This is a genomic window from Mycobacterium sp. E2989, assembly GCF_001667595.1.
Classification (GTDB): domain Bacteria; phylum Actinomycetota; class Actinomycetes; order Mycobacteriales; family Mycobacteriaceae; genus Mycobacterium.
The window spans coordinates 1-179,514 of record NZ_LZJX01000006.1; the positions used below are offsets into that span (position 1 = coordinate 1).

The window sequence follows — 179,514 nt, forward strand, 5'->3', positions numbered from 1 at the left end:
TGCTGGGCGCGAACGCCGACCCGCGGGATGCGGTGATCACCGCGGCCGGGCGCCTACAGGGGACGCTGGCCGGCTGGGTGTACCAACACGGGATGTGGCCATGGGCGCTGGCCGCGGGCGCGCTGACGATCGTCGTCATCGGCGGCACCTGGTACCGCCGGACGCGCGCCGGGGCGGCGGCCCTACCTGATCCAGCCGCGCCGGCGGCCCCACAGGTCGCGGACCAGGGCGACCAGCACCAGCGTGGCGAACCCGATCAGGAACCAGTTCTCGATGTGGCCGACGTGGTTGCCCCGCAGCATTGCCAGCAGGAACACGATGATGACCAGGCCGGTGATGTGCCACGTGCGGTGATTGATCCTGCTCCAACCCCACTTCGCCGACGGCACCTCGACGGTGTCGACGCCGGTGAACTGTTCCACCTCGGTACTGGCCACGGTGAATCCCTTTCGTGATCGGCTGGTAGGAGAGATTCTGGCACACCGGTCGCGGGACCGAGCGGGCACAATGAGTGAGTGACAACCGCGACACCCGAGGGCCGCCTGCGCGTGCTGGTGCTGGGCAGCACCGGCTCGATCGGTACCCAGGCGCTGGAGGTGATAGCGGCCCATCCGGACCGCTTCGAGGTCGTCGGGCTGGCCGCGGGGGGCGCGAACCTGGACACCCTGCTGCGGCAGCGCGAGCAGACCGGCGTCACCAACGTCGCCGTCGCCAACGAACGCGCGGCGCACGTCGCCGACGTCCCCTACGGCGGTCCCGACGCGGTGACCCGCCTGGTCGAAGACACCGAGGCCGACGTCGTTCTCAACGCGCTGGTGGGGGCGCTGGGCCTGCGGCCGACGCTGGCCGCGCTGGAATCGGGCGCCCGGCTCGCGCTGGCCAACAAGGAATCGCTGGTCGCCGGCGGACCGCTGGTTGTGCAGGCGGCGCGACCGGGCCAGATCGTGCCGGTCGACTCCGAGCACTCCGCGCTGGCCCAGTGCCTGCGCGGCGGCGCTCCGGAGGAGGTCGCCAAGCTGGTGCTGACCGCGTCCGGGGGGCCGTTTCGCGGCTGGACCGCCGCCCAGCTGGAGGGCGTCACCCCCGAACAGGCCGGCGCCCACCCGACCTGGTCGATGGGCCCGATGAACACCCTGAACTCGGCCTCGCTGGTCAACAAGGGCCTCGAGCTCATCGAAACCCACCTGCTGTTCGGCATCCCGTACGACCGCATCGAGGTCGTGGTGCACCCACAGTCGATTGTTCATTCGATGGTCACCTTCGTCGACGGCTCGACCATCGCCCAGGCCAGCCCCCCGGACATGAGGCTGCCCATCTCGCTGGCGCTGGGCTGGCCGGCCCGGGTGCCCGGGGTTGCCGCGGCGTGCGACTTCAGCACCGCCGCTAGCTGGGACTTCGAGCCGCTGGACAGCGAGGTTTTCCCCGCGGTCGAACTGGCCCGTTACGCCGGCCAGACCGGCGGCTGCATGACCGCGGTGTACAACGCGGCCAACGAAGAAGCCGCGGCGGCGTTCCTCGAGGGCCGGGTGGGATTCCCCGTCATCGTGAAAACCATCGCCGACGTGCTGCACGCCGCAGACCAATGGGCGGTTTCACCCGCTAACGTGGATGAGGTACTAGACGCGCAGCGCTGGGCTAGGGACAACGCCAGGCGCCGAATCGATCGAGTCGCACGGGCACGGCCCACCCAGGCCCCCGTCAACGCCTCCGGAATGGTGTGAGAAAGGTCCTGCAGACCAGATGATGTTCGTTATCGGCATTGTGCTGTTCGCCCTCGCCATCCTGATCTCGGTGGCGCTGCACGAGTGCGGCCACATGTGGGTCGCCCGCGCCACCGGCATGAAGGTGCGGCGCTATTTCGTCGGGTTCGGGCCCACGTTGTGGTCGACGCGGCGCGGGGAGACCGAGTACGGCATCAAGGCCGTGCCGTTGGGCGGCTTCTGCGACATCGCCGGGATGACCTCGGTGGAGGAGCTGGCCCCCGACGAAACCGACCGGGCGATGTTCAAGCAGGACGTCTGGAAGCGCGTCGCGGTGCTGTTCGCCGGTCCGGCCATGAACTTCGTCATCTGCCTGGTCCTGATCTACGGCATCGCACTGGTCTGGGGGTTGCCGAACCTGCACCCGCCGACCCGGGCGGTGATTGGTGAAACCGCTTGCGTCGCACCGGAAGTGGCGCCCGGCAAGATCGCAGACTGCACCGGCCCCGGCCCGGCCGCGGTGGCCGGGATCCGCGCAGGCGACGTCGTGGTCAAGGTCGGCGACACCCCGGTGTCCACCTTCGAGGACATGGCCGCGGCGATCCGCAAGATGCACGGCACCGTTCCGGTCGTCGTCGAGCGGGGCGGCAACACCATCACCACCTACGTCGACGTGACGCCCACCCAGCGCTTCGTGACCAACGGGGCCAACGGCCAGGGCGGTCAGCCGGCGCCCGCGACGGTCGGCGCCATCGGCGTCGCCGCGGTCAAGCTCGCGCCCACCCACTACGGCGTGCTGTCCGCGGTGCCCGGCACCCTCGCGTTCGCGGGGGACCTGACCGGCGAGGTCGGCAAGGCGCTGGTCACCATCCCGACGAAGGTCGGCGCGCTGGTGCACGCGATCGGCGGCGGGCAGCGCGACCCGCAGACCCCGATGAGCGTGGTCGGCGCCAGCATCATCGGCGGCGACACCGTCGACCACGGGTTGTGGGTGGCGTTCTGGTTCTTCCTGGCCCAGCTGAACCTCATCCTGGGCGCGATCAACCTGGTGCCGCTGCTGCCGTTCGACGGCGGCCACATCGCCATCGCCGTGTTCGAAAAGATCCGCAACCTCATCCGGTCGGCCCGCGGCAAGGTCGCGGCCGCACCGGTGAACTACCTCAAGCTGATGCCGGCCACCTACGTGGTGCTGGTGTTCGTGGTCGGCTACATGTTGCTGACCGTGACCGCCGATCTGGTCAATCCGATCAGGCTCTTCCAATAGTCGAAGTGAAGGAACGAAAGTGACCATTGGCCTGGGCATGCCGGACGCTCCGGCGCCCACGCTCGCCCCCCGGCGCAAGACGCGGCAACTCATGGTCCGCGACGTCGGGGTGGGCAGCGACTATCCGATTTCGGTGCAGTCGATGTGCACCACCAAAACCCACGACGTCAACGCGACCCTGCAGCAGATCGCCGAGCTGACCGCCGCCGGCTGTGACATCGTCCGGGTGGCGTGCCCGCGCCAGGAGGACGCCGACGCGCTCTCCGAGATCGCCAAGCACAGCAACATCCCGGTGATCGCCGACATCCACTTCCAGCCCAAGTACATCTTCGCGGCCATCGATGCCGGCTGCGCGGCGGTGCGGGTGAACCCCGGCAACATCAAGGAGTTCGACGGCCGGGTGGGCGAGGTGGCCAAGGCCGCGGCCGCGGCGGGCATCCCGATCCGCATCGGCGTCAACGCCGGCTCGCTGGACAAGCGCTTCATGGAGAAGTACGGCAAGGCCACGCCCGAGGCGCTCGTCGAATCCGCGCTGTGGGAGGCCTCGCTGTTCGAGGAGCACGGCTTCGGCGACATCAAGATCAGCGTCAAGCACAACGACCCCGTCGTGATGGTCGCCGCCTACGAGCAGCTGGCCGCCCAGTGCGACTATCCGCTGCACCTCGGCGTGACCGAGGCCGGCCCGGCGTTCCAGGGCACCATCAAGTCCGCGGTGGCCTTCGGCGCGTTGCTGTCGCGGGGGATCGGCGACACCGTCCGGGTGTCGCTGTCCGCGCCGCCGGTCGAAGAGGTCAAGGTCGGCATCCAGATTCTCGAGTCGCTGAACCTGCGGCCGCGCGGGCTGGAGATCGTGTCCTGCCCGTCCTGCGGTCGCGCGCAGGTCGACGTCTACACCCTGGCCAACGAGGTCACCGCCGGCCTGGAGGGTATGGACGTGCCGCTGCGCGTCGCCGTGATGGGCTGCGTGGTGAACGGTCCGGGCGAGGCGCGCGAGGCCGACCTGGGCGTCGCGTCCGGAAATGGCAAGGGACAGATCTTCGTTCGCGGCGAGGTGATCAAGACCGTGCCCGAGGCGCAGATCGTCGAGACCCTCATCGAAGAGGCCATGCGCCTCGCGTCGGAGATGGGGACCGATCACGGTCCTGAAACAACATCAAGCGGTTCGCCGATCGTCACCGTAAGCTGATGGGGGCCGGTTCCCAGCCGCCGGTCCATTAGTTCGCATCAGAAGAGAGTTCGCCAGATGTCGGCTCCGCCCCTGTTCCGCCTTGTCGGCGAGCGACGGGTGTCCGTGGTGCGTGACGCCGCCGCCGTCTGGCGGGTGTTCGACGACGATCCGGTCGGGTCGTGCATGGTCGCGGCCCGGGTGGCCGACCACGGCATCGATCCCAACTCCATCGGCGGGGAACTGTGGACCCTGCGCGGCGCGGAGGACTCGCTGTGCTTCGCCGGCGCCAACCTGATCCCGCTGCGCGGCGCCCCGGCCGACCTGGACGCCTTCGCCGACGAGGCGATGAGCGGAACCCGGCGCTGTTCGTCGCTGGTCGGCAGGGCCGAATTGGTGATGCGGATGTGGGAGCGGCTCGAGCCGGCCTGGGGCCCGGCGCGCGACGTGCGCGACCGTCAGCCGCTGCTGGCGCTGTCTCGGCACCCCAACTGCGACATCGACCCCGGCGTGCGCCAGGTCCGGCCGGACGAGCTGGACGCCTACCTGGTGGCCGCCGTCGACATGTTCATCGGCGAGGTGGGCGTCGACCCCCGCCTCGGCGACGGCGGGCGGGGTTACCGCCGCCGGGTGGCCAGCCTCATCGCGGCGGGGCGCGCGTGGGCCCGTTTCGAGCAGGGCCAGGTCGTGTTCAAGGCCGAGGTGGGCTCGCAGTCGCCGGGCGTCGGCCAGATCCAGGGGGTGTGGGTGCACCCCGAATGGCGGGGCCTGGGCATCGGCACCGCAGGCACCGCGACCGTGGCCGCCGTGATCGTCGGCAGCGGGCGCACCGCCAGCCTGTACGTGAACAGCTTCAACACGGTCGCCCGCGCGGCGTACGCCCGGGTCGGCTTCGCCGAGGTGGGCACCTTCGCGACGGTGCTGCTGGACTAGCGCTCCTTCATCCCGCTCGGCCGGGTTACCCGCCCATAACGGTCAGGTCTCGGTGTGTCGGCGGTGGCCGAGCAGCCCCGCTTCATAACATCTGTACCAATGGTCACAAAAACCCCACTGGTAATCGTGGCGGCCGGGCTGCTGCTGGCGGCCGTCGCGATGTCCGGCTGCACCCCCCGGCCCGACGGCCCCGGCCCGGCGGCCGAGAAGTTCTTCGCCGCCCTGGCCATCGGCGACACCGCCACCGCCGCCCAGCTCAGCGACAACCCCAACGACGCCCGCGAAGCGCTGAACGCGGCGTGGGCCGGGCTGCAGGCGACCCACCTCGACACGCAGATCCTCAACGCCAAGTACGCCGAGGACACCGGGACGGTCGCCTACCGCTTCACCTGGCACCTGCCCAAGAACCGGACCTGGACGTATGACGGCCAGCTGAAAATGGCCCGCGACGAGGGCCGCTGGCAGGTGCGCTGGACCACCACCGGGCTGCACCCCAAACTGGGCGAGCACCAGACGTTCGCGCTGCGGGCCGACGCGCCGCGGCGCGCCTCGGTGAACGAGCTCGGCGGCAGCGACGTGCTGGTCCCGGGCTACCTGTACCACTACACGCTCGACGCCACCCAGGCCGGATCCGGCGCGGCGCTGATCGGGACGGCGCACGCGATCGTCGATGTCCTGCACCCCTTCAACGGCGGGCTGAGCGACCCGCAACTGCTCGCCGAGCAGGCCAGCTCGGCGACCCAGCCGGTGGACCTGGTGACGCTGCACCCCGACGACAACGACAAGGTCTTCCCGGCGATCGGCCGGCTCCCCGGCGTCGTCGTCACGCCCCAGCCCGAAATCCTGCCCACCGACCCGCATTTCGCCCCCGCCGTCATGGCCGAGGTGAAGAAGGCCGTCGTCGACCAGCTCGACGGTGAGGCCGGCTGGCGGGTGGTGAGCGTCAACCAAAACGGTGTCGAGGTCGAGGTGCTGCACGAAGTGCCGGGGTCGCCGGCGCCGTCGATCTCGATCACGCTGGACCGGGTGGTGCAAAACGCCGCCCAGCGCGCGGTGGACACCCGCGGCGGCAAGGCGATGATGGTCGTCATCAAGCCGTCGACGGGGGAGATCCTGGCGATCGCGCAGAACGGGGGCGCCGACGCGGAAGGCCTGCTGGCCACCACCGGCCTGTTCCCGCCGGGGTCGACGTTCAAGATGGTCACCGCCGGCGCGGCCGTCGACCGCGACATGGCCACCCCCAACACCATGCTGGGCTGCCCGGGCCACCTCGACATCGGCCACCGCACCATCCCCAACTACGGCGGCTTCGACCTGGGTGTGGTGCCGATGTCGCGGGCGTTCGCCAGTTCGTGCAACACCACCTTTGCCGAACTCAGCAGCAGGATGCCGCCGCGCGGCCTGACGCAGGCGGCCACCCGCTACGGGATCGGGCTGGACTATCAGGTGGACGGCATCACGACGGTGACCGGGTCGGTGCCCCCGACGGTGGACCTCGCCGAGCGCACCGAGGATGGCTTCGGCCAGGGCAAGGTGCTGGCCAGCCCGTTCGGCATGGCGCTGGTGGCGGCGACCGTCGCCGCGGGCAAGACGCCCACGCCGCAGCTGATCGCGGGCCGGCCGACCGCCGTGCAGGGCGACACCACCCCGATCAGCCCGAAGATGGTGGACGCGCTGCGGCCCATGATGCGGCTGGTCGTCACCAACGGGACCGCCAAGGAGATCGCCGGGTGCGGCGCGGTGTACGGGAAGACCGGTGAGGCCGAGTTCCCGGGCGGCTCGCATTCCTGGTTCGCCGGCTACCGCGGCGACCTGGCGTTCGCCTCGCTGATCGTCGGGGGCGGCAGCTCGGAATACGCGGTGCGGATGACCAAGGTGATGTTCGAATCGCTGCCGCCCGACTTCCTGGCCTAGCGCCGCTCGCAAGCGCGCCGCCCGCGGCGGGCGGAGCGGGGCGGCGCCATCTGGCCTAGCGCCGCTCGCAAGCGCGCCGTCCGCGGCGGGCGCAGCGGGGCGGCGCCATCTGGCCTGACGCCGACGGGCCGCTCGGCGGTAAATTGCGATCATGACGGATACCGGCGGCGACATGGTGGCTCCGGTTTCGCTGCGCGTATCCGACGCCGACCGCAACGGCACGATGCGGCGACTGCACAACGCCGTCGCGCTCGGACTGATCGACATCGACGAGTTCGAGCAGCGCTCGTCGCAGGTGTCCTACGCGCGCACCCGGGGTGAGCTGGACGGGCTGGTCGGCGACCTGCCCGGACCGGGCGCGATCGTCACGTCCGCGGCCGACCGCGTCGAGCTGCGCGGTTGGGCCGGCTCGCTCAAACGCCAGGGCGAATGGACGGTGCCCACCCGCCTGGCGTTGGTCCGACGGCTGGGCTCGATCGATCTCGACCTGACCAGGGCGCGGTTCGCCGGCCCGGTGGTGGTCATCGAACTCGACGTGCGAGGCGGCTCGGTGGACATCCGGCTGCCCGACGGGGCCAGCGCCTCGATCGATGACGTCCAGGTCTATGTGGGCAGCGCCCGCGACCGCCGCAGGGACGCGCCGGGCGAGGGCCGGCCCCACGTGGTGTTGACGGGCCGGGTGGTGTGCGGCTCGGTCACCATCCGAGGGCCGCGGCGCTCGTTGATCCGCGGCCGTCTCGAGGGCCCGCATCGGGGGCGAGCGCGCGGTTAAGCTGGTCGGCATGCCTGCTCGCACCGCGCTTGCCCCCGGAGAGTTGTCCCCGACTCTGCCGGTGCCCGTCCGCATCCCCCGCCCGGAGTACGCCTGGAAGTCCACGGTGCGGGAGGGTAGCGAGCCGTGGGTGCAGACGCCGGAGGTGATCGAGAAGATGCGCGTCGCCGGCCGGATAGCGGCCGGCGCGTTGCAGGAGGCGGGCAAGGCGGTGGCGCCCGGGATCACGACCGATGAACTGGACCGGATCGCCCACGACTACATGGTCGACCACGGCGCCTACCCGTCGACCCTGGGTTACAAGGGCTTCCCGAAGTCGTGCTGCACGTCGCTCAACGAGGTCATCTGCCACGGCATCCCCGACTCGACGGTGGTCGAGGACGGCGACATCGTCAACATCGACGTCACGGCCTACATCGACGGCGTGCACGGCGACACCAACGCGACCTTCCTGGCCGGCGACGTATCCGAGGAGCACCGGCTGCTGGTGGAGCGCACCCGGGAGGCGACGATGCGCGCGATCAACGCCGTCAAGCCGGGGCGGGCGCTGTCGGTCGTCGGCCGCGTCATCGAGGCGTACGCGAATCGGTTCGGGTACAACGTCGTTCGTGACTTCACCGGCCACGGCATCGGCACCACGTTCCACAACGGCTTGGTGGTGCTGCACTACGACCAGCCCTCGGTCACCACGGTCATGCAGCCGGGCATGACGTTCACCATCGAACCGATGATCAACCTCGGCGGGCTGGACTACGAGATCTGGGACGACGGGTGGACGGTGGTCACCAAGGACCGCAAGTGGACCGCGCAGTTCGAGCACACCCTTCTGGTCACCGACACCGGCGTCGAAATCCTCACGTGCCTCTAGCGCGAGCAGACAGAAAATCGCACGATTGCCGGGGCAAAGGTGCGATTCTGCGTCTGGTGGACGGGCAGGGCCCGGCGAACACCGCCGAAGGATGAGCGGGGCGCTGCTGGTCGCCGGCACCAGCTCCGACGCCGGGAAATCGGTGGTCGCCGCGGGACTGTGCCGGCTGCTGGCCCGCCGCGGGGTGCGGGTGGCGCCGTTCAAGGCGCAGAACATGTCCAACAACTCCGTGGTCACCGTCGAGGGCGGCGAGATCGGCCGCGCGCAGGCGCTGCAGGCGCGGGCGGCGGGGCTGGAGCCCAGCGTCCGGTTCAACCCGATCCTGCTCAAACCCGGCAGCGACCGGACCTCGCAGCTGGTGATCCGCGGCCAGGTCGCCGATTCGGTGACGGCGGCGAGCTATGTGCGGCATCGCGACCGCCTCGCCGGGATCGTCGCCGACGAATTGTATTGCCTGCGTGCCGAATTCGACGCGGTGATCTGCGAGGGCGCCGGGTCGCCGGCCGAAATCAACCTGCGCGCCACGGATTTGGCGAACATGGGGCTGGCCCGGGCCGCGAACCTGCCGGTCATCCTCGTCGGTGACATCGACCGCGGCGGCCTGCTGGCCCACCTGTTCGGGACGGTCGCGGTGCTCGAGCCGGACGACCAGGCGTTGATCGCCGGCTTCGTCGTCAACAAATTCCGCGGCGACCCCGCACTGCTGGAACCCGGTCTGCGCCAGCTGCATGCGATGACCGGCCGCCCGACCTATGGGGTGCTGCCCTACGCCGACGAGCTTTGGCTGGACGCCGAGGACTCGCTTTCGGTGGTCGCGCACCGCGTCGTCGGCACCCCGGAACCGCCGCGCGGGCGCGAGTGGCTGCGGGTGGCCGCGATCCGGCTGCCGCGGATCTCCAATTCCACCGACATCGAGGCGCTGGCCTGCGAACCGGGCGTGCTGGTGCGCTGGGCCACCGACCCCGCCGACCTGGCCGACACCGACCTGATCGTGATCCCGGGGAGCAAGTCCACCGTCGCCGACCTGGCCTGGCTGCGCGAGCGCGGCCTGGCCGAGGCGATCACCGCGCACGCCGCAGCCGCAAAACCGGTGCTGGGCATCTGCGGTGGTTTTCAGATGCTGTGCCGGCGCATCGATGACGCCGTGGAATCCGGGGCCGGCGAGGTCGCGGGGCTGGGGCTGTTGGACGCCGACATCGCCTTCGGCGAGGCCAAGATTCTGCGCCGGTGGCCGCCACCGCTGACCGGATACGAAATTCATCACGGCAGGGTGTCGCGGTTCGCCGAGGAGAGCTGGTTCGGCGCCGAGGGCGGGCGCGACTGCCAACCGCACGGGCTGGTGCGCGGCGCGGTGTTCGGCACGCATTGGCACGGCCTGCTCGACAACGACGAGTTCCGCCGCGCCTGGCTCATCCGCGTGGCGGATGCGGCCGGGCGCGGGTTCGTCGCCGCCGAAACCAACGTCGCCGCCCGGCGTGATGCGCAGCTCGACGCGATCGCCGATCTGCTCGCCGCTCATCTCGACGTCGGCGCGGTTTTCGCTTTGCTCGACGGTCCACCGCCGCGCCGACCGCACATCGCAACTCGCTTGCGGCCGTAGGACATTCACTCAGTTGTGCGCGCGTGAAGGTCGAATTGACGGCGATGCAAACCCGTTGCGCGCGCAAGGATGTTGTAGAAATCGTCGCGCGCGCAGACCGATTCCCTGTAGCGTGCGTAGATGCCCTCTATGATGACCACGCTCGACGGGTTCCCCGTCCCGGTAGCCGTGGCCGGTCCGGAACAGGGCGTCGTCGTCGTCATCCTGGGCGACGAGGATCGCGTCCCCGCCGCGTATGACGCGGTGTGCGAGCGCCTGCACACCGCCTCACTCCGGACGGTCGTCATCGGTCTCGACGCGCGCCTGACGCCCAAGTCGGTGGTCGGCATCCTGGACGCATTCGGCATCGGATGGGCCGTGGTGATGGGCGATCGCGCCGGCGCCGAGCTGGCCTGGGAGCTCGCGGCGACGAAACTCGGGCGGTTCGTGGGTCTCGTGGTGATCGACCGCGGTCACCCGCGGGTGCCCAACCGCGACGGCGTGGTCCAAGACGAACACTGCCCGCCGGTGGAGATCGGCACCACGGTCCTGGTCAGCTCGCCGGCCACCAGGGCCGTCGCCCAGGCCAGCCAGCAGTATGTGTACGCCGAATACCGCGTGGTGCACCTGGGCAGGCGCACGGTCCAGGAGTCGACGGCGCAGCTGGCCGCCGAGATCGTGTTGCGTACCAGCACCTGGTAGCCGCCGGTCGGCGCGCGGAACCCCCATTCGCACAATCGAATTGGTCCCCGCCGCGCGGCGCTGATCGCCTGGGGCCGGTACCGTTTCGACCGGAGCCCGGAGCCGTTGTGCCGAGCGGTCGCTCAGCACACCGATGCGGAAAGGATGCGCGGTTGTGAACGCCAAGGGGCGGCCGGTGGTGGGCCTGACCTCCTACCTGGAGCGGGTCCAGGCGGGGATCTGGGACATCCCCGCGGGCTATCTGCCGGCCGACTACTTTCAAGGCGTCGTCGCGGCCGGCGGCGCCGCGGTGTTGCTCCCCCCGCAACCGGCGGAACCCGAGACCCTCGGCGCGGTCCTCGACGGCCTGCACGCGCTGGTGATCACCGGCGGCTACGACCTGGACCCCGCGGCCTATGGCCAGCAACCCCATCCGGCCACCGATCCACCGCGCGCCGACCGCGACGCCTGGGAATTCGCGTTGTTGCGGGGCGCGCTGGACCGCGGCCTGCCGGTGCTGGGCATCTGCCGCGGCGCGCAGGTGCTCAACGTGGCGCTCGGCGGCACCCTGCACCAGCACCTGCCCGACGTCCTCGGACACGACGGGCACCGGGCGGGCAACGGGGTGTTCACCCGGTTGCCGGTGCGCACCGTCGCGGGCAGCCGGCTGGCCGCGCTGGTGGGGGAGTCCACCGACGCGCCGTGCTACCACCATCAGGCGATCGACAAGGTCGGTGCGGGCCTGGTGGTCAGCGCCTGGGATCCCGACGGCGTCGTCGAGGCGCTGGAGTTGCCCGGCGACACGTTTGTGCTTGCGGTGCAATGGCATCCGGAACAGTCCCTGGACGACATGCGCTTGTTCGCCGCGATCGTGGACGCCGCGCGGTCGTATGCCGCACGCGACGGGCGTTAGGCGACGGTTCCGCGGTAGACCACCGCGGGGGCGGCGGCCGCGGTCCACGTCCGTGGCACCGCAAGCACCCCGACCGAGGCCGCGCGGCCGACCGTAACGGCCGCGCCGCCGACGCCACGCCGGCCGGGCAGCAGGCACCGCAGCGCGGCGGCCTTGTTGAGGGAGTTGAGCCGGGCGATCGCCACCCCCGACGGCGCCGTGAGCGAGCTCAGCTTCGACAGGGGGCAGGTCGCCGACGCGAGGGAGACGTCGAACGTCGCCAGCGGAGACGCCGACAGCGCCCGCAACGCGCCGGGCGCGGCCGACATCAGCTGCCGGCCCGCCGCCACGACCTCGGGCGCCGAGCGCAGCGCCCACGTGGCTTGGTCCGCCCCGCCGGGCGGCAAGGTGAACGGTGCGAGGGCCGCCGCGTCCGCCGAGTCCGCGGCGTAGGCGTACATGGCCGCGGCGTTGCGGGCCCACATCCGTTCGTAGTCGGCCTCGGTGTCGGCGATGGCCGGGGCGCCCTGTCCCAGGCGGTTGGCCAGGATCAGCGATCCGCGCAGCGCGCGATTGGCCGCGATCGCCGCCGGCGGCACCGTCGCCGCCAACACCGCCCGGTGGGCGCTCGCGGCCGCGGCGGCCCCGGCGGCGGCCTGTTCGGCCAGGATCGCGGTGGTGGTGAGCCAATCGATGTAGGGCGCCGCGCTGGCCGGCGCGGGGCCGTCGCAGCGGGCCACCAGTTTCGAGGTCACCGCGCGGTAGTCGGCGACCGCGGTGTGCAGCCGAACGGCCAGGGCGGCCCAGGCCGTCGCGGCCTCGGCGAGCGACCCCGAGCCGGGGCCGTCATGGATGTCACCGGAGATGATTTCCGGCGCAAGCGTTGTGAAATTCATTGCTGTCTCTGCCTAACGACGGCGGTATGAGCCGCGAATGTGGACTCTTCTGTTGGGACGTAGGCATGGGGGTTACAGGCCTACTCGCACACGCGGCGGTGCAACGACGGCGGCCGCCGCGGGCGATCGAGCCCTCAGCAGCGCGCGATGCAGAGCCGCGTCAGCAGATCGTCCGGTGCAACCGCCCCCGAAGCGCACGACGGCGCGCGGGGCAGCCGGAATACCGCGGGCGCAAACGAAGTCGGTAGTGGCGACCCGATAGCAGGCGGCGCCGAGCGGGCCCATGTCGGCGGCCGATCCCGGGTCATCCACGCCGTCTTGGTGGTCTTGTGATGGGTGGGTGCGGAACCGGGGGCGGGGTTCGCGTTATGTGCTTGTGCGCGAGCCACATTCACGCCGGCCGCGGGCTGCGGCAGCGCGGGCGCGGTTCCGCGCGCCGCCCAGCCCGTGGTGACCGCGCAGAACACGCCGAGCGCCGCAACGATGGCGACGGCCGACCGCCGTCGTCGAGCTTTACCCGCACCCCCGCCTGTCACAGTGGGCCCGAAATTACTACCCGAGGCTGGACGGGCCATCCCGGCGAGCTGTGAAAACGATCAAAGTCCGTTGTGGTTGAACGCGATGAGCGGGATCGCCATCTCGGCGGGCGTCGCCGCGCCGTGGAAGCCGACCAGCCTGGCCGTTTCCGGCGGCTCGTGTCCGGTCGCCAGCACGGCCGCATCCCCGGTGCAGACGACGACGACGTCGCCGATCCGCGGCAGGTGCGCGGGGTTGACCGGGCCGAACATGCCCGTGGCCACCGCCTGCTCGCGGCTGTAGACGTGCGCCTTACCGTCGAGGATCTCGGCCCAGGCCGCCTGCACGTCCGCCGCGGCGCCGGCCTCGGTGTGCAGGTAGCGCACCCGCGGCTCGCCGGCGACGACGCGGACCCCCGCGGTCAGCCGCGGGTCGGTGTCGAGGTCAACCCGCGCGTCCGGGGGGACGTTGAAGCCGCCGTGGTCGGCGGTCACCAGCAGCGCCGCGTTGCCGGGCAGCCGGTCGACCAGCCGGGTCAGCAGGGCGTCGATCTGGGCCGCCGCGTCGTGCCAGTGGGACGACCCGACCCCGAACGCGTGCGCCGCGAAGTCCAGCGCGCCGGTGTAGCCGTAGACCAGGCCCGGCGCGGCGTGCAGCTCGTCGGCCAGCCGCTGCGCGTTGTCGTCCGCCGGTTCGACCGGGCGGAATTCGGCGCCGCGGTAGGCCGAATCGGTCAGCCCGCTGCCCATGAACGCGGCCGGCAAGACGGCGCGCGCGCCGATCCCGGACTCGTTGAGCCGCCCGAACCAGGTGGGCAGCGGCTGCCACTCGGCGTGCGGCGGATCGTCGCGCCACAGGATGTGATTGAGCACCCGATCCGTGCCCGGGACGTTCAGCGTGAAGCCGAGGATCCCGTGTTCGCCGGGCTGCACCCCGGTGCCGAGCGAAACCAGGCTGGTCGGGGTGGTCGACGGAAACGTGCAGGTGAGCTCGGTCAGACGCCCGGTCTGCCCGGCGAGCACCGAGGAGAGCAGCGGGGCGCTGCCGGCCAGCTCGCTGAGCAGGTGCCAGCCCAGCCCGTCCACCAGCACGACCGCGACCCGGTCGACGTCGCCGGCCCAGTCGGCCAGCGCCAGTCTGTCGACGGCGCCCGGCGCACCGAGCAGGGCGGCTGCGGCGGGCAACACGTCACAGAGGGAACCGGCCACGGGGGCCAGTCTGACACGAAATTACACACGCGCCAGTCGGTTGCTCGTGATCCGCAGCTGACGGTCCGTCGCGTCGGACAGGGCGCGGACCTGGCCCTGCGACAACCGGCCACACAGCCGCCCCCAGTGCAGCGCGACCTCGTCACCGGCGGCCGCGTCGGGCACCGCGCTGTACCCGTCGGTCCAGACGTCGTACACCCGGGACGACGGCTCGGACAGCGCCAGCGCCTCACCGTCGAGCACCAGGCGTCGGCATCGCACCTCGATCCGGTCCTGGTCGCGGGAGAGCACCGTGCCCCACGTGATGCGGCAGTTGTCGAGCACGCCCAGGGGATGTTCATCCATGCCGCGGCCCAAGAACCGCGTCCACGGATACACCCCGAACACGTGAAAGCAGTGATTGGCGGCCGCCTCGGGGGCCAGCTCCGGTGTGAGGTGCGACCAGTAGCGGCCCGCTTGCGGGCCGATGATCGCCAGCAACGCGCCGAAGAATTCTTGCGGGTCCAGATCTGCGCCCACGCCGCCGGCCAGCCAGTACGACTCGACGAGGCGATGATCCAGCGGGTCGGCGATCCCGGTGAGCGTCGAGAGCACCCGCAGGTATGGCCACGCCCCGGAAAACCTCGTCGCCGCCCGGCGCACCTCTTCGACCGAGCCGTCGCGCAGGGTGGCACCGAGGGGCGGACCGCAATAGCCCAGCGCGTTGGGCGCGTGGGCATAGCGCGCGAACATCTCGACGCCGCGGGCGTCACCGTCGGTCAAGTCTGCCCCACGAGCTTGACCGCGTCGCGATGCATGCGGCCGAAGTTGTAGTAGGCCGCGCAGGCCCCCTCCGGGGACACCATGCAGGTGCCGATCGGGGTCTCCGGGGTGCAGGCGGTGCCGAAAACCTTGCACTCCCAAGGCTTGAGCACACCCTTGAGCACCTCGCCGCACTGGCACGCCTTCGGGTCGGCGACCCGCACGCCCGGCATCGCGAACCGCAGCTCGGCGTCGAATTGCGCGAAATCGTCGTGCAGGCGCAGCGCGCTCTGCGAGATGAAGCCCAGCCCGCGCCACTCGAAGTGCGGGCGCAGCGCGAACACCTTGCCCATCAGGGCCAGCGCCGCCGGGTTGCCGTGCTCGGGCACCACGCGCTTGTACTGGTTTTCCACCTCGCAGCGGCCCTCGCGGATCTGGGTCAACAGCATCGCGACCGCCGCCAGAATGTCCAGCGGTTCGAAACCGGCCACCACTAACGGCTTTCGGTACACCTCCGGCACGAACCGGTAGGGCCGGTTGCCCACCACGGTCGACACGTGCCCGGGCCCGATGAACCCCGACAGCCGCAGGTCCGGCGACTCGAGGATGGCCTTGATGGGCGGCACGATCGTGACGTGGTTGCAGAAGACGCTGAAATTGGCCAGGCCCATGTCCCGGGCGCGCACCAGGGTGACCGCGGTCGAGGGCGCGGTGGTCTCGAAACCGATGGCGAAGAACACGACGTGCTTGTCGGGATTGTCGAGCGCGATCTTCAGCGCGTCCAGCGGCGAGTAGACGAATCGCACGTCGGCGCCGCGCGCCTTGGCGTCCAGTAGGCTGCCGGCCGAGCCCGGCACCCGCATCATGTCGCCGAAGCAGGTGAAGATCACGTCGGGCTGGCCGGCCAGCCACATCGCGTCGTCGATGCGACCCATCGGGATCACGCAGACCGGGCAGCCGGGCCCGTGCACCAGTTCGACGTTGTCGGGCAACAGGTGCTCGATGCCATGCCGGTAGATCGTGTGGGTGTGCCCGCCGCACACCTCCATGAACTTGAACTGTTCGCCGGGGCCGGCCAGCCGCCCGATGGCGCCCAGCAGCTTGCGGGCCGCGGCCGGATCCCGGAACTCGTCAACGAATTTCATGCTCGTGCCCCCTTTTAGATAATGGCCGACGAGTCGAAGGCTTCCAGCTCGGTGGCGTAGGCGTCCCCGAGCTTCTGGACGGCGGCCAGGGTGAGCAGCGCCTCGGTCTCGTCGATCTTGGCCATCGCGAACCCGACGTGAACCAGCACCCAATCGTCCGGTGCGGGCATGTCGTCCTCGAGCAGCCGGACGCTGATGGTGCGCTGCACGCCGCTGACGTCGACCTTCGCCAAATAGTTTGCCGGATCGGTGATCTCGACGATCCGACCCGGAATCCCCAGACACATCTTCGGTCCTCCCTTAGCAAATCCTCGGCAGCGGGTCACCGACGAGCATGTCGACGATCCGGGTTCCGCCGAATCCGGTGCGCAGCACCACGGTTTCGGCGGGTTCGGCGACGATCTCCCCGACCTCGGCCGCGTCGGCGCCCAACGGGTGCGACCGCAGCGCGGCCAGCCCCGCGTCGGCCTCCTCCGGCGCGACGACCGCGACGAACTTGCCCTCGTTGGCCACGTACAAGGGGTCGATGCCGAGCAGCTCGCACGCGCCATTGACCATGGGCCGCACCGGAAGTCGCTCCTCGGAGAGCAGCACCCCCAGGCCGCACGCCTGAGCCAGCTCGTTGCAGACGGTGCCGACCCCGCCGCGGGTCGCGTCGCGCAACCAGCGGGTCGACGGCGCGGCCGTCAGCAAAAGCTCCACCAGCGGGCTGACCGACGCGGTGTCGGAGGCGATGTCGGCCTCGATGGCCAGATCGCCCCGCGCGAGCATGACCGCCATCCCGTGATCGCCCATCGAACCCGACAGCAGCACCCGGTCACCCGGTCGCACCGACGCCGCGGACAGCGCGCGCCCCGCCGGGATGACCCCCGTGCCGGTGGTGGTGACGAACAGGCCGTCGGCGGCGCCCTTGGGAACCACCTTGGTGTCGCCGGTGACCACCCGCACCCCCGCGGCGGCGGCGGCCGCCGCCATGTCGGCGACGATCTCCTTCAACTCGGCGATTCCGAAGCCCTCTTCGAGCACGAACGCCGCGGAGATCCACGACGGCACGGCCCCGGCCATCGCGAGGTCGTTGCAGGTGCCGTGCACGGCCAGCGAGCCGATGGAACCGCCGGGAAAGCGCCTGGGCTGCACCACGAACGAGTCGGTGGACATCGCCAGGCGTTGGCCGCCGGGCAGCGTCAAAACCGCGCTATCGCCGAGCGACTCCAGCAGCGGGTTGCGCAGCGCCTCCATGAACACCGCATCCACCAGCGCGGCCGAGGCCTTGCCGCCCGCGCCGTGCGCCAGCGTCACGTGGTCGTCGAGGAGGCGGGGCCGGCGCCTGCGGAACGATTCGATGCGTTCGATCACCTCGCCCTCGGCGAACCGCGGCCCCGACGAAAGGTATTCACCCGTGCTCATGCCGCCCCCAAACCTTGGTCGCCGCCGAGGCATTGATGCACGCTCAGCCACAGCTGATAACCGAGCAGCGCCTGCGATTCCTGGATCCGGTGCACGCTTTGCGAACGAACGACGAAGCAGGCGTCCACATTTGGGTTGCCGGCGAAGGCGCCGCCGTCATAGCCGGCGAATCCGATGGTGTACAGGCCGCGCTGGCGCGCCTCGGCCAGCGCGGCGAGCAGGTTCGGCGAGCCGCCGCTGGTCGACATCGCGATGGCGATGTCACCGGTGGTGGCGCGGGCGATCAACTGCCGGGCGAAGACCAGTTCGAAACCGACGTCGTTGCCCAGGGCGGTCAGGATGGCCTGATCGGTGGTCAACGGCCACGCCGGCAACGGTTTGCCGACCGGCGGCCGGGCGAACAGCCGCGCCAGGGTGGTGGAATCGGTGCAGCTGCCGCCGTTTCCGAAGGTGAACATGCGCCCGCCCGCCGTGAAGCGCCGCGCCACCTCGGCGGCGGCCTGGCCCAGCAGCGCGGCGTTGGCCTGAAGCGTCGAGCGCCGCAGCGCCAGGCTTTCGGCCGCCTTCGCCTGCGCCGAGGCCGCCAGGTCGGCCAGCAGCGACGCGGGATCGTCTTCCTGCGCGTCGATGAAGGGGTACAGGAAGTTGGTGGGTTCGTCGGCGCGACTCATCGGCCCTCCTCCGCTTCCAGCCTGCCGATCGCCATGCCGGCGTGCACCAGGATGAGATCCCCGGCTTCGACCGGGTCGATCAGCGTGGTCACCACGGTCTCGACGCCCCGGGCGGTGCGCACCGTGCCGTGTCCGTCGGCCGAGGCCGTCACCACTTCGCCCGGGCGACCCTCGTCGCTGCAGGTGACGCAAACCGACTCGGCGACTTCGGGTTTGAGCAGCCCGGGGTGCTCAAAACACACGTGGGTCAGCTCCCACAGCAGGTGATAGAACAGCACGAATCCTCCCGTCGCGGGCACGCGCGGATCGGGATCGTCGAGCCACAGCACGTGATCGGCCATCCCCGCCTCGGGTCGCTCGCCGCTGCCGATCCAGATCGTGGCGGCGCCCCATGCGGGGGCGCGCCGCATCACCGAGCGGACCTGCGTGTCATCGGCGCCGGACACCGCGACCACGATGTCACCGGGTCGCACGGACACCCGCGCCAGGTCCACCAGGTCCGGTCCGGTCAGCGCCACCGCGGGCAGGGCCCGTTTACCCATGATCACCGGGTGTACGAATTCGACCGCGATGTGCAGCGCGTGCGGTTCCCACGACGGCGCGAGGGACCACATGGTCGCGCCCGCGGCGAACCGCTTGGCGAGCGTGAACGCCGTGGCCGCGAGGTCTTCGGCCAGTTCGGCGCTCAACCCGCGATCGATGGCAGTGGTGGTCATCGTTCAGCCTCCCTCCCGCGCGGTCAGCATGCTGACCACGGCCTGACCCAGGGCGAGCCCGCCGTCGTTCGGCGGAACGGTGCGGTGGGTCAGCACCTCGAATCCGGCGCGCCGCAATCGCTGCCGACATGCCTTGAGCAACAACACGTTTTGGAACACCCCGCCGGTGAGGCCCACCAGCCGGGTGGTACCGGCCGCCTGCGCGACCACCCTGGCGACGGCGTCTGCGACGGCGTCGTGGAACGCCAGGGCCAGCGTCGCGGGTTGGGCCCCGGCGTACAGCGCGGACACCAGGTCCTGCACCATCGGGGCGGGATCGATCACGCCGTCGGCGCCCACCATCAGGGTCAGCGACGGACCGGCTTCGCCGCCGGCCGATTCCGCCAGCGCCTCGAGCTCGATCGCGGCCTGGCCCTCGTAGTCGATGCGGTGCCGCACGCCGAGCAGGGAGGCGACCGCGTCGAACAGGCGGCCCATGCTCGAACAGGGCACGCATCCGAACCCCGTCTCCAATTGCGAACGGGTGAAGCGCAATTCGTCCCTGCTTGCCGCCGCGACCGGCGCCAAATCGGGGGTCCAGGCGATGCCGGCCGACCACAGCTGCGACAGCGCCATGCGCCACGGGTTGCGCACCGCCGCGTCGCCGCCGGGCAGCGGCACGGGTAACAGGTGACCGGCCCGGACGAATCGGTGGGTGTCGCGGCCGAGCCGGAGGATCTCCCCGCCCCAGATGGTCTGGTCGCATCCGTACCCGGTGCCGTCGAACGAGACCCCGACGACGGGTTCGCCGATGCGCCCATGCTCGGCGAGCAGCGACACCACGTGCGCGTGGTGGTGCTGAACGAGGTCCAGCGGCCGGTCGTCCGCGCGGCGCTCCGCCCAGCCGCGGGTGTGGTATCCCGGATGCAGGTCGGCGGCCAACCGCGCGGGCTCGCCACGTATTTCGCCGAGCTGGCTCACCGCCCGCTCGAACGCGCGCAGCGTCTCCCAGCTGGCCATGTCGCCGATGTGCCCGGACAGGTAGGCGCGCGGGCCGTCGGTGAGGCAGAAGGTGTTCTTCAGTTCCCCGCCGACGGCCAGCACTGCCGGCCCGGCGACGTTCAGGCCGACCGGGAGCGGCGCATAGCCCCGGGACCGGCGGATCGGCAGTTCACCCCCGTCGACGACGCGCACCACCGAGTCGTCGCACGGGACGTGGATGGGGCGGTCGTGGTCGAGCACCGCGTCGCAGAGCGCCGGGAGTCGTTGTGCCGCATCGTCTTCGGTGAAGCAGATGGGTTCGTCGGACCGGTTGGCGCTGGTGAGGACCAGCGCGCTCGGGGCCGGCGCGGTGGCGCCGGGCACGGGCGCCAGCAGCAGGTGATGGATGGGGGAGTAGGGCAGCATCAGTCCGAGCAGCGGGCTGCCGGGCGCGACGCCGTCGGCGACGGGCGCGTCCGGCCGGCGCCTGAGCAGCACGATGGGGCGGGCGGGGCTCAGCAGCACCGCGGCCTCGCTCTCGTCGACGTAGGCGTAGCGGCGGGCCACGGCGAGGTCGCGGACCAGCATGGCAAACGGCTTGCCACCGCGGGCCTTTCGCGCCCGCACCGCGGCCACCGCCGTGCCGTCGGCGGCGGCGCAGGCCAGGTGGTAGCCGCCGACACCCTTGATGGCGACCACCGCCCCCGCGGCCAGCGCGCGTTGGGTGGCCGCCAGCGCGGCGTCCGCCCCGCCGACGCGCCCGGCCGCCGACCGGAACCACAGCGACGGCCCGCAATCGGGGCAGGCGATGGGCTGCGCGTGGAACCGGCGATCGGCGGGGTCGTGGTATTCGGCGGCGCAGCGCGCGCACATTCCGAACCCCGACATCGTGGTCGCCGGGCGGTCATAGGGCAGCTCGCGGATGATGGTGAACCGCGGCCCGCAGTTGGTGCACGTGACGAAGGGGTGGCGGTAGCGCCGGTCGCCCGGGTCGAACAGCTCGGCGACGCAGTCGTCGCACACCGCGATGTCCGGCGGGATCGGCGTGGCGACGCCGGGGACGGCGCGGCTGGTCACTATCCGGAATCCGCGTTGGCGGGCGGCGCCGGCCGACAGCTCGCTGATTGCGACGTCGACGATTCGGGCCAGCGGGGGCGCCTCGGCGCGCAGGCGCCGGCCGAATTCGTGCACGCGTTCGCGCTCGCCCTGCACCTCGAGGAAGACGGCGCCCGAATCGTTGCCGACGAAGCCGGACAGGCCGAGCTCGGTCGCGAGGCGGTGGACGAAGGGCCGGAAGCCAACCCCCTGCACGACACCGGTCACGGTAAGGCGCTGCCGTACCTCGGCGTGTCGAAGCAGCAGGGGGGCGGGGGTCATCTCAGCCGGCCTCCGGGGAGTCCGTCGGGTCCGGGCCGCCACGGCCCATCAGCTCCAGGCCGGCCATCGCCTGCTCGGCGCCCGCGCGGTCCGTCTTCTCGACGGCGAAACCCATGTGGATGATGATCCAATCGCCGGGGGCGAACGTCTCGTCCGGCAGCATGCCGACGTTGATCTTGCGCTGTTGGCCGGTGACGTCGACCAGCGCGAGCTGCCCCTCGAAGCCGTCCAACATCCGGATCACTTGGCCGGGAATCCCTAGGCACATGGCTCGGCGTCCCCTCGGCTGGTCGCGACCGGGTGCGCCTGCAACGCCGCGACGATCTCCTCGACGGCGCGCGCGGCGCGGGGGACCGCCTTGGCCACGGGCTCGGTGAGGCCGATGCCCTCCTCGACGCTGCCCGCCTCGCACCCGACGACGACGGTGTAGGGCGGGTTGCCGCCCAGCGCCCGCAGGCTGGCGAACACCGCGCCCGGGTCCATGCCGTGCCCGTCGAAACCGGCTGCGGCCGAATCCGATTCGTGATCCGCCTGGAAGACGTGCAAGGTGCCGGGGTTGCCGCGGCTGGGGACCGCGTCGATGAGGACCAGCGTGTCCCAGTCCTCGAGCAGGTCGTAGGCCAGGTGCATGCCGCTGATGCCGTAGTCGGTGACGCGAACGGTCGCGTCGTCCTGCGCGATGTCGGCGTTGCGGATCACTTCGGATCCGAATCCGTCATCGCCCAGGAAGATGTTGCCGATGCCGGCGACCAGGATGCGCGCTGTCATCTCCGCTGTCCGAGCAAGTTACATCCGCCTCAGTTTCAGGTACCGGCGCGCGTCGGGCAGGGACACCAATCCCAGGGCCAATCCGACCACGAGCACCAGCGCGATGATCGCGACGAATATCCAACCCATGATCTCCATCTCGGCTCCTTTCACGAGTTTGCCGGGCTGCGTTGCGCTTCCAACGGCTCGATTTCGTCGGGGGAGAAGTACAAATAGCGGCCGTACCAGTCGTGCAAATCGGCGGCCGGGTCGTCGTCGACCACGACGCCGACGTGCTTGTTGCCCTCGACGTCCGAGTGCACCGAGGTGACGCGCGCGGTCTTGCCGGCGACGAAGATGTCCTGCGCGTCGGCGTTGCGCCTCGGCCGCAGCCGCACCCGGCTGCCGCGGGCCACCCGAACCCCGTTCACCAGTACCGCGTCGATTTCCGGTCGGACGGCGTTGTCGGCCAGCGGATCCCACCAGTCGACGCCCTCCGGTATCTCGGGGACCAGGCCCCGGATCTCATGCGGGTCGCGCAGCACGCCGTGCAGGCGCGCCATCGCCTCGGGGGACATGGCGTCGCACTGGTCGATGATGCGCGCCGCCCGCGGATCCGTGGCCCGGGCCTGCGCCTTCTCCTCCTCGGTCATGGTCATCACGCGCAGGGTGAGGATCTCGTCGATCTCCGTGCAGTCGTACAGTGCGGTGTCGCTCTGTTCGGCAACCTCGGGATGGTCGTAGAGGATGATCGGCGAGATCAGCAGCAGATCCCGCGTGCCGGGCGGACCGGCCAGCACCGGGAAGCAGCGGTGGTGGCTGCAGCGGGAGGCCGCATCGGCCGCCGCCCGGGGCGGCTCGAGCAACGAGACGAACTGTCCGGTCTCGAGTTCGGCGATCAGGTGCGTTCCGATCATGGACCGCGCGATCGAGTCGTTCTTGTCCACGGCGCCATCGCCGACGTTGCTGACCCGCACCGACACCCGGCACAGGTCGCCATCCGCCTCGCTGGCGACCGTGAGCACGCCACGTACCTCCCGTCGTTGGCGCACGAGGCGCCCGCCATCGAGGAATTCGATGTCGATGCCCGCATCCGCCGTCACGGCCAGTGTCCACGGCCGGCCGTCCAGCGCGACAGGGCCGAAGGACCTCTCGCATTCGACCGCCTCGTCCCAGGTGAGCCACGACCCGGTCGGGGTCGTCAGCTCGTCGACGGGCTCGTATTCGCCCACGCCCACTTCGCGCTCGGCCCGGCGGTGCTGCAACTGCAGGAACCGCACCACCAGGCGCAACTCCCGCGCCCCCTCGACGAGGAACTGCGCCGCCAGCGAGTCGTCCTCGCCCAGGCCCGCCGCGGCGGCCCCGGGCGGGCCCAAAACGCCGAATTGCCAGCGGGATTGGTTCTTGCTCGACGTCCCGCGGTACGGGTAGAGCAGGTAGCCCTCGTAGAGCACCGCGTCGGCGACGGCGCGGGCCCGGTCCCGATCCTCGGTCACCGCGCCGCCTCCCGGTCCGCGGCCAGCAGGGCGGTGATCGCGTGGTCTAGGTCGAGCAGCCCGTGCGCGGACTTGTAGGCGGCCAGCGCGCGGATGGTCTCGTGGCTCAGCCGCAGCCAGCCGGCGTTCGGGTAGTGCTGGGCGATCAACTGCCGCCAGACCTCGACCGGCATGTCGTAGCGGCTTTCGCAGTCCCAGGGGACCTGTTGGACGGAAAACCCGCGATCGGATTTGACGAAAATCGTTCCGCTGAACAGGAACTGCAGCGGCAGCGCGCCGTCGCGCAACGCGTGCAGGTATTTGGAAGCGGCGACCTCGAAGTCGTAGGTGCAGTCCAGCGTGAGCGCCGCCGTCGTCGTGCCGGTGAACCCCGGCACCATCGCGGAGCAGTGCTGCCACAGGAAGGTCCGCTGGGTGCTCGCCCAGCGCTCACGCGGGCCGAACAAATCGGTCAACCCGGCGGCTTCGTCGTCGGAGTACGGCCGGCGCAGCGGTTCGATGCGGACCTGGCAGCGCAGGGCGATCGCGTGCACCGGGTCGTCCCCGGCGGCCACGGCGATGCGGGCGGTCAGCACCGGGCTGACGGTGTACGGTTCGGGCGCCACGTCGAGGACCGCGAAGTCGAGGTCGATCATGGCGGCGTCACGGGCATTTTCTGGGCCCGGGCTTCGATGTCGGCAAAGAAGCCGGCGATGAATTCGCGGGCCTCCTGCCCCCCGTCGAACCCGCGCCACAGCAGACGCAGCCGCCCGACGAATTCGTAGCAGGCGTCGATCGGGACGAGGTAGCTCTGCGGCGGGCCGGATTCGGGAACCCGGACCAGCAGCGCCTCGACGTCGTCGGCCAGCAGGCCCACCCGCGCGTCGGCGCCGGCGATCGCGTCCCAAACGTCCAGTGCCAGTTCGGATTCGCAGGCGCCGGCCGGCCCCGGGTAGAAGGCGACGGTGCGTCCGAGGGCGGAGTTGGCGAAGAAGAAGGCGACGCCGACGGGGATCTGCAGCGCCTCCCAGGCGCGGCGGTCCAGCGCGAAGTCCGGGAAGGACAGGTATTTCTCGGGCACGGCGCGGTAGCGCAGTTCGGCCCGTGCATCGGTGAACAGCAGGTAGCAGGCGCGGCACACGCACATGAGCTGCCGATCGGCGACGTTGACCACGTGCTGGTGAGAGTCGGCGATCGACTCCGAACACATCTCGCACCGCTCGCCCGCCGGCTCGGGGGCCGGCCTGGCGCTGCGGATGCGGGTGAGCACCTCGTAGGGGGTCGTCATGCCGGGGCGCCCATCGCTTGCGTCGGCCTGCGGTCCGGCAGCGCCACCGACAGCACGCCGTCGCGCGGCAGCAGGGGCAGCGGATCCAGGTGCGCGCCGTCGGGCCCGGCGCCGGCGTGCACGACGTCGAAACGGGAGCCGCAGCGGGGACATTCGAGCAGCGGCCCCAGCAGCGCGGCGCCGGCGAGGGTGTCGTCACACACGGGGCAGTGGTCGGAGTACGCGAACGACCGGTCGTCGACGCGGCAGGCCAGTAGCGTCGTACCGTCGACCCGAAAGCCGCCGACCTCCCCGGACGCCAGCCCGGCCAGCTCGGGAACCGGGTGCCAGCTGCCGGTCGAATGCACGTGCGCCAGTAGGGATTCGGCGGGGATGACGCTCGCGCCGCCCGGGTCGGCGGCCACCACCTCGATCGACGACACCTCGGGCGCCGCGGCGAGCACGGCGTCCTGCACGGCCAACTCGAGCGTCACCGCCGACGACGGGCAGCTCTTGCAGCTGCCCTTGAACGCCAACCGCACGGTGCCACCGTCGATTCCGAGCAGGTCGACATCCCCGCCGTGCGAGCCCAGATACGGCCGCACCCGGTCGAGCGCGTCGGACACCCGACGGCGCACGTCGTGCGGGTGCAGGCCGTGAACCAGGAGCAGGCTGGCCACCAGGTCGTCGGTGGCCAGCCGCTCGGCCAGGGTGGGATCCTGCGCCTGCTGGGCCAACATCATGATCCGTTCCAGGCCGGCCCCGTAGAGCCCGACCACCTCACGGACCAACTGTTGGGCGCGTTCCCGCGCGGCGGCCCCACCCGCCGCGCAGGAATCCAGCAGGGTCTGGATCCGATCGCCCGCTGTGCGCCACCGCGCCTCGCTGTCGTCAACGGTCTCCGGGCGATCCACCATCGCCTACTCCCCGACGGGCGACTGGGTTGGTGTGTGCAGTCTGTCGAGGGTCTTGCCCTTACCCAAGTACATGTGCACACCGCAGGGCAGGCACGGATCGAAGCTGCGCACCGTGCGCATCACGTCGATGCCCTTGAAGTTCTCCCGGTCGTTCTCCTCGAAGATCGGCTGGCCCTGCACCGCGTCCTCATACGGGCCCGGGGTGCCGTAGCTGTCGCGGGGGTTGGCGTTCCACGGGGTGGGCGGGTACGGGTGGTAGTTGGCGATCTTGCCGTCCCGGATCACCAGGTGGTGGCTGAGCACGCCGCGCACCGCCTCGGTGAACCCGCACCCGATGGCCTCGTCGGGCACCTCGAATTTCTCCCACGTCTTGGTGCGTCCGGCGCGGATCTCCTCGAGCGCCTTCTCGGCGAAGTGCAGCGCGCACGCGGCCGCGTACGCCTGGAAGTAGGTGCGCGCGCGGTCGCGTTCGATCGTGTTGCTGCCGTGCTGCGGGATCTTCCACTCGAACTCCACCGGGGGTTTGAGCGCCGTCTTGGGCAGGTTGATCTTCACGCTGTTGCCGGTCGCCTTGACGTAGCCGATGTCGACGAGCCCGGCCAGCGCCGTCGCCCACAACCGGGCCAGCGGCCCGCCGCCGGTGTCCAGGGCCAGGTGGTCCGTGCCGTCGAACCAGCGCGGCGACATCACCCAGCTGTACTTGCCGCCGTCCATGTCCCGCTTCTGCGGGTGCGGGTTGGTGTGCTGGTTCCACGGGTGGCGCCGGTCCACCGCGTTGCCCAGCGGGTCGGTCTTGACGAACATCTCCTGATCGGTCCAGTCGTCGTAATACGAACTGCCCAAAAGGATTCGGATGCCCAGGTTGATGTCCACCAGCGAGTGGGTGACCAGCTTGCCGTCCACCACCACGCCCGGGGTCACGAACATCGCGTTGCCCCAGCGTTCCATGTCCTTGTACTCGAAGTTGCACACCTCGGGGTCCTGGAACGAGCCCCAGCAGCCGAGCAGGGTGCGGCGCAGCCCGACCTTCTCGTAACCGGGCAGCGCCTCATAGAAGAAGTCGAACAGGTCGTCGTGCATGGGCACGACCTTCTTCATGAATTCCACATAACGCATCAGCCGGGTCATGTAGTCGGTCATCAACTGGATGGTCGCGACCGTGCCCACCCCGCCGGGGTACAGGGTGGACGGGTGCACGTGGCGGCCCTCCATGAGGCAGAACATCTCTCGCGTCCAGCGGCTGACCGCCAGCGCCTCGCGGTAGAATTCACCGGTGAACGGGTTGAGCGAGCGCATGATGTCGGCGATCGTCCGGTAGCCGTGCGCGCCGGCCTGCGGGGCCGGGGTCTTCTCCGCGAGGGAGAGCACGCTCGGATTGGTCTCGGAGACCATCTTCTCGCAGAAGTCCACGCCGACCAGGTTTTCCTGGAAGATGTTGTGGTCGAACATGTATTCCGCGGCCTCGCCCAGGTTGACGATCCACTCACCGAGGTGCGGCGGCTTGACGCCGTAGGCCATGTTCTGCGCGTAGCACGAGCAGGTGGCGTGGTTGTCGCCGCAGATGCCGCAGATGCGGCTGGTGATGAAGTGGGCGTCGCGCGGATCCTTGCCCTTCATGAAGATCGAGTAGCCACGGAAGATCGACGAGGTGCTGTGGCACTCGACGACTTCGCGGTTCTCGAAGTCGATCTTCGTGTAGATGCCCAGGCTGCCCACGATCCTGGTGATCGGGTCCCACGCCATGTCGACCAGCTGGCCGGGCTCCCGCTTGGCGTGGGTGGGTTCCGGAATGATGGTTGTCATCGCAGTTCTTCTTCCCGCTGTGGGCTCGTCAGTTCCGAAGGCTTTCGGTGGTGAGAACGAAGCGCGCCGACCCGGTAGGTGACCTACCAGGTCCGGCGCGCCCCGGTGGTGAGTTGGTTACCGTTGTGGCGCCACCGCGGTTCCTTGTCGACGGTGCGCGCCGTGATACCCCTCAAGTTGCGAATCACGGTGCCGTACAGGCCCGACGCGGTGGTGGAAACCTTGCCGCCCGGCGGCTCGTCCATGAAGGGCATGAACTTGTCGGGGAAGCCCGGCATGGTGCAGCCGATGCAGATCCCGCCCACGTTCGGGCACCCGCCGACGCCGTTGATCCATCCCCGCTTGGGCACGTTGCATTTGACTACCGGGCCCCAACAGCCCAGCTTCACAATGCATTTCGGCGATCCGTATTCCGTGGCGAAGTCGCCCTGCTCGTAGTAGCCGGCCCGGTCGCAGCCCTCGTGGACGGTGTTGCCGAACAACCACGCAGGACGCAGCGCGTCGTCGAGCGGAATCATCGGCGCCTGACCGGTCGCCATGTAGAGCAGATAGGTCAGCGTCTCCGACAGGTTGTCGGGATGGATGGGGCAACCGGGCACGCACACGATCGGAATGCCGGCCTTGCTCTTCCACTCCCACCCCAGATAGTCGGGCACCCCCATGGCACCGGTCGGGTTCCCGGCCATGGCGTGGATGCCGCCGTAGGTGGCGCAGGTCCCGACAGCGACGACCGCGGTGGCCTTGGGCGCCAACCGGTCGAGCCACTCGCTGGTGGTCATCGGCTGGCCGGTGGCCGGATCGTTGCCGAACCCGCACCAGTAGCCCTCGTCCTTGATCTTCTCGTTGGGGATCGACCCCTCGACTACGAGCACGAAGGGTTCCAACTCGCCCCGGTCGGCTTTGAAGAACCAGGACAGAAAGTCGTCCGCCCCCCCGCTGGGTCCGCACTCGAAGTCGATCAGTGGCCAGTGCACGGCGACCTTCGGAAGCCCCGGCAAAGCCCCCAGGGCGATCTCCTCGACGGTGGGTTGGGTGGCGGCAGTCAGCGCCACCGAATCGCCATCACAACTGAGCCCGGCATTGATCCATAGAACGTGGATCAACGTTTCTTCCGCTTTGACTGCTGCTTCTGTTGGCATGCTGCAGCTTTCCGGGGCCGGGCTGGGGCCCCTGCGCCGCCGGAGTCGACCGTCGGCCCACTTGCGCAGCGCTAATTTCCGGGTCTACTCCTCACCGCCAGGCGTGTCAACGGTTCTGCGGCACAAAGTACTTAGACAACCGTTGCATTGCCGAGGGGGCGCCGGCCACGGCGATCGGCGGCCCGCGGACGGGACGGCGTCATGCGAAATCGTTGCAAGACGAGGCGTTAGGCGGGCGGCTCCGCGGCGAAGCGTCGCAGCCACCCGAACCACGCGCCCATCCCGGCGCCGGTGCGCGCGCTGAGCGGCAGGATGGTCGCGTTCGCGTTGACCTTGCGCACGTGCTCGATGTACGTGTCGACGTCGACGTCGAGGTGGGGGACCAAGTCAATCTTGTTGAGCAGCACCACGTCCACCGACCGGAACATCACCGGATACTTCAGTGGCTTGTCCTCGCCCTCGGTCACGGAGTACACCATGGCCTTGGCGTGCTCGCCGACGTCGAACTCCGCCGGGCAGACCAGGTTGCCGACGTTCTCGATGATCACCAGGTCGAGCGCGGCCAGTTCGAGGCCGGGAAGCGCGCGGTTGACCATCGGCGCGTCGAGGTGGCATTCACCGCCAAAACCGTTGCTGGTGTTGAGCAGTGACACCTGGGCGCCGCGACCGCTGAGCTTGGCCGCGTCCAGATCGGTGGCGATGTCACCCTCGATCACCCCGATGGCCAGTTCCCCGGCGAGCTCGTCGAGCGTGGCCTGCAGGACGGTCGTCTTGCCCGATCCCGGCGAGCTCATCAGGTTGAGGGTGCGCACCCCATTGGCCTCGAATGCCGTCCGGTTGGCATCGGCGAGGAGGTCGTTCTCGGCGAAGATGGCCTCCAGCACGTCGACGCGTTGCCTGCCGGTCCGGTAGCCGCCGTGGTCGCCGTGCTGGTGATCCGGATCATCGTGGTCGTGGGTGTGCACGGTTCCGTCGTCGTGCCGGTGAAATCTGCCCATGGTCAAATCCGTTCGGAACGGTCGCTTTTCACGAGACGTCCAGGGACGTCACCAAGAACTCGTTGCCCTGCAACACCTCGACGTCGGAGCTGTCGCACCGCGGGCACCAGATGGACCAGGCCGACGTGATCTCCGATCGCCGGCCGCACGCGCGGCAGCGCACCTCGGCCCCCACGCACTCGAGTTCCAGCTCGGCCTCCGGCATGTTCTCGGCGTCGCGCACCAGCGTCCAGCAGAACGACAGCGACTCGGGCACCACCTGGCGGAGCGCCCCGATCCGCACGCGCACCACGTCGACGTGTCGACCGTCGGCGTGCGTCTTGGCCACACCGGCGATCGCTTCGCACAGCGACAGCTCATGCATGAGCACTGTTCTACACCCGAACGGCCCCGCAACGCAGCGGTGTCACGAGGGAGCCCACTTCTGTTCGAGGCGACCGCAGCGCCAGACCAGCACCGCCACCGCCCAGGTGACGACGAAGGCGCCCACCACGAAATAGCCGACGGTGTTGAGGTCCAGCCCGCCGATCCAGCTCCAGAACGCGCCCCGCCAGCCGAACTGCTCGGCGAACAGGGCGAGTAGTTCGACGCTGCCGATCACCAGCGCGACGAGGACCGACAGCGCGGTGATGGTGATGTTGTAGTAGATCTTGCGCACCGGGTTGGAAAAGGCCCAGCCGTACGCGAAGTTCATGAACGAGCCGTCGATGGTGTCCAGCAGGCACATGCCGGCGGTGAACAGCACCGGCAGGCACACGATCGCGTACCACGGCAACCCGGCGGCCGCGCTGCTGCCGGCCAGGACCAGCAGCGCGATCTCGGTGGCGGTGTCGAAGCCGAGCCCGAACAGCACCCCGACCGGATAGGAGTGCCACGACTTGGTGATCGATGTGGTGAAGCGGCCGAGGAATCGGTTCATCAGACCGCGGTCGTTGAGCTGCCGCTCGAGTTCGGCCCCGTCGGCGTCGGGGTCGTAGTCACCGCGACGCAGCCGGGCGAACACCCGCAGGATGCCGACCAGCACGACCACGTTGAGGAGGGCGATCACGTAGAGGAAGACCCCGGAGACGCCGGTGCCGATCAGCCCCGTGTAGTGGTGCAGCGCGGACGAGTCGTCGCGCACTCCTCCGACGATCGTCTTGACCCCGGACGCCAGCAGGACCGCCAGCCCGAAGACCACGGTGGAATGGCCCAGCGAGAAGAAGAATCCCACCGCCAGGGGTCGTTGCCCGTCGTTCATCAGCTTGCGCGTGGTGTTGTCGATGGCGGCGATGTGGTCGGCGTCGAACGCGTGCCGCAGGCCAAGGGCGTAGGCCGTCAGCCCGACGCCGACGCCAAATGCCTTGCCGCCGAGGCTGAATTGCGCGGGGGTCACCAGGGCCACCAAGGTGAACCAGCCGATCACGTGGAGCGCGACGATGACCGCCGCCATCGCCGCGAGCCGCCACCACTCCGCCGGCGTCAACGCGTTGCGAAGCTTGGCCGTCCATGACGGGCGCCCGTCGAGCTCGGTGCTGGCCACTGGATTCCTTCCAGCGTCGGGCGGGGGAACCGACGGCACGACTGTATGTGCCGCCCTCGGCCAGATGCAAGCGGGTCGCAGGAATCGCGACGGGGGTGCCGGCGAATTCGGCCGAAAACTGGCGCGGCCGGTGGGGCGGCGCGACACTGAACGGGTGACGCCCAAGCCAGCGGCACTCGACCCGTCGGTCACCGCCCGGATCGGCGATCTGCTGCGCGCGCGGGGGCTGCGGCGGATGTCGTCGCGGATCCAGGTGCTGGCCGTGCTCGAGCCGGTCGACGGGCACCTGCCGGTGGCGGAGATCCACAAGCGGGTGCGGGCCTGCCTGCCGCACGGCGCCCACGCCCCCGACGTGGCGACCATCTATCGCACGGTGACCACCCTGGTCGAGCAGAAAGTGCTGCACGCCTTGACCGTCGACGGTGGTGTCACCACTTACGGGATGGCCACCGCGCCGCACCACCACGCCGTCTGCACCGAATGCGGCGCGATCATCGAGGTGCCCGCCCGCCAGCTCAGTTCGGCGCTCGAACACGCGATGGCGGGCAGTTCCTTTGCGCTGTCCGAGGCGGCGGGCCTGACGCTGCACGGCCTGTGCCCGCAGTGCCAGCGGCGCTGAGCTCGGTCTACCGGTTGCGACCCAGATCCAAGAGCGCGTTCTCGACCACTTCGGGCAGCGCCGGGTGGATCCAGTACTGGCCGCGGGCCATCTCCGGGGCGGTCAACCCGAAGCTCATCGCCTGAATCAGCGGCTGGATGATCGAGGATGCCTGCGGGCCCATGATGTGCGCGCCGAGCAAGCAGCCGGTGTTGCGCTCGGCGATGAGCTTCACTATCCCGGTGGTGTCCTCCATCGCCCAGCCGTAGGCGACGTCGCCGTAATCGTGGATCGCGACCGAAATGTCGAATCCTTTTGCCATGGCCTGTGTTTCGGTTAGCCCGACGGCCGCCAGCTGCGGATCGGTGAATACCGCCGACGGCACGTAGCGGTGATCGGTCCGCACCATCGATTCGGTGTCGTCCCAGTCGCAGAACAGGTTGTGCGCAACGACGCGGGCCTCATGGTTGGCGACGTGCTTGAGCTGGTAGGGCGAGCTGACGTCGCCGAGCGCGAAAACGCCACGGGCCGAGGTGCGTTGGTATTCGTCGACCACCACCCGGCCGTCCTCGACGTCGACACCGGCCTGTTCGGCGTCCAGCAGGTCGGCGTTGGACAACCGGCCGGTCGCGACCAGCAACAGGTCGGCGTGCAGCGTTGACCCGTCGTCGAGTCGCAGCGCGACGCCGGAGCCTTCGTTGCTGCCGCCCACGACGTTGCGGTGCATGCGCAGCTCCCATTTGGCGGCGGCGATGCGGGTGAAGCGTTTGCAGATGGTGTCGTCGGAATTCCGCAGCATGGTGGCGCCTCTGCACACCAGCGTGACGCGCACGCCCAGAGAGGAGAACACGTGAGCGAATTCTGCTGCCACGTAGCCGCTTCCGACGATGACGAGGTGCCCGGGCAGCTCGGGGATGCGCATGATTGTGTCGCTGGTGTGATAAGCGACGCCGCAGTCGAGGATCGCGGGCGGGATCACCGGCCGCGATCCCGCGGCGATCACCACCCGGTCGGCGGTGAATTCGTCACCGGCGTCGGTGCGCAACAGGTAGCGCCCGTCGGGCTGAACCGGCCCGAACCGGGTGTGCTGGCTGTACAGGTCGACGTTGGGTGATGAGCGGCGGTAGTCTTCGCCGCTCATCGAGATCGGATCGATGCGTCCGAAGATGCGCGAGACGATGTCGTCCCAGCGCACCCCGTCGATGTGCGCGTCGACCCCGTAGCGCGCCGCGTCGCGGATCGTCGTGGCGACTTCGGCGGCGTAGACGAACATCTTGGTCGGGATGCAGCCCACGTTGAGGCAGGTGCCGCCGAAGGTGCCGTGCTCGCACAGCGCCGTTCGCATCTCCTTGAATCTATCGTCGAAAATGCTGTTGCCCGAACCGGTCCCGATGATCGCGAGGTCGTATGTCTCCATCTCCTCACCCCCGCTTCGATGGCTGGGTGCGATCGGCGTTGAGGTAGTCGTCCAGCCAGCGGTCGAGCTGGCGATAGGCAGCCTCCCGCGGCCCCGGCAGCGAAAGGAAGACATCGTGTTTCGCGTCGCCGATCGGGACCATCGTGCTGCGATTCCCGATGCACCCGGCCCACCGGGCGATCTGGCTGACGTCGAGAACCGCGTCGCCGCTTTGCATGGACGCCGCGTCGCTGGTTTCTCGCACGGTGTGATCCGAACGCAGGATCAGGTTGGGCACCCCGACGTCCAGCCCGCGGTGCAGCCGGACCTGGCCGCGGCGGATGGCGTGCAGCCAACCGAGCGTGATGGGAAAGCCGCCCACCGGTTTCCACTGCAGGTTGTAATCGAACTCGCCGTGATAGTCGCGGTGCAGGGTGGTGCCGTAGCCGCCGTCGGTTGGCGAGCGCACCACACTCTTGGACCGCACCCGGGACAGCCCCGCGATCAGCGCCGAGGTCACGGAGTGGCGCAGCACCGCCGGCCCGTGCAGGTCCAGGAAGGGGCTGTTGAGCACCAAGCCCCCGACGCCGGCGTGGGCCGCGGCGTCGCGCCGGCGAAGCCGGTCCAGCCACAGCGACACGATGAGCCCGCCGGCGGAATGGCCGTACACCAGGACCTTGGCGGGCCGCTCCTGTTCGCGGATGACCGCCAGCGCTTGCCCGAGTTCGGCGTCGTAGTCGTCGAGGTTGGTGATGAAGTGCGGCGTCTGGCCGTCGCGGCGCGACCGCCCGCATTTCTGTAGGTCCAGCGCGTAGAAGGCGAAGCCGCGGTCGGCGAAGTGATCGGCCAGCGCCGTGTGGAAGAAGTAGTCGGTGTAGCCGTGCACGGCGAGCACCGCATGGCCGGTCCCGTGGGGACCGGTGGGCTCGCCGCGCCGGATCAGCGTCGCGACGATCTCGCCCTCGCCGACCGGGTCGGGCCCGAGCGGGATGGTGCGCTGCCAATAACCGGGCAGGACATCGGGCACCCAGCCAGTCACGAGGCCAGCTTAGAGGTTTTGCTGGTCGCGGGGAGGCGCATGCCGGTCGTGCCCGGTTCGCCTCGGGATAGCCTGGGGACCGGCACAGTCGAGGAAAGGACCGGGAGCAGGTGTCGTCGCTAGCCCGAACCGCACGGACGGACGTCGTGCTGGTGGGCGCGGGCATCATGAGCGCCACCCTGGGCGCGTTGCTGCGGCGGCTGCAGCCCGACTGGTCGATGACGATCGTCGAACGGCTGGACGCGGTCGCCGCCGAAAGCAGCAGCCCCTGGAACAACGCCGGCACCGGGCACTCCGCGCTGTGCGAGCTCAACTACACCCCGAAAAACCCGGACGGCTCTATCGACATCACCAAAGCGGTGCGCATCAACGAGCAGTTCCAGGTGAGCCGGCAGTTCTGGGCCTACGCCGTCGAGAACGGGATCCTGACCGACACCAACTTCCTCAACCGGATCCCACACGTGAGTTTCGTGCGCGGGGCGCGGGGCGTCGACTTTCTGCGGCGCCGGCAGCGGGCCCTCGCGGCCAACCCGCTCTTCGCCGGCACCGAATTCGTCGACGACCCGCAAGAGTTCGCCCGCCGGCTGCCGTTCATGGCCGCCAAGCGCGACTTCACCGAACCGACCGCGCTCAACTGGGCGCCCCACGGCACCGACGTCGACTTCGGCGCGCTGGCCCGCCAGCTCGTCGGCTTCTGCGTGCAGGGCGGCGCGACCGCGCTGTTCGGCCACGAGGTCCGCGATCTGACCCGCCGGCCGGACGGCGGCTGGACCCTGCAGCTCCGCAATCGCCGCACCGGCGAAAAGCACCGGCTGGAAGCCAAATTCGTCTTCGTCGGGGCCGGCGGCGACGCGCTGCCGCTGTTGCAGAAGTCGGGCATCAAGGAGGTCAGGGGCTTCGCCGGATTCCCCATCGGCGGGCGGTTCCTGCGAACCGACAACCCGGCGCTCACCGCCGCGCACCGGGCCAAGGTGTACGGGATGCCGGCGGCGGGCGCCCCGCCGCTCGGCGCGCTGCACCTCGACCTCCGGTTCGTCAACGGCAAGTCGTGGCTGGTGTTCGGGCCCTTCGCCGGTTGGTCACCGAAGTTCTTGAAACACGGCCGCCTTTCGGACCTGGCCCGCTCGGTGAAACCGGACAACGCGGTGTCCATGCTCGGTGTCGGCCTCACCCAGCTGACACTGGTGAGGTACCTGATCGGCCAGCTGCGGCTGTCCGAACCGGATCGGATCGACGCGCTGCGCGAATTCGCGCCCAGCGCAACCGATTCGGATTGGGAGTTGACCGTGGCCGGTCAACGCGTGCAGGTGATTCGGTGGGACCGCCGCAAGGGGGGCGTGCTGGACTTCAGCACCACCGTGCTGGCGGATGCCGATGGCACCATCGCCGGGCTGCTGGGGGGCTCCCCGGGGGCGTCGACGGCGGTGGCGGCCATGCTCGAGGTGCTTGCGCGCTGCTTCGCCGGCCGCTACCCGTCCTGGCTGCCCGCGCTCAAGGAGATGGTGCCGTCGCTGGGGGTCGAGCTGTCCCGCGAACCGGCGCTGTACGACGAGGTGTGGTCCTGGGGCACCGAGGTGTTGCGGTTGAAGTCCGATTCGGGGGTTCGGTCATGAGTGAGGCGTTGCGTCGGTCTTGGGCCAAAGACCTTGGCGCCCGGACCCTTTACGAGCTGCTCAAGCTACGGGTTGAGGTGTTCGTGGTGGAGCAGGCCTGCCCGTACCCGGAGCTGGACGGGCGTGACCTGCTCGCCGAGACGCGGCACTTCTGGCTGGAGACGCCCGACGGCGAGGTGATCTGCACGCTGCGGTTGATGGAGGAGCACGCCGGCGGCCAGAAGGCGTTCCGGATCGGCCGGTTGTGCACCAAGCGCAGCGCGCGCGGGCAGGGACACACCACGCGGCTGCTGCGCGCCGCCCTGGCCGAGGTGGGCGACTACCCGTGCCGGATCGACGCGCAAACCTACCTGGCCGACATGTACGCCCAGCACGGGTTCGTCCGCGCCGGGGAGGATTTCGTCGACGACGGGATTCCGCACGTGCCGATGCTCAAGCCTTCACGCCCCGGCTCCGGCCTGACGGAGCTGCCGTGAAGCCCTACCCGTTCAGCGCGATCGTCGGGCACGACCAGCTGCGCCTGGCGCTGCTGTTGTGCGCGGTGCGCCCGGAGATCGGCGGCGCGCTCATCCGCGGCGAGAAGGGCACGGCCAAGTCGACGGCGGTGCGCGGCCTGGCGGCGCTGCTCTCGGCGGCCACCGGCGGCGAGGGCGCCGGCCTGGTCGAAATGCCGCTCGGCGCAACCGAAGACCGGGTGATCGGTTCGCTGGACCTGCAGCGGGTGCTGCGCGACGGCGAGCACGCGTTCTCGCCGGGGCTGCTGGCCCGCGCGCACGGCGGCGTGCTCTACGTCGACGAGGTCAACCTGCTGCACGACCATCTGGTGGACGTGCTGCTCGACGCCGCGGCCATGGGCCGCGTGCACATCGAACGCGACGGCATCTCCCATTCGCATGAGGCGCGCTTCGTGCTGATCGGCACCATGAATCCGGAGGAGGGCGAGCTGCGTCCGCAGCTGCTGGACCGGTTCGGTCTGACCGTCGACGTGCACGCGTCGCGCGATGTCGACGTGCGGGTGGAGGTGATCCGGCAGCGGATGGCCTACGAGGCCGACCCGGACGGGTTCGCCGAGCGGTACGCCGACGCCGAGGCGGCGTTGGCCCGGCGCATCGCCGACGCGCGGGCCCTGGTCGCCGACGTGGCGTTGCCCGACAACGAGTTACGGCGCATCGCCGCGGTCTGCGCGGCGTTCGACGTGGACGGGATGCGGGCCGATCTGGTGGTGGCCCGCACCGCCGCCGCGCATGCCGCCTGGCGCGGGGTGAAGTCCGTCGAGGAGCAGGACGTCCGGGTGGCCGCCGAGCTGGCGTTGCCGCATCGGCGCCGCCGCGACCCGTTCGACGACCCGGGGATCGACCGTGATCAGCTCGACGAGGCGCTGGCGCAAGCCGGCGACGACGATCCGGATCCCGAGCCCGACCCGCCGGGCGGGGGAGGGGCCGCCGAGGACATTGCGCCGCAAGGTGATTCGCGACCGGCGTCCAAGCCGCAGCCGCCGCGCCCCAGCGCGCCGCCGTCGCGGACCTTCCGCGCCCGGGCCCTGACGGTGCCCGGGGTCGGCGCGGGTGCGCCCGGGCGGCGGTCGCGGGCCCGCAACGCGACCGGCCGCGTGATCGCGGCCGCCGACGGCGACGACACGGGTTCCGGCGCGCACGGGCTGCACCTGTTCGCCACCGTGCTCTCGGCGGCCGAGCGCGCCGGCGCCGGGCCGCTGCGGCCGGGGCCGGACGACGTGCGCCGCGCGATCCGTGAGGGTCGCGAGGGCAACCTGGTCATCTTCGTCGTGGACGCGTCGGGGTCGATGGCGGCGCGCGACCGCATGACCGCGGTGAGCGGCGCGACGTTGTCACTGCTGCGCGACGCGTACCAGCGCCGCGACAAGGTCGCCGTGATCACGTTCCGCCAGCAGGAGGCGCGGTTGCTGCTGCCGCCGACGTCGTCGGCGCACATCGCCGGGCGGCGACTGGCCCGATTCGACACCGGCGGCAAGACCCCACTGGCCGAAGGGCTGTTGGCCGCGCGTGAGCTGATCGTCCGCGAGAAGGCCCGCGACCGGGCAAGGCGCGCCCTGGTGGTGGTGCTGACCGACGGCCGGGCCACCGCGGGGCCGGACCCGTTGCGCCGCAGCAACATCGCGGCGGCGCGGCTGGTATCCGAGGGCGCCGCCGCGGTGGTCGTGGACTGCGAGACGTCCTATGTGCGGCTGGGTTTGGCCGAGCAGCTGGCCCGCCGGCTCGGCGCGCCGGCGGTGCGGCTCGAGCAGCTGCACGCGGACTCCCTGACGCGCGCGGTGCGCGGCGCGGCCTGAGGAAGGTATTCGCCGATGCCACAAGGCCGCCCCCTTCAGGTGCCCGACGACGGGTTGAGCACCAAGGCCCGGCGCAACACCCCGGTGCTGGCGGTGCACACCGGCCCCGGCAAGGGGAAATCGACGGCCGCCTTCGGAATGGCGTTGCGGGCGTGGAACGTCGGGCTTTCCGTCGCCGTCTTCCAGTTCGTCAAGAGCGCCAAGTGGAAGGTGGGTGAGGAGTCGGCCTTCGCGCAACTCGGCCGCGTGCACGACGAGCACCGGATCGGTGGGCCCGTCGAATGGCACAAGATGGGCGCGGGGTGGTCCTGGTCGCGCAAGGCGGGCAGCGAACTCGACCACGCGGCGGCGGCCGCCGACGGGTGGGCCGAGATCTCGCGCCGGCTGGCCGAGCAGCGCCACGACTTCTACGTGCTCGACGAGTTCACCTACCCGCTGAAGTGGGGATGGGTGGACGTCGACGAGGTGGTGGACGTGCTGCTGGCGCGGCCCGGCCACCAGCACGTGGTCATCACCGGGCGCGATGCCCCGCAGCGGTTGATCGAGGCGGCTGACCTGGTGACCGAGATGACGAAGATCAAGCACCCGATGGACGCGGGCCGCAAGGGGCAGAAGGGCATCGAGTGGTGAGCGTCCCCGCGGTGGTCGTCGCCGCGCCGGCATCTGGCAGCGGAAAGACCACCGTCGCAACGGGTTTGATCGGTGCCCTGCGGCGCGCCGGTCATGCCGTAGCGCCGTTCAAGGTCGGCCCGGATTTCATCGACCCCGGTTATCACGGCCTGGCCGCCGGGCGTCCCGGCCGCAACCTGGACCCGGTGCTGGTCGGCGAGAGCCTCGTCGGCCCGCTGTACGCGCACGGCGCCGACGACGCGGACATCGCGGTGATCGAAGGCGTGATGGGCCTCTTCGACGGGCGGATCGGTCCCGCCGTCGCCGGCCCGGCGGACGGGTCCACCGCACACGTGGCCGGCCTGTTGGGCGCGCCGGTCATCCTGGTGGTCGACGCGCGCGGTCAGAGCCACAGCATCGCCGCACTGCTGCACGGCTTTTCGACGTTCGATGCCGGGACGCGGGTCCGCGGCGTGATCCTCAACCGCGTCGGCTCGGCCCGGCACGAGCAGGTGCTGCGGCAGGCCTGCGAGCAGGCGGGCGTCCCGGTGCTGGGCGCCATTCCGCGCACCGCCGAATTGGAGCTCCCGACAAGGTATTTGGGCCTGGTGACCGCGGTGGAGTACGGGCGGCGGGCGCGGCTCGCGGTCGAGGCGATGACCGACCTGGTGGCGCGCCACGTCGACCTGGCTGCCGTGGCGGCGGTGGCCGCGAGCCGCGCCGGCCCGGCGTGGGACCCGGCGACGGCGGCGGGCGGGGCTCCCGGCGCGCGGGCCACCGTGGCGATGGCGGCGGGAAAGGCGTTCAGCTTCGGCTACGCCGAGCATGCCGAGTTGCTCGAGGCCGCGGGCGCCGAGGTGGTCGAATTCGACCCGCTGGCCGACCCGTTGCCGGATGGCACGGACGCGGTGCTGCTGCCCGGTGGCTTCCCGGAACAGTTCACCGCGGAGCTCTCGGCCAACGACCTTGTGCGCCGGCAGATCAACGAGCTGGCCGCCGCCGGCGCGCCCATTCACGCCGAATGCGCCGGCCTCATCTACCTGGCCACCGAACTCGACGGCTACCAGATGTGCGGCGTGCTGGCCGGGTCGGCGCGGTTCACGCCGCACCTGACGCTGGCCTATCGCGACGCCGTGGCCGTCGCCGATTCGCCATTGTATCGCGCTGGACAGCGTGCGGTGGGGCACGAATTCCACTGCACCGCAGTCACTTTCACCGACAGCTATCAGCCCGCGTGGGTGTACCGGGGTGCCGGGGTGGACGCCGTGCGCGACGGCGTGGTGCACGCCGGGGTGCACGCGTCGTATCTGCACACGCACCCGGCGGCCGCGCCGGAAGCGGTCGCGCGGTTCGTCGCGCACGCCGCCGCCCGCCGCGCTCGCGATCGCCACTGAGCCGATGGTGGCGACCCGCAGCGCCCGGCGTCCCGCCGCGCTCGCGATCGCCACTAGGCTTGCCCGGTGACCGAGAACGCCTACCTCGCCGGACTGCGGCTGGCCGGCAAGAAGGTCGTCGTGGTCGGCGGCGGCTCGGTCGCCCAACGCCGGCTGCCCCTGCTGATCGCCAGCGGCGCGGACGTCCACGTCATCTCCCGCAGCGCCACCAGGTCGGTCGAGGCGATGACCGGAATCACGTTGTCCCTGCGCGAATACCGCGACGGTGACCTCGACGGGGCCTGGTACGCGATCGCCGCCACCAACGACCCGGAAGTGAACGCGGCCGTCGTCGCCGAGGCCGAACGCCGCCACCTGTTCTGCGTCCGCGCCGACATCGCCGTGGAGGGGACCGCGGTGACCCCGGCGTCCTTCCGTTATGAGGGGTTATCGGTGGGGGTGTTGGCCGGCGGCGAGCACCGCCGCTCCGCGGCAATCCGCTCGGCCATCCGGGAGGCGTTGCAGACCGGGGTCATCACCGTGGACAGCGCGGTGAGCTCCGACGTCGTGCGCGGCGGGGTGGCGCTCGTCGGCGGCGGCCCCGGCGACCCCGAACTGATCACCGTGCGCGGGCGGCGCCTGCTGGCCCACGCCGACGTCGTGGTCGCCGACCGGCTCGCGCCGCCGGAGCTGCTGGCCGAGCTGCCGCCGCACGTGGAGGTGATCGACGCGGCCAAGATCCCCTACGGGCGGGCGATGGCCCAGGACGCGATCAACGACGTCATGATCGAGCGGGCCCGGTCCGGAAAGTTCGTCGTCCGGCTCAAGGGTGGGGACCCGTTCGTCTTCGCCCGCGGCTACGAGGAAGTGCAGGCGTGCGTGGACGCCGGGATCCCGGTGATCGTGGTCCCGGGTGTGACAAGTGCCATAGGAGTGCCCGCCCTGGCGGGTGTTCCGGTGACGCATCGGGCGATAAATCACGAATTCGTCGTGGTCAGCGGTCATCTGGCGCCCGATCACCCCGAATCGTTAGTGAATTGGAATGCGCTGGCCGCATTGTCGGGCACCATCGTTTTGCTGATGGCCGTCGAACGCATCGAGCTTTTCGCCGACGCGCTGATAAAAGGCGGTCGAACTGCGGATACGCCGGTGTTGGTGGTCCAGCACGGCACGACGGCCGAACAGCAGACTTTGCGGGCCACCCTCGCCGACACGCCCGAAAAGATCCGCGCCGAGGGCATCCGACCTCCCGCGATCATCGTGATCGGTCCGGTGGCGGCCTTCGGGCTTTAAACGGATCTTAAGATTACTGTAAGGTAACCCTTTATGACGGCCCTCAACGACAGTGAGCGCGCGGTGCGGAAATTCGCGTCCGCGCGCCCCGATCGTCCGGCCCCGGTGCGCGCCGAGCGCCCGGCGGAGACCGCCTCCACGCGCCTCAGCAAGTACTACCCGGCCTGGCTGCCCTCGCGTCGCTTCATCGCGGCCGTGATCGCCATCGGCGGTATGCAGTTGCTGGCGACCATGGACAGCACCGTCGCCATCGTGGCGCTGCCGAGGATCCAGAACGAGCTGAGCCTCTCGGACGCCGGCCGCAGCTGGGTGATCACCGCGTATGTGCTCACCTTCGGCGGCCTGATGCTGTTGGGCGGCCGGCTGGGCGACACCATCGGACGCAAGCGCACCTTCATCGTCGGCGTCGCGCTGTTCACCATTTCCTCGGTGCTGTGCGCGGTCGCCTGGGACGAGGCCACGATGGTCATCGCGCGGCTCTCCCAGGGCGTCGGGTCGGCCATCGCCTCGCCGACGGGCTTGGCGCTGGTGGCGACCACGTTCCCCAAGGGCCCGGCCCGTAACTTCGCGACGGCGGTGTTCGCCGCGATGACGGCCATCGGTTCGGTGATGGGCCTGGTGGTCGGCGGAGCGCTGACCGAGGTGTCCTGGCGGCTGGCCTTCCTGGTGAACGTGCCGATCGGGCTGGTGATGATCTACCTGGCCCGCACCGCGCTGCGCGAGACCAACCGCGAGCGGATGAAGCTCGACGCCACCGGCGCCATGCTCGCCACCCTGGCGTGCACCGCCGCCGTCTACGCCTTCTCGATGGGGCCGGAGAAGGGCTGGGTGTCGATCACCACCATCGCCTCGGGTGTCGTCGCGCTGGCCGCCGCGCTGGCCTTCGTCATCGTGGAGCGCACGGCCGAAAACCCCGTCGTCCCATTCAGTCTCTTCCGCGACCGCAACCGGCTGGTCACCTTCGCCGCGATCTTCCTGGCCGGCGGGCTGATGTTCAGCCTGACCGTCTGCATCGGCCTGTACGTGCAGGACATCCTGGGCTACAGCGCGCTGCGCGCGGGCGTCGGCTTCATTCCGTTCGTCATCGCGATGGGGATCGGCCTGGGCGTCTCCTCCCAGCTGGTGTCGCGGTTCTCGCCGCGGGTGCTGACCATCGGCGGTGGCGTGCTGCTGTTCTGGGCGATGCTCTACGGCTGGGCCTTCATGCACCGCGGCGTGCCCTATTTCCCCAACCTGGTGTTGCCGATCATCGTCGGCGGTATTGGCATCGGCATCTGCGTCGTCCCGCTGACGCTGTCGGCCATCGCGGGGGTGGGTTTCGATCAGATCGGCCCGGTGTCGGCGATCGCGTTGATGCTGCAGAGCCTCGGCGGACCGCTGGTGCTGGCCGTCATCCAGGCCGTGATCACGTCGCGCACGCTGTACCTGGGCGGCACCACCGGCCCGGTGAAGATCATGAACGACCTCCAGTTGCACGCGCTCGATCAGGGCTATACCTACGGCCTGCTGTGGGTGGCCGGCGTGGCCGTCATCGTCGGCGGTGCGGCCCTGTTGATCGGCTACACGCCGGAGCAGGTGGCCCACGCGCAAGAGGTCAAGGAAGCGATCGACGCCGGCGAGCTGTAGGTCTCGGCCGCCGACCGTCACGCCAGAGTGGCGTCGGCATGCCAGCGTTGCGCTGGCGTGACGCTCGTCGCAGGAACCCGCCACGTTAGGCCGATGGCGGTGACCCGTCCCCCGCAAGCGGGAGGTACCCCCAGCGCCCGGCTCCGCGGGAGGTACCCCCAGCGCCCGGTCCCCCGCAAGCGGGCGGTACCCCCACCGCCGCGCATGCGATCACCGCTAGGCTGGCCCGCTGTGATCACCCGGATGTCCGAGTTGTTCTTGCGCACATTGCGCGACGACCCCGCCGACGCGGAAGTGCCCAGCCACAAACTGCTGATCCGGGCCGGTTACGTCCGGCCCGTCGCGCCCGGGTTGTACAGCTGGCTGCCGCTCGGCCTGCGGGTGCTGCGCAGGATCGAAAGCATCGTCCGCGAGGAGATGAACGCCATCGGCGGGCAGGAGATCCTGTTCCCCGCCCTGCTGCCCCGCGCGCCCTACGAGACCACGAACCGGTGGACCGAATACGGCGACGGCGTGTTCCGGGTCAAGGACCGTCGCGGCAACGACTACCTGCTGGGGCCGACGCACGAGGAACTGTTCACCCTGACCGTCAAAGGCGAATACAGCTCCTACAAAGACTTTCCGGTGCTGCTCTATCAGATCCAGAACAAGTACCGCGACGAGGCGCGGCCCCGGGCGGGCATCCTGCGGGTGCGCGAGTTCGTGATGAAGGACTCCTACTCCTTCGACATCGACGACGCCGGGCTCAAGGCCGCCTATCACGCGCACCGGGAGGCGTATCAGCGCATCTTCAATCGGCTCCAGGTGCGCTACGTGATCGTCTCCGCGGTGTCGGGGGCGATGGGTGGCAGCGCCTCCGAGGAGTTTTTGGCCGAAAGTCCGGTCGGTGAAGACACTTTCGTGCGCTGCCTGGAGTCCGGGTATGCGGCCAACGTCGAGGCCGTCGTCACCGCCCGCCCGGAGGCCCGGCCCATCGAGGGGCTGCCCGAGGCCGTGGTCCACGACACCGGCGACACCCCGACCATCGCCACGCTGGTCGAGTGGGCCAACACGGCCGACCTCGGCCGCACCGTCACCGCCGCCGACACCCTGAAGAACGTTTTGCTCAAGGTGCGCCAGCCCGGCGGGGATCCGGAGCTGCTGGCCATCGGGTTGCCCGGCGACCGCGAGGTCGACGACAAGAGGCTGGGCGCGGCGCTGGATCCGGCCGAGTACGCGTTGCTCGACGACGCCGACTTCGCCAAGTACCCGTTCCTGGTGAAGGGCTATATCGGTCCTAAGGCGTTGCGCGACAACGGCGTTCGCTATCTCGTCGACCCGCGGGTGGTGGACGGCACCAGCTGGATCACCGGGGCGGACGAGAAGGGCCGCCACGTCGTCGGCCTGGTGGCCGGCCGGGATTTCACCGCCGACGGCACCATCGAGGCCGCCGAGGTGCGCGACGGCGATCCGTCGCCCGACGGCGCCGGCCCGCTGGTGTCGGCGCGGGGCATCGAGGTCGCGCACATCTTCCAGCTCGGCCGCAAATACACCGACGCGTTCACCGCCGACGTGCTCGGTGAGGACGGCAAGCCGGTGCGGCTGACCATGGGCTCCTACGGGCTCGGGGTGTCGCGCATGGTGGCCGTCATCGCCGAGCAGCACCACGACGAGCTGGGCCTGCGCTGGCCGGCGTCGGTCGCGCCGTTCGACGTGCACCTGGTGATCGCCAACAAGGACGCGGACGCCCGCACCGGGGCGACCGCGCTGGCCGCCGACCTGGACGGGCTGGGCGTCGAGGTGCTGCTCGACGACCGGCAGGCCTCGCCGGGGGTCAAGTTCAAGGACGCCGAGTTGCTGGGCGTGCCCTGGATCCTGGTGGTGGGCCGCGGCTGGGGCAACGGCGTGGTCGAGCTGCGCGACCGCTTCAGCGGCGAGACGCGTGAGCTGGCCACCGGGCCGTCGCTGGCCGCCGACGTCGCGGCCGCGCTGACCGGGTAGCGCTCCAAACCCCTTGCGGCGCTAGTCGTTTCCGCCCGGGAAGCTCGTCGTGATGGGCCAGGCGCCCAGCACGCGGTTCCAGCGGGCGGCCATCACGGCGCTCTGCGTCAGCGCCGTCGCGGCGAACGCGCGGTCGTCGGCCGTCTCGGCGTGCTCGATCACCACCCGCCAGGCCGACGCGCAGTCGTTCTCCATCCGGGCGGCCAGGCGCGCCGCGTCCGCGGCGCTGCCGATCAGCATCGGCAGCTGGTAGCCGGGGGCGGCGACCGGGGCGTTGACCTTGCGGGCGGTCAGCATCGCGATCACGTCGTCGCGGCGCTGGCGGTGCTGCAACAGGGCCTCCACCACCATGCCGTTCACGCTGGGCGGCGACAGTGCCGAGACCATGCCGTAGCCGTAGATCGTCGAGTGTTCGATGGCCAGCGCGTCGCACAACGCCGCGTTGTCGGCGTCCTTGCCGGAGCTCATATCGACGGACCCCCGGGCACCAGGGCGACCGTGTACGACGCCGTGCACGACGCGATGATCGACGCGAGCAGCCCCGCGCGGTAGCCGGATTCGCCCGCCACCAGGCGGCTGGCGCTGTCCGCCGAGGCGCGCAACGCGTTGATCACGTCGGACACCGGCGGCGGGGGCGGCGGCGGGCCCGCCGGTTCGGCGGCGCTCGGGCTCGGGGTGGCGGTCTCGCTGGTCGACGAGCTGGTGATCTTGCCGGCGGCCCGCGAGATCTCCGTGGACAGGGCGCGGGCGTGCGCGGCGCGCTGGCTGGCGACCACCGTCAGCGCGGCGGCGATCTGCGGCGGATTGCCGACGGCCGCCGCGGCGGCGCCGGCCAGCGCGCTGTCCTTGCGGGCCTGATCCAACGGGCCCAGCAACTCTTCGACGGCCGGGGGCTTGGGCGGGGACTCGCCGCAGGCGGAGGTGACCACCCCGAGCGCAGCCAGAGCCGCGCCGCCGGCGAGCACACCCCGCCGGTTGACGACGGGAACTGCGCTAGACACAAACACATCCTGCCATCGGTGCGGCGGTGGGTACGAAGCCAGGACGCGATCCGGCCGTCAGACGCGAATCCTGGCGTATCGTTGATAGCTGGCTCTCGCGGAACGGCAGCCCTCGCGTTCCGCCGGGACACTGGAGCCGCCCGCAAGCCAGCGGGGCGGCGACGCCCTCCAGCTGACCGGACAACTCAAGATGAGGAGCTCGCCGTGACCACCGGGCTACCTTCGCAGACGCAGGTGATCGAGCTACTCGGTGGAGAGTTCGCGCGCGCGGGATATGAGATCGAAGACGTGGTCATCGACGCCCGCACGCGCCCGCCGCGGATCATGGTCGTCGCCGACGGTGACAAAGCCCTTGACCTGGACACCATCGCGGACCTGTCACGCTCCGCGTCGACTTTGCTGGACGGCCTCGACGGCATCCGGGACCGCTACGTGCTCGAGGTGAGTTCCCCGGGCGTGGAACGCCCGCTGACCAGCGAAAAGCACTTTCGCCGCGCCCATGGCCGCAAGGTGGACGTCGACCTGGCGGACGGTTCCCGCCTGACCGGCCGGGTCGGGGAGACCCGCGACCACGCCGTCACGCTCGTGGTTCGCCAGGGCCGCGACTACACGGTGCGCGAGATTCCGCTCGCCGACATCGCCAAAGCCGTTGTCCAGGTGGAGTTTTCGCCGCCGGCCCAAGCGGAGTTGGAGCTGGCGGGCCGGGCCGACAGGACGGAGGAGCGGCGCTGATGAATATCGACATGGCCGCGCTGCACGCCATCGAGGTGGATCGGGGCATCTCGGTCAACGAGCTGCTCGAGACGATCAAATCGGCGCTGCTCACCGCCTACCGGCACACCGAGGGCCACCAGAACGACGCGCGCATCGAGATCGACCGCAAGACCGGTGTGGTGCGCGTCGTCGCCCGCGAGACCGACGACGACGGCAATGTGATCAGCGAATGGGACGACACCCCCGAGGGTTTCGGCCGCATCGCCGCGACGACCGCGCGCCAGGTCATGCTGCAGCGGTTTCGGGACGCCGAAAACGAGCGCACCTACGGCGAGTTCTCGACCCGCGAGGGCGAGATCGTCGCGGGCGTCATCCAGCGCGACAGCCGCGCCAACGCCCGCGGACTGGTCGTGGTCCGGATGGGCACCGAGACCAAGGCGTCCGAGGGCGTCATCCCGGCCGCCGAACAGGTGCCCGGCGAAAGCTACGAGCACGGCAACCGGGTGCGTTGCTACGTGATCGGGGTGACCCGCGGATCGCGCGAGCCGCTGATCACGCTGTCGCGGACGCACCCCAACCTGGTACGCAAGTTGTTCTCCCTGGAGGTCCCCGAGATCGCCGACGGTTCGGTCGAGATCGTGGCGGTGGCCCGCGAGGCCGGCCATCGCTCCAAGATCGCGGTGAAGTCCAACGTCTCCGGCCTGAACGCGAAAGGGGCCTGCATCGGCCCGATGGGCCAGCGGGTCCGCAACGTGATGAGCGAGCTCTCGGGGGAGAAGATCGACATCATCGACTACGACGAAGACCCGTCCCGCTTCGTCGCCAACGCGTTGTCGCCGGCCAAGGTGGTGTCCGTGTCGATCATCGACCAGAACGCCCGGGCCGCCCGCGTGGTGGTGCCCGATTTCCAGCTTTCCCTGGCCATCGGCAAGGAGGGCCAGAACGCGCGGTTGGCGGCCCGGCTCACCGGGTGGCGCATCGACATCCGCGGCGATACGCCGGGTGCATCCGACGCGCATTCGCAGGCCCACCCCGAGCGCGGCGCGACCCATCCGGTGGCGCACGACCGCTAGCGCGGCAACCCGACCGAACGGCCGCGCGGCGGGGGAGAGCGGCCCGCACCCTCGGGCGGTTCTGACCATCGGGTAAGTGACGCTAGACTGAGCCGTGATCCAGCGCGAACCTTCGGCACCCGAAACCAGGGCGCACAAATGTGTGGACGGACCAGTCCGCACGTGCGTCGGGTGCCGGAAGCGAGGGTTGGCCGTCGAACTGCTTCGCGTAGCGGCTGTGTCGGACGGGAACGGCGGATATGCCGTGATCGTCGACACCAGGAGTAGCCTGCCGGGGCGGGGTGCGTGGCTGCACCCCGAACCGCAGTGCGTGCAACAGGCGATTCGGCGGCGGGCTTTCACCAGAGCGCTGCGCATCGCCGGTTCCCCGGACGTGTCCGCGGTGGTCGAGCACCTAGAGTCACTAGGCGCACCCGATCCTCTCGGCACCAACAGAAGAGGCAGCAAAGAACATGAGCACACCGTGAAGTCCCGATGACCATGTGTCATAGCTAAACCGAGGCGCGGCCCCACGACTGTCGCCTCATAGACAGGAGATGTAGTGGCAGGTAAGGCCCGCGTACACGAGTTGGCTAAGGAACTCGGTGTCACCAGCAAGGAAGTCCTCGCCCGACTGAATGAACAGGGCGAATTCGTAAAATCCGCATCGTCGACGGTGGAGGCCCCCGTCGCTCGCCGGCTGCGCGAATCCTTCGGCGGCGGCAAGGCCGCCCCGGAGAAGACCGCGGCCAAGGCGGCCAAGGCGCCCGCCAAGGGCCCGGACAAATCGCTCGACCAGGCGCTCGACAAGGCCATCGGTAACGGCGAGGCGACCGCCGCGCCCGCCGCGACGGCGACCGCCACCGCGCCGCCGTCCGGATCGACGGAAGCGCCCGCGCGCCCCGGCCCGGTCCCCGGACGCGGGATCGGCCGGTCGACGGGCTGGGCGGAAGAGAACGGGTTGTTGCCGACCCGGCGGGCCCGGCGGTCGTGACGGCGGCGGCGGCAACTACCGCGGCGGCGGTGGAGTCGGGGCCCCGCCCGGTGGCGGCGGCGGTGCGGGCGGTTTCCGCGGTCGCCCCGGCGGCGGTGGCGGCGGTGGCCGTCCCGGTCAGCGCGGCGGCGCGGCCGGCGCGTTCGGCCGTCCCGGTGGTGCGCCCCGGCGCGGGCGCAAGTCCAAGCGGGCGAAACGCGCCGAGTACGAGAACATGCAGGCGCCGGTTGTCGGCGGCGTGCGGTTGCCGCACGGCAACGGCGAGACCATCCGGCTGGCCCGCGGCGCGTCGCTGTCGGACTTCGCCGACAAGATCAACGCCAACCCGGCCTCGCTGGTGCAGGCCCTGTTCAACCTCGGCGAGATGGTGACGGCCACCCAGTCGGTCGGCGACGAGACGCTCGAGCTGCTGGGCAGCGAGATGAACTACGTCGTCCAGGTCGTCAGCCCGGAGGACGAGGACCGCGAGCTGCTGGAATCCTTCGACCTCACCTATGGCGAGGACGAGGGCACCGAGGAAGACCTGCAGACCCGGCCGCCGGTGGTGACCGTCATGGGTCACGTCGACCACGGTAAGACCCGGCTGCTGGACACCATCCGGAACGCCAGCGTGCGCGAGGCCGAGGCGGGTGGCATCACCCAGCACATCGGCGCCTACCAGGTGTCGGTCGAGCTCGACGGCGAAGAGCGGCCGATCACCTTCATCGACACCCCGGGTCACGAGGCGTTCACCGCCATGCGTGCCCGCGGCGCGAAGGCCACCGACATCGCGATCCTGGTGGTCGCCGCCGACGACGGCGTCATGCCGCAGACGGTGGAGGCCATCAACCACGCGCAGGCGGCCGACGTGCCGATCGTGGTGGCCGTCAACAAGATCGACAAGGAGGGCGCCGACCCGGCCAAGATCCGCGGCCAGCTCACCGAATACGGTTTGGTGGCAGAGGATTTCGGTGGCGACACGATGTTCGTCGACATCTCCGCCAAGGAGGGCACCAACATCTCCGCGCTCGAAGAGGCGGTGTTGCTGACCGCCGACGCCGCCCTGGACCTGCGGGCCAACCCCGACATGGAGGCCCAGGGTGTGGCGATCGAGGCGCACCTGGACCGCGGTCGCGGCCCGGTGGCCACCGTGCTGGTGCAGCGCGGCACGCTGCGCGTCGGTGACTCCGTGGTGGCCGGCGACGCGTACGGCCGCGTCCGCCGCATGGTCGACGAGCACGGCGAAGACGTCGAGGAGGCGCTGCCGTCGCGGCCGGTGCAGGTCATCGGCTTCACCTCGGTGCCCGGCGCCGGCGACAACTTCCTGGTCGTCGACGAGGACCGCATCGCCCGCCAGATCGCCGACCGGCGCAGCGCCCGCAAGCGCAACGCGCTGGCGGCCCGGTCCCGCAAGCGGATCAGCCTGGAGGACCTGGACTCGGCGCTGAAGGAAACCAGCCAGCTGAACCTGATCCTCAAGGGCGACAACGCCGGTACGGTCGAGGCGCTCGAGGAGGCCCTGATGGGCATCCAGGTCGACGACGAGGTGGAGCTGCGCGTCATCGACCGCGGTGTCGGTGGCATCACCGAAACCAACGTCAACCTGGCGTCGGCGTCGGACGCGGTGATCATCGGCTTCAACGTGCGCGCCGAGGGCAAGGCGACGGAGCTGGCCAACCGCGAGGGCGTCGAGATCCGCTACTACTCGGTGATCTACCAGGCGATCGACGACATCGAGAAGGCCCTGCGCGGCATGCTCAAGCCCATCTACGAGGAGAGCCAGCTGGGGCGCGCCGAGATCCGCGCGATCTTCCGGTCCTCGAAGGTCGGCATCATCGCCGGCTGCATGATCAGCTCGGGTGTGGTGCGCCGCAATGCGAAGGCCCGGCTGCTGCGGGACAACATCGTGGTCGCCGACAACCTGACGATCACCTCGCTGCGGCGGGAGAAGGACGACGTGACCGAGGTCCGCGAGGGCTTCGAGTGCGGCATGACGCTGGGCTACTCCGACATCAAGGAAGGCGACATCATCGAGTCCTACGAGCTCGTCGAGAAGGAGCGCTCCTGATGGGCGGTCGGCATGCCTGACCCCGCCCGGGCGCGCCGTCTGGCCAAACGCATCAACACGATCGTCGCCTCGGCGATCGAATTCGAGATCAAGGATCCCGGGCTGGACGGGGTGACCATCGTCGACACGAAGGTCACCGCGGACCTGCACGATGCGACGGTGTTCTACACCGTGATGGGTCGCACCCTGGACGACGAGCCGGACCACGCCGCCGCGTCGGCTGCGCTGGAACGCGCCAAGGGTGCGCTGCGCACGATGGTGGGGGCGGGCACCGGTGTGCGCTTCACGCCCACGCTGACCTTCACCCGCGACACCACGCTGGACACCGTGCAGCGGATGGACGAGCTGCTGGCGCGCGCCCGCGCGGCGGACGCCGACCTGGCGCGGGTTCGCTCGGGGGCCAAGCCGGCCGGGGAGGCCGACCCATACCGCGACAGCGGGCCAAGCGAGGTGTATAAGGACAACGGTGACGACGACCGACGCGAAGACTGAGCTGTCCCGCGCCGCGGGAGCCGGGGCACGCGTCGACGCCCACGGCGCGGTCGAATTGCTCTCCGGCGCCGAGACCGTCGCGGTGGTCGCCCACGTGCACCCCGACGCCGACACCATCGGCGCGGGTTTGGCCCTGGCTTTGGTCCTGGACAAGTGCGGCAAGAGCGTCGAGGTCGGTTTCGCCGAGCCCGCGCTGCTGCCCGACTCCCTGGCGTCCCTGCCCGGGTGTCCGCTGCTGGTCGGCGCGGAGGCGATGCGGCGCGACGTGGATCTGGTTGTCACCGTTGACGTTCCGAGCGTCAAGCGGTTGGGCGCGCTGAGCGATCTGGCCGGCCCCGGCCGCGAGGTGCTGGTGATCGACCACCACGCCACCAACCAACTGTTCGGCACCGCCAACTTCGTTGACGTGTCGGCTGATTCGACCACGATGATGATCGCCGACATCCTCGACGCGTGGGACAAGCCGATCGACCCGGACGTGGCGCACTGCATCTACGCCGGCCTGACGACCGACACCGGATCCTTCCGCTGGGCCAGCGCCCGCGCGCTTCGGCTGGCGGCCCGGCTGGTGGATACCGGCGTCGACAACGCGGAGATCAGCCGAACGCTGATGGACAGCCACCCGTTCACCTGGCTGCCGCTGCTGTCCCGCGTGCTGGGCTCGGCGCACCTGCTGCCCGACGCGGTCGGCGGCCGCGGCCTGGTGTATGCCGTTGTGGGGCACCAGGATTGGGCCACCTCGCGGGCCGAGGAAGTGGAAAGCATCGTCGACATCGTGCGCACCACGCAGCAGGCCGAGGTGGCCGCGGTGTTCAAGGAAGTCGACCCGCAACAGTGGTCGGTGTCGATGCGTGCCAAGGCCGACGTGGACCTGGCGGCGGTCGCGTCCGCCTTCGGCGGCGGCGGCCACCGGCTGGCCGCCGGCTACTCGACGAGCGGCCCGATCGACGACGCGGTGGCGTCGCTGCTCGGCGCTCTGGGCTGATTGCCCGACTCCTCCGCACCTCGCTCCGCGAGCTGCTGCGTCGGCGCGCTGGGCTGATTGCCCTGGGCTAGAACGCCCAGCTGCCCGAGCGCTGCAGCACGAACCCGTGGTCCCCACTGGTGGTGTCGAGGCAGGCGACCAGGTTGTCGGCCCCGACGGCGCACGTGACGTTCAGGTGGGTCAACTTCTGACCGGCGCCGAGCAACTTGCCGCCGGGTGCCAGCGCGGTTGGGTTGCCGTCGCAACCGCCGAAGGACATGCGGCTCAGCTGGTAGCCGGGTCCCTTGAAGTCGGCGGAGCCCACCAGGCAATCGCCCGGGTGCGGGCGCCCGCCGAGGACCGGGACGTCGTCGATGCCGGGCATGTCGCCCTTGCACTTGATGTCCTGCGACGGCTGCGGCGCCGGCGCCGGCCCGCCATAGAAGTCGCAGGCCAGGGCGTACGGGGTGGAGAAGCTGATCCGGGGCGGGGTGTCCGGCCCGGAGCTGGTCACGTAGCCGTCCGCCGGGACCGGGGCGAAACCGTCCAGGCTGGGAAAGCCCGGCGGTGGCAGCGCGGCCGCGCGGGGCAACGCCGGCCCCACGGCCGCGAACGCGAACGCCAGAGCGCCCACCAGGACCCTCACGGTGACGTCGACGACCGCACGCATCAGCTGATCGTATGGGTTGCCATCAGTTCGCCCATAAACCAGCGGCGATAAAAACCGACCCGAGGGCCGTGACCAGGCCTAATGCCGGCCACTTCCACATCCCGGGGCGCCGGCGAGCGCCCGCGACCAGCGCCCCGACGCATGACACCACCAGCCCCACGGCGATCCCGGCGACGATGACGACCGTCCCGGCGAAGGTGCGGTGGACGAAGTGGGTGACGCCGGGGCTGTCGCAGTTATCGCTGCATATCGGCAGCATCAACCACATCGAGGACAACAATGCCAAGGCGAATGCCCCGGCACTGACAACCAGCTGCACGACGAAGAACAGCACGGTCGCGACGGTGTCCGCGGTCGCTCGTCCGCGCCGCTGGGTCGGCGGGAATTGCGTCATCGGTTCGGCCGGTCAACGCACCTGGGCCCGGCCGCGCTGCAGCACCGCCTCGCGGTTGGCCGCGATGTCATCTCCGCTGGTCCGGAACTGGCGGGCGGCCATCGCCTCGAGCCACAGCCCGCCGCTCGTCTGCGCGTCGTCGATCCGGTGATAGGACGACAACAGCGCGCGCACCGCGTCCTGGTTGTTGCCGACGATGGAGGCGGCCACCTGGCGGGCCGTGCTCAACAGCGCCTCGTGCGCCACCACCTCGGTCACCAGCCCGGCGCGCAGCGCGTCGGCGGCGGACAGGTAGTCCCCGGTCATGCTCATCCGGCGGGCCAGGCCGACGCCCACCTTCTGGGGCAGCCGCACGCTGAGCCCCCACGTGGGCAACAGGCCGACGCGGGCGTGCGTGTCGGCGAATCGGGCGTTCTCCGAGGCGATCAGGATGTCGCAGTAGAGCGCCAGCTCCAGGCCGCCGGTGACCGCGGCGCCGTTGATCGCACCGATCACCGGCTTGCTCAGCGGTGGCCACCGCGGGGAGATGTCCGGCAGCGCCGAGGACCCGCCCAGCTCCTTGAGATCCAGTCCCGCGCAGAACACGGGATCTGTGCCGGTGACGATGACGACGTCGACGTCGTCATCGGTTTCCGCGTCGGCCAGGGCCCCGAAGAACCGGTCCCGCAGCGCCGAAGACAGCGCGTTGCGGGCCTGCGGCCGGTTCAGGGTCAGCGTGCGCACCCGCTCGTCGGTTTCGATCAGCAGGATGTCATCGGTCATGCGTTCACCGTAGAGGGTGGCTCGCGGCGCCTATCGTGGATCCCATGTGCAGGAACATCACCGAGCTGCGCGGGCTGGATCCGGCGGCCACCGCGGAGGAGATCGCGGCCGCCGCGCGCCAATACGTGCGCAAGGTCAGCGGGATCACCCGGCCGACCGCGGCAAACGCCTTAGCCTTCGAGGCCGCCGTCGCCGAGGTCACCGAGACGACGACGCGGTTGTTGGCGGCGCTGCCCCCGCGGCGCCAGCCGCCGAAGACCGTTCCGCCGCTGCGCCGGCCGGAGGTTATCGCCCGGCTGGCCGGGGCGCAATGACCCGAACGGCCACCACCGGAACCACGACGCCCGCGCTCAAGGAGTGGAGCGCCGTCGTGCACGCCCTGCTGGACGGTCGCCAGAAGGTGCTGCTGCGCAAGGGCGGAATCGGGGAGAAGCGCTTCGAGCTGGCCGCCAGCGAGTTCCTGCTGTTCCCGACGGTCGCGCACAGCCACTTCGAGCGGGTGCGGCCCGAGCATCGCGACCTGCTGGAGGCGGCCGCCGCCGACAGCACCGAGGATCGTCTCATGGTCAGGGCGGCCGCGAAAGTCGTTGCGGCCGTGGCGGTTAACCGGCCCGACGGCCTTGGCTCGATAGAGGACCTGCACATCTGGACGGCCGAATCGGTGCGCGCCGACCGGCTCGACTTCCGCCCGAAGCACAAGCTCGCCGTGCTGGTGGTGTCCGTTCACCCCTTCGCCGAGCCGGTGACGATCACCCGCACACCCGAGTACGGCGGCTGCAAGAGCTGGGTGGAGCTGCCGGTGCGGCCGCCGCTGGCGCCGCCGGTGTGCGACGCCGCGGCCCTAACCGAGGTCGCCGCCCGCGTCCGCGGAGCCGTTGGCTGACAGGTCCGGCGGGCCGACGGGCAGCAGCAGCCGGGAACGGCCGTAGCGCACGGTGTGGGTGGCCGGCCTGGACTGCCGGCCGGTCAGGATCGGCTCGTCGGTGCCCAGGTTGCGCGCGTAGCGGGGAAACCAGGCACCGGCGATCAGCACGCGGATGCGCGACCCGGCGCGGAAGCGGTGGGCGGTGCCGTCGAGTTCGACCCGGACGGATTTCTTCGAGCTCTTGACGGCGTTGTCCAGCCGCCGGTAGCCCTCGCTGACGTTCTTGGACCGGCCGTTGGCGTCGACCTCGCTCACCCGGACGAACAGGTCGACGTGGGGCGTGTCGGCGCCGTGCACCAGCTCGACGACCGGGCTGCCGTAGACGCACAGGTCGTGGGTGAGGGTGAGGCTGGTGAAGGCCAGCACGTCGTCGCGCGTCGCGAGCCGGCTGTCGTCGCGGTAACCGCCGTCCGGCGACAGCAAGGGGCCGCCCGTGGTGGGCGTCGGGTCGGCGGGGTCGTAGCGGAAGGTCGCCGGCGCCAGCCGCGGCAGGCCCGTCGGCGCCGTCTCGCCCAGGTGGCCGCCGGGCCGCAGGTAAAGCGCGCGCTCGGTGGTGGCGGGCGGCCAGTCGGCGACGTTGCGCCAACCCTGGCCGGTGACACAGACATGCACCCGGCTCGGGCGCCGGGCGGGTGCCCCGCCCAGGTGGGTGCCCAACCAATCGAGCGTCTCCCGCGCGCCGGTGCTCAGCCCGCTGGTGAGCATCTGGGTGTGGGTCCACGGGCCCATGGTGAGCGCGACGTCCACGCCGCGGGCCCGCAGCCGGCGGTACTGCTGCAGCGTCTGCCGCACGAAGATGTCCTGCCAGCCGCTGATCAGCAGCACCGGCACGTCGACGCGGTCCAGCGCGTCGCCGCAGCGCAGCGCGTCCCAGAACGGATCGTCGCGGTCGGTGTGCTCGAGCCACGACTCGAACCACGGCGCGCCCGCCCCGAGCAGCGCCCGGGCCGACTCGCCCACCGGCAGCCCGAGGGCCGCCCGCGCCACGTCGCGCCGGACGCGCAGCTGGCGCAGCGCCGACCGGGCGCGCACCGGGTCCTCCTGGTGGGCAACCATGTCGCTCCAGCCCAGGAAGTCGTTGATGGCGAACGAGCCGGTGCCCCAAGTGGATTCGTTGAAGTCGTGCGGACCCACGGTGATGACGGCCGCGGCCAGCTCCGGCGGTGGATCGGTCAGCAGCGCCCACTGGGTGTAGCCGAGGTACGACAGCCCGATGGTGGCGAAGCGCCCGGTGAACCAGGTCTGCTCGCGGAGCCAGGCCGCGGTGTCGGCGCCGTCGGCGACCTCGTTGGCCATCGGCTCGAATTCCCCGCCCGATCCGAACGTGCCGCGCACGCTCTGCAGCACCACGTGGTAGCCGCGCGCCGCGTACAGCGCGCCGTACACCAGGGAGAACGGGAAGGCGCGTCCGTAGGGCCCGCGGACCAGCAGGGTGCCGGCGGGCGACGCGGTGTTCGGCGCGTAGTGGTCGGCCACCAGGTCGATCCCGTCGCGCATGGGCACCCGGAGGCGTTGCACGGTGTAGTCGGTCGTGGCGGGCGGCAGGCCCAGCAGCCGGCCGAGGGCCTTGCCGCCGACGTGGCGCAGGGCGTGCAGCGCGGGCTGGGCGGGTCGCGTCGAGGTGATACTCACGGTGCCCAGGCTAAGGCCCGGCCGGCCGTCAGAACTTGTAGTACGGCGCCAGGTCGTTGGCGCGCTGCAGGTTGGTGGACATGCAGTCCACCTCGGGGTTGGAGTAGACGGTCGAGTAGTAGAGCGCCTGCTGCAGCACGCCGTAGCTGGTCTTGAACACGACCATGCAGGAGTAATACCAGTAGCTGTTGTGATAGGTCGGCTTGAGCACCCAGTACTGGGCGGCGCGGTGGCCGGCGATGGTGGTCTCGACGGCGTCGGGGGGCAGCGTCTCCTCGTAGGTGCGCCAGATGATGGGTTCGACCGCCACCTGATAGTTGCCCGCATCGAAGTGGCAGCGCAGGCCGTCTTCGTGTTCCGGCGGGGTAAACGCCAGCCCGAGCCGCTGCAGCGCATCGAACGGGATGTCCTCGCACGCGTCGAAGGGGCGCGGGTCGGTGGTGGCCACGATCGGGCTCTTCATCGTGGTTTCCATCGGAGCCGCGGTCGAGCGCAGCTCGACCGGCCCGCCGCTCGCCGGGGCGGCGCCGTGCCACCCCACGGTGCCTGCGACGGCCGCTGCGATCAGGGCACCGACCGCCCCGATCAGACGCACCTTGGCGAACACGACACCCCCTGACGGCTCGGCGCTCCTTGCCGGGAGTGTACAAGTCGGGTTGGCACGGTCACAGGGAAACAAGAACACGTTCTAATGCCGCGGGCAAGGCCCCGTCCCGACCGGCCCGCGGTCGCGGGTTATTAGTCTGGTTAATCGTGGCTGGTCAAAATGCGGGGCACGAATCGCCCAACGGGGGGCAACCGACGCTGTGGGCCGTCTCCGACCTGCACACCGGCCACCTGGGCAACAAGCCGGTCACCGAATCGCTGCACCCGTCCTCGCCCGACGACTGGCTGATCGTCGCCGGCGACGTCGCCGAACGCACCGACGAGATCCGGTGGGCCCTTGACCTGCTGCGCCGGCGATTCGCCAAGGTCATCTGGGTGCCCGGCAACCACGAGTTGTGGACCACGACGCGGGACCCGGTGCAGATCTTCGGCAAGGCCCGCTACGACTACCTCGTCCACATGTGCGACGAGATGGGCGTCGTCACGCCCGAGCATCCGTTCCCGGTGTGGACCGAGCGGGGCGGCCCGGCGACGATCGTGCCGATGTTCTTGCTCTACGACTACAGCTTCTTGCCCGAGGGGGCGACCAGCAAAGCCGAGGGCCTGACCATCGCGCGGGAGCGCAACGTGGTGGCCACCGACGAATTCCTGCTCTCGTCGGAGCCCTATCCGACCCGGGAGGCCTGGTGCCGGGAGCGGCTCGCCAGCACGCGGGCCCGGCTCGAGCAACTCGACTGGATGACGCCGACCGTCCTGGTCAACCATTTCCCGCTGGTCCGCGAGCCCTGCGACGCGCTGTTCTACCCGGAGTTCTCGCTGTGGTGCGGAACCACCAAGACCGCCGACTGGCACACCCGCTACAACGCCGTCTGCTCGGTCTACGGCCACCTGCACATCCCGCGCACCACCTGGTACGACGACGTGCGCTTCGAGGAGGTGTCGGTGGGCTACCCGCGCGAGTGGCGGCGCCGCAAGCCGCACAGCTGGCTGCGCCAGGTGCTGCCCGACCCGCAATACGCGCCGGGTTACCTCAACGACTTCGGCGGCCACTTCGAGATCACTCCCGAGATGCGGCAGCAGGCTGCGCAGTTCCGGGAACGGTTGCGGCAGCGGCAATCCCGATGACCGAGGAAAAGCTGGTCTCCTCGGTGCTCCCGGACGTGGACGAATTGGCTTATTCCGAGCTGTATTCCGATCCGCCCGACCTGGCCCCGCTGCCCGAAGAGGAGCCGCTGATCGCCAGGTCGGTCGCCAAGCGGCGCAGCGAGTTCATCACCGTCAGGCACTGCGCGCGCGTCGCGATGGGCGAGCTCGGCCTGCCGCCGGTGCCGATCCTCAAGGGCGAGAAGGGCGAACCGTGCTGGCCCGACGGAGTGGTGGGCAGCCTGACCCATTGCACCGGCTACCGCGGTGCGGTCGTGGGCCGCACCGAAGCGGTGCGCTCGGTGGGCATCGACGCCGAACCGCACGACGTGTTGCCCGACGGCGTGCTGAACGCGATCAGCCTGGCGGAGGAGCGCCACGAGCTGGCGTCGTTGCCCGTAGGCCTACATTGGGACCGAATCCTGTTCTGCGCCAAGGAGGCAACGTACAAGGCCTGGTTCCCGTTGACCAAGCGCTGGCTGGGTTTCGAGGATGCCCACATCGTGTTCGACCTCGACCCGCCCGACGGCGCGACCACCGGGGTGTTCGTGTCCAAGATCCTGATCGACGGCCAGGCCCTCGACGGCGAACCGCTGACCGCGCTGCGGGGCCGGTGGTCGGTCGAGCGCGGACTGGTGCTGACCGCCATCGTGCTATGACCCCGAGCCCGAGCGGTCCGGCGCCCGGTCCTGGGCTGGTCGTCGTTGACAAGCCGGCCGGGATGACCAGTCACGACGTGGTGGGTCGCTGCCGTCGCATCTTCGCCACCCGCCGGGTGGGCCACGCGGGGACGCTGGATCCGATGGCCACCGGCGTGTTGGTGGTCGGCGTCGACCGCGCCACCAAGATCCTGGGCCTGTTGACGGCGTCCTCCAAGTCCTATGCCGCCACCATCCGGCTCGGCCAGACCACGTCCACCGAGGACGCCGAAGGTGAAGTGCTGCACAGTGTTTCGGCCGCGCACCTGACGCGCGAGGCGATCACCGATGCGGTCGCCGCCCTGCGCGGTGACATCGAGCAGGTGCCGTCGGCGGTCAGCGCGATCAAGGTGGCCGGCCGGCGCGCCTACCGGCTGGTGCGCGAGGGACAGGCCGTCGAACTCGAGGCCCGGCCGGTGCGCATCGACCGGTTCGAGGTGTGTGACGTCCGATTCGACGGTCGGTTCGTCGACGTCGACGTGGAGGTCGACTGCTCGTCGGGCACCTACATTCGGGCGCTCGCCCGCGACGTCGGCGCCGCGCTCGGGGTGGGTGGGCACCTGACGGCGTTGCGGCGCACCCGGGTCGGCCGTTTCACCCTGGAGCGGGCCCGCACGCTCGACGAGCTGGCCGAGGCGCCCGGGCTGTCCCTGACGCTGGACGAGGCGTGCTTGCTGATCTTCCCGCGGCGCGACCTGACCGCCGAGGAGGCCGAGGCGGCGGCCAACGGCCGGCCGCTCGCGCCTGCGGGCGTCGCCGGGGTCTACGCCGCCTGCGACGCCGACGGCAAGGTGATTGCGCTGCTGCGCGACGAGGGTGCGAAGACCAAATCGGTGGTGGTGATCCGCCCGGCGACGCTCGAGGAATAGGCTGACCGGAAGTCGCGGCCTGTGGAAAGGGACAAAGATGTCTAACAAGGTTTACGTCGTCGGCGTCGGCATGACGAAATTCGAGAAACCGGGCCGCCGGGAAGGCTGGGACTACCCCGACATGGCGCGCGAGTCCGGCACCAACGCGCTGGCCGACGCGGGGATCGATTACCGCGAGGTGCAGCAGGGCTACGTCGGCTACGTCGCCGGTGATTCCACGTCCGGGCAGCGGGCGCTCTACGAGCTGGGCATGACCGGCATCCCGATCGTCAACGTCAACAACAACTGCTCGACCGGTTCGACCGCGCTGTTCCTGGCGGCGCAGGCCATCCGCGGCGGCATCGTCGACTGCGCCATCGCGCTCGGCTTCGAGAAGATGCAGCCCGGCCCGCTCAGCGGGGGCGCCCAGGACCGCGAGTCGCCGATGGGCCGCCACGTCAAGGCCATGGCCGAGATCGACGAGTTCGCCATGCCCGTCGCGCCGTGGATGTTCGGCGCGGCCGGCCGTGAGCACATGCGCCAATACGGCAGCACCGCAGAGCATTTCGCCAAGATCGGCTACAAGAACCACAAGCACTCGGTCAACAACCCGTTCGCGCAGTTCCAGGAGTCCTACACGCTCGACGACATCCTGGCGGCGCGGATGATCTCCGACCCGCTGACCAAGCTGCAGTGCTCGCCCACCTCCGACGGCTCCGGCGCGGCGATCCTGGCCTCGGAGGGCTTCGTCGATCGCCACGGGCTGGCCGGCCGCGCGGTGGAGATCGTCGGGCAGGCCATGACCACCGACTTCGCCTCCACCTTCGACGGCAGTGCCAAGAACCTGATCGGCTACGACATGAATGTCCAAGCCGCACAACAGGTTTACGAACAATCCGGGCTGGGCCCCGAGGACTTCGGAGTGATCGAGCTGCACGACTGCTTCTCGGCCAACGAGCTGCTGCTGTACGAGGCGCTGGGGCTGTGCAGCCCGGGGGAGGCGCCCAAGCTGATCGACAACGGCGACACCACCTACGGCGGGCGCTGGGTGGTCAACCCCTCGGGCGGTTTGATCTCGAAGGGTCACCCGCTGGGCGCGACCGGGCTGGCGCAGTGCGCCGAGCTGACGTGGCAGCTGCGCGGCACCGCCGACAAGCGTCAGGTCGAGGGCGTCAACGCCGCGCTGCAGCACAACATCGGGCTGGGCGGCGCGGCCGTCGTCACCGCGTATCAGCGCGCCGAGCGCTAAGGGCTAGCCCAATGGCGGCGACCCGCAGCGCCCGGCTTCGCCGCGCTTGCGATCGCCGCTAGCCCACCACCCAGATCGCCCTGGCCGCCGGGCTGCCCAGGTCGACGGTCGTCTCCGCGCCGTCGCCGGCGGAGATGGCCACCGAGATCATCCCGGCGAACTCGCGCCGGGTCAGCACCCGTAGCCGCGAGTCCAGGTTGATCCCGACGTCGGCGAAGTAGCGCAGCATCTGCGGGTCGGCGTCGGAGATGCGGGCGACCGTCCCGGCGTCCCCCTCGTCGCACGCCCACAGCTGGCGGGCCGGCGGCGTGGGCACCTGCCCGTCCGAGGCCGGGATCGGGTCGCCGTGCGGGTCGCGTTGTGGGAACCCCAGCTTGGCGTCGATGCGGGCGACCAGCCGGTCGGACACCGCGTGCTCGAGCACCTCGGCCTCGTCGTGCACCTCGTCCCAGCCGTAGCCGAGCTCGTTGACCAGGAAGGTTTCCAGCAGTCGATGCCGGCGCACCATCGCCAGCGCCGCCCGCCGGCCGGCCTCGGTCAGGCTCACGGCGCCGTACTTCTCGTGGTCGACCAGGCCCTGCTCGGCGAGTTTGCGAATCGACTCCGACGCGGTGCTGGCCGACACCCCGATCTTCTCGGCCAGCATCTTGGTGCTGACCTTCTCCACCGACCACTCCTGGGCGTTCCAGATCGCTTTGAGGTAGTCCTGGCCGACCGCGGTGAGACCGCCACGCTCTTCGTCAGCCTTCACAACGAGAAAGTTTAGGCAACCCGGGCCTGGTCGTGTGCTCCTCGCCACCCTCGTCCGTACGGATCTCCCGGCGGATCGCCGGGCGCCGTAGGCTAACCATCGTGCAGCGGTGGCGCGGCCAGGATGAGATTCCCACGGACTGGGGCAGATGCGTGCTCACCATCGGCGTATTCGATGGCGTGCACCGGGGCCACGCGGAGCTCATCGCGCATGCGGTTAAGGCCGGCCGCGCGCGCAACGTGCCGACCGTGCTGATGACGTTCGACCCGCACCCGATGGAAGTGGTCTACCCGGGCAGCCACCCGGCGCAGCTGACGACGCTGACGCGGCGCGCCGAGCTGGTCGAGGAGCTGGGCATCGACGTCTTCCTGGTGATGCCGTTCACCAGCGATTTCATGAAGCTCACCCCGGAGCGCTACGTCCACGAGCTGCTGGTGGAGCACCTGCACGTGGTCGAGGTGGTGGTGGGGGAGAACTTCACCTTCGGCAAGAAGGCCGCCGGCAACGTCGAGACCTTGCGGCGCGCCGGTGAACGCTTCGGGTTCGCCGTGGAGTCGATGTCGCTGCTGTCCGAACACCACAGCAACGAGACGGTGACATTCTCCTCCACCTACATCCGGTCCTGTGTCGACGCCGGCGACGTGGTGGCGGCCGCCGACGCGCTGGGCCGCCCGCACCGCGTCGAGGGTGTGGTCGTGCGCGGCGAGGGCCGGGGCATGGAGCTGGGCTTCCCGACCGCCAACGTGGCGCCGCCGATGTACTCGGCCATCCCGGCCGACGGCGTGTACGCCGCCTGGTTCACCCTGCTCGGGCACGGGCCGGTGACCGGCACCGTCGTCCCCGGCGAGCGCTACCAGGCCGCGGTGTCCGTCGGCACCAACCCCACCTTCTCCGGCCGCACCCGCACCGTCGAGGCGTTCGTCCTGGACACCGACGCCGACCTGTACGGCCAATACGTTGCGCTGGACTTCGTCGCGCGCATCCGCGGGCAGAAGCGGTTCGACTCGGTGAAGGACCTGATCGACGCGATGGGCAAGGACACCGACCGCGCCCGCGGACTGCTCGCCGACTGACCCGCGGCTCAGGCGGCTACCAGATCGTCGATCTGGTTGATGGCCGACGTGGCGCCCTCGACCACGCCCATGTCCAGCACCTGCTGCAGCGCCTCGGCGGACTCATACGTGCTCACGTAGGTCGCGCGAGTGCCGCCGTTGTGCGCGGCGAAGGTGTACACGTGCTTGGAGACCGGCAGCCCCGGGTTCGGGTTGAAGTCTGAGTCGGCGAAGCCGTCGTCGAAGGAGAAGCTCCGGGGCGCGTCGACGGTGGTGATCTGCCAGTACCCGGCGTATTTCTCGCCGTCCGGGCCGGTCATGAAGTACGTCGTGCGGCTTCCGGGCGTGAGGCTGTGGTCGACGACGGTCGCCGGGCAGGACGGCGGTCCCCACACCTTCTCCAGCTGGCGGGGATCGGCGTAGACCTGCCAGATGCGCTCCACCGGTGCGGCGAACTCCGCGGTGATGGTCAGCGTCAGGCTCTCGGGATCGTGCTGGACAACGGTCACGGGCATGGTTCAGTCCTCCTTGGGTTCGGACGAATTGGGGTCGGATGAGATGAGCTCGTCGATGCGAGCGATGCGACCGCGCCACACGAGCTCGAGCTCGGTGAGCATGGCCGCCACCGAGCGCACGGCGGCCACGTCACCGCTGGCCAGCTGCTCGCGGCCGCTGCGGCGTTTGGTTATCAGGCCGGCCTTTTCGAGCACGACGACGTGCTTCTGCACCGCCGCAAAACTCATGTCGTACTTGCACGCGAGCCTGGAAACCGAGTGCTCCCCGGCCAGCGTCCGGCGCATGATGTCGCGCCGGGTTCGGTCGGCGAGCGCGTGGAACAGGGCGTCTACCCGGTCCTCCTCGTCTACGGTCACCGGGACAACATACAACCAATTGGTTGTATGTTGTCAAGCGGGCGGCCGCTGGCCTGCGATTTCAGCGGACATGACAGCCGCTGATAGACTCCCCCGGCGTGTGCTGCAGTCCGCGGCGGCACACATTTCGTTTCGACACCTTTCGCGGCACCGATTGATGGAGATGTTTTCGTGGCGCTGACCGCCGAGCAGAAAAAAGAAATCCTGGGCACGTACGGCCTGCATGAAACCGACACCGGTTCGCCGGAGGCGCAGGTCGCGCTGCTGACCAAGCGGATCGCCGACCTGACCGAGCACCTCAAGGTGCACAAGCACGATCACCACTCCCGGCGGGGGCTGCTCCTGCTGGTCGGGCGCCGCCGCAGGCTGCTCAAGTACGTCGCGCAGATCGACGTGGAGCGGTACCGCTCGCTGGTCGAGCGCCTCGGCCTGCGCCGCTGACGCCCGCAATCGCAATCCATCCGCCCTGCTGGCGGGCTGAGCCCGCCAGTGTAGAGTGGGAGCGTTCTGGGCCGGTTCGGCCCGAGCAAACGGTGCGGCTACGCAGATCCGCGTGTGCCGTTCCAGCGTGTCATTGTGCACGTCACACGGGAGCAGCCCAGTCTGTATCGGGCGGTCTTCGGTAGTGGCTGCCGGGCTCTCCGGATCTGGGGCTTCTCGGCCGCTTCGATCGATGGCCGTAGCCGCATTCAGGCTCTTTCCGCTCTTAGGAAGCTCTCGGGTTACCTGCGCGTGACGACGCGAAAAAGCTGAATACCCAGAGAGGCTGTACGGACACCTATGTCTGTCGCTGAAATTGAAGAAGGCGTCTTCGAGTCCACCGCCACCATCGACAACGGGAGCTTCGGCACCCGCACCATCCGCTTCGAGACCGGCCGGCTGGCCCAGCAGGCCGCCGGCGCCGTCGTCGCCTACCTCGACGACGAGAACATGCTGCTGTCGGCGACCACCGCCAGCAAGAACCCCAAGGAACACTTCGACTTCTTCCCGCTGACCGTGGACGTCGAGGAGCGGATGTACGCCGCGGGCCGCATCCCCGGCTCGTTCTTCCGTCGCGAGGGCCGGCCCTCCACCGACGCGATCCTGACCTGCCGGCTCATCGACCGGCCACTGCGCCCGTCGTTCGTCAACGGACTGCGCAACGAGATCCAGGTCGTGGTGACGATCCTCAGCCTGGATCCCAATGACCTGTACGACGTGGTCGCGATCAACGCCGCGTCCGCCTCCACGCAGCTGGCCGGCCTGCCGTTCTCCGGCCCCGTCGGTGGTGTGCGGGTCGCGCTGATCGACGGCCAGTGGGTCGCGTTCCCCACCGTCGAGCAGCTCGAGCGCGCCGTCTTCGACATGGTCGTGGCGGGCCGCAAGGTCGACGGTGACGTCGCGATCATGATGGTCGAGGCCGAGGCCACCGAGAAGGTCATCGAGCTGGTCCAGGGCGGCGCCCAGGCGCCGACGGAAACCGTTGTGGCCGAAGGCCTGGAGGCCGCCAAGCCGTTCATCGCCGTCCTGTGCACCGCGCAGGAGGAGCTGGCCGGCGCGGCCGCCAAACCCACCAGCGACTACCCGACGTTCCCCGATTACGGCGACGATGTGTACTACTCGGTGGCCTCGGTGGCCACCGACGAGCTGGCCAAGGCGCTGACCATCGGCGGCAAGGCCGAGCGCGACGCGCGCACCGACGAGCTGAAGGCCGAGGTGGCCCAGCGGCTCGCCGAGACCTACGAGGGCCGCGAGAAAGAGGTCAGCGCCGCGTTCCGCTCGCTGACCAAGAAGCTGGTCCGCCAGCGCATCCTCACCGACCACTTCCGCATCGACGGCCGCGGCATCACCGACATCCGCGCGCTGAGCGCCGAGGTCGCCGTGGTGCCGCGGGCGCACGGCAGCGCGCTGTTCGAGCGCGGCGAAACCCAGATCCTGGGCGTCACCACGCTGGACATGGTCAAGATGGCCCAGCAGATCGACTCGCTGGGGCCCGAGACCTCCAAACGCTACATGCACCACTACAACTTCCCGCCGTTCTCCACCGGCGAGACCGGCCGAGTCGGTTCGCCCAAGCGGCGCGAGATCGGGCACGGCGCGCTCGCCGAGCGGGCCCTGATCCCGGTGCTGCCCAGCGTCGAGGAGTTCCCCTACGCCATCCGTCAGGTGTCCGAGGCGTTGGGCTCCAACGGCTCGACATCCATGGGCTCGGTGTGCGCCTCCACGCTGGCGCTGCTGAACGCCGGCGTGCCGCTCAAGGCGCCGGTGGCCGGCATCGCGATGGGCCTGGTCTCCGACGACGTCGAGGTGGACGGCAAGACCGAGCGCCGCTTCGTCACCCTGACCGACATCCTGGGCGCCGAGGACGCGTTCGGCGACATGGACTTCAAGTGCGCCGGCACCAAGGACTACGTCACCGCGCTGCAGCTGGACACCAAGCTCGACGGCATTCCCTCGCAGGTGCTCGCGGGCGCGCTCGCGCAGGCCAAGGACGCGCGGCTGACCATCCTCGAGGTGATGGCCGAGGCGATCGACGGGCCCGACGAGATGAGCCCGTACGCGCCGCGGGTCACCACGATCAAGGTCCCGGTGGACAAGATCGGCGAGGTCATCGGCCCCAAGGGCAAGGTCATCAACGCCATCACCGAGGAGACCGGCGCGCAGATCTCCATCGAGGACGACGGCACCGTGTTCGTCGGCGCCACCGACGGGCCGTCGGCGCAGGCCGCGATCGACCGGATCAACGCCATCGCCAACCCGCAGCTGCCGACCGTGGGCGAGCGGTTCCTCGGAACCGTGGTCAAGACAACGGATTTCGGTGCGTTCGTGTCGCTGCTGCCGGGTCGCGACGGCCTGGTCCACATCTCCAAGCTGGGCAAGGGCAAGCGCATCGCGAAGGTCGAGGACGTGGTGAACGTCGGCGACAAACTGCGGGTCGAGATCGCCGACATCGACAAGCGGGGCAAGATCTCGCTGGTGTTGGTGGAGGAAGACAGCTCGGCCCCTGCCGATGCCCCGGCGGCCGCCCCTGCCGATGCCGCGACCACCAGCAGCTGACCGCGCCGCGGCCCTGCGCCGCGGCGAGCAGACCCTCGAGGCGCAACCCTCGACCGCCTTGCGGCGCAGCACGCTTCCGGGCGGGCTGCGGGTCGTCACCGAGTACCTGCCGGCGGTGCGGTCGGCCTCCGTCGGGGTGTGGGTAGGCGTCGGATCGCGCGACGAAGGCGCCACCGTGGCGGGGGCGGCGCACTTCCTCGAGCATCTGCTGTTCAAGTCGACGCCGACCCGCAGCGCCGTGGACATCGCGCAGGCGATGGACGCCGTCGGCGGGGAGCTGAACGCCTTCACCGCCAAGGAGCACACCTGCTACTACGCGCACGTGCTCGACAGCGACCTCGAGCTGGCGGTCGACCTGGTAGCCGACGTGGTGCTCAACGGCCGGTGCGCCGCCGAGGACGTCGAGCTGGAGCGCGACGTGGTGCTCGAAGAGATCGCGATGCGCGACGACGACCCCGAGGACGCGCTGGGGGACATGTTCCTGGGCGCGATGTTCGGTGACCACCCGGTGGGCCGGCCGGTGATCGGCACCGCGCGGTCGGTGTCGGCGATGACCCGGACCCAGCTGCACTCGTTTCATGTGCGGCGCTACACGCCCGAACGCATGGTGGTCGCGGTGGCAGGCAACGTCGACCACGACGAGGTGGTCGCGCTGGTGCGCGAGCACTTCGGGCCGCACCTGGTCCGCGGCCGCCGGCCGATCGCCCCGCGCAAGGGTGCCGGGCGGGTGACCGGACGGCCCCGTCTGATGCTGGGCAATCGCGACGCCGAGCAGACGCATCTCTCACTGGGTGTGCGCACGCCGGGGCGTAGCTGGCGGCATCGCTGGGCGCTGTCGGTGCTGCACAGCGCACTCGGCGGCGGCCTGAGTTCCCGCCTGTTCCAAGAGGTTCGCGAGCTGCGCGGGCTGGCCTACTCGGTCTACTCGACGGTGGACATCTTTGCCGACAGCGGCGCGCTGTCCGTCTACGCCGCGTGCCAGCCGGAGCGGTTCGCCGAGGTGATGCGGGTGACCAACGAGGTCCTCGAATCGGTTGCCCGCGACGGCATCACCGAGGCGGAGTGCCGCATCGCCAAGGGTTCGTTGAGGGGCGGGCTCGTCCTGGGCCTGGAGGATTCCAGCTCCCGGATGAGCCGGTTGGGCCGCAACGAATTGAACTACGGCGAGCACCGCAGCATCGAACACACCCTGCGTCAGATCGACCAGGTGACCGTCGAGGAGGTCAACGCGGTGGCCCGCCGGCTGCTCAGCCAGCCGTACGGCGCCGCCGTGCTGGGCCCGTACGCCTCCAAACGGTCACTGCCCCAACAACTTCGGGCGATGGTATCTTAACCCGCATGTTCGCCTCCTCACTCGCGCCGTGCCGGCGCTCGCCGTCAGCGAATTAGGCCCGTGGTACTGGGCTTTTGGGACATCATGGTGCCCATCGTGGGTGCGCCGATGGCCGGCGGACCGGGCACGCCGGAGCTCGCCGCGGCGGTTTCCAACGCGGGTGGGCTGGGCTTCGTCCCGGGCGGCCACCGCAGCGCGGAGCGGTTCGCCGAGGACATCGCCGCCGCCCGCGCCGCGACCACCGGCCCGCTGGGCGTCAACCTGTTCGTTCCGCAACCCAGCGTCGCCGACTGGGTGGCGCTGGACTACTACGCCGAAGAACTCGAAGAGATCGCCGACTACTACCAGGTCGAGGTCGGCCATCCGGAATACGGTGACGACGATGACTGGGAGCGCAAGCTCGAGGTGGTGGCCGACATGCGGCCCGAGCTGGTGTCGTTCACCTTCGGCGTCCCGCCGCCCGATGTGATCCGGCGCCTGGGGGCGCTGGGCCTGCTGGTGATGGTCACGGTGACCTCGGCGTACGAGGCGGGGGTGGCCGTCGCCGCCGGCGCGGACAGCCTGATCGCGCAGGGTCCCGACGCGGGTGGGCACCGGGGCACCTTCGCGCCCGACATGGAGCCCAGCGGCGAGTCGCTACACCACCTGATCGACCGCATCCGCCACGCGCATGACGTTCCGGTCGTGGCCGCCGGTGGCCTGGGCAACGCGCGGGACGTCGCCGCCGTGCTGCACCGGGGCGCGGTGGCCGCCCAGGTCGGCACCGCGCTGCTGCTCAGCGACGAGGCGGGCACCAGCACCGCGCACCGCACCGCCCTGAAGAATCCGGTCTTCGGCACCACCGTCGTCACGCGCGCCTTCTCGGGCCGGTACGCGCGCGGCCTGGAGAACAACTTCACCCGACTGCTCGACAACGTGGCGCCGCTGGGCTACCCGGAGGTCAACCAGATGACCTCGCCGATCCGGGAGGCGGCCGCCGCCCTGGAGGACCCCAACGGCATACCCCTGTGGGCAGGAACGTCGTTCAAAGAGGCCCAGGCCGGGCCGGCGGCCGACATCATCGCCAGCCTGGTGGAGGCGGACTAGGCCAGCACGCTCGCCGGATCGGTGAACGGCAGATTCAGGTCGGCGGCCACCCGCCCACACAGCAGCGCACCGTCATGCGTCGAAAGGCCTTGCGCCAGAGCCGGATCCGATCGGCAGGCGGCCTGCCAGCCGCGGTCGGCGAGTTCGAGCACGTACGGCATGGTCGCGTTGGTCAGCGCCACGGTCGACGTCTTGGGCACCGCGCTGGGCATGTTCGCCACGCAGTAGAACTGCGTGTCGTGCACCGCGAAGGTCGGGTCGTCGTGCGTGGTGGGCCGGGAATCGGCGAAGCAACCACCCTGGTCGATGGAGATGTCGACCAGCACCGCACCCGGTTTCATCTGTGCGACAAGCGCATTCGAAACCAGTTCCGGGGCCTTGCCGCCCGGCAGCAGCACCGCGCCGATCAGCAGGTCGGCCCGGGTGACGGTGCCCTCGAGCTCGTACGCCGACGAATAGCGCGTGCGGACCTGCCCGCCGAACTCGGCGTCGAGCAGCCGAAGCTTGTTGATGTTGACGTCGAGAACCGTGACGCTGGCGCCCATCCCGTTCGCGACCCGGGCTGCGTTGTAACCCGCGGTGCCGGCGCCGATAACCACGACGTCGGCGGGCTTCACGCCCGGCACCCCGCCCATCAGCACGCCGCGGCCGCCGTGGGTCCGCATCAGGTGGTAGGCGCCGACCTGCGCCGACAGCCGGCCGGCGACCTCGCTCATCGGGGCCAGCAGCGGGAGGGCGCCGTCGGGGGTCTGCACGGTCTCGTAGGCGATTGACGTTGTGCCCGAGGCCAATAGCGCGTCGGTGCAGGCGCGCGAGGCGGCCAGGTGCAGATAGGTGAACAGCACCAGACGCGAGCGCAGCAGGGTGTACTCGGCCGCGATCGGTTCCTTCACCTTGAGCAGCAGATCGGCCTCGGCCCAGACCTGTTCGGCCGAGTCGGCCAGTTGGGCGCCCGCCGACTTGAACTCCTCGTCGGGAATGGACGAGCCCTCACCGGCGCCGGCCTGGACGAGCACCTCGTGCCCGCGTCGCGTCAGTTCGGCGACGCCGGCGGGCGTGATGGCAACCCTGAACTCGTTGACCTTGGTCTCGGTCGGTACGCCGACTCGCATGGCTGCCCCTAGCTTCGCGGAGGTTCGCCCTCAAGTGTGGGGATAGTTCCGCGTGCCCGCAATCGAGGGTGAAACCACCCGCGCGCTGGCTATGATCGGCCAATGACCGACCCGTCCGTGACGGCCTCCGTGCAGGTCGCCGCCGGTCCCGACCTGGTGTATCGGCTCATCACCGACCTGCCGACGCTCGCCTCGTTCGCCGAGGAGGCGGTGGCCATGGAGTGGCGCCAGGGCGATGCGGCGCGCCCCGGGGCGGTGTTCACCGGCCACAACGAAAGCGCCAAACGGCGCTGGAGCACCAAGTGCACGGTCACCGACGCGGAACCGGGCCGGATCTTCGCGTTCGACGTCCGGCACTCGATGCTCCCGATCGCGCGCTGGCAATACGACATCGTCGCGACCGACGGCGGCTGCCGGGTCACCGAAAGCACCTGGGACCGCAGGCCCGGCTGGTTCCGCAAGATCGCCGGCAAGGCCACCGGCGTCCCGGACCGGGTCGCGGCCAACTCCGAACACATCCGGCTCACCCTGCAGCGCCTCAAGCAGCGCGCCGAGTCCGAGTAGCCGGCCGGCATGCGACGCAACCCGGCCGTAGCCGTCGTCGGAGCGGGCATGTCGGGGATATGCGTCGCAATTACGTTGCTGCGCAGTGGGATAACAGACATCACGGTCTACGAGAAGGCCGACGAGGTCGGCGGGACCTGGCGCGAGAACACCTATCCGGGCCTGGTCTGCGACATCCCGTCGCGCGTTTACCAGTACACGTTCGCCCATAACCCCAACTGGTCGCACGTGTTCTCGCCCGGCGGTGAAATCCAGGACTACTTCCGCGGCGTCGCCGAGAAGTTCGGGCTGCGCGACCGCATCCGGTTCGGCACGGAGATCGTGAGCGCGCGATTCGAGGGCGGTCGCTGGCGGCTGCGCACGAACGCCGGCGAAGAGTCGACCGTCGACTTCCTGATCTGCGCCACCGGCGTGCTTCATCACCCGCGCCTGCCGTCGATCCCCGGCCTGGAGGACTTCGGCAGGCTTGCTTTTCACTCGGCGCGGTGGGATCACTCCCTCGAGTTGCGCGGCCGGCGGGTCGCCGTCATCGGCAACGGGTCGACGGGCGTGCAACTCGTCTGCGGCCTGGCCGGGGTGGCGGGCCGGGTGCTGCTCTTCCAGCGCACCGCGCAGTGGGTGCTGCGGCTGCCCAACCCCCGCTACCGCAGGTTCACCCACCTCACCCACGACAGGTGGGGCTGGCTCGACCGGCTGGCCTACCGGTGCTACAGCCTCGGCTACGACACCTTCGCCGTCGGGCTGACCAAGCCGGGGCTGCGCCGCAAGATCATGGGCGCGCTGTGCCGGGCCAGCCTGCGCGAGGTCCGCGACCCCGAGTTGCGCCGCGCGCTGACGCCCGACTACACGCCGATGTGCAAACGGCTGGTGATGTCCAATGGCTTCTACCGCGCCGTGCAGCGCGACGACGTCGAACTGGTCACCGCCGCTATCGACCACGTGGAGCGGCGCGGCATCGTGACCGCCGACGGAATCCTGCACGAGGCGGACATCATCGTGCTGGCCACCGGGTTCGACACCCACGCGTTCTTCCGGCCGATGCGGCTGATCGGCCGCGACGGCATCGCCGCCGACGACGTGTGGCGCGACGGTCCCCGGGCCTACCAGACGGTGGCGCTGCCGGGCTTCCCGAACTTCTTCATGATGCTGGGGCCGCACAGCCCGGTCGGCAACCTCGCGCTCACCACCGTCGCCGAATCGCAGGCCGACCACATACTGCGCTGGATCGAGCGTTGGCGCCGAGGCGAATTCGACACGGTGGAACCGACGTGGCCCGCGACCGAGCGCTTCAACGCCAGGCTGCGCGCGGCGATGCCCGACACGGTGTGGACCACCGGTTGCCAGAGCTGGTATCTGAACAAGGACGGGGTGCCCGAGGTCTGGCCCTTCACGCCGGGCGAACACCGCGCCATGCTGGCGAACACCGATCTCGGCCAATACGACTTGCGCCGGGAGGTCACCGCCGGGTCAGCCGGTAGCCCAGATGGGGGACCTTGACGCCGGGCAGCGGCTCCCAGTCCAGGGTGCGGCCGTCGGCGCGAAAGCCGTTCGTCTCGTAGAAGATTCGCGCCCGCGTATTGCGTTCGGCGCACCACAACACGACGTCGCCAGGAGGGCTTTCGGTCAGGGCCGTGCCGAGCAGCCGACCGCCGACGCCGCGGCGTTGGTGGTCCGCCGCGATGTACAGCGAGTCGAGTTCGACCTGTTCGGGAGTCGCGAGATCCGGCCCGAAGATGGTCATACCGATTGTGACCGAACCGAATTCGGCGATCCACATGCTCCAGTCGCGGCGCTGCAGGAGCCGGGGATACGCCAGGATGGCCCAGCGCCGCGGCGATCCGAGTACGTCGAGGGTGGCATCCGGCAGCAGGCCGGTCCACGACTGCCGCCAGACCGGATAGTGCATTTCGGCGACCCGGGCGAAATCGTTCGGTCCGGCGCGGCGGATCGTGATGCCGCCGTCCGTCACCGGCGGGTTTGCTCCAGGTAGGCGGCCAGCGCGTTGGTCAAGCCGCGCCGCGCCATGTCCAGGTCCGCGTACGAGCCGAGCTGGCGCTCGGACACCAGCCCACGCATCGCGCCGGGGATCAGCGCGGCCACCTCGCGCACCCGGTCCGGGTCGACGTCCAGCCCGGCGAAGGCGTGCTGGCAGGTCTGAAGCCAGCTCTTGCCCCAGGAGAACAGCTCGGCGGCGGTGCGCGGAAACAGGCGCTCGAGCTCGTCGGGGTCGCGGGGGAGCGCGGCCCGCAGGTTCTCGATCGCACGGGAATCCGGCGAGGCCAACCCGTCGTAGAGGGTGTCGATGATGGCGCCCACCCGCTCACGCAGGGGCGCGTGCGGCGAGACGGGTGCCGACAGCGTCGAAAAGGTCGCGGCGCGGCGCTCGGCGGTGCGGTGCAGCACCGCCGCCCAGAACCCGTCGGTGTCGCCGAACTGGTACTGCACCGCGCCCCAGGTGGCGCCGATGTCCTTGGCGATGCGATTGGCCGACACCGAGCCCGGGTCGCCGGAGGCCAACGACTTGAGCGCGGCCTCGAGCATGCTCTCCCGCGTGGCGTTGCCACGTCGGTTGGGGCGCCGGTTCACGGTTCCGGACCCGCTGACCTGCCGAGTCATCTGCCGAGCCTATCGCGCGGGGCGGTGGTCAAGGTTTCATAGAGGGTACTTTGATTTTGGGCGGGCGCGGCCTATCATTCGTATCCAAGGAGGGATCCCGCATGGTTAAGCCGCCGTTGTCGATGAAACCAACCGGCTGGTTCCAAGTCGCCTGGTCCGACGAGATCGGGGTGGGCGACGTGCACAAGATGAAGTACTTCGGCCAGGAGATGGTCGCGTGGCGGGCCGAGTCCGGGCAGCTCACCGTGATGAACGCATACTGCGAACACCTGGGCGCGCACTTGGGTTACGGCGGCAAGGTGGTCGGCGAGGTGCTGCAGTGCCCGTTCCACGGGTGGCAGTGGAGCGGCGAGGGTCGCAACGTCTGCATTCCCTACCAGGATCGGCCGAACCGCGGCCGCCGCATCCGCACGTATCCCGTGGTGGAACGCAACGCCTCGGTCTACATCTGGCACGACGTCGAGCGCCGTGACCCGTACTTCGACGCGCCGGACGTGTTCGGCGCGTTCCGCGACGGCAGCGGCGTGGACGACTACTACCCGCAGCAGCGGTTGTACCGGCAGGCCCTGGAACTGCATCCGCAGTATGTGCTCGAAAACGGCGTGGACTTCGCGCATTTCAAGTTCGTGCACAACACGCCCATCGTGCCGGTGTTCACCCGCCACGACTTCGCGGAGCCGGTCTCGTTCGTCGACTTCACCATCACGTTCGAGGGTGACGACGGGCAGAAGATCGAGGACGTCAACAGCGGGGTGGAGGCGGTCAACGGCGGCCTGGGCATCGCGGTGACCAAGAGCTGGGGGATGATCGACAACCGCACCATCTCCGCGGTCACCCCGGTCGACGAGTTCACCTCCGATGTCCGATTCATGGTCTACATCGGCCGCAGCCCGGGCAAGGACCCGGCCCGCGCCGAACGCAAGGCGGCCGAGTTCGGCCGCGAAGTGATCCGGCAGTTCGAGCAGGACATCGAGATCTGGCAGCACCAGCGCTATTCCGACCCGCCGGCGCTGGCCACCGACGAGTACGAGGGCTTCACCGCAATTCGCAAGTGGGCCAAGCAGTTCTATCCCGAGGCATTCGCAGCACAGGAAGGCTCAATGCAATGAGTAGCGCACCGATCCGTGTCTTCCAGGTTGGCAGCGGAAACGTCGGCTCGGAGATGATCAGACGGATCGCCACCCATCCTGACCTGGAACTCGTTGGGGTGCATGCCTATTCGGCCGATAAGGTAGGTAAGGACACGGGCGAATTCGCCGGGGTGGGGTCCAACGGCGTCAAGTTCACCGGGAGCGTCGAGGAGATCATCGCGGCCAGGCCGGACGTGCTCACGTTTCACGGCGTGTTCCCCGACGAGGACCTGTACGTCACAGTGCTCGAGGCGGGCATCGACATCGTCACCACGGCCGACTGGATCACCGGCTGGCACCGCGACAAGAACCACCCGCACCCGTCGGGCAAGCCGGTGAGCCGGCTGCTGGCCGAGGCGTGCGAGAAGGGCGGCGCCACGTTCTACGGGACCGGGATGAACCCGGGCCTGAACCAGATCCTGGGCGTGGTGTGCTCGGCCGACGTCGCCGATATCGAGAACGTCACCACCATCGAATCCGTCGACGTCTCATGCCACCACTCCAAGGACACCTGGATCGAGGTGGGCTACGGCCAGCCGGTCGACGACCCGGAGATCCCGGGCAAGCTGGAGAAGTACACCCGCGTCTTCGCCGACAGCGTGCTGATGATGGCCGACTGCTTCGACCTGCCGTTGGACGAGGTGAAGTTCAGCTACGAGCTGGGCGCCTGCACCAAGGACGTCGACCTGGGGTGGTACACGCTGCCCAAGGGCTCGCTGGGCGGCAACTACATCAAGTACCAGGGCATGGTGGACGGCGTTCCCCGGGTCGAGACGCACCTGGAGTGGCAGATGACCCCACACACCGACCCGAGCTGGAACATCAAGGGCTGCTACATCACTCAGATCAAGGGCGACCCGTGCATCTACAACAAGCACATGATTTTCCCCAAGCCCGGTGTGGACCTGTCCAACCCGGATAACTTCGCCTCCATCGGCATGACCGTGACCGGCATGCCCGCGCTTGCCGCGATCAAATCGGTCGTCGCGGCCCCACCGGGACTCATCACCAGCGCCGACCTGCCGCTGCGCGGATTCGCCGGGCGCTTCAAGATTTAGGCGTCGTCAAGGGTCTTCCGGGTGGTGGTAGTCGTTCGTGCGCTGCCCGCGATCGAGATGCGGCGGCGGAATCCACTCGGTGCGCCCGTTCGGCAGCTTCCTTGTCCGCCAGCCCTTTTCGAGGAGCTTGTGGTGCGGTGCGCAGGCGAAGGTGAGCCCGTCGGCATCGGTCCGGCCGCCGGCGGCCCACTCGTCGACATGGTGGACCTCGCACCAATAGCCCGGCGCGTCACAGCCCGGGTGCGTGCAGCCGCGGTCCTTCGCGTAGAGGACGATCCGCTGGTCCGGTGTCGCGATCCGCCGTGAGCGGCCGAGATACAGTGGGCGACCGGAGTGTTCGTCGAACACGGCCAGGTAGTGGTAGGCGTGGCTCGCCATCCGGATCACGTCGCGCATCGGCAGCACCGTGCCGCCGCCCGTCACCGCGCGCCCGGTGCCGCAAGTGAGCTGCTGCAGCGTGGTGGAGACGATGACGGTGACCGGCAACCCGTTGTGCGCCCCCAACCGCGGGTCGCCCAGCTGGCCGCGCACCAGCGCGTTGATCGCGTCATGCTGGCGCTGCGCGTGACTGCGCGTGTCACCGCTCTCGGGCTGGTCCCCGGGTTCGCCCTCTATGTAAGGCTTTTCGTCGTCGGGGTTGCACATGCCGGGGGCGGCGAAGCGGGCCAGCCACGCGTCGAGGTTGGCGCGCAGTTCCGGGGATGCGACCAGCTTGCCGACGCTCATCCCGTCGGGCCGTTGCGCGGCCCAGCTGAAGCCGCGCTGACGGGCGCGGTCGACATCGGAGAACTTCCCGTCGGGATTGAGTCGTAATGCGCACTGGTGCGCGACTTTCTGCAACTGGTCGGGACGCAAACCGGCCGCCTGCCGGGCCAGGAATCGCTCGGCCGAATCGACCTCCTCGGCGCAGACGGCGGCCGGCAGGTCACGCACGAACGCCTGGATCACCCGCAGGTGCTGGCCATCGAGGACGCCGTCGCGCCACGCCGCGGCGGTGGCGGGCAACTCCGGTGGCAACTCCTGGCCGGTGAGCGTCAGCCGCGGCGAGAGCTGCTTGGCGTCTCGGACCCGGCGGCACGCGTCGGCATAGCTGATCCGCAACCAGTCGGCGATGACCTTATGGACCGGTCCGCCGACCTCGGCGGGATCCTCGTTCGCCAGGCCGGCGACCACCTCGGTGCCGACCGCGGTTTGGCGCCGGTGCGAGGTTTCCATCGCGTCCAGCACGTGCAGCCGGACGACGGGGCTCAGCGCGCCGAAATCGAGCCCGCGCACCGCCGCGTCGGCCGCGTCCAGCGCGTCCAGGGCGGCGGCCACTTCGGGCGGAACTTCGATCGAACGCATGTTCGAACAGTAAACCGCCCGGCCCAGCACGCGCCATCGAAAACGCGCCGGTTGTGGATAAACACCCGACTGTGGATCAATCGGCCCGGTCTAGGGTGAAACCCATGCGGGTAGGCGTCTTGGGAGCTAAGGGAAAAGTCGGCTCGGCGATGGTGGCCGGCGTGCAGGCCGCCGAGGATTTGACGCTGTCCGCCGAGGTGGATGCGGGGGACTCGCTCAGCCTGTTCACCGACGCCAAGACCGAGGTGGTCATCGACTTCACCCACCCCGACGTGGTGATGGGCAATCTGGAGTTCCTCATCGGCAACGGAATTCACGCCGTCGTCGGCACCACCGGCTTCACCGCCGAGCGGCTGGACCAGGTCGAGAAGTGGCTGGCCAAGAGCCCCAACACGAGCGTCCTCATCGCCCCCAACTTCGCGGTCGGGGCGGTGCTGTCCATGCACTTCGCCAAGCAGGCGGCGCGCTTCTTCGATTCGGTCGAGGTGATCGAGCTGCACCATCCGCACAAGGCCGACGCCCCATCGGGCACCGCCGCCCGCACCGCCAAGCTGATCGCCGAGGCCCGAAAAGGCTTGCCGCCCAACCCCGATGCCACCAGCACCGGCCTGCCCGGCGCCCGGGGCGCGGACGTCGACGGCATCCCCGTGCACTCGGTGCGGCTGGCCGGGCTGGTCGCGCATCAGGAGATCCTGTTCGGCACCGAGGGGGAGACGCTCACCATCCGCCACGACAGCCTGGACCGCACCTCGTTCGTGCCCGGTGTGTTGCTGGCGGTGCGGCGCGTCGCCGAACGCCCCGGCCTGACCGTCGGGCTCGAGCCCCTGCTCGACCTGCAATGAACGCAGCCCTGCGCACCCAGTTGCTGATCGCGTTCCTGTGCGTGGCGATGCTGGCGTACTTCGTGCTGCTGGGGCGGATGGCCGTAGCGATGATCGCCTCGGGCCGGGCGGCCGCCGTGGGCCTGGGGCTGGCGGTGCTGATCATGCCCCTGATCGGGCTGTGGGCCATGGTGGCGACGCTGCGGTTCGGGTTCGCCCACCAGAAGCTGGCCAATCTGATCGCGGCCGACGGCATGGAGCTCGACACCAGCGCGCTGCCGCGGCGGGCGTCCGGCCGCATCGAACGGGGCGCCGCCGACGCGCTGTTCGCCTCGGTGCGCACCGAAGTCGAAGACCACCCCGACGACTGGCGGCGCTGGTACCGGCTGGCCCGCGCCTACGACTACGCCGGGGACCGCCGCCGCGCGCGCGAAGCCATGAAGACGGCGCTGGAGTTGCAGGGCCGCCTGTGAACGAGACACCGCGCAAAACCCTGCTGATCGTCCACCACACGCCCTCCCCGCACTGCCACGAGATGTTCGAGGCGGTCGTCTCCGGCGCCACCGACCCCGAGATCGAGGGCGTGGACGTCGTTCGGCGGCCGGCGCTGACGGTGTCGCCGGCCGAGATGCTGCAAGCCGACGGCTACCTGCTGGGCAGCCCCGCGAACCTGGGCTACATGAGCGGGGCGCTCAAGCACGCGTTCGACTGCGCCTACTACCAGCTGCTGGACTCGTCGCGCGGGCGCCCGTTCGGCCTCTATCTGCACGGCAACGAGGGCACCGAGGGTGCCGAACGCGGCGTCATGTCGATCACGACGGGGCTCGGCTGGGTGAAAGCCGCTGAGACCGTGCTGGTTTCGGGCAAGCCGGACAGGGGCGACCTGCAGGCCTGCTGGGAACTCGGCGCGACGGTCGCCGCCCAGCTCATGGAATGAGGCGCCTAGGTGTAGGTCGGTTTGAACGCCTCGGCCGGTTGGGCCAGGGCCAGCGCCGAGCTGGTGCCGATCGGCCCGTGCCGGTCGAACAGGGTGGCGGCGCCGGTGGCCACCCCGGCCGCGCCGTAATGGCTTTGCGCCGCCAGCCCCAGGAATTCACCGTCGGGCAGGCGGCTGGCGGTGACGGTGTAGTCAGCGTTGATGTAGCGCAAACCGCCTGTGCCCCAATGGGTCAGCGAACTCGTGATGTCCCCGACGAAGGCCAGTCGGGTGAACGGGGTCAGCGGGTAGCCCTGCACCATCGGGCGAAAGATCCTCGTCCACGCGAACTTTCGGGAGTGGGACTGTTCCCACTCACCGGCCGCGATGCCCGGGCTGCCCGCGTCGGTGGCCCCGTAGCCCCAGATCAGAAACGGCATGTCGGCCGGGAAGCCGCCGGAATCGGCCGGGGGCGACGGCATGGCCAGGGGTGCGGACCACACCTCCCCTTCGGGATGCTCCCCCCGGCGCAGGAACAGCGCACTGGCCCGCGCGACGGTGTTGCCGTTCTGCACCAGCGCGCCGTCGACGAGCTTGATCCGCCTGCCCTCCCGCTGCACCGAGGTCCGGATCTGCACCGGCTCGAGCAACGCCGGGCGGAGCAGGTCGACCGTGAGGCGGGCGGGCTGAAAGTCGGGCTCGACGCCGGATTGCTCTATGCCCCAACCCAACAGGCCGCCGACATTCTGGCCGCCCATCGCGGCCCCCCACGGTCCCCGGGTCAGCGGGCCCGGCACAAAGGAGTCACCGTCGACAGTGAAGAACGCCTCGGGCATGATGGCGGAATCGTCGACCGTCACGGCCATCACGATAGGACACGCCGATAGTAAGGACCGGGCATGCCTCCAGTGATCGAAATTCCGCGCGGCCACAACCCGTTCCCGACGACAGGCGTGACCCGCGACGCCGACGGCGTCCCGCACTATGACGACCTGCCCGCCACGCTGCTGGACATGCTCGCCGAACAGGTCGACCAGCGCCCGAACAGCGAGGCGGTGGTCGAACTCGGCGCCGGCCGATTGACCTACCGCCAGCTGTGGGACCGCGCGGCGCGCGTCGCCGGCGGGCTGCGCGCGGGCGGGTTGCGACACGGTGACCGCGTCGCGGTGCGTTACGCCGCCAGCGTCGACTGGGTGCTGGCGTTCTGGGGCATCGTGATGGCCGGTGGTATTGCGGTGGCGGTCAATACCCGCTCGGCGCAACCGGAAGTCGAGTTCGTCCTCACCGACTCCGGGGCCACCCTGGACCTGGCGGCGGACACCCCGCTGCCCGACGGCCAGCCGTATGTGACGGAGCGACTGGACCGCACCGACGTGGCCGCGCTGTTCTACACGTCGGGCACCACCGGCCACCCCAAGGGGGTGCCGACCACCCACGAGGCCTTCTTGACCAACACGGAGAACGCGATTCGCTGCCTCGACCAACCGCGCGACCTGGGCGAAGCGATGCGCACGCTGATCTCGGTGCCGCTCTTCCACGTGACCGGTTGCAACTCCCAACTGCTGGCCGCCACCCGGCTGGGCGGGGCCTCGGTGATCATGCCCGCCCTCAACCTGGACCGGTTGATCGCCACGCTGGCCGCCGAGCGCATCTCCGTCATGGTCACCGTCCCGGCCGTCTACGCACTGATGTTGCGGCACAGCGGCTTTGCCGACGCCGACGTCTCGGGCGTCCGCTGGGTGGGCTACGGGGGCGCGCCGATCGCCCCGTCGCTGGTGCGTTCGGTGCAGGACGCCTTTCCGCAAGCCACAGTGTTCAACGGCTACGGCATGACCGAGACGGCGTCGCTGATGACCGTGCTCCCGAGCCGCGACGCCGTGGAGCACGCCGACTCGGTCGGATACGCGGTCCCCTCCGTCGACCTCGGACTGATTCCCTTCGGCGGCGATGAGGAGGGCGTCGGCGAGCTGGTGGTGCGCGGCGCGAACGTCACCGCCCGGTACTGGAACCGCCCGGAAGCGACCGCGGCGACCATCGTGGACGGTTGGTTGCACACCGGCGACGTGGTGCGGGTTGACGAGGCGGGCCGCGTGCACATCGTCGACCGCCTCAAGGACATCATCAACCGCGGCGGCGAAAACGTGTCCAGCGTCGAGGTGGAAGCGGCGCTGCTGGCGGCGCCCGGTGTTGCCGACGCGTGCGTGTTGGCGGTTCCCGACGACATCATGGGCGAGAAGGTGGGCGCGGTGCTGTTCGGCGGCGCCGACGAGATCGACGTGCCGGCGGTGCTCGACCACTGCCGCGAGCGGCTCGCCGACTTCAAGGTGCCGCAGTACGTCACGGTGGTCGACACCGCGCTGCCGCGCAACGCCGGCGGCAAGCTGCTCAAGGGCAGGCTTCGCGAGCAGGTGCAGTGGGGGGAGCCGCTGCGATGAGCGCCACGGTGCTGATCGCCAACCGCGGCGAGATCGCGCTCCGAATCGTCCGCACCGCAGTCGAATTGGGCATGCGAACCGTCGCCGTATACGCCGAGGACGATGCCGACAGCCCGCACGTGCACGCGGCCGACGAGGCGATCGGGCTGCCGGGCGCCGGGCCGCGCGCCTACCTGGACCAGCCCGCCCTGCTGGCCGCGGCCAACAGCTCGGGTGCGGAGCTGATCCACCCCGGGTACGGCTTCCTCAGCGAGAACGCCGAATTCGCTCGTGCCTGTGTCGGCACGGGGTACGCGTTCGTCGGGCCTGGCGGCGAGGCGCTCGAACTGCTGGGCAACAAGTCCGCCGCCCGCGCCGCCGCCGTCGCCGCCGGAGTGCCGGTGTTGCCCGCGACCGACGGGCCGAGCAGCGTCGCGGACATCGAGGCGTTTTTCGCGGCCCGGGGCGGGGCCATCATGATCAAGGCGCTCGCCGGCGGGGGCGGCCGGGGGATGCGCGCGGTGCGCCGCGCCGACCAGATCGCCGGCGCGTGCCGACAGTGTGCCGCGGAGGCGCAACTGGGCTTCGGCGATCCCGCGCTGTTCGCCGAGGCGCTGCTCGACGGCGCGCGACACATCGAGGTTCAGGTCGTCGCCGCGCCGGCGGGACACCAAACGCGCGCGCTCGCGCTCGGCGACCGCGACTGCAGCATCCAGCGGCGCTATCAGAAGCTCGTCGAAATCGCCCCCGCCCAAGGGCTTTCCGGCAGGCTGCGGCACGATTTGCACCAGGCCGCGGCCAGGTTGTGCGCGCGCGTCGCGCTGCGTGGGCTGGCCACGGTCGAATTCCTGGTCGCCGGTGAGGAATTCGTGTTCCTCGAAGTGAACCCCAGAATCCAGGTGGAGCACACCATCACCGAGGAGACGACCGGCTTCGACCTGGTGGCCCTCCAGCTGGCCATCGCGGGCGGCGCCTCCTATTACCAGCTGGGCCTGCCGGCCGGAATCGCCTCCGACGGTAACGAAGTCATCGGCGAGCCCGCCGCGCATCGCGGCATCGCGATCCAGGCCCGGGTCAACGCGGAGACGTTCGCGCCCGACCTGTCCGTCGTGCCCGCGGCCGGCACGCTTACCGTGTTCACGCCGCCGAGCGGGCCCGGGATCCGCGTCGACACCTACGGCCGGGCCGGCCTGGTCGTCAACGCGCAATACGACTCGCTGCTGGCCAAGGTCGTCGCGCACGTGCACGGGTCGTCGGCCCCGGCGGCGCTGCGGAAGGCCCGCACCGCCCTCGCGGAGTTCGGCATCGAGGGCGTCCGCACCAACGTCGACTTCCTGCGTGAGCTGCTGGGTGATCCCGCGCTGGAATCCGGTTGGGTGACCACCGCTTTCCTCGACGACAAGCTGCCGGAGCTGGCGGCGGCGGCGTCGACACACCAGCACGAGGTCCGCGCCGCACCGGTCGAGCTGTATCCCGGCGAGGACGCACTGCGTGCCCAGCTGGCCGGCACCGTCGTCGAGGTGGTGCCCGAGGGCGCCGACTTCGGCGCGGGCGCCCAGCTCGTGGTCCTCGAGGCGATGAAGATGCAGCATGTGCTCGCCGCGCCGGACGCGCTGCGGACCGTGCGCGTCCTGGTGTCGCCCGGGCAGGTGGTCGGCACCGGCGACCCGCTGCTGGTCTTCACCCGCACCGACGCCGCCGCTGGGGGCGAGTTAGCAACGGCGGCAACGGATCTCGACCGTACGCGCGCGGACCTCGAGGAGGTGCGCCGGCGGCACCTGTTCACCCTCGATGAGGGCCGGGAGGCCGCGGTGGCCAAGCGGCACCGGCAGGGTCGCCGCACGGCGCGGGAGAACATCGCCGATCTCGTCGATCCCGGCAGCTTCGTCGAATACGGCGCACTGGCCATCGCGGCGCAACGCAGCCGGCGCTCGGAGGAGGACCTGATCGCCAACACCCCGGCCGACGGCCTGGTCGCCGGCCTGGCCACGATCGGCGCCGACCGCTTCGGGCGGGCCGCGGCCGAGGCCGTCGTCGTGTCCTATGACTACACGGTGCTGGCCGGCACGCAAGGCATGCGCAACCACGCCAAGACCGACCGGGCATTCGACCTGGCCACCCGGAAAGGGCTGCCCGTGGTGCTGTTCGCCGAGGGCGGCGGTGGCCGGCCGGGCGACACCGACGTCGGCGGCGTCGCCGGGCTGGACGTGCCGACGTTCCGGATGCTGGCCGCGCTGAGCGGGCGGGTGCCGTTGATATCGATCGTCTCCGGCCGGTGCTTCGCCGGGAACGCCGCGCTGGCCGGGGTGTGCGACGTGATCATCGCGACCCCGGACGCCAACATAGGGATGGGTGGGCCGGCGATGATCGAGGGCGGCGGGCTCGGCGTGTACCCGCCGGAGGCCATCGGTCCGATCGGCGTGCAGCGGCGCAACGGCGTGGTCGGCCTGGTCGCGCGCGACGAGGCGCACGCGGTATCGCTGGCCAAGCAGTATCTGTCGTATTTCCAGGGCTGCGTGGACGATTGGGCCGCGCCAGATCCGCGGCTGGCCCGGCATGTGGTGCCGGAGAACCGATTACGCGCCTACGACGTGCATCGGGCGATCGAGGCGATCGTCGACACCGGCTCGGTGCTTCAGTTGCGACCCGACTACGGCGTCGGCATCGTCACCGCCCTCGTCCGCGTCGAAGGGGCGGCGTACGGGCTGATCGCGAACAGCACCCACCACCTGGGCGGCGCCATCGACGCCGAGGCGGCCGACAAGGCCGGCGACTTCCTGGCCCTCTGCGAATCGTTTGGGCTGCCGGTCATTTCGCTGTGCGACACCCCTGGCTTCATGGTGGGCCCCGATGCGGAGGTCCAGGCGGCGGTCCGGCGGTTCGGGCGGATGTTCGTGCTGGGCGCGCGGTTGACCGTGCCGCTCGGGATGATCATCCTGCGCAAGGGATACGGGCTGGGCGCGATGGCGATGGCCGGCGGTTCCTTCCGCGCCCCGCAATTCACCGTCGCGTGGCCGACCGGCGAGATCGGCGGGATGGGGCTCGAGGGCGCGGTGCGCCTCGGGTTCAGCAAGGAGCTGGCCGCCGAGGGCGACCCCGTCAAACGCCAGGAACTGTTCGACAAGCTGGTGGCCGCGGCCTACCAGCACGGCAAGGCGCTGCGGGCCGCCACCACATTCGAACTCGACGACGTCATCGACCCCGCGGAATCCCGGGCCTGGATCACCAGGCTCCGGGAGGCCCGGAGCTGATCAGGCGTGGCCGGAACCGCAGCCGACGCCGGGCAGGCAACCCTGTCCGCCCGGAATGCCGCCGGGTCCCGCGTTTTGGCCGCCGGAGCCGCAGCCGACGCCCGGCACGCAGCCCTGACCGCCGGGACCGCCGCCGGGCCCGTTGAACTGGCCACCGGAGCCGCAGTTGCCGTTCGCGTCGCAACCGCCGCCGCCCGGGTCGTCCTTGAAGACGACGTGCGTGGGCGCCGCGGACGGCGCAGCCGCGACGACGTGGGAATCGGTCATGGCGATCGGCGCCACGGCGATCGCAGCGGCCGCCGCCCCGCCCACCATCAGTCTTTTCATGGGGGTTAATTTCACTGACATGCGCGTCGCATACCACGCACACACCCGCATAAACATCGGCAAACGCACCGCAACGGAAGGCGCACCACGATGACATCACTGGATCTGAGCGGCCGAACCGCGATCATCACCGGCGCCTCCCGCGGCATCGGGCTCGCGATCGCCCAGCAGCTCGCGGCCGCGGGGGCGAACGTGGTGCTCACCGCCCGCAAGCAGGAGGCCGCCGACGAGGCCGCCGCGCAGGTGGACGGCAACGCCCTGGGCGTCGGGGCGCACGCGGTCGACGAGGACGCCGCCCGGCGCTGCGTGGACCTCACGCTCGAACGTTTCGGCAGCGCGGACATCCTGATCAACAACGCCGGCACCAACCCGGCCTACGGCCCGCTGATCGACCAGGACCACGCCCGCTTCACCAAGATCTTCGACGTCAACCTCTGGGCGCCGCTGCTGTGGACCTCGCTCGTCGTCAAGTCGTGGATGGGCGAGCACGGCGGCGCGATCGTCAACACCGCCTCCATCGGCGGCCTGCACCAGTCGCCGGCCATGGGGATGTACAACGCCACCAAGGCCGCGCTGATCCACGCCACCAAGCAGCTGGCGCTGGAGCTCTCGCCCCGCGTCCGCGTCAACGCGATCGCCCCCGGCGTGGTGCGCACCCGGCTGGCCGAGGCGCTGTGGAAGGACCACGAGGACCCGCTCGCGTCCTCGATCGCGCTCGGGCGCATCGGCGAGCCCGCCGACGTCGCCGCGGCCGTGGCCTTCTTGGTTTCCGACGCCGCGAGCTGGATCACCGGTGAAACGATGGTCATCGACGGTGGCCTGCTGCTGGGCGCGGCGCAGGGCTTTCAAACGCGGCCGCAGGGCTAGCCATGAGCACCGAAGAGTGGTCGGTCGACCTCCAGGGGCGGGTGCAGGCGCTGCTGGACGAGCACGACCCGGCGGCCACCGACGCGCGCGAATTCCTTGGGGCGCAATACGATGCGGGGCTGGCCTGGGTGCATCTGCCGCGCGGCTTCGGCGGCCTTGACCTGCCGCGCAAGGCTCAGGAACTCGTCGACGCCCAGCTGTCCGCGGCGGGCGCGCCGGTGGGTGGCACCCCCAAGAACTTCATCGGCATGGGGATGGCGGCGCCCACCATCGCCGCGTTCGGCACCGACGAACAGAAGCGAAAGTTTCTGCGCCCCTTGTTCACTGGCGAGCAGGTGTACTGCCAGTTGTTCAGCGAACCCGGCGCGGGATCGGACCTGGCGGGGTTGGCAACCCGGGCGGTCCGCGACGGTGACGACTGGATTGTCAACGGGCAGAAGGTGTGGACGTCGATGGCGCAGCACGCGCAGATGGCCATCCTGGTCGCCCGCACCGACCCGACGGTGCCCAAACACTTTGGCCTGACGTACTTCCTGTGCGACATGACCCAGCCCGGCGTCGAGGTGCGTCCGCTGCGCCAGATCACCGGCGAGGCCGAATTCAACGAGGTGTTCCTCACCGAGGTCCGGGTGCCCGACGCGAACCGGCTCGGCCCGGTCGGCGGCGGCTGGCGGGTCGCGACCACCACGCTCAACAACGAGCGCGTCGCCATCGGCACCCGCGCCGGAACTCCGCGTGAGGGCGGCATGATCGGGAAGGTCACCAAGGCGTGGCGGGACAACCCCGCGCTGCGCGACCCCGCGCTGCACGACGAGCTGACGAAACTGTGGGTCGACGCGGAGGTGCTCCGGCTGGCCGGCGAACGGTTGCGGCAACAGGCCCAGGCCGGTCAGCCCGGGCCGGAAGGCGCGGGCATGAAGATCGCCTTCGCCAAGCTGGCGCAAGCCATTTCGGGTTTCGAGATCGAGCTGCACGGCGAGGCGGGTCTGCGGTACGACGACTGGACCATGCGCAGGACCGAGACCGTCGACCTGATCGGGCGCGAGCCCGGTTACCGCTACCTACGCGCGCGCGGCAATTCGATCGAGGGCGGCACCTCGGAAATCCTGCGCAACACCATCTCCGAACGCATCCTCGGCCTGCCCGGCGAGCACCGCGTCGACAAGGATGTCGCCTGGAAGGACCTGGATCGATGAGCGACCTGCTGTACTCCGATACCGAGGAGGCTTTGCGCGACAGCGTTCGGCACCTGTTCGCCGACCGTTGCCCGCCGGAAGCGGTGGCCCGCGCCTACGACGCCGAGCCACCAGACTTCTCGAACGTCTGGCGCACCCTGGCCGTCGAGCTGGGGGTGGCCGGCCTGCTGGTCCCGGAGTCGCTCGGCGGCGCGGGCGCCGGCGCTCGGGAGGCCGCGGTCGTCATGGAGGAGATCGGCCGGGCCGTCGCGCCGGTGCCGTACTTGTCCAGCGCGGTGCTGGCCACGGTCGCGCTGTTGGCCGCCGGCGACACCGAAACCGTCTCCGCGCTGTCGCGAGGTGAGCTGACCGCCGCGTTGGCGGTGCCGTTGTCGACCGGGCCCGGCGATCCGGTGCCGGCGGTGAGCGGCGGCGCCGACGGGTTGAGCGGATCGGTCACCAGCGTCGCCGGCGCCGCCGAGGCGGACGTGCTGGTGGTGCCGGTCGCCGGCCCGGACGGGCTGGAGCTGCATACCGTCTCCCGGCCCGCCGCGGGTGTCCAGGTGTCGCCGCTGCTGGCCTTGGACATGACGAGACCCCTTGCGGACGTGAGCTTTTCGGCGGCCGACTCGTCGCGCGTCGGGCCGGCGGACGGCCCGATCGCCGAGGCCCTGCGCACCGGGGCGGCGCTGCTGGCGTCCGAGCAACTCGGAGTCGCCCAGTGGTGTTTCGCGACGACCCTGGATTATGCCAAGCAGCGCAAGCAGTTCGGCCGCGCGATCGGCTCGTACCAGGCGATCAAGCACCGGCTGGCCGATCTGTGGTTAGAGGTCAGCGCCGCGACCGCGGCGGCCCGCCACGCCGCCGACACGTGCGCCCGGGACGACGACGACGCGCCCGTCGCGGCGGCCCTCGCCCAGGCATATTGCAGCGGCGTCGCCGTGCACGCGGCCGAGGAGTGCGTCCAGCTACACGGTGGCATCGGCATGACGTGGGAGTATCCCGCCCACCTGTACCTCAAGCGGGCCAAGAGCGACCAGTTGGCCTTCGGCACCGCATACCGTCACCGGGCCCGCCTGGCCGCGTTGGTGGGCCTGCCCCCCAGTTAGTTGCGCTCGCACTGATTTTTAGCGCGGAGCGGACGCCGGATGGGAAACTCTCTGTCGCGCAGCGACATTCGTCGGCGTGCGGGCGTGTCGCCCCGATGTGCCCGTCACCGCACTCGCATTTCATGAGAATGTGTCGGTCCCGCTCACGAATCCCGGAGGTGACGAGCATCGGAATGCGCGTGCTGCTGTCCACCCACGACTCGCGCGGGGCGGTCGAACCGCTCGCAGCGGTCGGGGTTCAGTTGCGGGCGCTCGGCGCCGAGGTTCGGGTGTGCGCACCGCCGGACCGGGAATTCGCGGACTTGCTCGCCGATATCGGCCTGCCGCTGGTGCCATTCGGCGATTCGTGGCGCGCGATGGCGGCAAGCCTCACGCCCTCGGAGGACCAGTTGCGCCGGCACCTGGACGGGCTCGTCGCCGCGCAGTTCGACACCGTGGCCGCCGCGGCCGACGGATGCGACCTGCTGGTGGCGACCGGATTCCCGCCGGTCGCGGCGGGTGCGCGGTCGGTGGCCGAGCGGTTGGGCATCCCCTACGTGTACGTGAGCTACCAACCCACGATCCTGCCGTCGCCCCACCACCTGCCCCCCACCTATGCCGGCCAGCTGCCGGAGGGCCTGATCGACAACCGGGTGCTGTGGCGGACGGACGCGCAGCAGATGAACACGCTGTTCGGCGCGACACTCAACAGTCACCGCGCGAGGCTGGGCCTCCCGCCGCTGGACGACGTCCGCGACTATGCGCTCACCGAGCGTCCCTGGCTGGCGGTGGACCCGGTCCTGAGCCCGTGGCCGGAAAACAGCGGGCTTGACGTGATCCAGACCGGGGCGTGGCTGCTGGCCGACGAACGCCCCCTTCCGCCGGCGCTGTCGGCGTTCCTGGACGCCGGGCCGGCGCCGGTGTACGTGGGCTTCGGCAGCATGCCCATGCGTGCCGCCAAGGACCTTTCCCGGGCCGTCGTCGAGGCCGTGCGCGCGCACGGCCACCGCGCGATTCTTTACCGCGGCTGGTCCGGCCTGGCCCCGATAGACGACCGGGACGACTGCCTCGGTGTCGGCGAGCTGAACCATCGGGCGCTCTTCGCCCACGTCGCCGCCGTCGTGCACCACGGTGGCGCGGGCACCACGACCACGGCCGCGCGGGCCGGTGCGCCGCAGGTGTTGGTGCCCCAGGGCGCCGATCAGCCGTACTGGGCCGCCCGGGTGGCGGAGCTGGGCATCGGCAACGCGCATGACGGCCCGGCTCCGACGGCCGAGTCGCTGGCGGCCGCGCTCGAGCCGGTTTTGACGCCGCAGACCCGCGGTCGGGCGAGCGCGGTGGCCGCGACGATCCGCCCCGACGGTGCGAGCGTCGCCGCGACGCTGATGCTGGAGGGGTTAGGCACCTAAGGCCGAACCGAACACCTCGGTCATGACCTGCCAGTGCCGCTCGGCCGCGGCGGGGTCATAGGGCGTGTTGTCCGGCACCGCGAACCCGTGGGCGGCCGGATACCACTCGATGGTGTGCTGCACGCCGGCCGCGGTCAGCGCCTTGTCGAGCTGCTCGGCGTGGTCGCGGGTGAAGGACGCGTCGTCCTTGGCGCCGCCCACGTAGACGGTGGCGGTGATCCGGTCCGCGAGCAGATGCGGGCTGTCCGCGGTGTCGGTCACCAGCCCGCCGCCGTGGAACGACGCCGCGGCGGCGACGCGCTCCGGGACCCGGCCGGCGACCACCAGGGACGCGCGGCCGCCCATGCAGTAGCCGCACACGCCGAAGCGCTCCCCGCACACCTCCGGGCGGGTCGCGAGGTAGTCGAAGAACGCGGCGGCGTCGCCGGCCATCTTGTCCGGCGTGATGCTGCCGATCATGCCGAACAGGCGCCGGCGTTCCCGCTCGTCGCCGAAGACGGTGGCCATGTCGAACGGGGCCCAATCGCCGCTGCGGTAGTAGACGTCGGGAAGTAGCACGGCGTAACCGAATCCGGCCAGCTTGGCGGCCATCTGGTCGAAGGTGTCGCGCACCCCGCCGGCGTCGCAGTACATGACTACGCCCGGCCAGGGACCGGTTCCCTCGGGGGTGAACAGGCCGACGGGACACGTGCCATCGGCGGTGGTGACGTTGTCGGTGATTTTCGGCATGGCCTCCGTTCTACTCCGGAGGGCTGGACCGATTTTTTTGGCGTCGACCCGCCGCGCCCGGCTTCGCCGCGCTTGCGATCGCCGCGCAATTTTTCAGGCGGCGACCCGCCGCGCCCGGCTTCGCCGCGCTTGCGATCGCCGCGCAATTTTTCTGGCGTCGACCCGCCGCGCCCGGCTTCGCCGCGCTTGCGATCGCCGCTAAGCTGGCCGCGTGCCGGTTCCCACGCCCTACGAGGACCTGCTGCGCGTGGTGCTCGAGCGGGGCACGGCCAAATCCGACCGCACCGGCACCGGCACCCGCAGCCTGTTCGGCCAGCAGATCCGCTACGACCTGTCGGCCGGCTTTCCGCTGCTCACCACCAAGAAGGTGCATCTGAAGTCGGTGGTCTACGAGTTGCTGTGGTTCCTGCGCGGCGACTCCAACGTCGCCTGGCTGCGCGAGCACGGCGTCACCATCTGGGACGAATGGGCCAGTGCCACAGGTGATCTCGGACCGATCTACGGCGTGCAGTGGCGGTCGTGGCCCACGCCGACGGGCGAGCACATCGACCAGATCAGCGCGGCGCTGGACTTGCTGCGCACCGACCCGGACTCGCGGCGCATCATCGTGTCGGCATGGAACGTCGGGGAGATCCCGCAGATGGCGCTGCCGCCGTGTCACGCGTTCTTCCAGTTCTACGTCGCCGACGGGCGGTTGAGCTGCCAGCTGTATCAGCGCAGCGCCGACCTGTTTCTCGGGGTGCCGTTCAACATCGCCAGCTACGCGCTGCTCACCCACATGATGGCCGCGCAGGCGGGGCTGTCGGTCGGCGAGTTCGTCTGGACGGGCGGCGATTGCCACATCTACGACAACCACGTCGAGCAGGTGCGGACCCAGCTTAGCCGCGAGCCGCGGCCGTACCCGGAACTGGTTCTGGCGCACAGGGATTCGATCTTCGACTACACGTACGACGACGTCGTCGTGAAGAACTACGACCCGCACCCGGCGATCAAAGCCCCCGTCGCGGTATGACCCGCGCCGACGACGACGCCAGCGACGCTGGGGTCAAGGAGTGGCGAGTATGACGCAGCTGGGGTTGATCTGGGCTCAGTCGACATCCGGCATCATCGGCCGCGGCGGCGACATTCCCTGGCGGGTGCCCGAGGACCTGGCCCGCTTCAAAGAGCTGACCTTCGGGCACACGGTGGTGATGGGCCGGCGCACGTGGGAGTCGTTGCCGACCAAGGTCCGGCCGTTGCCGGGTCGCACCAATGTCGTACTCTCGCGCCGGGGGGACTTCGTCGCCGACGGGGCGCAGGTCGTCAGTTCGCTCGAAGCGGCCCTCGGCGGTTGCGAGGGCGAGCCGCAGACCTGGGTGATCGGCGGTGAGCAGGTTTATCTGCTCGCCCTGCCGCACGCCACCCGGTGCGAGGTGACCGAGGTCGAAGTCGACCTTCGACGCGACGACGACGACGCGTTGGCCCCGGTGCTCGACGACAGCTGGCTGGGCGAGACGGGGGAGTGGCAGGTCAGCCGCACGGGGCTGCGGTACCGGCTGCACAGCTACCGTCGGGCATGAGCCGTCGGTCTCCGCGCCCGTGACATACTCGGACGCGGGGGTCGGTCTCGACAAAGACATCAATTGCCAGGAGGGGGAATTGGCAGTGATAACCGAACCCACGAAATCGTTCACTCGCATGTTCAGGGGTTATGACCCGACCGCGGTCGACGCCCACATCGAGATGCTGACCACCAAGCAGCAGCTGTTGCTCTCCGACGTGGAGAGCCTGCGGACCCGGTTGAAGGAAGCCGGCGACCAGACGGCCGCGCTGCGCAAGGAGGTCGCGGTCCTCACCGACACCTCACCCTCACCCCACGCGGTGCAGCGGCGGATGGCGCAGATGCTGCGCCGCGCGGTCGACGAGGTTGCCGAGATGCAGGCCGAGGCGCGGAGCGAGGCGGACGCGCTGATCGCGGCGACCGAGGCCGAAGTCGAGGCCGCGCAGCGAAAGCACGAACAGGAGTTGGCGGAGATGGCCGAGCAACGAAAAGCCATGGAAACCGATTACGAGGAAACCAAGAAGCAGCTGGAGGCCGAATTGGCCGAGAAGCGTGCCGAAACCGAGGCGGCGATCGACAAGGCGTGGCGCGACGCCCAGCGGGAGGCCGATCACTACCGCGAGCAGGCCCGCCGCGCCGCCGACGAGGCGATTCAGCAACGGATCAGCGTCCTCGAGCAGTTGATGGGCGTCTACCGCGACCTCGAGGCGGTCCCGGCCGCTCTCGAGTCGGCCTATCAGGAGCAGAAGAACGCGCCGGAGCCCAGCGTCGTGGTGCCGCTGGACCGGAAGGTCAGCACGGGATAGGCGGTTCAGGCCGGGCTCGCCGCGTCGCGGCCGGACCCTGTCGCACCCGGGCGGTATTCTCGGCGCCGTGCCCAGCCGGACCCTGTCGGCCGACCAAGCCCGGCGCATCGCCGTTGCGGCCCAAGGCTTTAGCGAGCCGCGGCCCGCCGGTCCGGTCACCCGCGCCCACTTGAAGCGGCTGATATCGAGAATCCAAGTGCTGCAACTGGATTCGGTGTCCGTTGCGGTGCGCGCCCATTACGCCCCGGTGTTCAGCAGGCTCGGTCCCTACGACCGCGACGTGCTGGATCGCGCAGCCTGGGGGCCGCGGTCGTCGCGGCTGCTGGCCGAGTACTGGGCTCACGAGGCCGCGCTGGTGGCCGTCGACGACTGGCCGCTGCTGCGCTGGCGGATGCGCCAGTACACCCATGGCCGGTGGGGCACCCACATCGTCAAGGCCAATCCCCAGCTCGCCGAGGACATCGTCGCGGCCGTCACCGAGCTCGGGCCCAGCACGGCCGGGCAGATCGAAGCGCACCTCGCCTCGAAATACGCCGCGGAGCCACGCAGGAAGAAGGGCACGTGGTGGAACCGCAGCGACACCAAGTGGGTCGCCGAGGCGCTGTTCGCGGCGGGCGTGCTCACCACGGCCACCCGGGTGGGCTTCGCCCGCCACTACGACCTGGTGGAGCGGGTGCTGCCGGCGAGCGTGCTGGCGCGCGAGGTCGACGACTACGAGGCCGTCCGGGAGCTCACGCTGCGCGCGGCCGGCGCGCTCGGCGTGGCCACCGAGGCGGACATCCGCGACTACTTCCGGCTGTCGGCCCAGCAGGTCAAGCCGGCGGTCGCGGACCTGGTGGCCGCGGGGGATATCGAACGGGTCGAGGTGGACGGCTGGCCCGCGCCGGCCTACCTGCGCACCGGCCGGGCGGTGCCGCGTTCCGACCGGGGCACCGCGCTGTTGTGTCCGTTCGACCCGCTGATCTTCTTTCGGCCGCGGGTCGAGCGGTTGTTCGGGTTTCATTACCGCATCGAGATCTACACCCCGGCGGCCAAGCGCCAATACGGCTACTACGTGTGGCCGCTGCTGATGGACGGGCGACTGGTCGCGCGCGTCGACCTCAAGGCCGACCGGGCCGCCGACACGCTGCGCGTGATGGGCGCGTTCGGCGAGCCGGACATCCCGCGGCCGCGCGTGCTGCGGGCGCTGGCCGGTGAACTGCGGTCCATGGCCGCATGGCTGGACCTGGGCGGGTTCAGCGTCGCCACCCGGGGCGACCTGGCCGCCGACCTGAGGGCGGTGAGCTGATGCGGGCGACGGACAAGGACCTCAAGGACACGCTGTGGAGGGCGGCCAACAAGCTGCGCGGCTCCCTGTCGGCCAGCCAATACAAGGACGCCATCCTCGGGCTGGTGTTCCTCAAGCACTCCTGCGCCGCGCAGTGGGAAGCGTTGGCGCACAACGCGGAACGCGCGGATATCGGCCGGCTCGTCGATGACGCGATGGAGGCCGCGGCGCTGCCCCGGCTGTACGACAGCCTCGACCAACGCCGCCTCGGGGAGCTGCTGCGCCTGCTCGACGCCGCGCCCGTCGGCGAACGAGGACGCGCGCGGGACCTGATGGGCGAGGTGTACGAGTACTTCCTGGGCAACTTCGCGCGCGCGGAAGGGCGGCGGGGCGGCGAATTTTTCACCCCGCCCAGCGTGGTCCGGGTGATCGTCGAGCTGCTGGAACCCTCGGGCGGGCGGGTTTATGACCCGTGCTGCGGCTCGGGCGGGATGTTCGTGCAGACCGAGCGGTTCATCGCCGAACACGACGGCGACCCCGCGCGGGTCACGATTTTCGGACAGGAAAGCGTTGAGCAGACCTGGCGGATGGCCAAGATGAACCTCGCCGTGCACGGCATCGACGACACGGGCCTGGGCGCGCGCTGGGGCGACACGTTCGTCGAGGACCAACACGCCGGCGTGCAGATGGATTACGTGCTGGCCAATCCGCCCTTCAACATCAAGGATTGGGCGCGCGACGAGCGGGACCCGCGCTGGCGCTTCGGTGTTCCGCCCGCCGGCAACGCCAACTACGCGTGGCTTCAGCACATCCTGTCCAAGCTGGCCCCCGGCGGCAAGGCCGGTGTGGTGATGGCGAACGGTTCGATGTCGTCGAACACCCTGGGGGAGGGCGACATTCGCGCGCGAATCGTCGACGCCGACCTGGTGTCGTGCATGGTGGCGCTGCCCGCGCAGCTGTTTCGCTCCACGTCGATCCCGGTGTGTCTGTGGTTCTTCGACACCGACAAGGGCCACCGGTCCGGCCAGGTGCTGTTCATCGACGCCCGTGAGCTCGGCTACCTGATCGATCGCGGCGAACGGGCGCTGACGCACGAGGAGGTGCGGCGCATCGCCGACGCCTACCGCGCGTGGCGCGGATCGGGCTCTACGGCCGCGAAAGACCTTGAATATAACGATGTTCCGGGGTTCTGCGGCTCCGCGTCGATCGGCGAGATCGCCGCGGCCGGCTACACCCTGACGCCGGGACGTTACGTCGGCACGCCCGCCGCCGCGGACGACGGCGAACCGGTCGATCAGAAGATCACCCGCCTGACCGGTGAGCTGCTGACCGCGCTCGACGAATCCGCACGCCTGGAAAGCGTTGTGCGCCAACAACTGGAGCGCCTGCGGTGAAAACCACGCTGGGTGAGCACCTGCTCTTCAGCACCGGCGCGCCGCGGCGAGCGCCCGGCGGGCAATTCCGCGTCTACGGCGCCAACGGGGCCATCGGGTACGCCACCGAACACAACGCGACGGGCCCGCTGATCGTGCTCGGGCGCGTCGGCTCGCAGTGCGGCACCCTGCGGTACTGCGAATCCGACGTCTGGGTCACCGAAAACGCACTGGTCTGCCGGGCCAAGGACGCACGGGACACGCGGTACTGGTACTACGCGATGCAAACCTGCCGACTGGGCGATCACCGATCCGGATCGGGACAGCCGCTGCTCAACCAGCGGATCCTGCGCGACGTGGCGGTGCGCAGCGTGGCGGCCCCGCAGCGGGCGGCGATCGCCGAATTGCTCGGCGCCCTCGACGACAAGGTGTCCGCCAACGAGCGGGTGATCGCGGCCGCCGAGAACCTGATGGTGGCCATCGCGGGGTCGGCCCCCGGGCGCGCGCCGCTGGGCCGCCTGGCGAGCCGGTCGTCGGCGTTCGTCACCGTGGCCGAATTCGACGAGGTGGTCGCGCACTTCAGCCTGCCGGCCTTCGACGACGGGGCGAATCCCCGCGTCGTGAGCGCCGAGTCCATCAGGAGCGGCAAGTACCTCCTCTCGGTGCCCTGCGTCTTGTTCGCGAAGCTGAATCCGCGAATCCCGCGCATCTGGAACGTGGCCGTCCTGCCGCCGGAAATGGCCGTGGCCAGCACCGAGTTCGTCGCCCTGACGCCCACCGGGGTCGACGCCTCAGCCCTGTGGTCCGCCGTGCGCCACCCGCACGTCTCCGACCGGTTGCGGCGGCGGGCGGCCGGCACGTCGGGCAGCCACCAGCGGATCCGGCCGGGCGATCTGCTGGACGTCCGGGTCCCCGACGTCCGGCGCCTGCCGGCCGCGGCCCGGCAAACGATCACCGGCCTGGGGGCGCTGTGCCATGCCCGTCGCACCGAGAGCGCGCGGTTGGCCGCGTTCCGCGACGCGCTGCTGCCACCGCTGATATCGGGTGAACTCCGCGTTCGGCCAGCGCGTTAAGGTGAGCGCCGTGGCCGAGACCGCGCCGCTGCGCGTGCAACTGATCGCCAAGACAGAGTTCCTGGCGCCGCCGGACGTGCCCTGGACCACGGACGCCGACGGCGGGCCGGCGCTGGTGGAGTTCGCCGGCCGCGCCTGCTATCAAAGCTGGTCCAAACCCAATCCCAAGACGGCGACCAATGCCGGCTACCTCAAGCACATCATCGACGTGGGCCATTTCTCGGTGCTCGAACACGCGAACGTGTCGTTCTACATCACCGGCATCTCCCGGTCGCTCACCCACGAGCTGATCCGGCACCGGCATTTCTCCTTCTCCCAGCTGTCGCAGCGCTACGTGCCGGAGGGCGAGTCGCACGTCGTGGTGCCGCCGGGCATGGAAGACGACCCCGAGTTGCGACGGATCCTGACCGATGCCGCCGACGCCAGCCGGGCCACCTACGCCGAGCTGTTGGCCAGGCTGGAGGCCAAATTCGCCGACCAGCCCAACGCCATTTTGCGGCGCAAGCAGGCGCGTCAGGCCGCGCGGGCCGTGCTGCCGAACGCGACCGAGACCCGCATCGTCGTGACGGGCAATTACCGCGCCTGGCGGCACTTCATCGCCATGCGCGCCAGCGAGCACGCCGACGTGGAAATCCGGCGGCTGGCCATCGAGTGCCTGCGCCAGCTCTGGAACGCCGCGCCCGCGGTGTTCGCCGACTTCGAGATCTCGACGCTGGCCGACGGGACCGAGGTCGCGACCAGCCCGCTGGCGACCGAGGCCTGATTCCCGGCGGCCGTGGCAGGCCCGCGCCGTTACTAAAGACCTTGCCGCCGCCAGGTAACCTAAAGACCGTGAGCACCGTCGGATTCGACGCCCCGGCACGGTTGGGAACCGTCCTGACCGCGATGGTGACGCCGTTTGCTCCCGACGGTTCGCTCGACACCGCCGCCGCGGCGCAGTTGGCGAACCACCTGGTAGACGCCGGATGCGACGGCCTGGTGGTCTCCGGAACCACCGGCGAGTCGCCCACCACCACCGATGACGAGAAGCGGGAACTGGTGCGCGTCGTGCTGGAGGCCGTCGGCGACCGCGCGCGCGTTATCGCCGGCGCGGGCACCTATGACACCGCTCACAGCGTCCGCCTGGCAAAGGCCTGCGCGGCGGAGGGCGCGCACGGATTGCTGGTGGTGACGCCCTACTACTCCAAGCCGCCGCAGAGCGGGCTGATCGCGCATTTCACCGCCATCGCCGACGCCACCGACCTGCCGGTGCTGCTCTACGACATCCCGCCGCGTTCGGTGATACCGATCGAGACCGCGACCATCCGCGCGCTGGCCGCCCACCCCAACATCGTGGGAATCAAGGACGCCAAGGCCGACCTGCACGCCGGCGGCCAGATCATCGCCGAGACCGGGCTGGCGTACTACTCCGGTGACGACGCGCTGAACCTGCCGTGGCTGGCCATGGGCGCCACCGGCTTCATCAGCGTGATCTCGCACCTGGCCGCGGGTCATCTCCGAGAAATGTTGTCCGCCTTCGCTTCCGGCGACATCGCCACCGCGCGGAAGATCAACACGACCGTCGCCCCGCTGTGTGACGCGATGAGCCGGCTGGGCGGCGTCACGTTGTCCAAGGCGGGGCTTCGCCTGCAGGGCATCGAGGTTGGCGATCCTCGCCTGCCGCAAATGCCCGCGACGCCCGAGCAGATCGATGCGCTTGCCGCCGATATGCGCGCGGCGTCGGTGCTCCGATGACCCAAAGGGTGGACCGTAAGTGGATGTAGACCTCACCCCTCCTGGTCGGTTGACGAATGGTGGGTTGCGGGTCACCGCGCTGGGCGGTATCAGCGAAATCGGCCGCAACATGACCGTTTTCGAGCATCTCGGCCGGCTGCTGATCATCGACTGCGGGGTGATGTTCCCCACCCACGACGAGCCCGGGGTGGACCTGATCCTGCCGGACCTGCGCCACATCGAAGACCGGCTTGACGACATCGAGGCGCTGGTGCTCACCCATGCGCACGAGGACCACATCGGCGGCATCCCGTTCCTGCTCAAGCTGCGCCCGGACATCCCGGTCGTCGGGTCCAAGTTCACCCTGGCGCTGGTCGCCGCGAAATGCCGTGAGCACCGGCTCAAGCCGGTCTTCGTCGAGGTGACCGAGGGGCAGCGCAGCACCCACGGCGTCTTCGAGTGCCAATACTTCGCCGTCAACCACTCCATCCCGGACGCGCTGGCGATCGCCGTCCACACCGGCGCGGGCACCGTCTTGCACACCGGCGACATCAAGCTCGACCAGCTGCCCCTGGACGGCCGGCCCACCGACCTGCCCGGCTTGTCCCGCCTCGGGGACGCGGGCGTGGACCTGTTCCTGTGCGACTCGACCAACTCCGAGATCCCCGGCGTGGGGCCGTCGGAAAGCGAGGTGGGTCCGACGCTGCATCGCCTGATCCGCGGCGCCGACGGCCGCGTCATCGTGGCGTGCTTCGCCTCCAACGTCGACCGCGTGCAGCAGATCATCGACGCCGCGGTCGCGTTGGGCCGGCGCGTCTCGTTCGTCGGGCGCTCGATGGTGCGCAACATGGGCATCGCCCGCGAGCTCGGGTTCCTGCGGGTGGCCGATTCCGACGTGATCGACATCGGCGCGGCCGAGCTGATGCCGCCCGAGCGGGTGGTGCTGATCACCACGGGCACCCAGGGCGAGCCCATGTCGGCGTTGTCGCGGATGTCGCGCGGCGAGCACCGCAGCATCACGCTGACCGCGGGGGACCTCATCGTCCTGGCGTCGTCGCTGATCCCGGGCAACGAGGAGGCGGTCTACGGCGTGATCGACGAGCTCGCCAAGATCGGCGCCCGCGTGGTCACCAATGCCCAAGCCCGCGTGCATGTTTCGGGGCACGCGTATGCCGGCGAGCTGTTGTTCCTCTACAACGGCGTGCGGCCGCGCAATGTGATGCCGGTGCACGGCACCTGGCGAATGCTGCGCGCCAACGCCAAGCTGGCGGCCAGCACCGGGGTGCCCGAGGAGTCAATCCTGTTGGCCGAGAACGGGGTCAGCGTCGACCTGGTCGCCGGCAGGGCGTCGATCGCCGGGGCGGTGCCGGTCGGCAAGATGTTCGTCGACGGGCTGATCAACGGCGACGTCGGCGACATTACGCTGGGGGAGCGGCTCATCCTGTCGTCGGGTTTCGTCGCGGTGACCGTGATCGTCCAGCGCGGCACCGGGCGTCCGGTGGTCGCGCCGCACCTGCACTCGCGGGGTTTCTCCGAGGACCCCAAGGCGCTAGAGCCGGCCGTGCGCCGGGTGGAGGCCGAGCTGGAAGCGCTGGTGGCCGAGAACATCACCGACCCGGGCCGCATCGCGCAGGCCGTCCGCCGCACCGTGGGCAAGTGGGTGGGCGAGACCTACCGGCGGCAGCCGATGATCGTGCCGACGGTCATCGAGGTCTGACCGTACCTGAGCGCCCGGCGCTACAACTTCTCCGCGTAGGCCGACCATTCGATTTGGGAGGCAGTGAGTTTGCGGCCGGTGGGTTCCACGTAACGCCGGACGAGTTCGTCGGGCCCGGCCTGCTCCAGCAGCCGCCAACCGTATTCCGCGACGAAGGCACCGACTTCCTCGGGCTGCAGGCCGAAGTGCCACAACTGCCGCCGCTGCCGCACGCTGCGGTACAGCGTGCGGGTGCCGTACAGGTTGGTGCCGTCGATGAAATCCCCGCGCACGTAGGTGAATACCAACCGGCTGCCCGGGGCGGCGGCGCGCAACCCCTCCAAGGTCCGTCTGACGGTGGCTTCCGTCAGGTATTGCGTGACGCCCTCGCAGATGAAGAACGCCCGGTAATCGGTGCGGTAGCCGTGCTCGGCCAGGGCGGTGAGCAGGTCGTCGCGCTCCAGGTCCAGCGCCACCTGGCGGACCGACATCGGCGGGCCGCCCAGCACCCGCCGGACCGTCTTGACCTTCCTGGCGATGTTCACCGGCAGGTCGACCTCGAAGACCGGGATCCGCACCTGCCGCGTGAGAAGGTAAGCGCGGGTGTCCAGTCCGGCGCCGAGGATGACGACCGCGTCGATGCCGTCGAGCGCCTCGGCGAGCTTGTCGCCGATGAAACGCTTGCGGCAGGCCAGGTTCGCCCACAGCCCGCGGCCGGACCATTCCGATCCGCGGATCATCAAGCGGCGCAACGGCGCGACCCGCGTCGCGGCCACCAGCCACCGCAGCGGCGGCGGCAGAAACAGCTCGGCCAGGTCGTCGTCCACCAGCCGGCGGGCCGGCGGCTCGTTGTGCTCGACGGCCGCCAGGACCATCGGGCCGAAGGCTGTCTGCGCGGCGGGATTTCGTGCCATACGCCGCTACTTGTTCAAGAAGCCGGCATCGACGGGCAGCGTGACGCCGGTGATGTAGCGGGCCTGGTCGGACACCAGCCACGCCACCGCGTTGGCGACGTCTTCCACATCCAGCACCTCCACCGGCATGGCGTTGCCCATGGCCCCGGGCGTATCGGTCGCGGCGGCCATCTTCGCGAGCCACTCGCGGGTGAACTCGTTGTTGATCATCGGGGTCTCGACACCGGACGGATGTATCGAGTTCACCCGAATATACTGCGTCGCAAGCAGATTCGCGTACACCCGCATCAGGCCCACCACGCCATGCTTGGCGGCGGCATAACCGACGGAACCGGCGTCCGGGCTGCCCACGCCGGCCAGGCCGGCGCTCGAACTGATCAGCACGATCGACCCGCCGGTGCCTTGGGCGACCATGGTCGGGATGGCAACCTTGATGGTGTTGTAGACGCCGGTGAGGTTGACGTCGATGACGTCGCGCCAGCCGTCGTCGCCGGATTGCATCGGGGCGATGCCGGCGTTGGCGACGACGATGTCGAGCCGGCCGAATTCGTCCAGGCCCGCCTGCAGCGCGGCCGACAGCGATGCCCGGTCGCGGACGTCGCCTCGGGCGGCGACGATGCGCGCGCCGGTGTCCTCGACCAACTTTACGGTTTGCGCCAGGTCTTCCTCGGTGGCCAGCGGATAGGGGACGCTGGCGATCTGATCGCACAGGTCGACCCCGATGATGTCCGCGCCGTCGGAGGCCAGCCGCACCGCGTGCGCGCGACCCTGGCCGCGCGCCGCGCCGGTGATGAAGGCGACCTTGCCCTCGAGTGGCCGCCCCATCAGGACCGGATCTGGCCCTTGTCCGGATCGCCCGCGGGCACGGGCTGCAGCATCTTGATGTCCGGCGCCCCGGCCAGGTGGTCGCCGGCCGCGGTGAACATCTTGGTGACGGCGGGCGCGGTGCTGTGCGCCTTGAGCGCCTCGGGGTCGGCCCACTGCTCCACGAAGACGAAGGTCTCGCCCGATTGGTGCAACGAGTACAACTGGCAGCCCGGTTCGTTGTGCACTTCCTCCACCGCCTGCGTGAGGATGTCACGGACGGTGTCGACCGATTCGGGTTTGACGGTCAAGGTGGCAACGACGACGACGGGCATGCTGGGGCCTCCTGCGGCTAAGGGGTGGGTGACGCGCACGGCTTTGTTACCTCGGTCACCGGTTGTCCACCCTACTCAGGCGACCCCGTGGCCCACCGGTCAGATGGGTCACAACCCCCAATCGTTACCAGTGTGGCGGGTGGTGCAGATGATATCGATGCGACTACCCTGGCCGACATGGCTAACAAGACCGCCACCCGCTCCAAAGCTCGAACGAGCAGGTCAAAGGCCAGTTCGCGAAGCGGGTCGGGTCGCACGCGGCCGGCGGCCCCCCGAAAGCGGCCGAGCAGGCCCGCCAAGCGGCGTCAGCATTCGCTAGTGGTGGCCGCCGGGCTGACCGGCGGCCGCGCCCTGCGCGCCACCTGGCTGATGGCCGCCCGCAGCACCGGAGGGGCGGCCCGGTCGATCGGGCGGGCCCGCGACATCGACCCGGGGCACCGCCGCGACGGGATCGCGCTGATGCTGCTGGGCCTGTCCGTCGTGGTCGCGGCGAGCTCCTGGTTCAGCGCCGCCCGGCCGGTCGGCGCCTGGGTGGACACGCTGTTGCGCACCTTCCTCGGCGCGGGTGTCCTGGCGCTCCCGGTCGTGACCGCCGTGGTGGCGGTGGCGTTGATGCGCACCCAGCCCAACCCCGACGCGCGCCCCAGGCTGATCCTGGGCGCCACCCTGATCGCGCTGTCCGTGCTGGGCCTGCGCCACCTGTGGTCCGGCTCGCCCGAGGACCCGGAGGCGCGCCGCCGCGCGGCGGGATTCATCGGCTTCGCCATCGGCGGCCCGCTGTCGGACGGGCTGACGGCCTGGATCGCGGCGCCGCTGTTGTTCATCGGCTTCATGTTCGGCCTGCTGTTGCTCACCGGGACCACCATCCGGGAGGTGCCCGACGCGATCCGCGCCATGGTCGGCGCCCGACTGCCCGGCGACGACTACGACGAGTACGACGACTACGACGAGTACGCGGATTCCGATGCGGCCGAAGACTTCTACGACGAGAGTGCGCTTGCCGACGACGGGCCGCAGGCCTGGCCGACGGCGGACCCGGCCCCGGCCCTGCGTGACAACGAGGACGACATTCCCACCACGCCGGAGCCGGCCATCGGGAAGAGCCGGCGCCGCGAGAAGAAGAAGACCGAGGTGCTGGACCGGGTCGTCGAGGGGCCTTACACCCTGCCGTCGATGGGCCTGCTGATCGCCGGCGACCCGCCCAAGAAGCGCAGCGCCGCCAACAACGTCATGGCCGAGGCCATCGGCGAGGTGCTCACCCAGTTCAAGGTCGACGCGGCGGTCACCGGCTGCACCCGCGGGCCGACGGTCACCCGCTACGAGGTCGAGCTGGGGCCGGGCGTGAAGGTGGAGAAGATCACCGCGCTGCAGAAGAACATCGCCTACGCGGTGGCCACCGAGAGCGTCCGGATGCTGGCCCCGATCCCCGGCAAGTCCGCCGTCGGCATCGAGGTGCCCAACACCGACCGGGAGATGGTGCGCCTGGCCGACGTGCTCACCGCGCCGTCGACCCGGCGCGACCACCACCCGCTGGTGATCGGGCTGGGCAAGGACATCGAGGGCGACTTCATCTCGGCCAACCTGGCCAAGATGCCGCACCTGCTGGTCGCCGGCTCCACCGGTTCGGGTAAGTCCAGCTTCGTCAACTCCATGCTGGTCTCGCTGCTGACCCGGGCCACCCCGGAGGAGGTCAGGATGATCCTGATCGACCCGAAGATGGTGGAACTCACGCCGTACGAGGGCATTCCGCACCTGATTACCCCGATCATCACCCAGCCGAAGAAGGCGGCGGCCGCGCTCGCGTGGCTGGTCGAGGAGATGGAGCAGCGCTACCAGGACATGCAGGCCTCCCGGGTCCGCCACATCGACGACTTCAACGAGAAGGTCCGCTCGGGCGCCATCACCGCGCCGCTGGGCAGCCAGCGCGAATACCGGCCCTACCCGTACGTGGTGGCGATCGTCGACGAGCTGGCCGACCTGATGATGACCGCGCCGCGGGACGTCGAGGACGCCATCGTGCGGATCACCCAGAAGGCGCGCGCGGCGGGCATCCACCTGGTGCTGGCCACCCAGCGCCCGTCGGTGGACGTGGTCACCGGGCTGATCAAGACCAACGTGCCGTCCCGGCTGGCGTTCGCCACGTCGTCGCTCACCGACAGCCGGGTGATCCTGGACCAGGCCGGCGCGGAGAAGCTGATCGGCATGGGTGACGGCCTTTTCCTGCCGATGGGCGCGAGCAAGCCGCTGCGCCTGCAGGGCGCCTACATCACCGACGAGGAGATCCAGGCCGTTGTCGGGGCCTGCAAAGTGCAGGCCGAGCCCGAGTACACCGAGGGCGTCACCACGGCCAAGCCGACCGGCGAACGCACCGACGTCGACCCCGACATCGGCGACGACATGGACGTGTTCCTGCAGGCGGTCGAGCTGGTGGTGTCCAGCCAGTTCGGCTCGACCTCGATGCTGCAGCGCAAGCTGCGCGTCGGCTTCGCCAAGGCCGGCCGGCTGATGGACCTGATGGAGACCCGCGGCATCGTCGGGCCCAGCGAGGGATCCAAGGCGCGCGAGGTGCTGGTCAAGCCCGACGAGCTGGCCGGCACGCTGGCCCTGATCCGCGGCGGCGCCGACGCCGACGGCGGCGAGCCCGAGGACTAGCGGGCGGTCGCCCGGTCGCCGAACGTGCACTCAGGGCGGGATTTCGGCGGATTTTTCGCCCTCAGTTCACGTTCGGCGGTCAGTGAGTCACAGCACCAGCAGCATCCGGGAGTTGCCCAGGATGTTGGGCTTGACGTAGCTCAGGTCCAGGAACTCGGCGACACCGATGTCGTAGGAGCGGCACATCTCCTCGAACACCTCGGCGGTGACCGGCGTGCCCTCGATCTCGGTGAAGCCGTGCTTGCCGAAGAACTCCGTCTCGAAGGTCAGCACGAACAGCCGCTTCAGCTGCAGTTCGCGAGCTACCTCCAGTAGCCGGTCGACGATCGCGTGGCCGATGCCGTGGCCGGTCATCGCCGGGTCCACGGCGACCGTGCGGACCTCGCCCAGGTCGGACCACATCACGTGCAGCGCGCCGCACCCGACGACCTTGTCCTCGCATTCGGCCACCCAGAATTCCTGGATGGCCTCGTACAGCGTCACCAGGTTCTTCTCGAGCAGGATCTTTCCCGCATACGTGTCGACGAGTTGCTTGATCGCGGGGACATCGGACGTTCGCGCGCGGCGCACCACCGGTCGGTAGTCATGCGAACTTTCGGTCACGGCTAACAGTATCGACATCGGGGACGGGTGCGCTGGTCACCGGTTATTCTGTTGCGGTGTCGGGGCAGCCGCAAACGGGTCCGCTTACGGGGCCGCCGGCCCGCGCTCATATCGCAAACCTCGCCAACACCCTGACGTTGCTGCGCCTGGTGCTGGTCCCGATCTTCCTGCTCGCACTGTTCGCCAAGGACGGTCACGAGATCGCCTTCCGGATCGTGGCTTTCGCGATTTTCGCGATCGCGTGCATCACCGACCGGCTGGACGGCCTACTGGCCCGCAACTACGGCATGGCAACCGAATTCGGCGCGTTCGTCGACCCGATCGCGGACAAGACGCTGGTCGGATCGGCGCTGATCGGGCTCTCGATGCTCGGCGACCTGCCCTGGTGGGTCACGGTGCTGATCCTGGCCCGCGAGTTCGGGGTGACCGTGCTGCGGCTGGCCGTGATCCGCCGTGGGGTCATCCCCGCTAGCTGGGGCGGCAAGGTCAAGACCGTCGTCCAGGTGGTGGCGATCGGCTTGTTCATCCTGCCGCTGACCGGGCCGCTGCGGGTCACGGCCGCGGTGGTGATGGGGGCGGCCATCCTGCTGACCGTCGTCACCGGCATCGACTACGTCGTCTCGACCGTGCGGGAAATACGCCGGACCGCCGACTGAATCTCGGCCGCCGAACGGGAACCAAGACCGCAGCGCCGGCGTTTCACGTAGTGAGCGCCTGCCGAACGCGGCCGATCACGTGCCGGGCGGGCTGACTGGACGAAGGAGGGCAGAAATGCCGCCATTGGTGCGCGAGGTCATCGGCGACGTGCTGCGCGAGGCCCGCATGACGCAGGGCCGCACGCTGCGCGAGGTGTCCGATTCGGCGCGGGTGAGCCTCGGGTACCTGTCCGAGGTGGAACGCGGCCGCAAGGAGCCGTCCAGCGAGCTGCTCAACGCGATCTGCGAGGCGCTGCAGGTGCCGCTGTCGTCGGTGCTCACCGACGCCGGCGAGCGGATGGCAGGCGTCGAACGGGCTCACGAACACGCCGTGCCCGCCGACGGGCTGCGCGGCCCCAGCATCGACGTCGACACCAAGGTCGTCATCCCGCCGGTCGCCTCCCTGGCGATCGCCTGAGCGCGGGGATCCGGCGTTAGGGGTGGGGCGACGGGCGTCGACCCACTAAATTGAGCGACAAGCGACGGCCCATCCAGGGGCCGTCCGGCCCACAAGAAGCGAAGGCGGAGCTCACTCATGGCCAATCCGTTCGTCAAAGCGTGGAAGTACCTCATGGCGCTGTTCAACGCGAAGATCGACGAGCACGCCGACCCCAAAGTGCAGATTCAGCAGGCCATCGAGGAAGCGCAACGCACGCATCAGGCGCTGACTCAGCAGGCGGCCCAGGTGATCGGCAACCAGCGCCAGCTGGAAATGCGGCTCAACCGGCAGCTCGCGGACATCGAAAAGCTTCAGGTCAACGTGCGTCAGGCCCTGACGCTGGCCGACCAGGCCACCGCCTCAGGTGACGCCGCCAAGGCCGCCGAGTACAACAACGCCGCCGAGGCGTTCGCGGCCCAGTTGGTCACCGCCGAGCAGAGCGTCGAGGACCTCAAGACGCTGCACGATCAGGCGCTGAGCGCGGCCGCCCAGGCCAAGAAGGCGGTCGAGCAGAACGCGATGGTGCTGCAGCAGAAGATCGCCGAGCGCACCAAGCTGCTCAGCCAGCTCGAGCAGGCCAAGATGCAGGAGCAGGTGAGCGCCTCGCTGCGGTCGATGAGCGAGATCGCCGCGCCCGGCAACGTGCCCAGCCTCGACGAGGTGCGCGACAAGATCGAGCGCCGCTACGCCAACGCGGTCGGCGCGGCGGAGCTCGCGCAGGGTTCGGTGCAGGGCCGGATGCTCGAGGTCGAGCAGGCCGGGGTGCAGATGGCCGGCCACTCCCGGCTCGAGCAGATCCGCGCCTCGATGCGCGGCGAAGCGCTGCCGACCGGTGGCACGCCCGCCGCCGGGGCGACCCCCGCGACCCCCGCTCCCGCCGAGACCACCGGGGGCGCGGTCACCGAGAAACCCTTTGGCCAGTAACGCGGTGTCGTGTCGGTGAGCGGGACGCAGCGCGGGCTCTGGCGCTCGCTGCTGGGGCGCGGGTTGGCCACCGCCGCCGACCTGTCCGACCTGGTGGCCCAGAAGATCAGCGCCGCAACGGATCCGCGTGCGCGGCTGCTGCGGCGGCAGCGCCGCGCGCTGCGGTGGGGCCTGATATTCGCCGCCGGTTGCGTGTTCTGGGCGGCGGTGACGATACTGCTGGCGGCGTGGGGTTGGTTTGCGCTCCTGCTGGAGATCACCGGCGCCGTCGCGGTCGTGATGGCGATCCCCGCGACGCTGTTGCTGCTGCGCTACCGGTGGCTGCGCGCCGAGCCGTTGCCCACGCCACGCCCGACGAACGTGCGCCGGCTGCCGCCGCCCGGCTCGGCGGCGCGGCCCGCGATGTACGCGCTGGGCGCCTCCGAACGCGGGTTCCTGTCGCTGTTGAACGTGATCGAACGGGGCTCGATGCTGCCGACCGCGGAAATCCGCGACCTGACCGCGGCGGCCAACAAGAGCTCGGCGGCCATGGCGGCCACCGCCGCGGAGGTGGTGTCGATGGAGCGGGCGGCCCAGTCCAGCGAATCATCGCGGTCCTACCTGGTGCCCACCATCAACGCGTTCACCGCGCAGCTGAGCGCCGGCGTCCGCCAGTACAACGAGATGGTCACCGCCGCAGCGCAATTGGTGTCCTCGGCCAACGGCGATCAGTTCGCCGCGTCGCAGCGCTACCGCGCCGAGCTGACCGGAGCCACCGACCGCCTGGTCGGCTGGGCGCAGGCGTTCGACGAACTCGGCGGCTTGCGCGGCGCCAGCTAGCCTAGAACGTCGCTTTGAGCGACGGCAGCACCACCGCCGCCAGGCCGCGAACGGTGGCCTTCAACATGTCGAAGAAGTCGAAGTAGTCGCGCCACAACGTGATTCGCCCGTCCTGAACTTCGAACACGCCGCAAACCCAGAACTGCAGCCGGACCGGGCCGAAGATCAGGGCGTCGGTGCGCTCGGTGAGCACCGCCCCGCCGTCGGCGGCGATGCGGTGGATCTTCACCTCGAAGGCGGCCCGGCCGTCCATCTGGCGAAACAGCTTCATCGCTCTGGCGCGGCCGTGAATGGTCGGCAACCCCACGTTCTCGTAGACGAGGTTGTCGGCCAGTGCCGCATCGGCGGTGTCGTAATCCGCGTCCTGCAGGGCGTTCAGGAAACCCTCGACCGTGCGGGTGTTCGCGACGCCTGTCCCAGTCAGCTCGGTCATGAGTGCCAGCGTAGGCGAGCGTCGCGGCCGCGCGCTGTGGCAGGGTAAGGCCGATGCGCGTCGCCGTGGTCGCCGGGCCGGATCCCGGGCACTCGTTTCCGGCGATTGCGCTGTGCCAACGCTTCGCCGAAGCCGGCGACGAGCCCACGCTTTTCACCGGCGCCGAGTGGGTCGACACCGCCCGCGCCGCCGGCATCGGTGCCACCCAGCTGGACGGTCTGGTCGCCACCGACGACGACGTCGACGCCGGGGCCCGGATCCACCGGCGGGCCGCGCGGATGGCCGTCCTCAACGTGCCGGCGCTGCGCGAGCTGGCGCCCGACCTGGTGGTGTCCGACGTCATCACCGCCGGCGGCGGGATGGCCGCCGAGCTGTTGGGCATCCCGTGGATCGAGCTGAACCCGCACCCGCTGTACCTGCCCTCCAAGGGATTGCCGCCGATCGGCAGCGGACTGGCGCCGGGCACCGGCATCCGCGGCCGGCTGCGCGACGCGACCATGCGCGCGCTCACCGCGCGGTCGTGGCGCGCGGGCCTGCGCCAGCGCGCGGCCGTGCGGGTCGAAATCGGATTGCCGGCCCGCGACCCGGGGCCGCTGCGGCGGCTGATCGCCACCCTGCCCGCCCTCGAGGTGCCGCGGCCGGACTGGCCGGCCGAGGCCGTGTTGGTGGGCCCGCTGCACTTCGAACCGACCGATCGCGTGCTGGACATCCCGGCGGGCTCGGGACCCGTCGTGGTGGTGGCGCCGTCGACCGCGTTGACCGGCACCGAGGGGCTGGCCGAGGTCGCGCTGGCGCAGCTGCGGCCGGGGGAGACGCTGCCGGCCGGGTCCCGGCTGGTGGTTTCCCGGTTGGGCGGGGCGGAGCTGCGGGTGCCGCCGTGGGCGGTGGTCGGGCTGGGCAGCCAGGCCGAGCTGTTGACCCACGCCGACCTGGTGATCTGCGGCGGCGGGCACGGGATGGTGGCCAAGACGTTGCTGGCGGGGGTGCCGCTGGTGGCGGTGCCCGGCGGTGGTGATCAGTGGGAGGTGGCCAACCGGGTGGTCCGCCAGGGCAGCGGACGGCTGATCCGGCCGTTCACAGCCGAGGCGTTGGTGGCCGCGGTGAACGAGGTGCTGTCGTCGCCCCGTTATCGGGCCGCCGCCCAGGCGGCGGCCGCTAGCATCGCCGGCGTGGCCGATCCGGTGCGGGTGTGCCACGAGGCGTTGGCGATGGCGGGATGACAGGGGGAGGGCAACGGCAATGAGGACGATCGCCGCCGGCGGCCTGCTGCTCGCCCTGATGTTCGGCGCGGGCGTCGCGCACGCCGATGCCGGCGACGAGCAGCAGGCGTGCCAGCTGATGGACGACCCGGCGGCCGCCGAGCAGGGTTTGGCTCCGGTCGAATACGCCTTCATGCAGTTGCGCTCGCGGATGTCGGCGCAGCGCGCGCGGACCATCATGTCCGAGGCCGTCCAGGACTACTGCCCCAACCACCTGGTCGACCTGCCGGCGAGCTGGCGGTGACGCGCGCGGTGTCCGATCGCGGTCCGGTGGGTATCTTGCTGGCGTGCGGCTAACGGAATTCAATGAGCGGGTCGTCCTGCGATTCGGCGCGGCGTACGGCTCTTCGGTGCTGGCGGATCATGTGCTGACCGTGTTCGACGGCCGCACCGCCGCCCAGGCGATCGAGGACGGGGTCGAACCCCGTGACGTGTGGCGCGCCCTGTGCGTCGACTTCGACGTGCCGCGCGAACAGTGGTGAAAGCGCCGCCTATTCGTAGGGCGGGTATTCGTGCTGTCGCAGCAGCTTGGCCAGGTGGACGGCGTTGCGGGCCGCCGTTTCGGTCGTGGCGGCCACCGCCTCCGGCACGTCGTCCAGGTCGTTGAAGTTGGTCCCCTGCATCGCCTCGCCGTTCCAGTAGGTGCAGCCCTGCGCGGGGATCGAGAACCCGATGTCGTTGAGCGCCTGAAACAGGTCGGCGACGATCTTGTGGGCGCCGTCCTCGTTTCCCACGACCGCCGCCAGGGCCACTTTGCCCACCATCCGGGGCCGTCCGGCGTCGTCCTTGTCGGAGATCGCCGCGTCGAGGCGCTCCAGGACGCGCTGCGCGACGCTGGACATGTGGCCGACCCAGGTGGGCGTCGACAGCACGATGATGTCGGCCGCCGTGATCTTCTCCAGCAGCGCCGGCCACTCGTCGCCCGGGCCCATGTCGGCTTCCACGCCGGGCAGCAGCGCCAGGTCCACGCAGCGCACCTTCTCGCCATCCACGCTCGCGCGGCGCAGTTGGGCGAGCACCTGATCGGCGATCAGCTCGCTGCTCGACGGCTCCGGGCTTTTCTTCAACGAGCAGGTCAGGGCGAGGGCGCGCAGGGAATCTGTGGACATGACGACCGATTACCCCTGCGCGACAAGGGCAAACGACGGCTAGCCCGGTGGCGTCTCGAACACGCAATCACCGCAGACCGCTCGCCCGGGCAGGCGGTAGAAGAGGCAGCAACTGCGGCGTTTGAAGCCCAGGTCCGCGCCGGTGACGACGCCCGACCCGGCCAGCACGCCCATGCCCAGCAGCGCCCGGGTCGTCTCGGCGATCCGCGGGCCGAGGTCGGGCCGCGCCGCCAGCAGCGCCCGGGCGGCCCCGGCGAGCGCGGACGCGATGTTGCCCGCGAGCAGGGCGGGCGCCAGCCCCACCCGCAGGCCGGCGGCGAGCGGTTGCAGGTGGTCGCGCACGACCACCCGGTACAGCGCGTCGGGGGAGGCGGCCGGGATCCCCACGGGCGCGGGCAAACGCAGCGGCGCCCCGTCGTCGGCGCGTTGCAGGGCGCCCAGGTCCGGGACGACACCGTGGCCGACAGCGCAGGCCAGCACGGGTGACCACAGCCGGCTGGCGTGGCCGAGATGAACCAGCGAGGCGGCGACCCGCAGGTCCGTCGTGTGATAGCGCCGGGCGGTGGCGTCGACCAGGTCGGTGAAGCCGTCGGCGTAGGACTGCCCGACCGGGTGCCATCCGGCCGCCGCGCCACCCACGGTCAACGCGAAAAACCCTCCGTAGGAAGCGATTTCGGCCAACTCGGCGGAGATGTCCATGTGTGCGCCTCGTGAGGGGGGATCCGCCCCGGTTGTCGTGAGCAAGCGCCCGACGGTGGGGGCTCCCGGGTGCGGCGTCCCGGATGTGCCCCGTCGGCCCTTTCGGGGGCAGATGTTGCCACACGCGATTACCGGGGTTCGGCGTGTCCGCTTGAATCGAACAAGTGTTCGTCTACTGTGGGAAACGTTCGGTGAGTCAACTTGTCGGTGGCCTTCTCTACTGTCACGGCCAACCGACCGACACCGGTCACCGAACACAACGAACCATAGGAGAGGCACCATGGCGCAAGCCCCCGACCGCGAGAAGGCTCTCGACCTGGCGATGGCCCAGATCGAAAAGAGCTACGGCAAAGGCTCGGTGATGCGTCTCGGCGACGAGACGCGTCAGCCGATCTCGATCATCCCGACCGGATCCATCGCCCTGGACGTGGCCCTGGGCATCGGCGGCCTGCCCCGCGGCCGGGTGGTGGAGATCTACGGCCCGGAATCCTCGGGTAAGACCACCGTCGCCCTGCACGCCGTGGCCAACGCCCAGGCCGCCGGCGGCGTCGCGGCCTTCATCGACGCCGAGCACGCTCTGGATCCGGAGTACGCCAAGAAGCTCGGCGTGGACACCGATTCCCTGCTGGTCAGCCAGCCCGACACGGGGGAGCAGGCCCTCGAGATCGCCGACATGCTGATCCGCTCCGGCGCCCTGGACATCCTGGTCATCGACTCGGTGGCGGCGCTGGTGCCGCGCGCGGAGCTCGAGGGCGAGATGGGGGACAGCCACGTCGGGCTGCAGGCCCGGCTGATGAGCCAGGCGCTGCGGAAAATGACTGGCGCGCTGAACAATTCGGGCACCACCGCGATCTTCATCAACCAGCTGCGCGAGAAGATCGGGGTGATGTTCGGCAGCCCCGAAACCACCACCGGTGGAAAGGCATTGAAGTTCTACGCGTCGGTGCGCATGGACGTGCGCCGGATCGAGACGCTCAAGGACGGCACCAACGCGGTCGGCAACCGCACCCGGGTCAAGATCGTCAAGAACAAGGTGGCGCCGCCCTTCAAGCAGGCCGAGTTCGACATCCTCTACGGCCAGGGGATCAGCAAGGAAGGCTCGCTGATCGACATGGGTGTGGAGCAGGGCTTCATCCGCAAGTCCGGCTCCTGGTTCACCTACGAGGGCGAGCAGCTCGGCCAGGGCAAGGAGAACGCTCGCACCTTCCTGATGGAAAACGACGAGGTCGCCAACGAGATCGAAAAGAAGATCAAGGAAAAGCTCGGCATTGGCGCGGTCGTGACCGATGGCTTGTCCGATGACAGCGTCCTGCCCGCCCCCGTCGATTTCTGAGCCCTCCCGCGAGGAGCAGGCGCGGACGCTGTGCCTGCGTCTGCTCACCGCGAGAGCGCGCACCCGGTCCGAGCTGCACGGCCAACTGGCCAAGCGCGGCTACCCCGAGGACGTCAGCGCCTCGGTGCTCGACCGGCTCGCCGCGGTCGGCCTGGTCGATGACACCGACTTTGCCGAACAGTGGGTGCGGTCGCGCCGGGCGACGGCCGGCAAAAGCAGGCGGGCGCTGGCCGCCGAGCTGCGCACCAAGGGGGTCGACCGGGAGGTCATCGCCGCGGCGCTGTCGGAGATCGACGCCGGCGCCGAACGGGACCGGGCCGAGCAGTTGGTGCGGACCAAGCTGCGGCGGGAGGCGCTCGACGGTGACGACGCGCGGGTGACCCGCCGGCTGGTCGGGATGCTGGCGCGGCGCGGCTACAGCCAGAATCTGGCGTGCGAGGTCGTCCTCGCCGAGCTGGCCGCCGAACGGGAGCGCCGCCGAGTCTAGGCCGGTGACGTGCGGTTTCTCGCGTGCCGAGCGCTCGCCGTACCATGGCCCCGTGACTTCGACGCTGGCTCCCGTGCGCACCTACCAGGTGCGCACCTACGGCTGCCAGATGAACGTCCACGATTCCGAGCGGTTGGCGGGGCTGCTGGAAGCGGCGGGTTACCAGCGGGCGCCCGAGGGGGCCGACGCCGACGTGGTCGTCTTCAACACGTGCGCCGTGCGCGAGAACGCCGACAACAAGCTGTACGGCAACCTCAGCCACCTGGCCCCGCGCAAGCGCGGCAATCCCGAGATGCAGATCGCGGTCGGGGGGTGCCTGGCCCAGAAGGACCGGCACGCCCTGCTGCGCAAGGCGCCGTGGGTCGACGTCGTCTTCGGCACGCACAACATCGGGTCGCTGCCGACGCTGCTCGAACGGGCCCGGCACAACCGGGCCGCCCAGGTGGAGATCGCCGAGTCGCTGCAGGAGTTTCCGTCCTCGCTGCCGAGTGCCCGCGAATCCGCCTACGCCGCTTGGGTTTCCGTCTCGGTCGGGTGCAACAACAGCTGCACGTTCTGCATCGTCCCTTCGCTGCGCGGCAAGGAGGTCGACCGCAGCCCGGCGGACGTCCTGGCCGAGGTGCGGGCGCTGGTGGACGACGGCGTGCTCGAAGTCACGCTGTTGGGCCAGAACGTCAACGCCTACGGCGTGTCATTCGCCGACCCGGCGCTGCCCCGCGATCGCGGCGCGTTCGCGCGGCTGCTGCGGGCGTGTGGGGACGTCGACGGGCTGGAGCGGGTGCGGTTCACCTCCCCGCATCCGGCCGAGTTCACCGACGACGTCATCGAGGCGATGGCGCAGACGCCCAATGTCTGCCCCGCACTGCACATGCCGCTGCAGTCGGGTTCCGACCGGGTGCTGCGCGCGATGCGGCGCTCCTACCGCGCCGAGCGGTACCTCGGCATCATCGACCGCGTGCGCGCGGCCATGCCGCACGCCGCCATCACCACCGACCTGATCGTCGGCTTCCCCGGTGAGACGGAAGAGGACTTCGCCGCCACGCTGGACGTGGTGCGGCAGGCCCGGTTCGCGGCCGCCTTCACCTTCCAGTACTCCAAGCGGCCCGACACCCCGGCCGCCGAACTCGACGGGCAGCTGCCGAAAGCCGTTGTGCAGGAACGCTACGAGCGGCTGGTCGAGCTGCAGGAGCAGATCTCGCTGGAGGGCAATCTCGCGCTGGTCGGCCAGACCGTGGAATTGCTGGTCGCCGCCGGCGAGGGGCGCAAGGACAGCCGCACGGCGCGGATGACCGGCCGAGCCCGCGACGGCCGCCTGGTGCACTTCACCGCCGACGACACGGTGCGACCCGGCGACGTCGTCACGGCGGTGATCACCCAGGCCGCCCCGCACCACCTGATCGCCGACGCCGGCGTCCTCAGCCACCGCCGCACCCGCGCGGGCGACGCCCACGCCGCGGGCCAGCGCCCGCGCGGCGTCGGCCTGGGCATGCCCGCCGTCGGACCGCCCGCCGACCCCGCCGAACCGATAGAACCAATGGGATGTGCCCGATGAACGAAGAACACCCGGACCTCAACGCCCTGCGAACCGAGATCGAGGCCGCCGAGCGCCGGGTGGCGCGCGGATTCGACCCGGGCCCACGCGGTTTCGTGGTGGCGATCCTGGTCTTCGTGTTGCTGGGGTCGTTCATCCTGCCGCACACCGGCGCCGTCCGCGGCTGGGACGTGTTGTTCAGTAGCCACGGGGCCGGCGCGGCCGCGGTGGCGCTGCCGTCGCGCGTATTCGCCTGGCTGGCCCTGGTGTTCGGCGTCGGGTTCTCGATGCTGGCGCTGGTCACGCGGCGCTGGGCGCTGGCCTGGACCGCGCTGGCGGGATCCGCCCTCGCCGGCGCCGCGGGGCTGCTGGCCATCTGGTCGCGCCAGACGGTGGCCGCCGGCCATCCCGGTCCCGGGGTCGGCCTGATCGCGGCCTGGATCGTCGTCCTGGCGCTGACCTACCAATGGGCGCGGGTGGTGTGGTCGCGCACCATCGTGCAGCTCGCCGCCGAGGAGCAGCGCCGCCGGGTCGCGGCGCAGCAACAGTCGAGGACGCTGCTCGACAGCCTGGACGACGACACGGCCAGGCCGGCGCCCCCGGACCCCGACCCCTAGGGCTTACGGGTCAACGCCTCCGCGGCCGCCTGCGCCCACTGCCGCCACTGTTCGGCGTTCGCCTTGGCCTCTTCGGCCTCCTTGGTGCGGCCGGCCGCCTCGGCCTTCTGCGCCTGCTGCTCGTACTGTTCGGCGCGAACGCGGAACTGCTCGGCGCGCGCCTGCGCCTGCGGATCCGACCAATCGGCCTCGCCCGCGTCGCGCACCTTCTTCTCGACCGCCCGCAGCCGGCGTTCCAATTCGGCGGACCGTTCCCGCGGCACCTTGCCGATCGCGTCCCACTTCTCGGCGATCGAGCGCAGCGCCGCCCGGGCCGCGTCGTGGTTGCTGGTGTCGATCTTTTCCGCCTCGGCCAGCAGCGCCTCCTTGGCGGTGGCGTTGGCCCGCAACTCGGCGTCCTTCTCCGCCGTCGCCGCGTTGCGTGCCGTGAAGAACACGTCCTGGGCCGCCTTGAATCGCCGCCACAGGGCGTCGTCGACGTCCCGGGCCGCGCGCCCGGCCGCCTTCCACTCCGTGAGCAGCTTGCGGAACTCGGCGCTGGTGGCGGTCCAGTCCGTCGAATCGGACAACTCCTCGGCACGTTCGCAGAGCCGCTCCTTGGCCTGGCGCACGCCCATGCGTTCCCGGTCCAGCTCGGCGAAATGGGAGCCGCGGCGGCGGTTGAAGGCCTCTCGGGCCGCCGAATAGCGCTTCCACAGCGCGTCATCGACCTTGCGGTCCAGGCCGCTGATGGTCTTCCACTCTTCGAGGATGGCCCGCAGCCGGTCGCCGGCGGCCTTCCACTGCGTCGAGTTGGCGGCCAGCTCCTCGGCCTCGGCGGCCAGCGCCTCCTTGCGCGCGGTCTGGGTGGCGCGAAGCTCGTCGCGGCGCGAACGCTCCTCGGCGACGGCGGCCTCGGCCTGCTCGACGAGGCTGCTCAGCCGGCCGGCCAGCGCGTCCAGGTCGCCCAGCACGGCCGAGGTCGGCAACGATTCGGCCAGTTCGGAGGCGTGGGCTTTGATCTTGCGGGCGTCACCGGTTCCCGCCGCGAGCCGCTCCTCCATCAGCGTGACCTCGGTGCTGAGGTCGTCGAAGCGGCGGCCGAAGTGGGCGAAAGCGGCTTCCCGGTCACCGGCCTGCCACGAGCCGACGATGCGCTCACCGCCGGCGGTGATCAGCCAGACCGTGCCGTCGTCGTCGACGCGCCCGAACTGGTGCGGATTGCTGCGCGGGGGCGCCGGCACCGGGTGGGCGGTGGGTCGCGGGGCGCTCGACGGTCGGGGACCGGGACGCGGTCCCGGGCGGGGCACCGGGCGCGAAACCGGTTGGGGCACCAGCCCAGCCGGGTCTCCGCCGCGGGGTTCGTCTGTCGTCATGCGCTCGTCACCTACCCTTCGCGCGGTCGAGATTCCGCGCACCTGCCGCGCGTAGCGGCACCGTCTGCTGCACCCGTCGGTCGGCCGGCTCGGCCCTCCCAACAGCTGCTCAACAGTATTCAAGCAGCTTGGCGGCCCACGCGCCGCCACCCTGACGATCCCGCGCAAGATGCCTCGGCGCGGACGCATCGGGTGTCTGTGATCCGTGTGCGGCCCGGACGAGGAAACGGGCGGCCGCCCCCGGGCTGAACCGAAGGTTGCCCACAGCCGTTGCATAGGTTGATCGCGTATCAACTGAAGGATGATTTTGTCGGCGAGCAGCAGCGTGGGCAACGTCATACAGTTGTTGCTGAACTGATCGCAAATTTTGCGTGTATTTGCCGGGGCCCCAGGGAAAGCTGGTCGGGGCAATCATGAGGTGAGGGGTCCGCTCATGTCGAAAGTTGACGTCGCTGCGTTGATCGCGTTGTGCGCGGCGTTGGCATCCGCGATCGGCGACGTGATCCGTCAGCGCTCGGCACAGGAGATCACCGACAAGGAGGTCGGCCACCTCGAGCTGTTCCGGATGTCGCTGCGGGACACCCGTTGGTGGCTGGGAGGCCTGGCGGCCATCGTCAACTACAGCCTGCAGGCCGGGGCCCTCGCCTGGGGCTCGGTGGTGCTGGTGACCGCGCTGCAGGTCACCGCCCTGCTGTTCGCCCTGCCGATCTACGCGCGCCTGACCAAGCGTCCGGTGACCCGCTTTGAGTGGGTGTGGGCGATCGTGTTGGCCGGCGCGTTGGCGGTGGTCATCATCGTCGGTGACCCGGCCTCCGGGAACCAGCGCGCCTCGGTCGAGACGTGGGCCATCGTGGCCGCGGTGATGGTGCCGCTGCTGGTGGCGTGCGTGGTCGCCGCGCGGATCTGGAAGGGCAGCCCGATCGCGGCCGCGCTGCTCGCGGTGGTGGCGGGCTCGGCGCTCGCGTTGTTCGCGGTGCTCACCAAGGGCATCGTCGAGCTGGGCGAGGACGGCGCACTGGCCGTCGTGACCTCGCCCGAGTTCGTGCCGTGGCTGCTGCTGGCGCTGACCGGGATGATCTTCCAGCAGTCGGCGTTCCGCGCCGGCGCGCTGACGGCGTCCATGCCGACGATGACGGTGGCCAAGCCCGTCGTCGCCGGTTTGCTCGGCATCTTTGTGCTCGACGAAACCCTGAACGCCGACGGGCCGAAGGCCGTACTGCTGGTCGCCGCGATCGCGATGGTGATCGTCGCCACCGTCATGCTGGCCCGCGGCGAGGCCGCCACCATGGTCGCCGAGGTCGGGCGAGACGACGGGAGCCTGGCCGACCCTTTTAACGATCCGGTCTTGGCGGCGCCGGCCGAGGCCTGACCGCCTCGCGACGGCGAAACGTTAGTTTGGTGGCGTGCTCAGCGGCATCGCGATCGTTCCGTCGACCCCGCTGCTCGTGCCCGAGCTCGCCGGAGCGGCCGCCGCGGAGGTGACCGACCTGGCGTCCGCGGTGCTGGCGGCGGCCGCCTTCCTGCCCGCGCGCTGGGCCGTCGTCGGGACCGGCGAGCGTGACCAACTGTGGGGTCCCGACACGGCCGGGACGTTCGCGGGCTTCGGCGCGGACGTCGGGGTTCGGCTTTCCCCGCGGGCCCACCCCGAACCGCCCGCCGAGCTGCCCGTGTGCGCGTTGCTGGCCGGTTGGGTCCGGGGCCGGGTCCGGCCCGACGCGACCGCGGAGGCGCGGATCTACCCGGCCGGTCTTGATGCGGGCACCGCGCTGGCGCGCGGCCGCGACCTGCGCGCCGAGATCGACCGGGCGCCGGAACCCATCGGGGTGCTGGTGGTGGCCGACGGCGCGAACACCCTGACACCGGCCGCCCCCGGCGGCTACGACCCGGCCAACGCCGACGCGCAGCTGGCCCTCGACGACGCGCTGGCAACCGGCGACATCGCCGCTCTGACGCGGCTGCCGCGACAGATCCTCGGGCGCGTGGCCTTTCAGGTGCTCGCGGGCCTGTCCGAGCCCGGGCCGCGGTCGGCAAAGGAGCTGTACCGCGGTGCGCCCTACGGCGTCGGCTACTTCGCGGGCGCCTGGCAGCCCTGAGGTGGCCGTGCGACCACTGGCGATCATCGGCCCCACCGGCACCGGCAAGTCGCAGCTGGCGCTCGACGTGGCCGAACGGCTCGACCCCGGCGCCGAAATCGTCAACGCCGACGCGATGCAGCTGTATCGCGGGATGGACATCGGCACCGCGAAGTTGCCCGCCGACCAGCGCGGCGGCATCCCGCACCACCAGCTCGACGTCCTCGACGTCACCGAGACCGCGACCGTCGCCCGCTACCAGAGCGCCGCCGCCGCGGACATCGAGGCGATCGCGGCCCGCGGCGCGGTGCCCATCATCGTGGGCGGGTCCATGCTCTACGTGCAATCCCTGCTCGACGGGTGGTCGTTCCCGGCCACCGATCCCGCCGTGCGGGCGCGCTGGGAACAGCGGCTGGCCGAGGTGGGGGTGGGCGGATTGCACGCCGAGCTGGCGCGCCGCGACCCGGCCGCGGCCGCGGCCATCCTGCCCACCGACGCGCGGCGGACCGTGCGCGCGCTCGAGGTAATCGAGCTGACCGGCCGGCCGTTCGCCGCGTCCGCACCCCGCATCGGTTCCCCGAGATGGGGCACCGCGATTGTCGGCCTCGATTGCGAGACAACGGTCCTCGACGAGCGGCTGGCCCGGCGCACCGACGACATGTTCGACCGGGGCCTGGTCGGCGAGGTGGTCGCGCTGCTGGACGCGGGTCTGCGCGACGGGGTGACGGCGTCGCGGGCCCTGGGCTACGCGCAGGTGATCGCGGCGCTCGACGCCGGCGGCGGCGCCGACCGACTGCGCGACGCGCGGGAACTGACCTACGTCGGCACCCGGCGCTACGTGCGGCGGCAGCGGTCGTGGTTCCGCCGCGACCACCGGGTGACCTGGCTGGACGCGGCGGACCCGGCCACGCTCGTCGACGGGGCCCTGCGGGCCTGGGGCCACGTATCCTGAGCACGTGAGATTCGCGAAGGGCCACGGTACGGAGAACGACTTCGTGCTGCTCCCGGACGCGCAGGCCACGCTCGATCTCACCCCCGCCCGGGTCACCGCCCTGTGCGACCGGCGGCGCGGATTGGGCGCCGACGGCGTGCTTCGGGTCACCACCGCGGGCGCCGCCCTGTCGGCCGGCGTGCTCGACCGGCTGCCCGACGGCGTGGCCCCGGCCGACTGGTACATGGACTACCGCAACGCCGACGGTTCCATCGCCCAGATGTGCGGCAACGGCGTCCGGGTGTTCGCCCATTACCTGCGCGCCAGCGGCATGGAGGCCCGCGACGAGTTCGTCGTCGGATCGCCGGCCGGCGCCCGACCGATCACGGTGCACGGTGCCGACGCGACCCACGCCGACATCACCGTCGACATGGGCAAGGCCAACACGCTCGGCGGCGGAAGCGCCGTGGTGGGCGGCCGCCGGTTCTCCGGCCTGGCCGTCGACGTCGGCAATCCCCACCTGGCGTGCGTGGACCCCGGCCTGACCGCCGAGGAGCTGGCCCGCCTCGACGTGGCGGCCCCGGTGGACTTCGACCACGCCCAGTTCCCGGAGGGGGTCAACGTCGAAGTTCTCACCGCGCCGACGGATGGCGCGGTGCGGATGCGGGTACACGAGCGGGGCGTGGGCGAGACCCGCTCCTGCGGCACCGGCACGGTCGCGGCCACCGTGGCCGCGCTGGCGGCCGGCGGGGCGGCCACCGGCACGCTGACGGTGCGGGTGCCCGGCGGCGAGGTCGTCGTCACCGTCACCGACGCCACCAGCTACCTGCGGGGGCCGTCGGTATTGGTTGCGCACGGGGAGGTCAGCGGGGAATGGTGGGACGCGCAGGAGCGTTAATTCGAGTGCGCGGCGCCGATTCGCCGTGCATCATCTTGTATTGCCTATGACACATCCTGAATCGCTCAATTTCGCTCCCGCAGTTGAGGAGCCAAGCACCGGCGAGCTCGCCCTGGAAGAACGGTCGGCGCTGCGCCGCGTCGCCGGCCTGTCCACGGAACTCACCGACGTCTCCGAGGTCGAGTACCGCCAGCTTCGGCTGGAGCGCGTCGTCCTGGTCGGCGTGTGGACCGACGGCACCGCCGCCGACAGCGAGGCCAGCATGGCCGAGTTGGCCGCCCTCGCGGAGACCGCCGGCTCCCAGGTGCTCGAGGGTCTCATCCAGCGCCGCGACAAGCCCGACCCGTCGACCTACATCGGCTCGGGCAAGGCCCAGGAGTTGCGCGAGGTCGTGCTGGCGACCGGCGCCGACACCGTGATCTGTGACGGTGAGCTGTCCCCGGCGCAGCTGACCGCACTGGAAAAGGCGGTGAAGGTCAAGGTCATCGACCGCACCGCGCTGATCCTGGACATCTTCGCCCAGCACGCCACCAGCCGGGAAGGCAAGGCCCAGGTGTCGCTGGCGCAGATGGAGTACATGCTGCCGCGGCTGCGCGGCTGGGGTGAGTCGATGTCCCGGCAGGCCGGTGGCCGCGCCGGTGGCAGCGGGGGAGGCGTGGGCCTGCGCGGTCCCGGTGAAACCAAGATCGAGACCGACCGCCGCCGCATTCGCGAACGCATGGCGAAGCTGCGCCGCGAAATCAAGGACATGAAGCAGGTTCGCGACACCCAGCGCAGCCGCCGCCTGCGCAGCGAGGTGCCGTCGATCGCCATCGTCGGCTATACCAACGCCGGCAAGTCGAGCCTGCTCAACGCGCTGACCGGGGCGGGTGTGCTGGTGCAGGACGCGCTGTTCGCCACGCTGGAGCCCACCACGCGACGCGCCGAATTCGACGACGGTCGCCCGCTGGTGCTCACCGACACCGTCGGGTTCGTCCGCCACCTGCCGACGCAACTGGTCGAGGCGTTCCGCTCCACGCTGGAGGAGGTCGTCGACGCCGACCTGCTGCTGCACGTGGTGGACGGCTCCGACGCCAACCCGCTGGCCCAGATCAACGCGGTTCGCGAGGTGATCTCCGACGTCATCGCCGACCATCACGGCGACCCGCCGCCCGAGTTGTTGGTGGTGAACAAGGTCGACGCCGCGAGCGGCCTCACGCTTGCCGAGCTTCGGCACGCGCTGCCCGGCGCCGTCTTCGTCTCGGCCAGGACGGGTGAGGGCATCGCCGCGCTGCGGCGCCGGATGGGCGAGCTGGCCGTCCCCGCCGACACGGCCGTGGACGTGGTGATCCCGTATCACCGCGGCGACCTGGTGGCCCGGCTGCACGCCGACGGGCGGGTGCAGGAAGAGGAGCACAGCCCCGACGGCACCCGGATCAAGGCCCGGGTTCCGGTGGCGCTGGCCGGGCGGCTGCAGGAGTTCTCGGCCGACTGACCTACCGGGCCCCGGGCCGCCGCCTACCAACCGTCTGGTTGGTATATGTTGGGCGGCAGAGTTTCCAGTCGCCGGAGGTCATCCACATGGGCAGTGCCGTCAAGTACCAGCGCACTCTTTTCGAGCCGGAACACGACCTGTTCCGCGAGTCCTACCGGGGCTTCCTCGACCGTCACGTCGCGCCCCATCACGACGAATGGGAGAAGGCGAAGATCGTCGACCGCGGCGTGTGGCTGGAGGCCGGCAAGCAGGGCTTCCTGGGCATGGCCGTGCCCGAGGAGTACGGCGGCGGCGGCAACCCCGACTTCCGCTACAACACGATCATCACCGAGGAGACCACCGCCGGTCGCTACAGCGGGATCGGCTTCGGCCTGCACAACGACATCGTCGCGCCCTACCTGCTGGCCCTGGCCACCGAGGAGCAGAAGCAGCGCTGGCTGCCGAAATTCTGCACCGGCGAACTCATCACGGCGATCGCGATGACCGAGCCCGGCACCGGCAGCGACTTGCAGGGCATCAAGACACGCGCCGTCAAGCAGGGCGACCATTACGTGCTCAACGGCGCAAAGACGTTCATCACCAACGGAATCAACGCCGACCTGGTGATCGTGGTGGCGCAGACCGATCCCGACAAAGGGGCGCAGGGCTTTTCGTTGCTCGTGGTGGAACGCGGCATGGAGGGTTTCGAACGCGGCCGGCACCTGGACAAGATCGGGCTGGACGCGCAGGACACCGCCGAGTTGTCGTTCACCGACGTCAAGGTTCCCGCCGAGAACCTGCTGGGGCAGGAGGGCATGGGGTTCATCTACCTGATGCAGAACCTGCCGCAGGAGCGCATCTCGATCGCCATCATGGCGGCCGCGGCCATGGAGCAGGTGCTCGAGCACACGCTGCAATACACCAAGGAGCGCAAGGCTTTTGGCAAGCCGATCGGCAGTTTCCAGAACAGCCGCTTCGTGCTTGCCGAGCTCGCGACCGAGGCCACCGTCGTGCGCATGATGGTCGACGAGTTCATCCGGTTGCACCTGGACAAGAAGCTGACCGCGGAACAAGCGGCGATGGCCAAGTGGTACTCGACCGAAAAGCAGGTGCACCTGATCGACCGTTGCCTGCAATTGCACGGCGGGTACGGCTACATGCGCGAATACTCCGTCGCCCGTGCCTATCTGGACGCGCGGGTGCAGACCATCTACGGCGGCACGACCGAGATCATGAAAGAGATCATCGGCCGCAGCCTCGGGGTCTAGCACTTAGTCAGCGGAAACGGCCAATTCGGACCTCGACGGCAAACCGCTGCGCGGGCCGGGTCCGTTTGTTCGGGTGGATCGTTGACCAGTTAATGGCTTCACGTACCGTCGCCCCATGCGTTTTGGGTTCGTCGGCGGCGTAATGGCGCACCGCCGAGGCTGTGCCGTATTGGGATTTGAGCGTGGCTCGGCATCATTTCGACATCGGCGTGGTATCCGTTTTTGTAATATTCGTGATTTGACTTCGCATTGTTCGTCGGCGGGAGCAAAGTTGTCCGAGCGCGGCGATAACGCGGATCGGAACGGGGCTGCGTCCCCGCGGTCGTGCGACGGCCCGCTCGCCGGCTGTGCAGGCACGGGCATGGCCGCAGGTCGGGGCGCAGCCGTCGGCTGGGAGGCTTGGTGAACGGGCAGAGAGGTCACATGCGCGGGCTGATCGGGAGCGCGCTGGTCAGCTTGGCCGCCACGGCACTGGCCCTCGGCTTGCTGGCCTCACCGGCGGCGGCGTCTCCGATCGGCGACGCCGAGGCCGCCATGATGGCCGCGTGGGAGAAGGCGGGCGGCGACGGTTCGCCCCTGGGACCCCGCAAGGGCGATGTGTACCCGGCCGGTGACGGTTTCGAGCTGAATTTCGACGGCGGCAAGATGTTTTTCACCCCGGCGACGGGCGCCAAATTCGTCTACGGTCCGATCCTGGACAAATACGAGATGCTGGGCGGTCCCGCCGGCAGCGACTTGGGCTTCCCCGCCATCAATGAGGTGCCCGGCCTCGCCGGACCCGACAGCCGGGTGGCGACCTTCTCGGCGAGTGACAAGCCGGTGATCTTCTGGACGCCCGACCACGGCGCGTTCGTGGTGCGCGGCGCGATCAACGCCGCCTGGGACAAGCTCGGCAGTTCCGGCGGCGTGCTCGGGGTCCCGGTCGGCGATGAGACGTACAACGGCGAGGTGTCCGCGCAGAAGTTCAGCGGCGGTCAGGTCTCGTGGAACAGGCAGACGAAGCAGTTCACCACCGAACCGCCGGCGTTGGCCGACCAGTTGAAGGGCCTGCAGGTGGCGATCGATCCCACCGCGGCCATCAACATGGCGTGGCGCGCCGCCGGCGGACCGAATGGGATGCTGGGGGTCAAGAAGGGCGCGCAGTACCCGATCGGCGGCGACGGGATCGTCCAGGACTTCGCCAACGGGAAGGTGTACTTCAGCCCCGCCACCGGCGCGAACGCCATCGAGAGCAACATCCTGGCCAAATACGACGCGCTGGGCGGGCCGGCCGGCAGCGATTTGGGTTTCCCCACCGCCAACGAATCCGACGGCGGCATCCCGTCCAGCCGCGTCGTCCCCTTCTCCGGTGCCGACAAGCCGGTGATCTTCTGGACGTCCGAGCACGGCGCGTTCGTGGTGCGCGGCGCCATGAAGGCGGCGTGGGACAAGCTTCGCGGGCCGACCGGCAAGCTGGGCGCGCCCGTCGGCGACCAGGCCGTCGACGGCGACGTCGTCTCCCAGCAGTTCACCGGCGGCAAGGTCTCGTGGAACCGGGCGAAGAACACGTTCAGCACCGACCCGGCCAATCTGGCGCCGCTGCTGTCCGGCCTGCAGGTCTCGGGGCAGAACCAGCCGAGCAACTCGGCGATGCCCAGCCACGCCAAGAAGTTCACCTGGCAGTGGTGGTGGCTGCTGGCCGCCATTCCGGTGCTCGTGCTGATTGTCCTGGCGGGATTGCTGGCCCTCGGCTGGCGCCGGCGCCGCGCCGCCCGCGCGGACGTCGGCTACGAGCCCCACCGCGACCTCGATGCCGGTTACGACGCCGCGGGCGACCAACACTGGGGACGCGACGAAGTCGCCACCGACCACTTCGCCCGCCAGCCCGAAGCGGCCGATGCCGAGGGCGGCGGCCGGGTGAGCTGGCGCCGGGGCGGTGCGGACGAGGATTCCTACCGGGCCGACGAGGATCCCGACGCGGTGGACACCGACTCCTTCGCCGCCGTCTCGCCGGCCACGTTGGCGGAGGCCGGCTACCCCGAGGCCGAATCCGATTACGCCGAGGCCGAACCCGGTTACGCCGAATCCGGCTACCCCGAGTCCGAATACGCCGAATCCGACTACGCCGAACCGGATCACGCCGAACCCGGCTACGCGCAAGCCGACTACGCCGAGTCCGATTACGTCGAAGCCGAGTACGTCGACGACGTGCCCGAGCCCGCCTACCCGGAGCCCGTCCGGGCCGACGATGACTACGTCGAGGCCGAATACCTCGACGTCGCCGTGCCACACACGCCCCCGGACACCGAATTCGAGCCCGGCGTCCCCGAGGCCGGCGCCCCCGAGGCCGAGTACCCGGACGTCGCCGTACCGCACGTCCCGGCGGACGTTGGCGATGCCGTGGAAGATGCCGTGGAAGATGTCGAGGCCGACGCCGTGCCCGCGGCCCCGGCGGCCGAACAGCGCGGCGGGCGGCACGCGGCCGCGGAGGACGAGGACAGCGGAGCCGGGGCCGGCCCGGCCGGGCGCCCCACGATCCACCTACCGCTCGAGGACCCCTACCAGGTGCCCGAGGGCTACCCGATCAAGGCGAGCGCCCGCTTCGGGCTGTACTACACGCCGGGCAGCGAGCTCTACCACGACACGCTCGCCGAACTCTGGTTGTCCAGCGAAGAAGTGGCGCAGGCCAACGGCTTTCACAAGGCGGACTGACCCCAGCCGCCGGCTATACCTTGCGGATCACCGTGACGACCTTGCCGAGCACGGTCGCGTCATTGCCGGGAATGGGATCGAACGCCGGGTTGTGCGGCATCAGCCACACCTGACCGCCCGCACGCTTGAACGTCTTGACGGTGGCCTCCCCATCGAGCATGGCCGCCACGATGTCGCCGTTGTCGGCGACGTTCTGCTGCCGAACCACCACCCAGTCGCCGTCGCAGATGGCCGCCTCGACCATCGAGTCCCCGACGACCTTGAGCAAGAACAGCGTCCCCTCGCCGACCAGCTCGCGCGGCAACGGAAAGACGTCCTCGACGGCTTCCTCGGCGAGGATGGGTCCGCCGGCCGCGATGCGGCCCAGGACTGGAACGAACGTCGGCTCCGGAAGGGCATCCGAACCGGCGACTTCCGTGGCCGGTGCCGCCATCTCGTCGTCGGCGCCGCGGACGTCGACCGCCCGGGGACGGTTCGGATCGCGGCGCAGGTAGCCCTTGCGCTCGAGGGTGCGCAGCTGATGGGCCACCGAAGACGTCGACGTCAGGCCGACGGCGTCGCCGATCTCCCGGATGCTCGGCGGGTAACCGCGGCTGGTGACCGACGCGCGAATGACGTTCAAGATGGTGCGCTGCCGTTCGGTCAGCGTCGAATCCACGGCGTGCAGCCGACCGTCCGTGCCCGCCGATGAGGTGTCGTTGCTGTCGCTCATGGCACTGAATGTAACCCCACCGGGCCCAAGAATCAAACATGTGTTCGACTAGCGTGTCGGGATCCTACCGACTCCGCCAAAACGGCGTCTGATGTCTTGAATCACAAAGGTGTAACTCTTCGACGGATCGGGTATTTCAGCCGCATGTCAGCTCTAGCGCCCACGGACTTGTCGGTGGGGTGGTCTAGCGTTCGACTCGTGCGACACGCTTCGCTCACATGTTCGGAGTTCGAACACACGAGCGATACAGTCGAACAGCTGAGCGAAGAATAGTTGACCGGAGGAACGCAGATGACAACCATCCACACGCTGGCGCCGCGTACCAGCAACCCTCGGCGTCCGGTCAACGGACCGGTCCAGGGGCTTCGCTACGGCCGGGACGGCCTGGCCCGCTCCCGTAGGCCCGGCCCGACGCGCCCGGCCGGCGCGCCCACCCGCTATCACGGCACCGGGGTCGCGATGTCCGGCGCGCCGCACCGCAAGCGGCCCGTCACGGTGACGACCACCATCTGGCTCGCGCTGGCCGCCGGCGCCATCACCCTGTGGCTGGGCCTCGTCGGCAACGTCGGCCAGGTGCTAAACGGCGACTCGGGCAGCTCGGCCGCTCACGTCCCGGACCGGCTGGCCGTCGTCCGCGTCGAGGCGGGGGAGTCGCTGCAGGATGTCGCCCACCGGGTGGCACCCGGCGCGCCGGCGCGCCAAGTCGCCGACCGCATCCGCGAACTCAACGACATGAACTCGCCGGCCCTGGTGGCCGGCCAGACCCTGATCGCCCCGGTCGGCTAACGGCGCGAGTACGCTCGAAGTGCTGCGGTACCTGGATGTCGGCACGGCGAAGGAGCGGTCATGCATTGCCCGTTCTGTCGCCATCCCGATTCCCGGGTGATCGATTCGAGGGAAACCGATGAGGGGCAGGCCATTCGGCGCCGCCGATCGTGCCCCGAGTGCGGGCGGCGTTTCACCACCGTGGAGACGGCGGTGCTCGCCGTGGTCAAACGCAGCGGAGTCACCGAACCCTTCAGTAGGGAGAAGGTCATCAGCGGTGTCCGCCGGGCCTGCCAGGGCCGCCAGGTGGACGACGACGCGCTGAACCTGCTGGCCCAGCAGGTCGAGGACACGGTGCGTGCCGCGGGTTCCCCCGAGGTCGCCAGCCACGAGGTCGGCCTGGCCATCCTCGGCCCGCTGCGCGACCTCGATGAGGTGGCCTACCTGCGGTTCGCGTCGGTGTATCGCTCCTTTGAGTCGGCGGACGACTTCGAGCGTGAGATCCAGGCGCTGCGCGAACACCGCCAGGTGACGACGCCGACCTGACGGCACGGCGGGCTGCGTCGTCGCCGGGCTAGTCTCAGTTTCATGCCCCCCGACTTGCATCCCGATATCGCTGCCCTCGCACCGCTCCTGGGGACGTGGGCGGGTCAGGGCTCGGGCGAGTATCCGACGATCCAGCCCTTCGACTACCTCGAAGAGGTCGTGTTCTCCCACGTCGGCAAGCCCTTTCTGGCGTACGCCCAAAGGACCAAGGCGGTGGCCGACGGCAAGCCGTTGCACGCCGAGGTCGGATACCTGCGCGCGTCGCAGCCCGGTCAGGTCGAACTGGTGCTCGCCCACCCGAGCGGCATCACCGAAATCGAGGTGGGCACCTTGACGGTCAGCGACGGTGTCATCGAAATCGAGCTGTCCACAACGGACGTCGGACTCACGCCCACCGCCAAAGAGGTGACCGCGCTGGGCCGCACCATCCGCGTTGACGGCGACGAGCTGTCGTATTCGGTGCGGATGGGCGCTGTCGGGCAGCCCCTGCAGCATCACCTCAGCGCGGCGCTGCGCCGGCAGGCCTGAGCGCGGCCTGCGGTCAATCCAGTTGCCTCACACCGTCATTGACGACGCGTCCGGCCACCCCGACCCAGCCCTCGGCGTTCCACGTCGTCTCGATGACCGACCCCCTGCCCTGGGTCACGTGCAGGTCTCTGCTGAGGTAGTCGGTGATCCGCATCGCGGCCGAGCCGGTCGCTTCGTCTTCCGGCACACCGAGGTTCGCGAAAAAGCCGCGGGAGCGCAGGGCTCCGGCTTCCCGGTCGGTCCAGGCCCACAGGTAGTGCGCCGTGTCGTCGGGGAAATCGCCCGGGTCGGCGGCGAGAAGCTCGTCGGCTGAACCGAATTCGTGCAGGGCGACCTCGGGCGCCCAATCCGAGCGCGCGCTGACGCGCGTGCGGTCGCCGGCGTAGCTCACCTGCACGAGACCGGCCGGCACGTGCAGCGTGTTGATCGGCGTGCCGTTCTCCCGTAGCCACCACGACGCGCCGACGGTGGGGTGCCCGGCGAATGCGATCTGGACCCGCGGCGTGTAGATGGTGGCGTGCGCGGTGGTGGAACCGGCGGCGGGCAGGTCGACGAAAACCGTTTCGCTGTAGCCCAATTGGGTGGCCAGCCGTTGCCGGTCGGCGGGCTGGACCTGAGCGGCATCCACTACGCCGAGCGGATTGCCGAAATTGCCCTCCGCGTCGGTGAACACCCGCAACACCGTGACGTCGATACCCATGGCCCGACTGTACGACCCCCGGCGGGGCCGCATCGAGCAAGGTGGTTCAGGTGGCGCTGCGTTCGTCGGAACCCATCGCGTTCAGCACGGCGACGCGCGTGGGCGCGGGACCGCTGACGGCCTTCTCCCCGCCGCCGCTGCGGAGCAGCGCGCGCAGGGCGGCCTGATCGTATTCGGCGGGCGCGGTGGTGTCGATGAAGCGTTCGACCACGTCGATGAAGCGGGCCGGGTCGTCGTGGAACGGGAAGTGTCCGGAGCCTTGAAAGATCTCCAGGCGGGAGCCGGGCATCGCGGCGTGTGCCATCCAGGCGTGCCGGACCGGGACGACCACATCCTTGGTGCCCCAGACGATCTGCACCGGGATGGCCTCGGTCAAATAGCATCGGTCGAGCATGGTGACGATCTGCCCGCGCCAGTCGACCACCGCCCGCAGGGTCCGGCTGAAGGCCGCCGAGGCCGTCGGTTCCGGCAGATCGTCGAGGATCCGCAAGACGTTGGGCAGGTCGCGGCCCAGGCCGGTCGAGCCGATCGCCAGGCCCGCTATTCGCCCGGCCAGCTGCACGGCGGGCAGCACGAGGGGGAGCCGCAGCAGGGCCAGCGCCTCGCTGCCCATCGGCAGCGACGCGAGCCGCAGCGCGACGTTCACGTCCTTGGTGACACCACCCGCGGCGACCAGGATCAGCCGGTCGACCAAATGCGGGAACTGGTAGGCGAATTGCATGGCCACGCCGCCCCCCAGCGAATGCCCGACGACCGTCACCCGCTCGATGTCGAGGACGCTGAGCAGGTCACGCATCCCGTTCGCGTAGGCGGCGACGGAGTAGTCGGCGCGCGGTTTGTCGGATCGCCCGTGACCGAGCAGGTCCGGGGCGATGACCGTGAACCGCTGAGCGAGCTTGGCCTGCACGGTGTTCCAGGTGGTGGAGTTGTCACCGATGCCGTGCACCAACAGGATCGCCGGCCCGTCACCGGCGATGCGGTAGGCCCGCTTGTAGCCGTGGATGGTGCGGAATTCCAGCCGGGGCGCGGTGACCTCACGCACCGGGCGGAGAGTGCTCTTGCGCTTCCGCTCGGTCATGTCGCCAACCTTGGTGTCGGGCCTAGGGCCGTGAAAAGGTCAGACCTGGTCGTCGTCGTCGCGCTTCTTCTCCGCCTGCTGGGCGAGGAATCGCTCGAACTCTGCACCAAGCTCGTCTCCGCTAGGCAGGTCCTCGTCGCGAGTTAGTAACGACCTGTTCTCCTGAGCGTCGATGAAGGCATCGTACTGGCGCTCGAGCGCCGTCACCACTTGGGCAACCTCCGCGCTCGCCTCGACCTGCTCGTCGATCTTGGTCCGGATCACCGCCGCTGCTTCGGTCAACGCCGTCAGCGGCAACTCGAGCGACGCGATCTTGGCCACCTGCTCGAGCAACGCCTCGGCGGCGGCCGGGTAGTCGGTCTGGGTCAGGTAGTGCGGCACGTGCACGGTGTAACCGACGACCTCGTGACCGTGTTGGGCCATCCGGTATTCCAGCAGGTTGGACGCGCTGCCGGGGACCTGGATCTCGGAGATCCACGGCGTGAACTCGGCGATCAGCTCGGGCTTGTTGGAGTGCGCGGTCATCGTGATGGGCCGCGTGTGCGGTACCGCCATCGGGACGGTGCCCAGGCCGATGGTCTGACGCACATTCAGCCGTTCGGCCAGCAAGCGCACGGCGGTGATGAAGCGCTCCCACTTCAGATCCGGTTCCATGCCGGCGAGCAGCAGGAACGGGGTGCCGATGGTGTCGCGCAGCGCGTACAGGCTCAGTTCCGGCTCGTCGTAGTTGGTGAAGTGATCGGTCTTGAAGGTCATCAGCGGGCGCCGCGACCGGTAGTCCAGCAGCTCGTCGATGGCAAACGACGCGACGAGCTCGGTGTCCAGGGCCGCCTTCAGGTGCGACGAGGCCAGCCGGATGGCGTGCCCGGCATCCGAGAACCCCTCCAGCGCGTGCACCAGCACCGGGCCCCGGCCGTCCGACGTCGACAACTGCGGCGCCGGCAGCTCCAGCTCGTACATCCCGGCCTGTCCCTGCGGGTCCTGTTCGTCAGCCATCACCGCTCGCCTCCTGTCGGGGGTGTCGCCAGCGTGCCCTACCAGTGTCCCCCGAATCACGGGACACCAATATCAAACAGCGGTGTGAAGTTCGCGTTTCATCCGGAGGCGAACATCTTTCGACGTCGGCCGGACGAGCGGGCAGGCGCGCGACGCGTGGGAGTCGGCCCGCTGAGCGGGCGTCAGGCATGATGAAACCGATGCGCGTACCGACCGTGATGCTGTGCCTGGTGGTCGCCGTGGCGACGTCGGTGACGTCGTGCAAGCGGCCGCCCGGCGACCGTGCGCTGGTCCCGTCGCCGTCCCCCGCGCGCAGCAGCACACCGGTGCAGCACATGGGTCAGCCGCAGCAAAAGGCGGTGGCGGCGCCGGTGGACCCGGACAAGCGCGTCGGCGCCATCTTCATCGACGGCGGGCCGCTGCACGTCTGCACGGGTTCGGTGGTGCATTCGACGGGCGGGAACCTGATGATGACCGCGGCGCACTGCCTGGCCGGGGCCTCGCAGATCACCTTCGTGCCGGGGTTCGCCGGCGACGCGCCGCCCGCCCCGGCCGACGTGTGGAAGGCCGACGCGGTCTACCTCGACCCCCGCTGGTCGGCCAGCAAGGATCCCAACGCCGACTATGCGATCGCGCGGCTCAGCAACGACGCCGGGGGCTCGGTGGAGTCGCGCGCCGGCCTGGCGCTGACCCTGGGCAAAACGCCGCCGCCCGGCAGCCACGTCACCGTGATGGGCTATCCGGCCGGCGTGGGTGGCGCGCCGATCGGGTGTCAGGCCAGCACGTCGTTGACCGAGGGCGGGTTCCCGTCGTTCCCGTGCGAGGGGCTGGTCGACGGCACCAGCGGCGCGCCTTGGGTCAGCGGCACCATGCTCACCGGGGTGATCGGTGGTTTCGAGCGCGGCGGGTGCGCCGCGAACGTGTCGTATTCGGCGCCGTTCGACGCCCAGACCGCGCAGTTGCTGGCCCGCGCCGAGGCGGGCGGCCCCGGCGACCCGCTTACCGGCCAGCTCGACGACAGCTGTTAGCTGCGGAACTGGTTGAGCGCGCGCACCTTGTTCATCACGTCGAGCGCGGCAACCTTGTAGGCCTCGGAAAAAGTGGGGTAGTTGAACACGGCGTCCACCAGGTATTCGACCGTGCCGCCGCAGCCCATGACGGCCTGCCCGATGTGCACCATCTCGGTGGCGCTGGTCCCGAAGATGTGCACGCCCAGCAGCTTGAGGTCGTCGGTGGACACCAGCAGCTTGAGCATGCCGTAGGAGTCGCCGGCGATCTGGCCGCGGGCCAGTTCCCGGTACCGGGCCACCCCGACCTCGTAGGGGATCGCGTTCTTCGTCAGCTCGACCTCGGTGGCCCCCACGTAGGACACCTCGGGGATGGAGTAGATGCCGATCGGCTGCAGTTCGGTGATGCCGTCGGTCGGCTCCCCGAAGGCGTGGTAGGCGGCCAGCCGGCCCTGCTCCATGGACGTCGCGGCCAGCGCGGGGAAGCCGATCACGTCGCCGACGGCGTAGATGTGCGGCACCTTGGTCTGGAAGAAGTCGTCGACGAAGATCCGGCCGCGGTTGTCGGCCTCCAGCTCGGCGTTGTGCAGGTCGAGGTGGTCGGTCTGGCCCTGCCGCCCGGCGGAGTACATCACCGTCTCGGCGGGGATCTGCTTGCCGCTGGCCAAGGTGGTGACCGTGCCCGCCGAGCCGACGTCGACCGCGGTCACCTCCTCACCGAACCGGAACGTCACGGCGAGGTCGCGCAGGTGGAATTTCAGGGCCTCCACGACCTCGGGGTCGCAGAAGTCCAGCATGTCGCTGCGCTTCTCCACGACGGTGACCTTGGTGCCCAGCGCCGCGAACATCGAGGCGTATTCGATGCCGATCACCCCGGCGCCGACCACCACCATCGAGGTGGGCAGCGACTTGAGGTCGAGGATCCCGTCGGAGTCCAGCACCCGCTCCTCGTCGAACTCGACACCGGACGGTCGCGCCGGCCGGGTGCCGGTGGCGATGACGATGTGTTCGCCGGTGACCGTTAGCTTTTCGCGGCGGGACGGGTCTTCGACCTCGATGGTGTGCGGGTCGAGGAACCGCCCGTGGCCCAGCAACAGGTCGATGCGGTTGCGCATCAGCTGGTTGCGCACCACGTCGACTTCCTTGCCGATCACGTGCTGGGTGCGGGCCAGCAGGTCGGCCGGCGTGATCTTCTCCTTGACCCGGTAGCTCGCGCCGTACAGTTCGCGCTGGCTCATCCCGGTGAGGTAAAGCACGGCCTCGCGCAACGTCTTTGACGGGATGGTGCCGGTTTGGACGCACACGCCGCCGAGCATCTGGCCCCGTTCGACGACCGCGACCGACTTGCCGAGCTTGGCCGAGGCGATGGCGGCCTTCTGCCCGCCGGGCCCCGAACCGATGACCACCATGTCGTACTCTTGCGCCGAACCCATGCGAACAACAGTAGATCAGCACAACTCACAGTGCTGGGTTCATTCACAGGCCCGGGATCCGACCGGTTCCCGCGAGCACCGGCTGACGGTGCGGGCCACCAGCGTGGTCCCCATGACGACGCATCGACCCGACTTCAAGCTCAACCGACCCGGCGCACTCATCGCCGCACTGCCGGCCGTTCTCGGCTTCGTTCCCGAAAATTCATTGGTCCTGGTGTCTTTGGACCGTGGCGAGCTGGGAGCCGTGCTGCGGGTCGACCTCTCCGATGAACTCGCGGCCCGGGTGGGACACCTGGCCCGGGTCGCCGCCGCCGCCCGGCCCGACGGCGCCATCGCGGTGATCGTCGACGCGGACGGGGCGGACTGTCCCTGCTGTACCGAGGAATACCGGCAGCTGTCCGAAAACCTGGCGAAGTCGTTGTCGGACAACGATATCGAGCTGTGGGCCACCCACGTGGTGGACCGGGTCGCGGCCGGGGGGCGCTGGCACTGCGTGGACAACTGCGGCGCGAGCGGCCTCGTCGACGATCCGTCGGCCTCGCCGCTGGCGGCCGCCGCGGTGCTCGACGGCAGGCGGCTCTACGCGCGGCGCGCCGACCTGCAGGCGGTGATCGCGGTGGATGACACGGCGCGCAGCGGCGCCTTGGCCGGCGCCATCGACCGGCAGGAGGGCAGGCGCCGGGCGGCCCACCTCGCGGACCCGGCCCGCTGCGCGCGCGCCGACGTCAAGCAGGCCATGGCGGCCGCCTCGCGGGTGGCCGCCGGCCAGGCACTGTCCCGGGCGCAGCTCGCGAACCTGAGCTGCGCGCTGGGCGACGCGCAGGTGCGCGACATCTTCTACGCCCTGGCGGTCGGCGAGAGCGCCGGCGCGGCCGAGTCGTTGTGGGCGCTGCTGGCGCGCACCCTGCCCCCGCCCTGGCGGGTCGAGGCCCTGGTCCTGCTGGCGTTCAGCGCCTACGCCCGCGGCGACGGTCCGCTGGCCGGGGTGTCGCTGGAGGCCGCGCTGCGTTGCGAGCCGGAGCATCGGATGGCAGGGATGCTGGACACGGCGTTGCAGTCGGGGCTGCGGCCGGAGGACATCCGCGAATTGGCGCTCACCGGCTATCGGCTGGCCAAACAGCTGGGTGTGCGGTTACCCCCGCGGCGGCCGTTCGGCCGCCGCGCGTGCTAGACCTTCTCGACCTTGACCGCGTGCGCCATCTCGTGCGGCAGGGTGACGTTCTCGTGGCCGGGGATGACGATGGTGACCCCGGCGGGACCGGTCTCGACGGTCACCCGGGCGTTGGGGACGACGCCGGCGTCCTTGAGGCGGGTGATCAGGTCGATGTCGCCCTGCACGTGCTCGGTCAGTTGGCGGACGACGACGGCCACCGGCGAGCCGGGCGGCAACTCGGTCAGCCGGACCAGGTTGGCGTCGTCGGCACCGGAGTCGGGGCCCACGCCCAGGTCCAACAGCCCCGGGATCGGGTTGCCGAAGGGGGAGGTGGTCGGGTGGTTGAGCACCTTCACCAGCCGCCGTTCGACGTCCTCGCTCATCACGTGCTCCCAGCGGCACGCCTCGGCGTGCACTTCCTCCCAGGGCACCCCGATGACGTCGACGAGCAATCGTTCGGCCAGCCGGTGCTTGCGCATGACGGCGATGGCCAGCGCCCGGCCCTTGTCGGTGAGCTCGAGGTGGCGGTCGCCGGCGACGTGGAGCAGCCCGTCGCGCTCCATGCGGGATACGGTCTGGCTGACGGTCGGCCCGCTCTGCTCGAGGCGTTCGGCGATGCGGGCACGCAGCGGCGTCACGCCCTCTTCTTCGAGGTCGTAGATGGTCCGCAAGTACATCTCGGTGGTGTCAACCAGGTCGTTCATTCAGCACCCTCCATCGACGCCGAGTCTACTTGGCCAGCTGCGCGAATGGGTGTAACGCTTCCCCGACAAGCAGTATGCCCGCCGCGTGTGCGGCGGGCATACCGTCTGCTACCTAGCTCGGGCGGCGATCGCAGGCGCGGCGGGAGCCGGGCGCCGCGGGTCGCCGCGATCTCTTACGTTGCGGCCTCAGCTTGCGTACGACCGTAGCCGGTCGGCGCGCTCGCCGTGGCGGAGTTTGGACATCACGTCCCGCTCGATCTGCCGGACCCGCTCACGCGACAGCCCGAACAGCTTGCCGATCTGGTCGAGGGTGCGTGGCTGACCGTCGTCGAGGCCGAAGCGCAGCCGGATCACCTGATGCTCGCGCTCGTCGAGAGTGGCCAGCACGCTGCGGATGTCGGTGTGCAGCAGCTCGGCGATCACCGCGTTCTCGGCCGACATCGCCTCGGCGTCCTCGATGAAATCGCCCAGCGGCGCTTCCTCTTCGGAGCCGACCGGCATGTCCAGGCTCACCGGGTCGCGGCTGTGCTCGAGCAGGTCGTTGATCTTCTCGACAGGAATGCCGGACTCGGCGGCCAGCTCCTCGTCGGTGGCCTCCCGACCCAGGTTCTGATGCATCTCCCGCTTGATCCGGGCCAGCTTGTTGACCTGCTCGACCAGGTGCACGGGCAGCCGGATGGTGCGGCTCTGGTCGGCCATGCCGCGGGTGATGGCCTGACGAATCCACCACGTCGCGTACGTGGAGAACTTGAAACCCTTTGTGTAGTCGAACTTTTCCATCGCGCGGATCAGCCCCAGGTTGCCCTCCTGGATCAGGTCCAGCAGCGGCATCCCGCGACCCGTGTAGCGCTTGGCCAGCGACACCACCAGGCGCAGGTTCGCTTCGAGCAGGTGACGCCGCGCCGCCGCGCCGTCGCGCACGACGGCCTCCAGGTCGCGTCGACGGTTCTCGCCCAGCCGCTTACGGGTTTCGAGCAGATGCTCGGCATACAGCCCGGCCTCGATGCGCTTGGCAAGTTCCACTTCGCCCGCGGCGTTCAACAGCGCCGTCTTACCGATGCCGTTGAGATATACGCGCACGAGGTCCGCGGCCGGGCTCTGAGCATCCAGATCGCCGTCAAATCTGCTCGTGCTGGCGTTCGCCATAGCGACCTCCCGTTCGGCTTGTACTGTCATAGAGTTCAACGACAGATCAGCCCTGAGAGTTCCCAGGCCCTTGCCATCTCACACGTCTTGACGTGCAGAAATGTGCCGCCGACCTGAGAATGTCCTGAGAAGTCGGGGGGACGCCCTTATTGGCTACGGAAAGACGTCGCCGCCGGGGCCCGGGGGCCAGTCCGGTTGCGGCTGGCGGCGCGGCTCGAGCGCCGGGCGCTCGGCCGTCGGGAACAGCGGGGTGCGCCGGTGGGCGTCGTCGAACCGCCGGGGCTCCTCGGAGCGGCGCGGCGGCCGGTCGTTGGCGATCAGCACCGCCATCCACGGCAACGGCACCGACACCGCGACGATCGCCAGCGAGATCAGACCGTTGTGCCAGGCGCCGTAGGCGACGGCGGCCAGGATCAGCGCCGGAATGCGGAACGCCATCAGCGTCAGGTATTTACGCACCCGCGCGCGGTGCTGCTCCTCGTAGGACTGGGCCGCGCCGGTGATGAGGACTGGCCTGCCATCGTCGTCGAAACCCAACTCAGAGCGCTTCATATCTCCCCGCGCCTCTTTTCTTTCTGCGCCTCATTTTCCACTGTCCCACACCCGAGGAATTCCGGCAGGAGCGAGTCACGGGGCACAATGTCAGGTATGCAGACCCAGACGATCGAACGCACCGAGACCGACGAACGCGTCGACGACGGGACCGGCAGCGATACGCCGAAGTACTTCCACTACGTCAAGAAGGACAAGATCGCCGAGAGCGCGGTCATGGGCAGCCACGTGGTGGCCCTGTGCGGCGAGGTCTTTCCCGTCACCAAGGCGGCCAAGCCCGGCTCACCGGTGTGCCCGGACTGCAAGCAGATCTACGACCGGATGAAGAAGGACTAGGCCCGGCCCTCACAGCGTCGCGCTGTCGGGCGCCGGCTCCGGCTCCGGCTCCCGCTCCGAAACCATTGACCGCTTCAGCACGGGCACGCGGTGTTCCAGCCACTTGCGCAGCCGGTGCGCGTGCGTCTTGGGCGCCGGGAACTCCTCCTGGATCGCGGCGTTCAGCTCGGCGCCCAGCATCACGGCGAATCCGCCGAAGAACGCGAACAGCAGGAACGCTATCGGGGTGGCCAGCGCGCCGTAGGTGTAGCCGGTGCTGGTGATCCACCGCAGGTAGACCCGCAGGCCCAGAGTGGCGATCAGGAACACGGCGGTGGCGAGCACGGCCCCGAAGATCAGGCGATGCGTCGGCAGGGGCTCGGGCAGCGCCACCCTGTACAGGATCACCACCCCGACCAGCAGGCCGAGGATGAGTGCCGGGTAGTAGCCGTAGCGCAGGACGTTTTCCAGGCTGTCCGGGATGTGCTCGCTCACCTTGCGCGGACCCACCACCAACACCGGCGCCGCGCACACCACGAAAACCAGCATCACCACGTACAGGAACAGGGCGAACAGCCGCTGCCGCACGGGATGCCGCAGCGGGGTCTGGTCGTGCGCCTCCACGACGGCGTCGACGTAGGCCGAGATCGCCGACGATCCGGCCCACATCGAGATGAGGAACCCGACCGACACGACCTCGCCACGGGCGTTGGCGGTGACGTCCCGGATGGTCGGCTCGATGATCTCGTTGACGACGCTGGGCGAGAAGAAGCTGCGGATCGCGGAGATGATGCTCTTCTCGATCGACATCATCGTGTCCGGGCCGAACAGCGGCGCCACGTAGGCCAGGCTGCCCAGGATCCCCAACAGCAATGGGGGGAGCGACAGCGCCGACCAGAAACCCGCCTGCGCCGACTCGGAAAAGATGGAGTCATCCCAGCTTTTGGAGATGGTCCTCAGAGTGAGTCGCCACATGTGATGGCGGGACGGTTTTGCGATTTGATCGCTCATACCCGTCCAGCATTACCGAAGACCGCCGCACTCAGCCACATTGCCCACGGGTGAGTTGGGCGCAATCAGCTCCCGCTGAACTCCAGGACGGCCGACAGCTCGGTCAGTTTCGCCTCGTGCTCGTTGGCGTGGTGCTGGCAGAAGAGAAGCTCGGCTCCGGAAGGCAGCTTGGCGCGGACTCGAGCCGCGGCACCGCAGCGATCGCAGCGGTCCGCACGGGTTAGCTCGGGACTGGTCAGAGTTGCATTCATGGCTTCTCCGTTCTTGCTTTTATTCACTCTCTCAGACGTATGGGGTTTTCGCGTTGTTCCCCGATCGTTATCGGGTGTGTCGTTTCTCACGGCCTGTAAACGTTTGGTTTCGGCGAACTTTCTAAGCTGATCATTCGTGGCTTTCGCTCCTGAAGTGCTGGTACATCTGTGCGGCCGCGACGCGTGGTCGCGGGCCCGCGCCACCGGCGAGATTCGTCCCGACGCGTCCGGCGGTGGTGAGTTCATCCATCTTTCGGCCCCCGAACAGGTCCACCTGCCGGCCAACCGGCTCTACCGCGGGCGCGATGACTTGGTGCTACTGACCATCGACCCGGCGAGGCTGAACTCCGAAGTGCGTTGGGAGCCAGGCGTAGCAACGGACCCGGAGGCGATGCTGTTCCCGCACCTGTACGGTCCGTTGCCCATCGACGCTGTGATTCGGGTCACCGATTACCGGCCGGGCGCCGACGGCACGTTCGCGCCGGCGGGGGAGTCCACGTAGGCGTCGGCCTCGATCTCGACCAGGAGCTGGGGCGCTATCAGCGCGGACACCTCCACCATGGTGGCCGCGGGCCGGATGGCGCCGAAGACCTGCGCGTGCACCGCCGCGACGTCGCGCCACCGGGACATGTCGGTCACGTAGACGCGGGTGCGGACCACGTCGGTCAGCGACGCACCCGCTTCGTGCAGCGCAATCTCGATGCGGTGCAAGGCATCTCGGGCCTGAGCCGCGATGTCTGGCCCGGCGCCGGTCGTTCCGGCCACGGCCACGTGCGGGCCGACCCGGACCGCGCGCGAATAACCGACGGCCGATTCGAACTCGGAGCCAGACGAGACCAGTGTGCGATTCATGGCCGTCACCGTACGACGGTGGCGCCGCCGACGCGACGGGTTTTCTTCTGCGGCTGAGCGCCCTTGTGCGGCAACCGGTTCGGTGGGAGGACGGCTGGCTCTGTAGTTGGATGATCGCGCACCGGCGAAAAGAAAGTGTCCCCTTAGGTGCTCGTGGTTGCCCTAGGTCGATGAACGCAGCCCGAAGGACGGGCCGCGACGACCCAAGGAGATCACCATGAAGAACGCCACCCGCAAGCCCACTCGCATCCACTACGCCGCCGCGCTGTTTGGCGCGCTGGCCATTGCCGCGTTGGCCCCTGCCACCGCTTACGCCGAGCCCAATGGGTCCTCTGGCCCGAGCGGCGGCTGCCACTACACCGACCCTGACGGCTACGACATCCCGATCGATGAGGGCCAGGGCGTGATCGTCGGGGGCAAGCTCGTCACCTGCACGGGCGGGAAGACGGTGGTCACCGATGCGCCGGCGCGCACGAACCCCCATCGACCGGTGCCGCCGAGCCACGCACCCGTGTTGACCCGGAAAATGTAAGCGACGCAACGACATTGAAGCCGTCACGGCCGTCGGGCCCGCCACCGGGAAATCCGGTGGCGGCTGACGCCTCGTATGTTCTGGGTGCCTGGGACTCGCCGCGCGGACGGTGAGTGTCAGTCCAGGTAGTCGCGCAGCACCTGGGAGCGGCTGGGGTGGCGCAGCTTCGACATCGTCTTGGACTCGATCTGACGGATGCGCTCGCGGGTCACGCCGTACACCTGGCCGATCTCGTCGAGCGTGCGCGGCTGGCCGTCGGTGAGGCCGAAGCGCAGCCGTACCACGCCGGCCTCGCGCTCGGACAGCGTCTCGAGCACGGACTGGAGCTGGTCCTGCAGCAGGGTGAAGGACACCGCGTCGACGGCCACCACGGCCTCGCTGTCCTCGATGAAGTCACCCAGCTGGCTGTCGCCCTCGTCGCCGATGGTCTGGTCCAGCGAGATCGGCTCGCGCGCGTACTGCTGGATCTCGAGCACCTTTTCGGGCGTGATGTCCATCTCCTTGGCCAGCTCCTCGGGCGTGGGCTCGCGGCCCAGGTCCTGCAGCAGCTCGCGCTGGATGCGGCCCAGCTTGTTGATCACCTCGACCATGTGAACCGGGATGCGGATGGTCCGGGCCTGGTCGGCCATCGCGCGGGTGATCGCCTGGCGGATCCACCACGTCGCATAGGTGGAGAATTTGTAGCCCTTGGTGTAGTCGAACTTCTCGACCGCGCGGATCAGGCCCAGGTTGCCTTCCTGGATCAGGTCGAGGAACGCCATGCCCCGGCCGGTGTAGCGCTTGGCCAGCGACACCACCAGACGCAGGTTGGCTTCCAGCAGATGGTTTTTCGCGCGATCGCCGTCGCGGCAGATCCACATCATGTCGCGGCGCTGAGCGGCGGGCAGCTTGTCGCCGCGCTCGGCCATTTCGCTCATCAGCTGGGTGGCGTACAGGCCGGCCTCGATCCGCTTGGCCAGCTCCACCTCTTCCTCGGCGTTGAGCAGCGCCACCTTGCCGATCTGCTTGAGGTAGGCGCGGACCGAGTCCGCGGAGGCGGTGAGTTCGGCGTCCTTGCGGGCCTGGCGCAGCGCCTCGGATTCGTCTTCGTCCCAGACGAAATCGCCGGAAGCCTTGTCCTTCTCGGAGGGCTCGGCGATCTCCTCGTCCTCCTCGGCGGCGGCCTCGCCGGCCGCGGCGACCGGGGCGGCCGCCTCCTCGCTGTCCTCGGCGTCGGCCGGCTCGATCTCCGCCTCGTCGCCGTCGGCCGCGACGTCGTCCTCGAGGTCCTCGAGGTTCAGGTCGCCGGCGTCGATCTCCAGGTCGTCGCCGGGCTCAGCGTCGAGTTCGGCGTCGTCGAGATCTTCGACGGCCTCCAGTTCGACCTCGGCGTCCGCCGGGGCGGCCTTGGCCGCCTTCGTTCCGCGGCCCGACGGGGCCTTGGCCGCGCGGGGCTTCTTGGCCTCGCCGGCGGCCTCGGGCTTGGCCGCCCGGGCCGGCGCCTTGGCGGCGCGCTTCGCGGGGGCGGCGGCGTGCGCGGCCTTGGCCGCGGGTCGCTTGGCGGGGGAGGGCGAAGACTTCGTCGCGGTCCGTTTTACCGGCGCATCGGTTGCCGCGCTTGCCTTGGTGGCTGCCACTTACACCCCTTCGTTTGGGCTCACCTTCGGTGGGTATTGGGCATGGTTAACCGAAAGTGTCTGCTATGTCGATGTCGGCGTTGGATCAGCGTCGGCATTCGTACGCTGTCGGTCGGGCGGTCGCCGATGACCATTGTAACGACAGTGAGCGGCCGAACGGCTCTGCCGGGGAAAATCAGTGGGTCACGTCGGAGGTCGAGGCCATGGCCGCGCCCACTATCCCGGCGGTGTTGAGCAGGGCCGCGGCCACCACCGGGGTGCGGTTTTCCAGCAGCGGCAGCCACTTGTCGGCCTTGCGGCTGATGCCGCCGCCGGCGATGAACAGGTCCGGCCACACCGCGTTCTCGATCGCCACCAGCACCCGGGTGACCTGCTTGGTCCACTTTTCGTAGGTCCAGCCGTTGCGCTCCTTGACCGACGACGCCGCCCGCAGTTCGGCCTCCTTGCCGCCGACCTCGAGGTGCCCGAACTCGGTGTTGGGTATCAACGTGCCGTTGTGAATGACGGCCGAGCCGATTCCCGTGCCGAACGTCAGCAACACCACCAGGCCGGACTGGTTGCGGCCGGCCCCGTAGTGTTCCTCGGCCAGCCCGGCGGCGTCGGCGTCGTTGAGCACGGTGACGTCCTGGCCGTTCAGCTCGGCGCTGATGATGTCGCGGGCGTTGGTGCCGATCCACGCCTTGTCCACGTTGGCCGCCGTCTGGACGACGCCGTGGGTGACGACCCCGGGATAGGTCACGCCGAGCGGGCCGGTCCAGCCGAACGCGTTGACCACCTCGGCGATGGTCTTGGCGACCGCGGCCGGGGTCGCCGGCTGCGGGGTCAACAGCTTGACCCGTTCGCCGATCAGCTGCCCGGTGTCCATGTCGACGATGCCGCCCTTGATGCCGCTGCCGCCGACGTCGATGCCGAATCCCCGACGCTGTGGGCTGCCCCCGGCGGGGCCGGTGCGGGGCGTGTCCGTGGTCGAGTCGGTGCTGGTCATCGGAGCTCCTGGGCGTGGCTGCGGCTGTCCGCCCACCTTAGCCCGGCGCCAATGTGGCCACGGGGTATCTGCGCCGCCGCGCCGCCTGTGATGCGATAGACCGGTGAGCCGAGGAGATGACGAGCCCGCCCGGTTGCGCACGGTGGCCGAGTCGCTGGCCACGGAAGCGGCCGCGTTCGTGCGCCGTCGTCGCGCCGAGGTGTTCGGTGCGGGCTCGACGGTCACCGGCGGCGGGGCGGTGCGCTCCAAGAGCACCCCGACCGATCCGGTGACCGTCGTCGACACCGAAACGGAGCGCCTGCTGCGGGAGCGGTTGGCCGAATTGCGCCCGGGCGACCCGATTCTCGGCGAGGAGGGCGGCGGGCCGGCCGACCCGGCGGGCACCCCCGCCGACGCGATCACCTGGGTGCTCGATCCCATCGACGGCACGGTGAACTTCGTCTACGGCATCCCGGCGTACGCGGTGTCGGTCGGTGTCCAGGTCGCCGGGGTGTCGGTGGCGGGCGCGGTCGCCGACGTCGTCGGCGGCCAGGTGTACTCGGCGGCAACCGGCCTGGGTGCGCATGTCAGCGACGGGCAGGGGGTCAGACCGTTGCGGTGCGCCGCGGTCGACGATTTGTCGATGGCGTTGCTGGGCACCGGTTTCGGCTACTCACGGCAGCGCCGGGCGACGCAGGCGGCGTTGTTGGCCCGGCTGCTGCCGCTGGTCCGCGACGTTCGCCGGATCGGTTCGGCGGCCCTGGATTTGTGCATGGTCGCGGCGGGCCGGCTCGACGCGTTCTACGAGCACGGCCTGCAACCGTGGGATTGCGCCGCGGGTGCGCTGATCGCCGCCGAGGCCGGCGCGCGAGTTTCGTTGCCGGCGAACGACATCGAGGGTGCGGGCCTGGTGCTGGCCGCCGCGCCGGGGATCGCCGACGAGCTGCTGGCCGCCCTGGACGACATCGACGGGCTGGACCCGATCCTCGATTGACGTCAGCAGGCGCTGCCGTGAATCTTGTTGAGCAGCGCGGGATCCGACGGCTCGGTGGCGCCGGGGCGCAGGGCGGCCAGGGCGGCGTCGATGTCGTCGTTGTGGGCCAGGGCGGTGAAGTCGGTCCCCAAAGCCAGGTCGACGGAGTCGTCGGCGCGGTTGTCGTTGAACAGCTCCATGCACGGCGCCACCAGCCAGACCGTCGCCGCGGAGGCCTGTCCGGCGGTGCCGAAGCGGATCTGCCCCTGGCAGGTGAGCCGGGCGCCGGCGTACAGCGGATCGTTGGCCGCGGTCGGCTGGGCGAACCCGAGGTCTTTCAGCGCGCCCGCGACGTCGCCGGCCTGCCCGCCGCGGCCGCTGGCGTTGAGCACGCGGACCTTGGTGTCGCCGAGCTTGGCGGGCGTGACGTCCATCATCGCGCTGCGCGACACCTGCTCGCCGAGCTGAGCCGTCCCCGAGCCGCTCGGCTTCGGCGGCGGGTTGCACACCGCGACCTCGTGCACCTTGGCCGGCCGGGTCAGCGCGATGGTCCACACCACCGCCGTCGCCACGACCAGGAAAATCACCACCACGATGGCGGGCCGGGGATTGCGTCGCCGGAAGGGCCGACCGTGCTTGTCGAAGGCGGTACCCTCGGTGATTTGTGCGACCACAGGTGCACTCTAGTCGCACCCTAAACGCACTGTTCAAAGGCGAACGCAAGGCCCAGAATGAGTGTGTGACGTAAATCACACATTAACGGACCGTGATCCGGGCACGAATCATTTGGTGGATGCGTTCGACGCTGGTACAAAGCGATGCTTGAGCAATGAGGGCATGTGAGGGGATAGGGCAATGCCTACCGACTATGACGCTCCACGGCGCACCGAGACTGACGACGTCTCGGAGGACTCGCTGGAGGAGCTCAAAGCACGACGCAACGAGGCGGCTTCGGCCGTGGTCGACGTCGACGAATCCGAAACCGCCGAATCTTTCGAACTGCCCGGTGCCGACCTGTCCGGAGAAGAACTGTCGGTCCGCGTCATTCCGAAGCAGGCTGACGAGTTCACCTGCTCGAGCTGTTTCCTGGTGCAACACCGCAGCCGGCTGGCCAGCGAGAAGAACGGCCTGATGATCTGTACCGACTGCGCGGCTTGACCCGGGTCAGCTGCGCAATGCCGACAGCACCCGCTCGGGGTGGCGGCAGCTCACCAGCCAGTACGGCGTGGGGTCGTCCGGGTCGTCCAGGACGACCAGGATCATCGGGCCGACCCATGCCCGGTGCAGCACGAAAGCCGCGGGGTCGAGCTGGCGGCCCAGCGCCGCGGATTTGGCCGACGGCGCAACCGCGGCGGACCGGGCGACCGCGGTGACCGGCAGGTGGGCCTCGCCGGCCCACAGTTCCACCCCGCCCGGCACGCTCGGGTCGGCGGTCACCCGGATCTCCACGCGGCCCAGCCACAGCAGGGTTCCGGTCGCCACCGCGAAAAGCGTTGCGTACGGCAGCCAGGACGGCCGGGGGGCGACGCCCATGTTGACTTCGAATGCGAGCAGCCCCGCCAGCCCGAAGGCCAACGGCCACCACCACCAGGGCACCCACAGTCGTTCGCGATATCGCACACTGTGCGGCGCGACGCGCGTACCGGACACGCAGTCAAGGGTAATCTGTGGCCCCGTGTCGACCAGTCTGGCCATCGTCCGCCTCGATCCCGAGCTCCCAATGCCCGTGCGCGCCCACGAGGGCGACGCCGGGGTGGATCTCTATAGCGCGGAAGACCTCAAGCTGGAACCCGGGCGACGCGCCCTGGTGCGCACGGGGGTGGCGGTCGCGATCCCGTTCGGGATGGTCGGGCTGGTCCACCCACGTTCGGGTTTGGCGTCGCGCGTAGGGCTTTCGATCGTCAACAGCCCGGGCACCATCGACGCGGGCTACCGCGGCGAGATCAAGGTCGCGCTGATCAACCTCGATCCGGCCGAGCCGATCGTCGTGCATCGTGGTGACCGCATCGCCCAACTGCTGGTGCAGCGGGTCGAGCTGGTCGAGCTGGTCGAGGTGTCGTCGTTCGACGAGGCCGGCCTGGCCGAAACATCCCGTGGCGACGGTGGCCACGGTTCCTCCGGCGGACATGCGAGTTTGTGACCGCTAGCGACGATGCAGAGCGGAGCGATGAGGAGGAGGAGCGGCACTGATGGCGGCACTTAAGAGAAACAACGACGACAGTGACAAACCGGTGGACGCGGAAGCCGCCGCCGACCCGATCGACGAGGAGTTCGACGAAGAGCTCGAGGGCCCGTTCGACATCGACGATTTCGACGACCCCTCGGTCGCGGAGCTCGCGCGGCTGGACCTGGGCTCGGTGCTCATCCCGATGCCGGAGGCGGGCCAGTTACAGGTCGAGCTGACCGAGACCGGGGTCCCCAGCGCCGTGTGGGTCGTCACGCCCAACGGCCGGTTCACCATCGCCGCCTACGCGGCACCGAAAACCGGTGGGCTGTGGCGTGAGGTGGCCAGCGAGCTCGCCGACTCGCTGCGCAAGGACGGGGCCCAAGTGAGCATCAAGGACGGCCCGTGGGGCCGCGAGGTGGTCGGCTCCGCGTCCGGCGCGGTCCGCTTCATCGGCGTCGACGGCTACCGCTGGATGATCCGCTGCGTCGTCAACGGGGCGCACGAGACGATGGAAGCTCTCGAGCAGGAGGCACGAGCGGCGTTGGCGGACACCGTCGTTCGCCGCGGCGACACACCGCTGCCGGTGCGCACCCCGTTGACCGTGCAGCTGCCCGAGCCGATGGCGCAGCAACTGCGCGAGGCCGCGGCCGCCCAGCAGGCCGCCGCGCAAGAGGCCGCGGAGCAGGGGCCGCCCGAGCCGGCGGCGCGCCGCAGCGCCGATGGCTCGGCCATGCAGCAGCTGCGCACCACCACCGGCGGCTGACCCGAACCGGCTAGTCCACGTCGGCGAGGGCGGCCAGGCACGCCGCGCCCAGCGCGGCCGGATCCGAGCCGATCTCGTCGAGCGTCACCGTCCGCAGCGCCGCGCGCGGCGCGGCGTGCACCCACTCCTCACCCACCCGCAACGGATGGATGGGGTCGTCGATGGCGGCCGCCACGCCCATCGGCACGGCCAGCCGGGCCAGCTCGGCGTGGTCCGGCGCCACATGGGCGGCGGCCTCGTCCATCGCGTCGGGCAGTTGCGGCCACTGGGCGCGCCACGAACGGGCCAGCTCGTCGGCCAGCCACGCCGGGCTCGACGCCCGCATCTGGCCGGTCGTCGCCTCCAGCCCGTCGGCGCGCAGCTGCGCGGCGGTGTGCCGCGCCGCCAGCGCCGCGGGCGCCTCCTCCGGCGCCCCGGCCCAGGCCGGCAGCGCGGCCAGCACCGCGACCGTCTTGTCCGCGTGGGTCAGTGCCCAGGCGACCGCCACCGCCGCGCCGATCGAGACGCCGCCGACCGCGATCGGGCCGGTGCGCGCGGCGGCGTCCAACGCCGAGACGTAGCCGTCGATCAACCGATCCGGCTGGGGCGGCGGGGTCACCAGGACGGCGCCGGCGCCGCGCAACGGACCGGAAAAGGCCCGGTAGACGTAGTCGTCGTCGGACCCGGTGCCGGGCAACAACACCGTCGTGACACCCCGCAGATCGACAGCCACACCCCGATAGTGGCATCACGTTTGAGTCGGTTGGCGCGCGGGAACCAACAGGTCTACGGTGTCCGTTGGCATAAGTGGAAGCGCCGAGGCTTATCAGCATTGTCAGGAGTGGCCATGGGGGCCCAAGGATATCTTCGCCGGCTCACCCGTCGGTTGACGGAGGCGCCGGAGCAACGCGACTCTGAAGAGTTGTCCGACGAGGTCGCAAGCACCGGCGCGCAACGGGTTATCGATTGCGAGCGTGGCCAAGAGGTCACCATGATCGGCACGCTGCGCAGCGTGGAATGTAACGGCAAGGCCTGCGCGGGCGGCGTCCGCGCCGAGCTGTTCGACGGCAGCGACACGGTCACCCTGGTCTGGTTGGGGCAGCGGCGGATCCCGGGCATCGACTCGGGCCGCAAGCTGCGGGTGCGGGGGCGGCTGGGCAAGCTGGAGAACGGCACCAAGGCCATCTACAACCCGCACTACGAAATTCAGCGGTGACGCTTCCCGACGATCGGGAGTCGAGTCCGGGATCGCACGATTCGACCGCGCCCGAACGCGCGAGCGTTAACCGGCTTACCGCGGAACGGCTGCTGCGACAGGCGGGCGGGGTCAGCGGCGTCATCTATTCGTCGCTGCCGGTTGTGATCTTCGTCATCGCGTCGAGCCTGTGGGGCCTGTTCGTGGCCATCGGCGCCGCGCTGGCCGCGGCGGCGCTGGTCCTGCTGTGGCGGCTGATCCGACGGGAATCGCCGCAGCCCGCATTCTCGGGGTTCTTCGGCGTGGCCATCTGCGCGCTGGTCGCCTACATCGTCGGGGAGTCCAAGGGCTACTTCCTGATCGGCATCTGGACGTCGCTGCTCTGGGCGGTGGTGGTCGCGGCGTCGGTGATCATCCGGCGGCCGCTGGTCGGTTACGTGTGGAGCTGGGCCACCGGGCGTGGCCGCGCCTGGCGCGACGTGCCGAGGGCCGTCTACGCGTTCGACATCGCATCGGTCTTCTGGGTGCTGGTCTTCGCCGCCCGGTTCGTGGTCCAGGGCATGCTCTACGACGCCGACCAGACCGGCTGGCTGGCGTTCGCGCGCATCGCGATGGGCTGGCCGCTGACCGTGGCGGCCGCGCTAGTCACGTACCTGGCGATCAAGTCGGCCCAGCGTGCCATGTTGGCGGCCGGTGACACCGGCACCCAGATCGCGGCCGACCCGGTCCGCGACTAGCGGTGATCGCGAGCGCGGCGGAGCCGGGCGCTGCGGGTCACCGCCATGGGCCTAGCCCTAGTCGCTGAGCGCCGGGCCGTCCGGCAGTAGCAGCTTGCGCAGGTCCTCTTCGGCCTCGGCGACCGCGACGAACAGCAGCTCGTCGCCGCCCTCCAGCGGCTCGTCCGCCTCGGGCACGATCACCCGCGGGCCGCGCAGGATCGTCACCAGCGAGGCGTCCCGGGGCAGCTGCAGCCGGCGCACCGGCTTGCCGCCCCAGGGGGTGTCGTCGGGCAGGGTGATCTCGACGAGGTTGGCCTGCCCTCTGCGGAATTCCATGAGCCGCACCAGATCACCGACCGCCACGGCCTCTTCGATCAGCGAGGCGAGCATGCGCGGGGTGGACACCGCCACATCCACGCCCCAGGCGTCGGTGAACAACCATTCGTTGCGCGGGTCGTTGACCCGGGCCACCACCCGGGGCACCGCGAATTCGGTCTTGGCCAGCAGGCTGAGCACGACGTTGGCTTTGTCGTCGCCGGTCGCGGCCACCACCACGTCGAACTCCTGCAGGTGCACCGATTCCAGCAGGCTCAGCTCGCAGGCGTCGCCGAGCCGCCAGTGCGCGGCGGGGATGGCGTCGACGTCGACGTGATCGGGGTTGCGCTCGATGAGCGTCACGTCGTGGCCGTTGCCGACGAGTTCGCGACTTACGGAGCGGCCCACCGCACCGGCCCCGGCGACAGCTACCTTCATTTGCGCCGCTCCTTAACCGAGTTCTTCACTGGGTGGCAGCGCGGCGATGGCCACGGCCTCGGCGGCGCGGCCCGAGATCGCCGCGACGTAGACCTGATCGCCGGCCTGCAGGGCCGTCTTGGGCTCGGGCAGGACGCCGGCGCCGAACCGGATCAGGAAGGCGACCCGGGCGCCGGTGGCCTGCTCGAGATCGGTGACCCGGTGCCCGATCCACTCCTCGTGCAGGACGACCTCCGCGACGGCCACCGTGCCGGTCGGGTCCCGCCACTTGGCGGTTTCGGTGTCCCGCAGCAGCGCGTTGAGCAGGCGGTCGGTGGTCCAGGGCACGGTGGCAATGGTGGGGATGCCGAGGCGCTCGTACACCTCCGCGCGCTTGGCGTCGTAGATCCGGGCCACGACGCGCTTCACGCCGAAGGTCTCCCGGGCCAGCCGCGCCGAGATGATGTTCGAGTTGTCCCCGGAGGACACGGCGGCGAACGCGTCCGCCTCCTCGATGCCGGCCCGCAGCAACACGTCGCGGTCGAACCCCTGGCCGAGCACCCGTTCCCCGCCGTATTCCGGGCTGAGCCGGTTGAAGGCCGTGCTGTCGCGGTCGATGACCGCGACGTCGTGGCCGATCCGCGACAGCCCGTCGGCCACCGAGGAACCGACGCGGCCGCAGCCCATCACCACTACTCGCAATTTCCGATCCTCTCGGCTGCGTCCTGCGGCCCCCATCGGCAACCCACGTCGGCCAGCCGATTTCGGGTCGGCAAACATTCTCACCTACGAAGCTACCGCCACACCCCGGTGGGCTTAGTGTTGGCTCTCGTGTCCAAACTTTCCACCGCAGCGCGTCGGTTGCTAATTGGCCGGCCGTTTCGCAGCGACCGGTTGAGTCACACCCTGCTGCCCAAGCGGATCGCCTTGCCGGTGTTCGCCTCCGATGCGCTGTCCTCGGTGGCGTACGCCCCCGAAGAGGTCTTCCTGATGCTGTCGGTGGCCGGCGTCACCGCGTACGCGCTGACGCCGTGGATCGGTCTGGCCGTGGCCGCGGTGATGTTGGTCGTGGTGGCCAGCTACCGGCAGAACGTGCACGCCTACCCGTCCGGCGGGGGTGACTACGAGGTGGTCACCACCAACCTCGGCGATACGGCCGGCCTGGTGGTCGCCAGCGCGCTGATGGTGGATTACGTTCTGACCGTTGCCGTTTCGACGGCGTCGGCGATGTCCAACATCGGCTCCGCGATCCCGATCGTGGCCCAGCACAAGGTGTGGTTCTGCGTGGCGGCCATCCTGCTGGTGATGGCGTTGAACCTGCGGGGCATCCGCGAATCCGGGGTGGCGTTCGCCATCCCGACGTACGCGTTCATCGTCGGTGTCTTCGTGATGATCGGCTGGGGGCTGATCCGGATCTTCGTGCTGGGCAACCCGCTGCGGGCGGAGTCCGCCGGGTTCCAGATGCACGCCGAGCACGGCCAGGTCGTCGGCTTCGCGCTCGCCTTCCTGGTGGCCCGCTCGTTCTCCTCGGGCTGCGCGGCGCTCACCGGTGTGGAGGCGATCAGCAACGGCGTCCCGGCCTTCGAGAAGCCCAAGTCGCGCAACGCGGCGACGACGCTGCTGCTGCTGGGCGGGATCGCGGTGACCCTGCTGATGGGGATCATCGTGTTGGCCCAGCAGATCAAGGTCCAGCTGGTCGAGGATCCCGCCCGGCAACTGACCGGCGCCCCGCCGGGTTACTACCAGAAGACACTGGTCACCCAGCTGGCCGAAACGGTCTTCGGCAGCTTCCACATCGGCTTCCTGCTGATCGCCACGGTGACGGCGCTCATCCTGGTGCTCGCCGCCAACACCGCGTTCAACGGTTTCCCGGTGCTCGGTTCGGTCCTGGCGCAGCACAGCTACCTGCCGCGCCAGCTGCACACCCGCGGCGACCGGTTGGCGTTCTCCAACGGAATCCTGTTTCTGTCGGGGGCGGCGCTGCTGGCGATCATCGCGTTCCGGGCGGAGGTCACCGCCCTGATCCAGCTCTACATCGTCGGCGTGTTCATTTCGTTCACGCTGAGCCAGATCGGCATGGTGCGGCACTGGACCCGGTTGCTGCGCACCGAGACCGATCCGCGGGCGCGCCGCAAGATGATGCGGTCCCGGGTGGTGAACACCATCGGATTGCTTTCCACCGGCGCCGTTCTGCTGGTCGTCCTGGTCACCAAATTCGTCGCCGGCGCGTGGATCGCGTTGTTCGCGATGGGTTTGCTGTTCGGGATGATGAAGATGATCCACCGGCACTACCGCACCGTCAGCCGGGAACTCGAGCAGCAGGCGGCCGCCCAGCACGACGTGGTGCTGCCCAGCCGCAATCACGCCCTGGTGCTGGTGTCCAAGCTGCACCTGCCGACGCTGCGCGCCCTGGCCTACGCCCGCGCGACCCGGCCCGATGTCCTCGAGGCGCTCACCGTCAGCGTCGACGAGGGCGAAACCCGCGAGTTGGTGCACCAGTGGGAAGAGAGCGACATCAGCGTGCCGCTGAAGGTCATCGCCTCGCCGTACCGCGAAATCACCCGGCCCATACTCGATTACGTCAAACGCGTCAGCAAGGAGTCGCCGCGAACGGTCGTCACCGTGTTCATCCCCGAGTACGTGGTGGGCCACTGGTGGGAACAGGTGCTGCACAACCAGAGCGCGCTGCGGCTCAAGGGCCGGTTGCTGTTCATGCCCAACGTGATGGTGACTTCCGTTCCGTGGCAACTGACTTCGTCGGAGCGGCTGAAGACCTTGCAGCCGCACGCCGCCCCGGGTGACGCTCGCAGGGGAATCTTCGATTGACCCGCGAATCACCTGGCGCGGTGCTGCCCGCGCGCGAGCAGCTGACGCTGGTCACCGGCGCGCCGGCCAACGGCGGCAGTTGCGTCGCGCATCACGAAGGACGCGTGGTGTTCGTCCGCTACGCGCTGCCGGGTGAGCGAGTGCGGGTGCGGGTCACCGCCGACCGCGGATCCTATTGGCACGCAGAGGTTGTCGAGGTGCTCGACCCGTCGGACGACCGCGTCGAATCGCTGTGCCCGATCGCCGGGGTGGACGGCGCCGGGTGTTGCGACTTGGCGTTCGCCGCGCCGGAGGCGGCCCGCGCGCTCAAGGCGCAGGTGGTGGCCAATCAGCTCGAGCGGTTGGGCGGGCACCACTGGGACGGCGAGGCCGAACCGCTGCCGGGTTCCGGGCCGACGGGGTGGCGCACCCGCGTCCGGCTCGACGTGGGCGCGGACCGGCGCCCCGGCTTCCACCGCTACCACAGCGACGAGCTGGTCACCGACCTGCGCTGCGCGCAATTGCCGGCCGGCATGCTCGACGGGCTCGCCGAACCCGATTGGCCCCCAACGGCGCAGCTGCACGTCGTGGTGGACGACGACGGTGCGCGCCACGTGGTGCGCACGCTGCGGCAGGGCAGACGGACCGTGACCAAGGTCGTGGAGGGCGCCTACGAGGCGGTGCAGCGAGTGGGCGGGCGCAGCTGGCAGATACCGGTGACCGCCTTCTGGCAGGCGCACCGCGGCGCGGCCGCGGTGTACAGCCGCCTGGTCGCCGACTGGGCGCAGGCGGGCGCCGGCATGACCGCCTGGGATCTCTACGGCGGCGCGGGCGTTTTCGCCGCGGCGCTCGGGGCGGCGGTCGGGGAGTCCGGGCGGGTGCTGAGCGTCGACACCTCGCGCGCCGCCACCCGGGCCGCCCGCGCCGCGCTGGACGATCTAGCCCAGGTGCGGGTCGTCACCGACTCGGTGCGGCGTGCGCTCGGCGCCCAACGATCGCGTGCGGACGTCGCGGTGCTGGACCCGCCGCGGGCGGGCGCCGGGCGGGAAATCATCGACCTCCTCGCGGCCGCCGGCGTCCCGCGCGTGGTGCACATCGGTTGCGAGGCGGCCTCTTTCGCCCGCGACATCGGGCTCTACCTCGGCCACGGCTACGCCGTCGAGCAGATCAAGGTGTTCGACGCGTTCCCGCTCACCCATCACACCGAGTGCGTCGCGCTGCTGACCCGCGCTCAGGCCAGCACGGTGTAGCGCAGCCACAGGTAGCCGGCCGCGAGCGCCAACGACACCGCGGTGACCACCACGCCCTTGCGGGTGAACTCCCAGAACGAGATGGGATTGTCGGCGCGCCGGGCGATTCCGAGCAGCACGATGTTGGCGCTGGCGCCGATGGCGGTCAGGTTGCCGCCGAAGTCGGTGCCCAGGGCCAGCGCCCACCACAGGACGCCGGAGTGGGCGTGGTCGCCCAGGGCGGGGGCCAGATCGGCGACGACGGGCGCCATGGTGGCGGCATACGGGACGTTGTCGACGATCCCGCTGATCACCACCGACGCGACGAGTATGGTCATCGTCGCGATCAGGGTGTTGCCGCCGGTGGCCGTGATCGCCGCGCGTGCAAGCTGTTTGACGACACCGGTCTTCACCAGGGCGCCGACCATGATGAACAGGCCGGCGAAGAACAGCAGCGTGTCCCACTCGACGCTGGACAGGTAATCCGAGGACTTCAGCCTGGACGCGACGATCAGGATGCCGGCGCCCAGTAGCGCGATGACCGAGGGCTCCATGTGCAACGGCGAGTGCGCGATGAACGCGGTGAACACCGCCAGCAACACGATGCCGCACGTGATGAGCAGCCGCGGATCGCGAATGGCCTCCTTTTCCTCCAGCGACATCACGTCGGCGACGCGCCCGGGGTCGACGGTGAAGGCGCCGGGAAAAAGGCGCGGCAGCAAGGCAATCAGCACGGCGACGACGATGACCACGATGGGCGCCAGATGGATCAGGAAGTCGTTGAAGGTCAGGCCGGCCTTGCTGGCGATGATGATGTTGGGCGGGTCGCCCACCAGCGTGGCCGCGCCGCCGATGTTGGACGCGAATACCTCGGCCATCAAAAACGGCGCCGCGTTGACCGCCAGGCGGTCGCACACCAGCAGCGTCACCGGGGCGACCAGCAACACCGTGGTGACGTTGTCCAGCAGGGCCGACGCGATCGCGGTGACCAGGACCAGCAGGATCATGACGCGCAACGCGGAACCGCGGGCGCGTTTGGCCGACCAGATCGCCACGTATTCGAAGACGCCCGTCTGGCGCAGCACGCTGACGATGATCATCATGCCGAGCAGCAAAAAGATGACGTCCCAATCGATTCCGGTCTCGTGCGAATAGAACACGTCGTCGGAATGGATGATCGGCAACATGACCACGATGGCCGCGCCGGCGAGCGCCACGAAGGTTTTGTTGACGCGATCGCTGGCAATCAGGGCATACGCGATGACGAACACCAGGATCGCGATGATGCTCATTTATTCACCTGTGCGGATCAATGCCTCAGCGCCGCCCCAAGCACGCGTGACGCCGTGATCACCCCGATCAGCCGGCCCTCCTTGACCACCGCCACCAGCGGGCTGCGCAGCCGCGCCATCAGCGCCGCCACCTCGATGATGGTGTCGTCGGAGTTGGCCGGCGGTATGTCGACCAGATGGTCCGGCAACACGTCGCCCACCTTCTTGCCGCTCAACTTCTCCGCGCAGCGGTCGGCCATCGATTCGTTGAGCACGCCGGCCAGCGACGGGTCGTCCTGGACGTACTGGGGCACGATGAAGCGGACCACCTGGGAGGCGGGCAGCACGGCGTAGGGGCGTCCCGAGCTGTCGGTCACCAGCAGCCCGGGCAGCCGGTGTTCCGCGAGCATTCGCGCGGCGTCCAGGGCGTTCGCGTCGATGCTGACCACCGGAAAGTCCTCGACGATCTGCTCGGCGCGCATGAAGCGACGATACGTCCGCGGGGGGTGTGCGGCGAGGGCCGGCGGCCACGGCGTACTCCTGGGTCGGCGGGACAACGTGCCGACCAGGCTTCCCGGCTCACCGCGAGACTGAGGTTACCAAAGGCGCGGCTGCGGCGAAGGCGAGCGAAATCGCAAACTCCGCACCGGCGCCACCCCCCGCCGGCTGCGTAGACTGTCGGGATGCTGGAACAGATCCGCGGGCCCGCTGATCTGCAATACCTGTCCCAACAGCAGCTGCGCGAACTTGCCGCCGAGATTCGCCAGTTCCTGATCCACAAGGTCGCTGCCACCGGGGGACACCTGGGGCCCAACCTGGGCGTGGTCGAACTGACGCTGGCGCTGCACCGCGTCTTCGACTCGCCGCACGACCCGATCGTCTTCGACACCGGTCATCAGGCCTACGTGCACAAGATGTTGACCGGGCGCTCGCAGGACTTCGAGAGCCTGCGCAAGAAGGGCGGCCTGTCGGGCTATCCGTCACGCGCCGAGAGCGAACACGACTGGGTGGAGTCCAGCCACGCCAGCGCGGCGCTGTCCTACGCCGACGGCCTGGCCAAGGCGTTCGAGCTGACCGGCCACCGCAACCGGCACGTCGTCGCCGTGGTCGGCGACGGCGCGCTCACCGGCGGAATGTGCTGGGAGGCGCTGAACAACATCGCCGCGTCGCGCCGGCCGGTGATCATCGTCGTCAACGACAACGGGCGCAGCTATGCGCCGACGATCGGCGGCGTCGCCGACCGCCTGGCCACCCTGCGCCTGCAGCCGGCCTACGAGCAGGTCCTGGAGCGGGGCCGCGACGCGGTGCGTTCGCTGCCGCTGGTGGGTCAGATGGCGTATCGCTTCATGCACAGCGTCAAGGCCGGCATCAAGGACTCGCTGTCCCCGCAGTTGCTGTTCACCGACCTCGGCCTGAAGTACGTCGGCCCGGTCGACGGTCACGACGAACGCGCGGTGGAGATGGCACTGCGCCACGCGCGCGGCTTCGGCCGGCCGGTGATCGTGCACGTCGTCACCCGCAAGGGCATGGGTTACGCGCCGGCCGAGGACGACGAGGCCGAGCAGATGCACTCCTGCGGCGTGATCGACCCGGTCACCGGGCAGGCCACCAAGATCGCCGGCCCGGGCTGGACCGCCACGTTCTCCGAAGCGCTCATCGGCTACGCGAGGAAACGCCGCGACATCGTTGCCATCACCGCGGCGATGCCCGGCCCGACGGGGTTGTCGGCGTTCGGGCAACAGTTTCCCGATCGCCTGTTCGACGTCGGCATCGCCGAGCAGCACGCGCTGACGTCGGCCGCGGGCCTGGCGATGGGCGGCATGCACCCGGTGGTGGCCATCTACTCGACGTTCCTCAACCGGGCCTTCGACCAGATCATGATGGACGTCGCGCTGCACAAGCTGCCCGTCACCATGGTGCTGGACCGGGCCGGGATCACCGGCAACGACGGCGCCAGCCACAACGGCATGTGGGACCTCTCGATGCTGGGCATCGTGCCCGGCATGCGGGTGGCGGCGCCCAGGGATGCCACCCGGCTGCGTGAGGAACTCGGTGAGGCCCTCGACGTCAACGACGGCCCGACGGCACTGCGGTTCCCCAAAGGCGATGTGGGGGAAGACATTCCGGCCCTCGAGCGCCGGTCGGGCGTCGACGTGCTCGCCGTGCCGGCCGCCGGCTTGAACCACGACGTGCTGCTGGTGGGCGTCGGCGCGTTCGTCCCGATGGCGCTCGAGGTGGCCAAGCGGCTGCATAACCAGGGGATCGGCGTGACGGTGATCGACCCGCGCTGGGTGCTCCCGGTGTCCGACGCGGTGCTGGAACTGGCCCGGCAGCACAAGCTCGTCGTCACCTGCGAGGACAACGGGGTCAACGGCGGTGTCGGGTCGGCGGTGTCGTCGGCCCTGCGCGGCGCGGACATCGACGTTCCGTGCCGCGACGTCGGCCTGCCGCAGCGGTTCTACGAGCACGCCGCGCGGGGTGAGCTGCTGGCCGACCTGGGGCTGACGGATCAGGACGTGGCCCGCCGCATCACCGGCTGGGTCGCCGCCCTGGGCAGCCCCGTCACCGAGGCGGAGATCCGCGAGCACCTCGACTAGACGCCTCGGGAGCGCGGCGGAGCCGTGCGAACCGGGTCGCCACCACCGACTAATGCCCCGAGCGGGAGTGCATTCAGGGCTTTGAGTGTGCGCTCAGGCAGGGATTTAGCTGATTTTTCCGCCCTGCGCGCACACGCGATGCCCACGATTCACACCCGACGCGCGCACACTTCCGGAACTAGTCGTCCTCGACCGGCGGCTGCAGCGCGCGCGCCAGCACGGGATCGACCAATTCCCGCTGCCACGGCCGCGCCTGCCCGGCGCGCAGGAACGTCTCGACCGCCTCGAAGGGATCGGGCGCGGCCTCCCAGTCCCAGCACAGCCGCCGCACCAGGTCGGGCGAGACCAGGTTCTCGGTGGGGACGTTGACCCGTTCCGACACCTCCGACAGCGCGGCCCGCGCCGCCTCCAGCCGCGCGGCGGCCTCGGGTTTGCGCCGGCTCCACCGCGCCGGCGGCGGCGGCCCGTTCGGCGGTTCGGCGTCCACGGGCGGATTCTTGGTCTGCCGGGCGGCTTCCAGCGCCCCCAGCCACGTGGCGGCGCTGCGCCGTTGATTGCGCCCGCCGAACACCGGCAGCGCGGTGAGTTCCTCGACCGTCTTCGGGTCGGCGATGGCGGCCTCGATGATGGCCGAGTCCGGCAGGATGCGGCGCGGCGCGATGTCGCGGCGCTGGGCGATGCGGTCGCGCGTCAGCCACAGTTCGCGGACCGCGGCCAGGCCGCGCTGGTCGCGCACCCGGTGGATTCCCGACGTGCGCCGCCACCGGTCCCGCCGCGTCGCCGCGCTCGGATCGCGGGAGCCGACCGCGCGTAGGTAGTCGAATTCCTCAGCGGCCCAACCGCTTTTGCCCTGCTGGTTCAGAACGTCGGCGATCGCGGTGCGCAGTTCGATGAGAAGTTCGACGTCCAGCGCCGCGTAGTTGAGCCATTCCTCGGGCAGGGGCCGTTTGGACCAATCGGCCGCGCCGTGGCCCTTGGCCAGCCCGGCCCCCAGCAGCCGCTCCACCATGGTCGCCAGGTTCACCCGCTCGAACCCGGCCAGCCGCCCGGCCAGCTCGGTGTCGTACAGGGCCGGCGGGTGCAGTCCTACCTCCGCCAAGCAGGGCAGGTCCTGATCGGCGGAATGCAGGATCCACTCGTCCTCGCCCAGCACCTCGGCGACGGGCCGCAGCGCCTCCAGCGGGTCGGCGCCGTGGCTGACCGGGTCGATGAGCACGGTGCCGGCACCGGCCCGCCGGATCTGGATCAAATACGCGCGGTTGGAATACCGGAAACCTGACGCCCGCTCGGCGTCCACCGCGAACGGGCCGCGCCCCCGATCCAGGCGCTGCGCGGCCTCCTCGATCTGGCGGACCGTCACCGAAAGATCGGGGATCCCTTCGGCCGGGTGCAGCAGCGGCGTGGGCTCCGGTTCGGCGCTGTCGGGCGCGGTGCTGCCGGGCCCGTCGGCCTCCGGTTCGCACATGTCAGGCGCGTGACCGAGAGCTCAGATCCGTGACGCCCGTCGGCGGGAGGCCCGCCGCGTGTTCCAGTACCTCACAGAAGGCCTCGACGTGGACGCCCACCTGCGGCGTGGTCGCCGTCCAGGACGCCCGCAACTCCAACTGGTGGGCGCGCGGCGGGCCGGAGATGTCGCCGTAGCGCACCGAGGTGGTGGCGGTGACGGTGCCGCCCAGGGCGGTGACCTGTTCCATCCGCGACTCCAGGGCCTCCACCAGCCAGCTCCACGCCACCTCCGGCAGCAGGGGGTCGACGGCCTCGCTGGGATCCAGGTCGGCCTGGATGTAGGCGACCAGCCGGATGGTGCCGTCCCACGCGTCGGCGCCTTCGGGGTCGTAGAGCAGGATCAGGCGGCCGAAGGCGTCGCCGTCGGATCGCTCGGGGACAATCTCGCGGTCGGGATGTTTCACCTCGGCCCCCAGCGCGTAGCTGTAGGGGGCCAGGCGCTGCGGCGGGCGGATGGGGCCCAGCTCCAGCTCGGGCCGCACGGTGACGGCGTTCATGGCCGCGACTGCCTCGCGGAATGGCTCCGGTTCAGCTGAGGTCACTTGACGCCGCTCCTGTTCATCCCGGCCGTCCTTCGTCGGCGCGGCACGGGTCACAGGGTCCGACGGTAGACCCATCGGCCGACACGCGGAATCAGGCGCGCCGACCGCTACCAACCCGTTACCAGACCTCATCCGACGGTATCGCCGCTGCTCAGGAGGCGTTTCCGCCGGTAAATCGGGCGGGCCGCTTTTCCCGGTGCGCGGCCAGCCCTTCCTGCACGTCGGGGCCGCTGAAGCTGAGGAATTCCAGGCCGAGCGAGGTCTCGAAGGTGGGCGCGAACATGCGGTACCAGGAGTTGAGGCTGCGCTTCGTCCAGCGGATCGCGTTCTGCGCCCCCCGCGCCAGGTCCTCGGCGATTCGCGTCGCGGTGGACAGCACGTCGTCGTCGTCGACGCAGACGGACACCAGGCCGATGCGCTCGGCTTCCTCGCCCAGCAGCGTCTCGCAGGTGAGCAGGTAGTACTTGGCCTTGGCCATGCCGACCAGCAGGGGCCAGCAGATCGCGGCGTGGTCGCCGGCGGCCACGCCCAGCTTGGTGTGCCCGTCGATGAGCTTCGCGGTCCGACCGGCCACCGAGACGTCGGCGAGCAGGGCCACCACCAGGCCCGCGCCGACGGCCGGGCCGCGGATCGCCGAGACGACGGGCTTGTCGAAGTTGACCATGTTGAGCACCAGATCGCGGGCCTCCCGCATGATGCGCATCCGGCCTTCGTAGTCGCCGATGGTCTCGTCGATCAGGTCGAAGCTGCCGCCGGAGGAGAAGGCCTTCCCCTCGCCGCGGACCAGCACCACGCGCACCGCGGGATCGCGGCCGATCACCGGCCAGATGTCGGCGAGGTCGCGGTGCATCTGCGGCCCGACGGAATTGAGGCCGGGGGAGTCGAGAACCAGGGTCAGGATGCCGTCGTCGTCCACTTCGCACCGCAGGCTGGGGAACTCGTCGTAATTCACGGGCGGCTGGCTGACTGGCACGGTCGTGATAGTACGCAGCGCGGGGAGGGGGCCGCCGCCGTGGCAGCATTGAACGCAATGACTACTCGCCGCGACCTTCCCGAGTCGCCTTACCTGGCCGCCGTCACCGGTCGCAAACCCGGCCGGCTCCCGGTCTGGTTCATGCGGCAGGCGGGTCGTTCGCTGCCCGAATACCGGGCGCTGCGGGCCCAGACCGACATGCTGTCGGCCTGTTTCGACGCCGAGTTGGTCTGCGAGATCACCCTGCAGCCGGTGCGCCGGCACGACGTCGACGCGGCGATCCTGTTCTCCGACATCGTGGTGCCGCTGCTCGGCGCGGGCGTCGACCTGGACATCGTCGCGGGCGTCGGGCCGGTGATCGCGTCGCCGGTGCGCACCGCCGCCGATGTCGACGCGATGAAACCCCTTGACCGGCAACGCATTCAACCGGTGGCCGACGCGGTCACGCTGTTGGTGGCCGCCCTCGGTGGCGTCCCGCTGATCGGGTTCGCGGGTGCGCCGTTCACCCTGGCGTCGTACCTGATCGAGGGCGGCCCGAGCCGTCACCACGCCCGCACCAAGGCGATGATGCTCGCCGACCCGGGCAGCTGGCACGCGCTGCTGGAAAAGCTGACCGACATCACCGTCGGCTTCCTGCGGGCGCAGCTGGACGCCGGGGTGGACGCTATCCAGGTGTTCGACTCGTGGGCGGGCGCCCTGTCGCTCGCCGACTACCGCGCCTACGTGCAGCCGCACAGCGCCCGCGTTTTCGGGGCGCTGGCCGAGCACGGCGTGCCGATGACGCACTTCGGGGTGGGCACCGCCGAACTGCTCGGGGCCATGTCGACGGTCGGCGCGACGGTGGTGGGGGTGGATTGGCGGACCTCCCTGGCCGACGCGGCGACGCGCGTCGCGCCCGGCACGGCGCTGCAGGGCAACCTCGACCCGGTGGTGCTGATGGCGGGCTGGCCGGCCGTCGAACGCGCCGCCCGGGCCGTCGTCGACGACGGACGCCGCGCCGTCGACGCGGGGGCGCGCGGCCACGTCTTCAACCTCGGCCACGGCGTGCTGCCCGACACCGACCCCGGGGTGCTGACCGATCTGGTGTCGCTGGTTCACTCCCTATGACCGCCGCCTCGTATTGCGTTGTGGGGGGCGGTATTTCGGGGCTGACGGCGGCGTACCGGCTGCGCGCGGCGGTGGGCGACGACGCGCCCATCACGCTGTTCGATCCCGGCGACCGGCTGGGCGGGATCCTGCGCACCGAGCGGGTCGGCGGGCAGACGATGGACCTGGGCGCCGAGGCGTTCGTGCTGCGCCGGCCCGAGATGCCGGCGCTGCTGGCCGAGCTGGGCCTCGCGGGGCGCCAACTGGTGTCCACCGGCGCGCGGCCGCTGATCTACAGCCGGCAGGAGTTGCACCCGCTGCCCACCGGCACGGTCATCGGCATCCCGTCGGCGGCCGGCTCGGTCGCGGGATTGGTCGATGAGGCGACCGTCGCGCGCATCGAGGCCGAGCCCGGCCGGGCGTTGGCGTGGCAACCCGGAAGCGACCCCGCCACCGCCGACCTGGTGGGCGAGCGGTTCGGCGAGCAGGTCGTCACCCGGTCGGTGGACCCGCTGCTGAGCGGCGTCTACGCGGGCTCGGCGGCCACCATCGGCCTGCGCGCGGCGGCCCCCGGCGTCGCCGCCGCCCTGGACCGCGGCGCGACCAGCCTGACCGACGCGGTCCGGAGGGCGCTGCCGCCGGCCACCGGCGCGCCGGTGTTCGGGGCGCTGGACGGCGGCTACCGCGTGCTGCTCGACGCGCTGGTCGAGCGGGCCCGGCCCGACTGGATTCCCGCCGCCGTGCAGGGGCTGGAACCCGACGGGGCGGGGTGGGCGGTGCTGGACGACAGCGGCGCCCGCCGGCACGCCGACGCGGTGGTCCTCGCGGTGCCCGCCCCGCGGGTGGCGCGCCTGATCGCCGACATCGCCCCGGCCGGCGCCGCGGCCGCCGGCCGGATCGTCAGCGCGTCGTCGGTGGTGGTCGCGCTCGCGGTGCCGGGCGACACACCCTTTCCGGAGTGTTCCGGTGTGCTGGTCGCGACCGGAGAACCGTTGCGCGCCAAGGCGATTACCCTCTCGTCGCGCAAGTGGGGTGCGCGCGGGGAGAACCAGCTGCTGCGGTTGTCGTTCGGGCGGTGCGGTGACGGCCTGGCCGAGACGGCGTCGGACGACGAGCTGCTGGCCTGGGCGCTGGACGACCTGGCCGCCGTCTTCGGGTTGGCCGTCGACCCGGTCGACGCCCGCGTGCAGCGCTGGATCCGGGCCATGCCGCAGTACGGGCCGGGCCACGCGCAGCTGGTCGCCCAGATACGTGCGGGCCTGCCCCCGACGCTTGCGGTGGCCGGCAGCTACCTCGACGGCATCGGGGTGCCGGCGTGCATCGGGGCGGCCACGCGCGCGATCGAGGCCCTCGAAGTGAAAGTGGCACGATAGGTTCCATGGCCAAGCTCGACTTCGACACCCTCAACGCGACGATCCGCTACCTGATGTTCTCGGTGTTCTCCGTGCGCCCGGGCGAGCTCGGGGAACAGCGCGACGCCGTGATCGACGAAGCGTCGCGGTTCCTCAAGCAGCAGGAGGAGCGCGGGGTGGTGGTGCGCGGCCTCTACGACGTGGCGGGGCTGCGGGCCGACGCCGATTTCATGATCTGGACCCACGCCGAAACCGTCGAGGCGCTGCAGGCCACCTACGCCGATTTCCGGCGCACCACCGCGCTGGGGCGGGCCTGCTCGCCGGTGTGGAGCAGCGTCGCACTGCACCGGCCGGCCGAGTTCAACAAGAGCCACATCCCGGCGTTTTTGGCCGGGGAGGAGCCCGGCAACTACATCTGCGTGTATCCGTTCGTGAGGTCCTACGAGTGGTACCTGCTGCCCGACGAGGAGCGGCGCCGCATGCTCGCCGAACACGGCATGGCGGCCCGGGAATACAAGGACGTGCGCGCGAACACGGTGCCGGCGTTCGCGCTCGGCGACTACGAATGGATCCTGGCGTTCGAGGCCCCCGAACTGCACCGCATCGTCGACCTCATGCGCGAGCTGCGCGCCACCGACGCCCGCAGACACACCCGGGAGGAGACGCCGTTCTTCACCGGACCGCGCGTGTCCGTCGAGCAGTTGGTGAACGCCCTGCCATGACTGCGCCGGTGACGATGCAGAGCGAAGCGATGAGGAGGAGCGGCGCGATATGACTGCGCCGGTGACGATGCAGAGCGAAGCGATGAGGAGGAGCGGCGCCATATGACTGCGCCGGTGACGATGCAGAGCGAAGCGATGAGGAGGAGCGGCGCGATATGACTCAGCCCGACGTCACCGACCCCGCCCGTTTCGAGGAGATGTACCGCGACGAGCGGACGTCGCACGGGTTGCCCGCTGCCACGCCGTGGGACATCGGCGGCCCGCAGCCGGTGGTGCAGCGGCTCGTCGCGCTGGGCGCGATCAAGGGCGAGGTGCTCGACCCGGGAACCGGACCGGGCCACCACGCTATCTACTACGCGTCCAAGGGTTATTCGGCGACCGGCATCGACGGGTCGGCGGCCGCGATCGAACGGGCGCGGGAGAACGCGCGCAAGGCCGGGGTATCGGTGAACTTCGAGGTGGCCGACGCGACCAAGCTCGACGGTTTCGACGGCCGCTTCGACACCGTCGTCGACTGCGCGTTCTACCACACCTTCAGCACCGAACCCGAGCTCGCCCGCTCCTACGCCCAGGCGTTGCACCGGGCCAGCAAGCCGGGCGCGCGGCTGTACATGTTCGAGTTCGGGCAGCACGACGTCAACGGCTTCAAGATGATGCGGTCCTTGTCGGAGAACGACTTTCGCGACGTGCTGCCCCAGGGCGGCTGGGAGATCAGCTACCTGGGGACGACGACCTATCTGGTGAACATCAGCGCCGAGCAGATCGAGATGATGGCGGCGCGCAACCCGGACATGGCCGATCAGGCGCAGGAGCTGCTGAAGCGATTCCGGGCGATGGAGCCGTGGCTGGAGGGCGGCCGGGTGCACGCCCCGTTCTGGGAAGTGCACGCCACCCGGCTGGACTGAGTTCGCCGGGCCTTCGGGCCGCTTTTCGCGGCCGGTCATTTCGCGAGACTGAAACTACGGCGCCGCTTTACGGCGTGTCGTGTGCGTCGTTTCAGTGTCGCGGTAGCCGCGACGGAGAAGCGCGCCGCGGACCCGGCGTATGACGTCTTCGGGCTTGTCCTCGGCGATCACCCGGATGACGACCCAGCCAAGTTCGTCAAGAGTGCGGAGCCGATGCTGGTCGCGGGCGTACTGCCGGCGGTCGGCGCGATGGTGGTCGCCGTCGTACTCGACGGCCACTTTGTATCTCTCCCAGCCCATATCGAGAACGGCAAGCAACCGCCAGTTCCGCTGCACTGGGATCTGCGTGGTGGGGGTCGGAAGGCCGGCGTCGATCAGCAGCAGGCGCAGCCAGGTTTCCTTGGGTGAGGCGGCGCCCGGATCGACCAGGGGGAGCGCCGTCCGCAGTTTCCGTAAGCCGCGTGCCCGCGCGTACCGCTCAGCGAGCATCATTACGTCCTCGCTCGAGAACGGTTTTGCCCGCATCAACGCGTCGAGTCGCATGACCGCCTCGCCGGTGGGCAGTCGCCTGGCCAAGTCGAAGGCCGTCCTCGCGGACGAGGTCACCGGCAAGCCCTTGGCGCGGGTTACCTCGTCCTGCTCGACGCGCTGATTGCGCGTGAGCACGCCGGCCGGGGGACGAGTATTGCGCCAGATCAGCTCGATCGGCTCGTCGTCGTCAATCCACCGGGAACCGTGCAGCGCCGCCGCGGTCAGCCCGGCGAGCACGCCGCGCCGACCTGACCACAACCACGCGGCGACCGACCGCGTGTACAGCGAGGGCACCGCGTAGGCCGGCAGGTAGACGTCGGGATGGATGGCACGGAACTGGGCTCGCAGCAGGTGCCGACTGATGGTCCCCTGCTGCAAGGCCTCGCTGCCGACAAACACGTCATCCACACCTGGAAGACGCCACGACGGCCCCCGGGGCTCCGCGAAACTGAAACTACGGCGGCGCTTTCCGGCGTGTCGCGTGCGTCGTTTCAGTGTCGCGGCGGCCGGCCCGCGAAGACCGCTACGCCGGCACCAGGCGCAGCGAGATGGAGTTGATGCAGTAGCGCTGATCGGTGGGGGTCGGGTACCCCTCGCCGGCGAACACGTGGCCCAGGTGGCTGTGGCAGTTCGCGCACAGCACCTCGGTGCGCGTCGTCCCCATCGAGTGGTCGGGCCGCAGGATCACCGCGTCGGAGTTCGCCGGGTCGAAGAACGACGGCCACCCGCAGTGGGACTCGAATTTCTCTGTGCTGCGGAACAATTCGGCGCCGCACGCCCGGCATTGGTAGACGCCTTGGGTTTTGGTGTCGGTGTACTCACCGGTGAACGGCCGCTCGGTGCCGGCGCGGCGCAGCACGTGAAACTCTTCCGGGCTCAGCTTCTTGCGCCACTCGTCGTCGGAGAGTTGCAGCTTCGGCGGGGCGATCTCAGTCATGCCTCCACGGTAGCGCGATCGGACTTAGCCGATAGCCAAGAAGGATCGATGCCCTCCTTCAGCCGGTTCTCGGCCTTGGCGTCCAGGTACCGGAAGTACAGCACGGTGAACGCCACGATCAGCAGCAGCGACCAGCCGTAGGTGATCTTCAGGTAGTGCAGCGCCCGGCCGTACCTCATGTACCGGTAGATCAGCCAGTCGTCCAGCGCCATGAAGCCGTAGATTCCCAGCCACGCCGGCCAATTGCGGATCAGCGAATTGCGCAGCACGACGGTCATCAGGAACGGGAACAGCATCATCGAGTAGTAGCCCTGGGCCAGCGGCAGCGCCAGCCACGACCACAGCAGCAGCACGCCCGACGAATTGGTGAACCAGAACAGCGGGTCGCGGGTGCGGTAGTAGCGGTACAGCAGCCACAGCGCGACGATCGCCAGGAGCGTGAACAGGATCCGCAGGAACACGATCAGCCACGTGGGTAGGCCGAAGTACACGCCGTTGCCCTCGATCGAACTGTTGAAATAGTCGCGGACGCCGCCGATGTAGGGGAGCGTCTTGGTGACGAAGTCCATCGGGTCGCTCACCAGCGGCCACGCCACCGCATTGATGACGACCGGGACGACGAACGCGGGCACCAGCGTCCGCCACTGGCGGTTCAGCAGCGGCAGCAACAGCAGCGGGCCGAGCACCGGTTTGAGCGTCAGCGTGAGTCCGATGGCCACGCCCGCCCACCACTGGTGGTTCACATTCCCGTCGAGCAGCCAGCGCAGGAACAGCACCTCGGCCAGCAGCACGCAGCCGTTGATGTTGGTGAACACCAGCGTGCTGGTCACGCTTTCGGTGCAGAACATGGCCAGCAGCAGCGCCGGCGCGGCCACCGACGACAGCGTGAACTTGAACAGCCGCAGCAGCAGATACCAGGCGAGCAGGATGGCCACGGTGTTGATCAGGATGAACAGATAGCGCGACGGCGAGAAGGACAGATACCCGAACGGCGCCATCAGCAGCGTCCCGCCGGGCGGGTACAGGTAGTGCGGGTCGACGTAGTCGAAGTGCTCGTTGTAGATGTCCCAGCCGTGCCGGAAGTTCAGCACCGCGCGGTAGACCGGCTTGAAGTCGTCGGTGATGTTGCCGTTGAGCGTCAAGATGATGCTGCGGTGCAGCACTGACATGATGGCCACCGGCCACAGCGCCGAGCGCAATATCGTCGCGGTGCTGGGCGGGCCGCTGCGGGGACGAAAGGCGGCCAGGGTCCGATCGCGCAGGCCGGTTCGGGTCGAGTCAGCTGCCGTCACGAAGCGCAAAGTATCAGGCGGGACAGTACGTGTCGGTTCCGGGCAGCTTGCCGCTGTTGACGTAGCCGATCAGCGGGGACACCGCGCAGCTCGAGTAGATGCTGGCGCCGTGGCCGATGCCCTGCCACATCACCCGCTTGCTGGCCGCGTTGGCGTTGATGACTGTGGCCGCCGTCGCGGCGACCCCCTCGGTGCCGACGATCGGGTCGTTCTGCACGCCGAGCAACAGGACGTCGACCTTCAAGGATTTCGGCGGCGCGGGCGGCGACACGGTGGGCCAGTGCACGCACTTGACCAAGTTGAGCGCCGCGACGGTGCCGAACTGGGGGTAGAGCTTGGCCCACGCCACCACGAGTTCCCGCACCCGGTCGGGGGTGGGGCGGTTAACGGCGTCGCTGCACGTATTGACGAACTGGCCGTCGGAGTCCGCGGTCATGTTGGCGTGGTTGATCAGGTTGGTCAGGGCGTTGGTGTCGCCGGAGCGGGCGGCCGACAGCGCGTTGGCCAGGTTCGTGGTGGCGCCGACGCGGCCGCCGGACGGGAAGCCCAGTGCGACGGTGATGGCGTTGGCCACCTCGGCCACCGAGGCGCCGCCCGGCCCCTTGCCGGCGCGGGCGTCGGCCAGCAACGCGCTGACGGCGCCCTTGGGGTCGGGGCCCAGCGCGCAGTTCACCGCGACGCACTGGGCGGCGAAGGCGTCGAGCGCGGCCTGCTGGCCCTTGACCTGTTGCTCGGCGGCGGCTTCGGCGTTGATACCCAACGCAACTGGCGAGTCGAGGATCAGCCGGGCGACCTTGTCGGGGCGCGCCGCCGCGTAGGCCAGCGCCACCTGGGCGCCGTTGCCGATCCCGACCAGGGCGACCGCGGGCACGTCCCACAGCGTGCGCAGCCGCTCGATGTCGGAGGCGGCGTGCGCGTTGTCGTAGGCGGACGCTCCGGGCGCGATGGCGTCGGTGCAGCTAGTGGTGGCGGTGTTCGCGACGTCGGAGAGGTTGGCGACGGGGTCGTCGCCGGTCTGGAACTGCGCCTGGTCGCGCATGATCTGGCGGTCGGAGGTGTCGCGGCAGTCGATGGGGTTCGACATGCCCATGCCGCGACGGTCGACGGCGACGATCGGGTGGCTCTGCAGCACGTCGGCGCCGCCCCGCGACAGCCAGACCGGCAGCTGCGCCGACGACGGCAGATCGGTGCCGGTGGTGAAGACCAGCGGGCCCGCGTCGCGCGGGGTCTGGTTCGTGCGGGCGCGGACCACGCCGACGCTCACCGTGCCGGTCCCGCCGTTGACCGGGTCCAGCTCCGCGTCGTAGTTCGCGCAGTCCAGCTGGACCCCGGCGGCGGGCGGGACCGCGGCGTCGCCGAACACCCGCGAGGTGCAGTCGTGCCAGGGCAGGTCGTTCTTCGGGGCCGCGATCGGGGGCGGGCCGCTGGGCGGCGGCTTGGCGGTGCTCGCCCCCTGGGGTCGCGCGCCGGAGTTGGTGGCGAAGCGCGGGTCGGCGGCCAGGCCCGGGACGCAGCCGGCGACCACGGTGGTCGCCGCGACCAAGAGCGTCGCGAACGCGATCTGCCGACTCATGCCGACCACAGTAGCTAGCGGCGATCGCAAGCGCGGCAACGCCGGGCGCTGCGGGTCGCCGCAAAAGCCAGCGGCGATCGCAAGCGCGGCAACGCCGGGCGCTGCGGGTCGCCGCAAAAGCTAGGCCTTGACGTAACGGGTGTAGAGGTAACCGGCGTCGTCGGTCAAAACGTGGGCGCAGCGCATCCGGGTGAGCAGCTGGCTGGGGCCGGTCGCGATGCGCCGGGCCAGGCCGCCGACGATGTAGGGCGCGATGGTCAGGCAGAGCTCGTCGAGCAGGTCGCGCTGGATCAACGAGTCGAGCAGCATCGGGCCGCCCTCGGTCAGGATGCGGCGCATCCCGCGCGCGCCGAGGATCTCCAGCATGGCGGCCTCGTCGACCTCGCCGGGATCGTCGCCGGAGCAGTCGATCACCTCGCACAGGTCGCCGAGCATCTGGCGCGCCGGGGCCGCCGCCGCCGCGCAGGTGAGCACCAGCGGCGGCACCTCGGTGCGGGTGAACACCGCCATCTCGCGGTCGAGGTGCCCCGATTTGGTGACGATCGCCAGTTGCGGAATCTCGCTTTGCCCGCGCGCCTGCCGCTGCTGGCGCTGGGCGACGCTCAGCTGCGCGCCGGAATAGCCCTCGACGCGCACGGTGCCCGCGCCGACGACGATGACGTCGGCGAGTTCGCGCAGCAGGTTGAAGACAAACCGGTCGCCGGGACCGCCCATCGTCCCGCTGCTGCCGCCGGAGGTGGCCCCGCCGTCCACGCTGGTGATGAAGTTGGCCCGCACCCAGGTCCCGTCGGGATAGTCGTAGAGCCGGGGGAGTTCACCGTCGGTGAGTTCGCGGACCGAGCCGAGCAGCGACAGCGGCGTCTCGGGCAGGGGCATGAGGTTGATTGCAGCACGTCGCTACAGTTCTGGCATGCACGGGTCCCCTTCCGGGCGAGTGGCTCGTCTGGTGGATCGGCACCCGACGGTCTCGCCGGAGCGGCTGATCGCTCAATTACGGCCGCCCCCAACCTTCGCCGATGTGAGCTTCGCGACGTATGAGCCCGACCCGGCCGAGCCGACCCAGGCCGCGGCCGTGGTGGCGTGCCAGCAGTTCTGCCACCAGGCCGTGCAACGCCGCGCGGGCCGGCGAAAGTTGTTGGGCCGGCGCGCGGTGTTGCCCGGCGTCGGGTTGTATCTCGACGGCGGGTTCGGCGTGGGCAAGACGCACCTGCTGGCATCGGCGTATTACCAGCTGCCCGGTGACGGCCCGGAGTCGTCAACTCCCAAGGCGTTCGCGACCTTTGGCGAACTCACGCAGCTGGCCGGGGTGTTCGGTTTCGTCGAATGCATCGACCTGTTGGCCGGCTACACCGCGGTGTGTATCGACGAGTTCGAGCTGGACGACCCAGGCAACACCACGCTGATCTCGCGGCTGCTCTCGTCGCTGGTCGAGCGGGGGGTGTCGGTGGCCGCCACCTCCAACACGCTGCCCGAGCAGCTCGGCGAGGGCCGGTTCGCCGCCCAGGATTTTCTGCGCGAGATCAACACGCTGGCAAGCATTTTCACCACCGTGCGGATCGAGGGACCCGACTACCGCCATCGTGGCCTGCCGCCGGCGCCGCAGCCGCTGTCGGACGACGAGGTGGCCGCGCGCGCCGCCCGGGTCGACGGGGCGACCCTCGACGACTTCGACGCGCTGTGCGCGCACCTGGCCACCATGCACCCGTCGCGGTATCTGACCCTCATCGAGGGCGTCACCGCGGTGTTCTTGACCGGCGTGCACGGCATCGACGACCAGAACGTCGCGCTGCGGCTGGTGGCGCTGACCGATCGGCTGTATGACGCCGGCATCCCGGTGATCGCCTCGGGCGACAAGCTGGACACCGTATTCAGCGACGAGATGCTGGCCGGTGGCTACCGAAAGAAGTACCTGCGGGCCATGTCTCGGCTGCTGGCGCTGACGGTCACCCAAGCGTGAGGCTCATGACGAAATCGTTTTCGCGGGCGGCGCCGACCCGAAAGGTCCTGGTGCCGCTGACCGCGAAGCCGCTCTTGGCGTAGAAGCGTTGGGCGCGTTCGTTTCCCTGGTTGACCCCCAGCCACACGCGGGTCACGCCCCATTCGCCAGCGGTGGCCAGCGCGAGGTCCATCAGCGCCGTCGCCGCCCCGGTGCCGTGGTGCTCGGGTGCGAGGTAGATCTTGGACAGCTCGGCGGTGTCGTCGCCGTCGCGAATCAGCATGGCGTAGCCAATGATTCGCCCGCCGACCTCGGCCGTCAGGATCGCGCGATGCGGGTCGGCCAGGTATTCGGCGAAGCGGGCGGCCGACAGGTTGGCCGCCACGAACGCCGCGATGTTCCCGGGCGCCATCGAGGGCGGGCACGCCAGCGGGAAGGTGCGCGCGGCGACATCGGCAAGTTCTTGAACGTCAACCGAATTCGACGTGACTACGCGTACGGCGCGGGTCAGAGGTTCCACTGCGCGAGGTGGTAGCCCGTCTTCTTGTCCAGCAGAACCACGGTGGAGACGGGATCGCGGTAGGCGTCCCAATAGACTTCGCCGCGCACGATCGCGCCGTTCGGCGCGTTGGTGAGCACGTTGTCCAGCGCGTCGGGCGCGTCGGAGGCCCGCGGCTTGTAGGCGTCGGCGAACGGGGTCACGCCGTCGAAGCTGAAGTTGGTCGCCATGATGAACGGATTGGGCACCCGGACCGCGCGGACGACGACGTCGGCGCGCTCAACGCTGCTGCCGGGGAAGCCCCTGAAGGTGCCTTCGCGCGTGTAGCCGAACCCCGGCGGCGGGTCGCACGGCGAGACGCCGGTGACGGTGACGTCGGCGACGTAGGTGCCGGTGTCCACCCGCAGCGTGTCACCGATGTGGCCGATCGGGGCGTCGCCGGCCCACGCGCGGGGCGCGGGGAGCGCGGCGACGGCGGTGCTGCTCGCCGCGGCGACGAGGAACGCCGACAGAACGACCAGCCAGCGGTGCGTCTTCGCCATGTCTTCGCCTCCTAGGCGCCCTGGAAGGGGATCTTCGAATGATCGCACACGCGGTGAGGGGTGGGGGAGGGGTCGATCACGCCCGCTCAGCCGTCCGCGCGGGCGGCGGTGCCGCCGCCGAGCGACTCGAGCGCCGTGATCAGGTCGGCCTCGACCCGGCGCTTGTCCACACCGAGGCGTCGCAGCGGTCCTTCGCCGGACGAGGCGTCCTCCAGCTCGAGCAGCGCCAGCAGCAGATGCTCGGTCCCAATGTAGTTGTGCCCCAACCGAAGTGCCTCGCGAAAGGTGAGCTCGAGCGCCTTGCGGGCTGGGCCGCTGAATGGGATGAGGGCGGGGGTCTCGGCGCCGGGCGGGGGTAGCTGCACGGCTGCGCGCAGCGCCTCGGTGTCGATGTCTTGCCGGCGGAGCAGCACCGTGGCCAGGGCGGCGGGATCGCCGAGCACACCGAGCAGCAGGTGGTCGGGGGTGATCTCGTCGTTGCCGGCCTCGTGCGCGGCGTTCTGGGCCGCCACCACCGCGCCGCGCGCCCGCGGGGTGAAGCGGCCGAAGCCCTGTTCCGGGTCCAGCGTGGCGGGCTCGGCGCGCGGCACGAATCGCTTCTGCGCGGCCTGTTTGGTGACGCCCATGCTCTTGCCGATGTCGGTCCACGACGCCCCGGACCGGCGCGCCTGATCGACGAAGTGCCCGATCAGATGGTCGGCGACCTCGCCCAGGTCGTCGGCGGCCAGCACGGCGTCGGCCAATTGATCCAGCGCGTCGGTGTGCACCGACTTGATGGCGCTGATCAGCTCGTCGAGGCGGACGGGGTAGGCGATGCGCGTCGGGTCGGACATGGCGTCAACGGTAGGTTGACGACCGCACATAGTCAACCGGAGGTTGACGATTGTTAATAATTGTTTCGCCAGACGCATATTTGTCGGGCCTTCTGCAACGATTTCGAAGTTATGAGGCTCGTTCTGACAATTTCTGGCATTGCGGCCGTAATCGCTCTGGCCGCGCCCGCGCACGCCGACGACACCGACGGCGCCTTCCTCGCGTCCCTGGACCAGGCCGGCTTCACCTATAACGATCCGGGGCAGGTCATCCAGGCGGCCCACTACGTCTGCTCGGCGGCCAGCGGCGGTACGGCGATGCCCGACATCGCGAAGGCGATGACGTCCAAGGCGGCCGCGCTGACCGAGGAGAAGGCGGAGAAGTTCACCGCGATCGCGGCCAGCGCGTACTGCCCTGACGCGATCTCGTCGACCACCACGACGACCGCGACCGCCAGTTCCTGATCGCCTCGCTCCTCGAGATGCGGATCGGCCGCGGCTCTGGAACGATCGGTGAGCCGTGAGGCCATTTCTGATTTCGCTCGCCCTCGCCGCCGCCATCGGCCTGGCCGCTCCCGCGCACGCCGATAGCAGCGACGACACCTTCCTCGGCACGGTGCGCGCCGCCGGCCTGGCCTATTCGGATCCCGAGCAGGCCATCACCTCGGGCAAGTCCGTGTGCAAGCTGGTGAGCGAGGGCGCGAACCTGACGGACGTCGTCCGGATGCTCCAGATGCTCAATCGTGGGCTGCAGGGCGACGACGCCACCCGGTTCGCCGCCATCGCCGCCAACTCGTATTGCCCCCAAGCCCTTTCGCCGCCCAGCACCGCCTCCTAGCGGCCGGGCACGACGGGGAGATTGTGACGCGCTTTTAACATAAGCGCGCACTAACCGTTGGTGAACGAAACGTGTAATCAACAATTCACCCATACCATTTCGGCGACGGACAGCGGCCGCAGTCGAAAGGAAGCAGGGGTTTGGACTTCCTTCAGCAGCAGCTCGTCGAACCCCTGAGCAACATCCTCAATACGCACGTCCTGATCTATTTGCTGATCGGTGGCGGCATCTATTTCACGGTCCGCACCCGCTGCATTCAGGTCCGCTACTTCGGGCGGATGGTTCGCCAACTCGGTAGGGCGCACCGCCAGGATGGCGGAATCTCGTCGTTCCAGGCGTTCTGCGTCGGGCTCGCGTCGCGGGTGGGCACCGGCAACATCGCGGGCGTCGCCATCGCCCTGACCGTCGGCGGGCCCGGTGCGATCTTCTGGATGTGGGTGGTTGCGGCGGTGGGTATGGCCACCGCGGTGATCGAGGCGACCCTGGCCCAGATCTTCAAGGTCCGCTCGGACGACGGCGCCTTCCGCGGCGGCCCCGCGTTCTACATCGAACGCGGGTTGCGTTCGCGCGCAGGCGGTGTCGTGTTCGCCATGCTGCTGGTGATCACGTTCTCCACCGCTTTCAACATGGTGGAGACCAACGCGATCAGCGGGGTGTTGAAGTCGTCGCACGGCATCGGGGTCGGTTGGACCACCCTCGTTTTGGCCGTGCTCGCCGCACCCGTGCTGTTCGGCGGCGTTCGACGGGTCGCCCAATTCGCCGGCTCGGTGCTTCCGGTGGTGGCGCTGGTGTACACGCTGCTGGCGCTGGGCATCGTGGCCGTCAACATCACCGAGCTGCCGACGGTGATCAAGGAGATCATCGGCGGGGCGTTCGGAATCCGCCAAATGGCAGGGGGTTTCGCGGGCGGCGTGCTGGCCGCGATGGTCACCGGCGTCAAGCGGGGCCTGTTCGCCTGCGAGGCCGGGATGGGCAGCTCGCCCAACATCGCGGGCGCCGCGACCGTGGCACATCCGGTGGAGCAGGGGCTGATTCAGTCGCTCGCCGTGTTCGTCGACACGATGGTGATCTGCACGGCGACGGCATTCATCGTGCTGCTGTCGGGTCCCGAGACTTACAACCCGGCCCGCTTGGGGGCGGTCGCCGGGGCGAGCCTGACGGAGTCAGCGGTCGCGGCCGACCTCGGCTCGTGGACCACGGTGTTGATGACCGCGGTGGTGTTCGTCTTCGCGTTCGCCTCGGTGCTGAGCAATTACGTGGTGGCCGAGGCCAACTTGTTCTACCTGGGTGGCCGGCGCCTGGCGGCCAACGTGCTGAAGGTGGTCACGCTGCTGTCCATCGTCTTCGGGGCCCTGGCCAAGCTGACGCTGGTGTGGGCGCTTGCCGATTTGACGATGGCGGTGATGGCCATCGCGAACCTGCTCACCATCTGCCTGCTCGGCAAGTGGGCGTTCGCGGCGCTCAAGGATTACCACCGGCAGTTCGTGCAAGGCGGGATGCCGGTTTTCATCGCCAGCGAGGCCGGCCTGCCCGGCGTTCTCGACGGCGACATCTGGGAACGCGCGGGGCGCCGGCAGGTCGGCGCGCTGCCCGAGTCCTTGACCCTGCACCGGCCGGCGCTGCGGCCCTCCCGGGCGCCGGCGGCGTAACCCGGCGAGAGTTCACCCGCCGTTCGCCCACCAAGGTGCCATTCGCCAACGGGTCTGCGACAATCGCTGCGTTATGCGATTTCTACTGGTTTCGGCGAGCGTCGCCGCGGCGATCGGCCTGGCCGTCCCCGCGCATGCCGACGTCAACAACGATCAGGATTTCCTCACCGACCTGCGGGACGCCGGCCTCACCTATCAAGACGGGGGCAACGCGATCACCATCGCAAAGTCGGTGTGCGACCTGCTCGACGACGGCCAGTCGTCCGCGGAAATCGTGACGCAGCTGCGCAATCAGAACCCCGCTTTTCAGGGAGCCAGCGCGGCCAAGTTCACCTACCTGGCGGCGGCGCATTACTGCCCGAAGTACGTGACCGGCGAGGACCGCGGCCCGAAGCCGGACGGGCAACCCGGGAACTGACCTCGCTCAGGCGGCCCTCGCGGTCCAGGTGAAGTTGTGCATGTCGGGTATCCGCGGCGCCAGGGCTTCGGCGACGAGGCGACCGATTCGGTCGGCCGCGGCCAGGGGAGTCTGAGGATCGAGAAATCCTTCCACCTCCACGCGCAATGTCCGGCCGGTCCATCGGGCCCTGGCGTGCGCGTGCGTGACGCCCGGCACCGTGGCCGCGACGGCCTCGGCGGTCGTGATGATCTCGGGGTCGACTCCGTCGAGTAGCCGGTGCGCGATGTCGGAGGTCACCTCCCAGCCGACGTGGCAGATGAAACCGGTGACGACGATCCCGGCGACCGCGTCCGCCCAGCCCCAGCCGAGCGCCACACCGATCAGGCCCAGCATCGCCCCCGCCGACGACAACGCGTCCAGCCACGAATGTTTGGCGTCGGCCACCATGGTCGCCGAGCGAATCCGCCTGCCCACCACCAACTTGTAGCGGGCCACCAGTTGGTTGCCCGCGATCCCCACGAGCGCGGCGGCGATGCCCCAGCCCACGTACCCGGTGCCGCCGTGCCGGAGCAGCTTGTTGACGCTTTCGAAGGCGGCGACGGCGGCGCTGCCCCAAATCACCAGTGCCACACCGATTCCGGCGAGGTCTTCGGCGCGTTCGTAGCCGTAGGGATACCGTTCGGTGGGAACTTTGCGCGACGCCCGGAACCCGACGAACACCAGGACGCTGGTGGAGACGTCGGACAGGTTGTGCAGCGCGTCGCCGAGCAACGCCACCGAACCGGAGAGCAGCGCGATGGCCAGTTCGACGAGCCCGGTCAGCGCCAGTCCGACGGCGCTGACGGCCACGGCCCGGTTGGCCTGCCGGCGCTCGGCCGCGTCATCGGTGCCGGTGTCCAGAGGAAAACTTGCCGCGGGGTCACGGACGCCTTTGACGATGTGCATACCGCAAGCATGCCCCCGTCGGGCGCCGGCGCCCAAGCCGATTACGCGCGCGCCCAGCGCTCGGGCCATCGCCCGCAACGCCGCGCCCGCGTCCGGCCCCTCTCCGTTGAATGCCGCGCCGCTTCACCCAAACAATGGCACCCGTTTAAATTGCATCTCCGTTAATTGAACCAAGGCGCCGAGCGCCCCGGTGGGTCCGGATTCGAGTTTGCTCGATTGCCGAGCGCCGAAGCGTCAGTTGTGCGAAAGTTGCCTCAGCGTTATTGATTAGCGCATTGATAGACAGTCACGATTCGGTCTTCGGACCCGCAGCCGACTGAGGAGACACCGATGAAGAAATTGACACTGCTGACCGGCGCCGTTGCTGCGGCCGTGGCGAGCGCGGCGGCCGTCGCGATCCCGGTTGCGAGCGCGGACTCGACGGACGACGTTTTCCTGCAGGCGCTCGTACAGCAGGGCATCACCCTTTCCGGCCTGTCGAACCAAACGATCGTCAACGCCGGGCATGGAGTTTGCCAGGACTGGGCCAATGGCGCGACTTTGGCGCAGACCTTGTCCGATGTAAAGAGCGCGCTCTCATTGTCCGACCACAATTCCGGCTACTTCATCGGCGCCGCGACGCAGTCGTACTGCCCGCAGTACGTCAGCAAAGCCACCCAGAGCTGACCGAAGTTTCCGCGGTCAGTTGGCCTGGCCGCGGCGGGGGGTGTCCTCGCCCGCCGGGCGAGACCGCCTCGGGAGCACCATGAACATCACCGGGAACCGCAGCATCGCCTCGCGGTGGGAGATTTCGAGAAACACCGTCTCCATTTGCAGGTTCCGTATCGGACGCCTGTCCATCATCAGCCGCGTCCGCAGGTGACGCGGGGTTTGTAGCCACTCGACCAAATTCATGCCCGCGACTCTACCCGCCCGACGAAAATCATTGCGCTGCAGACGAATTAGATGACCGGTGATCAATGATGGTGCTGGGCATCGAAAAAATGGTTGTCGGTGACAGAACCGCGCGGCCGGGCCCACTCCGGGTCGAGGATCGCCGGCGTGTGCGGGCCGACGGTGATCGGGGCCAGCCCCGGAATCCGAAGCTGGAGGCCGCCCAACTGGCGGCGATGTCCCGCCGTCAGCCCGTCGGCCTCCAACGCCTCGCCGTGGCCGGAGACGATGTCGGCCATGGCGTGCAGCGCCTCGCTGCCCGGGTGGTAGTAGTGCGAATGGTCGAGGGGGTCGATGCCGTCCGAGCCGGGCACCTCGGCGCGAAAGCGCACCGATCCAAAGCCGTCGGTGGCGGGGTCGGCGCCCAACCCCGGGTCGCTGCCCGCAACCTGACCGACGATGTCTCCGCCGAAGAAATGGTTGCTCAGCCCGTCGAGTTGCCCGAGCATCCCGACCGGGTCGGTCGAGGCGTCCCCGACGAACACATGGCCGCCATTTAGGTGAAAATCCCTGGCGCTGTTGGCCGCGTCGGTGCCCGGACAACCAAGCAGCACAGCGTCATTGGCGTGCATGCCGTGCAGGGCGAAGGCATCGGCCACCGTCGTCGCACCGTAGGAGTGACCTAGCACGGTGACGTGCTGCCCGGTGCCGAGGTGAGTGGTCCACAGCCCGTTGACATCTCGCGCGAGCGCCGCGCCGCCCGCCCGGGCGAGTTTGGGCGTGGAGATGCGCTCGACGTCGGAGAAGTCGTCGGGGGTGTCGTAGCCCATCCACGCGATCACCGCGGTCGGTTTGCCCGGGTCGGCGGCGTTGGCCTGAGCGAACAGGTTGATGGCGTCGTCGTGCGCGTCGCGCAGCCAGCCGCCCCGCACGCTGCTGCCGGTGCCCGGCACGATCACGGCGGTATTGCGCGCGGTGTCCGGATTGCCGATTGCGATTGCGGCGCGCCCCTTGCCGCCGAACGCCAACGGGTCGTAGGCGAACAGATAAGTCGGGTTGGGTTCGTCGACCGCGTCGTGGTCGAGGCCTTGTTTGGTCTCGTTGGCGTTCCGATAGCGGGTGACGTCGGTGGCCGATAGCCCGTATCGCGCCGGATCACGCATCACATCGGCGACGGACGTTCCGGCGCGGGCGGCGATGTCGCGCACCCGGTCGAGGTCCCGGGTCATCGCGGCGATGTTGGCGTTACTGCGTGCGGGGACCGGCACACCGTTGAGATTGCCGATGCGGTCCGGGGTTTCGTCGATCAACCACTGCCGCCGCTCGGGCGTCAGTGACGTCCACCAGCGATGCACGTCCGCGGCGTCGGTGCCCGGTGGCGGGACTTGGTCGAACGCACCGCCTTTCGGCAAGGGCTCCGGTTCGGATCCGTCCGCTCCCAAGTTGTTCACCGCGTCCCGCAACGTGGCCGTGTAGCCGGCGCGCAGCGACCGCAGCGAAGTAAGCGCGGCAGTGGTGTCGCTGACAGCGTCGTCTTCGCAGGCGCGGATGAGCGCGTCGAGGGCGTCGTTGTCGGCCGCGCCGAGGTGGGCGGTTTTCTCCATTTCGATGGCCCGCCCGATCACGTCGTCGAGGTGGTGCAGCCGGGCGTCCAGGGTGGCCATCTCGCCGGTTGCCGTCTTCTGCGCCTCGGCCAAGGTGGCGGCGATGTTCTCCAGGTCGACCGCGATCCTGGGTAATCGCAGCGACTGGGCGCCGAGGGATCTGGTCACCCGCCGCACTTCGGTGGAGTCATTGATCGGATGATCGCCGTTCGGGTGGTCCCAGGCCGCGTCGAACCGCTTGCGCGCTTGTTCGAAGGCGGCATTCGCCTCGCGGGTGCAGCGGGCCGCCCGACGAAAAGCCTCCGCGAGATTTGAAATCTGGCGCGGGCTACCGGCCTGCAGGCTCTGGTTGATCGCCCAGGGATCACCGCCGGCTTCGGCGACCAGCGCCGCGATGCTCACGCACCGCAGCTGCATCGCCCCGCCAGCGGTTTCGCGGCGTCGCGGCCACTCATGCCGGCGAACTTACTCGGCGCCGCCGCGTTGCGCCGTCACCCGAGGCCGGGTTGGGGACAGGCCTTCGTGCGCCGATTGGCAGGAATTTTCAAGGTCTTTGACACGGCGGGACGACTAGAATTTTGAACCGTGAACGCGCGGGGACCCGGGGCGCATGTTCGGCAGGATGTTGGGCTGCGACCTCGGCGTCAACCCGCCTTTCGAGATGGAC

185 protein-coding genes and 2 pseudogenes are annotated in these 179,514 nt (G+C 69.9%); 105 read left to right on the forward strand and 82 right to left on the reverse strand.

All coding sequences use genetic code 11. The features are described 5' to 3' along the window. Nucleotides 1-167 (forward strand): annotated as a pseudogene (locus tag A5680_RS25560) (cytochrome c biogenesis protein CcdA); the annotation flags it as partial. Nucleotides 168-182: 15 nt separating this feature from the next. On the opposite strand, the gene A5680_RS25960 reads toward A5680_RS25560, so the two are convergent. After that, nucleotides 183-437 (reverse strand): DUF2631 domain-containing protein, encoded by a 255-nt coding sequence (locus A5680_RS25960; protein ID WP_067815177.1) that lies wholly within the window; start codon nt 435-437, stop codon nt 183-185. A gap of 78 nt (nt 438-515) precedes the next feature. Here A5680_RS25960 and dxr point away from each other — a divergent pair, with 78 nt between their 5' ends. The 10 genes from dxr to A5680_RS00995 all read left to right on the forward strand — a co-directional run bounded on the left by dxr (nt 516) and on the right by A5680_RS00995 (nt 11,789). Beyond that, complete coding sequence (gene dxr / locus A5680_RS00950; RefSeq protein WP_067815180.1) at nt 516-1,721, forward strand: 1-deoxy-D-xylulose-5-phosphate reductoisomerase; 1,206 nt, start codon at nt 516-518, stop codon at nt 1,719-1,721. A gap of 19 nt (nt 1,722-1,740) precedes the next feature. After that, nucleotides 1,741-2,964 carry an RIP metalloprotease gene (locus A5680_RS00955; RefSeq protein ID WP_067815183.1) on the forward strand — a complete coding sequence of 408 codons (1,224 nt, stop codon included), beginning with the start codon at nt 1,741-1,743 and terminating at the stop codon, nt 2,962-2,964. A gap of 19 nt (nt 2,965-2,983) precedes the next feature. Continuing rightward, entirely contained in the window at nt 2,984-4,150 is a 1,167-nt protein-coding gene (gene ispG / locus A5680_RS00960) for a flavodoxin-dependent (E)-4-hydroxy-3-methylbut-2-enyl-diphosphate synthase (protein WP_067815185.1), read from the forward strand. Nucleotides 4,151-4,207: 57 nt separating this feature from the next. After that, nucleotides 4,208-5,062: a GNAT family N-acetyltransferase gene (locus A5680_RS00965; protein ID WP_067815188.1), complete on the forward strand. Its 855-nt coding sequence runs from the start codon at nt 4,208-4,210 to the stop codon at nt 5,060-5,062. 99 nt (nt 5,063-5,161) lie between these two features. Beyond that, a complete protein-coding gene (locus tag A5680_RS00970; RefSeq protein ID WP_055400456.1) occupies nt 5,162-6,976 on the forward strand; it encodes a penicillin-binding transpeptidase domain-containing protein in 1,815 nt (604 codons plus the stop codon). Between the two features lie 151 nt (nt 6,977-7,127). After that, a complete protein-coding gene (locus A5680_RS00975; RefSeq protein ID WP_055400455.1) occupies nt 7,128-7,748 on the forward strand; it encodes a DUF1707 domain-containing protein in 621 nt (206 codons plus the stop codon). 10 nt (nt 7,749-7,758) lie between these two features. Next, complete coding sequence (gene map, locus A5680_RS00980) at nt 7,759-8,616, forward strand: type I methionyl aminopeptidase (protein WP_055400453.1); 858 nt, start codon at nt 7,759-7,761, stop codon at nt 8,614-8,616. Between the two features lie 91 nt (nt 8,617-8,707). Further along, nucleotides 8,708-10,216: a cobyric acid synthase gene (locus tag A5680_RS00985; protein WP_067815191.1), complete on the forward strand. Its 1,509-nt coding sequence runs from the start codon at nt 8,708-8,710 to the stop codon at nt 10,214-10,216. 120 nt (nt 10,217-10,336) lie between these two features. After that, on the forward strand, nt 10,337-10,897 hold the full coding sequence (locus A5680_RS00990; protein ID WP_197281102.1) for an alpha/beta hydrolase: 561 nt from the start codon (nt 10,337-10,339) through the stop codon (nt 10,895-10,897). A 133-nt stretch (nt 10,898-11,030) separates the two neighbouring features. Further along, nucleotides 11,031-11,789 carry a gamma-glutamyl-gamma-aminobutyrate hydrolase family protein gene (locus tag A5680_RS00995; protein ID WP_067815193.1) on the forward strand — a complete coding sequence of 253 codons (759 nt, stop codon included), beginning with the start codon at nt 11,031-11,033 and terminating at the stop codon, nt 11,787-11,789. On the opposite strand, the gene A5680_RS01000 is transcribed toward A5680_RS00995, so the two are convergent. The 20 genes from A5680_RS01000 to A5680_RS01095 form a co-directional block, all read right to left on the reverse strand. Next, a complete protein-coding gene (locus tag A5680_RS01000) occupies nt 11,786-12,664 on the reverse strand; it encodes a PPE family protein (protein WP_055400445.1) in 879 nt (292 codons plus the stop codon). The two genes, A5680_RS00995 and A5680_RS01000, sit on opposite strands and share 4 nt — an antisense overlap. A gap of 596 nt (nt 12,665-13,260) precedes the next feature. Then, nucleotides 13,261-14,388 carry an alkaline phosphatase family protein gene (locus A5680_RS01005; RefSeq protein ID WP_055400443.1) on the reverse strand — a complete coding sequence of 376 codons (1,128 nt, stop codon included), beginning with the start codon at nt 14,386-14,388 and terminating at the stop codon, nt 13,261-13,263. Between the two features lie 21 nt (nt 14,389-14,409). Next, complete coding sequence (locus A5680_RS01010; RefSeq protein ID WP_255379789.1) at nt 14,410-15,150, reverse strand: DUF6390 family protein; 741 nt, start codon at nt 15,148-15,150, stop codon at nt 14,410-14,412. Further along, on the reverse strand, nt 15,147-16,274 hold the full coding sequence (gene hypD, locus A5680_RS01015) for a hydrogenase formation protein HypD (RefSeq protein ID WP_067815196.1): 1,128 nt from the start codon (nt 16,272-16,274) through the stop codon (nt 15,147-15,149). Before hypD ends, A5680_RS01010 begins: the two co-directional genes overlap by 4 nt. A 14-nt stretch (nt 16,275-16,288) precedes the next feature. After that, nucleotides 16,289-16,561, reverse strand: a complete 273-nt coding sequence (locus tag A5680_RS01020) for a HypC/HybG/HupF family hydrogenase formation chaperone (RefSeq protein WP_055400439.1) — start codon at nt 16,559-16,561, stop codon at nt 16,289-16,291. A gap of 13 nt (nt 16,562-16,574) precedes the next feature. Beyond that, entirely contained in the window at nt 16,575-17,681 is a 1,107-nt protein-coding gene (gene hypE, locus A5680_RS01025) for a hydrogenase expression/formation protein HypE (RefSeq protein ID WP_082459739.1), read from the reverse strand. Next, nucleotides 17,678-18,352 carry an SIS domain-containing protein gene (locus A5680_RS01030; protein ID WP_067815199.1) on the reverse strand — a complete coding sequence of 225 codons (675 nt, stop codon included), beginning with the start codon at nt 18,350-18,352 and terminating at the stop codon, nt 17,678-17,680. Before A5680_RS01030 ends, hypE begins: the two co-directional genes overlap by 4 nt. Beyond that, nucleotides 18,349-19,068: a HypC/HybG/HupF family hydrogenase formation chaperone gene (locus A5680_RS01035; protein WP_055400435.1), complete on the reverse strand. Its 720-nt coding sequence runs from the start codon at nt 19,066-19,068 to the stop codon at nt 18,349-18,351. The genes A5680_RS01030 and A5680_RS01035 overlap by 4 nt, the downstream gene beginning before the upstream one ends. Nucleotides 19,069-19,071: 3 nt before the next feature. Further along, nucleotides 19,072-21,405: a carbamoyltransferase HypF gene (gene hypF / locus A5680_RS01040; protein ID WP_067815202.1), complete on the reverse strand. Its 2,334-nt coding sequence runs from the start codon at nt 21,403-21,405 to the stop codon at nt 19,072-19,074. A gap of 1 nt (nt 21,406) precedes the next feature. Further along, nucleotides 21,407-21,673, reverse strand: a complete 267-nt coding sequence (locus A5680_RS01045) for a HypC/HybG/HupF family hydrogenase formation chaperone (protein WP_055400430.1) — start codon at nt 21,671-21,673, stop codon at nt 21,407-21,409. After that, a complete protein-coding gene (locus A5680_RS01050; protein ID WP_055400428.1) occupies nt 21,664-22,173 on the reverse strand; it encodes a hydrogenase maturation protease in 510 nt (169 codons plus the stop codon). Before A5680_RS01050 ends, A5680_RS01045 begins: the two co-directional genes overlap by 10 nt. Nucleotides 22,174-22,322: 149 nt before the next feature. Then, nucleotides 22,323-23,648 (reverse strand): hypothetical protein, encoded by a 1,326-nt coding sequence (locus tag A5680_RS01055; protein WP_067815205.1) that lies wholly within the window; start codon nt 23,646-23,648, stop codon nt 22,323-22,325. Further along, the gene (locus A5680_RS01060) at nt 23,645-24,283 is read right to left on the reverse strand and encodes a DUF6084 family protein (RefSeq protein ID WP_055400424.1); all 639 of its coding nucleotides are present in this window, start codon (nt 24,281-24,283) and stop codon (nt 23,645-23,647) included. Before A5680_RS01060 ends, A5680_RS01055 begins: the two co-directional genes overlap by 4 nt. Then, on the reverse strand, nt 24,280-24,915 hold the full coding sequence (locus A5680_RS01065) for a DUF5947 family protein (RefSeq protein ID WP_055400422.1): 636 nt from the start codon (nt 24,913-24,915) through the stop codon (nt 24,280-24,282). The genes A5680_RS01060 and A5680_RS01065 overlap by 4 nt, the downstream gene beginning before the upstream one ends. Further along, nucleotides 24,912-25,811, reverse strand: a complete 900-nt coding sequence (locus A5680_RS01070) for a NifU family protein (protein WP_067815208.1) — start codon at nt 25,809-25,811, stop codon at nt 24,912-24,914. The genes A5680_RS01065 and A5680_RS01070 overlap by 4 nt, the downstream gene beginning before the upstream one ends. Nucleotides 25,812-25,814: 3 nt before the next feature. Next, nucleotides 25,815-27,614: a nickel-dependent hydrogenase large subunit gene (locus tag A5680_RS01075; protein ID WP_055400418.1), complete on the reverse strand. Its 1,800-nt coding sequence runs from the start codon at nt 27,612-27,614 to the stop codon at nt 25,815-25,817. 83 nt (nt 27,615-27,697) lie between these two features. Further along, nucleotides 27,698-28,753 carry a hydrogenase expression protein HypE gene (locus tag A5680_RS01080; RefSeq protein ID WP_055400416.1) on the reverse strand — a complete coding sequence of 352 codons (1,056 nt, stop codon included), beginning with the start codon at nt 28,751-28,753 and terminating at the stop codon, nt 27,698-27,700. 227 nt (nt 28,754-28,980) lie between these two features. Then, the gene (hypB, locus tag A5680_RS01085) at nt 28,981-29,751 is read right to left on the reverse strand and encodes a hydrogenase nickel incorporation protein HypB (RefSeq protein WP_055400414.1); all 771 of its coding nucleotides are present in this window, start codon (nt 29,749-29,751) and stop codon (nt 28,981-28,983) included. Nucleotides 29,752-29,779: 28 nt separating this feature from the next. Next, nucleotides 29,780-30,115, reverse strand: coding sequence for a hydrogenase maturation nickel metallochaperone HypA (locus A5680_RS01090; RefSeq protein ID WP_055400412.1), 336 nt, complete (start codon nt 30,113-30,115; stop codon nt 29,780-29,782). 42 nt (nt 30,116-30,157) lie between these two features. Continuing rightward, nucleotides 30,158-31,273 carry a HoxN/HupN/NixA family nickel/cobalt transporter gene (locus A5680_RS01095; protein ID WP_055400410.1) on the reverse strand — a complete coding sequence of 372 codons (1,116 nt, stop codon included), beginning with the start codon at nt 31,271-31,273 and terminating at the stop codon, nt 30,158-30,160. A gap of 154 nt (nt 31,274-31,427) precedes the next feature. Here A5680_RS01095 and A5680_RS01100 point away from each other — a divergent pair, with 154 nt between their 5' ends. Further along, entirely contained in the window at nt 31,428-31,892 is a 465-nt protein-coding gene (locus A5680_RS01100) for a Fur family transcriptional regulator (protein ID WP_067815479.1), read from the forward strand. Nucleotides 31,893-31,899: 7 nt separating this feature from the next. Here the strand turns inward: A5680_RS01100 and mtr are convergent, their stop codons facing one another. Both mtr and A5680_RS01110 read right to left on the reverse strand, forming a co-directional pair. After that, nucleotides 31,900-33,288, reverse strand: a complete 1,389-nt coding sequence (gene mtr / locus A5680_RS01105) for a mycothione reductase (RefSeq protein WP_055400408.1) — start codon at nt 33,286-33,288, stop codon at nt 31,900-31,902. Nucleotides 33,289-33,292: 4 nt separating this feature from the next. Further along, entirely contained in the window at nt 33,293-34,306 is a 1,014-nt protein-coding gene (locus tag A5680_RS01110) for an alpha/beta hydrolase (protein ID WP_067815210.1), read from the reverse strand. Nucleotides 34,307-34,416: 110 nt separating this feature from the next. Between A5680_RS01110 and mqo the strand changes: the two genes are divergently transcribed. The 8 genes from mqo (at nt 34,417) to A5680_RS01150 (ending at nt 45,108) form a co-directional block, all read left to right on the forward strand. Next, nucleotides 34,417-35,919: a malate dehydrogenase (quinone) gene (gene mqo / locus A5680_RS01115; RefSeq protein WP_082970228.1), complete on the forward strand. Its 1,503-nt coding sequence runs from the start codon at nt 34,417-34,419 to the stop codon at nt 35,917-35,919. Next, nucleotides 35,916-36,395: a GNAT family N-acetyltransferase gene (locus tag A5680_RS01120; RefSeq protein ID WP_055400404.1), complete on the forward strand. Its 480-nt coding sequence runs from the start codon at nt 35,916-35,918 to the stop codon at nt 36,393-36,395. Before mqo ends, A5680_RS01120 begins: the two co-directional genes overlap by 4 nt. Beyond that, nucleotides 36,392-38,227, forward strand: coding sequence for a magnesium chelatase subunit D family protein (locus A5680_RS01125; RefSeq protein WP_067815213.1), 1,836 nt, complete (start codon nt 36,392-36,394; stop codon nt 38,225-38,227). The genes A5680_RS01120 and A5680_RS01125 overlap by 4 nt, the downstream gene beginning before the upstream one ends. Before the next feature lie 15 nt (nt 38,228-38,242). Next, entirely contained in the window at nt 38,243-38,857 is a 615-nt protein-coding gene (gene cobO / locus A5680_RS01130) for a cob(I)yrinic acid a,c-diamide adenosyltransferase (RefSeq protein ID WP_055400400.1), read from the forward strand. Next, entirely contained in the window at nt 38,854-40,230 is a 1,377-nt protein-coding gene (locus tag A5680_RS01135; RefSeq protein WP_197499708.1) for a cobyrinate a,c-diamide synthase, read from the forward strand. The genes cobO and A5680_RS01135 overlap by 4 nt, the downstream gene beginning before the upstream one ends. 66 nt (nt 40,231-40,296) lie before the next feature. Further along, a complete protein-coding gene (gene cobA, locus A5680_RS01140; protein WP_067815216.1) occupies nt 40,297-41,502 on the forward strand; it encodes a uroporphyrinogen-III C-methyltransferase in 1,206 nt (401 codons plus the stop codon). 33 nt (nt 41,503-41,535) lie between these two features. Then, entirely contained in the window at nt 41,536-43,128 is a 1,593-nt protein-coding gene (locus tag A5680_RS01145) for an MFS transporter (protein WP_055400394.1), read from the forward strand. A 231-nt stretch (nt 43,129-43,359) separates the two neighbouring features. Continuing rightward, on the forward strand, nt 43,360-45,108 hold the full coding sequence (locus A5680_RS01150) for a proline--tRNA ligase (protein ID WP_067815231.1): 1,749 nt from the start codon (nt 43,360-43,362) through the stop codon (nt 45,106-45,108). Between the two features lie 21 nt (nt 45,109-45,129). On the opposite strand, the gene A5680_RS01155 is transcribed toward A5680_RS01150, so the two are convergent. Both A5680_RS01155 and A5680_RS01160 read right to left on the reverse strand, forming a co-directional pair. After that, on the reverse strand, nt 45,130-45,576 hold the full coding sequence (locus A5680_RS01155) for a ferritin-like domain-containing protein (RefSeq protein WP_055400388.1): 447 nt from the start codon (nt 45,574-45,576) through the stop codon (nt 45,130-45,132). Next, nucleotides 45,573-46,109, reverse strand: coding sequence for a hypothetical protein (locus tag A5680_RS01160; RefSeq protein WP_055400461.1), 537 nt, complete (start codon nt 46,107-46,109; stop codon nt 45,573-45,575). Before A5680_RS01160 ends, A5680_RS01155 begins: the two co-directional genes overlap by 4 nt. Nucleotides 46,110-46,313: 204 nt before the next feature. Here A5680_RS01160 and rimP point away from each other — a divergent pair, with 204 nt between their 5' ends. The 6 genes and pseudogenes from rimP to A5680_RS01190 all read left to right on the forward strand — a co-directional run bounded on the left by rimP (nt 46,314) and on the right by A5680_RS01190 (nt 52,393). Further along, nucleotides 46,314-46,841 (forward strand): ribosome maturation factor RimP, encoded by a 528-nt coding sequence (gene rimP, locus A5680_RS01165; RefSeq protein WP_055400386.1) that lies wholly within the window; start codon nt 46,314-46,316, stop codon nt 46,839-46,841. After that, the gene (nusA, locus tag A5680_RS01170; RefSeq protein ID WP_055400383.1) at nt 46,841-47,896 is read left to right on the forward strand and encodes a transcription termination factor NusA; all 1,056 of its coding nucleotides are present in this window, start codon (nt 46,841-46,843) and stop codon (nt 47,894-47,896) included. The genes rimP and nusA overlap by 1 nt, the downstream gene beginning before the upstream one ends. Before the next feature lie 217 nt (nt 47,897-48,113). Next, entirely contained in the window at nt 48,114-48,374 is a 261-nt protein-coding gene (locus A5680_RS24955) for a YlxR family protein (RefSeq protein ID WP_369827587.1), read from the forward strand. Nucleotides 48,375-48,437: 63 nt separating this feature from the next. Next, nucleotides 48,438-50,916 (forward strand): annotated as a pseudogene (gene infB, locus A5680_RS01180) (translation initiation factor IF-2). A gap of 12 nt (nt 50,917-50,928) precedes the next feature. Then, a complete protein-coding gene (gene rbfA, locus A5680_RS01185) occupies nt 50,929-51,408 on the forward strand; it encodes a 30S ribosome-binding factor RbfA (protein ID WP_067815242.1) in 480 nt (159 codons plus the stop codon). Then, on the forward strand, nt 51,383-52,393 hold the full coding sequence (locus tag A5680_RS01190) for a bifunctional oligoribonuclease/PAP phosphatase NrnA (protein ID WP_067815245.1): 1,011 nt from the start codon (nt 51,383-51,385) through the stop codon (nt 52,391-52,393). The genes rbfA and A5680_RS01190 overlap by 26 nt, the downstream gene beginning before the upstream one ends. A gap of 67 nt (nt 52,394-52,460) precedes the next feature. Here A5680_RS01190 and A5680_RS01195 read toward each other — a convergent pair whose 3' ends face one another. Genes A5680_RS01195 through A5680_RS01205 form a run of 3 tightly spaced genes read right to left on the reverse strand, consistent with a single transcriptional unit; the run spans nt 52,461 to nt 54,198 of the window. Further along, nucleotides 52,461-53,042, reverse strand: a complete 582-nt coding sequence (locus tag A5680_RS01195) for a hypothetical protein (RefSeq protein ID WP_067815248.1) — start codon at nt 53,040-53,042, stop codon at nt 52,461-52,463. A gap of 22 nt (nt 53,043-53,064) precedes the next feature. Next, a complete protein-coding gene (locus A5680_RS01200) occupies nt 53,065-53,436 on the reverse strand; it encodes a hypothetical protein (protein ID WP_067815251.1) in 372 nt (123 codons plus the stop codon). A 12-nt stretch (nt 53,437-53,448) separates the two neighbouring features. Further along, a complete protein-coding gene (locus A5680_RS01205) occupies nt 53,449-54,198 on the reverse strand; it encodes an enoyl-CoA hydratase (protein WP_055400372.1) in 750 nt (249 codons plus the stop codon). 44 nt (nt 54,199-54,242) lie between these two features. Between A5680_RS01205 and A5680_RS01210 the strand changes: the two genes are divergently transcribed. Beyond that, the gene (locus A5680_RS01210) at nt 54,243-54,512 is read left to right on the forward strand and encodes a DUF2277 family protein (protein ID WP_067815254.1); all 270 of its coding nucleotides are present in this window, start codon (nt 54,243-54,245) and stop codon (nt 54,510-54,512) included. After that, entirely contained in the window at nt 54,509-55,081 is a 573-nt protein-coding gene (locus A5680_RS01215) for a DUF1802 family protein (protein WP_067815257.1), read from the forward strand. Before A5680_RS01210 ends, A5680_RS01215 begins: the two co-directional genes overlap by 4 nt. Here the strand turns inward: A5680_RS01215 and A5680_RS01220 are convergent. Together A5680_RS01220 and A5680_RS01225 are read right to left on the reverse strand one after the other, a co-directional pair. Continuing rightward, nucleotides 55,040-56,755 (reverse strand): CocE/NonD family hydrolase, encoded by a 1,716-nt coding sequence (locus A5680_RS01220; protein ID WP_067815261.1) that lies wholly within the window; start codon nt 56,753-56,755, stop codon nt 55,040-55,042. The genes A5680_RS01215 and A5680_RS01220 overlap by 42 nt on opposite strands. 28 nt (nt 56,756-56,783) lie before the next feature. Next, nucleotides 56,784-57,362 (reverse strand): hypothetical protein, encoded by a 579-nt coding sequence (locus A5680_RS01225; protein ID WP_055400363.1) that lies wholly within the window; start codon nt 57,360-57,362, stop codon nt 56,784-56,786. A 146-nt stretch (nt 57,363-57,508) separates the two neighbouring features. Between A5680_RS01225 and A5680_RS01230 the strand changes: the two genes are divergently transcribed. The 4 genes from A5680_RS01230 to A5680_RS01245 are packed head-to-tail and all read left to right on the forward strand — an operon-like array spanning nt 57,509 to nt 61,299. Beyond that, nucleotides 57,509-58,486 carry a metallophosphoesterase gene (locus A5680_RS01230; protein WP_055400361.1) on the forward strand — a complete coding sequence of 326 codons (978 nt, stop codon included), beginning with the start codon at nt 57,509-57,511 and terminating at the stop codon, nt 58,484-58,486. Further along, nucleotides 58,483-59,163, forward strand: a complete 681-nt coding sequence (locus A5680_RS01235; protein WP_067815265.1) for a 4'-phosphopantetheinyl transferase — start codon at nt 58,483-58,485, stop codon at nt 59,161-59,163. The genes A5680_RS01230 and A5680_RS01235 overlap by 4 nt, the downstream gene beginning before the upstream one ends. Continuing rightward, a complete protein-coding gene (gene truB, locus A5680_RS01240; RefSeq protein WP_067815269.1) occupies nt 59,160-60,071 on the forward strand; it encodes a tRNA pseudouridine(55) synthase TruB in 912 nt (303 codons plus the stop codon). The genes A5680_RS01235 and truB overlap by 4 nt, the downstream gene beginning before the upstream one ends. Before the next feature lie 37 nt (nt 60,072-60,108). Further along, nucleotides 60,109-61,299, forward strand: a complete 1,191-nt coding sequence (locus tag A5680_RS01245; protein WP_067815272.1) for a lipid-transfer protein — start codon at nt 60,109-60,111, stop codon at nt 61,297-61,299. A gap of 58 nt (nt 61,300-61,357) precedes the next feature. On the opposite strand, the gene mntR is transcribed toward A5680_RS01245, so the two are convergent. Next, nucleotides 61,358-62,050 carry a manganese-binding transcriptional regulator MntR gene (gene mntR / locus A5680_RS01250; protein ID WP_067815275.1) on the reverse strand — a complete coding sequence of 231 codons (693 nt, stop codon included), beginning with the start codon at nt 62,048-62,050 and terminating at the stop codon, nt 61,358-61,360. Nucleotides 62,051-62,151: 101 nt separating this feature from the next. On the opposite strand from mntR, the gene A5680_RS01255 reads away from it, so the two are divergent. Then, nucleotides 62,152-63,123, forward strand: a complete 972-nt coding sequence (locus A5680_RS01255) for a bifunctional riboflavin kinase/FAD synthetase (RefSeq protein ID WP_055400351.1) — start codon at nt 62,152-62,154, stop codon at nt 63,121-63,123. 8 nt (nt 63,124-63,131) lie between these two features. Here A5680_RS01255 and A5680_RS01260 read toward each other — a convergent pair whose 3' ends face one another. Then, nucleotides 63,132-63,617 carry an SRPBCC domain-containing protein gene (locus A5680_RS01260; RefSeq protein WP_067815277.1) on the reverse strand — a complete coding sequence of 162 codons (486 nt, stop codon included), beginning with the start codon at nt 63,615-63,617 and terminating at the stop codon, nt 63,132-63,134. A gap of 3 nt (nt 63,618-63,620) precedes the next feature. Beyond that, nucleotides 63,621-63,974: a helix-turn-helix transcriptional regulator gene (locus A5680_RS01265; protein ID WP_055400347.1), complete on the reverse strand. Its 354-nt coding sequence runs from the start codon at nt 63,972-63,974 to the stop codon at nt 63,621-63,623. A gap of 171 nt (nt 63,975-64,145) precedes the next feature. Between A5680_RS01265 and rpsO the strand changes: the two genes are divergently transcribed. From rpsO to A5680_RS01285, 4 genes are all read left to right on the forward strand, one after another. After that, nucleotides 64,146-64,415: a 30S ribosomal protein S15 gene (gene rpsO, locus A5680_RS01270; RefSeq protein ID WP_055400345.1), complete on the forward strand. Its 270-nt coding sequence runs from the start codon at nt 64,146-64,148 to the stop codon at nt 64,413-64,415. 339 nt (nt 64,416-64,754) lie between these two features. Continuing rightward, nucleotides 64,755-67,010 (forward strand): polyribonucleotide nucleotidyltransferase, encoded by a 2,256-nt coding sequence (locus tag A5680_RS01275; protein WP_055400343.1) that lies wholly within the window; start codon nt 64,755-64,757, stop codon nt 67,008-67,010. Then, a complete protein-coding gene (locus tag A5680_RS01280; protein ID WP_067815488.1) occupies nt 66,988-68,343 on the forward strand; it encodes a pitrilysin family protein in 1,356 nt (451 codons plus the stop codon). The genes A5680_RS01275 and A5680_RS01280 overlap by 23 nt, the downstream gene beginning before the upstream one ends. A 60-nt stretch (nt 68,344-68,403) precedes the next feature. After that, nucleotides 68,404-69,429, forward strand: coding sequence for a nitronate monooxygenase (locus tag A5680_RS01285; RefSeq protein ID WP_055400341.1), 1,026 nt, complete (start codon nt 68,404-68,406; stop codon nt 69,427-69,429). Here A5680_RS01285 and ald read toward each other — a convergent pair. Further along, a complete protein-coding gene (ald, locus tag A5680_RS01290) occupies nt 69,426-70,541 on the reverse strand; it encodes an alanine dehydrogenase (RefSeq protein WP_067815280.1) in 1,116 nt (371 codons plus the stop codon). The two genes, A5680_RS01285 and ald, sit on opposite strands and share 4 nt — an antisense overlap. Nucleotides 70,542-70,643: 102 nt before the next feature. Here ald and A5680_RS01295 point away from each other — a divergent pair, with 102 nt between their 5' ends. Both A5680_RS01295 and A5680_RS01300 read left to right on the forward strand, forming a co-directional pair. Then, nucleotides 70,644-71,105, forward strand: coding sequence for an SRPBCC family protein (locus A5680_RS01295; protein WP_055405369.1), 462 nt, complete (start codon nt 70,644-70,646; stop codon nt 71,103-71,105). A 9-nt stretch (nt 71,106-71,114) separates the two neighbouring features. After that, nucleotides 71,115-72,602, forward strand: a complete 1,488-nt coding sequence (locus A5680_RS01300) for an NAD(P)/FAD-dependent oxidoreductase (RefSeq protein ID WP_067815283.1) — start codon at nt 71,115-71,117, stop codon at nt 72,600-72,602. Here A5680_RS01300 and A5680_RS01305 read toward each other — a convergent pair. Next, nucleotides 72,562-73,074 carry a GNAT family N-acetyltransferase gene (locus tag A5680_RS01305; RefSeq protein ID WP_067815286.1) on the reverse strand — a complete coding sequence of 171 codons (513 nt, stop codon included), beginning with the start codon at nt 73,072-73,074 and terminating at the stop codon, nt 72,562-72,564. The genes A5680_RS01300 and A5680_RS01305 overlap by 41 nt on opposite strands. Beyond that, a complete protein-coding gene (locus tag A5680_RS01310) occupies nt 73,071-73,646 on the reverse strand; it encodes a TetR/AcrR family transcriptional regulator (RefSeq protein ID WP_369827588.1) in 576 nt (191 codons plus the stop codon). The genes A5680_RS01305 and A5680_RS01310 overlap by 4 nt, the downstream gene beginning before the upstream one ends. Nucleotides 73,647-73,822: 176 nt before the next feature. Here A5680_RS01310 and A5680_RS01315 point away from each other — a divergent pair, with 176 nt between their 5' ends. Then, nucleotides 73,823-74,830 carry a Rieske 2Fe-2S domain-containing protein gene (locus A5680_RS01315; RefSeq protein WP_067815290.1) on the forward strand — a complete coding sequence of 336 codons (1,008 nt, stop codon included), beginning with the start codon at nt 73,823-73,825 and terminating at the stop codon, nt 74,828-74,830. After that, on the forward strand, nt 74,827-75,909 hold the full coding sequence (locus A5680_RS01320) for a dihydrodipicolinate reductase (RefSeq protein WP_067815293.1): 1,083 nt from the start codon (nt 74,827-74,829) through the stop codon (nt 75,907-75,909). Before A5680_RS01315 ends, A5680_RS01320 begins: the two co-directional genes overlap by 4 nt. A gap of 6 nt (nt 75,910-75,915) precedes the next feature. Here A5680_RS01320 and A5680_RS01325 read toward each other — a convergent pair whose 3' ends face one another. Next, nucleotides 75,916-77,253 (reverse strand): HNH endonuclease signature motif containing protein, encoded by a 1,338-nt coding sequence (locus A5680_RS01325; protein ID WP_067815491.1) that lies wholly within the window; start codon nt 77,251-77,253, stop codon nt 75,916-75,918. A gap of 104 nt (nt 77,254-77,357) precedes the next feature. Here A5680_RS01325 and dapB point away from each other — a divergent pair, with 104 nt between their 5' ends. From dapB to A5680_RS01340, 3 genes are all read left to right on the forward strand, one after another. Beyond that, a complete protein-coding gene (gene dapB, locus A5680_RS01330) occupies nt 77,358-78,095 on the forward strand; it encodes a 4-hydroxy-tetrahydrodipicolinate reductase (protein ID WP_067815296.1) in 738 nt (245 codons plus the stop codon). Beyond that, nucleotides 78,092-78,547 carry a hypothetical protein gene (locus A5680_RS01335; RefSeq protein WP_067815299.1) on the forward strand — a complete coding sequence of 152 codons (456 nt, stop codon included), beginning with the start codon at nt 78,092-78,094 and terminating at the stop codon, nt 78,545-78,547. Before dapB ends, A5680_RS01335 begins: the two co-directional genes overlap by 4 nt. Nucleotides 78,548-78,609: 62 nt before the next feature. Beyond that, a complete protein-coding gene (locus tag A5680_RS01340) occupies nt 78,610-79,011 on the forward strand; it encodes a flavodoxin family protein (RefSeq protein ID WP_067815495.1) in 402 nt (133 codons plus the stop codon). 5 nt (nt 79,012-79,016) lie between these two features. Here A5680_RS01340 and A5680_RS01345 read toward each other — a convergent pair whose 3' ends face one another. Continuing rightward, on the reverse strand, nt 79,017-79,850 hold the full coding sequence (locus A5680_RS01345) for an acyl-CoA thioesterase domain-containing protein (protein ID WP_197499709.1): 834 nt from the start codon (nt 79,848-79,850) through the stop codon (nt 79,017-79,019). Between the two features lie 39 nt (nt 79,851-79,889). Here A5680_RS01345 and A5680_RS01350 point away from each other — a divergent pair, with 39 nt between their 5' ends. Further along, entirely contained in the window at nt 79,890-81,425 is a 1,536-nt protein-coding gene (locus A5680_RS01350) for a class I adenylate-forming enzyme family protein (RefSeq protein ID WP_197499710.1), read from the forward strand. Further along, nucleotides 81,422-84,655, forward strand: a complete 3,234-nt coding sequence (locus A5680_RS01355) for a carboxyl transferase domain-containing protein (RefSeq protein WP_067815308.1) — start codon at nt 81,422-81,424, stop codon at nt 84,653-84,655. The genes A5680_RS01350 and A5680_RS01355 overlap by 4 nt, the downstream gene beginning before the upstream one ends. Here A5680_RS01355 and A5680_RS01360 read toward each other — a convergent pair whose 3' ends face one another. Further along, entirely contained in the window at nt 84,656-84,982 is a 327-nt protein-coding gene (locus A5680_RS01360) for a hypothetical protein (protein WP_055405614.1), read from the reverse strand. 90 nt (nt 84,983-85,072) lie between these two features. On the opposite strand from A5680_RS01360, the gene A5680_RS01365 reads away from it, so the two are divergent. The 4 genes from A5680_RS01365 (at nt 85,073) to A5680_RS01380 (ending at nt 89,521) form a co-directional block, all read left to right on the forward strand. Beyond that, nucleotides 85,073-85,849 carry an SDR family oxidoreductase gene (locus tag A5680_RS01365; protein ID WP_055405613.1) on the forward strand — a complete coding sequence of 259 codons (777 nt, stop codon included), beginning with the start codon at nt 85,073-85,075 and terminating at the stop codon, nt 85,847-85,849. 2 nt (nt 85,850-85,851) lie between these two features. Then, entirely contained in the window at nt 85,852-87,045 is a 1,194-nt protein-coding gene (locus A5680_RS01370) for an acyl-CoA dehydrogenase family protein (RefSeq protein WP_067815311.1), read from the forward strand. Next, nucleotides 87,042-88,133 (forward strand): acyl-CoA dehydrogenase family protein, encoded by a 1,092-nt coding sequence (locus tag A5680_RS01375; protein ID WP_067815313.1) that lies wholly within the window; start codon nt 87,042-87,044, stop codon nt 88,131-88,133. The genes A5680_RS01370 and A5680_RS01375 overlap by 4 nt, the downstream gene beginning before the upstream one ends. A gap of 173 nt (nt 88,134-88,306) precedes the next feature. After that, nucleotides 88,307-89,521 carry a glycosyltransferase gene (locus A5680_RS01380; protein WP_067815317.1) on the forward strand — a complete coding sequence of 405 codons (1,215 nt, stop codon included), beginning with the start codon at nt 88,307-88,309 and terminating at the stop codon, nt 89,519-89,521. Here A5680_RS01380 and A5680_RS01385 read toward each other — a convergent pair. Next, nucleotides 89,510-90,250, reverse strand: coding sequence for a dienelactone hydrolase family protein (locus A5680_RS01385; protein ID WP_067815320.1), 741 nt, complete (start codon nt 90,248-90,250; stop codon nt 89,510-89,512). The genes A5680_RS01380 and A5680_RS01385 overlap by 12 nt on opposite strands. A 211-nt stretch (nt 90,251-90,461) precedes the next feature. Here A5680_RS01385 and A5680_RS01390 point away from each other — a divergent pair, with 211 nt between their 5' ends. From A5680_RS01390 to A5680_RS01430, 9 genes are all read left to right on the forward strand, one after another. Further along, the gene (locus A5680_RS01390; protein WP_067815323.1) at nt 90,462-91,262 is read left to right on the forward strand and encodes a thymidylate synthase; all 801 of its coding nucleotides are present in this window, start codon (nt 90,462-90,464) and stop codon (nt 91,260-91,262) included. A gap of 49 nt (nt 91,263-91,311) precedes the next feature. After that, nucleotides 91,312-91,809 (forward strand): dihydrofolate reductase, encoded by a 498-nt coding sequence (locus A5680_RS01395; RefSeq protein ID WP_067815326.1) that lies wholly within the window; start codon nt 91,312-91,314, stop codon nt 91,807-91,809. 85 nt (nt 91,810-91,894) lie between these two features. Next, nucleotides 91,895-92,596, forward strand: a complete 702-nt coding sequence (locus tag A5680_RS01400; RefSeq protein WP_067815498.1) for a cell division protein DivIVA — start codon at nt 91,895-91,897, stop codon at nt 92,594-92,596. A 37-nt stretch (nt 92,597-92,633) separates the two neighbouring features. Continuing rightward, on the forward strand, nt 92,634-93,884 hold the full coding sequence (locus tag A5680_RS01405; RefSeq protein WP_197499713.1) for a winged helix-turn-helix domain-containing protein: 1,251 nt from the start codon (nt 92,634-92,636) through the stop codon (nt 93,882-93,884). Next, nucleotides 93,884-95,257 carry an N-6 DNA methylase gene (locus A5680_RS01410; RefSeq protein ID WP_067815331.1) on the forward strand — a complete coding sequence of 458 codons (1,374 nt, stop codon included), beginning with the start codon at nt 93,884-93,886 and terminating at the stop codon, nt 95,255-95,257. The genes A5680_RS01405 and A5680_RS01410 overlap by 1 nt, the downstream gene beginning before the upstream one ends. After that, a complete protein-coding gene (locus tag A5680_RS01415) occupies nt 95,254-96,309 on the forward strand; it encodes a restriction endonuclease subunit S (protein WP_067815334.1) in 1,056 nt (351 codons plus the stop codon). Before A5680_RS01410 ends, A5680_RS01415 begins: the two co-directional genes overlap by 4 nt. A 10-nt stretch (nt 96,310-96,319) precedes the next feature. After that, complete coding sequence (gene thyX / locus A5680_RS01420; RefSeq protein ID WP_067815501.1) at nt 96,320-97,072, forward strand: FAD-dependent thymidylate synthase; 753 nt, start codon at nt 96,320-96,322, stop codon at nt 97,070-97,072. A gap of 68 nt (nt 97,073-97,140) precedes the next feature. After that, nucleotides 97,141-98,043: a 4-hydroxy-tetrahydrodipicolinate synthase gene (gene dapA, locus A5680_RS01425; RefSeq protein ID WP_055405631.1), complete on the forward strand. Its 903-nt coding sequence runs from the start codon at nt 97,141-97,143 to the stop codon at nt 98,041-98,043. 19 nt (nt 98,044-98,062) lie between these two features. Further along, nucleotides 98,063-99,739, forward strand: coding sequence for a ribonuclease J (locus A5680_RS01430; RefSeq protein WP_067815337.1), 1,677 nt, complete (start codon nt 98,063-98,065; stop codon nt 99,737-99,739). A 20-nt stretch (nt 99,740-99,759) separates the two neighbouring features. Here the strand turns inward: A5680_RS01430 and A5680_RS01435 are convergent, their stop codons facing one another. Genes A5680_RS01435 through A5680_RS01445 form a run of 3 tightly spaced genes read right to left on the reverse strand, consistent with a single transcriptional unit; the run spans nt 99,760 to nt 101,771 of the window. Then, entirely contained in the window at nt 99,760-100,632 is an 873-nt protein-coding gene (locus tag A5680_RS01435; protein ID WP_055405633.1) for an SAM-dependent methyltransferase, read from the reverse strand. Nucleotides 100,633-100,638: 6 nt separating this feature from the next. Next, nucleotides 100,639-101,460 carry a mycofactocin-coupled SDR family oxidoreductase gene (locus A5680_RS01440; protein ID WP_067815504.1) on the reverse strand — a complete coding sequence of 274 codons (822 nt, stop codon included), beginning with the start codon at nt 101,458-101,460 and terminating at the stop codon, nt 100,639-100,641. Further along, nucleotides 101,457-101,771, reverse strand: a complete 315-nt coding sequence (locus A5680_RS01445) for a putative quinol monooxygenase (RefSeq protein WP_055405301.1) — start codon at nt 101,769-101,771, stop codon at nt 101,457-101,459. Before A5680_RS01445 ends, A5680_RS01440 begins: the two co-directional genes overlap by 4 nt. Nucleotides 101,772-101,948: 177 nt before the next feature. Here A5680_RS01445 and A5680_RS01450 point away from each other — a divergent pair, with 177 nt between their 5' ends. Next, nucleotides 101,949-104,423, forward strand: a complete 2,475-nt coding sequence (locus A5680_RS01450; protein ID WP_082970229.1) for a DNA translocase FtsK — start codon at nt 101,949-101,951, stop codon at nt 104,421-104,423. A gap of 87 nt (nt 104,424-104,510) precedes the next feature. Here A5680_RS01450 and A5680_RS01455 read toward each other — a convergent pair whose 3' ends face one another. Beyond that, the gene (locus tag A5680_RS01455) at nt 104,511-105,026 is read right to left on the reverse strand and encodes an amino-acid N-acetyltransferase (RefSeq protein ID WP_197499711.1); all 516 of its coding nucleotides are present in this window, start codon (nt 105,024-105,026) and stop codon (nt 104,511-104,513) included. 56 nt (nt 105,027-105,082) lie between these two features. On the opposite strand from A5680_RS01455, the gene pgsA reads away from it, so the two are divergent. The 4 genes from pgsA to A5680_RS01475 all read left to right on the forward strand — a co-directional run bounded on the left by pgsA (nt 105,083) and on the right by A5680_RS01475 (nt 107,903). Next, nucleotides 105,083-105,682, forward strand: a complete 600-nt coding sequence (gene pgsA, locus A5680_RS01460; RefSeq protein ID WP_055405299.1) for a CDP-diacylglycerol--glycerol-3-phosphate 3-phosphatidyltransferase — start codon at nt 105,083-105,085, stop codon at nt 105,680-105,682. Nucleotides 105,683-105,797: 115 nt separating this feature from the next. Beyond that, nucleotides 105,798-106,139, forward strand: coding sequence for a transcriptional regulator ClgR (gene clgR, locus A5680_RS01465; RefSeq protein WP_055405298.1), 342 nt, complete (start codon nt 105,798-105,800; stop codon nt 106,137-106,139). A gap of 117 nt (nt 106,140-106,256) precedes the next feature. Next, on the forward strand, nt 106,257-107,084 hold the full coding sequence (pspA, locus tag A5680_RS01470; RefSeq protein WP_055405297.1) for a phage shock protein PspA: 828 nt from the start codon (nt 106,257-106,259) through the stop codon (nt 107,082-107,084). A 9-nt stretch (nt 107,085-107,093) separates the two neighbouring features. After that, on the forward strand, nt 107,094-107,903 hold the full coding sequence (locus A5680_RS01475; RefSeq protein WP_067815343.1) for a hypothetical protein: 810 nt from the start codon (nt 107,094-107,096) through the stop codon (nt 107,901-107,903). A gap of 1 nt (nt 107,904) precedes the next feature. Here the strand turns inward: A5680_RS01475 and A5680_RS01480 are convergent, their stop codons facing one another. Further along, nucleotides 107,905-108,336 (reverse strand): limonene-1,2-epoxide hydrolase family protein, encoded by a 432-nt coding sequence (locus A5680_RS01480; protein ID WP_055405295.1) that lies wholly within the window; start codon nt 108,334-108,336, stop codon nt 107,905-107,907. Between the two features lie 53 nt (nt 108,337-108,389). On the opposite strand from A5680_RS01480, the gene A5680_RS01485 reads away from it, so the two are divergent. The 3 genes from A5680_RS01485 to A5680_RS01495 are packed head-to-tail and all read left to right on the forward strand — an operon-like array spanning nt 108,390 to nt 110,077. Further along, a complete protein-coding gene (locus tag A5680_RS01485; RefSeq protein WP_067815345.1) occupies nt 108,390-109,556 on the forward strand; it encodes a glycosyltransferase in 1,167 nt (388 codons plus the stop codon). A gap of 19 nt (nt 109,557-109,575) precedes the next feature. Beyond that, nucleotides 109,576-109,839, forward strand: a complete 264-nt coding sequence (locus tag A5680_RS01490) for a hypothetical protein (RefSeq protein WP_055405293.1) — start codon at nt 109,576-109,578, stop codon at nt 109,837-109,839. A gap of 43 nt (nt 109,840-109,882) precedes the next feature. Then, nucleotides 109,883-110,077, forward strand: a complete 195-nt coding sequence (locus A5680_RS01495) for a DUF3046 domain-containing protein (RefSeq protein ID WP_055405292.1) — start codon at nt 109,883-109,885, stop codon at nt 110,075-110,077. A gap of 9 nt (nt 110,078-110,086) precedes the next feature. Here the strand turns inward: A5680_RS01495 and A5680_RS01500 are convergent, their stop codons facing one another. Together A5680_RS01500 and A5680_RS01505 are read right to left on the reverse strand one after the other, a co-directional pair. After that, entirely contained in the window at nt 110,087-110,704 is a 618-nt protein-coding gene (locus tag A5680_RS01500) for a flavodoxin family protein (RefSeq protein WP_067815348.1), read from the reverse strand. A 39-nt stretch (nt 110,705-110,743) separates the two neighbouring features. Continuing rightward, on the reverse strand, nt 110,744-111,403 hold the full coding sequence (locus A5680_RS01505) for a (2Fe-2S)-binding protein (protein ID WP_067815351.1): 660 nt from the start codon (nt 111,401-111,403) through the stop codon (nt 110,744-110,746). Nucleotides 111,404-111,683: 280 nt separating this feature from the next. Here A5680_RS01505 and recA point away from each other — a divergent pair, with 280 nt between their 5' ends. Genes recA through A5680_RS01525 form a run of 4 tightly spaced genes read left to right on the forward strand, consistent with a single transcriptional unit; the run spans nt 111,684 to nt 115,371 of the window. Next, nucleotides 111,684-112,736, forward strand: coding sequence for a recombinase RecA (gene recA / locus A5680_RS01510; protein WP_067815356.1), 1,053 nt, complete (start codon nt 111,684-111,686; stop codon nt 112,734-112,736). Next, a complete protein-coding gene (recX, locus tag A5680_RS01515; protein ID WP_055401701.1) occupies nt 112,702-113,223 on the forward strand; it encodes a recombination regulator RecX in 522 nt (173 codons plus the stop codon). The genes recA and recX overlap by 35 nt, the downstream gene beginning before the upstream one ends. A 52-nt stretch (nt 113,224-113,275) precedes the next feature. Continuing rightward, complete coding sequence (gene miaB / locus A5680_RS01520; protein WP_255379935.1) at nt 113,276-114,775, forward strand: tRNA (N6-isopentenyl adenosine(37)-C2)-methylthiotransferase MiaB; 1,500 nt, start codon at nt 113,276-113,278, stop codon at nt 114,773-114,775. Next, the gene (locus A5680_RS01525) at nt 114,772-115,371 is read left to right on the forward strand and encodes a hypothetical protein (protein WP_067815362.1); all 600 of its coding nucleotides are present in this window, start codon (nt 114,772-114,774) and stop codon (nt 115,369-115,371) included. The genes miaB and A5680_RS01525 overlap by 4 nt, the downstream gene beginning before the upstream one ends. On the opposite strand, the gene A5680_RS01530 is transcribed toward A5680_RS01525, so the two are convergent. After that, nucleotides 115,368-116,726, reverse strand: coding sequence for a DUF349 domain-containing protein (locus A5680_RS01530; protein ID WP_067815364.1), 1,359 nt, complete (start codon nt 116,724-116,726; stop codon nt 115,368-115,370). The two genes, A5680_RS01525 and A5680_RS01530, sit on opposite strands and share 4 nt — an antisense overlap. Before the next feature lie 433 nt (nt 116,727-117,159). Here A5680_RS01530 and A5680_RS01535 point away from each other — a divergent pair, with 433 nt between their 5' ends. The 7 genes from A5680_RS01535 to A5680_RS01565 all read left to right on the forward strand — a co-directional run bounded on the left by A5680_RS01535 (nt 117,160) and on the right by A5680_RS01565 (nt 126,039). Continuing rightward, nucleotides 117,160-118,095 (forward strand): DMT family transporter, encoded by a 936-nt coding sequence (locus A5680_RS01535; RefSeq protein ID WP_055401692.1) that lies wholly within the window; start codon nt 117,160-117,162, stop codon nt 118,093-118,095. Nucleotides 118,096-118,129: 34 nt separating this feature from the next. Next, complete coding sequence (locus A5680_RS01540; RefSeq protein ID WP_067815367.1) at nt 118,130-118,819, forward strand: hypothetical protein; 690 nt, start codon at nt 118,130-118,132, stop codon at nt 118,817-118,819. A gap of 7 nt (nt 118,820-118,826) precedes the next feature. Beyond that, entirely contained in the window at nt 118,827-119,750 is a 924-nt protein-coding gene (miaA, locus tag A5680_RS01545) for a tRNA (adenosine(37)-N6)-dimethylallyltransferase MiaA (RefSeq protein WP_067815510.1), read from the forward strand. A gap of 4 nt (nt 119,751-119,754) precedes the next feature. Beyond that, nucleotides 119,755-120,627 (forward strand): diaminopimelate epimerase, encoded by an 873-nt coding sequence (gene dapF, locus A5680_RS01550; RefSeq protein ID WP_055401688.1) that lies wholly within the window; start codon nt 119,755-119,757, stop codon nt 120,625-120,627. Between the two features lie 46 nt (nt 120,628-120,673). After that, a complete protein-coding gene (gene hflX / locus A5680_RS01555) occupies nt 120,674-122,101 on the forward strand; it encodes a GTPase HflX (RefSeq protein ID WP_055401686.1) in 1,428 nt (475 codons plus the stop codon). Between the two features lie 86 nt (nt 122,102-122,187). After that, on the forward strand, nt 122,188-123,348 hold the full coding sequence (locus tag A5680_RS01560; RefSeq protein ID WP_067815370.1) for an acyl-CoA dehydrogenase family protein: 1,161 nt from the start codon (nt 122,188-122,190) through the stop codon (nt 123,346-123,348). A 423-nt stretch (nt 123,349-123,771) separates the two neighbouring features. Further along, nucleotides 123,772-126,039, forward strand: coding sequence for a hypothetical protein (locus A5680_RS01565; protein WP_067815373.1), 2,268 nt, complete (start codon nt 123,772-123,774; stop codon nt 126,037-126,039). A 13-nt stretch (nt 126,040-126,052) separates the two neighbouring features. Here the strand turns inward: A5680_RS01565 and lexA are convergent, their stop codons facing one another. Next, nucleotides 126,053-126,751 (reverse strand): transcriptional repressor LexA, encoded by a 699-nt coding sequence (lexA, locus tag A5680_RS01570; RefSeq protein ID WP_055401680.1) that lies wholly within the window; start codon nt 126,749-126,751, stop codon nt 126,053-126,055. 291 nt (nt 126,752-127,042) lie between these two features. Between lexA and A5680_RS01575 the strand changes: the two genes are divergently transcribed. The 3 genes from A5680_RS01575 to A5680_RS01585 are packed head-to-tail and all read left to right on the forward strand — an operon-like array spanning nt 127,043 to nt 128,590. Next, nucleotides 127,043-127,537, forward strand: a complete 495-nt coding sequence (locus tag A5680_RS01575; RefSeq protein WP_067815376.1) for a LysM peptidoglycan-binding domain-containing protein — start codon at nt 127,043-127,045, stop codon at nt 127,535-127,537. 60 nt (nt 127,538-127,597) lie between these two features. Further along, the gene (gene nrdR / locus A5680_RS01580; RefSeq protein WP_055401676.1) at nt 127,598-128,062 is read left to right on the forward strand and encodes a transcriptional regulator NrdR; all 465 of its coding nucleotides are present in this window, start codon (nt 127,598-127,600) and stop codon (nt 128,060-128,062) included. A 42-nt stretch (nt 128,063-128,104) separates the two neighbouring features. Further along, nucleotides 128,105-128,590, forward strand: a complete 486-nt coding sequence (locus A5680_RS01585) for a peroxynitrite isomerase (RefSeq protein WP_067815379.1) — start codon at nt 128,105-128,107, stop codon at nt 128,588-128,590. A gap of 13 nt (nt 128,591-128,603) precedes the next feature. Here the strand turns inward: A5680_RS01585 and A5680_RS01590 are convergent, their stop codons facing one another. From A5680_RS01590 to A5680_RS01600, 3 genes are read right to left on the reverse strand one after another with little or no spacing between them, the layout of a single operon-like run. Then, nucleotides 128,604-129,290, reverse strand: a complete 687-nt coding sequence (locus A5680_RS01590; RefSeq protein ID WP_067815382.1) for a PhzF family phenazine biosynthesis protein — start codon at nt 129,288-129,290, stop codon at nt 128,604-128,606. Nucleotides 129,291-129,336: 46 nt separating this feature from the next. Next, nucleotides 129,337-130,368 (reverse strand): alpha/beta fold hydrolase, encoded by a 1,032-nt coding sequence (locus tag A5680_RS01595; RefSeq protein WP_055401670.1) that lies wholly within the window; start codon nt 130,366-130,368, stop codon nt 129,337-129,339. A 39-nt stretch (nt 130,369-130,407) separates the two neighbouring features. Next, nucleotides 130,408-131,364 (reverse strand): proteasome assembly chaperone family protein, encoded by a 957-nt coding sequence (locus A5680_RS01600; RefSeq protein WP_055401668.1) that lies wholly within the window; start codon nt 131,362-131,364, stop codon nt 130,408-130,410. A gap of 188 nt (nt 131,365-131,552) precedes the next feature. Here A5680_RS01600 and A5680_RS01605 point away from each other — a divergent pair, with 188 nt between their 5' ends. Continuing rightward, nucleotides 131,553-132,392, forward strand: coding sequence for a serine protease (locus A5680_RS01605; RefSeq protein WP_067815385.1), 840 nt, complete (start codon nt 131,553-131,555; stop codon nt 132,390-132,392). Here A5680_RS01605 and sthA read toward each other — a convergent pair. Next, on the reverse strand, nt 132,389-133,804 hold the full coding sequence (gene sthA / locus A5680_RS01610) for a Si-specific NAD(P)(+) transhydrogenase (RefSeq protein ID WP_055401664.1): 1,416 nt from the start codon (nt 133,802-133,804) through the stop codon (nt 132,389-132,391). The two genes, A5680_RS01605 and sthA, sit on opposite strands and share 4 nt — an antisense overlap. A gap of 112 nt (nt 133,805-133,916) precedes the next feature. Here sthA and A5680_RS01615 point away from each other — a divergent pair, with 112 nt between their 5' ends. Beyond that, on the forward strand, nt 133,917-134,975 hold the full coding sequence (locus A5680_RS01615; protein WP_067815513.1) for a DUF4192 domain-containing protein: 1,059 nt from the start codon (nt 133,917-133,919) through the stop codon (nt 134,973-134,975). Here the strand turns inward: A5680_RS01615 and A5680_RS01620 are convergent. The 3 genes from A5680_RS01620 to A5680_RS01630 all read right to left on the reverse strand — a co-directional run bounded on the left by A5680_RS01620 (nt 134,972) and on the right by A5680_RS01630 (nt 137,359). Then, the gene (locus A5680_RS01620) at nt 134,972-135,661 is read right to left on the reverse strand and encodes a metal-dependent transcriptional regulator (protein WP_055401662.1); all 690 of its coding nucleotides are present in this window, start codon (nt 135,659-135,661) and stop codon (nt 134,972-134,974) included. The genes A5680_RS01615 and A5680_RS01620 overlap by 4 nt on opposite strands. Nucleotides 135,662-135,847: 186 nt before the next feature. Next, the gene (sigB, locus tag A5680_RS01625; protein WP_082459793.1) at nt 135,848-136,837 is read right to left on the reverse strand and encodes a sigma-70 family RNA polymerase sigma factor SigB; all 990 of its coding nucleotides are present in this window, start codon (nt 136,835-136,837) and stop codon (nt 135,848-135,850) included. Between the two features lie 123 nt (nt 136,838-136,960). Then, on the reverse strand, nt 136,961-137,359 hold the full coding sequence (locus tag A5680_RS01630) for a DUF3099 domain-containing protein (RefSeq protein ID WP_067815388.1): 399 nt from the start codon (nt 137,357-137,359) through the stop codon (nt 136,961-136,963). 96 nt (nt 137,360-137,455) lie between these two features. On the opposite strand from A5680_RS01630, the gene A5680_RS01635 reads away from it, so the two are divergent. After that, nucleotides 137,456-137,695 (forward strand): DUF3039 domain-containing protein, encoded by a 240-nt coding sequence (locus A5680_RS01635; RefSeq protein WP_055401655.1) that lies wholly within the window; start codon nt 137,456-137,458, stop codon nt 137,693-137,695. 9 nt (nt 137,696-137,704) lie between these two features. Here A5680_RS01635 and A5680_RS01640 read toward each other — a convergent pair whose 3' ends face one another. Both A5680_RS01640 and A5680_RS24960 read right to left on the reverse strand, forming a co-directional pair. Continuing rightward, nucleotides 137,705-138,685 (reverse strand): YihY/virulence factor BrkB family protein, encoded by a 981-nt coding sequence (locus tag A5680_RS01640; protein WP_067815391.1) that lies wholly within the window; start codon nt 138,683-138,685, stop codon nt 137,705-137,707. A 65-nt stretch (nt 138,686-138,750) separates the two neighbouring features. Continuing rightward, a complete protein-coding gene (locus tag A5680_RS24960) occupies nt 138,751-138,936 on the reverse strand; it encodes a hypothetical protein (protein WP_082459792.1) in 186 nt (61 codons plus the stop codon). A 136-nt stretch (nt 138,937-139,072) separates the two neighbouring features. Here A5680_RS24960 and A5680_RS01645 point away from each other — a divergent pair, with 136 nt between their 5' ends. After that, complete coding sequence (locus tag A5680_RS01645; protein ID WP_067815393.1) at nt 139,073-139,438, forward strand: DUF952 domain-containing protein; 366 nt, start codon at nt 139,073-139,075, stop codon at nt 139,436-139,438. Here A5680_RS01645 and A5680_RS01650 read toward each other — a convergent pair. Then, nucleotides 139,387-139,788 (reverse strand): RidA family protein, encoded by a 402-nt coding sequence (locus tag A5680_RS01650; protein WP_067815395.1) that lies wholly within the window; start codon nt 139,786-139,788, stop codon nt 139,387-139,389. The two genes, A5680_RS01645 and A5680_RS01650, sit on opposite strands and share 52 nt — an antisense overlap. A gap of 217 nt (nt 139,789-140,005) precedes the next feature. Here A5680_RS01650 and A5680_RS01655 point away from each other — a divergent pair, with 217 nt between their 5' ends. Continuing rightward, nucleotides 140,006-140,320: a hypothetical protein gene (locus tag A5680_RS01655; protein ID WP_055401647.1), complete on the forward strand. Its 315-nt coding sequence runs from the start codon at nt 140,006-140,008 to the stop codon at nt 140,318-140,320. Between the two features lie 116 nt (nt 140,321-140,436). On the opposite strand, the gene A5680_RS01660 is transcribed toward A5680_RS01655, so the two are convergent. Together A5680_RS01660 and ppgK are read right to left on the reverse strand one after the other, a co-directional pair. Beyond that, on the reverse strand, nt 140,437-141,936 hold the full coding sequence (locus tag A5680_RS01660; protein WP_067815398.1) for an RNA polymerase sigma factor: 1,500 nt from the start codon (nt 141,934-141,936) through the stop codon (nt 140,437-140,439). A 175-nt stretch (nt 141,937-142,111) separates the two neighbouring features. After that, the gene (gene ppgK / locus A5680_RS01665) at nt 142,112-142,921 is read right to left on the reverse strand and encodes a polyphosphate--glucose phosphotransferase (protein ID WP_067815401.1); all 810 of its coding nucleotides are present in this window, start codon (nt 142,919-142,921) and stop codon (nt 142,112-142,114) included. 103 nt (nt 142,922-143,024) lie between these two features. On the opposite strand from ppgK, the gene A5680_RS01670 reads away from it, so the two are divergent. After that, nucleotides 143,025-143,894 carry an inositol monophosphatase family protein gene (locus tag A5680_RS01670; protein ID WP_067815406.1) on the forward strand — a complete coding sequence of 290 codons (870 nt, stop codon included), beginning with the start codon at nt 143,025-143,027 and terminating at the stop codon, nt 143,892-143,894. 2 nt (nt 143,895-143,896) lie between these two features. Here the strand turns inward: A5680_RS01670 and cei are convergent, their stop codons facing one another. Then, nucleotides 143,897-144,547 carry an envelope integrity protein Cei gene (cei, locus tag A5680_RS01675; RefSeq protein WP_055401639.1) on the reverse strand — a complete coding sequence of 217 codons (651 nt, stop codon included), beginning with the start codon at nt 144,545-144,547 and terminating at the stop codon, nt 143,897-143,899. A gap of 181 nt (nt 144,548-144,728) precedes the next feature. Here cei and A5680_RS01680 point away from each other — a divergent pair, with 181 nt between their 5' ends. Beyond that, the gene (locus A5680_RS01680; RefSeq protein WP_007171590.1) at nt 144,729-145,031 is read left to right on the forward strand and encodes a DUF4193 domain-containing protein; all 303 of its coding nucleotides are present in this window, start codon (nt 144,729-144,731) and stop codon (nt 145,029-145,031) included. 6 nt (nt 145,032-145,037) lie between these two features. Here A5680_RS01680 and A5680_RS01685 read toward each other — a convergent pair whose 3' ends face one another. After that, nucleotides 145,038-145,523, reverse strand: a complete 486-nt coding sequence (locus A5680_RS01685) for a DUF3093 domain-containing protein (protein WP_055401637.1) — start codon at nt 145,521-145,523, stop codon at nt 145,038-145,040. Between the two features lie 25 nt (nt 145,524-145,548). On the opposite strand from A5680_RS01685, the gene dut reads away from it, so the two are divergent. Beyond that, nucleotides 145,549-146,013, forward strand: a complete 465-nt coding sequence (gene dut / locus A5680_RS01690; protein WP_055401634.1) for a dUTP diphosphatase — start codon at nt 145,549-145,551, stop codon at nt 146,011-146,013. 49 nt (nt 146,014-146,062) lie between these two features. Next, complete coding sequence (locus A5680_RS01695) at nt 146,063-146,803, forward strand: DUF3710 domain-containing protein (RefSeq protein ID WP_067815408.1); 741 nt, start codon at nt 146,063-146,065, stop codon at nt 146,801-146,803. Between the two features lie 10 nt (nt 146,804-146,813). On the opposite strand, the gene A5680_RS01700 is transcribed toward A5680_RS01695, so the two are convergent. Beyond that, nucleotides 146,814-147,515, reverse strand: coding sequence for an alpha/beta fold hydrolase (locus A5680_RS01700; protein ID WP_067815410.1), 702 nt, complete (start codon nt 147,513-147,515; stop codon nt 146,814-146,816). A gap of 114 nt (nt 147,516-147,629) precedes the next feature. Here A5680_RS01700 and A5680_RS01705 point away from each other — a divergent pair, with 114 nt between their 5' ends. Then, nucleotides 147,630-147,998 (forward strand): OB-fold nucleic acid binding domain-containing protein, encoded by a 369-nt coding sequence (locus tag A5680_RS01705; protein ID WP_055401629.1) that lies wholly within the window; start codon nt 147,630-147,632, stop codon nt 147,996-147,998. Between the two features lie 89 nt (nt 147,999-148,087). After that, nucleotides 148,088-148,714 carry a DUF3159 domain-containing protein gene (locus A5680_RS01710; protein WP_055401707.1) on the forward strand — a complete coding sequence of 209 codons (627 nt, stop codon included), beginning with the start codon at nt 148,088-148,090 and terminating at the stop codon, nt 148,712-148,714. A 57-nt stretch (nt 148,715-148,771) separates the two neighbouring features. Here the strand turns inward: A5680_RS01710 and A5680_RS01715 are convergent, their stop codons facing one another. Together A5680_RS01715 and A5680_RS01720 are read right to left on the reverse strand one after the other, a co-directional pair. Next, nucleotides 148,772-149,449 (reverse strand): TrkA family potassium uptake protein, encoded by a 678-nt coding sequence (locus tag A5680_RS01715; RefSeq protein WP_055401627.1) that lies wholly within the window; start codon nt 149,447-149,449, stop codon nt 148,772-148,774. 12 nt (nt 149,450-149,461) lie between these two features. Continuing rightward, on the reverse strand, nt 149,462-150,130 hold the full coding sequence (locus A5680_RS01720; protein ID WP_156349484.1) for a TrkA family potassium uptake protein: 669 nt from the start codon (nt 150,128-150,130) through the stop codon (nt 149,462-149,464). Between the two features lie 129 nt (nt 150,131-150,259). On the opposite strand from A5680_RS01720, the gene A5680_RS01725 reads away from it, so the two are divergent. Further along, nucleotides 150,260-152,254, forward strand: coding sequence for an APC family permease (locus A5680_RS01725; RefSeq protein ID WP_055401625.1), 1,995 nt, complete (start codon nt 150,260-150,262; stop codon nt 152,252-152,254). Between the two features lie 20 nt (nt 152,255-152,274). After that, complete coding sequence (locus A5680_RS01730) at nt 152,275-153,483, forward strand: class I SAM-dependent RNA methyltransferase (protein ID WP_067815416.1); 1,209 nt, start codon at nt 152,275-152,277, stop codon at nt 153,481-153,483. On the opposite strand, the gene A5680_RS01735 is transcribed toward A5680_RS01730, so the two are convergent. Both A5680_RS01735 and A5680_RS01740 read right to left on the reverse strand, forming a co-directional pair. After that, complete coding sequence (locus A5680_RS01735; protein ID WP_067815419.1) at nt 153,465-154,754, reverse strand: ArsB/NhaD family transporter; 1,290 nt, start codon at nt 154,752-154,754, stop codon at nt 153,465-153,467. The genes A5680_RS01730 and A5680_RS01735 overlap by 19 nt on opposite strands. A 17-nt stretch (nt 154,755-154,771) precedes the next feature. Continuing rightward, entirely contained in the window at nt 154,772-155,215 is a 444-nt protein-coding gene (locus A5680_RS01740) for a CBS domain-containing protein (protein ID WP_067815422.1), read from the reverse strand. A gap of 201 nt (nt 155,216-155,416) precedes the next feature. Between A5680_RS01740 and dxs the strand changes: the two genes are divergently transcribed. Further along, nucleotides 155,417-157,330, forward strand: a complete 1,914-nt coding sequence (gene dxs / locus A5680_RS01745) for a 1-deoxy-D-xylulose-5-phosphate synthase (RefSeq protein WP_067815425.1) — start codon at nt 155,417-155,419, stop codon at nt 157,328-157,330. Nucleotides 157,331-157,508: 178 nt separating this feature from the next. Here the strand turns inward: dxs and A5680_RS01750 are convergent, their stop codons facing one another. From A5680_RS01750 to A5680_RS01760, 3 genes are all read right to left on the reverse strand, one after another. Next, complete coding sequence (locus A5680_RS01750; protein WP_067815428.1) at nt 157,509-158,795, reverse strand: ribonuclease D; 1,287 nt, start codon at nt 158,793-158,795, stop codon at nt 157,509-157,511. A 1-nt stretch (nt 158,796) separates the two neighbouring features. Continuing rightward, complete coding sequence (locus A5680_RS01755; RefSeq protein ID WP_082459790.1) at nt 158,797-159,453, reverse strand: DUF3000 domain-containing protein; 657 nt, start codon at nt 159,451-159,453, stop codon at nt 158,797-158,799. Between the two features lie 76 nt (nt 159,454-159,529). Next, a complete protein-coding gene (locus tag A5680_RS01760; protein WP_067815431.1) occupies nt 159,530-160,351 on the reverse strand; it encodes an enoyl-CoA hydratase/isomerase family protein in 822 nt (273 codons plus the stop codon). Between the two features lie 57 nt (nt 160,352-160,408). Here A5680_RS01760 and hemE point away from each other — a divergent pair, with 57 nt between their 5' ends. The 4 genes from hemE to A5680_RS01780 all read left to right on the forward strand — a co-directional run bounded on the left by hemE (nt 160,409) and on the right by A5680_RS01780 (nt 164,416). Further along, nucleotides 160,409-161,458, forward strand: a complete 1,050-nt coding sequence (gene hemE / locus A5680_RS01765; protein ID WP_067815434.1) for a uroporphyrinogen decarboxylase — start codon at nt 160,409-160,411, stop codon at nt 161,456-161,458. After that, the gene (locus tag A5680_RS01770) at nt 161,455-162,810 is read left to right on the forward strand and encodes a protoporphyrinogen oxidase (protein WP_067815437.1); all 1,356 of its coding nucleotides are present in this window, start codon (nt 161,455-161,457) and stop codon (nt 162,808-162,810) included. Before hemE ends, A5680_RS01770 begins: the two co-directional genes overlap by 4 nt. Nucleotides 162,811-162,815: 5 nt before the next feature. Further along, nucleotides 162,816-163,511, forward strand: coding sequence for a hydrogen peroxide-dependent heme synthase (gene hemQ / locus A5680_RS01775; protein ID WP_055401607.1), 696 nt, complete (start codon nt 162,816-162,818; stop codon nt 163,509-163,511). A 155-nt stretch (nt 163,512-163,666) separates the two neighbouring features. After that, nucleotides 163,667-164,416: a class I SAM-dependent methyltransferase gene (locus tag A5680_RS01780; protein WP_067815440.1), complete on the forward strand. Its 750-nt coding sequence runs from the start codon at nt 163,667-163,669 to the stop codon at nt 164,414-164,416. Between the two features lie 54 nt (nt 164,417-164,470). On the opposite strand, the gene A5680_RS01785 is transcribed toward A5680_RS01780, so the two are convergent. The 5 genes from A5680_RS01785 to A5680_RS01805 form a co-directional block, all read right to left on the reverse strand. Continuing rightward, nucleotides 164,471-165,355: a DUF559 domain-containing protein gene (locus tag A5680_RS01785; protein WP_067815444.1), complete on the reverse strand. Its 885-nt coding sequence runs from the start codon at nt 165,353-165,355 to the stop codon at nt 164,471-164,473. A 115-nt stretch (nt 165,356-165,470) separates the two neighbouring features. Then, on the reverse strand, nt 165,471-165,875 hold the full coding sequence (gene msrB, locus A5680_RS01790; protein ID WP_156349486.1) for a peptide-methionine (R)-S-oxide reductase MsrB: 405 nt from the start codon (nt 165,873-165,875) through the stop codon (nt 165,471-165,473). 5 nt (nt 165,876-165,880) lie between these two features. After that, nucleotides 165,881-167,185, reverse strand: coding sequence for an arabinofuranan 3-O-arabinosyltransferase (aftC, locus tag A5680_RS01795; protein ID WP_067815447.1), 1,305 nt, complete (start codon nt 167,183-167,185; stop codon nt 165,881-165,883). 4 nt (nt 167,186-167,189) lie between these two features. Further along, the gene (locus A5680_RS01800; protein WP_067815516.1) at nt 167,190-168,749 is read right to left on the reverse strand and encodes an alpha/beta hydrolase; all 1,560 of its coding nucleotides are present in this window, start codon (nt 168,747-168,749) and stop codon (nt 167,190-167,192) included. Between the two features lie 120 nt (nt 168,750-168,869). Further along, on the reverse strand, nt 168,870-169,625 hold the full coding sequence (locus A5680_RS01805) for a pyrimidine reductase family protein (protein WP_067815450.1): 756 nt from the start codon (nt 169,623-169,625) through the stop codon (nt 168,870-168,872). Between A5680_RS01805 and zapE the strand changes: the two genes are divergently transcribed. Next, the gene (gene zapE, locus A5680_RS01810) at nt 169,624-170,706 is read left to right on the forward strand and encodes a cell division protein ZapE (protein ID WP_156669698.1); all 1,083 of its coding nucleotides are present in this window, start codon (nt 169,624-169,626) and stop codon (nt 170,704-170,706) included. The genes A5680_RS01805 and zapE overlap by 2 nt on opposite strands. Here zapE and A5680_RS01815 read toward each other — a convergent pair. The 3 genes from A5680_RS01815 to A5680_RS01825 form a co-directional block, all read right to left on the reverse strand. Further along, nucleotides 170,693-171,205, reverse strand: a complete 513-nt coding sequence (locus A5680_RS01815) for a GNAT family N-acetyltransferase (RefSeq protein ID WP_067815456.1) — start codon at nt 171,203-171,205, stop codon at nt 170,693-170,695. The two genes, zapE and A5680_RS01815, sit on opposite strands and share 14 nt — an antisense overlap. Next, on the reverse strand, nt 171,193-171,726 hold the full coding sequence (locus A5680_RS01820) for a hypothetical protein (protein WP_067815459.1): 534 nt from the start codon (nt 171,724-171,726) through the stop codon (nt 171,193-171,195). Before A5680_RS01820 ends, A5680_RS01815 begins: the two co-directional genes overlap by 13 nt. 86 nt (nt 171,727-171,812) lie before the next feature. Next, entirely contained in the window at nt 171,813-172,559 is a 747-nt protein-coding gene (locus A5680_RS01825; protein WP_067815463.1) for a Clp protease N-terminal domain-containing protein, read from the reverse strand. A gap of 111 nt (nt 172,560-172,670) precedes the next feature. Between A5680_RS01825 and A5680_RS01830 the strand changes: the two genes are divergently transcribed. The 4 genes from A5680_RS01830 (at nt 172,671) to A5680_RS01845 (ending at nt 175,443) form a co-directional block, all read left to right on the forward strand. Further along, nucleotides 172,671-173,003, forward strand: a complete 333-nt coding sequence (locus tag A5680_RS01830) for a DUF732 domain-containing protein (protein WP_055403587.1) — start codon at nt 172,671-172,673, stop codon at nt 173,001-173,003. Nucleotides 173,004-173,058: 55 nt separating this feature from the next. Continuing rightward, nucleotides 173,059-173,376: a DUF732 domain-containing protein gene (locus A5680_RS01835; RefSeq protein WP_067815466.1), complete on the forward strand. Its 318-nt coding sequence runs from the start codon at nt 173,059-173,061 to the stop codon at nt 173,374-173,376. A 140-nt stretch (nt 173,377-173,516) separates the two neighbouring features. Further along, the gene (locus tag A5680_RS01840; protein WP_067815470.1) at nt 173,517-175,025 is read left to right on the forward strand and encodes a sodium:alanine symporter family protein; all 1,509 of its coding nucleotides are present in this window, start codon (nt 173,517-173,519) and stop codon (nt 175,023-175,025) included. Nucleotides 175,026-175,098: 73 nt separating this feature from the next. Next, the gene (locus A5680_RS01845) at nt 175,099-175,443 is read left to right on the forward strand and encodes a DUF732 domain-containing protein (RefSeq protein WP_055403589.1); all 345 of its coding nucleotides are present in this window, start codon (nt 175,099-175,101) and stop codon (nt 175,441-175,443) included. Nucleotides 175,444-175,449: 6 nt separating this feature from the next. Here A5680_RS01845 and A5680_RS01850 read toward each other — a convergent pair whose 3' ends face one another. Beyond that, on the reverse strand, nt 175,450-176,370 hold the full coding sequence (locus A5680_RS01850; RefSeq protein ID WP_055403590.1) for a cation diffusion facilitator family transporter: 921 nt from the start codon (nt 176,368-176,370) through the stop codon (nt 175,450-175,452). A gap of 330 nt (nt 176,371-176,700) precedes the next feature. Here A5680_RS01850 and A5680_RS24965 point away from each other — a divergent pair, with 330 nt between their 5' ends. After that, nucleotides 176,701-177,036 (forward strand): DUF732 domain-containing protein, encoded by a 336-nt coding sequence (locus A5680_RS24965; protein ID WP_082970230.1) that lies wholly within the window; start codon nt 176,701-176,703, stop codon nt 177,034-177,036. Between the two features lie 15 nt (nt 177,037-177,051). On the opposite strand, the gene A5680_RS01860 is transcribed toward A5680_RS24965, so the two are convergent. Both A5680_RS01860 and A5680_RS01865 read right to left on the reverse strand, forming a co-directional pair. After that, on the reverse strand, nt 177,052-177,264 hold the full coding sequence (locus tag A5680_RS01860) for a hypothetical protein (RefSeq protein WP_055403591.1): 213 nt from the start codon (nt 177,262-177,264) through the stop codon (nt 177,052-177,054). A gap of 62 nt (nt 177,265-177,326) precedes the next feature. Continuing rightward, the gene (locus A5680_RS01865; RefSeq protein ID WP_067815473.1) at nt 177,327-179,264 is read right to left on the reverse strand and encodes an alpha/beta hydrolase; all 1,938 of its coding nucleotides are present in this window, start codon (nt 179,262-179,264) and stop codon (nt 177,327-177,329) included. Nucleotides 179,265-179,514: the final 250 nt, after the last annotated feature.

Bases quoted from the DNA above. Each gene is read 5' to 3' on its own strand.
- A5680_RS00955 (WP_067815183.1), top strand. From the start codon at position 1,741: ATGATGTTCGTTATCGGCATTGTGCTGTTCGCCCTCGCCATCCTGATC.
- A5680_RS00965 (WP_067815188.1), top strand. From the start codon at position 4,208: ATGTCGGCTCCGCCCCTGTTCCGCCTTGTCGGCGAGCGACGGGTGTCC.
- A5680_RS00970 (WP_055400456.1), top strand. From the start codon at position 5,162: ATGGTCACAAAAACCCCACTGGTAATCGTGGCGGCCGGGCTGCTGCTG.
- A5680_RS00975 (WP_055400455.1), top strand. From the start codon at position 7,128: ATGACGGATACCGGCGGCGACATGGTGGCTCCGGTTTCGCTGCGCGTA.
- map (WP_055400453.1), top strand. From the start codon at position 7,759: ATGCCTGCTCGCACCGCGCTTGCCCCCGGAGAGTTGTCCCCGACTCTG.
- A5680_RS00985 (WP_067815191.1), top strand. From the start codon at position 8,708: ATGAGCGGGGCGCTGCTGGTCGCCGGCACCAGCTCCGACGCCGGGAAA.
- A5680_RS00990 (WP_197281102.1), top strand. From the start codon at position 10,337: ATGCCCTCTATGATGACCACGCTCGACGGGTTCCCCGTCCCGGTAGCC.
- A5680_RS00995 (WP_067815193.1), top strand. From the start codon at position 11,031: ATGCGGAAAGGATGCGCGGTTGTGAACGCCAAGGGGCGGCCGGTGGTG.
- A5680_RS01000 (WP_055400445.1), bottom strand. From the start codon at position 12,664: ATGAATTTCACAACGCTTGCGCCGGAAATCATCTCCGGTGACATCCAT.
- hypD (WP_067815196.1), bottom strand. From the start codon at position 16,274: ATGAAATTCGTTGACGAGTTCCGGGATCCGGCCGCGGCCCGCAAGCTG.
- A5680_RS01020 (WP_055400439.1), bottom strand. From the start codon at position 16,561: ATGTGTCTGGGGATTCCGGGTCGGATCGTCGAGATCACCGATCCGGCA.
- hypE (WP_082459739.1), bottom strand. From the start codon at position 17,681: ATGAGCACGGGTGAATACCTTTCGTCGGGGCCGCGGTTCGCCGAGGGC.
- A5680_RS01030 (WP_067815199.1), bottom strand. From the start codon at position 18,352: ATGAGTCGCGCCGACGAACCCACCAACTTCCTGTACCCCTTCATCGAC.
- A5680_RS01035 (WP_055400435.1), bottom strand. From the start codon at position 19,068: ATGACCACCACTGCCATCGATCGCGGGTTGAGCGCCGAACTGGCCGAA.
- hypF (WP_067815202.1), bottom strand. From the start codon at position 21,405: ATGACCCCCGCCCCCCTGCTGCTTCGACACGCCGAGGTACGGCAGCGC.
- A5680_RS01045 (WP_055400430.1), bottom strand. From the start codon at position 21,673: ATGTGCCTAGGGATTCCCGGCCAAGTGATCCGGATGTTGGACGGCTTC.
- A5680_RS01050 (WP_055400428.1), bottom strand. From the start codon at position 22,173: ATGACAGCGCGCATCCTGGTCGCCGGCATCGGCAACATCTTCCTGGGC.
- A5680_RS01060 (WP_055400424.1), bottom strand. From the start codon at position 24,283: ATGATCGACCTCGACTTCGCGGTCCTCGACGTGGCGCCCGAACCGTAC.
- A5680_RS01065 (WP_055400422.1), bottom strand. From the start codon at position 24,915: ATGACGACCCCCTACGAGGTGCTCACCCGCATCCGCAGCGCCAGGCCG.
- A5680_RS01070 (WP_067815208.1), bottom strand. From the start codon at position 25,811: ATGGTGGATCGCCCGGAGACCGTTGACGACAGCGAGGCGCGGTGGCGC.
- A5680_RS01075 (WP_055400418.1), bottom strand. From the start codon at position 27,614: ATGACAACCATCATTCCGGAACCCACCCACGCCAAGCGGGAGCCCGGC.
- A5680_RS01080 (WP_055400416.1), bottom strand. From the start codon at position 28,753: ATGCCAACAGAAGCAGCAGTCAAAGCGGAAGAAACGTTGATCCACGTT.
- hypB (WP_055400414.1), bottom strand. From the start codon at position 29,751: ATGGGCAGATTTCACCGGCACGACGACGGAACCGTGCACACCCACGAC.
- A5680_RS01090 (WP_055400412.1), bottom strand. From the start codon at position 30,115: ATGCATGAGCTGTCGCTGTGCGAAGCGATCGCCGGTGTGGCCAAGACG.
- mtr (WP_055400408.1), bottom strand. From the start codon at position 33,288: ATGGAGACATACGACCTCGCGATCATCGGGACCGGTTCGGGCAACAGC.
- A5680_RS01120 (WP_055400404.1), top strand. From the start codon at position 35,916: ATGAGTGAGGCGTTGCGTCGGTCTTGGGCCAAAGACCTTGGCGCCCGG.
- cobO (WP_055400400.1), top strand. From the start codon at position 38,243: ATGCCACAAGGCCGCCCCCTTCAGGTGCCCGACGACGGGTTGAGCACC.
- A5680_RS01145 (WP_055400394.1), top strand. From the start codon at position 41,536: ATGACGGCCCTCAACGACAGTGAGCGCGCGGTGCGGAAATTCGCGTCC.
- A5680_RS01155 (WP_055400388.1), bottom strand. From the start codon at position 45,576: ATGAGCTCCGGCAAGGACGCCGACAACGCGGCGTTGTGCGACGCGCTG.
- nusA (WP_055400383.1), top strand. From the start codon at position 46,841: ATGAATATCGACATGGCCGCGCTGCACGCCATCGAGGTGGATCGGGGC.
- rbfA (WP_067815242.1), top strand. From the start codon at position 50,929: ATGCCTGACCCCGCCCGGGCGCGCCGTCTGGCCAAACGCATCAACACG.
- A5680_RS01195 (WP_067815248.1), bottom strand. From the start codon at position 53,042: ATGCGTGCGGTCGTCGACGTCACCGTGAGGGTCCTGGTGGGCGCTCTG.
- A5680_RS01200 (WP_067815251.1), bottom strand. From the start codon at position 53,436: ATGACGCAATTCCCGCCGACCCAGCGGCGCGGACGAGCGACCGCGGAC.
- A5680_RS01205 (WP_055400372.1), bottom strand. From the start codon at position 54,198: ATGACCGATGACATCCTGCTGATCGAAACCGACGAGCGGGTGCGCACG.
- A5680_RS01210 (WP_067815254.1), top strand. From the start codon at position 54,243: ATGTGCAGGAACATCACCGAGCTGCGCGGGCTGGATCCGGCGGCCACC.
- A5680_RS01215 (WP_067815257.1), top strand. From the start codon at position 54,509: ATGACCCGAACGGCCACCACCGGAACCACGACGCCCGCGCTCAAGGAG.
- A5680_RS01235 (WP_067815265.1), top strand. From the start codon at position 58,483: ATGACCGAGGAAAAGCTGGTCTCCTCGGTGCTCCCGGACGTGGACGAA.
- truB (WP_067815269.1), top strand. From the start codon at position 59,160: ATGACCCCGAGCCCGAGCGGTCCGGCGCCCGGTCCTGGGCTGGTCGTC.
- A5680_RS01245 (WP_067815272.1), top strand. From the start codon at position 60,109: ATGTCTAACAAGGTTTACGTCGTCGGCGTCGGCATGACGAAATTCGAG.
- A5680_RS01260 (WP_067815277.1), bottom strand. From the start codon at position 63,617: ATGCCCGTGACCGTTGTCCAGCACGATCCCGAGAGCCTGACGCTGACC.
- A5680_RS01275 (WP_055400343.1), top strand. From the start codon at position 64,755: ATGTCTGTCGCTGAAATTGAAGAAGGCGTCTTCGAGTCCACCGCCACC.
- A5680_RS01280 (WP_067815488.1), top strand. From the start codon at position 66,988: ATGCCGCGACCACCAGCAGCTGACCGCGCCGCGGCCCTGCGCCGCGGC.
- ald (WP_067815280.1), bottom strand. From the start codon at position 70,541: ATGCGAGTCGGCGTACCGACCGAGACCAAGGTCAACGAGTTCAGGGTT.
- A5680_RS01295 (WP_055405369.1), top strand. From the start codon at position 70,644: ATGACCGACCCGTCCGTGACGGCCTCCGTGCAGGTCGCCGCCGGTCCC.
- A5680_RS01300 (WP_067815283.1), top strand. From the start codon at position 71,115: ATGCGACGCAACCCGGCCGTAGCCGTCGTCGGAGCGGGCATGTCGGGG.
- A5680_RS01310 (WP_369827588.1), bottom strand. From the start codon at position 73,646: ATGCTCGAGGCCGCGCTCAAGTCGTTGGCCTCCGGCGACCCGGGCTCG.
- A5680_RS01315 (WP_067815290.1), top strand. From the start codon at position 73,823: ATGGTTAAGCCGCCGTTGTCGATGAAACCAACCGGCTGGTTCCAAGTC.
- A5680_RS01320 (WP_067815293.1), top strand. From the start codon at position 74,827: ATGAGTAGCGCACCGATCCGTGTCTTCCAGGTTGGCAGCGGAAACGTC.
- A5680_RS01325 (WP_067815491.1), bottom strand. From the start codon at position 77,253: ATGCGTTCGATCGAAGTTCCGCCCGAAGTGGCCGCCGCCCTGGACGCG.
- dapB (WP_067815296.1), top strand. From the start codon at position 77,358: ATGCGGGTAGGCGTCTTGGGAGCTAAGGGAAAAGTCGGCTCGGCGATG.
- A5680_RS01335 (WP_067815299.1), top strand. From the start codon at position 78,092: ATGAACGCAGCCCTGCGCACCCAGTTGCTGATCGCGTTCCTGTGCGTG.
- A5680_RS01340 (WP_067815495.1), top strand. From the start codon at position 78,610: ATGTTCGAGGCGGTCGTCTCCGGCGCCACCGACCCCGAGATCGAGGGC.
- A5680_RS01350 (WP_197499710.1), top strand. From the start codon at position 79,890: ATGCCTCCAGTGATCGAAATTCCGCGCGGCCACAACCCGTTCCCGACG.
- A5680_RS01355 (WP_067815308.1), top strand. From the start codon at position 81,422: ATGAGCGCCACGGTGCTGATCGCCAACCGCGGCGAGATCGCGCTCCGA.
- A5680_RS01360 (WP_055405614.1), bottom strand. From the start codon at position 84,982: ATGAAAAGACTGATGGTGGGCGGGGCGGCGGCCGCTGCGATCGCCGTG.
- A5680_RS01365 (WP_055405613.1), top strand. From the start codon at position 85,073: ATGACATCACTGGATCTGAGCGGCCGAACCGCGATCATCACCGGCGCC.
- A5680_RS01370 (WP_067815311.1), top strand. From the start codon at position 85,852: ATGAGCACCGAAGAGTGGTCGGTCGACCTCCAGGGGCGGGTGCAGGCG.
- A5680_RS01375 (WP_067815313.1), top strand. From the start codon at position 87,042: ATGAGCGACCTGCTGTACTCCGATACCGAGGAGGCTTTGCGCGACAGC.
- A5680_RS01380 (WP_067815317.1), top strand. From the start codon at position 88,307: ATGCGCGTGCTGCTGTCCACCCACGACTCGCGCGGGGCGGTCGAACCG.
- A5680_RS01385 (WP_067815320.1), bottom strand. From the start codon at position 90,250: ATGCCGAAAATCACCGACAACGTCACCACCGCCGATGGCACGTGTCCC.
- A5680_RS01395 (WP_067815326.1), top strand. From the start codon at position 91,312: ATGACGCAGCTGGGGTTGATCTGGGCTCAGTCGACATCCGGCATCATC.
- A5680_RS01410 (WP_067815331.1), top strand. From the start codon at position 93,884: ATGCGGGCGACGGACAAGGACCTCAAGGACACGCTGTGGAGGGCGGCC.
- A5680_RS01435 (WP_055405633.1), bottom strand. From the start codon at position 100,632: ATGGCACGAAATCCCGCCGCGCAGACAGCCTTCGGCCCGATGGTCCTG.
- A5680_RS01445 (WP_055405301.1), bottom strand. From the start codon at position 101,771: ATGCCCGTCGTCGTCGTTGCCACCTTGACCGTCAAACCCGAATCGGTC.
- A5680_RS01450 (WP_082970229.1), top strand. From the start codon at position 101,949: ATGGCTAACAAGACCGCCACCCGCTCCAAAGCTCGAACGAGCAGGTCA.
- clgR (WP_055405298.1), top strand. From the start codon at position 105,798: ATGCCGCCATTGGTGCGCGAGGTCATCGGCGACGTGCTGCGCGAGGCC.
- pspA (WP_055405297.1), top strand. From the start codon at position 106,257: ATGGCCAATCCGTTCGTCAAAGCGTGGAAGTACCTCATGGCGCTGTTC.
- A5680_RS01480 (WP_055405295.1), bottom strand. From the start codon at position 108,336: ATGACCGAGCTGACTGGGACAGGCGTCGCGAACACCCGCACGGTCGAG.
- A5680_RS01485 (WP_067815345.1), top strand. From the start codon at position 108,390: ATGCGCGTCGCCGTGGTCGCCGGGCCGGATCCCGGGCACTCGTTTCCG.
- A5680_RS01490 (WP_055405293.1), top strand. From the start codon at position 109,576: ATGAGGACGATCGCCGCCGGCGGCCTGCTGCTCGCCCTGATGTTCGGC.
- A5680_RS01500 (WP_067815348.1), bottom strand. From the start codon at position 110,704: ATGTCCACAGATTCCCTGCGCGCCCTCGCCCTGACCTGCTCGTTGAAG.
- A5680_RS01505 (WP_067815351.1), bottom strand. From the start codon at position 111,403: ATGGACATCTCCGCCGAGTTGGCCGAAATCGCTTCCTACGGAGGGTTT.
- recA (WP_067815356.1), top strand. From the start codon at position 111,684: ATGGCGCAAGCCCCCGACCGCGAGAAGGCTCTCGACCTGGCGATGGCC.
- recX (WP_055401701.1), top strand. From the start codon at position 112,702: ATGACAGCGTCCTGCCCGCCCCCGTCGATTTCTGAGCCCTCCCGCGAG.
- A5680_RS01525 (WP_067815362.1), top strand. From the start codon at position 114,772: ATGAACGAAGAACACCCGGACCTCAACGCCCTGCGAACCGAGATCGAG.
- A5680_RS01530 (WP_067815364.1), bottom strand. From the start codon at position 116,726: ATGACGACAGACGAACCCCGCGGCGGAGACCCGGCTGGGCTGGTGCCC.
- A5680_RS01535 (WP_055401692.1), top strand. From the start codon at position 117,160: ATGTCGAAAGTTGACGTCGCTGCGTTGATCGCGTTGTGCGCGGCGTTG.
- hflX (WP_055401686.1), top strand. From the start codon at position 120,674: ATGACACATCCTGAATCGCTCAATTTCGCTCCCGCAGTTGAGGAGCCA.
- A5680_RS01560 (WP_067815370.1), top strand. From the start codon at position 122,188: ATGGGCAGTGCCGTCAAGTACCAGCGCACTCTTTTCGAGCCGGAACAC.
- A5680_RS01565 (WP_067815373.1), top strand. From the start codon at position 123,772: ATGCGCGGGCTGATCGGGAGCGCGCTGGTCAGCTTGGCCGCCACGGCA.
- lexA (WP_055401680.1), bottom strand. From the start codon at position 126,751: ATGAGCGACAGCAACGACACCTCATCGGCGGGCACGGACGGTCGGCTG.
- A5680_RS01575 (WP_067815376.1), top strand. From the start codon at position 127,043: ATGACAACCATCCACACGCTGGCGCCGCGTACCAGCAACCCTCGGCGT.
- nrdR (WP_055401676.1), top strand. From the start codon at position 127,598: ATGCATTGCCCGTTCTGTCGCCATCCCGATTCCCGGGTGATCGATTCG.
- A5680_RS01585 (WP_067815379.1), top strand. From the start codon at position 128,105: ATGCCCCCCGACTTGCATCCCGATATCGCTGCCCTCGCACCGCTCCTG.
- A5680_RS01590 (WP_067815382.1), bottom strand. From the start codon at position 129,290: ATGGGTATCGACGTCACGGTGTTGCGGGTGTTCACCGACGCGGAGGGC.
- A5680_RS01595 (WP_055401670.1), bottom strand. From the start codon at position 130,368: ATGACCGAGCGGAAGCGCAAGAGCACTCTCCGCCCGGTGCGTGAGGTC.
- A5680_RS01600 (WP_055401668.1), bottom strand. From the start codon at position 131,364: ATGGCTGACGAACAGGACCCGCAGGGACAGGCCGGGATGTACGAGCTG.
- A5680_RS01605 (WP_067815385.1), top strand. From the start codon at position 131,553: ATGATGAAACCGATGCGCGTACCGACCGTGATGCTGTGCCTGGTGGTC.
- sthA (WP_055401664.1), bottom strand. From the start codon at position 133,804: ATGGGTTCGGCGCAAGAGTACGACATGGTGGTCATCGGTTCGGGGCCC.
- A5680_RS01615 (WP_067815513.1), top strand. From the start codon at position 133,917: ATGACGACGCATCGACCCGACTTCAAGCTCAACCGACCCGGCGCACTC.
- A5680_RS01620 (WP_055401662.1), bottom strand. From the start codon at position 135,661: ATGAACGACCTGGTTGACACCACCGAGATGTACTTGCGGACCATCTAC.
- sigB (WP_082459793.1), bottom strand. From the start codon at position 136,837: ATGACAGTACAAGCCGAACGGGAGGTCGCTATGGCGAACGCCAGCACG.
- A5680_RS01630 (WP_067815388.1), bottom strand. From the start codon at position 137,359: ATGAAGCGCTCTGAGTTGGGTTTCGACGACGATGGCAGGCCAGTCCTC.
- A5680_RS01635 (WP_055401655.1), top strand. From the start codon at position 137,456: ATGCAGACCCAGACGATCGAACGCACCGAGACCGACGAACGCGTCGAC.
- A5680_RS01640 (WP_067815391.1), bottom strand. From the start codon at position 138,685: ATGAGCGATCAAATCGCAAAACCGTCCCGCCATCACATGTGGCGACTC.
- A5680_RS24960 (WP_082459792.1), bottom strand. From the start codon at position 138,936: ATGAATGCAACTCTGACCAGTCCCGAGCTAACCCGTGCGGACCGCTGC.
- A5680_RS01650 (WP_067815395.1), bottom strand. From the start codon at position 139,788: ATGAATCGCACACTGGTCTCGTCTGGCTCCGAGTTCGAATCGGCCGTC.
- A5680_RS01655 (WP_055401647.1), top strand. From the start codon at position 140,006: ATGAAGAACGCCACCCGCAAGCCCACTCGCATCCACTACGCCGCCGCG.
- ppgK (WP_067815401.1), bottom strand. From the start codon at position 142,921: ATGACCAGCACCGACTCGACCACGGACACGCCCCGCACCGGCCCCGCC.
- A5680_RS01680 (WP_007171590.1), top strand. From the start codon at position 144,729: ATGCCTACCGACTATGACGCTCCACGGCGCACCGAGACTGACGACGTC.
- A5680_RS01695 (WP_067815408.1), top strand. From the start codon at position 146,063: ATGGCGGCACTTAAGAGAAACAACGACGACAGTGACAAACCGGTGGAC.
- A5680_RS01705 (WP_055401629.1), top strand. From the start codon at position 147,630: ATGGGGGCCCAAGGATATCTTCGCCGGCTCACCCGTCGGTTGACGGAG.
- A5680_RS01715 (WP_055401627.1), bottom strand. From the start codon at position 149,449: ATGAAGGTAGCTGTCGCCGGGGCCGGTGCGGTGGGCCGCTCCGTAAGT.
- A5680_RS01735 (WP_067815419.1), bottom strand. From the start codon at position 154,754: ATGAGCATCATCGCGATCCTGGTGTTCGTCATCGCGTATGCCCTGATT.
- A5680_RS01740 (WP_067815422.1), bottom strand. From the start codon at position 155,215: ATGCGCGCCGAGCAGATCGTCGAGGACTTTCCGGTGGTCAGCATCGAC.
- dxs (WP_067815425.1), top strand. From the start codon at position 155,417: ATGCTGGAACAGATCCGCGGGCCCGCTGATCTGCAATACCTGTCCCAA.
- A5680_RS01750 (WP_067815428.1), bottom strand. From the start codon at position 158,795: ATGTGCGAACCGGAGGCCGACGGGCCCGGCAGCACCGCGCCCGACAGC.
- A5680_RS01755 (WP_082459790.1), bottom strand. From the start codon at position 159,453: ATGGGTCTACCGTCGGACCCTGTGACCCGTGCCGCGCCGACGAAGGAC.
- hemE (WP_067815434.1), top strand. From the start codon at position 160,409: ATGACTACTCGCCGCGACCTTCCCGAGTCGCCTTACCTGGCCGCCGTC.
- A5680_RS01770 (WP_067815437.1), top strand. From the start codon at position 161,455: ATGACCGCCGCCTCGTATTGCGTTGTGGGGGGCGGTATTTCGGGGCTG.
- hemQ (WP_055401607.1), top strand. From the start codon at position 162,816: ATGGCCAAGCTCGACTTCGACACCCTCAACGCGACGATCCGCTACCTG.
- A5680_RS01780 (WP_067815440.1), top strand. From the start codon at position 163,667: ATGACTCAGCCCGACGTCACCGACCCCGCCCGTTTCGAGGAGATGTAC.
- A5680_RS01800 (WP_067815516.1), bottom strand. From the start codon at position 168,749: ATGAGTCGGCAGATCGCGTTCGCGACGCTCTTGGTCGCGGCGACCACC.
- zapE (WP_156669698.1), top strand. From the start codon at position 169,624: ATGAGGTTGATTGCAGCACGTCGCTACAGTTCTGGCATGCACGGGTCC.
- A5680_RS01805 (WP_067815450.1), bottom strand. From the start codon at position 169,625: ATGCCCCTGCCCGAGACGCCGCTGTCGCTGCTCGGCTCGGTCCGCGAA.
- A5680_RS01820 (WP_067815459.1), bottom strand. From the start codon at position 171,726: ATGGCGAAGACGCACCGCTGGCTGGTCGTTCTGTCGGCGTTCCTCGTC.
- A5680_RS01825 (WP_067815463.1), bottom strand. From the start codon at position 172,559: ATGTCCGACCCGACGCGCATCGCCTACCCCGTCCGCCTCGACGAGCTG.
- A5680_RS01830 (WP_055403587.1), top strand. From the start codon at position 172,671: ATGAGGCTCGTTCTGACAATTTCTGGCATTGCGGCCGTAATCGCTCTG.
- A5680_RS01845 (WP_055403589.1), top strand. From the start codon at position 175,099: ATGCGATTTCTACTGGTTTCGGCGAGCGTCGCCGCGGCGATCGGCCTG.
- A5680_RS01850 (WP_055403590.1), bottom strand. From the start codon at position 176,370: ATGCACATCGTCAAAGGCGTCCGTGACCCCGCGGCAAGTTTTCCTCTG.
- A5680_RS24965 (WP_082970230.1), top strand. From the start codon at position 176,701: ATGAAGAAATTGACACTGCTGACCGGCGCCGTTGCTGCGGCCGTGGCG.
- A5680_RS01860 (WP_055403591.1), bottom strand. From the start codon at position 177,264: ATGAATTTGGTCGAGTGGCTACAAACCCCGCGTCACCTGCGGACGCGG.
- A5680_RS01865 (WP_067815473.1), bottom strand. From the start codon at position 179,264: ATGCAGCTGCGGTGCGTGAGCATCGCGGCGCTGGTCGCCGAAGCCGGC.